Annotated in this window: 138 protein-coding genes and 5 pseudogenes (1 of these 143 cut by a window edge); 92 read left to right on the top strand and 51 right to left on the bottom strand. The window is 38.8% G+C overall.

Annotated elements, in window-relative coordinates; translation table 11 throughout:
* Positions 1–182: 182 nt before the first annotated feature.
* Both IPU53_RS03010 and IPU53_RS03005 read left to right on the top strand, forming a co-directional pair.
* The gene (locus IPU53_RS03010; protein ID WP_242698023.1) at positions 183–1,115 is read left to right on the top strand and encodes an FAD:protein FMN transferase; all 933 of its coding nucleotides are present in this window, start codon (positions 183–185) and stop codon (positions 1,113–1,115) included.
* 104 nt (positions 1,116–1,219) lie between these two features.
* Entirely contained in the window at positions 1,220–1,981 is a 762-nt protein-coding gene (locus tag IPU53_RS03005; RefSeq protein ID WP_207447463.1) for a SurA N-terminal domain-containing protein, read from the top strand.
* 73 nt (positions 1,982–2,054) lie between these two features.
* Here IPU53_RS03005 and IPU53_RS03000 read toward each other — a convergent pair whose 3' ends face one another.
* Genes IPU53_RS03000 through IPU53_RS02995 form a run of 3 tightly spaced genes read right to left on the bottom strand, consistent with a single transcriptional unit; the run spans position 2,055 to position 3,043 of the window.
* Entirely contained in the window at positions 2,055–2,381 is a 327-nt protein-coding gene (locus IPU53_RS03000; protein WP_207447461.1) for a nucleoside triphosphate pyrophosphohydrolase, read from the bottom strand.
* Positions 2,382–2,411: 30 nt separating this feature from the next.
* Complete coding sequence (locus IPU53_RS25555; RefSeq protein WP_396019883.1) at positions 2,412–2,552, bottom strand: VOC family protein; 141 nt, start codon at positions 2,550–2,552, stop codon at positions 2,412–2,414.
* Positions 2,543–3,043, bottom strand: coding sequence for a DinB family protein (locus IPU53_RS02995; protein WP_207447452.1), 501 nt, complete (start codon positions 3,041–3,043; stop codon positions 2,543–2,545). Before IPU53_RS02995 ends, IPU53_RS25555 begins: the two co-directional genes overlap by 10 nt.
* 1,408 nt (positions 3,044–4,451) lie before the next feature.
* On the opposite strand from IPU53_RS02995, the gene IPU53_RS24800 reads away from it, so the two are divergent.
* The 7 genes from IPU53_RS24800 (at position 4,452) to IPU53_RS02965 (ending at position 11,691) form a co-directional block, all read left to right on the top strand.
* A complete protein-coding gene (locus IPU53_RS24800; protein ID WP_242698022.1) occupies positions 4,452–4,907 on the top strand; it encodes a MurR/RpiR family transcriptional regulator in 456 nt (151 codons plus the stop codon).
* Between the two features lie 140 nt (positions 4,908–5,047).
* A complete protein-coding gene (locus IPU53_RS24795) occupies positions 5,048–5,230 on the top strand; it encodes a hypothetical protein (RefSeq protein ID WP_242698021.1) in 183 nt (60 codons plus the stop codon).
* Positions 5,231–5,475: 245 nt separating this feature from the next.
* Entirely contained in the window at positions 5,476–6,642 is a 1,167-nt protein-coding gene (locus IPU53_RS02985) for an ROK family transcriptional regulator (protein WP_207447449.1), read from the top strand.
* A 276-nt stretch (positions 6,643–6,918) separates the two neighbouring features.
* On the top strand, positions 6,919–7,653 hold the full coding sequence (locus tag IPU53_RS02980; RefSeq protein ID WP_207447447.1) for a glucosamine-6-phosphate deaminase: 735 nt from the start codon (positions 6,919–6,921) through the stop codon (positions 7,651–7,653).
* Positions 7,654–7,800: 147 nt separating this feature from the next.
* Positions 7,801–8,772, top strand: a complete 972-nt coding sequence (locus tag IPU53_RS02975) for an ROK family glucokinase (RefSeq protein WP_207447445.1) — start codon at positions 7,801–7,803, stop codon at positions 8,770–8,772.
* 113 nt (positions 8,773–8,885) lie between these two features.
* The gene (locus IPU53_RS02970; protein WP_207447435.1) at positions 8,886–10,253 is read left to right on the top strand and encodes an MFS transporter; all 1,368 of its coding nucleotides are present in this window, start codon (positions 8,886–8,888) and stop codon (positions 10,251–10,253) included.
* Positions 10,254–10,266: 13 nt separating this feature from the next.
* Positions 10,267–11,691 (top strand): M81 family metallopeptidase, encoded by a 1,425-nt coding sequence (locus IPU53_RS02965; RefSeq protein WP_207447433.1) that lies wholly within the window; start codon positions 10,267–10,269, stop codon positions 11,689–11,691.
* Between the two features lie 320 nt (positions 11,692–12,011).
* Here IPU53_RS02965 and IPU53_RS02960 read toward each other — a convergent pair whose 3' ends face one another.
* Positions 12,012–12,626 (bottom strand): NUDIX hydrolase, encoded by a 615-nt coding sequence (locus tag IPU53_RS02960; RefSeq protein ID WP_207447431.1) that lies wholly within the window; start codon positions 12,624–12,626, stop codon positions 12,012–12,014.
* Positions 12,627–12,900: 274 nt separating this feature from the next.
* On the opposite strand from IPU53_RS02960, the pseudogene IPU53_RS02955 reads away from it, so the two are divergent.
* A pseudogene (locus IPU53_RS02955) lies at positions 12,901–13,177 on the top strand (hypothetical protein).
* A gap of 266 nt (positions 13,178–13,443) precedes the next feature.
* Here the strand turns inward: IPU53_RS02955 and IPU53_RS02950 are convergent.
* The 4 genes and pseudogenes from IPU53_RS02950 to IPU53_RS25720 all read right to left on the bottom strand — a co-directional run.
* Positions 13,444–13,617, bottom strand: coding sequence for a DUF5348 domain-containing protein (locus IPU53_RS02950; RefSeq protein ID WP_207447519.1), 174 nt, complete (start codon positions 13,615–13,617; stop codon positions 13,444–13,446).
* 44 nt (positions 13,618–13,661) lie between these two features.
* Positions 13,662–14,030, bottom strand: coding sequence for a hypothetical protein (locus IPU53_RS24790; protein ID WP_242698020.1), 369 nt, complete (start codon positions 14,028–14,030; stop codon positions 13,662–13,664).
* A complete protein-coding gene (locus IPU53_RS24785) occupies positions 13,988–14,308 on the bottom strand; it encodes an ATP-binding protein (RefSeq protein WP_313886434.1) in 321 nt (106 codons plus the stop codon). The genes IPU53_RS24790 and IPU53_RS24785 overlap by 43 nt, the downstream gene beginning before the upstream one ends.
* Before the next feature lie 53 nt (positions 14,309–14,361).
* Positions 14,362–14,852, bottom strand: a pseudogene (locus IPU53_RS25720) (Mu transposase C-terminal domain-containing protein); the annotation flags it as partial.
* On the opposite strand from IPU53_RS25720, the pseudogene IPU53_RS02935 reads away from it, so the two are divergent.
* From IPU53_RS02935 to IPU53_RS02915, 5 genes and pseudogenes are all read left to right on the top strand, one after another.
* A pseudogene (locus tag IPU53_RS02935) lies at positions 14,839–15,438 on the top strand (IS4 family transposase); the annotation flags it as partial. The pseudogenes IPU53_RS25720 and IPU53_RS02935 overlap by 14 nt on opposite strands.
* 59 nt (positions 15,439–15,497) lie before the next feature.
* Positions 15,498–15,845 carry an Asd/ArgC dimerization domain-containing protein gene (locus IPU53_RS02930; protein WP_207447427.1) on the top strand — a complete coding sequence of 116 codons (348 nt, stop codon included), beginning with the start codon at positions 15,498–15,500 and terminating at the stop codon, positions 15,843–15,845.
* Between the two features lie 287 nt (positions 15,846–16,132).
* Positions 16,133–17,146: a LacI family DNA-binding transcriptional regulator gene (locus tag IPU53_RS02925; protein WP_313886433.1), complete on the top strand. Its 1,014-nt coding sequence runs from the start codon at positions 16,133–16,135 to the stop codon at positions 17,144–17,146.
* A gap of 56 nt (positions 17,147–17,202) precedes the next feature.
* On the top strand, positions 17,203–17,991 hold the full coding sequence (locus IPU53_RS02920) for a glycoside hydrolase family 16 protein (protein WP_207447423.1): 789 nt from the start codon (positions 17,203–17,205) through the stop codon (positions 17,989–17,991).
* A gap of 42 nt (positions 17,992–18,033) precedes the next feature.
* Complete coding sequence (locus IPU53_RS02915) at positions 18,034–19,380, top strand: ABC transporter substrate-binding protein (protein WP_207447421.1); 1,347 nt, start codon at positions 18,034–18,036, stop codon at positions 19,378–19,380.
* 210 nt (positions 19,381–19,590) lie between these two features.
* Here IPU53_RS02915 and IPU53_RS02910 read toward each other — a convergent pair whose 3' ends face one another.
* On the bottom strand, positions 19,591–20,499 hold the full coding sequence (locus IPU53_RS02910) for a LysR family transcriptional regulator (protein WP_207447412.1): 909 nt from the start codon (positions 20,497–20,499) through the stop codon (positions 19,591–19,593).
* A 312-nt stretch (positions 20,500–20,811) separates the two neighbouring features.
* Between IPU53_RS02910 and IPU53_RS02905 the strand changes: the two genes are divergently transcribed.
* Together IPU53_RS02905 and IPU53_RS02900 are read left to right on the top strand one after the other, a co-directional pair.
* Entirely contained in the window at positions 20,812–21,699 is an 888-nt protein-coding gene (locus IPU53_RS02905) for a DMT family transporter (RefSeq protein WP_207447410.1), read from the top strand.
* A gap of 87 nt (positions 21,700–21,786) precedes the next feature.
* Positions 21,787–21,924, top strand: a complete 138-nt coding sequence (locus IPU53_RS02900) for a hypothetical protein (protein WP_207447408.1) — start codon at positions 21,787–21,789, stop codon at positions 21,922–21,924.
* 82 nt (positions 21,925–22,006) lie between these two features.
* Here IPU53_RS02900 and IPU53_RS02895 read toward each other — a convergent pair whose 3' ends face one another.
* From IPU53_RS02895 to IPU53_RS02885, 3 genes are all read right to left on the bottom strand, one after another.
* Positions 22,007–25,075, bottom strand: a complete 3,069-nt coding sequence (locus tag IPU53_RS02895; RefSeq protein WP_207447406.1) for a hybrid sensor histidine kinase/response regulator — start codon at positions 25,073–25,075, stop codon at positions 22,007–22,009.
* 354 nt (positions 25,076–25,429) lie between these two features.
* Positions 25,430–25,894 carry a phage tail protein gene (locus tag IPU53_RS02890; protein ID WP_207447403.1) on the bottom strand — a complete coding sequence of 155 codons (465 nt, stop codon included), beginning with the start codon at positions 25,892–25,894 and terminating at the stop codon, positions 25,430–25,432.
* A 13-nt stretch (positions 25,895–25,907) separates the two neighbouring features.
* On the bottom strand, positions 25,908–26,387 hold the full coding sequence (locus tag IPU53_RS02885) for a GyrI-like domain-containing protein (protein ID WP_207447401.1): 480 nt from the start codon (positions 26,385–26,387) through the stop codon (positions 25,908–25,910).
* A 97-nt stretch (positions 26,388–26,484) separates the two neighbouring features.
* Here IPU53_RS02885 and IPU53_RS02880 point away from each other — a divergent pair, with 97 nt between their 5' ends.
* Both IPU53_RS02880 and IPU53_RS02875 read left to right on the top strand, forming a co-directional pair.
* Positions 26,485–27,447: a helix-turn-helix transcriptional regulator gene (locus tag IPU53_RS02880; protein ID WP_207447399.1), complete on the top strand. Its 963-nt coding sequence runs from the start codon at positions 26,485–26,487 to the stop codon at positions 27,445–27,447.
* Positions 27,448–27,644: 197 nt separating this feature from the next.
* A pseudogene (locus tag IPU53_RS02875) lies at positions 27,645–27,800 on the top strand (ArsB/NhaD family transporter); the annotation flags it as partial.
* A gap of 206 nt (positions 27,801–28,006) precedes the next feature.
* On the opposite strand, the gene IPU53_RS02870 reads toward IPU53_RS02875, so the two are convergent.
* A complete protein-coding gene (locus IPU53_RS02870; RefSeq protein ID WP_207447397.1) occupies positions 28,007–28,441 on the bottom strand; it encodes an Lrp/AsnC family transcriptional regulator in 435 nt (144 codons plus the stop codon).
* A gap of 236 nt (positions 28,442–28,677) precedes the next feature.
* Between IPU53_RS02870 and IPU53_RS02865 the strand changes: the two genes are divergently transcribed.
* Together IPU53_RS02865 and speB are read left to right on the top strand one after the other, a co-directional pair.
* Complete coding sequence (locus IPU53_RS02865; RefSeq protein WP_207447395.1) at positions 28,678–29,781, top strand: YkvI family membrane protein; 1,104 nt, start codon at positions 28,678–28,680, stop codon at positions 29,779–29,781.
* Positions 29,782–29,790: 9 nt separating this feature from the next.
* Entirely contained in the window at positions 29,791–30,765 is a 975-nt protein-coding gene (speB, locus tag IPU53_RS02860) for an agmatinase (protein ID WP_207447393.1), read from the top strand.
* Positions 30,766–31,108: 343 nt separating this feature from the next.
* Here the strand turns inward: speB and IPU53_RS02855 are convergent, their stop codons facing one another.
* The 10 genes from IPU53_RS02855 to IPU53_RS02810 form a co-directional block, all read right to left on the bottom strand.
* Positions 31,109–34,165 (bottom strand): chitobiase/beta-hexosaminidase C-terminal domain-containing protein, encoded by a 3,057-nt coding sequence (locus IPU53_RS02855; RefSeq protein ID WP_207447391.1) that lies wholly within the window; start codon positions 34,163–34,165, stop codon positions 31,109–31,111.
* Positions 34,166–34,331: 166 nt separating this feature from the next.
* Complete coding sequence (locus tag IPU53_RS02850) at positions 34,332–36,650, bottom strand: glycoside hydrolase family 2 TIM barrel-domain containing protein (protein ID WP_207447389.1); 2,319 nt, start codon at positions 36,648–36,650, stop codon at positions 34,332–34,334.
* Positions 36,651–36,977: 327 nt separating this feature from the next.
* Entirely contained in the window at positions 36,978–38,612 is a 1,635-nt protein-coding gene (locus IPU53_RS02845; protein ID WP_207447387.1) for a sugar ABC transporter substrate-binding protein, read from the bottom strand.
* Positions 38,613–38,714: 102 nt separating this feature from the next.
* The gene (locus IPU53_RS02840; RefSeq protein WP_207447385.1) at positions 38,715–39,599 is read right to left on the bottom strand and encodes a carbohydrate ABC transporter permease; all 885 of its coding nucleotides are present in this window, start codon (positions 39,597–39,599) and stop codon (positions 38,715–38,717) included.
* Between the two features lie 17 nt (positions 39,600–39,616).
* Positions 39,617–40,534, bottom strand: coding sequence for an ABC transporter permease (locus IPU53_RS02835; protein ID WP_207447383.1), 918 nt, complete (start codon positions 40,532–40,534; stop codon positions 39,617–39,619).
* Between the two features lie 91 nt (positions 40,535–40,625).
* Positions 40,626–41,648 (bottom strand): LacI family DNA-binding transcriptional regulator, encoded by a 1,023-nt coding sequence (locus IPU53_RS02830; protein WP_242698017.1) that lies wholly within the window; start codon positions 41,646–41,648, stop codon positions 40,626–40,628.
* Between the two features lie 89 nt (positions 41,649–41,737).
* On the bottom strand, positions 41,738–42,424 hold the full coding sequence (locus IPU53_RS02825; protein ID WP_207447382.1) for a YesL family protein: 687 nt from the start codon (positions 42,422–42,424) through the stop codon (positions 41,738–41,740).
* 403 nt (positions 42,425–42,827) lie between these two features.
* Entirely contained in the window at positions 42,828–43,250 is a 423-nt protein-coding gene (locus IPU53_RS02820; RefSeq protein WP_207447381.1) for an organic hydroperoxide resistance protein, read from the bottom strand.
* 90 nt (positions 43,251–43,340) lie between these two features.
* Positions 43,341–43,682, bottom strand: a complete 342-nt coding sequence (locus IPU53_RS02815) for a DUF1811 family protein (RefSeq protein WP_207447380.1) — start codon at positions 43,680–43,682, stop codon at positions 43,341–43,343.
* A gap of 116 nt (positions 43,683–43,798) precedes the next feature.
* On the bottom strand, positions 43,799–44,560 hold the full coding sequence (locus IPU53_RS02810) for a GntR family transcriptional regulator (RefSeq protein ID WP_207447379.1): 762 nt from the start codon (positions 44,558–44,560) through the stop codon (positions 43,799–43,801).
* Positions 44,561–44,715: 155 nt separating this feature from the next.
* On the opposite strand from IPU53_RS02810, the gene IPU53_RS02805 reads away from it, so the two are divergent.
* The 5 genes from IPU53_RS02805 (at position 44,716) to IPU53_RS02785 (ending at position 50,970) form a co-directional block, all read left to right on the top strand.
* On the top strand, positions 44,716–45,699 hold the full coding sequence (locus tag IPU53_RS02805) for an N-acetylglucosamine kinase (RefSeq protein ID WP_207447378.1): 984 nt from the start codon (positions 44,716–44,718) through the stop codon (positions 45,697–45,699).
* Complete coding sequence (locus IPU53_RS02800) at positions 45,696–47,009, top strand: 6-phospho-beta-glucosidase (RefSeq protein ID WP_207447377.1); 1,314 nt, start codon at positions 45,696–45,698, stop codon at positions 47,007–47,009. The genes IPU53_RS02805 and IPU53_RS02800 overlap by 4 nt, the downstream gene beginning before the upstream one ends.
* 386 nt (positions 47,010–47,395) lie before the next feature.
* Positions 47,396–48,352, top strand: a complete 957-nt coding sequence (locus IPU53_RS02795; protein WP_207447376.1) for an ABC transporter permease — start codon at positions 47,396–47,398, stop codon at positions 48,350–48,352.
* Positions 48,353–48,377: 25 nt separating this feature from the next.
* Entirely contained in the window at positions 48,378–49,274 is an 897-nt protein-coding gene (locus IPU53_RS02790; protein ID WP_207447374.1) for a carbohydrate ABC transporter permease, read from the top strand.
* Positions 49,275–49,329: 55 nt separating this feature from the next.
* Positions 49,330–50,970, top strand: coding sequence for an extracellular solute-binding protein (locus tag IPU53_RS02785; RefSeq protein WP_207447372.1), 1,641 nt, complete (start codon positions 49,330–49,332; stop codon positions 50,968–50,970).
* A gap of 315 nt (positions 50,971–51,285) precedes the next feature.
* Here the strand turns inward: IPU53_RS02785 and IPU53_RS02780 are convergent, their stop codons facing one another.
* From IPU53_RS02780 to IPU53_RS02770, 3 genes are read right to left on the bottom strand one after another with little or no spacing between them, the layout of a single operon-like run.
* Complete coding sequence (locus IPU53_RS02780; RefSeq protein ID WP_207447363.1) at positions 51,286–52,329, bottom strand: ABC transporter permease; 1,044 nt, start codon at positions 52,327–52,329, stop codon at positions 51,286–51,288.
* Positions 52,316–53,275, bottom strand: a complete 960-nt coding sequence (locus IPU53_RS02775; protein ID WP_207447515.1) for an ABC transporter ATP-binding protein — start codon at positions 53,273–53,275, stop codon at positions 52,316–52,318. The genes IPU53_RS02780 and IPU53_RS02775 overlap by 14 nt, the downstream gene beginning before the upstream one ends.
* Positions 53,275–54,435: a COG1470 family protein gene (locus tag IPU53_RS02770; RefSeq protein ID WP_207447361.1), complete on the bottom strand. Its 1,161-nt coding sequence runs from the start codon at positions 54,433–54,435 to the stop codon at positions 53,275–53,277. Before IPU53_RS02770 ends, IPU53_RS02775 begins: the two co-directional genes overlap by 1 nt.
* Before the next feature lie 320 nt (positions 54,436–54,755).
* Between IPU53_RS02770 and IPU53_RS02765 the strand changes: the two genes are divergently transcribed.
* Positions 54,756–55,340, top strand: coding sequence for an RNA polymerase sigma factor (locus IPU53_RS02765; RefSeq protein ID WP_207447359.1), 585 nt, complete (start codon positions 54,756–54,758; stop codon positions 55,338–55,340).
* Positions 55,330–56,052, top strand: coding sequence for a zf-HC2 domain-containing protein (locus tag IPU53_RS02760; protein ID WP_207447357.1), 723 nt, complete (start codon positions 55,330–55,332; stop codon positions 56,050–56,052). The genes IPU53_RS02765 and IPU53_RS02760 overlap by 11 nt, the downstream gene beginning before the upstream one ends.
* Before the next feature lie 276 nt (positions 56,053–56,328).
* Here the strand turns inward: IPU53_RS02760 and IPU53_RS02755 are convergent, their stop codons facing one another.
* Positions 56,329–57,921 (bottom strand): ABC-F family ATP-binding cassette domain-containing protein, encoded by a 1,593-nt coding sequence (locus IPU53_RS02755; RefSeq protein WP_207447355.1) that lies wholly within the window; start codon positions 57,919–57,921, stop codon positions 56,329–56,331.
* A 250-nt stretch (positions 57,922–58,171) separates the two neighbouring features.
* Between IPU53_RS02755 and IPU53_RS02750 the strand changes: the two are divergent.
* Positions 58,172–58,726: pseudogene (locus IPU53_RS02750) on the top strand (CPBP family intramembrane glutamic endopeptidase); the annotation flags it as partial.
* Between the two features lie 373 nt (positions 58,727–59,099).
* Here IPU53_RS02750 and IPU53_RS02745 read toward each other — a convergent pair.
* Together IPU53_RS02745 and IPU53_RS02740 are read right to left on the bottom strand one after the other, a co-directional pair.
* On the bottom strand, positions 59,100–59,849 hold the full coding sequence (locus IPU53_RS02745) for an SDR family NAD(P)-dependent oxidoreductase (RefSeq protein ID WP_207447346.1): 750 nt from the start codon (positions 59,847–59,849) through the stop codon (positions 59,100–59,102).
* A gap of 212 nt (positions 59,850–60,061) precedes the next feature.
* A complete protein-coding gene (locus IPU53_RS02740; RefSeq protein ID WP_207447344.1) occupies positions 60,062–62,335 on the bottom strand; it encodes a helix-turn-helix domain-containing protein in 2,274 nt (757 codons plus the stop codon).
* 412 nt (positions 62,336–62,747) lie between these two features.
* Between IPU53_RS02740 and IPU53_RS02735 the strand changes: the two genes are divergently transcribed.
* From IPU53_RS02735 to IPU53_RS02710, 6 genes are all read left to right on the top strand, one after another.
* On the top strand, positions 62,748–63,698 hold the full coding sequence (locus IPU53_RS02735) for an ROK family protein (RefSeq protein ID WP_207447342.1): 951 nt from the start codon (positions 62,748–62,750) through the stop codon (positions 63,696–63,698).
* 9 nt (positions 63,699–63,707) lie between these two features.
* Positions 63,708–64,484, top strand: coding sequence for an SIS domain-containing protein (locus IPU53_RS02730; protein ID WP_207447340.1), 777 nt, complete (start codon positions 63,708–63,710; stop codon positions 64,482–64,484).
* Positions 64,485–64,873: 389 nt separating this feature from the next.
* Positions 64,874–66,511, top strand: coding sequence for an extracellular solute-binding protein (locus tag IPU53_RS02725; protein ID WP_207447338.1), 1,638 nt, complete (start codon positions 64,874–64,876; stop codon positions 66,509–66,511).
* 129 nt (positions 66,512–66,640) lie between these two features.
* Complete coding sequence (locus IPU53_RS02720; RefSeq protein WP_207447328.1) at positions 66,641–68,020, top strand: sulfatase family protein; 1,380 nt, start codon at positions 66,641–66,643, stop codon at positions 68,018–68,020.
* An 89-nt stretch (positions 68,021–68,109) separates the two neighbouring features.
* Complete coding sequence (locus IPU53_RS02715; protein WP_207447326.1) at positions 68,110–70,242, top strand: alpha-N-acetylglucosaminidase; 2,133 nt, start codon at positions 68,110–68,112, stop codon at positions 70,240–70,242.
* 34 nt (positions 70,243–70,276) lie between these two features.
* Positions 70,277–72,484, top strand: a complete 2,208-nt coding sequence (locus tag IPU53_RS02710; protein WP_207447324.1) for an outer membrane protein assembly factor BamB family protein — start codon at positions 70,277–70,279, stop codon at positions 72,482–72,484.
* A 51-nt stretch (positions 72,485–72,535) separates the two neighbouring features.
* Here IPU53_RS02710 and IPU53_RS02705 read toward each other — a convergent pair whose 3' ends face one another.
* Together IPU53_RS02705 and brnQ are read right to left on the bottom strand one after the other, a co-directional pair.
* Positions 72,536–73,624 (bottom strand): 5-methyltetrahydropteroyltriglutamate--homocysteine S-methyltransferase, encoded by a 1,089-nt coding sequence (locus IPU53_RS02705; RefSeq protein ID WP_207447322.1) that lies wholly within the window; start codon positions 73,622–73,624, stop codon positions 72,536–72,538.
* A 192-nt stretch (positions 73,625–73,816) separates the two neighbouring features.
* Positions 73,817–75,277: a branched-chain amino acid transport system II carrier protein gene (gene brnQ / locus IPU53_RS02700; RefSeq protein WP_207447320.1), complete on the bottom strand. Its 1,461-nt coding sequence runs from the start codon at positions 75,275–75,277 to the stop codon at positions 73,817–73,819.
* Between the two features lie 220 nt (positions 75,278–75,497).
* Between brnQ and IPU53_RS02695 the strand changes: the two genes are divergently transcribed.
* From IPU53_RS02695 to IPU53_RS02670, 7 genes are all read left to right on the top strand, one after another.
* Positions 75,498–75,959, top strand: coding sequence for a PadR family transcriptional regulator (locus IPU53_RS02695; RefSeq protein WP_207447318.1), 462 nt, complete (start codon positions 75,498–75,500; stop codon positions 75,957–75,959).
* An 11-nt stretch (positions 75,960–75,970) separates the two neighbouring features.
* A complete protein-coding gene (locus IPU53_RS02690; RefSeq protein ID WP_207447316.1) occupies positions 75,971–77,710 on the top strand; it encodes an ABC transporter ATP-binding protein in 1,740 nt (579 codons plus the stop codon).
* Positions 77,707–79,539, top strand: coding sequence for an ABC transporter ATP-binding protein (locus IPU53_RS02685; RefSeq protein ID WP_207447314.1), 1,833 nt, complete (start codon positions 77,707–77,709; stop codon positions 79,537–79,539). The genes IPU53_RS02690 and IPU53_RS02685 overlap by 4 nt, the downstream gene beginning before the upstream one ends.
* A 40-nt stretch (positions 79,540–79,579) precedes the next feature.
* Positions 79,580–80,053: an NUDIX hydrolase gene (locus IPU53_RS02680; RefSeq protein WP_207447306.1), complete on the top strand. Its 474-nt coding sequence runs from the start codon at positions 79,580–79,582 to the stop codon at positions 80,051–80,053.
* Between the two features lie 59 nt (positions 80,054–80,112).
* A complete protein-coding gene (locus IPU53_RS24780; RefSeq protein ID WP_242698016.1) occupies positions 80,113–80,799 on the top strand; it encodes a hypothetical protein in 687 nt (228 codons plus the stop codon).
* Complete coding sequence (locus IPU53_RS25550) at positions 80,715–80,912, top strand: phosphotransferase family protein (RefSeq protein ID WP_396019889.1); 198 nt, start codon at positions 80,715–80,717, stop codon at positions 80,910–80,912. Before IPU53_RS24780 ends, IPU53_RS25550 begins: the two co-directional genes overlap by 85 nt.
* 243 nt (positions 80,913–81,155) lie before the next feature.
* Entirely contained in the window at positions 81,156–82,319 is a 1,164-nt protein-coding gene (locus IPU53_RS02670) for a DUF4317 domain-containing protein (RefSeq protein ID WP_207447304.1), read from the top strand.
* A 48-nt stretch (positions 82,320–82,367) separates the two neighbouring features.
* Here IPU53_RS02670 and IPU53_RS02665 read toward each other — a convergent pair whose 3' ends face one another.
* Positions 82,368–83,369, bottom strand: coding sequence for an LLM class flavin-dependent oxidoreductase (locus IPU53_RS02665; RefSeq protein ID WP_207447302.1), 1,002 nt, complete (start codon positions 83,367–83,369; stop codon positions 82,368–82,370).
* 295 nt (positions 83,370–83,664) lie between these two features.
* Here IPU53_RS02665 and IPU53_RS02660 point away from each other — a divergent pair, with 295 nt between their 5' ends.
* On the top strand, positions 83,665–85,269 hold the full coding sequence (locus tag IPU53_RS02660; protein ID WP_207447300.1) for a malate:quinone oxidoreductase: 1,605 nt from the start codon (positions 83,665–83,667) through the stop codon (positions 85,267–85,269).
* A 41-nt stretch (positions 85,270–85,310) separates the two neighbouring features.
* Here IPU53_RS02660 and IPU53_RS02655 read toward each other — a convergent pair whose 3' ends face one another.
* The 9 genes from IPU53_RS02655 to ahpC all read right to left on the bottom strand — a co-directional run bounded on the left by IPU53_RS02655 (position 85,311) and on the right by ahpC (position 95,449).
* The gene (locus IPU53_RS02655; RefSeq protein ID WP_207447298.1) at positions 85,311–85,715 is read right to left on the bottom strand and encodes an OsmC family protein; all 405 of its coding nucleotides are present in this window, start codon (positions 85,713–85,715) and stop codon (positions 85,311–85,313) included.
* Positions 85,716–85,774: 59 nt separating this feature from the next.
* Positions 85,775–86,767: an ABC transporter ATP-binding protein gene (locus tag IPU53_RS02650; protein WP_207447296.1), complete on the bottom strand. Its 993-nt coding sequence runs from the start codon at positions 86,765–86,767 to the stop codon at positions 85,775–85,777.
* Positions 86,748–87,767 (bottom strand): ABC transporter ATP-binding protein, encoded by a 1,020-nt coding sequence (locus tag IPU53_RS02645; protein ID WP_207447294.1) that lies wholly within the window; start codon positions 87,765–87,767, stop codon positions 86,748–86,750. Before IPU53_RS02645 ends, IPU53_RS02650 begins: the two co-directional genes overlap by 20 nt.
* Positions 87,768–87,869: 102 nt before the next feature.
* Entirely contained in the window at positions 87,870–88,772 is a 903-nt protein-coding gene (locus tag IPU53_RS02640; RefSeq protein ID WP_207447291.1) for an ABC transporter permease, read from the bottom strand.
* 14 nt (positions 88,773–88,786) lie between these two features.
* Positions 88,787–89,737: an ABC transporter permease gene (locus IPU53_RS02635; RefSeq protein WP_207447289.1), complete on the bottom strand. Its 951-nt coding sequence runs from the start codon at positions 89,735–89,737 to the stop codon at positions 88,787–88,789.
* A 612-nt stretch (positions 89,738–90,349) separates the two neighbouring features.
* A complete protein-coding gene (locus IPU53_RS02630; protein WP_207447280.1) occupies positions 90,350–91,927 on the bottom strand; it encodes an ABC transporter substrate-binding protein in 1,578 nt (525 codons plus the stop codon).
* Positions 91,928–92,108: 181 nt separating this feature from the next.
* The gene (locus IPU53_RS02625; RefSeq protein ID WP_207447511.1) at positions 92,109–92,993 is read right to left on the bottom strand and encodes a fructose bisphosphate aldolase; all 885 of its coding nucleotides are present in this window, start codon (positions 92,991–92,993) and stop codon (positions 92,109–92,111) included.
* A 344-nt stretch (positions 92,994–93,337) separates the two neighbouring features.
* A complete protein-coding gene (gene ahpF / locus IPU53_RS02620; protein ID WP_207447279.1) occupies positions 93,338–94,867 on the bottom strand; it encodes an alkyl hydroperoxide reductase subunit F in 1,530 nt (509 codons plus the stop codon).
* Between the two features lie 12 nt (positions 94,868–94,879).
* Entirely contained in the window at positions 94,880–95,449 is a 570-nt protein-coding gene (gene ahpC, locus IPU53_RS02615; protein ID WP_207447277.1) for an alkyl hydroperoxide reductase subunit C, read from the bottom strand.
* 374 nt (positions 95,450–95,823) lie between these two features.
* Between ahpC and IPU53_RS02610 the strand changes: the two genes are divergently transcribed.
* The 22 genes from IPU53_RS02610 to IPU53_RS02505 all read left to right on the top strand — a co-directional run bounded on the left by IPU53_RS02610 (position 95,824) and on the right by IPU53_RS02505 (position 130,351).
* On the top strand, positions 95,824–96,471 hold the full coding sequence (locus IPU53_RS02610) for a peptidylprolyl isomerase (protein ID WP_278253228.1): 648 nt from the start codon (positions 95,824–95,826) through the stop codon (positions 96,469–96,471).
* Between the two features lie 215 nt (positions 96,472–96,686).
* A complete protein-coding gene (locus IPU53_RS02605; RefSeq protein ID WP_207447275.1) occupies positions 96,687–97,544 on the top strand; it encodes a TolB family protein in 858 nt (285 codons plus the stop codon).
* Positions 97,545–97,632: 88 nt separating this feature from the next.
* Positions 97,633–99,921 carry an ABC transporter ATP-binding protein gene (locus IPU53_RS02600; RefSeq protein ID WP_207447273.1) on the top strand — a complete coding sequence of 763 codons (2,289 nt, stop codon included), beginning with the start codon at positions 97,633–97,635 and terminating at the stop codon, positions 99,919–99,921.
* Positions 99,922–100,470: a DUF1854 domain-containing protein gene (locus tag IPU53_RS02595; RefSeq protein ID WP_207447271.1), complete on the top strand. Its 549-nt coding sequence runs from the start codon at positions 99,922–99,924 to the stop codon at positions 100,468–100,470. It begins immediately after the preceding gene.
* A 548-nt stretch (positions 100,471–101,018) separates the two neighbouring features.
* Positions 101,019–103,226, top strand: a complete 2,208-nt coding sequence (locus tag IPU53_RS02590) for an ABC transporter ATP-binding protein (protein WP_207447269.1) — start codon at positions 101,019–101,021, stop codon at positions 103,224–103,226.
* Between the two features lie 99 nt (positions 103,227–103,325).
* Entirely contained in the window at positions 103,326–103,523 is a 198-nt protein-coding gene (locus tag IPU53_RS02585) for a YwbE family protein (protein ID WP_207447267.1), read from the top strand.
* Positions 103,524–103,726: 203 nt separating this feature from the next.
* On the top strand, positions 103,727–104,653 hold the full coding sequence (locus IPU53_RS02580; RefSeq protein ID WP_207447265.1) for an ArsR/SmtB family transcription factor: 927 nt from the start codon (positions 103,727–103,729) through the stop codon (positions 104,651–104,653).
* Positions 104,654–104,967: 314 nt separating this feature from the next.
* Complete coding sequence (locus IPU53_RS02575) at positions 104,968–106,737, top strand: glycoside hydrolase family 2 protein (protein ID WP_396019888.1); 1,770 nt, start codon at positions 104,968–104,970, stop codon at positions 106,735–106,737.
* A gap of 117 nt (positions 106,738–106,854) precedes the next feature.
* Positions 106,855–108,174, top strand: a complete 1,320-nt coding sequence (locus tag IPU53_RS02570) for an ABC transporter substrate-binding protein (protein WP_207447261.1) — start codon at positions 106,855–106,857, stop codon at positions 108,172–108,174.
* Positions 108,175–108,310: 136 nt separating this feature from the next.
* Positions 108,311–109,588: an ABC transporter substrate-binding protein gene (locus IPU53_RS02565; protein ID WP_207447258.1), complete on the top strand. Its 1,278-nt coding sequence runs from the start codon at positions 108,311–108,313 to the stop codon at positions 109,586–109,588.
* A 56-nt stretch (positions 109,589–109,644) separates the two neighbouring features.
* Entirely contained in the window at positions 109,645–111,198 is a 1,554-nt protein-coding gene (locus tag IPU53_RS02560; protein ID WP_207447256.1) for an arylsulfatase, read from the top strand.
* A 301-nt stretch (positions 111,199–111,499) separates the two neighbouring features.
* Entirely contained in the window at positions 111,500–112,141 is a 642-nt protein-coding gene (locus tag IPU53_RS02555; RefSeq protein WP_207447254.1) for a spore coat protein, read from the top strand.
* Positions 112,142–112,399: 258 nt separating this feature from the next.
* The gene (locus IPU53_RS02550) at positions 112,400–113,461 is read left to right on the top strand and encodes a GntR family transcriptional regulator (protein WP_242698014.1); all 1,062 of its coding nucleotides are present in this window, start codon (positions 112,400–112,402) and stop codon (positions 113,459–113,461) included.
* Between the two features lie 163 nt (positions 113,462–113,624).
* Positions 113,625–114,962 carry an ABC transporter substrate-binding protein gene (locus IPU53_RS02545; protein ID WP_207447252.1) on the top strand — a complete coding sequence of 446 codons (1,338 nt, stop codon included), beginning with the start codon at positions 113,625–113,627 and terminating at the stop codon, positions 114,960–114,962.
* A gap of 309 nt (positions 114,963–115,271) precedes the next feature.
* Entirely contained in the window at positions 115,272–116,198 is a 927-nt protein-coding gene (locus IPU53_RS02540) for a carbohydrate ABC transporter permease (RefSeq protein WP_207447505.1), read from the top strand.
* Positions 116,199–116,210: 12 nt separating this feature from the next.
* The gene (locus IPU53_RS02535) at positions 116,211–117,047 is read left to right on the top strand and encodes a carbohydrate ABC transporter permease (RefSeq protein ID WP_207447250.1); all 837 of its coding nucleotides are present in this window, start codon (positions 116,211–116,213) and stop codon (positions 117,045–117,047) included.
* 269 nt (positions 117,048–117,316) lie between these two features.
* Positions 117,317–119,731, top strand: a complete 2,415-nt coding sequence (locus IPU53_RS02530; protein WP_242698013.1) for a family 43 glycosylhydrolase — start codon at positions 117,317–117,319, stop codon at positions 119,729–119,731.
* 232 nt (positions 119,732–119,963) lie between these two features.
* On the top strand, positions 119,964–121,727 hold the full coding sequence (locus IPU53_RS02525; RefSeq protein WP_207447248.1) for a glycoside hydrolase family 2 protein: 1,764 nt from the start codon (positions 119,964–119,966) through the stop codon (positions 121,725–121,727).
* A 324-nt stretch (positions 121,728–122,051) separates the two neighbouring features.
* Positions 122,052–126,161 (top strand): carbohydrate-binding protein, encoded by a 4,110-nt coding sequence (locus tag IPU53_RS02520; protein ID WP_207447246.1) that lies wholly within the window; start codon positions 122,052–122,054, stop codon positions 126,159–126,161.
* A gap of 335 nt (positions 126,162–126,496) precedes the next feature.
* Positions 126,497–128,050: an extracellular solute-binding protein gene (locus IPU53_RS02515; protein WP_207447244.1), complete on the top strand. Its 1,554-nt coding sequence runs from the start codon at positions 126,497–126,499 to the stop codon at positions 128,048–128,050.
* A gap of 425 nt (positions 128,051–128,475) precedes the next feature.
* Positions 128,476–129,444, top strand: a complete 969-nt coding sequence (locus IPU53_RS02510; protein WP_207447237.1) for an ABC transporter permease — start codon at positions 128,476–128,478, stop codon at positions 129,442–129,444.
* A gap of 82 nt (positions 129,445–129,526) precedes the next feature.
* Positions 129,527–130,351, top strand: coding sequence for a carbohydrate ABC transporter permease (locus IPU53_RS02505; protein ID WP_242698034.1), 825 nt, complete (start codon positions 129,527–129,529; stop codon positions 130,349–130,351).
* A gap of 229 nt (positions 130,352–130,580) precedes the next feature.
* Here the strand turns inward: IPU53_RS02505 and IPU53_RS02500 are convergent, their stop codons facing one another.
* Positions 130,581–131,426, bottom strand: coding sequence for an AraC family transcriptional regulator (locus IPU53_RS02500; RefSeq protein ID WP_207447234.1), 846 nt, complete (start codon positions 131,424–131,426; stop codon positions 130,581–130,583).
* Between the two features lie 620 nt (positions 131,427–132,046).
* On the opposite strand from IPU53_RS02500, the gene IPU53_RS02495 reads away from it, so the two are divergent.
* From IPU53_RS02495 to IPU53_RS02425, 15 genes are all read left to right on the top strand, one after another.
* Complete coding sequence (locus IPU53_RS02495; RefSeq protein ID WP_207447233.1) at positions 132,047–133,564, top strand: sulfatase family protein; 1,518 nt, start codon at positions 132,047–132,049, stop codon at positions 133,562–133,564.
* A gap of 27 nt (positions 133,565–133,591) precedes the next feature.
* Complete coding sequence (locus IPU53_RS02490; protein ID WP_207447232.1) at positions 133,592–135,013, top strand: LamG-like jellyroll fold domain-containing protein; 1,422 nt, start codon at positions 133,592–133,594, stop codon at positions 135,011–135,013.
* A 94-nt stretch (positions 135,014–135,107) separates the two neighbouring features.
* Complete coding sequence (locus IPU53_RS02485; protein ID WP_207447230.1) at positions 135,108–138,413, top strand: FIMAH domain-containing protein; 3,306 nt, start codon at positions 135,108–135,110, stop codon at positions 138,411–138,413.
* A 113-nt stretch (positions 138,414–138,526) separates the two neighbouring features.
* Positions 138,527–140,302, top strand: a complete 1,776-nt coding sequence (locus tag IPU53_RS02480) for a glycoside hydrolase family 2 protein (RefSeq protein WP_207447228.1) — start codon at positions 138,527–138,529, stop codon at positions 140,300–140,302.
* 399 nt (positions 140,303–140,701) lie between these two features.
* The gene (locus IPU53_RS02475; RefSeq protein ID WP_207447226.1) at positions 140,702–142,270 is read left to right on the top strand and encodes an arylsulfatase; all 1,569 of its coding nucleotides are present in this window, start codon (positions 140,702–140,704) and stop codon (positions 142,268–142,270) included.
* A gap of 114 nt (positions 142,271–142,384) precedes the next feature.
* A complete protein-coding gene (locus tag IPU53_RS02470; protein WP_207447224.1) occupies positions 142,385–143,827 on the top strand; it encodes a sulfatase family protein in 1,443 nt (480 codons plus the stop codon).
* A gap of 108 nt (positions 143,828–143,935) precedes the next feature.
* Positions 143,936–145,486, top strand: coding sequence for a sulfatase family protein (locus IPU53_RS02465; protein ID WP_207447215.1), 1,551 nt, complete (start codon positions 143,936–143,938; stop codon positions 145,484–145,486).
* Between the two features lie 695 nt (positions 145,487–146,181).
* A complete protein-coding gene (locus IPU53_RS02460; RefSeq protein WP_207447208.1) occupies positions 146,182–147,762 on the top strand; it encodes an extracellular solute-binding protein in 1,581 nt (526 codons plus the stop codon).
* A gap of 1,513 nt (positions 147,763–149,275) precedes the next feature.
* Positions 149,276–150,835 (top strand): extracellular solute-binding protein, encoded by a 1,560-nt coding sequence (locus IPU53_RS02455; protein ID WP_207447206.1) that lies wholly within the window; start codon positions 149,276–149,278, stop codon positions 150,833–150,835.
* Positions 150,836–150,966: 131 nt separating this feature from the next.
* Positions 150,967–151,881, top strand: coding sequence for an ABC transporter permease (locus IPU53_RS02450; RefSeq protein WP_396019887.1), 915 nt, complete (start codon positions 150,967–150,969; stop codon positions 151,879–151,881).
* A 40-nt stretch (positions 151,882–151,921) separates the two neighbouring features.
* A complete protein-coding gene (locus IPU53_RS02445) occupies positions 151,922–152,818 on the top strand; it encodes a carbohydrate ABC transporter permease (protein WP_207447195.1) in 897 nt (298 codons plus the stop codon).
* A gap of 97 nt (positions 152,819–152,915) precedes the next feature.
* The gene (locus tag IPU53_RS02440) at positions 152,916–153,887 is read left to right on the top strand and encodes a glycoside hydrolase family 43 protein (RefSeq protein ID WP_207447193.1); all 972 of its coding nucleotides are present in this window, start codon (positions 152,916–152,918) and stop codon (positions 153,885–153,887) included.
* A gap of 444 nt (positions 153,888–154,331) precedes the next feature.
* Positions 154,332–155,615, top strand: a complete 1,284-nt coding sequence (locus tag IPU53_RS02435; RefSeq protein ID WP_207447191.1) for a sugar ABC transporter substrate-binding protein — start codon at positions 154,332–154,334, stop codon at positions 155,613–155,615.
* A 127-nt stretch (positions 155,616–155,742) separates the two neighbouring features.
* The gene (locus IPU53_RS02430) at positions 155,743–156,639 is read left to right on the top strand and encodes a carbohydrate ABC transporter permease (protein ID WP_242698032.1); all 897 of its coding nucleotides are present in this window, start codon (positions 155,743–155,745) and stop codon (positions 156,637–156,639) included.
* 33 nt (positions 156,640–156,672) lie between these two features.
* Entirely contained in the window at positions 156,673–157,479 is an 807-nt protein-coding gene (locus tag IPU53_RS02425) for a carbohydrate ABC transporter permease (protein WP_207447187.1), read from the top strand.
* Positions 157,480–157,585: 106 nt separating this feature from the next.
* On the opposite strand, the gene IPU53_RS02420 is transcribed toward IPU53_RS02425, so the two are convergent.
* Positions 157,586–158,944: a hypothetical protein gene (locus tag IPU53_RS02420; RefSeq protein ID WP_207447185.1), complete on the bottom strand. Its 1,359-nt coding sequence runs from the start codon at positions 158,942–158,944 to the stop codon at positions 157,586–157,588.
* A 215-nt stretch (positions 158,945–159,159) separates the two neighbouring features.
* Here IPU53_RS02420 and IPU53_RS02415 point away from each other — a divergent pair, with 215 nt between their 5' ends.
* The 5 genes from IPU53_RS02415 (at position 159,160) to IPU53_RS02395 (ending at position 165,427) form a co-directional block, all read left to right on the top strand.
* Positions 159,160–160,176, top strand: a complete 1,017-nt coding sequence (locus IPU53_RS02415) for an NAD-dependent epimerase/dehydratase family protein (protein ID WP_207447183.1) — start codon at positions 159,160–159,162, stop codon at positions 160,174–160,176.
* A complete protein-coding gene (locus IPU53_RS02410) occupies positions 160,177–161,235 on the top strand; it encodes a dihydrodipicolinate synthase family protein (protein WP_207447181.1) in 1,059 nt (352 codons plus the stop codon).
* A gap of 16 nt (positions 161,236–161,251) precedes the next feature.
* Complete coding sequence (locus IPU53_RS02405; protein WP_242698012.1) at positions 161,252–162,259, top strand: zinc-dependent alcohol dehydrogenase; 1,008 nt, start codon at positions 161,252–161,254, stop codon at positions 162,257–162,259.
* Positions 162,260–162,582: 323 nt separating this feature from the next.
* The gene (locus IPU53_RS02400) at positions 162,583–164,184 is read left to right on the top strand and encodes an FAD-dependent oxidoreductase (RefSeq protein ID WP_313886432.1); all 1,602 of its coding nucleotides are present in this window, start codon (positions 162,583–162,585) and stop codon (positions 164,182–164,184) included.
* A 673-nt stretch (positions 164,185–164,857) separates the two neighbouring features.
* Positions 164,858–165,427 (top strand): hypothetical protein, encoded by a 570-nt coding sequence (locus tag IPU53_RS02395; RefSeq protein WP_207447177.1) that lies wholly within the window; start codon positions 164,858–164,860, stop codon positions 165,425–165,427.
* A 222-nt stretch (positions 165,428–165,649) separates the two neighbouring features.
* Here the strand turns inward: IPU53_RS02395 and IPU53_RS02390 are convergent, their stop codons facing one another.
* The 4 genes from IPU53_RS02390 to IPU53_RS02375 form a co-directional block, all read right to left on the bottom strand.
* Positions 165,650–166,414, bottom strand: coding sequence for a polyphenol oxidase family protein (locus IPU53_RS02390; RefSeq protein WP_207447175.1), 765 nt, complete (start codon positions 166,412–166,414; stop codon positions 165,650–165,652).
* 179 nt (positions 166,415–166,593) lie between these two features.
* Entirely contained in the window at positions 166,594–167,643 is a 1,050-nt protein-coding gene (locus IPU53_RS02385; RefSeq protein WP_207447173.1) for an ABC transporter permease, read from the bottom strand.
* A 24-nt stretch (positions 167,644–167,667) separates the two neighbouring features.
* The gene (locus tag IPU53_RS02380; protein ID WP_207447171.1) at positions 167,668–169,149 is read right to left on the bottom strand and encodes a sugar ABC transporter ATP-binding protein; all 1,482 of its coding nucleotides are present in this window, start codon (positions 169,147–169,149) and stop codon (positions 167,668–167,670) included.
* Between the two features lie 168 nt (positions 169,150–169,317).
* Complete coding sequence (locus IPU53_RS02375) at positions 169,318–170,301, bottom strand: ABC transporter substrate-binding protein (RefSeq protein WP_207447169.1); 984 nt, start codon at positions 170,299–170,301, stop codon at positions 169,318–169,320.
* Between the two features lie 591 nt (positions 170,302–170,892).
* Between IPU53_RS02375 and IPU53_RS02370 the strand changes: the two genes are divergently transcribed.
* Positions 170,893–171,873 carry a Gfo/Idh/MocA family protein gene (locus tag IPU53_RS02370; RefSeq protein ID WP_207447167.1) on the top strand — a complete coding sequence of 327 codons (981 nt, stop codon included), beginning with the start codon at positions 170,893–170,895 and terminating at the stop codon, positions 171,871–171,873.
* A gap of 331 nt (positions 171,874–172,204) precedes the next feature.
* Here the strand turns inward: IPU53_RS02370 and IPU53_RS02365 are convergent, their stop codons facing one another.
* On the bottom strand, positions 172,205–173,566 hold the full coding sequence (locus IPU53_RS02365) for an MFS transporter (protein WP_207447165.1): 1,362 nt from the start codon (positions 173,564–173,566) through the stop codon (positions 172,205–172,207).
* A 139-nt stretch (positions 173,567–173,705) separates the two neighbouring features.
* Positions 173,706–174,806 carry a 5-methyltetrahydropteroyltriglutamate--homocysteine S-methyltransferase gene (locus IPU53_RS02360; protein ID WP_207447163.1) on the bottom strand — a complete coding sequence of 367 codons (1,101 nt, stop codon included), beginning with the start codon at positions 174,804–174,806 and terminating at the stop codon, positions 173,706–173,708.
* 194 nt (positions 174,807–175,000) lie between these two features.
* Here IPU53_RS02360 and IPU53_RS02355 point away from each other — a divergent pair, with 194 nt between their 5' ends.
* Entirely contained in the window at positions 175,001–175,909 is a 909-nt protein-coding gene (locus IPU53_RS02355) for a LysR family transcriptional regulator (protein WP_207447161.1), read from the top strand.
* 57 nt (positions 175,910–175,966) lie between these two features.
* Here IPU53_RS02355 and IPU53_RS02350 read toward each other — a convergent pair whose 3' ends face one another.
* Positions 175,967–176,461: a GNAT family N-acetyltransferase gene (locus IPU53_RS02350; RefSeq protein WP_207447159.1), complete on the bottom strand. Its 495-nt coding sequence runs from the start codon at positions 176,459–176,461 to the stop codon at positions 175,967–175,969.
* A gap of 109 nt (positions 176,462–176,570) precedes the next feature.
* On the opposite strand from IPU53_RS02350, the gene IPU53_RS02345 reads away from it, so the two are divergent.
* From IPU53_RS02345 to IPU53_RS02325, 5 genes are all read left to right on the top strand, one after another.
* Entirely contained in the window at positions 176,571–176,879 is a 309-nt protein-coding gene (locus IPU53_RS02345) for a hypothetical protein (protein ID WP_207447157.1), read from the top strand.
* Complete coding sequence (locus tag IPU53_RS02340) at positions 176,785–177,135, top strand: hypothetical protein (protein WP_207447155.1); 351 nt, start codon at positions 176,785–176,787, stop codon at positions 177,133–177,135. The genes IPU53_RS02345 and IPU53_RS02340 overlap by 95 nt, the downstream gene beginning before the upstream one ends.
* A gap of 103 nt (positions 177,136–177,238) precedes the next feature.
* The gene (locus tag IPU53_RS02335; RefSeq protein WP_207447153.1) at positions 177,239–178,564 is read left to right on the top strand and encodes an outer membrane protein assembly factor BamB family protein; all 1,326 of its coding nucleotides are present in this window, start codon (positions 177,239–177,241) and stop codon (positions 178,562–178,564) included.
* Between the two features lie 142 nt (positions 178,565–178,706).
* Complete coding sequence (locus IPU53_RS02330; protein ID WP_207447151.1) at positions 178,707–180,311, top strand: ABC1 kinase family protein; 1,605 nt, start codon at positions 178,707–178,709, stop codon at positions 180,309–180,311.
* Positions 180,312–180,378: 67 nt separating this feature from the next.
* The gene (locus IPU53_RS02325) at positions 180,379–181,005 is read left to right on the top strand and encodes a fumarylacetoacetate hydrolase family protein (RefSeq protein ID WP_207447149.1); all 627 of its coding nucleotides are present in this window, start codon (positions 180,379–180,381) and stop codon (positions 181,003–181,005) included.
* A gap of 632 nt (positions 181,006–181,637) precedes the next feature.
* Here IPU53_RS02325 and IPU53_RS02320 read toward each other — a convergent pair.
* A protein-coding gene (locus IPU53_RS02320; RefSeq protein ID WP_313886431.1) for an ATP-dependent helicase crosses the window boundary here: on the bottom strand, positions 181,638–183,455 show its 3' portion. 372 nt of this gene lie beyond the right edge of the window; the window shows 1,818 of its 2,190 coding nt (coding positions 373–2,190); its start codon lies off the right edge, out of view; it ends in the stop codon at positions 181,638–181,640.

Here is a 183,455-nt window from a genome sequence, read left to right as displayed (position 1 = left end):
GTTTGGCCCGATTAGTTCAGAATACCGCCCGATTTAACGTAGGTTCGGCCCGATTAGTCCGATAAATACTTCGCCTTCCGGACGGGAAATGCGCCCACAGTCCCACTTTAATTCGGACTTTAATCATAACTCCTTTTACAGATCTGTTTTAAAGCAACCTTCAGTGCGGAAGGGGGATCATCATGCAAAGTCGTGAAATACATATGATGGGGACGATTATCCAATTATCAGTTCAGCATAAGTATGCAGATTTTGTTTTGGATGAACTATTTATTCAATTGAAAGAATACGAGCAACGTTTTAGTGCTCATGACCCAGCCTCTGAATTAATGGAAGTGAACAAAAATGCAGGCATTAAGCCAGTGAAAGTACATCCGAATTTGTATGAATTAATTAAAATTGGAAAGAAACATAGCACGGCTGCAGGTAGTTCTCTAAATATCGCCATTGGTCCGCTTGTTCAAGCTTGGCGTATCGGTTTTGCAGATGCTCAAGTTCCCTCAGAAGCAACTATTCAATCTTTGCTTCGTAAAACAAGTGCTAGTGATATTATTCTAGATGACCAGGAGCAAACCGTTTTTCTACAACATACCGGAATGTTTATTGATCTAGGCGCTTTGGCAAAGGGGTTTATTGCTGATCTTCTTATCCATGATTTGGAGTCTATGAATGTTCAGGCAGGTTTAATCAATTTAGGTGGCAATGTCATGACCTATGGACATTCTCCAAAGCATGAGGATGGTTACTGGAGAGTAGGCATTCAACACCCTTCCCTTCCACGTGGACATTACATTGCGATTTTAAAAGCATTAAATCAATCTGTTGTGACCTCTGGAATATATGAAAGGAAATTTACTACTAATGACAAAACATACCACCATATTTTGGACCCCCATACAGGATATCCGATTCAATCAGAAATTGCCGGATTAACGATTGTATCGAAAAAATCAGTTGATGGAGAAATATGGACAGGTCGCTTATTCGGACAGTCGCCTGACCAAATCATTGAGACATTAAATCAAGTAAAAGATGTAGCAGGAATAGTCGTGACGAATAATGGTGAGCTTTATTATTCGGAATCTCTTGAACCATCTCTAATGGAATCGAAGTAAACGGTGCTAACACGATTCAGAAGTGTGCTGGAAAATCCCACCCCTTGTTATTTCTATTGTGTATATGTTAGACTGACAAAACACGATAAAAAAGGGAGGTTCCTATGAAAAGGACTTGGTTATTAATGCTATCTTTTGTACTCATGGCTGGTATCCTTGCCGCGTGTGGGGATAAAGATAATGGACAAGAACAAGGACAAAAACAAGAAGCTTCCGAAGACAATGGCAACGAACAGGCAGAAATGCCAGAACCTGATTTAGAGGGTATTCCAGATGTCGTAGCTAAAGTGAATGATGAAGAAGTATCGAAAGAAGACTTCGAGGAGATGTATCAAAGTCAATTTCAACAACTAGTCATGCAAGCGCAAATGTCTGGACAGAGTGTAGATGATCTTGATCAAGACCAATTAAAAGAGCAGGTTGCCGAAGGTATGGTGGGACAAACTCTGCTTATTCAAGAAGCAAATAATACAATAAAGAATGTTTCTGATGATGATATCAATAAAACCATAGATGAAGTAATTGCACAATTTGACATGGAGTCTAAAGACGAACTCCTTAAGGCATTTAAAGAACAAGGCATGGATGAAGATGAAGTCATGTCACAGATGGAGACACAAGTGAAGCTTGACCAACTAATCGAGAAAGTGTCCGGAGATACTGAACCATCGGAAGAGGAAATTAAAGAAGCTTATGAAGGTGTGAAAGCACAACAAGAAGAAACAGGCGGCGATCAAGAATTGCCTAGCTTTGACGAAATAAAATCACAGATAGCAGATCAACTAAAAGAATCGAAGCAACAAGAGGCAACCCAGAAGTATGTGGCGGAACTCCGTGAAGATGCAGAGGTCACGATTAACCTATAAGTTATCAAGTAAAAGGCACTTGCTTGCTCCCCGTGCTGGGCGTGAGCAAGTGTTTTTACGACAGCCTAATCGTTTATTTGTCTTCCACTTCAAGCAAATAGATTTTCTCTTTAAAACTCCCGCGGTTATCTGCTTTTTTCTTCCGTATTTCTTCTACGTCATTTATGGAAGCCCCATGCTGATGGGCAAGAGCATGAAGTAACTCCAATACATCGGCAAGTTCCTCTAGTGCATCTTGGTCTGTAGCAGCCTCTTGATATTCATGTACTTCCTCATTCAATTTCTTTCTTAATTCCCCTATATAGCGCTTATCTGTAAGTATTTCTGTTTTTAGTCTTTTTCCTGAGTTTTGAATTATTTCCGGGATACGGTCACGGACTAATTTATTATATATGGGCATGGTCGGTTCTCCTTAAGGTGTAATCATGCATCAAAAAGCAGTGGCAGAATAGGAGCTCAAAAGATCTCTTATAATGACTTTGAAACCCAAATGTTCCCCGTACCACTCTATAGAACGCTCGTAATTGCTTACCGGGATGGTCAAATAGGTTGATTTAGGTGTTATTCCCATACGAGATCTCCCTTCCTCATTTTTGCAATATAAATGATCTGCCCTGTGTGACTGGGTAAATGTCTGAATTGGTGAAGAAGCATTTCTAAAATGGTGGCTTGATTATTTAAGGCATCGTTGAACGTTGGAAAATTTAAATACGGCAGCTCCAGTAACCTTTCCGGGTTTGCCTTCATGATTTCAAGAACTTGTATAATGCAGTCGTATGATTTCTTAGAGAGTTCCAATGCATCCTCTTTTGACATTTGCAGACCGCGTTCGAATTCTCGACTCCGATCTTGGATAGATGGAGCACCCAAGTATGCGGTTTCAAACCATTGATGGACAGTACCCGAAATGTGCGCTATCAAATTAGCAATGCTGTTACTCTCGGGCGTAGGGGACCACACAATATCCTCTTCCGACAATTGCTCAATTACCACGCGAGTCCATTTCTGGTCTGCCTTGTATTTCCTTAAAAGAAGGTCAATCACTATAGTTGAACTGTTCAACCTCCACTCTCCTCCCATATTTTTCTTTAGAATACCAAATGTATGTTCGTTTGTAAAGGACAACCATATTTCTTTTTTACAAAAAACCTTCTCGTTAAAAATAGAATTTTGACATATAATGAGGAAATCAAAATTATTCATTAATTAAGTTGATTATTTTCTTTGGAGGTGGTACTTTGAAGGGCAATCTACATATAACTATGCGGTCGTCTTAGATAAAAGGGGGATTTACCTCTTGATGCTTTTAGTGAACTGGGATGCTCGTAATCTAAGAATTGAAAATCGCCCAATGCGAACGGTTTTATACCGTTTTGCGTCTTGAGCTAAGAGGAGGGAATGGCAATAACTATGAAAATCGCAAGTGTTGCATGACTTGGAAATAATGACTCAGAAAAAACTCCAATTGTAGAAGTGATAGACCTTGTGATGTTTCGATGCAAAACAGGTTTTCTACAAAGGAGTTTTTTGCCTTGTGCAATAAAAGCTAGTACCTCTCCAATACCCTTGTACTGAAGCTATTTTACCTGGGTACCCTTTAGGAAGCTAGCTGCAATTCTCCTTTTCATTTTCTCACTCCTCGATTTTAAAAAAAAGATTGACAGCGATTGTTCGCGCTTACAAATCTCTTATACTAAACACCTCTCTTCTACATTACAAGGAAAAGCTCGTGGTGTTATTGAATTGATAGTTTAATAGTATATTGAATTCCGTTTATTGTAAATGGACCAATTGGTTGCTTATCTTTAAGTCTTTTATTCCTATTTTAACAATAAAAGTGGATGAAGAAAGAAGGGAAAATGAGATTTAAAATCAAAAAAGAAGTACACATCAATAAAAAATGCATCCCTACCTTCATATTCTCGAGAATAAAGCACTATTGCTTTCTACTCACTAAATATCAAAAGAATTGATGGAAGTAAGCATCGTCCCCTCTCCTGCAATTTCACAGTGTATTGAAACAGTGATAGATGGAACACCGTGTGAAGGGAAACTTTCACGCACGGTGGGAAGAAGGGAATTATATCGATATCGAATCCATGGCCTGTGTGTTATAATAATGGAAAAGAAATTTACATATAAATTGTTATTTTTTGCTGTTGAATGCTCTCCTCTTTCCATATTTCAATATAGTGTGAAGGAAAAAAAGCTTTTTGAATAATAAAATTAATTCCTATTTTCAAGTCTTTGAAATTTAGTTAAGCTATTAAATACAACGGCTTAAAGTAGCTATGCAGATCAAACTTAATCAGGTTATTCAATACTCGAAATTACCTGGTATAGATAAAAAAACTTTAAAAATTTACGACAACTACGATATTGGATTAGTTTACCTAATTTTGGTGCGATATTGATATATTATTACAAGCTTGCAAAGCATTAGGAGCATTTAGGGAGGTCAATCCTGATAATGAACTTGGAAGCATTGATTAATAAATATTATGATCAATTAAACGATAATGACTTACATGTAATCAGTTACATTAGTCAAAATATAGAGTTATGTAAAGATAAAACTGTCACAGAAATTGCAAAGTATTCTAATGTCTCGCCATCTACGATCATTAGAATGACAAAAAAGTTAGGTTTTCGTGGCTATAGTGAATTTCGTTATTTTCTAAAAAAAGAGGCTGATCGAATAAAAGAAACGAAAGTGCCTAATAATCAATACTTCAATAGTTCAGTTATATTAAAAGATGTGAAGGAAACGATTAAACTTTTTGAAGAAGATAAAAATTCAGAAAAAATATATCAATTATTTTTAGAGTCGAAAAATATTTTTGCTTACGGAACCGGATATGGACAAAATTTGATGCTGAAAGAATTCTCAAGATGTTTAATGAATAATAATATATTATATATATAAATATCATACCGAGTAAAACTGAATTAGATTTAGTTTCTAAAGCGATCACTCCAAATGATTTATTATTGGTTGCATCATTATCTGGAAATATGAAATCCATTGATTCGATGATAAAAAATATTGCAGTAAAGCAAGTACCAATGGTTTCGGTTACTGTTTTTTCAAGAAATGATTTAGCCTATTTAGCAGATTATAATCTTTACTATCAGGTTTCTAATTTAAATAAAGTGAGCCAATTAAACAATTCATCATTTTGTACATTAAATCTAGTATTAAGTTTGTTGTATGAACGATTTGTCAATTATATGAAAGATATTGAATGAAATGTTACTGGTGCATTTTTTACAAAAAATAATTGGAGGGTTATCATAATAATTGATAGCCCTCCAAATGATTTGTATCGTCATTGAATTATGTGGGATTGGATAAATAAACATATAGTAAAGTGAAAGTTATCCATAAAGTGATCCATGGCCTCAACAAGTCCCGACTAAATTGACAATCAATGGAAAAATTATATAATATGTAAACTCAGTTTATTAAAGGTTTATGTTAAAGGAGCGAGTGTATGTCTAGTTTTAATTTGAAATATGATCAAGGCAGGGTAAGGAAATATCATTATTTTATGCTATTAAGTTTAATTCAAAAACATAAACAAATTTCAAGAACCCAATTAGCGAACTTAACAAAGATGAGTAATACAAGTATTGGAAAAATTATTAAAGAATTGATTAATGATGGGTTGGTTATAGAGGTAGGACAAATAGAAGGAGAAGTTGGAAGACGGGCGACACTTTTAGAAATAAATCCAAATGGCTCCTACATCATTGGTGTGGAGGTTGATTGGAATTCTATTAAAATTGGGATTGTCGCTTTAAACGGAAAAGTGCTAGAAAAAAAGTACTTAGAATTTGATGCTAAACAAGAAGCAGAAACTGTACTTGATAGAATTGCCGATGGAATTTCCATATTAACAGAACAGGTTGATCATCAGATCTCTGAAAAGATCATAGCCGTTGGGATCAGTATACCCGGCCTTATTTCATGGCCGGAAGGTGAGGCCCTCATCGTTCCTCAGTTTCACTGGGAAAAAGTTCAAGTAAAAGCCTATTTGGAAAAAAAGATTGATTATATTGTATACGTTGATAACCATGTTCGAACCGTATTATTAGCTGAAAGTTTATTTGGAAATATGACTGAATTTCATGACTCTGTTTGTATTTACATAGGAAGCGGGGTAGGCGGGGCTGTCATGGCGAACGGTGAAATCTTGCGAGGTCACCTCAATACTCTTGGAGAAATTGGGCATATAACAATGGAACCAAATGGAGCAATGTGTGATTGTGGAAGATTGGGGTGTTTGCAGACATATGTGTGTTCCTCCGAAATTGAAAAACAATCGAAAAGACCTATTAAGGAGATATTTGCAGCATATGAAAGAAAGGAAGGTTGGGCGTTAACCCTTATTAATCGAGCTCGTAATTATATATGTTTAGCCATTGCCAATGTTATTTGTATGTATAATCCTAAAGGAGTTTTGCTGGCAGGCCCAATGATTCAAGAATATCCAATACTAATTAAGGATATTGCAACAATAACAAACAAATATGTTTGGTCACCGCTTAATAATTCTTTTCACCTAATACATCCGAGTATTGGCAAAGATAGCGGGGTAATTGGAGCTAGCGCTCTAGTTTTAAATGAATTTTTACGTTTTACAAATGATGATATTTAGACCTTTCAATCAATTTTTTCCAAAAAGTAGAGCGTCCAATTATTTAATTTTCTGGAATTACTAATTGCAGTTGTATATTAAATAAATGGATGTTATAATGCAATTATTAAACTAAGTTTAAATATGTGGGATCAAAATTAATGTAATTCCTCCCTTAATTAACGTATTTTCAGCGTAATCACACTTAATAACTAAACTTAGTTTAATATAAACGTATGTGTAATATCTTGTTACTTTTATAGTTTTACAAAAATATCTTTTAAAAGGAGAAATATTATGAAGATTATTCAAGTAAGAGATTATAAAGAATTATCCAAAGCTGCATTTGATGTGATTGCTGAAACACTAAAGCAAAATGAGCATGCAAGCATTAATACAACAACAGGTGCAAGTTATGACGGAACATTCGAATTAATGGTTGATGCTATTAATAATGATGAACTTAATATTGCAAATGCGATTTTTACGAATCTGGATGAATATGTTTCTGAAAGAGATAAGCCTTTTTCAGTATACACATATATGCAGAAAAACTTTTATGACTTAATCAAAGTCCACCCAAAATACATTGGTCTTCTTGATGGAAGCGTCGAGGATACAGAAGCGGAACTCTACCGTTACAGCAAGGTTCTAGAAAAATATCCACGTGATTTGCAAATTGTAGGACTTGGGGTGAATGCTCATTTAGCCGCAAACGAACCTGGCACACCGTTTAACTCGCGCCTATTCTTAGCAGACAGTGACGAATCCACAATTCAAAGCACAATGGGTTACCATAACCTGAAAGCTGAAGAAGCACCAACGCAAATGCTGACGATGGGATTAGCCGATATTATGGAGGCAAAGCATATTCTAGTAGCCTCATCTGGACAGAGAAAAGCCGAAGCAGTTAAAGCGACGCTTGAAGGGCCGATAAATGAGGATTGTCCGGCATCTATTTTAAGAGCACATCCAAATGTAACATTTATTATGGATGCTGCAGCTGCTTCTTTGTTAGATAAAAAGTATTAATATACAATACGAATCTAATCAATAATTTGTATTAATAAAAAACATATAAAAGTGTCAGTGCCTAAAAGTGTATTTCGATATTTATCGTTTTAGGTACTGGTCCATAATAATTCTTGGAAAATAGGTAGATGTAAAGGGGTGCCTTCAATGGCTGAAACCATCATAGGAATAGATATCGGAGGGACAGCGGTCAAAATCGGCTTCTTGAATAAGCAGGGAGATATCATACATAAATGGGAAATAGATACAAATAAAGAAAAACAAGGCCTTTATATTATCGATGAAATTTGGAATTCAGTTGCAAGTAAAATATCGGAATTTCAAATGACCAATATTTTAGGTATAGGTGTTGGAGCACCAGGATTTGTTGATAAAACAACTGGTATCGTTTACGAGGCTGTAAACATTGGCTGGAAAGACTTTGAGCTGGGAAAAGAATTAGAAAAGCGATCTGGATTACCAGTATATGTAGAAAATGATGTGAATCTAGTTGCCTTGGCTGAGAATTGGATTGGGGCTGGAAACAACGCAAAAGAGCTTATTGCAATTACACTCGGAACAGGTGTAGGCAGTGGAGTAATCGCAAATGGTAAGATTTTAAATGGGATGAATGGTACTGCTGGAGAAATTGGGCATATTATTGCAGATCCAGAAGGGTATCCTTGTAATTGTGGCCGGATAGGGTGTTTAGATACAATTGCATCTGCCACTGGGATTGTAAACCAAGCGATGGATAAAATTGCTGAAACTCCTGAAAGCGGATTAGCCGCCCTGTATCAGGAGAATGGAAAAATAGATGCTAAGGATATTTTTAACTTTGCAAAAAAAGGTGACATGGTAAGTGAGAGTGTTATTAACCGAACTGCTGATATTTTAGGGTTATTAATTGCCAATGCAGCTACGATGATTAATCCTTCTAAAATTATTATCGGTGGGGGGGTATCCAAAGCTGGAGAGCACCTGCTTCGTCCGGTTAGGAATTCTTTCCAAAAATATTCTCTACCTAGAATTAGCGACAATTGTACAATTGACATTGCAAAACTAGGAAATGATGCCGGAATGATTGGGGCAGCTTACTTAGTTAAACAAGAAACACAAGAAGTTGTTTTACATGTATAGAAAATATTGTTTTCTCGACTTGTAGAAAGCGCTTAAAGGAAATGGAAAATTAGCAAGGTATGCAAGGAAATTTTACTAATATAGATTTATACAACAGAGGATGGTGCAAACCCATGGAGCCAGTTTTACAAAATAACGGACCTAAACTTTCTACTCCGAAGCTGAGTCTGAAAGAAAAAATCGGCTATGGTTATGGAGATATTGCTTCAAATTTTGTGTGGGGAATGGTTAATGGATATCTGTTATTCTTTTATACAGATGTTTTTGGACTTGCGGCTGGAGCTGTAGGTACCTTATTTCTTATTACTCGGATTTTCGATGCGCTAAACGACCCATTAATGGGAATTCTTGTGGATAAAACGAATAGTAAGCATGGGAAAGCACGACCATATTTACTTTATATGGCTATTCCGTTTGGTATTTTAAGTGTTATTACCTTTATTACTCCTGATTTTTCTGATACAGGTAAGCTGATCTACGCCTATATTACGTATGGAGTATTGGGTATTGTTTATACAGCGATTAATATTCCTTATGGAGCTCTTATGCCAATGATGTCGAGGGACTCAAAAGAAAAAGGTGAATTAAACAGTTATCGAGCGATTGGTCGTTCGATTGGAGCCATTTTAGTGGCCTCTCTCACACTTCCTTTAGTGAATTATCTTGGTGGCGGAAACCAGCAGTTAGGATTTCCCATTGTCATGGCAATTTATTCAGTGATCGGAATCATTTTATTCTGGCTCACTTTTAAGTATTGTAAAGAGCGTGTACTCCCGATTAAAGAAGCTAAGAAGAATACGAATGTAAAGCGTTCTATTAGTTATATGTTTAAAAATAAATATTGGGTCCTTACCTCATTAAATTCCTTTTTATGGTTTGTAAGGCTAGGGATTATGAATGGTGTTCTCATCTATTATGTAAATTACGTACTTGTTCAACCTAATATGGTGCCTTATTATCTTACTTTATTAAATGTTGCCAATTTAGCTGGTGGTTTCTTTGCTCTTTCTATTTTAAGAAAGTTCAGCAGCCGTAATTCAAGTATGCTTTTCTACGCGATTGCTGCAGTGCTACTTGCTTCACTTTATTTCGTGGATGGTCAATCTGTCGTGCTATTCTCTATTATTTTCTTTATTGCCAATATCTTAATTGGATACGGAGATCCTGCGAATTTGACGATGCTCGGTGACACGATAGATTACCAGGAATATAAGTTTGGCGAACGTCCAGAAGGGTTACTCGTATCAAGTTATAGCTTTTCGACAAAATTCGGGGTAGCCCTTGGTTCTTCTCTTCTTGCTTATGCGCTCGGATGGGCTGGATATAATCCAGAGGCCATTACAGATCAGGTGAAAAATATGATTATAATGTTAATGATAGGATTGCCCGTTCTCATCACGGTTCTTCAAGTCGTTGTATTATTCTTTTACAGATTGGATAAAGAACATGCTGACATCGTTAACGCTTTGAAACTTAAATAAGGGGGATATAGAAATGAAAGTTGTTGTAGGCTGTCTATACCACGAAACAAACACATTTAATCCGATCCTAACAGACATTCATGATTTTGTATTAGCAGAAGGTGAGGATGCTGCTAGCCGTCTTGCTGGAACAGAAGTATTTAGGGAAAATGGTATTGAAGTAATACCAAGTATTTATGCAACAGCATTATCATCAGGCATTGTAAAAAAAGAGGCATATAGATACTTTGCAGATAAATTTATTTCCACATTAAAACAAAATACAGATATCGACGGTATTTGGTTACATCTGCACGGAGCGATGGTTGTTGAGGAAATTGGTTCAGGTGAACTAGCACTCGTGAAAGAAATTCGAGAATGTGTTGGCCCAGAAGTTCCAATCTCTCTAACAATGGATATTCATGGTAATATCGCATTAGACTATTATAAGTACATCAACATTGTAAAGGCGTATCGAACAGTACCGCATGTTGACCAACGTGAAGTCGAGAAAGAGACCGCACAACTATTAGTAGATTGTGTAAAAAATAATACGAAGATCAGGCCTGTGTTTACTAGATTGCCAATGATCATTCCTGGTGAAAAAGCACTTGGCAAAAGTGAACCGCTCCGTTCTATCTTTGAAAAGTTATATGAGGTTGAAAAAATAAAAGGAATTTCGACTGCATCATTTTTCATTTGTCATGCTTGGAGTGATTCGGAAAATACAGCTTCCTCTATCTTCGTTATTCCTGAATCTGAAGAATACGAAGAAATTGTTGAAAAGGTAAAAGAAGAATTAGTTAGTTATGTGTATAGTAAACGCCATGAATTTGATTTTGATGCTGTTGTGCTTGACCCAGAAGAATCTATAGAAAGGGCACTTAATGAACAAGTAAAACCAATCTTTATTTCCGATTCCGGAGATAATACAACGGCCGGAGCAATTGGGATGAGCACCTTGCTGTTGGATTTATTTAAAAATAAGGATTTAGGCGAAAAAAAGGTGTTAATTTCCGCCGTTTACGATCCAAATGCATATGAAAGACTGAATGGTTACGAGGTAGGGGAGACTGTCACAGTTGAAGTTGGAACAAAGGTAGATGAAGATAGTCGACCAGTATTGTTAGAAGGAACACTTAAATCCAAAGGTGATCTTCTAGGATACTTAAATGCTACAAGTGACAAAGTAGGAGACGTATGCACAGTTTCTGTTGGCAATTTAGATGTTGTTGTCGCTAATCGTGGGGAATCGTTTATTACGTTAAACCACTTTACCCGTGCCGGATTAAATATTGAGGATTATGACATAATTGTAGTAAAACAAGGATACTTATTCAACGAGTTAAGTGCCATTTCTAAGTTGGACATTCTCTCCATGACACCTGGTGCGACATATCAACGTATAGAGAAAATCAATTACCGTCATGTTCCAAGACCGTTATTTCCTTTGGATTAAAAATTGCATTCCAGCGTGTAGCATATAAATTAATTGCTGCACGTTTTTTTGTTTAGTAAAAGCATTAATTAATAAGCAAAGGAAGTAAAAAGGTGAATTTTAATAATTCATTATAGAGATTCACAAAACCTTAGTGGCTGAAACCTTATATAAGTTCGGCCATTATTTTTGTTTCTTTTTAAGAGAGATTGTTTGACGCTTATATTATAAAAATCTTTCAATTTAATAGGAAAACTCAATCTCTTGTTGTTCTCCCAACTACGCATAGGAGTAACGATACATCATTCGAGGAGAATTTTTCAAGGCGATTGAGGTGTTTATTATATCATCTCAATAAAATGCTTTAAAATCCTTGCTGTAAACCCCCATATGGTATACTTCTCATAATCAAAAAACCATTCTTCCATTGAACGGGATCTCCATTGATACCCGACACCGTTCATTATTTTTTCAAAAGGAAAATCTGTTGAAGGCATTGGTTCTAGGGAAACTAAATGCATATAAGGCTCATAATCCAATAGCCAATTGACTGGTACCGTAAATACCTCAGCTACTTCTTCCTTGTTGTAAGAATGAATGATTTGATTGTAATCTATGATTCCTATAAATGGGTAGATCACAAAGGAAGGAAAAGCAATAAAGGGACTTAATTGTCCTAAAACCGTGACCTTTTGTGTATCGACACCTAATTCTTCATATGTTTCTCTTAAAGCTGCTGCCAGTGGGGATTCATCAGTAGCGTCGATTTTACCTCCAGGAAAACAAATATCACCTGGCTGTTTTCTCATAGTAGTTGCACGAACTTCAAATAGGACATGCCATTCATTTTCCACTTGAACTAACGGAATCAAAACAGCTGAACGAAAAGCAGTTTCCTCGCCTATAAATAGAGATTTATTTTGATTTAACTGTTCTTTCAGTTTATCCAGAAACATACATATCTCTCTCTCCGTGTTTGTATTCATTTTATCGTATCACTAATAATATTAATATAATACCTCATTTACTTATGATACGGTTCGCCGTGGTGTATATAAATGAGGTTTTTAATTTAAATCTTTAATGCTATAAAACCATATGAATGATACCTCTTCCATGATAAACCTGCTTTTCCACCATCGCCTTGTGTTGTCGACTACTCTAATATCAAATTGTAAGAATACCTTAATAAAGTCAACATTACTGTTGTAATTAAGGAGGTGTAATAATTTGTCGGCACACTATTATCATATTTGTAATCGAGGTATTGGGAGAGCAGTTGAAATTCGCACACATTACGGAGAAGTTCATCGAGGCATTATTGAAAGAGTATCTCCAGATAGAGATTCCTTCGACCATTAGGTGGTCCTCCCTGCGGAATTGGGGGGTATGGATATGGAGGTTATGATACCCTTGGGGCTTTGGCTTTGCAGCCGGAATCGCATTTGGCGCAATTGCCACACTAGCCTTCATTCCATTTTTTCTGGTAATGAAAAAGCTAGCATAACAAATATTTAATCCGTTATCTGTTACTGATACCTTAAAACGCCCTAAAATTGATATTGTTAGTTGTCCGCCAGTTGCCAGTCTCATTGGCCATAATAGTGAATAAAAGGAAGGAATATCGACCTGACTATTCCTTCTTGTTTTTGATAAATATTTAACCATGCATGGTATAGCTACCGCGCTATCGCTTGGTGGCCTCGTCATCAAGTAATGGAAGAAAAACTTTTCCATCACTTGACGACGAGGGTATGAAAGTTCTTATCACATTTAAATGACTACCTTGTAGATATCCTGGGGGCGTAAATTCAAGCGTGCCTCTCCAATCATGACATACCAATGGCTATCAACCTCTATTCGACAAGGGATCATTATGGAACCAATGTCCAGGTTAAAGCATTCCCCACAGTGAAGGCCGAAAGTACGGCCACTTAAATGGATGATCCAACGATCCTGAACGTCATCTTAAATCATCTCTGTATAGCTTTTCATGATAATTCACCATCAATTACCCTTTTGATCATGTGATCGTAAATGATTCGTTGTTCATTTTGAAAGCCGTAGGGTAAGGAATGCATACAAACTTTATTTATCAGTCTGGCGGTTCCGTTGGAAAATTGATAGATTTCGTCAATCGCTGCCTCTGTAAAAATATCCCTTTGTGCTCCAGAACTAATCAAATGTTGTTGTACATATTCACCTACTTGAGCCCGGTCATAATGAGGCAATTTGCATTGCAGGTCGATTCTTTGACGGATGGCGGCAAAGGATTGGAGCCGGAGGCGGTCCCACAGTTCGCTTTGACCTACAAGGATCAGTGCCATCGGTCCTTCGGCGTCCATTTTGAAATTAAGCAAAAGCGAACCTCCTCCAACATCTCCCGATCCAGTAAATGGGCTTCATTGACAATGACGACCGGCTGCAAGCCATGAATGCCTCGCATCACTTCAATCTGTTGGCGCAATTGCCGTTTGAACTTTGCTACACAGCCTAACTGCTCTAGCAAACCCTTATAAAAGTGACGAGGTGTTAACTTTGAATCTGCTAAATACAGAATCTTGAATCGACCGGGATCCAACTGATCATAAAACCTTCGGAGTGTGGTGGTTTTTCCGGTTCCGGAATCGCCCGTCACAACCGGTTGGGATGTTTCGCGTAAATGGGGTTCTTTTCAAATCATAGAATATCTCAAACATGGCCCATGTCTCCTTTCTTTACATTGCGATAGGAGACAGCGGTCATCTGTTTAGACTGACGGGATTCATACTGTATCTCAGCTGCATTCAGTAATCTTGAGTTCTCTGTTGGCTGCTTATTTATGTGCTCAGGCATAGCAGGGCGTTTACCAGCTCGTTCCCCAATAACCAGTTCACGGGCAATCCAGGAAGGGTGACCCTCGTATTCAATCGTTAACTCCGTATTATCCGCAGGATCATACACTATATCCACTTTACAACCGATAAAAGTGAGTCCGACCTCGTATTTCTTTCCCATAAAACTGATACATCCGGATTTGTCCACTTTACGAGTTTCACAGTGAAGAAAGGCATTGGCTAACGTTTCTGGATCTAGAAACGTAACGGCTTGCGGTCACTGCGATAGGCAGCCTCCGGGCTAGCCCCTTCAGGGAGTGCTGAATGCGATTTGTGTTGGTAACACTCACTCAGCCATACCTGGAATCTTTACAAAATGGTTCGCAAAAAGCGTGGACGTGCTAAAATCCTTGCAAGCATTGTAGTTGGACTTCGTCATGACGATGAAAGTGGAAAAGAAATCCAAGCACGAATCGTATTTGTCCGCGATAGGAACCGGTCTAAACAGTGGCTCGCACTTTTAACAACCAACCTCGAACATACAGAAGAAGATGCCATTCGTATTTATGGCAAGCGTTGGGAAGTCGAGTGCTTTTCCAAGGTGGTTAAATCCAATTTACGATTGGCAAAGGAATTTCAGTGTCGTAGCTATGATTTCATGACGGCTCACACTACGATTGTTTTCCTCCGTTATATGATGCTTTCACTCAGTGTCCGGGAAGAAGAGGATCCAAGAACCATTGGACAGCTATTCTATTTGTGCTGCGATGAGATGGAAGATATTCGATTCGCTGAGGTCCTGATGATGATACTGGACATAATCAGTTCGACCATGGCGGAAGAATATCTTCTGACCGACGAACAAATTAACCAATTTTTTGACCGGTTCTTCAGTAAATTACCGGGTTTTTTAAAGAATTCGTTGCTCCATACACGTATCCCTGATAGCTGAATGAAGCGCAGCCCTTGAGCCACAATGATTGAGGCTTATTTTTCATGTCCGAAACTTGAGTGATAAACGAAACACGCAAAATTCTTCACAAGCCTAATCTTGCTATCTCTGCGACTTCTGTTCGTGTCTCGATTGAAAACTGCCATAGTGTCAGCATTAACGTTGAATTTGAAAAGGGATTTGACATCAATGACATTGAAGAAATTTTAAAGAAGGCCCCAGGTGCTATTTTCTGGGATGGTGGCGAAAATAACATCTATCCAATGCCAATAATCGCAAACGGACGCAACGAGGTATTTGTCGGTCGTGTCCGCGTGGATAGCAGTCGCCCTAATACAATTAACTTGTTTACCGTTAGTGACAACACTCGTAAAGGCGCTTCAGTAAATGCGGTGCAGATTTTGTAACTTTTCTTGAGTAAAAGCAAAGGTGGTGTAGGAGTCGGTTAGATGTAGCGAAAAATATCTTCGGAAGCAATTAGAGAAAATAATAAATATGCTTCTATAATTCAAAACCGAACTAACACTCTTATCCCTATGTTAGTTCGGTTTTGTTTATTTTTGTCGATAAAAAAATAGAATCTTGACATATAATAAAAAACTCAAAATTTTTTATTAATTCTGTTGATTATTTTTTTTGAAGGTGATACTGTATATTTAACACGAAACCCATTTCGTTCTAAAAAATGAGGTGTATGAATTTGCCTACAATTTATGATGTTGCCTTAAAATCAGGATTTTCAGCAACAACTGTTTCTAAGGCCTTTAATGATTATTCCGATATTAGTACTAAAACTAAAAACGAAATTTTAAAAGTAGCAAAGGAAATGGGTTATCTCCCTAACTCACATGCGAGGACTATTTTAACAAAGAAATCATGGACAGTTGGCGTTCTCTATTTAGAATCCTCGGGAAGAGGGATTAAACACCCATTTTTTAATGCAGTCATTGAAGGTTTCAAAGAAAGCATTGAATCTAAAGGATATGACTTAATGTTCATTTCAAAGGATATTGGAAACGGGAAATTTAGTTACTTGGAGCATTGCCAGTTTAGGAGTATTGACGGCGTTATTATTGTTCATTCTGATTATCATAATGAAGATGTACAGGAATTACTTAGAAGTGATATCCCCTGTGTCTTAATTGATATGGAATCAGAACACGGCAGTACGATCTGTTCAGATAATTATCGCGGTGGTTTTGAAGCACTAGACTATTTATATTCTTTAGGGCATAGAAACATCGCCCATATTTCAGGAGGAGATGACACCTTTTCCGGGCCAAAACGGAGAGACGGGTTTAAACAAGCGCTAAAGCAGTATGGATTACCGATCAAAGCGGAATGGATCGTTGATGGCGGTTATTTTACTTATGATAGTGGGTATCAAGCGATGCAAACACTTCTGAATTTAGCAGAGAGTCCAACGGCTGTTTTTGTTGCCGGCGATTATATGGCTCTTGGCGCCGTACAAGCTATTAAAGATCGTGGTCTTCGAGTTCCTCAAGACATCTCTGTTATTGGCTTTGATGATATTGAATTAGCTCAATATACTACGCCAAAGTTAACGACGATTAGACAGAATACGAAGCGCATAGGCGGGAAAGCAGCTGATATTTTAATGGAGGCTATTGATAGTAAAGAAACGATTTCCATGAATATGATTCCTACTAAAATAATAGTAAGAGAATCATGCCAAAGCATCAAATAATATTTTTTGCCCTTTGACGAAATGGGTTTCGATTTTTTAAAGGAGGAGGTTTTAAAGTGAAGATAAACTCAGGAAAAACTATAGATACAAGTGTTTCTCAAGATGAATGGAGATTGATCTGGGCAGACGAATTCGATGGTGATGAGATCGATCGATCGAAGTGGACCCGAGTTGAAGGAGGAGGTGGTTTTGGGAATAATGAGTTGCAGTTTTATACGGCTCGTAAAGAAAACGCTTACTTAGAAAATGGAAAGTTAGTTATTCGCGCATTGAAAGAAACCTATGAAGATAATGCCTATACGTCGGCAAAATTGATAACAAAGGGAAAGGCCGAATGGACATATGGCAGATTTGAAGCTAGAGCTAAAACGCCAAAGGGTCAAGGAATTTGGCCAGCCTTTTGGATGATGCCAGTTGATATGGTGAAATATGGGGAATGGCCTAGCAGTGGTGAAATCGACATTATGGAGTTGATCGGCAGCGCTCCCAATACAGTTCATGGAACGTTACATTATGGTCATCCTCATACGTACACGGGGAAAAGCTATACTCTTAGCAACGGAGATTTCTCCACAGACTATCATATTTTCGCATTGGAATGGACACCTACTGAGATGCGGTGGTTTGTTGATGACCAACTTTATGCGAAACAAAGTACGTGGTTTTCTCATGAAAAAGGAAAAGAGCAAGAACCCTTCCCGGCGCCATTTAACAGAGCATTTTATTTACAATTAAACCTTGCTGTTGGCGGGAATTGGCCGGGAAATCCTGATTTAACGACTGCCTTTCCAAAAACGTTTGAAATTGATTATGTCCGAGTGTATGAGCCTATTTCTGATTTTTAGTCGATTTTATAAAAAATAAATAAAGATAGTGAGGAGATGCAAATGAAGGTTTTACAATGGCGGATCATTATTGTACTCGTATTATTGAGCTTTTTCGTAGCGGCCTGCTCTTCCAGTACGAATAGTTCTGAAGAAGGTACAAAAAATGTAGAAAATGAACAGAATGCTGAACCAGAACCCATTACTTTAAAGTTCCTGCATTCTCATGGACTAGATGAAGAGGGATTTAATAAGGAGTATAAAGATCCAATCGAAAAGGAGTTCCCTTATATAACGATTGAACGTATTGATTCAGGTGATCTGTCAGAAGTAATTGCAAAAGGAGATATTCCTGACATTTATTTTGTGGAAAACCCTATCCACATCATAAACAGATATGTAGAAAATGAATTAGCAATGGATATGTCCGAACTGATAGATAAGCATGATTTTGATTTAAATCGAATAGAACCTAATGTTTTAGCTGAACATCGTGCTTATTCAGACGGTAATTTATATACGATTCCGCTATCAAGGGGGATGACTGCCTTACATTATAACAAGGATATATTTGATTTATTTGGGGTTGAATATCCAACAGATGATATGACTTGGGAAGAGGTTATTTCATTAGCTGAAAAAGTAACCGGAGAAAGAGATGGTGTACAGTATCACGGGTTACAACCTGCTTTTCCAAATATGTTATTAGAACAACTTGAGCTTCCTTTTGTAGACCCAGATACGGATGAGTCAACGATTTTGAGTGATGAGTATGGGGATGAATTTGTTAGAGTCTTACAAACAATGGAGCGAATTGCCAGTATTCCTGGGAATATGCCAGAAGAGAGTCCAGTCGACACATTTCTATTTGATTGGGGAGAACGATTTATCAGTGACCGTAATGTGGCAATGCTCCCACTTTGGCAACTAATTGAGTGGTTTTCCAGTGATGATACAATGAATTTTGATGTAGTGACTTACCCTGAATGGGAAGGACGACCAGGGATTAATCGTCCATCCCTCGCCTACAGTTTAGGGGTTACGCAGACGAGTGAATATCCGGATGAAGCATTTGAGGTGATTGCCTATTTACTTTCTGATGAGAAACAAATGGAGTGGGCGAAGATGAGTCAGGCATCTTCACTTACAGATCCTGCGATAAATGAGCATTTATTCGAACAATTAATTAATGAACATCCTTCTGTTGGCGATCTCAATCTACAAGCATTAACCAAACAAACACCAGCAGCAGGAAATGAGCGTTATTCTATATACAATAATTTGGCAGCAGATCAATATCAACCAATGCTCCGAGAGCTGATAGAAGAAGGTAAGGATATTAACACAGTCTTGCGCGAAGCAGATGAAGAGATAACAATTTTACTAGAGGATGAAAAGGCGAAGAAATAAAGGGCGATTACTAGCCTCTCATGATTTGGATAATAATGACTCAAAAATTAATAATAGTGGACTAGATGAAAAAAACTCCTATTGTAGAAATAAACCTTGTGATGCTCTTATATCAAACAAGGTCTCTACAAAGGAGTTTTTGCTTTTTTTTTAAAAATTTCCTCTTCAAATGCTTAAGTCACTTGGTAACTTCATGCCAAGGCTCCAAATTCAAGAGCGTTTATCTCGATTTGCCAGTTGACCTGTGATTTGTGAGGCTGTTTCAATAAATTGTTTTACTAAAATCGATTCATCATCTGTTCGCCAGGCAAGCCCCATCTCAATACGGGGTGAATCCTGCTGGATGTTTAAGTAGGAAACGTCCCATACATGAAAGTTTGACGTTGACCTTGGAACAATACTAACACCTAGTCCTGAAGCAACTAAGCCTACGACCGTCTGAATTTCTTTGACATGTTGCCGTATAGTCGGACTAAATCCCGCCTGATGACATTTGGACAAAATGTCATCATACCAACTTGGCCAAATCTCCCTTTCCACAAGAATAAATTGTTCTTTCATTAAATCATTCATGGAGATTGTGGAACGTTGAGCAAGAGGGTGAGATTTTGGCACGACCGCTACACATGTCTCCTGTTGAATCGACAAAAGTGAGATCGTTGGGTCAAATACTGAAGGTCTGACAAAGCCAATATCAATTTCTCTATGATGAAATGCTTCAATTTGTTTGGGTGTCGGCATTTCATATAGCACTAGATCGACATGGGGAAATTGTTCTTGAAATCCTCTTATCACAAGAGGAAAAATGTCGAAAGTGGCAGATCCTACAAAACCACTCGCAAGTCGCCCCACCATTCCCTCTGCGGCTCTTAAAGCAAGAGCTCTTGCTTGTTCTAATTGGGTGAAAATCCCCCGCACTTCCTGCAAAAAAATTTTGCCAGCATTGGTTAATGCTACATGGCGTTTTGTTCTTTTAAACAATGTAACACCAAGTTCTCTTTCTAACTGTAGAATTTGTTGACTCAAAGGGGGCTGTGTCATTTGTAAGCGAATGGCAGCACGGCCAAAATGTAGTTCTTCTGCTACCGCAATAAAATATTTAATCTGCCTTAGTTCCATTTGTCTCACCTTTTTGCTTGCTTAGTCATTTGTAAAATTCTAGCCTTCGGAAAAGTCTAATTTTGTGTTTCATCGTCCAGCTCCAGCGCCCAGCAAACTTTCAGGTTCTGCTTGCGTAAGTCAACATCGGCTCATTCTTACTATGAAAGTTTGTCGTCGCTAAACGGACGCTTGCGCTTTTGTTATTAAGTCGTTTTACGAATGAAAACTTCCATAAATATATATTAGACACTTATTCATTCTTATTGTAGAGTTTTTTAAGAAGAAACGAAAGAAGTTAGATCTATTTAAAGTGAGGAGAAAACCGTCTACATGTATATTTATATGGTTATTTTATGTATAATCTGGGGTTTTAATTTTGTCATCATGAAGCTAGGAAATGGTTTTTTCCCACCTGGAGAGTTTGCGACACTTAGATTTTTAACAGGGGCAATCGTACTGATTTTTATATGTGTATTGAAAAAAACACCTTTGCCCCATAAAGCTGATTTAAAGTGGCTTATTTTATGCGGATTGCTCCAAACAGCTTATTTCAATATCGCAATTCAAATCTCACTGAATTATATTAGTGCAGGTCTAACCTCGGTATTGACCTACAGTATGCCACTTTTCTTATCTCTTATGGCTCATAAATGGATTCCTGGAGAACGCCTGACAACCAAAAAGACAATGGGCATTGTGATCGGGATCATAGGACTGTTTGTTGCGATGGATATTCATGGAGGAGGATCCGTTTGGATTATGCTATTGGGATTGAGCTCTGCCATTTCTTGGGCTATAGCTAATTTGATTTTTAAAATAAAATTAAAACACAGTGACAGCGTGCAATTTACGACATGGCAAATGACGATCGGGACAATTGGGTTATTTCTGTATACTTTATTATTTGAGCATGGAGAATCTCAATGGGGAATCATGCCTGTCGTTTATATTCTGTATTCTGGTATTGTTGCATCAGCACTTGCCTTTGTGATGTGGAATTACATTTTACGCCAAACAGAAGCGAGTAAAGCATCAATTTCTTTATTGTTTGTGCCGATCGTGGGGGTTATTTGTGGCTATTTATTTTTAAATGAAAACCTAAGTCTTGTAACCTTAGTGGGAATTTGTCTTGTACTAGTAGGCATTCGCTATGTTAATAGTCCAAGCCCACACAAAAAGCCTGCTAACATACCGAATCAAATGGATCAAGCACTCTAGTTGCTAATCTGATGGCTTGTTTTGATTTTTGTAAAAGAAAAGAGATATAATGGAATAAACGATAAAGTTCTTTATGAAGGTGAATTTATGACCAAGCCTAATAAAAATACAAAAAAGGCAATCGTGTTTGCTACAGTTGCTGCCATAGCTATTGCCGGAATAGCTGACTTAAAGTATAAAGGGCTGCTATTCCGACTGTTAACGTACAAAAGTGCCAGGCACTGAAATCTTTATCCAAGTGCTAGGTGAGGTCTCGCGGGAGAGTGAGAAAACTCACTTAGCCTTTAGTATGAGTAAAGCAGCTTTATCATCTTAATTCCTTATTGATAGAAAAGGAAATAATGGTCCCCACCTCAAGCGTGCTATCGATTTTGAGACCTTGGCCATATAGGTGTTTCAAACGTCGATCTGTATTAAAAATACCAATTCCCGTACCTTCTTTTCGTTTTCCATCCAATAGCTGTTCGACTGCTTCCTCTTTCATTCCCACTCCATTGTCGGCAACGGATATGACTATACTTTTTTGGAGATCTTTAACGGAAATGCGAACTTCCCCACCTTCCGATCTTTTCATTAGCCCATGTTGAATTGCATTTTCTACAAGCGGTTGAATCGATAAAGGAGGAATATTTATTTGAATATGCTTGTCCACATTCCAAACGACGCGTAATCGTTCTCTAAAGCGTTCCTTTTGAATAAATAGGTAAGAATGAACTAATTGAAGCTCATTTTCCAGTGATGATAAACCATCCGTATTTTGAAATTGGATACTGAGATGAATAAAGTTTGAGAGCTCATGGATGAGTTTATCCATTCTGTCCAAATCTAATCTACTTAGTGCCGCGATTGAATTAAACGTATTGAGAATAAAATGCGGCTTAATTTGTGCTTGTAACCAGGCTGCTTCCATTCGTAATCGTTCACTCATTGATTGTTTAACACTTGTAAGTGATTTTACTCTAGCTATTAGTTCAGGTGCATTTACCGGTTTTGTGACATAGTCGTTGGCCCCTACTTGAAAGCCCAACTCTATATCTTCAGTTCGATTATGCGCAGTTAGAAGTAATATTGGCATTTCTACGATGGAATAGCGTTCTCTGACATGGGCAGTTAATTCATACCCTGACATATGCGGCATCATTACATCGACAATCATAATATCCCATTCATGACCGTTGATCATTGTAAGCGCCTGTTTTCCATTTGTAGTTGTATACACATGAAATAATTCAACTTCAAAAATACTTTCCATCACTTTCAAATTGATTGGATCATCATCAACGACTAATATCCGAATAGGTTTATGATCACTAGTTTTCAATGACTCTACCGTATTTTTGCTATTCTCAAGTTCTATAGAGACTGCAAATTCTTCCGAAGCAATCTGTCTTTCTTGAACAATGAGCGGGATATTTGCGACAGTGTCCTGTTGTGTATGAGATGATAATTTAAGAGTAAAGGTAAAAATTGAACCTTCTCCCGATTTGGAACGAATCGTTATTTTTCCTCCATGCATTTCAACAAGTTGCTGACTAATGTTCAGACCTAATCCAAATCCATTTTCCATATCGTCGGTAGCTTGAAAATAAGGTTCAAACAACTCGTTTAGTAGTTCTTCTTCGATCCCTTTACCTGTATCTTGTACAGAAATACTGGCCCATTCGCCTTGGACGGATGCCTGAACAGATATTTCGCCTTCATTCGTATATTTAATGGCGTTATGAAGGAGATTAAATAATATTTGATTTACTCTATTTTCATCAGCAAAAACAGGCGGGAAATTTTTTGGGATTCGATTAACGAGCGTGACCGATTTTCCTTCTATCATAAAACGAAGTATACTTATGACAGCTTCCGTAACACCATAAATCGATATGTCGTATGGCTGTAAAGCAATTCGGTTTTCTTTAAATCTCTCTAATTCAAGTAGATCATTTAGTAAAAATGTCATTCTTTTTCCAACGGTATTTAACAAATTTAAATCCTCAATACTTTTCCTATTAAGTGTTTCCTCTTCTCTCGCTGTAACAGCCTGTGAAATATTTAAAATTCCATGAAGTGGGTTTCTCATTTCATGTGCTACGTTCTGTAGAAACGTATCTTTTCGCTTATCTTCCTTCTGAAGTTTAAACGCTAATTTTTGTGATTCATCCAATATACGAAAGTATTGCTTAAACCAGTAGATCGCAAAGCAAATGGTTGCAATCAATAAATCAAAAGGATATGGACCCATTTCATTTTGTGTGAACGTTAAGATAATCAGCCACATTAGGCTGCTAACAGCCGCAACTATTGCCAGTAACAAAAAGATGTTATTTTTATCAATTTGCTTTGTGACCTGATACATGAGATGTAAAGCGAGTAGACACGGTATCAGCATGATGATTGTATAAAAAAGAGTAAACTTTAGGTTGTATTCAGCGGGTAATAATAGAATAGCTAGGGTTAAAAATACACATAATATATTATATATAGAGACCAACTTGACACGAGTTAGCTGCTGTCTTATGCATTGCAATAAAAAGAAGCCACCAGAAATGATTATGAGATATTTGACTTTTATACCCCATTTAAAATTAAATGGAAACCATTCAAATATTAAACGTTCTCCAATCAGCGTACCAAGAGCCAAACAAACGATCATCATAGAGAAATAAAAAAACCTTTTGTCGCGATTGCCCACTAGAAACAAAATAAAGCTATACAGAGCATGAATCATATACATGATGCAAGATATAAGAATGATATTTTTGCTAAAATTGATATTTTCTCTCAAAGGCTCCTCTAGACCAAATTTCGGCGGGCGAACAATCCCTCCTTTACCAGGGTTGTCAAAGTTGGCAACCTGGATGACAAGTGTGATTTCTTCTTTATTTTCTATGGGAAAATAAACCGTATACGGCTTGTTTGACGGTTTGTATTCTTCCTTTATCTGTCCGACTTTCCCTGCTCCCGCCAATAATTCCCCATTCACATATATTTCTGATGAACTGCTTATGTAGGGAAGCCTGATTCCATATGTATCGCCTTTTGTTGGTTCGACTAATATTTGCAAGCGATACGAACCAAAACCATATGTGTTTGACGAGTCGGTTGCAAGTTCCCAACCTTTTCCAACTTGTGTAAAAGCCTGATTGTTATCGATGGAATCATTTTCTTCTCTCTCTTCCATCAAAAATTTTTCAGGGAAGAACTCCCAATCACCATCCAATGTTAGCGGGTAATCTGTTATATCGTCCCAATTACGCAAATCCAAAACTCCTTGGGAAGCCTTTGGAGAATCTGGAATAGAATAAACATAAATCCACAGTAGGCGAAAAGCGGTAAGAACAACGAAAAATACCGACACAATGAACACTATCTTCCTAATAGACACGGACGGTCCCTCCAGAAAATTCACTTGTGAAAGCTGGTAGAAAAGACACCTTCTATCTTCATTATAATGCTATGTGCTTAGGAACTCTCTGTTTATTTTAATATTTTATATTTTTTATAAGGAATCCATCTAGTGATTGTATAAATGCGTAGGAATAATGGAGTAGACTCTTTTAAGAATAGATAGGAGTCTAAGTGGGGAATGAAGAACACCTCACTGATGGCGGTCTCGCTTTATTGATGAGAAGCTATGCTTTCCGTTACCAAATAAAATTCTGACCAAGACCATGTCTCTCGATCATGGTCTTGGTCAGATGATTTAATGTTTCCCTCGGCATTTGCGCTTTAGCTTACTTCAATATTCTCCTTTAATAACAAAGAATGAACCTCGGATCGTTCCAGCTAGTTTAGACTTCTGCCTAGCAAATTTAAACTTCTCCGCCAATTCCTTTGGGATATCCATCCCGTCTGAAAGCTTAAAACCAACGGCTCGTTTCTTTGGATTGTCGACTGTATACATGACATTGATCGCAAGACCATCCTCATAAAAGACGTAGGAAAATTTGATATTTTCCACTTGAAAGCGTGATGTTTCTAAAGGTTTGGCCGCAAACTCAATATCTCGTTCTTCCTTTAAAATTCGATTCACATAATCAAGCGTCTCGTTGGACTCACTAGCGGGTACAACCGTAAATTCATGCTTATATTTGTTCATAAAGTAACGGGCTTCATTTGCTCGTAAACCAGCAAGCGCTTCTGCTACAGGTGAAGATTCTAGCCCAACTGTAGACACGTTTTTAAAATCAACGATATAGGACATCTCTATTCCTCCTTTATTTTCTAACAACAGGAATCCACATTTCACCAAATACCAAGCCATCTCGTTGTTCCATCTCAACTGTTGTATTTGGCCCGCCAACATAGGCAAAGTCCTTTGCTTCTGGTAAGGCTTGACCAAAGGCAATGCCTGTCAGATTTTGACTCAGCTCCTCACCGGTTTGTCCTTCGCCTTTCACAACAAGGTATTCCCCTTGAGGAAATTGGATAAGCCTGGTTGCTTCTGGTAGCGATGCCTCTGTCATGACGCCAGCATAATGCATCATCTTGTTATTGACCGCTTCGTTCACGGAAAATATATAATGATTTGTCGCTACCGATTTTAAATCGTCAAGTCTGCCATCTTGTTCGACAGCTTGCCAAAATTCTGCCTTTTCCTTGTTTATACCAGCAAAATCTGTGTAATCACTCTTAAGCTCTGTTCCAATACCTAATACAGTAAAGCTATCTTTTTCTACTATCGTATAATCAGCCATATTCAAAACCTTCCTTTTTTAAAAATTTGTTTTTTCACTTGATGGGTTTATAATAAACCTAAATCATGTCAAAAAGTGATACTGTTTAGGAGTTGCGATGAAAAAAGTTGAACGAATTAATATTATGATGCGGTATATCAATAACCGCGCCCACTTTACCATTTCTGAAATCATGCGAGAATTTAACATCTCTCGTTCGACAGCTATTAGAGATATCAGAGAAATTGAAGCTATGGGAATGCCACTTGTCGCTGAAGTTGGGAGGGATGGGGGGTATTCCGTTATGCATAACGCCGTCCTGCCTGTTGTGCACTTTACTGATAACGAGGTCAAGGCTCTTTTTATTGCCTTTATGGCCACAAGAAATCAACAACTTCCTTATCTAAAGAGTCGGCAGTCATTGGCTGAAAAATTACTCGGTCTTATCTCAGAAAACCAGCAAGAAACCCTCGTTCTTTTAAATCAAATTTTGCTTTTTGCAGGGACTAATCCTAATAATCCTGATTTACTTGAGCTTTCAGATCTTCCGCATCCCATGCTAGAACAATTGATTCAAAGCCTGCTTGTGGATCGCTATTTATGGGTAACCATCGAAGAAGGAAGAAGCAAAAAGTCTTATCCCATTTATCTCTTACACCTTTATCAAGAAAAAGGCCAATGGTTGATTGAAGGTTTTGATTTAAAAGAAGAGAGGAAGGGGATTTTTCCTGTTGATGATCTCACTCATGTCGAACCCTATACGTCAAAAAAAAGATTGAGTAAGAAAAAGATCTTAGAAAAATTAAGTAAACAGGAAGAAGTAACCAACCTTACCCTCGAACTTGGTCCAAAAGCAATTGCCCAGTTCAAAAAGTACCATCCTGTAAAAGTTTCCCTTTCTTATACGAATCCATACCAAACAGCAGCGATTTTAAAGACTTTTATTCATGTAAGCAACCCTGAAGAGGTGACTGAAATGACGAACTGGCTTCTTTTTTTAGGTGGAGATATAAAGGTCAGGAAGGTGCCAGAAGAAGTCTTAGCAGGTTCGCAAGAGCGATTGAGCTTATTTTGCCTATAAATAGTGTCCGTTGTGGAATTTCTAGTCAATTCATTTTGGTGAAAATAGATCATGGGGAACCGTAATTGAAGGAAGTCACAGCTGCGACCTCTTGTAGTATTAAAAGAAAGGGAATCTTTTTAGAGGAACTATCAGTCATTTCTAATTTCCCCGAATCATCTTTTGCATGGAAAGAATATAAAAAATTACATCTAGCAATCGGCTCATTAGCTACCTTAGTATGGCTCCATGTTTTGTCTCAAAAAGGGGTTAAAATCTCATGGGGAACCTATTTTAAAACAGGGATTGTATTAACGATTCCCATTCTATTTAACACATTATTCGGTCTATACTTAGCCCTATTACTTTACTAAAGGAGAAAGTGTGGAAATCTAGAATGAAGGTCCATGAGCAATTTTGATCCTATTGATTTTCCACACTTTTATCCGACTATCCAGAAATATTTAGGAGCGTAATTCATAAACAAGGTCGTTAGAAGTAGTCTGAGCATGTTTTTTATGCATCCAGCTGGTTAAATACTTATTTTAGCCCCGTTGAAAAATAAACGGGGTGGCATTCTTTAGTCAGGTAATATCACTCGTCTATCAACAGGAGAGCCCAACAAGATAGCAGTTCTAGTATTTCCAAAAGGGATTAAATTTTCGATTAATCGTGTCAGTTCATCCGTTCCCTTTAATGCTGCTTTAATATAGTAATAAACATGTCCTGTGGCCCGATGGCATTCGATCACGTCCGACTCACTCGTTATCATTTGTTCAAATTCCTCCTGAGATACGCGGAGATCACTTAATTCGATCATAACCAATAACTTCTTTCCAACGGCTTCAGGAGGAACGAGGGCAAAAAAGCCACCAATGACCCCCTTTTCTTGGAGTCTTTTCAAACGTTCCGAGACACTTGGACGACTAAGCGCTAATTTTTTCGATAAATCACTTATAGAGATACGTCCATCCATTTGTAATAGTTCAATCATATTAATATCTACTTGATCCATCTAATCACAACCACCTTCAAAGTGTAAAGTATTTTTGTTTCTTTTGTTCGAATGCAACGAATATGTGAATAAAAACCTCCTTTTTGGTATGTAATTCCTCCTCTAAATATACTATGATTGTAATCACATATAAATTGTTTGAAGAATAAAAATTCATGAACTATGTAAGCTTTGTGATTCCGTTGTGTCGAAATAGAAGGATTAAATTTTTAAATGAAAATAGAAAAGAGGTTATCATGAATCATACTTTTAAAATAATTGTCTTAGCAGGAGCCTTTGTATCATTTATCCTAGGGGCTGGAACGGCAACAGGACAAGAAATTTTGCAATTTTTCGCGTCCTTTGGCTACCTTGGTATTGGTGCTATTATTATTGCGGCCGTTTTGCATATGTGGTTCGGGGCATATGCCATGGAAGTAGGAAGCCGTTTAAAGGCTGACGACTCAAAAGATGTTTTTATTTATTTTTGTGGAAAATATCTTGGCATATTCTTTTATTGGTTCGCACAATTGTTTATACTAGTCGTTTTTGTTGTGATGATTTCGGGGGCAGGGGCAACTGTTTCTGAGTATTTCGGTACGGGAATTGTCACCGGTCGAGCAATTATGGCAATCTTAGTTTTAATTACAGCATTATTACGGTTAGAAACCATTATCAAAATCTTAGGAATTGCAGGGCCGATAATCATTATTTTTGCAGTTATTGTAGGAGCGGGAAATTTTGATTCAGCAGGATTTTCACAGGCGGAGGAAGTTATTAAGGAGCTCAACTTATCAAAGGCTACTAATTCATGGTGGCAAGCTGGCTTTGTATATTCTTCATTCGTTTTACTCGTAGCCCTTCCGTTCTTGGCGAATCTAGGTAAAGAAGAATCTAGAAGAAAAAATGTGATCATTGGTGGTATCCTAGGCGGCTTAATCATGTTGACAGGTGTCTTTGCAATCTATATAGGAACCCTATCAAACATTGAACAACTTCACACAAAAGATATCCCAACATTATTTTTAGCAAGTCAAATTAGTCCAGCTATAGCATTTATATTTTCTATTATTTTACTCATCGCTATTTATACGACAGCAGTAGGAATGCTATGGACTGTTGCTATACAATTTTCAAAAGGGAGTACATTTAAATATAGAATCATCGTAATTGCCTTAACGATACTTGGCTTTTTTGGCGGATTATTTCCATTCGCTAAAATTATCGATCTCGTTTATCCGATTGTAGGATATATCGGATTGATATTAATGGTGGGGATGCTTTATCGCCAATTTATTAATAAGGGAAAAATGGAAGTCACTTCTAATATAGTAGATGTAAGTAAAAAATTTAAAAAATGAGGGGAAAACATGAGTAAATATGCAAAAAAACCAGATTACAAAAGAGTAAAACTTGATATGCCTTTTACCGGTATTACTTCATTTAGAAAGTATCCAATCTGTACGAATTTAGATGAATTAGATGCTGATTTTGCCATTATCGGTGTTCCAAATGATATGACGACTGCATGGCGATCAGGAGCTCGTATGGGACCAAGATCCATTCGTGAGCAATCCTCTTTATATGCATTCGGTTCAGGGTATGATCACGAAAAAGATATTGTTTACAATCATGATGGATGGAAAATTGTTGACTGTGGCGATGTTTCCATTATTAATGGGGACGTAGAGCAAAGTCACGAAAATACCGAGGAAGCGATTAGAAAAATTATTTCCAAAGGGTCCATTCCTATTGTTTTAGGCGGGGATCATTCCATTACAAACCCTGTTGCTTTTGCTTTAGAAAGTGAAGAAAAAGTGAATGTTGTCCAAATTGATGCCCATTTAGACTGGTTAAAAGATGCTTCTGGTCAACGCTTTACGTTAAGTAACCCGATGCGCAGAATGTCTGAAATGAAGCATATAAATAGAATGGCACAACTTGGAATAAGAGGGGTTGGAAGCAGCCAAAAAGAAGACTTTGATGATGCGCGTGCATATGGAAGTACGATTTTATCACCAAAACAAATCAGAAAAATAGGAATTGAAGAGGCGTTAAAAGATATGCCGGATGGTGAAAAATATTATGTTACAATCGATATTGATGGCTTGGATGCTTCTGTCGCACCTGGCGCCGGTTCACCTTCACCTGGCGGATTTTATTACGACGAAGTTAGTGAAATTTTAGAGATTGTGGCAAAAAAAGGGCAAATTATTGGTTTTGATTTAGTAGAGGTAAATCCTTTATATGATCCAGCCGGCGTAACCTCCCAGATTGCAGCAAGACTCATTATTGATTTTATTAATTTCATCATAAGAGAAAAGCAGCTTCATTCATCGAAATAATTTTTATTTGAAGAGGCTGGGACATAGGTATTTTCACCGAAGAAAAAACCGAACGAATAGGGTGCATATACCCCCGCTCCGGAAATATACTTTGCTTTCCGCAGGCGAGTGGCAAGCCTCCTTAGGCCTACAGGATGTAGGTCACGAAGGCGTTGCGCCAGGACGGCGCGTACTTAGCCTTTGATCCTCATTCGCCTTCCGGGCTCTTGCCGGACTCTCACTTCTAGCAGGAGTCTACGTATATTTCCTTCGCTAAGGTAATACATTGTTCGTCTTTGGAGCTTAACATTTTAGTTATGTCCCAGCCTCTTTATTAGCCTTGTAACTTATAATAGATAGAAACCTATGAGAGCTTTCTAAATTTAAAGTAAAATAGGCCGCCTAATACCATGCACGCAATGCCAATGAGTAGATAGTTATAGATATTCGTGGCTGTATTGGGTAATCCCTTTTTGCTGTCCTTTTTAGGATCAATGTTTGTGTCATGCTTGCCATTATTTACATCTTGCTTGTCTTTATCCTTTGGTTTATCGTCATTTCGACCAGGAAGATCCTTATCAGGGGCCGGATCATCGGGCTTTTGACCATCAGGATCTTTTCCTCCATCATCTGGATCCTTGCCTATCGGATCTTCTCCTTCATTATTTGGATTTCCCTCTGTTGGATCATCTTCATCTGGTTCTGGGACTACCGTAGAAGCTTCTGGTAACTCATTAGCAAATGATTGCCCAATGAAGATATTATCTATATTATAGACGCCAGTTTTCTCCATAGCGATTCTAATTTCAACAATTGCTTCTTTATCGATATCGCCTTCTACAGATGTTAAAAGCAAAGGTATTTTTGACCAAGCTGTTGCGAGAGCGGGGGTATCAAGATGTGTCCATGCACTTGCTTCATTTCCTTTTTGATCAATCAATGTAATATGGGCTGTTTGCGGATCATTTGTCCCATTATATATATCAAAAACAAGATATTTAGGAAAGGCGCCTTCCTTGTCGGCTATATTCCATACCTGATTTTTCGCCGCCTTAATCCCTACATATTGTTCTTTCAAATCTGAATCATTCTCGACAATCAATTGAACGGATGCATCTCCACTTGATTTGTTTTCAAAGTCTAATGAAGCCTTTGCATATTTTCCAGTGGCAAAGCGTATATCTCGATCAAGGTCTTCAAAGTCAGTAATAAGCGTTCTTTCATCTGAAACTCTTGCTGAAGGATTGGAGTAATTCCGTAATGTATCAGCTATATAATCATTTCGAACATAGGATGTATCTGTTCCTACCTTGCTCCATTTTCCCCTTATTTCATTTTCACTATCCTGATTGATATCGACTTTCTGCGGCTCACCAGTATAGAGCCCCCAACTACTGCCGAGACCAGTTGCTTTATAGGCCCATGTTGTATAGTTCCATTGCTGTTCCTCATAGATATTTAATGCGTAATCCCAGCTTTGAATATTGTTAAATAAGGTGAACTCGCCAACTAATAAAGGTACATTATAATTTGTCATTTCATTGACCAATCGGACTTTCGAATTTGTAAAATCCTTTTGATATAAAAAGCCGTCCGTATCATCCCATCCATAAAAATGGTAGGAATAGGCCACATTTTCCCATTGATAGACTTCTGGATTTGGAAGGTCATGCGGATCCCAGATCGCTTCAAAATAGAGGACATGATTTTGGTCAACGGCGCGAATCGCTTGATAAAGTTGATCATAGAATTCAAACTGCTCATTACCGTGTGCACCCTCAGGTTCATTAAGTACATCATAGCCGGCAACCCATTCACGATCTTTATATCTTTCCGCTACTTTTTCCCACAAAAAGATCGTTTTCTGCACATTTTCTTCATGACCATATAAGTTTCCTCCATCAGGATGACTCGTATCACCTGAATGGTCTTTCCCATTTTGTGAGCCAGGGGCACCATGCAGGTCTAATATCACATATAGTTCCCTTTTTTCGGCTTCTGCAATGAACCAATCTAATCGATCAAATGCAGTGCTTTTTAAGCTTCCATCATCATTCAGCATATCAAAATAAGTAAATGGCAGGCGTAATACATTCATCCCTTCCTTTTTTACTTGATCAAAGTCGGATTCCTGCCAATAATGATCTTGATAAAGATTAATAAGCTCCCAGGCTTTATCTGAACCAAATCGATTGGTTAATGTTTCTATGGTTGTTTTTTGATCAGGTGAATGGATTGGAGTCATCCATTCTTCCATCACTAACCAACCACCTACATTTGTCCCGCGAAGTGTTACTTGCTCTCCAGCACCAAAGTTGTTACGCAATATTTTCCCATCTGCTTTTAGAAAAGGCGACGAAGCATTGGTAATCTTATATTCACTCGTCATCTCTTCACTTTGATAGTCATCTTTTACAGCAATCGCTTTGATAATCGTGTCCTCTGTTAAATCTATAGGTTCAGTATACTTATTTGCTTCTTTTGTTGGTGTGCTTCCATCAAGAGTATAATAAATGGTTGCACCTTCCGTTGGGGTCGCAAGCGAAATACTTTGATTGTTAAAATAAGTCCCACTTGCCGGGGAAAAACTAGGTTCCATGATTTCCTTTTTATCAAGAATCGTATATTCAAATATACTGTAGTCACTATACAAATCATGATCTGGATCATATGTAACAGCGGTGATGGTAGAATCATTTGTGATCATCAATGGCCGGGTATATTGTTGTGAGGTTTTATCTGGTTGTGTTCCATCTACTGTATAATAGATCGGTAGCTTTCCAGCCTTAGACTTTAACTCTATTCTGACAGATCCATGATATTCTCCACTAGGATGATTGGTTTCTGGACTTGCTGGAGGTGTAGGCGGGAGGGAATCTGTAAAGTAAACATCATCAATGTAATAAACGCCTTCATTCCATTGACCAATGCGAATGTCTGTAATATTTGATTGATCAATTCCTCTAATGCTATCCAGTGGAACATGATATTGAATCCACTTATCTTTTTCTGTACTTACTGACTGCCATTCAAAATTAGAAGCTTTTCCACTACTATCCGTCAGGGATACTTTTAAAGTATTGGATCCTTGGGTATCTTTTATATGAAAAATAAGATAGTCACTTTCCGACGCATCGACTGCTTTCTCACTAGCTGTAAAACTAATACTTCCATTTTCTCTGGTTGGATCACCACTTGCCTCAACTTCGTATTTTAAGGATTGCTTCCCTGCAAATGCCTCTTCATCTGTTAGTGATCCCTTTACATTGTTTGTTACGGAAAAGTTCACTTCTTGCTCTTCAAAGTCTTGAAAGGATATTTTTGTAGGTTCTTTTGCTTGTATATTTGCAGTTTTTCCTAAACCAATGGCTACAAAGATAATAGCAATGGAAACAATGGACATAAATATAAGTTTTGACATAATGTTCTCCTCTGAAATATATTTTGGATTATAGAGACTTCAGAAAAAACAAAGAAGTTTAAAAGTTCGGAATCTAGTAGGCGCAAGAAGTCCGTTATTTCAATATACGATAAATTGCCATGAATAGGAATACGGATAATCATTCCTATTCATGGATTTGTAAATATTACTTTCCACCCATTGCGCTTATGAACTCAATTACTTCTATTTGTCGCTGCGCTTCATATGAAATGCGAATAGAACGGACATCAGAAGTAATGGATGCTGGTAATGTCCAAAGCGGGATGAACACATTAAATTCTTGGTTGATTTCAATGTTAAAGGTTTGATAGGAAGCCGTTTGTCCGTCATGATTGGCGAATTCAACCATAAACCCATCCGCTGATAGCGGATCGAATACTTTTATCATAAGATAATGAAACGGCTGAAGATCTTGTCCATCGGCAAATTGGATGTCTGTCTGACCTGGATGCGCATGTTTTGTTTGTACAGGTAACGTTTTTTCAAACAGATCTGCTTGAGCTTTCCCAATGCCATTTGTTTGTTTGATTAATCGCTGATGATCTCTAATAAACTCGTCATATAGCGGTTTTTTTGTTTGCCTGTCCATATGGTAGATCCCCATCGTTTGGTAGAACTCATTATGATTGACATACCAATCAAAAGCCGTCCAATAATCAATACCAGCAACATAGCCATTTTGATTGATGATTCCCTCTGGGGTTACTGTTGCCTTTTCTAATAAGGCTTGCTGGACATGTTGATAAATCTCGACTTGTTTTTGTAAGAGACTATTATCAGCGTTGCTCCATATTCCATATTCTGTGTTGATAATTGGTTTATTTGGCCACTTTTGATGAGCCTTTTCTATAAAATTCCTTGTCCCTTCATAGGGCGTACTACCATGGAAAATCCCAAAATACATCGTCCAGCCTGCTACATCCAATGGTTCCATTGAGTCATCGTGTGCTCCTGGCTGATCCGCTGCAGCGCTCTGGGTGATAAGCCTTTTATCATCATACGTATTTCTAACTTCATGGACTAAATTCTCATTGTATTTTTTTCGTAATGAAACATCCTTTGATTCATTCTGCGTGCTCCACATAATAATGGAAGGGCGGTTAAAGTTAGAAAAGATCATTTCTCGCCACATTTGGTAAGAGATGCCGCGTTCTTCCTGAATTTGATAATGATGTGTTTCAAATTGCCAAAGCGGAATTTCACCCATAGCTGTTAGCCCAAGGCGATCGAGTAGAATAAAGGTATAAATATGATTAGGATAATGTGCTGTTCTTACCATATTAACGGATAACTTCTCAATTTTTAAAAAGTCACTTTTTATCCGATCCCAGCAAGCTGTTCGGCCGTAACCAGGCCACTCTTCATGTCTTGCGACGCCTGCTAAGAAAATCGGTTCATCATTTAAATGAATATGGGCCTTTTCAGTCGCAATTCTTCTAACACCAAATTGCGTATAAAAGGAGTCTATTTCCTGTTCATTTTCGTAAAGCTCGGTCGCGAATACATATAAATGGGGCGCTCGAATACTCCAAACTTTAGGGTTAGGAATGGATATTTCAAACGAAATAACCTTCACCTCATGAGGGGACAATTGAATCGTTTGTCCGGGTAATCCCTCAACCTTTGCCTTTTGTCCACAAATGCTCTTTGCACTTGGATCTGTAAGCCAATTTGTATGAGTAAAGTCTGTTTCGTAGATTGAAAAGGAAGAGGAAAGCGTTCTCGTCTCATTCCCTTTATTTTCTACTATGACTGTTATATCTACATTTCCCATTTTATCTTTTGGGACAATATCTGTTCTCACGACTTGAACACTGTTGGTCGCTTCCAGAAATATATCTTGGATGATCCCTGTATAATTAAAGAAATCATTATTCACAGCAGGAACAATATCGTCACGTGATGTCCAAGGTGGATTATCAATCCTAATCGCAATCAGATTTTCGCCTGTTTGCAGGAAGGATGTCACCTCAAAGGAAAAGGGAGTATATCCACCTTCGTGATAGCCAACATATTGACCATTTATCCAAAAATCACCCACATAGGATAAGCCTAAACATTTTAATGTTATCTCTTTTTCCTTCCATTCATCATTAAGCGAAAAAACCTTGCGATACCATACACCATTTTCATATGTTTCGGCGCCATTGATTTCTGCTTTGCCTGTTAATTTATTTTCAGGTAAGGGAATGGTATGTGTTTCCCAGTTTGAATCATCAAGACCTCGTGTGGGAATTCCTTGACTATCTTTTTCCGTTTTAGCGATCCAATCGTCATCACGAAGGGTCATGGTCCAGTTATGGTCAGCTGCAAAACGTTGCTTTTGCCATTTTCCTGAAAGTGAGAAGATTTGTCGTTGTTGTGGTTCAAATGATGGATAAGGTATTCCGTTCTGGAAAGGAATCATTTTTCCATCAATCTTTTGAAAAGTAAATGTCGATTGTAAAGTACCTATGTTGTCCATTTTTTTCTCCTTTATCCCGCATTAACGGGCAGTAATATCCCCAGATCAAGGCTTGAGAGAATACAGAGAAGCGTAGGGGGGATAGCTGTCCTAATCTAGCTTCAGCGCCTAGCAAATTTACGATTTCTTCCTGCGATCTTAGCCCTAGATCCTCTGAAATCAGTGGGGATGAGGAAGCAGACTAATTTCGCGGCAACAACCGCCACATCTGCACTAGCACAATCCTGTGCGTCACTGATTGAAGATTCACTTTGTCTAAAAAACTCAGCTCTAGTATATGAATAAAGAATCAAGGAGGGGGTGACCATCCTTGATTCGGTTTAAAACTTACTCCCAGCCTAACTTTTCTTTGTTTTCTTGCATTTTTTCATTGCGGATTTCCGCAATTGCATCAAAGTTATTTTCATCTAAAAACTTTTTATAGCTATCAAGGGTTTTATTAAACTCGTTTTCGTCTTTGGCAGTCAATAGATTCGCAAGGGTTGATGCCCATCTAGATTTAATATTTACGAGACTGCGGGCTTCAGCTGTTCCTTGATCAGGATCAATATTAGCCAGCACAAAATATTCTGGGGATAAATATTCTTCTGCCCATTTTCTAATTTGAACAATAGATTCAGGTGGGTCATTTTCTCCATTTTCTAATTCAAAACTATCATGTCCAAAAAACCAAAACTCGCCCATGCGATATTTCTTTTTAAATTCTTCTGGGTTCTCATCCTTCATTTTTTTAACCTCTGGAAGTAAAACTGCTTTTCCATCATCATTAAATTCAAAGGTTTCCCCTTCTACACCAAAGGTTGTCAAATATTGCCCTTTTTCACTCAATAGATAGGTGTACAGTTGGATCGCTTTCGCAGGATCTTTCACATCTTTCGAAATATAGGTAACAGACCAACCCGATGGCCCTGCTTGTTCGAGCATTGGCTCGTTTCCGATGCTTGGCCCATCGATGGCAATGTACTTACTATCTGGATTTGTTTCATAATTACGCTGTAAAAAGCCGGATAATTGTGCAATTCCCCCAGTCAAAACACTAGCGTATTTTCCACTTGCGATATTTTCTTCAAAAACGGTATTATCATCAGAGAAGTTATCTTCACTTATATAACCTTTTTTAAATGCTTCATTGAAGGTTTTAATCCAGTCTAAATAATCTTCATCTAGGTTACGGTCATACCACTGTCCATCTTCTGTTTGAATAGGAATTCCTAAGAAATTTTGCAATGTTCCACTCAGTGAGCCAGCGTCACCTTCAGAGGCAAACCCTTTAAAGGCGAAAGGAGTGACTTCTGGGAATTTTTCTTTGATTTCTCCCAATGCAGCTAGTAAACCATCTGGTGTTGACATATCTGGTTTTCCAATTGCTTCATAAATATCTTCTTTAATGAGAAATCCGTCATTTCCATGAACTTGGCCTTTCTCAAAATGTTCAGCTGTATTGGAGAAACTAGGATAACCATATGATTTTCCTTCACTTAATTGGTACCAGTCCAAAGTCTGTTCTTGGGCGACTTTGTAAAAATAAGGATCATATTTGTCAGCTAATTCTTGCAAAGGTAGAGCCCATGATTCAGCCTTTGTCGCAACATCTGAATTACCATCAAAGATTGTAATAAGATCGGGCATTTTTTTCCCAGCAAAGAGGGTGTTTAGTTTTTCGTCATCCCCTTTTATAAACTTCACATCTAATTTCAAGTCTTCTTTTAAGGTTTTCGTTATCGGATCTTCCCCGTACTCTGTATTAAACCAATCCCCATTAACATACCAGGTCAACTCGGTGTTTTCCTGTGTATCTAATTCCCAAGCAGGAGTTTCTTCATCTATTTCATATCTAGCATCCTCTAATTTTGCCGTTTTTTGTGTCTTCTCACCCCCATTTGAGCAAGCGGCAAGCCCGATTACGAAAGCAACTAAGATAAATGCCCATTTTCCATTCATTCGACTAAGTCTATTTCTCATTTTATTTCCTCCCTATTATGTTTTTTCACCTATATGCTCAAAGTATCTAACAGCTGAGTATGTTTTATGGATTTTTCACCTCCTCTATACGAAAACGGATACTTATTCTTTCACAGCACCAATCATAATGCCTGACATAAAATATTTTTGTAAAAATGGATACACCATCACAATCGGAATTGTAGCGATTACAATCGTTGCCAATTGTACTGATTGTGAAGTCGTTGGGATTACAACTGAGGCTGTAACATTTTGCATATTAGCCGCTTCTTGTTGGACAATAATCTCATAAAGCTTCATTTGAATTGGATAGAGTGCTTCACTGCTAATATAGAGTTTGGCAGTCATATAATCATTCCACTGAAAGACCCCATTAAATAAAGCGATTGTTGCTAAGACTGGCATCGAAAGCGGGAGGATAATTCGTAAAAAAATCTTCCATACTCCGGCCCCGTCCATTTTGGCAGCTTCTTCCATCGAATCAGGTATCTCCCTAAAGAAGTTCATCATAATGATCATGTCATAATAACTAAATAGGGAAGGGATGATATAAACCCAAAAGCTATCTAACAATCCTAGTGATCTAATCAATAAATAAGTCGGGATCATCCCACCACTAAAGAACAGAGTTCCTATCCCTAAGGCAGTGTAGATATTTCTCCCCAAAATATTACTTTTACTCATTCCATACGCTACCATTGCTGTGAAAAATACGTGGGTGAGAACACCGAGAACAGTTTTTAAGACCGAGATAATAAAAGAGCGCCAAATCGTTTCATCATTAAAGACCAATTTATAGCTTTCGAACGAAAACTCCTTTGGCCAAATTCTTAATCCAGAATCTGATAGCGCATCCAAACTACTAAAAGATTGAACAACGATATTCCATATTGGATAAAAGATAATTACAGTAAATACACTTAGTAATGTAATATTGACAATATTGAAAATTCTATCTTCGACAACTTCATTTCTTTTTTTAGCCAAACCAATCACTCCCTTTCTTAAAATACGGATTTATTATCATTTAGCCTTTTAGTAACCGCATGTGTAATTAAAACCAGAAGTAAGGAGATGACGGAAATGGCTAGTCCAACAGCAGTTGCATACGAAAAGTCTCCTTGTGCCAGCCCAATTTTAAAGACATATGAATTAATGACTTCAGCTTTTGAGGCATTTAATGGATTTATCAAGACTAAAGTTTGGTCTAAATTGGAATTCAGAATCCCTCCGACTGCTAAGATAAACATCAAAATAATGATGAACTTCATATTTGGCAATGTCACATGCCAAATTCGTTGTAACTTTGTAGCGCCATCCATTTTAGCGGCCTCATAATAAGATGGGTCAATGCCTGCCATAGTAGCTAAGTATAGGATCGTCCCCCAACCAACACTTTTCCACACTTCGGAAAGCGACGCGATGGCCCAATAATTATTGGCATTAACTAAAAAGTTTCGGGGCTGATCCATAAGGCCAATATTTACTAATAATGTGCTTAATAGACCTGTTGTCGACAGCCAGCTGATTAACATCCCACCGAGAACGACCCATGAGAGGAAGTGGGGGAGATAAGAAATCGTTTGGACCATTTTTTTAAACTTGCCATCCTTTAATTCGAAAATCATAATTGCTAGAATAATAGGTGAGATAAAGCCAATCAATAGCTTGATAAAGCTAATCGCTAATGTATTGACAACAGCCTCCCAAAAGAATTTATCGGTGAAGGCAATTTTGAAGTTTTCCCATCCTACCCATGGAGCGGAGCTAATGGTGTCTGTCACAGAGAAACTCTTAAAAGCGATAATTAATCCGTAGATCGGTAGATATCCGAAGATAATCATAAAAATAACACCTGGTAAAACCATTAACTGTAGTGGGAGCTCATTTTTTAGTCTTCCCAAAAAGGTTTTATTCCCCATGAAAAAGCCTCCTTTGTTAATAAAAACGTTTTTATAACAACTAAAATATAAAAACGTTTTTATTTGCGTTTAAACTGACGTCATAGTAGCTTTAATTAATTATGTCCGAGGTTATTTGTTTATTAGGTGAGCATGAATTTCTAATAATCAATTCGCCATCCAATTTATCTAACTTTCCTACTTCCTTGTTTGCGATTATATTTAATAATCTCTCTACTGCTTTGACACCTTGCTTTACAATTGGGTTTCTGACTGTTGTGAGACCATTATTAAAATAGGCACTAAGCTCAATATCATCAAAGCCGATAACTGTTATATCCTTAGGTACTGCATACCCTTCAGATTGTAAGGCTTTAATACACCCAATTGCACTAAGATCGTTGGCAGCGAAGAAAGCATCGGGTAGTTCCTTTCCGCTTTGGATGAATTGCTTCACAGCATCAAATGTTGTATCCTCTTCAAAGGATCCATACAGACAATCCTTTTCTTCAAGTGAAATCCCGGCTTTTGCTAGAACATCTTGAAACCCTTTAAATCTTTCCTTATCATCATATTGATCTTCTACTCCATGTATATAGCCTATCTTCTTGTGCCCAAGCTGCAACAAATGATGGGCAACCATTTCTCCCCCTTTATAGGATGAGAACACAACACTAGAAATATATCTGCCTACTTTTTCTCGATCAAGAAAGACTAGAGGGATCGACGATTTTTCCAATAAATCGAGGTTGTCTTCCGTAAGCCATTCGTTCAGCACGATAGCCCCATCCACTTGTCTCCCCATGATATTATTAATTGTGGCGCCTTCATTTTTGGTGATAAATACGCTCAAATTGTATCCGAACTTATCGCATTCATTTGCGATGGAATCAATCAGGGTTCCATAATAAGGACCTTTTATACTTCTTAAAAAGAGTCCAAGTGTTTTCGTATTTCTTGACTTCAAATTTCTCCCGTGTACATTAGGGATGTAATTTAAACTTTTTGCCACCCTTAAAATATGTTCCTTTGTATCAGGGTGAAGTACATTTATATCATTTAATGCATTGGATACAGTAGAGATTGACACATTCGCCTCTCTTGCCACATCCTTAATGGTTACTTTTTTTATCATACTCACCTTCCTTGAAATAAAAACGTTTTTATTTATGACTAATTTACCACTTCCCATTTCTTGTGTCAACGCATACATAAAAGAAACGATCAAGATTTTTGTTCTAGCATTTTACTTTGACTCTTGTAATATAAATAAAAGCTGCAATATGCGATGCAAGAGCCTAGCCCTAAAAAGATGAAAACACTCACTATTTTCATACTAAGATAGATAATGATGAAACTGCTAGCAGCAATCCCAATCGTATAAACTGGACTACCTACAGAAAGTAGAAAGGAATTTCTTAATGTTGTAGAAAATTTCAGATCAACATGCACAGTATTAGAGAAAAAATGCATAACAAAGACGAAGATAAATACTCCGACAAAGAGAAAAATATAAAATAGTGGAGAATTTGCCCCGGCGAAATAAAAGTAATCGATCATCAAAATGGCAGTAAGTGGAGCGATAATCAAACCACCTAATAGACTTCTTCGGTAATTTTCGCGGTAATATTTCCAAAAAGAAGATAGGATCTTGATCTCTGTATTACCCATAATCCATTGCCGGACAATGCCAAACATGGCAGTAATAGAGGGAAATAATATAAATGGGATCAATAGAACAATCGTCATCATATTAATGAGCAAATGATCAGCTTTTTTTGCAGCCAATACATTCAAAACAAGAAACACAATCGGAATGTTCATGATCAACCATAGCGCATTAAGTGAAACAAATTTTACCGCCCATACGGAAAAGCTATACAAGCCTCTCATGAAACCACTTGTCCCCATACCCCTTCACCCCCCTGCTGTAGGACTTTTTATGGAGCTAACTTTATCATGTTGAATGGGGAAATTCAACTGGAATTTCTAGCGCTAGCTTAAATCCATCCGTAAAGGGAAAATAAAATTCAAAAAGAAACTGAGAGAATTGAAAGGTTGACTGGAAGTTTTTCAATGCAATTAAAAAGGTATTGACTGGACTTTCTGATGTGGGGAGGTAAGAATTGTTTCCACGATAAAAAGACTGTAGACCTATCCAGTGTCTACAGTCTCTAGTTCATTACATTTATTCCCGATCGGTTTAGGGGAGGACGTTTTAGTTCAGGCAAGACGATATGACGTCGCGAATTACAACTGCTGATTGAAAAAATTCACAATGTCGCTTCTTTCAAGCCTTCTGTTGAACATCCTTTTATAGTACTTCTAACTTTACTTCAATATTGCCTCTAGTAGCTTTTGAATAAGGGCAGAATTGGTGGGCTTTTTCGACTAGGTCCTCTAGCTTGTCCTTTTCAATGTCTGTTCCTTTCACTTGCAGTGTAACAGCTAGTTTGAAGCCTTGATCTGTCTCATCCTTCAATAGGCTTACATTGGCTGTGACCTCTGATGAGAACTTGACATGTTCTTTACTGGAAACTAATTGTAAGGCACCATCAAAGCAGGCGGCATATCCTGCTGCAAATAATTGTTCAGGGTTTGTCGATTGCTCTAATTCTTTGGCTCTAGCACTCCCTGGTTGAGCTGTATCAAATTGAATGACGTTATCTGATGAATGAACATGACCTTCGCGGCCACCTGTAGCGGTTGCCGTTGACGTAAATAGTGTATCTGACATGAACGATCAACTCCTAAATAAAAAAATTTGTTCTATTTTTCTATTTACCCTGTATTTGTTTCTTTATGCATAAAAGCGAAGAAAATGCGTTCAGGGGTGTTCGCTTGTCTTGCCTAATTGGGCTAGCAACTTGCCGCGTTGTTCTTCATCCTTCTTCTTTGTTTCTTTATCGATTTTGTATCCCCAAGCTGTTACCCCACTGACTTCAATAATTTCAAATAGATAACCTGGTTCATCGATGATCTCGAATATGTCCCCAACTTGAAAATAATTTGAGTCTAACATGAAGGAACGGACAACTTCTATTTTTCGTGTATAGACTAGAATATGATTCGTTCTGTCTTCCAACTGAGCTTGTTCTAATTTCCCCTTTAGAATGTCAACTTCTTCTTGTAATTGATCAAGGGAATAGGTCTTATATCGATGTGCCACTGTTTTACCCCTCTCATAAGTTGCTCAGGTCACTGTTGCAGATAAACTTATCATGCCATAGCACGGGGGGGAACGCAATGTAGTGGTATGTCCACTAATAGAACCTAGTAAGATACTTAGTTTTTCTCTCGCTTTATATCTTTGTAGTTTCGTTCAACAGTGAAGTTCGAACGGTCACCTCTGAAAACAGCATAAGAATATTCGACGGGTATATCATTATCAGTATATGCCGTTGTTTCAATGGATAAGCAGGGAGCACCTAATTGAACCTGTAGAGTAGACGAAATATAATCGTCTGCAAGAATGGGGTCGATTGTTTCAACCGTTCTTAGAATATTGACATCATATTTTGATTGTAATAAATGATAAAGAGAGCCTTGGCAATCGTCATCAACTAATCCTGGTGCGATCCCCCAAGGGATATAAGCAACTTCGTATTGAATAGGTTCATCATTTGCATAGCGGATTCGTACAAGTTTATTAATAGCATCATTAACTTTAAGGTATAGGTTTGTAGCTAATATTTCAGTTGCGGGCACAACTTGTGAGCTAACCACTTTTATTTTTGGACGAACCCCTTGAGCTAACATTTGCTGTGTAAAGCCTTTATCAGTGCTGGAAAGAGATTGTTTAACCTTGGATTCTGAGACAAAGGTACCTTTTCCTTGTGCACGGTAAATTCTACCTTCTAGTTCAAGTTGTTGTAGTGCTATTCTTGTTGTCGTTCTGCTTACATCAAACATTTTACAAAATTCATTCTCTGTTGGTAATTGATCACCAGCAACATACTTTTTCGACTTTATTAATTCAATAATCTCATCTTTAACCAAGGAATACAGCGCTACACCAGATTTATTGTTATTTTTATCTCTATTCATTATTTAGATTACCTCTCTCTGTTTTTAAAAGAATCGATTGACTAGTTGTTATAACAATGATACCATATTGTTATTGTTGTAACAACTTAATAGAATATGTAACAAAAGGTTTAATTTTACTAGTATTATAATTGAATAAAAAAGGTGGTGCATTTATGTATCGTTATATTATGGGGGTGGATGCGGGCGGTACAAAAACTTATGCGGTTATTACTGACCATAACGGGAGGAAAATTGGAAGCGGTTTATCGGGAGAGGCAAATCATCAAACGATTGGTATGGAGCGAGCATACTTGAACATTAAGGAAGCTATTGATCTTGCCTTAAAGGATGGCGGCTTAGACTATCATGAAATTGATTTTACTCAGTATGGACTTGCAGGAGCGGATCGCCCTATAGACTTTCAAATTATTGAGCCTGCTTTAAAACGAATACCCCTAAAAAGTTGGGATTTAGTCTGTGATACAATGATTGGTTTAAGGACAGGCAGTCGGGATAATGAAGGGGTTGCCTTAGTCTGTGGAACTGGGACAAATGCAGCTGGAAGAACGAGTGATGGTACAAGTGTACAGACAGGTGGATTTGGTTATATGTTTGGAGATGAGGCAGGTGGCTCGCATCTTGCATTGGAAACGTTCCGAGCAAGTATTCGATCATGGGAACAAAGGGAAATACCTTCAAGCCTTGTCAAAAAAGTCCCTAAGTTTTTGGGATTTGCTTCGATGGAAGAGCTCATAGATTATTATTTAGATAACCAAATAGATACAGTCTCTAATGGATTAACGATTGTTTTGCATGAGGCTGCAAAGGAAGGTGATAAATTATCCATACATATTCTTGAAAAGATGGGAACCGAGCTAGGAAGGGCTGCTAAGTCTGTAATCAAAAGATTAGCAGAGTTTACAAGGAGGCCCATTCCAATTGTTTTAATTGGAAGCGTTTTACAAAAAGGCAGAAGTGCATCATTGTTAAATGCGCTAAGAAAAACCATTGTAGAAGAGTTTCACGAGGTCGAGTTCATCACTCCTAAAATGGAACCTGTGTATGGAGCAAATTTATTAGGAATGGACCGTTTAGGTATTCCGACAACTTTAGAGGTGGAAGAAAAATTCATACAATATGGGGGATATCAAGATTGAAAAAAGAACATCTAAAAATAGCTGTTATTGGCGGAGGCTCTTCATATACACCAGAGTTAATAGAGGGATTTATTGAACGCTTTGATGAGCTGCCAGTCAATGATTTATACTTAGTAGATATTGAAGAGGGAAGAGAGAAACTCGAAGTTATTGGCGCGCTTGCCAAAAGGATGTTAAAAAAGGCGGGTGTTCCGGTTAATGTGTACCTAACGTTTGATAGAAAGAGTGCCATTAAAGACGCGGATTTTATAATAACACAAATAAGAGTGGGACAATTGGATGCACGAGCTAAAGATGAAAGAATTCCCATGAAGCACAATTTGATTGGTCAAGAAACGACTGGTGCAGGTGGATTTGCAAAAGCTTTACGCACAATTCCAGTGATCTTAGAAATATGTAAAGAAATTGAGGAATTGGCCCCAGATGCATTCTTGCTAAATTTTACAAACCCTGCAGGTATTGTGACTGAGGTTGCGCTCAAATATTCAAACGTAAAAACAATTGGTTTATGCAACCTGCCAATTGGGACAAAGATGCAAATAGCCGATATTTATAATGTGGATCCTTCACAGATAGACATTGAAGTGGTAGGAATAAACCATTTAATTTGGACAACCAAAATTCTTGTTAACAGCATTGATGTTACAAAGGATATTTTAAATAAGGCTGCCTCTTCTAAAGGGTTGACGATGAAAAACATACCAAGCTTTGATTGGAGTAAAGAGTTTCTGCTTTCTTTGAATGCGCTGCCATGTGCGTATCATCGATATTATTATTTAAAAGAAGAGATGTACAATGATCAAGTTCAATCTGTAAATACAGAGGGTACTAGGGCTGAAGTTGTAAAACGAGTAGAAAAAGAGCTGTTTGAGCTTTATAAAAACCCAAATTTATGTGATAAACCAGAACAATTGGAAAAGAGAGGTGGCGCTTATTATTCTGAAGCCGCTGTAAGATTAATCACATCCATCTATAACAGCAAGAAAGACGTACAAACTGTAAATGTGCAAAACAAGGGCGTGATTCCTTGCTTGCCCAATAATGTTTCTGTTGAGGTCAATTGTGTAATTGATTCGGAAGGCGCGACGCCTGTGCAGATCACTACTCCCATCACACCCCAGATAAGAGGGTTGTTACAAGTAGTGAAGGCTTATGAGGAGCTCACCATAGAAGCTGCCGTTCATGGGGATTATGAAAAGGCCTTACAAGCACTAGTTATTCACCCGTTAGTTGGATCATTAAAATCTGCTAAACCGTTATTAGATGAAATATTAGCAGCTAATAAAGATTATTTACCAAACTTTAATTAATAAGAATTCGCTTATAAAAATTTGTTATAACATCATGATGAATAAAAACGTTACAACTCTTAAAAATCATGTATTTAAAATTCCCAAGTACTTACAAGTACCATGATAAATAAAAAGGATCAAGCCGGATAAAGTTGCAAACATCAAGCGCAATAGTGGAACTAGAGTAATCCTATACACTGAAAGCTCGAGGGGGGAGCTTTTAGGTAGCGGATTGCAGATGAAATGTTGGCTACATGGGCAATGGAGAAACAAGGAAACGGAGAAATTCGTAGTGTCACTTTTACCGAGTTATTTTGACACCTTTTCAAGTTCAATTACTTTATCCGTTTAAATAGTTTCAAATGAGAGAAAGCAAAAAAATAGAAGGAACCGGAGGATATTATATGGCAAAGGTGGGTGTGAATAAAGATGTCATGATTGTGCCAAAAAGAAAATCAGTCTTTTTTAATCTTATGAATCAATGGGAACTTCAGTTAATGGTTATTCCTGCAATCATTTTCATCTTTATCTTTAGTTATATTCCGATGTACGGAATTGTAATGGCCTTCAAGGATTACAACATTTTTAAGGGAATTGCTGACAGTCCTTGGGTTGGATGGAAACATTTCAATATGTTTTTTACCGCACCCGAGTTTTCACAAGTAATGAGAAATACACTTGTGATTAGTTTCCTTAAATTCTTCATTGGATTTCCGGCGCCAATCATTCTCGCTTTAATGCTGAATGAAATCAGGAATATGGTATTTAAACGCGTTGTTCAGACAGTGAGTTATCTACCTCACTTCCTCTCCTGGGTCATTGTATCAGGATTTGTCATGTCACTATTGTCTACGGATAATGGGAGTCTAAATATTGTTATGGAAAAAATTGGTTTGATCGATGAACCAATCGGTTTTCTAAGCATACCGAAGTATTTTTGGACAATTCTAGTCACAACGAATGTGTGGAAAGATATCGGTTTTGGATCAATTGTTTATTTGGCTGCCATTGCTGGTGTTGACCAGCAACTTTATGAAGCAGCTGCTCTTGATGGTGCCAACAGATTTAAGCAAATGTATTTGATTACCATTCCCTCGATTTTGCCAGTCATCTTGATTTTTATGATTTTAGCAATAGGGGATTTATTAAATGCCGGATTTGAAGATATTCTTCTTTTAGGCTCCAACCCTGTCGTGAGGGATGTATCCGATGTATTGGATACATATGTCTATCGTAGAGGTATTCAACACTCACTATTTTCTTATGCCACAGCAGTTGGATTATTTAAAGCGATTATTAGTGTAGGCTTACTCACGATGGCAAACTTCATGTCAAGAAAGGCGGGAAGTAGTTTATGGTGAGAAAAAGGGGAGAGGGGTATTCTACATGTTAAAAATGACAACAGGTGATCGAATTATGTCGATTATCATCTATATCATACTTACAATCTTAGCCTTTATCACTTTTTATCCGTTCTGGAATGCGTTGGTTATCTCCTTTAACAGTGGCGTTGATACGATGAAAGGTGGAGTCACCTTTTGGCCAAGGGTATTTTCCTTGGACAATTATGCTATCGTATTCCAGGACTCTCGTATCCTTCATGGTTTTTTTATCTCTATCTTTCGGACTGTAATTGGAACAGTCACAGCCGTTTTATTTACCGCGATCTTCGCATATGGAATGTCGAGGAAAGAATTGATCGGCAAGAACTACTACATGATTTTTTGTGTCATCACAATGTTTTTCAGCGGTGGCTTGATCCCTACCTTTCTATTGATTAGGGGATTGGGACTATTCAATACATTTTGGGTAATGATCATTCCAGGACTTGTTAGCGTTTGGAATATGATCATCTTTCGAACCTTCTTCCAAGCCTTGCCTGCAGGACTGGAGGAATCGGCTAAAATTGACGGATGTGGATATTGGGGTACATTTTTCAGAATTGTCCTTCCGCTATCTGGCCCGGTTATCGCAACATTATCCTTGTTTACGGCTGTTTATCATTGGAATGATTGGTTCTCTCCAAGCATCTATATCTCAGATCAAAAATTATTACCAATTCAAACGATGTTACAGCAAATTCTTAGCTCCAATATCATGACGGAGCAAATGGCACAGGCTGATTCAACAGCTGCAGCGCATATGCAGAAACTAAAATCAGTCTCAACAAAGTCCCTTTCAATGGCAACTATGATGGTTGCAACAATACCAATTATCTGTGTATATCCATTTGTACAAAAGTATTTCGTTAAAGGAGTATTGGTTGGATCTTTGAAAGGGTAATCAAATTGGTTTAAGACGCAAGTTTTAAATAAAAAAATTACAAGGGGGAAAAGAAATGAGAAACAAGTCGAAATTTTTATCTTTGTCTTTAGTTGCTCTACTTATGGTTTTTAGTATATTATCAGGCTGCTCAAAGGACAGTGCTGGTGGAGGATCAAAAGACTCCGGTAGTGAGGGGGAAGGCTTTGTTCTGGGTGAAGGAGAACTAGAATACACCATGTATGGTCATTATGATTGGTACACAATGCCACCATGGGGCGAAGACGCTGCCACAGAGTGGATTAAGGAAAACAAAAAAGTCAATGTAAAGCCTATTAGTTCTGGTGGAAATGCTGCCCAAAAATTCAATACGATGATTGTTGGTAATGACCTCCCGGATGTTATAATGTTAGATCGTAACGCGGACTTAGATAGACTTCGTGAAGCAGATATGTTAGTTCCACTTGATGAGTATATTGAGAAATATCCAAACATTAAGGAATGGGTTGGAGAGTCTACACTTAACATGCTGCGAGCAGAGGATGGACATGTTTATGGTATTCCTAACTGGTATACAACAGAGCCAAATGGTAATACAGGTTATGTTGTAAATGATAAAATTTATAAAGAGCTTGGTTCACCTAATTTGGAAACAACGGATGAACTATATGCCTATTTGCAGCAAGTCAAAGAAGAATATCCTGATGTAGTTCCGTTTGAAGCAGGACAAGGTGGAGGACTTGATGTTCTTTATTCCGCATTTGGAGAAGAGCATCCAAACCTATTCATGAGCAATCACATTGTACCAAATGGTGATAAACTAGAATCTATATTTACAGATCCTGTATTTAGGGAAGCAATGGTTTATATGAATAAGCTTTTTAGTGAACGATTAATCTCACAAGATACTTTGTCTCAAACCGCCGAACAAGTAAAAGAAAAGATAGTTTCCGGGAATTTTGCGGTATTCGCAGATAGCAGTCCTACTGAATCTGCAAGCTTGGCTCATACGCAATTAGTAGCTCAGGACCCAGAGGCAGGTCTTAAAATGATTTGGCCAATCCATAAAGAAGGATTGAATAAAGATAACATCACTCCAGGAACTTGGAATCAACTTGGCTGGAACGTAAATGTCATTACAAAAGCAGCTGAAGATCCTGAAGCAATCTTTGCTTTTTATGATTGGATGGTAGGTCCAGAAGGGCAACGTACTATTTTCTGGGGACCTGAAGGCCTATACTGGGAAGGGACACAGGCTGTTGAAGGTATTGATGAAGCACCAGTATTTACTGATAAATATTTAACAGATGTTGAAAATCTTTCCAAACTAATGAATACTACGGACGCTTTCCAATGGGTTGGTAACACTGTTTATATCGATAAATCGAAAACAGCCTTTGAAATGACGTTACCAGAAGATCAACAAAACTGGGAAACAAAATACCAAATGAATATTACCTGGGAAACACAAGGAAATGGTACTGAATTCTCTAACCTATCTCCACTTCCAGAAACAGAAGAAGGGATGGCGGAACAACGTATAAATGAAATTTATGACGAAGCTAGAGCAAAGGCACTTTATGCGAAAAGTGAACAAGAAGTCATAAATATACTTGACCAAGCTGAAAAAGATGCCCAAGCTGTAGGATATGATAAATTATTAGAATTTAAAACACAAAAATGGCAAGAAAATAAAGATAAATTGGCAGGTAACTAACTTATAAGAATCCTATTTTCTTTAATATCGGGGTAGTCTTTGTGGATTATTACCTTTATACAAAGAGGCTGGGACAAAACTAAAATGTTAAACTCCAAAGACGAACTATTCATTACCTTAGCGGAGGAAATATGCGTAGACTCCTGCGGGAAGTGAGAGTTCGGCAAGACCCCGGAAGGAAGCCTGAGGAGGCTTGCCACTCGCCCGCGGAAAGCGAAGTATATTTCCAGAGCGGGTTATACGCACGATAATCTTTCGTTTTCTCTTTGGTGAAAACACTTTTGTCCCGGCCACTTCTATTATCCAGTCTGCTCCCTAATTTGCTCTAATTTCCTGTCTTGTAAAGACGATATACCCGATCGCGAAACAAATGAGTGTTGCTGCGATGAGTCCGGTGATTTGAGGCCAAACTAGCAATAGGCTGGCCTGAAGCTTCAAGGGACTGGCGAGGGAACCAGAGACTTGTTCCATCGTCATCAGACTCATACTCCTGGTTGTGGGAGATAGTAATACACTCGTCATTTCTTGGAATAAATAATTGGGCGAAAAGCGATAGACATTTAGAATGGCATTATAGCGTGATACGTATTCTCCTTGTGTTGTGGCATTTCCTAAATATGAATTCGTGAACAGTTTCACCACGATTGAGAAGAACACATTGTAGAATAGCCAAATTGCAATACTCGATAATGCAGATGTTGCCTGTTGCTTAAAAATAACTGAAAAGAGAATCGATAGGTTTAGCCAAAAGGCAATATAAACAATAATCAAAACAATAAAGCTCATGACCCTTAAAAATTCATCCCAACTGGGTGTAATGCCCAGCATTAGAATTCCGAAGGCCATTACAAGCAAGCCTAAGGCGAAAAAGAGAATGATATTGATTAGCAAGGCAGCCGTGAATTTTGCGTTGATCACATAGTCTCTTGGGATCGGTTGAGCCATTAATCTACTTAATGTTCCTCTGCTTCTTTCCCCATTAATTGCATCAAATCCAAGGGCAATCCCTAATAGAGGACCGAGAAAACTGACAAAGGATACAAAGGATGGTAACGTTCCATCCGAAACCGTAAAGATTTGCAAGAATAAATAAGCGTTTCGACCAATTTGACTAGCATCCTCATAAGATTCTAAGGCTTCTGAAATTGTAGACACCGCCGTATATAGAGAACCGATACATGTTAACAAGATAATCCCTAAGAGAATAATAATTCTCCAGCTTGAAAGATAATCTGTAAATTCCTTTCCAACAAATCCCCAGAATATATTATTACTTACAGTATCTCTTTCTCCTTTAGGCTTCGATTTATTTTTTTCGGTAAATTTTCCAATCGTTTTTTGGATATTAGTTAGGCTCATTTACTTCACGTCCTTCAAAATAACGATGGTAGATTTCATCCAATCCAAAATTTTTTCGATTTAATTGATAAAGATCTGAGCCTGATTCAATGATCATTCTACTTAGTAAGGGAGATATGTCCTCCTGGCAATGAATATCGAACCGATTGTCTTGGACCTTTTCTAACTTGGTGACGCCCCTTACTTCCTGAAGGTTTGCGACAAGGTTGTCATCGAATGGTGAAGCAGTCACTTCAATCACAATCGAATCTTCAATAAAGAGCTGACGATTTAATGCTGCTAAATCCCCTTGGGCAAGCAATTTCCCGTCTACAAAAATACCGACACGATCACATACTTGTTGAACCTGGTGGAGATGATGAGAAGATAAGAGCACCGTCATGTTTTCCTTTTTATTTAACTCCTGAATTAATTGTAGAAAATCGCGTACCCCCTCAGGATCAATCCCTAAAGTCGGTTCATCTAGTATAATGATCTCCGGATTTTTAATCAGTACATCCGCAAGACCAAGTCTTTGCTTCATCCCTCTTGAATATTCCCCAGCTTTTTTAGCTGCTGCATCCGAGAGACCCACTTTCTTTAGCAGTTGTGTGGCTCTTTCCCTTGCCTCTGCTTTCGGAATGCCATTTAATCTTGCTGTAAATAACAAATTATCCATCCCCGTCATATGAGTGTAAAAACCAACATTATCTGGTAAATAACCGACTTTCTTTTTCACCTCAATTGGATGTTTTGTTGAATTTATACCGGCTACTTCAACACGACCAGAGGTCGGTTCCGTTAAACCAAGCAACATTAAAATACTCGTCGTTTTTCCAGCTCCATTAGGCCCTAGTAAGCCGAAAACTTCCCCTTTATAAATAGAAAGAGATAAATGATCAACGGCATCATGATTATGATAGCTTTTGGTAATCTGATCTAGCTCAATGATCGCTTCTGTCACTATTATCTCCTCCCATATTTTCTAATGATTAAATAAAGGCCACCAATTACTGCTGCGATAATAAGGATAGCGACAATTCCCCATAAGGTAGAAGTTTCAACCGACATTCTAAAGGTAGCATCAGCACTTGCTTGATCAGTGGTTGCCGTAAAGGTCGTGACATAATCTCCAGCAATAGCATCTTTTGGTGCTGATACCTTTACTTTGATGGTCTTCGATTTACCTGGCTCCAGTTCAGCAATAGTGGATTCTTCGAAATTTGTCTCCCAGTTGGATGGTGTCTCAGCTGTGAGTTCGATGTCTGTTAATGGAGAAGTCCCTGTATTTTTGACCACGAGTTCAACGGTTTTGTCACTACCGGCGTTTATCGTATCACTTAACACTTCTGATTTCGTGCTAATTTCAATATCATACGAACCTGTTACAACCGCTTCTAACTTTAATTCTGAGGTTGAATCATTGGTCGTTGCCGTAATAGGAATATCATAAGTGCCTGCTTCTACATTTTGAGGAGGGGTGGCTTCAACCGTTATGTCTGCTGAAGTGTTAGGTTCTAATGAAATAGATGTGACAGAATTTGAGTCTGATACAAAACGAACTTGCCAACTATCATCAGCGGTACTGCTTAAAGCATAATTCTGCGTTTCTGTTGTCTTATTGTTTAACGAGACTGTGTAAGAGAAGGTTGAGTCTGCATGTCCTTCCATATTTGCTTGATCTGTTGTTAATTCTGTTTTAAGAGAACCTTGTTCCTTAACAGAGATAGACAATGGCACAGAGGATTTACTGTTTTCATCTGTTGCGACTAGTTGAAATTCATGATCGCCTTTATCGGCATCAAGTGGAACGGAGATTTCCACTGTTATCGGTGTTTCACTGTCAGCCTTTACCGATAGCTCTTGTATATTTGTTCCATTCGAACTAATGGAATAATCCCATCCTTTTGGCAATCCTTCCATCGAAAAAGACATTGTTTGAATGGATGAGCCATTATTGATGACATCTACATCATAATTCATCTTTTCACCTGGTGAGGCCGTTACCCCTGTATAAGCTGAAAATAAAGAGATGTTGTCCATGGCAAAGGCCCGATCCATTTGGAAAAGTGACCCAACTACAATAATGGCAATGACGAACAATGAAAAGAACCTTCTTTTGAGCATGATAAATTCCCCCTGCTTTTTTAGTATTCATATTGGATACGCAGCCCATTTCATTTTGGATTTGTCTAAAACGAAAAAAAATGTAAAATATTATTAAGATCGATGTTCAAAAAGGACCAAGGCGGATAAAAGCACTGATGTCAATCGCAAACGTCCGGACATTAGTACAATCAAGGAGTAGACTTGGAGCGTGTTGTACTGACTTTCATGTTGTCCATAGGCGTGTGGGTACTTAGTCGAAGTTCCTTTATTTCGAAGTATCCTTTTTATTGAATTCTTTGAATAGCCTTTATTAAGAGCGTTATTAAGGGGGGTATACCATGGATGAAAATCGAGAAAGTATCCATTTACTTCAAAGTATCTCTCAAGGTTCTCGTCATTCCTTTGACATTTTTTATGAAAAATATATTCATTTTGTTTACAACATTGCCTTCCAGTATACGAAGGATCATGGAGAAACCGAGGATCTATGTCATGACATCTTTCTGGAAGTATTGCAGAAGGCGGATCAATATGATCCGGTAAAAGGCAGTGTCAGAGCGTGGCTGGCGGTGAAAACAAAAAGCCGATCATTAGATCGCTTGCGCAAAAAGAAAGCACTATTAACCAATAGACTAGAAGAATTATTGAGTGGAGAGGAAAAAAGTGCAGATGTTACCTTTCTTGCACATTTAGAGCAGTCGATTATTATCGAGGCGCTAAGGGCTATTCCAAACGAGCAACGAGAAGCTATTATTCGCTCTTATTTTCAGGGGGAAACGCACAGGGAAATAGCGAGCACCATGAATAAACCATTAGGATCCATCAAGTCACTTATTCGCTACGGTTTACATAATCTGCGAAAACAGAAATCCTTACTCAACTGGGTCCAATCAGGTGGGGGTGAAAAGAACAATGGTATGTAAGCATTCAATATCTGAGCAGAAAATCATTGATTATGTATTGGGTGATTTACCTTCTAATGAGGAATTGGAAGTAAGCGCGCATTTAGAAGAATGTAAAAACTGTCAACAAGCGTTCAATCATTGGCAAAATCTCCTTCTTACAGAGAAAGAACAACCTTATTTTCCTTCTCCTAAATTGAAGGAACAGATATGGGAAAGCTTTGAAGCGAAACAAAAACGAAAAGAGAAGTCAATATCAGGCAAAAGGGTTTTCTCTATAGCCTCCTTAGCTGTAATGGTTTGCCTATTTGTAGGTTTAATTTATTATAATCAAGATAATACGGAGCAAAATTCCTTTCAAATTGCCCGTTATCATGAAGGGAATATCCAAGATTTCCGGGAAAAACCTGATACCCAACAATTAAGTATTATTCCGGTGTCAAACGAGGAAGAGGTAATGGGAAACGTATGGATTAATCAAATGACAGACCAAATGTTTTTAGAAGTACATGGGTTACAATCACTCAATAACTATGACTACCAGCTGTGGGTTCTTTATAATAATGATGATATTCAACATGAAATCATTCCGATTGAGGAGGGATCAACCCGAGTTCTAATTCAAGGGAAGGACTTCAGCCACTTGAAGCGAATTAAAGCAAGTATCGAGCCTAAGGGTGGCAGTCATGTCCAGACGGGTCCTGATACATTTATCGTTGAAGTGAAATACTGAATAATAATCTTTAAGTAAGACCACAGTTGTTACACTATAGTTGGGAATTACGAATGAAAAGGCTTGTTGTTGATCTTCAATTATTAGAAATGAACAACAAGTGGTAGTCCGAAGCTTGACAAAAAAAGAGGCTGGGACAAAAGTAATGCAACAAATTTCACCATAATGCAATAACTTATGGGGGGAGCTCCAATTTTTCGCTAAAACAAATGCCAGGAACTAACACAATTTAGTTTCTGGCAAGTTTGATTAAGCGTACATTTCAGCAACTTGTTTTTATAATTTCTCACCTTCAAGATATTCATTGTACGCCATTTGTTTATCGATCAAACCATTCGGTGTAATTTCGATAATGCGGTTTGCAATCGACTGTATAAATTGGTAGTCGTGGGAAGCAAAAATAATCGAGCCTTTAAATTTAATTAACCCATTATTTAACGCTGTGATCGACTCTAAATCAAGGTGGTTCGTTGGCTCATCAAGTAGAAGGACATTGGCCTCTGTAAGCATCATTTTCGAAAGCATGCAACGAACCTTTTCTCCTCCTGAAAGAACATTGGCCTTTTTTAGTGCTTCTTCGCCTGAGAAGAGCATTCTTCCAAGAAATCCTCTTAAAAAGCTTTCCGTCTGATCGTTTGGTGAATATTGACGCAGCCAATCGACAAGAGGAAGTTGACTACCTTCAAAATATTCCGCATTATCCTTTGGAAAGTAGGATTGTGAGGTTGTCACACCCCATTTGAATTCCCCTTCATCAGGTTCCATTTCACCCATCAAGATTTTAAATAAGGTTGTTTTTGCGATTTCGTTTTTACCTACAAGCGCAATTTTATCATCCTTATTCATAGTAAAGCTCACACGATCAAGCACTTTAACACCATCAATAGTTTTAGATAAGTCCTTCACGGTTAACAGATCATTCCCGATTTCACGTCCTTGTGTAAAAGCAATATAAGGATAGCGGCGGGACGAAGGTTTAATATCTTCAGGTGTAATTTTTTCCAATAATTTCTTACGGGATGTTGCTTGTTTTGATTTCGCCGCATTCGCGCTAAATCGGGCAATAAATTTCTTCAATTCTTCGACTTGAGCTTCCTTTTTTGCATTGCGGTCTTGAGCCAATTTTGTTGCGAGTTGACTAGATTCATACCAGAAGTCATAATTACCAACGTAAATTTCAATTTTACCAAAATCAAGATCAGCAATGTGGGTACAAACTCTATTTAGAAAATGACGATCATGAGAAACAACGATAACCGTATTTTCAAAATTCATGAGAAATTCCTCTAGCCACTGAATCGCTTTTAGATCAAGGTGGTTCGTCGGCTCGTCAAGAAGCAGGATATCAGGATTTCCAAATAGAGCTTGTGCGAGCAGCACCTTCACCTTTTGACTGCCGGTAAGCTCAACCATTTTCTTGGAATGGAGTTCTTCATCGATTCCAAGACCTTTTAAAAGAATCGCAGCACTAGATTCCGCTTCCCATCCATTTAATTCTGCAAATTCACCTTCAAGTTCGGCAGCTTTAATACCGTCTTCATCTGTGAAATCCGGTTTCATATAAATGGCGTCTTTTTCTTTCATGATTTGATAGAGTCGTTCATGCCCCATGATCACAAGCTGAAGCACTTCAAATTCTTCATATTCGAAATGGTTTTGTTTTAAAACGGTAAGGCGTTCGTTTGGACCGAGACTGACATTCCCAGTTTGCGGCTCAATGTCACCAGAGAGAATCTTAAGAAACGTCGATTTGCCAGCTCCGTTCGCACCAATTAACCCATAGCAATTACCTGGGGTGAATTTAATATTGACATCCTCAAATAATTTTCGATCCCCATATTGTAAACTTACATTATGAACAGTCAGCATATATGCATAATTCCTCCAAAGAAATGATTATCACAGCAAGCTTATTCGATTTAACTAAGTAAGTCAATGATCTTGATGTTGATTCACTGTAATTAGGTTGGGCGAGATTTTAAAATATTCGGGAATATTGGGAAAGTCCTTAAAGTGTCTTAGGGAACTTCTTTGAATAAGAACATGTCTTTAATGAAGTGAATTAGGAATAGAACATTCGGATTTTCCTTTTGTTTTTTAAAAGCCAGTATGTGTCTCCATATTTTTACTGATTTTGTTTCTCGTATCTCGAAATAGTGAAGTAGACTCAATTTTTACTATTTCTTCGTGGGGAATGCTAATTTATTTCTTTTTTAAAAACCTTCTGGCAGGGCCACTAGGAGAAGAAATAGGCTGGCGAGGTTTCGCCCAAATTGAGCTTCAGAAGAAGTATTCCCCATTAAAAGCTTCGATTATTATTGGATTTTGGTGGGGACTTTGTCATCTACCCATATGGTTTACTACAGGATTTGTGGGCATTGATTTAATTAAATATATACTCTTCTTTATGATCGCTCTTATATCTACTAAAATCGTTATGACAGCATTTTATAACCTAAATCAGAATTTAATCATCCCAATCATCATCCACCAATTTTTTAATTTTTTTATTGGCTTAATAAATGGAAACTTAATCGATTTAATCATGTATAGTGCCATCTCCTATTTGGTCGCAGCGGTTTTTATGACCGTGATCAATCCAAAAAAAGTATTGTATGGAAAGAAATCAACTAACATTCAAGATGCATATACCAAAAAGGATCTAACGAAATAACGTTAGATCCTTTTTAACAGTATAGGAAAGTATAAATTTTGGTTAGTGCTTGATCCAGTTCCAGGCGCCATCGGCTCGAGGTCAAATAACCTGAGACAATGAAAGGCAAAGAACGCCTTTCTTTGTCTCAGAACATTTGCTTGTCGCCGATAGGCGGGCGCCTTGCGCTTTTCTTACAAGATAAGAAAGTATAAAATTTTGGCTAGTGCTTGATCCAGCTCCAGCGCCCAGCGACTAGCAAACTTTCGGTGCCTTCCTACGATAAGTCAACATCAGCTCGCCTTATCAGGCTCACTGTGTTTCCTTTATCTCGTCAGGCCCCTAAAAAGTTTGTACGTCGCTAAACGGGCGCTTGCGCTTTTCTTACACCCTTTTATACTGCTGTATAGCCACCGTCTACCAATAAACTTGCTCCTGTAATGAAGGAAGCATCATCACTTGCGAGGAAGAGAACGGCTTTTGCGACTTCTTCCGCTTTCCCTAACCGGCCAATTGGATGAAGATTGATAAGTTCCTGTTTTGCTTCTTCTGGTAGATTGGCAAGTAATGGTGTATCAATATAACCTGGGTTCACATTGTTAATCCGGATCCCCTTAGATGAATATTCGGCACTTTCCGTTTGAGTCAATAATTTGACTCCGCCTTTAGCAGCACTGTATGCACCGACACCTAGTTTTCCAACAACTCCATGAATGGAATCGTTGTTGACAATGGCTCCACCATTTTCTTGTTTTAGCATTTGTGCAATGGCATATTTATTACACAGGAATACTCCGTGTAGGTTGACATCAATAATTTTTTTCCACTCTGCAAAATCAGTTTCGTGTACAAGTGTCATGCCACCAATTCCTGCATTGGCGAACATCACGTCGAGGCTACCGTATTTTTTCACGGTATCATCAACAAGACCTTTTACTTCATCTTCAGCTGTAACATCGACTTTCGTGAAGGAGGTTTCATATCCATCTTGGTTTAATTTGTCAGACAACTCTTGTCCGTGACCGGACATATCTGAAATCACAACCTTTGCCCCTTCTTTAGCAAATTCAATAACGGCAGCTTCGCCAATTCCGCTTGCCCCACCAGTAACAATGACGGTTTTTCCACTAAAACGATTTGTCATAAAAAATCCCTCCAGTTATCTAGTTATGTGTATCAAATGTCCCTGGTTCTATTGTACCAATTTTATCCTGTAGTACTCAAGTTTCAGATATGATAAATAAAATAGGTGTACAATTTCAAAGGGCACTAGGCACCGAAATTATTCGGAATCTAGTACCCTTATCATCACATTACCACAAAATGAAAAATGACAAACGCGTAATGAGCATGAATTTAGTCAGGAGAATGAGATTTTCTATACTGGCCTGGTGTTAATCCCTCTTCTTTTTTGAATTTCCTTGTGAAGTTAGCAGTGTCTATATATCCAATATCAATCACAATGTCTTTGATTGGAAGGTCTGTTTCTAACAATTGCCTTTTACACTCGTTAACCCTTAAATTCCAGAGATATTGAGTAAAGGTTTCACCTGTTTGCTCTCTGATAAATCTACTTAGATAGGAAGTGGTTAGCTGGAATTTTTCAGCCATACTCTCAAGGCTTATATCATAGGATTTATAATGTTTTTCAATATATAGCAAAATACGATCACGCAAAATAATATTACTACTTTCTTTTCTATTTTGGATTTCCCTACAGGTTTTTACGATTAAGCTATGGATGACCTTTTCGAGGTCCTCTACTGATTGAAATTCAACTAGAGATTTAACATCATCTACCGACGGAGTAGGACCAGTTTCCGCCATACACTTTAAGACAGAATTAATAATATCGAAACATATACATTTAAAAATATGAATTGAAATATCGCTCTTTTTTAAGTCGCTTAAAATGATATTGACTGTCTCTTTCGCAACGATTTGATCGCCTTGTTTTAAACTGTGAATGAATTTTGCTTGATTCTGGTTGTTTACAGGGTACCAAATCTCTTTATCTTGATGATGGGTTACAATGTCCTCAAAGTAAAATGCTTCGCCATTGTAGTTTAGACGATTAAATTCTAATGCCGTTGTGGATTCGATATATGAACGGTTTACTTTATCGATTCCAGTATAAATTTTTCCGACACCTATTCCAGAAATAAGCTGGTTGAAGTCCTGCAATTGAAGAATTAATGTATTTACGAATGTGCGTCTACTTTCAAATGGAGAATCTAGTTTATCCTTCATATTAATAATGAATCCAACTGCTTGATCGTGAGTTAATTCTACACCATACCCAATACTATCTTTGGTGGATAAAACACTCAATGAATGCAGGATTTCTTCCTTGGTTTTAAGAGAAGCTTGTTCAAATTCGTTCTCTTTGAAAGAAACAACTATAACAAAAAAGCTGCTTCCTTTAAACGTAATCTTCGACTCATTCAACAAATCCTGATCCTTCATATCCTCGAGAATCGTTGCTCCGCCTCTTAATAGCTTTAATAAGAAGTGATCTCTAATAAAAGGTTGATGGACTTCAATCTTTTTTTGTAATTGTTCACTATCATCGTAAAATGTTTCGATGGTCTCACGTATATTATCTATAATATTTTTGTTTTTATTAGGATAGAATTCAAATTGTTTATTTTTTATAAAATGAGTAAGTCTATGAATAGGTTGATATTGTCTAAGCGACATCCATATGCTTGTTGCTAAGCCAAATAATGCAATGATAGACAAGATTAGAAGCAGGGATGATTTTAGATTAGACATTTTATCGTAAAATTGATCAGTAGGCATCGCTGTCACAAAAGTCCAATGACTTACCTCTGATTGGACTGTGACTAAAGAAAAGCTTTCATTATTCAATCTACCATCTGTTACCCCCGCCTTGTCCAAGGCTAAATCTTTTACCTGATTGATATCGAGCTCAATGCCATTACTACTTGAGGCAAGAAGCTTATCCTTGTCATTAAAAATATAAATATTTCCATTGAAGTCACCTAGTACATTCTCAATTAATTTTGTGAGTGTATCTTCAGTTACTAGGAAGATGACCGTTCCGTAAGAATACGGGTTATACGGCGAGACAGGATAAATATATGAGATAAAATGTTCGGATTGGTTGTATGAGCGAAATTCCATTGGTGCAATGAAAGGCTTCATATCTAGATCTATATCTTCTAGCATACTCGTAGTGGAGAAATCTGATCCATCTAGATGAATAATATTATTTGTGAAATTATCAACAGAGCTTGTGCCCTGTGATGAATATATGGTTTTTTCACCATCGTAATACAAATATAACTGATCAATAATGGAGCTATTCACTTTATAGGATACTAATTGCTCAATTGCCTGTATTTGATTAGATGGATTTTTCAGCAGATATGGAGTCAAATGACTATCTACAGAAATCCTTTGTGCTATATTCTCCAATTCATTTATTCTCGAATCCGTAAGTTCTCTCACTTGTTCTAAAGTTATCGTATTCGTCCTAATAATTTCATCACGGAGATCTGAAACAGACATGTTATATAAAATGATGCTAATCGTGATATAAGGGATCAGGAATATAATCAGATAAGACAAGAAATATTTGTAAAAAAGTTTTGTATTTCTAAACATATGATCCCTCATTTCTTATCTAGTTTCCTAGATTCATTATTATTATGATTACAGTATGAATTCTCTATTTGCCGATTAGTATGTATTGCAAACATTTGCGAAATCCTATAGTAAGCGTTTGCAAAGATAGTTTCATATTTAGAAGATCGTCCATAAATCTAATAGTTAATTCTAAATAAATAGTAACCCACTATTTGTAAAAATACAATGTAGCCAATGTCTTAACAGTAGCTACAATAGTGGCTAGATCATATTTTACATAGTGAATGAAAAGCGACATATATACAAAATAATGGAGCACATGCTAAATTCTAAACTATAAGGATGTTCAAAAAGGTGCTGGCATCCGACGATAGTATACCCCTTATGTAAGCGCTATAAAAATATTGGATGAATGACAAAGGTGTGAGTAATGATGAAAAATGCTCAAATCGCAGTGGGTGTCGACATTGGAGGGACAAATATAAAAATAGCACTTGTGACTGAATATGGTGAATGGATTGATAGTCAGTCTTTATTGGTGAAAAGAGATGCTGCTCACCGTGCTGAGCTAGACTTCATTTGTCAAGCGATTAAAAGCTTCATGGACAAACATAATGTATACCCCCAACTGTCAGGTATTGGAGTTGCTAGTCCTGGAATATTAGACACTGATAATGGTGTGATTGAATATGCAGTAAATTTAGGCTGGAATCATGTACGGTTAGTTGAGATCATGCAGAACAAATTGCATCTCAATGTCCATTTATTAAGTGATTCAGTGGCAGGGGCGATAGGAGAACAATTTTACACAGCAACAGCCCTAGATCATTATATGTTTATTTGTATTGGTACTGGCTTAGGAGCTAGTTTAATCCAGAATGGTGAGGCTTTTAACGGGGCAGGAGGAGCGATAAATTTAGGACATATGAGCATTATTCACAATGGAAAGCAGTGCAATTGTGGAAATACGGGCTGTTTAGAAAAATATGTATCCGCTTCTGCTCTTATTGAAAGAGTAAAAGTGGATTTAAATAACAATTATAATACGTTTAACCAATCCACCGAAAGCAAAGAGTTGACTCCCCATCATTTATTTGAAGCGGCAGAGAATGGGGATACCTATGCAATATCGTTGTTTCAAGAAGCTGGCCAATTACTAGGCATGGCTATTGTCAATTGTATACACCTATTTGATGCACACAACTATATTATTGGAGGAGGTGTTAGTCAGGCTGGGCGATACATGCTAGACTCCGCACAGAGAGAGGTTAAAAGTAGGTACAAAGAAAACAAGATTAGGATTATTCAATCGACTGTGCCGACAACAGCGGGGGTGATTGGTGCTGCAATGTATGTGTTTGAAAGAGAAAAGAAAAATTAGAGGAAGGAAATGAAGATGAATTTAGTAGATCGCTATATAGGAGAATTAGAAAAACAATTAAACGCGATACGGACAAGCCAAAAAGATAACATTCAAAAAGCTGCAGATCGGATTGCAGACTCTATTGCAAAGGGTGGGATCCTTCACATCTTTGGAAGTGGACATTCCCATATGATTGCAGAAGATGTATTCCATCGCGCAGGGGGACTAATTTGTATTAATGCTATGCTTGAGGAATCCCTTATGGAAATCAATGTCGGAAGAACAACGCAGTTAGAACGATTAAATGGTTACGCAAGTATTTTATTGAATGGTTATGATTTAAAAGCGGGAGAAGTCATTATTATTGTGTCTAATTCTGGAATGAACGCCGTTCCGATTGAGATGGCGATGGAATGTAAAGCTCGAGGTCTTTACATTATTGTCTTAACCAATATGGACCACACCTCAACAGCAGACTCAAGACATGAAAGCGGGAAAAAGCTTTATGAACTAGCTGATTTAGTATTGGATAATTGTGGTGTTTACGGAGATGCAGTGCTTTCCTACGATCAGTCAGGGAAGAAGGTGGGACCAACATCGACGATCGGCGGACTTATTATTATTCAGACTCTTATGATCGCAATCGTAGAGGAATTAATAAAGAGAAATGCTTCACCTCCTGTACTATTAAGTGCCAATACAGAAGGGGGAGATAAACATAATAAGCAGTTGATTGCTCGTTATTATGACCGAATAAAATACTTAGCAAAACCTAATCAAAACTCGAATGAGAGTGAAACTTAAAATACGAGCGTTTATCATTCTTGTTTCCTTCGAAGTCTTGAAGAGAGGCCTATACCAGTTCGTTTTGGATCAAGAATATTATGAGTGTTTGTTCAAAAAGAACAGGGGTGATCACATTTTACATACCCAAATAAAAGTGACATATAACAAAAGACCAGATAACGTGATAAATTTGATTTAAATATAAGGCCAAATGGATAAGTGTTAAAACTCCATTTAAAACCGCTTACATTTACAAGAAATTTCCATGAAGGAGGTGGGACGATCGTTAAAATAATAAGCTCAAAAAGAACAGCCAGTGTGAGGAATTAGGTGAATGAGAGCTTCTGAAAAGAAATGAACTAACAGATCTTACGAGGGGACAATACTCAGTAATGGGGAGGATGAATATGAAAACGAAAAAAATACTTTTTTTGTTCTTAATTTTAACGATGATGCTGCTTGTTGCGTGTAGTGAAAATTCCTCATCGAATAATGAGGGGAAAGCCAATGATACTCCGGAGAAAGAAGACACTGAAAACTTCAACAAAACGGGTATGCCAATCGTTGATGAGCCCATAACGCTCAAATTTATGGCCGGGAAATCGCCTAGCAATACGAATAATTACAATGATGTATTGATTTGGAAGGAATATAAAAAATTAACAAATATTGAAATTGATTGGGAGCTTGTACCAACTGAAGGATTAACAGAAAAGCGAAATCTTGCTCTTGCAGGTGGGAATCTTCCTGATGTATTCTACACCGCGCATGTATCGAATTCTGATTTGTTGAAGTATGGAGAACAAGGGACGTTTGTTGCGCTTAATGATTTAATCGAAGAATATATGCCTAATTTAACGAAGTTATTAGAAGAAGATCCTAAATTGAGGGCTGGAATGACTTTTCCAGATGGGAATATCTATTCTCTTCCTACTATTCATGATGCTGAATATTTAGAAGTTCGATTAGGTATGATGTTTTGGATTAGGCAAGATTGGCTTGATAAGTTAGATATGAAGCTACCAGAGACAACTGATGAATTTTATGATTATTTAAAGGCTGTTAAAGAAACCGATTTATTTGGGGATGGTTCCGGAAACGAAATTCCATATGGTGCGTTTAACATAGGCGGGTTAAAGGATGTATTAAAAGGTTCATTTGGCATCGGCAACAAAGGCCATGCTAACCAATACGTTGATTTGGACCCGGAAACAAACGAACCGCGCTTTTTTCCAATATCAGAAGGATATAAGGAAATGCTTGAATACATGCATAAATTGTATAGCGAAGGATTAATTCAGGAAAATATATTTACAATTGATACGAATCAGAGCTTTGCGGACGGAGCAGATGGATTGTATGGAAGCACCGTGATTGCTAGTCCGAATGGAATTTACGGGGAAGAAGGCAAGAATTTTGTAGGAATGAATGCATTAGAAGGACCACATGGGGATCGCCAAGTTACGAGAATAGGCTCCACATTGAACTCTATTGGCGGATTTGTTGTGACAAGTAGCAATGAGCATATTCCCGAAACCTTAAGATGGATGGATTATTTTTATAGTGATGAAGGGGCAAGATTGTACTTTATGGGTGTTGAAGGAGAAACATATGAAGTCGATGAAGATGGTGAAATTGACTACACAGACGAATTTTATAATAACCCGGATGGGCTTACCTTTGACCAAACAGTGGGTAAATATTTTACTTGGCTAGGTGGTGGTTATCCTGGGATTATCAAAAGAGAATTCTTTAAAGGAAATAGCGCAGATCCAGCATCAGTTGAAGCTGCGGATAGGGTTCGGCCTTATGTAGAAGATATTTGGCCACATTTTCTATTGACAGCGGAGGAAAATAAAAAGATGTCATCATTGGCTGCAGATATTGAAAAATATACAGATGAAATGTTTAATAAATTTGTTGCCGGTGATGAATCACTATCAAATTGGGATAAATATGTGGAATCAGTCGAAAAGATGGGATTAGATGAATATATGCAAATTTATAATGATGCCTATGGAAGATTTCTAGAAGAAGAAAACTAGAATGTAAGAATAGGTAAAAGGGGAGGTCTTTGATGATATCCCCTTTTAAAGTGTCAAGGGTTTTAGTGCTAGTAACGGCATGCACGAAAGATGTGTCTCTAAAAACAGTAAAAAAGGATGTCCGGTACAATGAGAATTCTTTATTTAGATTTAGATTCTTTACGCCCTGATCACTTGGGCTGCTATGGTTACCACCGAAATACATCACCTAATATCGATAGGATCGCAAAAGAAGGTGTACGGTTCACTAATTATTATTGTTCAGATGCTCCATGTGCACCATCGAGAACGGCATTAATGACTGGACAATTTGGCATTCATAATGGAGTTGTCGGGCATGGTGGAACAGCTGGGGATATCAGGATAGAGGGAGCGAGTCGAGGAACAAGGGGAAGACTGGCGGAAGAGAGTCTGCCGGGGTCACTTAGACAACTTGGCTATCAAACAGCATCAATCAGCACATTTCCCGAAAGACATGGGACTTGGGCCTTCAATGCAGGGTTTAATGAAGTGTTTAATATAGGGGAAAAGGGAAATGAATCTGCTGAACAGGTGCTTCCTATTGCACTTAAATGGATAGAGGAGCATGCAGGCAAGGACAACTGGTTCTTACATTTAAATTTTTGGGATCCTCATACCCCTTATCGCGCACCAGAGGAGTTTGGCAATCCTTTTGAAGGCGAGCCCATACCAGAATGGTTAACAGAAGAGGTCTTTGCACTTCATAAAAACAAGGAAGGGCAGCACAGTATAGCAGATATGAATATTCATGCCAAAACATATTATGCAAAATGGCCTAGACATCAGCAACAGGTTGAAGAATATGCTGATTTACGATCGTTTGTAGATCATTATGATAGTGCTATTCGTTATATGGATGATCATATTGGTAGGGTGTTTCAATTATTAGAACAAATAGGGATTATGGAAGATACGGCCATTTTAATTAGTGCCGATCACGGTGAGAACATGGGCGAATTAGGTATATATTCTGATCATGGAACTGCGGATGAAGCAACTTGCCATATTCCCATGATTTTTAAATGGCCAACAGGCAAAAAGGGAATCGTTGACAATGGATTACACTACCATCTTGATTTAGCACCTACACTGATAGACCTATTAGGTGGTGACAAAGCAGCGTTATGGGATGGACAAAGCTATGCCGATACTATTATGAACGGGAAATCAACAGCAAGATCCTATTTAGTCTTGTCTCAGTGTGTTCACGTCTGTCAGCGAAGTGTTAGGTTTAATGATTGGTTGTATATTCGTAGTTATCATGATGGGCACCATGGATTTGAAAAAGAGATGTTGTTTCATTTGAAAAGTGATCCACATGAGCAAACCAATCTTGCCAGAGAGCGAAGAGATATATGTGAAACGGCTGCTTATCTGCTGCTTGAGTGGCATGATGAAATGATGTCGACAATGGATTATGTTGTGGATCCATTGTGGACAGTGATGCAGGAGGGCGGTCCAGTAATTGCGAAAGGGTATGAAAAGTGATTCATAGATTGATCATTTTACATACAGCTGCTACGAAGGAAATATTCGGTATGACAGCGACAGCATGATTCGAAAGGGGTTGTCAAGACATGATTAAAAGTGTGGATTATTCATTTTCTGTGGAAGCTGTCCATGGAGTTGTAGAGAGATTATTAGGTGTAAGCATGGCAGAAAAATTCGTTTTTAAAAGAATACCAATGGAGAACGGAAAGCATGTGTTCGAATTAGATAATCAAGCTGATAAAATAATGGTCTCAGGCTCCTCACCTGTAGCCATGTCATTTGGATTGAACTGGTATTTAAAGTATAACTGTCAGGCGAGTTTTTCCTGGTCGGGAAATCAGTTACACATCCCAGAGCCGATACCTAAGGTAGAGGGAAAAGTACGTAAAGTAAGACCTTATGATTATTTCTATCACTTAAATTATGTTACTTTTTCATATTCTACGGTTTTTTGGGATTGGGAGCGCTGGGAAAAAGAACTAGATTGGATGGCCTTGAACGGGATTGATCTTGTTTTGGAATTAACGGGGCATGAGGAAGTTTGGAGGAGAACACTTTCCAGGGTTGGGTATACGGATGAGGAAATTAAGAAATATCTCACAGGTCCTGCTTATTTGCCTTTTCAATGGTTAGGCTGCATGTACGGTTGGGGTGGGGATCTATCCGATAATTGGTTCAGGGACCGCTTGCAGCTAGCTGAGAAAATCCATAAGCGCATGCGTGAATTGGGGATGACACGTGTTCTGCAAGCTTATACAGGAATTGTCCCGCCAGACTTTAAAGAAAAAGTGCCAGAGTCGAATCCCTTGGATCAAGGAGATTGGGTAGGCTTAGAGCGTCCATTTATTTTATTACCAGATGATCCTATCTTTAGTAAAATGGCAGAGATATTTTATGAAGAACAGAAGAATTTGTTTGGTCATGATCATTTTTATGCAGGTGATCCTTTTCATGAAGGTGGAAATCTGGATGGTATCGATCTAAAAAAAGCAGCTGAATTGATTCAAAATGAACTAGTCAAAGCGGATGATCAAGCCGTTTGGGTCTTACAGGCTTGGTGGGAAAATCCAACAACTGCGTTTATGAAAGGCTTAGATAAAAATCATACAATGATTCTTGATTTATGGGGAGAAAATTCACCAAGATGGAAACGAGAAGGGGAAGATGTATTCTTTGGCTTACCATGGGTCTGGTCCTTTCTACAGAACTTTGGTGGGAGAAGTGGATTGTACGGGGATATGAGCGGATCGGCCCATTATTTATTGGAGGCGCTTCATCATTCTCATTCAGGTGATTTAGTCGGTGTAGGATTTACAGGAGAGGGAATTGAACAAAATCCAGTTATGTATGATTTAATGACGGAAATGAGCTGGCGCAGCGAAATAGATATGAAGGAATGGTTACGTCAATATGTAATACGGCGATATGGTAGGGAGAACGAAGACGTTCAAAGAGCGTGGGAGCTTTTGAAAGAGAGTGCGTACGGATATTCCAAACAGCCTGGTCCTACACATAGTGTGATCAATAAACGACCATCTAAGGCAGATGTTATTAAAAATTTCGATCATAATGAACAAAAGAAATGGGATTCTCTCGAGATTTATTATGATCCATCTTTGGTTGAAGAAGCTTGTCAGCTTTTATATCGTGCCTATGCAGAGTTGACGGAAAATGATGGTTACTTATATGATTTAGTCGATGTGACTCGGCAGGCATTGGCCAATAAAGCAAGGCGGCTTCATCGTGCATTCATGGATGCCTATAAAAATCAGGATATTAGTGCTTTTTCTAAAAGCAGTTCTGCCTTTTTGAAGATTATAAGAACACAAGATAGGTTACTAAATACTCGAAAGGAATTTTTGCTTGGTCCATGGCTGGAACAGGCGAAAAGTCTAGGGAAAACTAAAGAGGAAAAAGCGCTATATGAATATAATGCCAGAGCATTAATTACAATTTGGGCATCACCAGCCCAAGAAATTCTTCATGATTACGGGCACAAGGAATGGGCCGGCTTAACGATGGACTTTTATTTCCCAAGATGGCAAAAACATATTGATGCATTACGTACTTCATTAGAGACAGGAGAGCCACTGGAGAATATAGATTGGTTTGAATGGGAGTATGCATGGACACAAAAAAATAATGAATTCCCAATTGAACCAGAGGGTGATATTCACGAAATTGTTGGTGGCATTATTCAAGAAGTTTTTTCGGAATGAACTGCCTGTTTCGCTTTATAGGAGGTAAAACCACATGTCGGACCAGTTTTTACAAACAAACATGGAAAGTAATGATGATTCGAAAATTTCCAGTGAGTCATTAACAACACACGAGATAGGGGGTCAAGACTTTTCATTTGCGATTTTGGCAGATTCGCATATTGACCCGAATGTTCCTGAACGGTCCCAGTATTTAAAAGACATATATGAATATCTAACTCTGCAACGCCAACCGCATTTTATCTTACATCTCGGTGATATGACGGAATGCGGGTTACCTCATGAATACAAGGAGTTTGAAGCATTAATTCCATCAACTTTTCGAGAACATTTACATGTGATACCTGGTAATCATGAGGTGCGCTGGGACGAATGGGCTGGCGAGAAGTATAAGCAGTTATTTGGTACTACTCCGTACTCTTTTGATATCAGAGGCGTACATTTTATTGCTTTGGACCCAACAGAGCCTTTGCGGGAGCCGGGGTATTTTACGCAAGAAGATTTAACCTGGCTGAGTAAAAATTTAAGTGCTTTAAAGCCAGAGACCCCTGTTATTATTTATTTGCATTATCCAATAGGTGAGCATCATTATTTTATTTGTAATGAGGATAAGTTTCTTGAGGTTATAGAGGGATATAATGTAAGAGCCGTTTTTTCAGGACATGTCCATGAAGAGAATAAATGGGAACAGAATGGTGCAACTTTCTTTAGTTTACCTGCGATAAAAAATGGTCCATTTTTCTTTTGGGGAGAAAAGAAGAATGATGGTAAGGGAGTGCCCATACTATCCATTTTTTCTGGGGAAATAAAAGAAAAGCTACAGGAACCAAATCTACGACTTTTTGCTGAGATCCCGCTCCAAGGGGATAGGCCGGCAGCATTAGAGCGCCCCCATTCTATTGTCGTTCAACCTAAGAAGACAGATGCTTCTTTAACTGTAGGATTAGACCAAGGAAGCAAGGCAATCAGCGTACTTTATCAGTTTTGGCCGGAGTATACTTGGGCTGGTAAAGCGGACGGTAACTGGAAAAAGTTATATTCTTCAAAAGATGAGGAATACCCACTAGAGTGGAAAACCGATATTGCTATGAATGAAATGCCAGCAGGAGTATATCGTTTGCAAGTTCGTGTTGTGAATACTCGAAGGCAATATTGGGATGAATTTCTGAAGATTATCGTCCCAGAGCATGGGACGGCTAATCGGTTAGAAAAACTATTGGATTTGGAAGAACCTATACAGGCTGGACTGGAGATAGTGAACGAAAGTCCGGGTGCTCCTCCTCTAGTGGTGGCTGCAACTACGAATGGTCAGGTGCTTGCCTCAACCCTTGAGGGGAAAGTATTATGGACATTTCATGCAGGGGCTTTAATCTTGGGCACCCCTCAGTATGCCCATTCAGATAATCTTATTATTTTCGGGACAAAGAACCACAGGGTTTATGCTTTAAACCCTTCGAATGGGCAGGAAATATGGTCCTATAAGGCAAATGGAGCTGTGCTTGCTACTCTTGTGATTGATTATTCTCAGATCATTGTTTGTGCAGGGAGGCATGTCTTATCTTTAAAAATAGAAAGTGGATTGCAAAATTGGGCGACTGAAATAGGCGGGTTCTCTGCGGGAATGCCGGCAGTTGATGGGCGGGCGCTATACTTAGGCGCTGGGGATGGCCACATCTATTCACTAGATAAAACAACAGGGAGTATCCTCTGGAAAAAAGCATTGGACCTAAGGGACAGGCCTTTTAGTACGCTCATTTATAGTCCGTGGGGGACAAAGGCAGTCATTGTTCCAAATAATCACGATAATCCTCCGATTGTATTGGTCTCAACTGTAGCGGCTGCGTACGGCTTGAATCGTCATAGCGGGGAAATCATCTGGACATGTAAGGTCTCCAATCCTTATTCTGCTCCTCTTATCCATGCATTAGAAGAAACAAGAGCAATTCTTATGAATGAATGGGGAAATATCGCCTCAATTGATCCATATTCTGGAGAGATTTTTTGGGAAACCACGGTACCTCAGAGAATTTTCAATACCTCACCAATCGCTAGTGGTGATCTCGTCTACATCACTGGTGTAAATGGCCTACTTATGGGGTTGGATCTGTCGACTGGTCACATTGTCGACCAACACCATTTCTCAACAGACTGCGTATATTCAACACCCGTACTATATGGAAATCGATTATTTTTAGCGGGACAAGATGGTAGCATTCAAAGCATTACATTAAAAAGGGCCTGACCCCCATTGCGTTAATACTTTATCACAATGGGGGACAGGCCCCGCTTTTTGTCATCCCCAAATTTCTTTAGCGGTATCAACAACGAGTTTTAGTTTTTTCCATTGTTCGTCTTCTGTTAAGATATTGCCGTGATAGGTGGAGGCAAAGCCGCATTGTGGGCTAAGGCATAGTTGTTCTAAGGGTACATATTTTGTTGCCTCTTGAACTCTTGCTTTAATCACTTCTTTGTCTTCTAATTTACCAGTTTTTGATGTTACTAGACCTAGAACAACTTTTGGGCCGCCTTTTGGAATGTATTGAAGGGGTTCAAATGAACCTGATCGTTCGTCATCATACTCCAAGAAGAAACCATCGACTTTTTCATTCGCAAAGACAATTGGTGCGACAGTGTCATAGCCGCCTGAGAAGGAATAGTCAGAGCGATAGTTTCCTCTACATACATGGGTTGTCACCGTTAAGTCTTCAGGTTTTCCTTCCAGAATGCTGTTAACAACTTTTACTGCCAATTCAGCTTGAATTTTCTTTTCTTCTGGAGGAAGGTCGGCTGTTGCGATAACCGCTAAGTACACATCATCTAGTTGAAGGTAACGAATACCGATTCGATAGAACTCATCTATCGTCTTCCTGTAAGCCTCAATAATATCTGTTGCAAATTCCTCAAAATGTTTATAGTGACCATTGATAATGGCGGGATGGAAGAATTGGTTCGGACTTGGAATCGTAAATTTTGTCACAGCCCTATCATCAACAATTTCTAATAATTCCTTTGCTTGTTGAAAAAATGGATGATTCGGGTTATATGCTACTTTGCCAACAAGTCTTACATCGTAAGGATCCGTTTCTTGCTTGGAAAAGTGATAGCCTTGCTCTGGAACATAGCCTTCAACTCCTAATAAATGTTCCATAAAGGTCGAATGCCACCAGTCACGTCCAAACTCCCCCTCAGTTACGACTTGCAAGCCGGCTTCAATTTGTTTCTCAACCGCATGTTTAATTTCTTGACGTTCAATCTCATGGAGCTGTTCAATTGTGATCTTGTCATCTTTAAAATCGCGTTTAGCCTTTTTTAAATTTTCCGGACGTAATAAACTTCCTACTTGGTCCGCTCGAAATGGCGCCTTAACAAGTGTTTTTGTCATCAAATTTCCTCCCAAAAATTTACATTGGGAATAGTTTACCATTGAAACAGCGTTATAAGTAAGATATAAAATTTATCTCTAGTTATAATAATAGGCTATACCCTCCCGTATTGATAATTGACAGAGAACCCTACCAAATGATTGTAGCGATATAAAAAGCAGGGCTCTTTGCTCCTGCTTTTTATATTAGTTCTAATAATGATTCACACCATCTTCAATTTTGCTCTGTCTTTCGGCTCTCAATCGAACCCCAATAGTCGCGATGATAATAATAATCAAGGCGGGGAGTAACCAGCCAAGTCCTTCATCATACATCGGTAATGTTTTTTGGTAGAACGTAGTGAATGGTGTCATCCAAGCAAAATGGTCAATTTCTAATGATTTACATAACGCTTTTAAACCATCAAAGATACTGATCAAAAACGTAAAAACAGTCGTTAACACGTAAACGACACGCTTATGATGAAATAATGGAGATAGAAAAGCTAAAATCATTAATACAATCGCAAGTGGATAAAGGAACATCAGAACAGGAACTGAGAAAGTAATGATATTCGTTAAGCCAAAGTTAGCAAAAACAAAGGTAATGGCCGCGAAAAATACTACTAATGATTTATAGCTGAATCTTGGAAATAGCGTTTGAAAATACTCAGCACATGCTGTTGTTAAGCCAATGGCTGTTGTTAAACATGCTAGTGTGATCAGAACTGCCAACATTATCATGCCAAAAGCGCCAAAATAATAGGAAGTAGCATTGCTTAGCACGGGCCCGCCATTCTCAAAAAATCCAAAGGCTTCAGTACCTGTTGCTCCCATAAAGGCAATGCCAATGTAAATAGCACCGAGTAATGTGACGGCAATTAGACCTGATTTTACAGTGGCATTAAGAATCCCACTTTTTGAAGTAATACCTAATGAACGAACGGAATTGATCACGATAATCCCGAATACAAGCGAAGCGAGTGCATCCATTGTATTATATCCATCTAGAAATCCAGTTAAAAATGCGTTATTCGCATATTCTCCTACTGGGACCTGAACGGCACCCATTGGTTTTATAATGACGAAGAGTAAGAGAATCGTAAGGAGAATCACGATCCCTGGTGCCAAGATCTTTCCAACATTATCAATAAGCTTTGCAGGATTTAGTGAAAACCAAAGGGTAGCAGAGAAAAATAAAAATGAAAAGATCAGCAATCCCCCTTGTTGAAAACCATCGCTTACGAAAGGAGCAATGCCTACTTCATAGGCAACCGTTCCCGTACGTGGGGAAGCAAAAAATGGTCCGATCGTTAAATATAGTAAGCAAGTAAAAAGGATGCCGTACGTTGGATTAACTCTGCTAGCAAGCTCTTGTAAATTACGGCTTCCGGCAAAGCCAATCGCTAAAACTCCCATTAGTGGCAAACCAACACCGGTAATCAGAAATCCTAAAGCTGCTGGCCAAAGATGTGACCCTGCATTTTGTCCCAATTCCGCTGGGAAAATTAAATTTCCGGCACCGAAAAATAGCGCAAATAGCATAATGCCGATCGCAATATATTTTGAAAAAGGTAATTGTTCTTGTGTCAAAGCTGTTCCCTCCAAAGATGCCCAAATATAGCCTGTTTTTAATGTATGCAATAAATGAATAGAGTCTATGATACTATTCATTTGTATAAAATTCAATAAATTGCGGCAAATAATAAGGAAATGAAGACCTGTAAAATTTGGTATTTCGGGTGCAATTGTGAATTAAACGGAGCAGTAAGATCAAATGATATGGGGGGGAATTAAGGGTTTTGTCTTAAATCAGGCAAATCCTTTTTGTTATGACGATTGTTATTTAACGATATATCGTTTATAATTATCGATATGATAAAGGAGGGCTAAAATGAGGAGACGTAGAGGCTTTATCCCACTAGCGATTTTGCACTTATTGGCCGAGGAATCGATGCATGGTTATCAAATTATGAAGGAGCTTGAAGAACGATCTGATGGTGCATATGTGGTAAGTGCTGGCACCATCTATCCTGCTCTTCAGGAATTACTGGATCAGCAACTCATTGAATTGGATTCAGGATTGGATAAAAAGGTTTATTCCATTAACCAGAGCGGTTTGAAGCGGTTAGAGGAAATGGTGCAGCATGAGGAGGGTGATTTCTGGACGGAATGGAAAGAAAGAATGATTTGGCGAAATTCCAAAGAATCGTTACAACTAAGGGAGTCGGTCAAAGCTTGGGAACGAGAACTCCGAAAAGCAATGAAACAAACACGAGGAAATCCTGAAGATGCATCGGAATTAATCGCTTTGATTAATAAAATGACTGAGCGTTTAGTAAAGAAAAATAAGTAAGGGGATCCTTTATGAAAGAAATCAAAAAGTTACTAAAATTTATAAAACCATATACCGTTTTTGCTATTTTAGGACCGCTACTTATGTGTATGGAAGTGGCGATGGATCTTTTACAGCCGACATTTATGCAGAAGATGATTGATGTCGGGATTGCCAATCAAGATAATGGCTATGTTATTAAGCTGGGACTTATTACGTTAGTAAGTGCCTTTATTGGTTTAATCGGGGGAGCTGGGAGTTCCGTTTATGCCGCGAAAGCAGCTGTTCATTTTTCAACTGACATCCGCCGAGCGGTGTTTAAAAAGACTGAGCGGTTTTCAAATCAAAATACGGATGCGTTTGGGACAGGGAAATTAATGACGATTTTAACGAATGATATCTCTACCATGCAACAAGCGGTAATTATGACATTGCGTATTTTTGTCAGAGGTCCTTTGCTTTTTATCGGTTCCATTGTCATTGTTTGGTTCACAGCACGTGAACTTTTTCCAATTTTACTTGTCTCCATTCCGATTCTGGTTGCCCTTATTTATTTTTTCTCCGTGAAATCTGGAAAACTTTTTACTAAGGTGCAAAAAGCGATGGACCAAGTGAACACAAAGCTTCAGGAGATGTTAGCCGGTATTCGAGTGATTAAAGCCTTTGATCGACATGAGTATGAGAAGGGCCGTTTTAAGACGGTGAATGATTTGCTGACAAAGCGCAATATGACAGCAGAGCAGCTTATCCTCACATTAATGCCGATGATGATGTTGGTTGTGAATATGGGCATCATTGCCGGACTTTGGCTCGGTGTGATCAAAATGAATGAAGGGATTCTTCAAGTGGGAGTCATTTTGGCCTTTATTAATTACTTAAACATTATGATGAACGGATTAATGAGCAGCAGTCATGTGTTAATGCAAATTGCTCGTTCTTTTCCTTCTGCAGAGCGAATTGTTCAGGTGTTGGATACAGAAATTGATATTACTGAAAGTGCTCATTCAGTTGCCGGGCATATGATCGAGGGAGATATAGAATTCCGAGACGTCTTCTTTAGCTATAGTAAAAATGGCGAGTATGTGCTGAAAAATATTTCGTTTACTGCAAAGGCTGGAGAAACCATTGGGATTATTGGAGCAACCGGGAGTGGAAAGTCGACCCTTGTTAAGCTCATTCCTCGTCTATATGATCCTGATTCAGGGGAGATTCTAATCGATGGGATCAATGTGAAGGATCTGCCGCTAGAAACACTTCGTTCAGCCATTGGGTTTGTTCCACAAAAGGCGATGCTATTTTCTGGTACGATTAAGGAAAATTTCCAGTTTGGAAAAGAGGATGTAACAGAGGAAGACATGGATGTTGCAGCACAATCGGCGGCCGCCAGTGAATTTATTGATCGATTGGATGGAAAATATGAACACTTGTTGATGCAAGGTGCAACCAATTTATCAGGCGGGCAAAAACAACGGTTATCGATGGCTCGTGCGTTTATTCGGGACCCGAAGATGGTGGTTCTTGATGATTCGACATCTGCCATTGATGCGTTATCAGAATTTGCCGTACAAGAGGCACTAGGGAGGAATTTTTCTGCTACAACGGTATTGATCATCGCATCTAAAATTTCCTCCATTATTGATGCAGATCAAATTCTTGTCATGGAAGATGGCACCATTGAAGCAAATGGGACACATGACGAGTTATTATTAAAAAGTGATGTGTATCGTAATATTTATTACTCTCAAAGTGGGAAGGAGGTCAAGTCTGGATGAGCAAACCAGCTCCTAATATGATGGGACGTGCGCGTGGACCACGGGGATTTAGTGGACCAGTTGTTAAGGCAAAGGATCCAGTTGGAACGATTAAACGAATTTGGCGTTATATGGAGAGGCAAAAAGTGGCATTAATCGCATCGATCATTTTCGTGATTGTCACTACCTTACTAGGACTACTTGCCCCGTATATGATTGGTGTGATCGTTGATGACTATATCATACCAAAAGATATCAGTGGCACATTACGATTATTAGCCATACTTGCGCTCGTTTATTTTGCGACAACCGTGTTTACGTGGTTGCAAAATTTTATGATGGTACGTGTTTCGTTGGAAACGATTCGAAAAATGCGCCAAGATTTGTTTAATAAGTTTCAAACATTGTCGCTAGGTTTTTTTGATAAGCGGCAGCATGGTGATTTGATGAGTAGGGTCACGAATGATATCGATCAATTGAATAATGCGTTAAGTCAAAGTGTGATCCAAATTTTTTCCTCTGTTTTAATGGTAATAGGCGTAGGGATCGCGATGTTTTCCTTGAACAGGGTACTTGCGATTGTCACGCTTCTCGTCATTCCGTTAATGATCTTTACTACGAAGAAATTGATCTCGTACAGTAGTAGTTATTTTATCAAAAGACAAACAGATTTAGGTGAATTAAATGGTTTTATCGAAGAATCGATTTCTGGCAATCAAGTGATTACGCTTTTTGGCAAGGAAGAAAAAATCGATCAACAATTTTCAGAAGTCAATGAACGTCTGCGTCATTCCGCCATGGCGGCTGATACGGTTTCTGGCTTTCTCGGTCCTGTCAATAATTTTATTAACAATTTAGGACTTGGATTTGTGATCGCGATTGGTGCGGTCATGACAGTGAATGAGTTGGCTACGGTCGGAATCATTGCGGCTTTTGTGACATACTCTCGCCAATTCTTTCGACCAATTAACCAGTTGTCGAATCTATTGAACACCTTCCAGTCGGCGATTGCAGGCGCAGAGCGGGTGTTTGAGGTGATGGATGAGACACCAGATTTAGTAGATAAGCAAGAAGCGATTGTCGTAGATTCATTTAGAGGAGATGTGGAGTTTTCCCATGTTCACTTTGGGTATGATGAAGGGCAGCCGATTTTAAAAGACATTGATTTTCAAGTGAAGGCAGGAGAGAAAATTGCTCTTGTTGGTCCGACAGGTTCTGGAAAGACGACAATTATCAATCTATTAATGCGATTTTATGATGTGACAGGTGGACAGTTGCGAATAGATGGTCGAGACATTCGCGATTATCAATTAAGTGGATTGCGAAGGAGAATCGGAATTGTGCTGCAAGACACTTTCCTTTTTTCGGGAACGATTATGGAAAACATTCGGTATGGACGTTTGGAAGCCACGGATGAAGATGTCATTTCGGCAGCCAAAATGGCCTCAGCCCATCACTATATTAAACATTTGCCTGAAAGCTATCATACACAGATTACCTCTGGTGGTTCTAATTTAAGTCAGGGGCAACGTCAGTTACTTGCAATTGCAAGAGCGATCTTAGCCGACTCTGATATCCTAATATTAGACGAAGCCACATCCAGCATCGACACCAATACAGAAATTGAAATTCAAAAAGGCATCAACCGCCTAACCGAAGGACGAACAAGCTTTGTCATCGCCCATCGCCTAAAAACAATTGAAAACGCCGACCGTATCTTCGTCATCCACCAAGGCGCAATCATCGAATCCGGCTCACACCAAGAACTCCTAAAAAACAACGGATTCTACCATCGAATGTATGAAAGCCAATTTAATCGGGGCCAGTCCCCCCGCGTGCTAAAGCATTAACGTGGTGGGGGACAGTCCCTATAGTGTAAGGAGAATAATAATGCTAAAATATACGCTTTGTTTTATAAGAAAGGGAGATAATCTGTTAATGCTGAACAGAAGGAAAAGTCCAAATATGGGTTTGTGGAATGGAGTTGGTGGAAAAATAGAGAAAAATGAGAACCCTACTGAAGGAATATTGAGGGAAGCTTGGGAAGAAACGGGTATTTCCCTTTCAAAAGTCATACATGCGGGAAATGTGACATGGGAAAGTGATAAGGGAAACTCGGGAATGTACCTGTTTCTGGCCGACTTCCCTGCAACAGAAGAGATCCAAACACCGCTTAGCACTGATGAGGGCATTCTTGAATGGAAAGAGATTGATTGGATCTTACATCCCAACAACCGGGGTGTGGTAGACAATATTCCAATCTATCTACCTAAAATTCTAGATGGACAAATGGAGCGGGAGTATAGATTTATTTATAAAGATGGAGTTATGGTAAGCTTTGGGGCCAGTCCCCTCATGTGTTAAAGTATTAACGTGGTGGGGGTCAGGCCCTTTCACTTGAATCTACTTTAGGAGAATTAGCAATGAAGGTCAAATATCCTTTACAAGATACCATACTGATAGATCTTTTAAAGACGGAATATCATTTGTCGGCTGTGAATATTCACTTTATTCCTATGGGTGATTCTGCTTATTCGTACAAAGTGACTTGTCGCAATGATCATCACTATTATCTCAAGCTTTTCGACCATGAGAATGATCGACAGGTGGATAGTTTAAGTAATTTATACCGTGTTTTGCCACTGTTATGGCGAATTTATTCTCAAGGTGCGCTAACAAATATTTCATTGCCAATAGAGAATATTCATCATGATTATAAAACGGCATTTGCGGATTTTTCTGTTATACTCTTTCATTATATTGAGGGAAAGATATTAGCAGATGCATATCCTCTCTCAAATACAATTTTATATAATGTTGGTAAAATAATGGCTACAATCCATCAAACAAACATTGAACACTCTCCGCTTTTAAAAGATAACTTTGATTTATCGTTTGAAATGAACCTTAGGGCATGTATCGATGTGCTAGAAGAGAACTTACCCTATAACGACCTTGAAATCGTCGTAAGAAAGAAGGAGTATATATTTTCTCTTCTGACAAAACTCCATCAGCTGCGACCAAAATATTTACAGAGCATCAATTCGTTTTTTGCCATGGAGACTTATGGGGAGGAAATCTTATTCAAAAAGGAACAGATATCCATGTGATCGATTGGGAATCAGCCATATTGGCCCCCCGGGAGTACGATTTATTTAATTATATGGTGAGAGATTTGAGATTCTATTCTCTTCCTATCAAAAAAATATCCCCACACCAGTAGAGCTAGATCCTGATTTACTAAGGATGTATACATACAGACACCATCTTCGTAACCTAACAAATTGGTTAATGAATATTATATATAGAAACAAAAACGAAAAGCAGAATTTGAATGATATAGAAATGATTTTACACCATTGTTTAAATCGGTTAGACGATGGGGACACGATGGGGACAGGCCCCCAATGTGTTAAAGCATTAACGTGACGGGGGACAGTCCCCAAAAATAAAGGAGGAACATTAGGTGAATAAGAATGATATTGGCAATATACGGAAGCAATTTAAGTTGGATAATGATTTGTTAAAAGTGCAGGATATTTTTAATGTTTACATAAGGAAAGAGAGTAGTGAGATTTATCATCAGGAGAGTCAGCCGTTTCCGATGTTGGAGCGGGAGCAGCAGGAGTTGTTTATGGCGAATTTTAAGAAGGTGCTGACGGGGAAGATGGATCAAAAGTTGTTTGAGGTGAGGTTCCAAGAGCAAGCAGAAGATCATACTCAGGTAATTCTTTACGAGGCACTTGATATAGATGGCGAGGAATGGGAAGAACAAATGCTTAAGATCGTGTCCAAGATGTTTAAGGATGTTGAGTATGAAAAGGACATGGTCGTAACCTTTATTCGCGGGGAGTATTATAAACCAACGAAGAAAAGTAATGACGAGGCGGAAATCAGCGATCGTGATGAGGTTTATTTACATCCTTTTATTCTTTGCAGTATGAATCAAACGGATCAACCAAAAAAATCTCTTGTTTTTGATTATATTGAAAAAGAGTTTAAGGCTAGTGTTGCTGTGGACTCCATCATTAACTTGAAATCCCCAGTCGCTGGGTTTTTATTTCCGAGCTTTACTGAAAACTCGGCAGATGTTAACCACATCCTGTATTCAGCTGGGAAGAAACTTGATTATCATTTTATTGAAAATGTCCTAAATGGGGAAGAGATCATGACAGCAGAGGATGACAAGGCAGTTTTTGAGGAAATTGTGAAGGAAGTCGTCGGTGAAGAAGTCGATACGAGTACACTCTCCAATGTATATGAGGAAATTAATCGGATCATTAATGAAGACGAAGAGGATGAAGCACCTAAGTTGGATTATAAAGATGTGGAACGTGTTTTGAAGGTGAGCGGAGTAGAAGACGTCGATACAGATAAGGTGGAAATGGCTTTTCAAAAAGTGATCGATGACGAGAAATACGAGGTGAAAGCAAGTAGCATTGTTCCGAACTACACGTCTAAATCTATTAAAATCCAAACAAAAGTAGCCAATATTGCCATCAGCCCTCAGGATATAAAATATGTAAAACAAGTGAATCATAATGGCAAACGTTGCTTATTAATTGAAGTGGATGAAGATACGATGGTCGACGGCTTTAAAATTATACCAGAAGCATCCTTGAGTTATTGAGGGCCTGTCCCCCAGCGCGTTAAAGCGTTGGGGGACAGGCCCCAGTCTTTATCCTTCATCCACAACTTCTTTCAAAATTTCATAGGAGCGTTTTTGTTTTTCTGGATCAAAAATATAGGATATGGCCATTATTTCATCAACATGGTATTGATCTTGAAATTGTTTTATTTGTGCTCGAATTCTTGTTTTGCTTCCCATGAAAGTGAAGCTACTCATGTTCGATGCAATTGCTTTTTCTTGCTCATTCCACAGTGCATCCATGTTCTCGACGGGAGGGGTTAGTTTTATAGAGGTGCCCCTCACAACATTTAGGAAAAATTGTTGCATGGTGGTGGATTCTCGTTCTGCTTCTTCGTCTGTTTCCGCAGCGATCACATTGAGACATACCGTCATATAGGGCTGATCAAGATACTCGGAAGGCTGAAATTCACTCCGGTAAATGTCGATTGCATCTGCCATCCACCTTGGTGCAAAGTGAGAGGCAAATACATAAGGCAATCCTAATCTTGCTGCTAAATGAGCAGAATCTGGGGAAGAGCCAAGAATGTATATTGGAATATTCGTCCCGACGCCAGGATAGGCTTTTACCGACCCTTGCTCTTCCTCTGGCCCAAAATAAGTGAGTAATGATTTGACATCCTCAGGGAACGTGTAGACGGTATCGCTTTTTGAGCGTCTTAATGCATTTGCTGTAACCATGTCTGTTCCCGGCGCACGTCCAAGCCCTAAATCCAAACGTCCGGGATAGATGGTGCCCATTGTCCCAAATTGTTCCGCCACAACTAGTGGCGCATGATTTGGCAGCATAACACCGCCAGACCCAACACGAATTTTCTCCGTATGTTCTAATGTATGTTTGATTAAAATCGATGTTGCAGAACTCACTAGTGTCGCAGTATTATGATGCTCTGCAATCCAATAACGTGTATACCCCATTTTCTCCGTAGCTTGTGCTAAATCCACCATGGAATCAATTGCTTCCTTCGACTCTTGGCCTTGTCTGATTGGCACAAGGTTTAAAACAGAAATTGGAATTTGTATATTTGACATTGTCCATTTTCCTTTCCTGTTAAAGTTGGGCTTGGCCCTTATCCCAACTATCATAACAGGAATACATGGAAAAACACATTGAAATGCTTTGTGCCCCGAAGAAAACTTCGGCAATGTAGCCTCTACCAAACCAACTTGTAGTAAAAAGTTCCAAGGGCTTTTGCATGAGGATGTACTCATAAAGGATCCAACTATGTTATAATCTTCTATATGAATATTTTAATCTATAAAAGATTTAGACATACTATAATCAAATGAATATTGATACAGGAAAGGTAAGTCCCTAGATTGTGTCATGGTTTGCTGGGACGCGCTTACATCTTTTCTGCAAATCTCAAGGTATAAGGATATGGTAAAAATGAGTAACAGACAAACGAAAACGGACGTTATCCTAATCGGTGCCGGAGTTATGAGTGCAACTTTAGGAACTCTTTTGAAGGAATTAGCACCAGACTGGGAGATTAAGGTTTTTGAGAAGCTTACGAAGCCAGGGGAAGAAAGTTCTAACGAATGGAATAATGCAGGTACAGGACATTCTGCACTGTGTGAACTTAATTATACCGTTGAAAAACCGGATGGTTCACTCGATATTAGTAAAGCGATTAAAGTGAACGAACAATTCCAACTATCGAGACAGTTTTGGTCTTATTTGGTTAATCGTAATCTAATTCGCCATCCGCAAGACTTTATCATGCCATTGCCCCATATGAGTTATGTATATGGAGAAGAAAATGTAAAGTTTCTGAAAAAACGTTTTGAAGCCCTTTCCAACAATCCTTTATTCGAAGGAATGGAGTTTTCCGATGATCCGGAAAAACTAGCCGAATGGGCACCCCTTATGTTGAAGGATCGCACTTTGGATGAGCCTATAGCAGCGACAAAGATTGATTCTGGAACAGATGTTAATTTTGGCTCTCTAACACGTATGTTGTTTGATCATTTACAAAACCAAGAGGTCGAGATCCATTACAAACATAGTGTAGATAACATCAAACGTATGGATGATGGATGCTGGGAATTGAAAGTGAAAAATCTTGACAGTGGCACGGTTGAACGTCATATAGCAAAATTCGTCTTTATTGGCGGTGGAGGCGGCAGTCTACATTTACTGCAAAAATCTGGTATTCCTGAAGGAAAGCATATTGGTGGCTTCCCAGTAAGTGGGTTGTTCATGGTGTGTAATAAACCTGAGATTGCTGAGCAACATCATGCAAAGGTATATGGAAAAGCCTCGGTTGGAGCTCCACCTATGTCAGTTCCACATCTGGACACAAGGTATATTGATAATAAAAAATCGTTATTATTTGGACCGTTCGCTGGCTTTTCACCAAAGTTTCTTAAAACAGGATCGGTATTTGATTTAATTACCTCGGTGAAGCCGCACAATGTTTTAACGATGTTGGCGGCAGGAGCTAAAGAGCTATCCTTGACAAAATATTTGATTCAACAACTGATGTTATCGAAGGAACAACGTATGGAAGAATTACGAGCGTTTATTCCAAACGCCAAGAGTGAGGATTGGGATCTAGTTGTCGCTGGTCAGCGTGTGCAAGTGATTAAAGACACGGTTACTGGAGGAAAAGGGACATTACAATTTGGCACTGAAGTAGTAAGTGCTGCAGATGGCTCAATTGCAGCATTGCTTGGTGCATCTCCAGGGGCTTCGACAGCTGTTCACGTTATGCTTGATATCATAAACAGATGTTTTCCGGACCAACTAAAAGAGTGGGAACCGAAAATAAAGCAAATGATTCCATCGTATGGTATATCATTGGTAGAAAACCCAGAGCTTTTCCAAAAAATTCACGCTTCCACAGCACAGGTCCTAGGCCTAAGTGAAGGCTCAACAAATCCAGATCATCCTGAAACTGGAGAAACGAGAGTATTAGAGAAGGCTTAAAAAAATACACCAGGGGGACTGTCCCCTGGTGTATTAACGCGTTAACTCGGTAGGGGACAGTCCCCAGATTGGGTAATCTTTAATCCTTGTTTCAATGTATTCCCAATTGTACATGCTTTTTCAGCGGATTTGATTAGTTTATTTTTATAGGCCTCAGGGAGGTGGTCTGGAAGTGATACTTGAACGATACATTCTTCGAAGCGTGATGGGCGATCAGCCGCTTTTATGGTTTTGACTTCAACGGAGAATGGATCATTTTCGTCTAGTTCTATTCCATCCCGTTCTAGCATTCTTTGAATGACAATTGTTGTACATAGTCCTAGAGAGGATTCTAGTAATTCCTTCGGGTTTAAGCCAGTTGAACCTGCTGTAAAGCTGGCTTCTACTTGATAACCTGCTTCATTATAAATACCAAAAGTGCCATTTTTTCTTTGTACGATGGCCATATATTATTCCTCCTTATAAGATACGGATAGTCCGAAAGGTATAAAAAACTTATCCACCTTTAATACAAATGGCATGAAACGTAATGTCCACTTACTATTTCTTTGCGTTCAGGCACAACATTCTTACATACTTCTGTTGCGAAAGGACATCTTGTATGGAACATACAGCCTGATGGTGGATTTAGAGGTGATGGGATATCTCCCTTCAAAACAATGCGTTCTCGTTTATCTTCATCCATATTTGGTCGAGGGACGGCCGAAAATAGAGCTTTTGTATATGGATGAAGCGGTTCTGCAAATAACTGGTCTGTAGAGGCTTCTTCGACGATTTTCCCCAAATACATTACACCAATTCGATCAGAGATATGTCGTACGACACTAATATCATGAGTAATGAATAAATAAGTCAAATCAAATTCATCTTGAAGCTCTTCTAAGAGATTAAGGACTTGAGACTGAATGGACACATCCAAGGCTGATACCGGTTCATCACAAATGATCACTTTTGGATTCAAGATGAGCGCTCTTGCCAAACCAAGCCGTTGTCTTTGTCCACCAGAAAATTCATGGGGATATCGATAATAGTAATCAGCCCCTAAGCCGACCTTGTTTAACATCTCTAATGCCCGCTCTCTTCGTTCCTTTTTGTCTCCGATGGCATGAATGTTAAGGGGCTCTTCTAAGATTTGCCCAACGTTTTTTCTTGGATTTAATGATGAATAAGGGTCTTGAAAGACCATTTGTAAATCTTTTCGAGCCCTTCGCAGATCCTGCCTAGACATTTGCACAAGATCTTGATTTTGGTAGAGTACTTTGCCGGCAGTTGGTTCCATTAAACGGAGAATCGTACGACCAGTTGTACTTTTTCCACAGCCTGATTCCCCGACAAGTCCCAATGTTTCGCCATTGTATATATCAAAGGAGACGTCGTTCACTGCTTTTACTTGCCCTTTAATACCACCTAATCGACCGAATTGTCCAGTAACAGGAAAATATTTTTTTAGATGTTGGACTTGGAGGATTGGCTCTTGTTTATTTGCTTGTAGAGACATAATCATCCTCCTCTCTTTCCGCAATTTCTTTGTAATGCCAGCATCTGACCTTTTGAGTTTCACTATGATCTTCTAGTTCAGGTGCCTTTTCCCGGCAAAGATCTGTGGCAAACGGACAGCGTGAAGCAAAGCGGCAGCCTTTTGGAACATTCTCTAAGGAAGGAACAGATCCTTTAATGACATGCAGCTTTTGGGTCCGATCACCATCTATCTTTGGAATAGACTTCATTAGGCTTTTCGTATAGGGATGTAATGGTTTGGTGAATAGATTTTTTGTATCTGTTTCTTCCACAACCTGACCAAGATACATGACAATCACGCGGGTGCATATCTCAGCTACAACCCCAAGATCATGGGTAATGAACATAACACCCATCTGTAATGTTTTATTTAACTCAATAATTAAATCTAAAATTTGTGCCTGAATGGTAACATCAAGGGCTGTCGTTGGCTCATCAGCAATTAATAGCTTTGGTTGACAAGCAAGAGCCATCGCAATCATGGCGCGTTGTTGCATTCCTCCAGATAATTGATGAGGATAATCATTTACTCGTTTTTCAGGTGCTGGAATCCCTGTCAGACGTAGCATGTCAATGGCCTTCTTTGTTGCTTCCTTTTTTGAAACCTTTTGATGTAATAAAATTGCTTCTCTTATTTGATCACCGATTGTATAGACAGGATTAAGAGAGCTAAGGGGGTCTTGAAAAATCATCGAGATCTCATTTCCACGAATCGCCCCCATCTTAGCATTTGACAATTCTAATAGATTTTTTCCATGAAGCCGAACTTCCCCTTCATGTTCAGTTGTATTCTTTTCATCAAAAAGTCGCATAATCGACTGGGACATCACACTTTTCCCACAACCTGATTCACCGACAACACCTAGAATCTCTCCTTCATTGACTTGGAAGCTGATTCCATCGACAGCTGTTACACGTCCACGTGAAGTGTTAAAGTGAGTTTTTAAATCTTTTACTTCAAGAAGTGGTTGATTGTTCATTTGTGTCCCTCCTTTATCGTTCAGTCAACTATTGATAGTTGTAAAATTCTAGATCTGCAGGCAACTTCTTTGGGATGTACCACGGATTGCCACAGCTTCTATTTAACGCTTATTTTTTCCTGCTGTATGTGGGTCTATAAAGTCTCGTAAGCCATCACCTAAAAGGTTAAGGCCCAATACGGATACAACAATGATAAGTCCAGGATAAACAACCATCCACCATGCTTTAAAAATCACTAATTTCCCTGCATATAGGATATTTCCCCAACTAGGATCTGGAGCGGGAATCCCAGCACCAAGGAAACTAAGAGCTGCCTCTGAAATGATGGCTTCGGCAAACACAAAGGTAGCCTGGACAATTAATGGTGATATAGTATTAGGTGCTATATGCCCCCAAATGATGCGCAAGTTGCTAGCTCCTTGTGCCTTCATGGCCTCGATATACGTTTGCTCACGGACGACTAACGCGGAAGAACGAACGATACGGGCAATACTTGGGGTGAAAACGATACTCAAAGCGATAATGACGTTGGTGGCTGATGGCCCTAATGCTGCCATTAAAGCAATCGCAAGTAAAATACCCGGAATGGACATGAGTGCATCGCAAATCCGCATTAAGATATGATCTAATGCATTATAAAAACTAGCATACAGTCCAATCACCATACCAAGGAATGCTGAAATTAGTGTTACGGCTAAACCAATTCCCATAGAAACCCGTGCTCCATACACAATCCTTGTTAGCAGATCCCTTCCAAATTCATCTGTCCCTAATAAATGCGCGGAACTAGGTGCTTTTAATCGCTCTGTTACAACCATGGCATATGGGTCATAGGACATGAGAAAGGGGCCAATGAAGGCAAATACAATAAGAAAAATAAAAATGATAGCGCCAAGAACCATTAATTTATTGGAAAAAAATCTTTTCACGGTCAATGATCGTTGTTGTTTTTTTAGACTAGACTTGATTTGTTGGAATTCATTTTCCTTTTGAATTGCAGCCATATGCTATCTCCTTTCTATTTTCGTTCCAACCTAACGCGAGGATCAATAATCCCATACAATAAGTCTACAATTAAGTTGATCATGACATATATAAAGGTAACAAATAGAACAACGCCCTGTATGACAGCGAAATCTCTTCGTTCAATTGAGTTAATAATTAACTGTCCCAGACCGGGAATATTAAAAATTGTTTCAACTACTACTGCACCAGTTACAAGTGTACCAAAGGATTGTCCAATCACTGTCAGGATGGGAAGGAATGCGTTACGAAGTGCATGTTTTACAATCACTTTTCGTTCCTTTGCACCTTTCGAACGGGCTGTTTTAATATAGTTCATATTTAAAACTTCCAGCATAGAAGAGCGTGTCATTCTTGCGACAAGTGCTGCTTGAATCGCCCCTAAAGAAATCGCCGGTAAAATTAAGTATCTAAAATGCTCACAAATTCCTAAGCTTAACGGTTGATAACCAGCGATTGGTAACCAATTTAATTTTACACCGACAAACAACATTAATAATAAACTAAGTAGGAAACTAGGAACGGCCATTCCTAATAAAGAGACCACCATAAGTGAATGATCTGCCAATGATCCACGACGATAAGCTGCATAAATACCGATCGGAATCGCTAAAATCAATGCAACAATTTCAGCTAATATGGCAAGAGACAATGTTGGAGCCAAATGACTGAAAATGGCTTGTGTGACGGGCTCATCCATGAAATAAGACCTTCCCAAGTCACCCTGAAAGATCCCTTTTATCCAAGTAAAATACTGATTATAAATTGGGAGGTTAAACCCCATTTGTTCATTCAATTCTTCAATCTGTTCCTCCGTTGCTTCCATTCCTAGGATAACGGAGGCCGGATCCCCTGGTGTCAGATGGACAATTAAAAAGATTGCAATTGAGACAATAAATAATACAGGTATTAAGGATAAAATCCGTTTTACAATATAGCCTACCAAGGAGACCCCTCCTTTTTGGATTCATAATAATTCATATCGTATCATGCTTGGCTTTTAAAAAGAACTGACATTTTTTGAACTGTCCAGCTCCAGGCGCCATCGGCTCGAGGCTCGCAGGAGCGAGTCCGTCGGCGTTGCGACGTACAGGAGGTACTAGTGCAGACGAAGCGACAGGACGTCGCGTTTGAGTCTGCCGCCAGGACGGCGCGAACTTAGCCGATGTTCTGCATAAATAGCCTGAACCAATGAAAGGCAAAAAGCGCCTTTCTTTGGTTCAGAACATTTGCTTGTCGCCGATAGGCGGGCGCCTTGCGCTTTTCTTATAAGGTAAGAAAGTATAAATTTTGGCTAATGCTTGATCCAGCTCCAGCGCCCAGCGACTAGCAAACTTTCGGTGCCTTCCTACGATAAGTCAACATCAGCTCGCCTTATCAGGCTCACTGTGTTTCCTTTATCTCGTCAGGCCCCTAAAAAGTTTGTATGTCGCTAAACGGGCGCTTGCGCTTTTCTTAAAAAAACAGGGAAACCTCCATCGTTATCATAACAATGGAGGATTTGATCTTATCAAATCAGTGGGGAATGGAAAAACTCCTACTGATTGAAGTTTCACTTTTATTCCGCAATTTTCGTATTCCAAATGATTGGATAATCTAAGATTGTAAATCCTTCAAGTTTATCTGTTGTTGCTAACAAGCTATTGTAGTGACCAATTACTGTGGACGGAAGATATTCATATAAGTAGCCTTGTAGTTCATCCCAATGCTGGCTTGCTTCTTCGTCTGTTTTGGCTTCGCGAATCTTCGAGACTAAATCTGTTATCTTCGAATCATCTACTCCTGCCCAATCTTTTGTTAATGCTAGTAATTGTGGTGGAGTGAGAGGATAACCATTACTTGTAATAAAAATATCCCATTGTGAAGGATCATTTTTCTTTTCTAAGAATGTTGGAAAGTCGAAGTTCTCTACTTTTACTTTCATTCCTAATTGTCGTAACTGTTCTTGAACGACAAGTGTTGCTGAGTACATTTCATTATAATCGCTGGTTGTTAGTAAGGTAATTTCTTCACCATCATAACCAGCTTCTTTCAATAAGTCTTTTGCCTTCTCGACATCGCCTTGATTATAGTTATCTTGCCCAGCTTCTGTTTCCCACTGTGTTTGATCAGGGTTCATATAAGCTGGATTTAAAGAATACAAGTCTTCGTTCGCAAATGCACCTAACATTATTTCATCCATTTCTAATCCAGTTTGAATCGCTTGGCGCATTTTTACATCGGCTAAGCTTCCTTCATTCGTGTTATAGAAAAGTGTTAATGTTCCACCTTTAAAATCTTGAACTTCAATATTATTTGCTGATTGTAATTGCTCATAGTTTTCAATAGGAATGCTATTAGCGAGATCATATTCGCCTGTTTGAATTCCAGCAATTCTCGTTGAATGGTCAGTTACAAAGTGATAGTATACATCTTTGATAAAAGCTTCTTTCTTTCCTGCAACTCCACTAGCTTCCTCATCAACAGCCTGATAATCGTCATATTTGGTTACATGGATATATTGATCTTGCTTCCATTCTTCAAACTTATATGGACCAGTTCCAATATATTCCTTCACACCTTCTGCATCAGCAGAATCAATTATTTCTTTTGGCATAATGGCTGGAAATTGAGCTTGTGAAGCCATCATGATCAGTACATCAGAGTAATTTTTTGGTAAAGTTAATACAGCGGTGTACGTATCTTCTGCTTCGAATTTTGCATCCTTTAAAAGTTCTTTTGCCTTCGGTGATTTTTCCAACCAACGATTCATGGATGCTACCACATCTTCAGATGTCATTTCATCATCGTTGTGGAATTTAATTCCCTCTCTTAAATGAAAGGTGTATGTTTTACCGTCATCACTTGTATCAATCGATTCAGCTAGCATTGGAACAGGCTCATAATTTTCATCTAACGTCACCAATGTTTCAAAGATATTTCGTGAAATATCTAATGACGCTTGTGAGACCGTTATCGCTGCATCGAGAGTTGGTGGTTGAGCTGTAATGGCAATATCTATTTTATCCGCATAGTTTTTCTGACCTTCTGCAGATTCTCCACCCTTATTAGAGTCGTCTGCATTACTACTACACCCAACAGCCAGTAAAGCTGTAAGCATAATGTAGCATAGAAAGTGTAGGTGTTTAAATTTCATCCAGTAAATCCTCCCTCGTAAACATAACATAAAAAAAAGCATGTTAATTCATACTTTTTTGATTGGTTTTATTAACATAGTAATATTACCCTATCTTTCTATTAAAGTCAACAAGGGGGACAGTCCCCCATTGCGTTAATACTTTAACACATTGGGGGACTGTCCCCGCTTTATTGCCGCTTTAGATAGATGCTTCGTAAATAGATTGAACGGCTTTTTCAAGGGTAGTGTTAAATTCTTCATCTGTTTGGTCGTTGTTTAGGTCTTGACTGAGGGCACGAGAGAAGCTGGCGATGAGGCCAACGTTTTCTTTTAGCTTTGCATTTGCTTCGTCTGCGGAGTAACCTCCGGAGAGGGCTACAACTCGAACGACCTTTGGATGATCGATTAATTCTTTATATAAGTTTGGTTTTGTAGGAATGGTGATTTTTAACATTACATACTCATTTTCCTCTAATTGGTTGAGATGGTCTAGTAGTTCTGCTTTTAATAGGTCTTCACATTTTTCCTTTTCAGGGCTGTTAATATCAACTTCTGGTTCGATAATCGGAACGAGTCCTGCTGCGATAATTTGCTTGCCGATTTCGAATTGCTGGCGAACGACAGCTTTAATGCCTTCTCTATTCGCTTCTTTAATAACCGAGCGCATTTTTGTACCGAAAATATGGCGTTCATTTGCGCGATTTAGTAGTTCCCCAAGACCTGGATTCGGCTTCATCAGTTGTACACCATTCTTCTCTTGATCAAGTCCTTTGTCTATTTTAAGAAAAGGAACAATGCCCTTTCTTTCAGCTAAATAATCGGCTGTGTACATGTCTTCGATTTTGCTATCCATTGTTTGTTCAAAAAGAATAGCCCCTAAAATATACTTCGCGTTGAAAGCAGGAGACGTGATAATACGCGTCCGCATTTTGTGGACTAACTCGAACATTTCATCTTCTGTTGAATAGGCATCTTCTGAGATTCCATAAGCGGCTAGCGCCTTAGGTGTACTGCCGCCACTTTGGTCTAGTGCTGCGATAAAACCTTTTCCGTTTTTGACTTTCTCAAACTGACTTTGGTTCATCATGACCACTCCTTTTTTCTAATAGTGTCGTCTTTTATCTCAGATGTTACTCTTCTCAATAACATTCTAGCACTATGAGGAAAATGGTTATACTCATATGCATGGAGGAAGTATGTCCCACTGATAGGAGTTTTTAGTTTTTAATATATAAGAGAGAACAAAGGGGCGCTGGAGCTGGATGACAAACATGGCATAAGATAGTTTTCCACAAGCTAAGATTTTATTTTTACTTAAAGGATAAAAAAGCCTGCTGTAAAAGGGATATTCCCTTTACAGCAGGCTTGTCTACTTTAGTTATCTACATTAACAGGCAGTAAAACCCCCGCTACTTGAAGTTTCATCTATTAATTTCGAACAAGGTAATCGAAGGCACTTAGCGATGCCGTTGCACCAGATCCCATCGAAATAATAATTTGCTTAAATGGAGCAGTGGAACAGTCGCCAGCGGCAAATACGCCAGGGACATTAGTTTCTCCACGATGGTTCACAACGATCTCCCCAAATCTATTACGCTCAACGGTGTCACCGAGCCAATCCGTATTTGGTACGAGACCAATCTGAACAAATACTCCAGATAGTTCAATATGATGTTCTGTCTCTGTATCACGTTCAATATAGGTAATGCCGTTGACACTGTCTGTTCCGGTAATTTCCTTTGTTTGAACATTCTTCAAAACTGTGACATTTGGAAGGCTGTTAAGACGATCTTGAAGGACAGAGTCAGCTTTCAATTCAGGCAAAAATTCAAGCACTGTGACATGTTTCACAATCCCGGCAAGATCAATAGCAGCCTCAATCCCGGAATTTCCACCGCCAATAACAGCTACATCTTTTCCTTCAAACAATGGACCATCACAGTGAGGGCAATATGCGACACCCTTGTTTTTGAATTCAGCCTCACCTGGTACGCCAATATTACGCCAGCGGGCACCTGTTGAAAGGATAACGGTCTTACTTTTTAGAACAGCGCCGTTTTCTAATTCAATTTCAATTTGATTTTTCTTTTCTAAACGTTTTGCACGCTGCAAATTCATGATATCAATGTTGTATTCTTTTACATGCTCTTCAAGATTCGCTGCAAGTTTTGGACCTTCTGTATGCTTCACGCTAATAAAGTTTTCGATACTAGCAGTGTCCAAGATCTGACCGCCAAAGCGTTCAGCAACAATTCCTGTACGGATTCCTTTACGTGCTGCATAGACAGCTGCACTTGCACCCGCAGGTCCGCCTCCTACTACAAGCACATCAAACGGATCTTTATCTGCAAATTCCGATGCGTCAGGAGCACTTCCTAACTTAGCAAGAATCTCTTCAAGCGTCATACGTCCGTTACCAAATGGTTCACCATTCAGGTATACGGTAGGGACAGCCATGATGTTTTTGCTTTCCACTTCTTCTTTGTAAGCTGCGCCATCAATCATAGTATGGGAAATACTAGGATTAAGAACGCTCATTGTATTTAATGCCTGTACAACGTCAGGACAATTTTGACAGCTTAAGCTAACGTAAGTCTCAAAATGATAGGTTTCTTGAATCAGTTGCACTTGATCGATGACTTTTTGATCGACCTTTGGGGCTCTCCCACTTACTTGAAGGAGGGCGAGTACGAGTGAAGTGAACTCATGGCCAAGCGGGACACCAGCAAAGGTGATCCCAGTCTCTTCTCCAATACGGTTGAGACTAAAGCTCGGTGTTCTCTCAAGCTCAGCGTGCTCGACCTTAATATGACTAGACATAGTCGCTAACTCATCAACTAGTTCTAGCATCTCGCGGGAAACCTGATCCGTTCCCGCGCTCACTTTTAGTAACACATCGCCTTCAAGCATTTGAAGATATTGTTCTAATTGTGCTTTTAACTCCGCATCTAATATCATTCAATCTACTCCTTAAATTTTACCTACTAGATCTAAGCTTGGTTTAAGCGTTGTAGAACCTTCTTCCCATTTAGCTGGGCAAACCTCTCCTGGATTATTACGCACGTATTGAGCTGCTTTAATCTTACTAATAAGCGTGCTTGCATCACGACCAATCCCGTCTGCATTGATTTCAGCTGCTTGTACAACACCGTCTGGATCAATAATGAATGTACCACGTTGAGCAAGCCCTGCTTCTTCATCCAAAACATCGAAGTTACGAGAAATCGTTTGTGATGGGTCACCAATCATCGTATATTCGATTTTACTGATTGCATCTGAGTGGTCATGCCATGCTTTATGGACGAAATGCGTATCTGTTGAAACGGAATAGACTTCAGCTCCAAGCTCTTTTAGCTCTGCATATTGATTTTGCAGGTCCTCAAGTTCAGTTGGGCATACGAATGAAAAGTCTGCTGGGTAGAAACAAACAACATTCCATTGCCCTTTTAAGTTTTCATCACTAACTTCGATAAACTCACCGTTGCTGCTATTGTAGGCTGATGCTGTGAATGGTTCTACTTTTTTTCCAATTAAAGACATATACTCTTCCTCCTAATATATTTTAATATTTTATGTCGCTAACTATAATAATTCTAATACAACATTAATTATCATATGAAAACTATCTTTTGTCAAATCTTATACATTGATTAAAAAGTTTCATTATTAATTATCATTATGGATCAAAAAAAGTTTGTTTACGCTAATTTATACTAGCTATGAAAGCTGACGAATTTGGAGTTAGTATCTATATTCTCAATTAACAAAAGCGATTCTCGATCGTTTAAACTTCCTTAGTATGTAGGTTTTCCATGAATAGGTAAAATAAAACACATGCATTAAAAAAAGATCGTAGTCTCTCTATTAAATTAAAGTTATGATAGAAAGGAGAGTATGGAAGGGGGAGTTCAAGATTGAACAAATACATAAGAACAAAACTGATATTGTTTTTCATTCTACTTTTCGCGCTATTGTTAAGTGGTTGTGGAAACGGGGCAAAGCCTGAAGAAGTAAAGTCACAAAGTGAGAAAATGCAGGTTGAAGAAAATCCCATTGTGACGATTGAAATGGAAGATGGAGGAATAATTAAAATTGAGTTGGAGCCTAATATAGCGCCCAATACGGTCGCAAATTTTGTTGCTCTTGCAGAAGATCATTTTTATGATGGACTTATTTTTCATCGTGTTATTCCTGGTTTTATGATTCAAGGGGGCGACCCTGATGGAAACGGCTCGGGTGGTCCTGGCTATAGTATTGTTGGAGAATTTCCTTCAAATGGTGTTGAAAATAATCTAAAACATGAGCGTGGCGTGATCTCAATGGCTCGGACCAAAGAACCTGATTCTGCTGGTTCGCAATTTTTCATCATAGCAGAGGATGCTTCCCACCTTGATAACGATTATGCTGCATTTGGAAAGGTAACAGAGGGAATGGATATTGTTGACAAAATTGTCAATGTAGAACGGGATGCTGTAGATAAGCCATTGACAGACCAAGTGATGAAAAAAGTAACGATTGACACAATGGGTGCTACCTATCCAGAGGTGGAAAAGGTGCAATAAACATCCTCATATTGTCATATATATAGCCCAGAAAAGTTAAAAACGCCCTTTTCTAGGTCTTTAACTGAAAATAAATTCCTTTGAAAACCTAGAGAAGGGCCCTTTTTCCTGGTCACAGAAAATATATATTTAAACTTTCCGAAGGAATTAAAGGACTTTTATAGAATAAATGTAGAGTATCTTTAAAAATAGTAAGAAGGGGGGAGGTAAATATAATGGAAGAACTTAAATGGAGAAATGTAAAAAGTTTTCTGGAAACGATCCATACCGAAACAGGCGAGCGGACGACTTTGGCAACATTTGATCAAGTAATTGAGGCGCCTAATTGGACCAAGGATGGAAAGCTCATTTATAACAGGGGCGGAAAGCTGTACTCTTTTGACATGCAAACAGATGAAAACACTTTCATTAAATCGAGTTTTGCTACTTCTTGCAATAACGATCATGTCTTGTCACCGGATGAAATGTATTTGGGGATCAGTCACCAAACTAATGAAGATCGGCAGTCTCGTATTTATACTTTAGCTAGAGAGGGCGGGCATCCGACACTGATTACACCCATGGGGCCTTCCTATTTACACGGTTGGTCCCCTGATGGAAAGGAATTAGCTTACTGTGCTGAGCGGAACGGGAAATATAATATATATACCATTCCAGCAATCGGGGGAGTGGAGAAGCAATTGACACATACTCCAGGACTAGATGATGGACCAGAATATTCACCAGATGGTCAATACATTTGGTTTAACTCAACACGTACCGGCCTTATGCAAGTATGGCGAATGAATGTAGATGGAAGTTCACAGACACAAATGACGTTTGAGGAAAGTCATAACTGGTTTCCTCATGTGTCTCCTGATGGGAAGCATGTTGTGTATATCGCATATCAGAAAGGGGATGTAGCACCTGACGATCATCCTCCTAATAAGAATGTTGAACTGCGCCTAATGCCAAGCTCTGGTGGTGAATCACGTATGCTTGTAGAGCTGTTTGGAGGTCAAGGGACGATTAATGTGAACTCTTGGTCACCGGACAGCAAACAGTTGGCATTTGTCCGTTATGAGCTCAGTTAAAGTCTTCCGTAAAGATTCACTTGAAAAATTGATGAAGAGAATGAGCCGTTAAAAGCCCATTCCGTGTGAGGTGTATGATTGACAAGTAATGAATATATTATCTGATGAATTGAAAACCCTTTTATCGCAAAACGGTATAGGAGAAGAGGAGATCCTAGATTGGGTGTTTTGTGATCGGGGCATAGATGGCGGTTTTGTCGATACCTATCTGCTTCTGACAAAACACTCACTTTATCGATTATCCAACGCCAATGAAAAGCAAAAGGAAAAGGTTTTTAAAGGATTTCGAGTACTCGATAAAAAACAGAAAAACGAGGTCCCTAATGAAACGCAAAAATTTGATTCAGATCGATTTAAAATAGAAGAAATTGAAAAGATCCACATCGTAAACTTGATCGCCTCTGGCCTTATTGTTATTAAGGATTCTGAAGAACGGGCGATTGCAGCTGTCACAAATGGACATATGGCTGCTGCGACAAAGTTTGTCTCAACTTTTATGAAATTAAAGAATGATGAACCGATCGATTGGCATGAAGAGGAGGATAAAAGCGTAAAATCCTGTCCTACATGTGGCATGATATATCCCGAAGAGGGACGACAAATCTGCCCTAAATGCCTGAAGAAAGGGGCAATTTTTACAAGACTATTGGGATTTACGGTCCCACATAAACGGTCTATTTTCTTCATTATATTATTTATGCTCCTTAACTCAGCAACAGGTCTTGTGATTCCTTATTTTCAAGGTACTGTCTTATTTGACCAAGCATTGGGAGGAACCGGCACATTTGCAGGGAAAATTACACTCGTAATTTTGCTTATTATCCTCTTTCGAACGTTGTCTTTAGTTTTTGGAATCTTATTTGGTGTGATCAATGCTCGCATGGCCGCGGATATTGTCTTTGATCTAAAGGCAAACATATTTACTTCCATGCAGCGATTGTCTTTGTCATTTTTTCAGAAAAAACAAACAGGCCAATTAATGACAAGGGTAAATGATGATGCGAATGAGCTGCAATTTTTCTTTGTTGATGGTATTCCTTATTTTGTTGTCAATGCAATGAATATTATTGGGGTCACCACCATATTACTGGTGATGGACTGGAAATTGACACTTGTTTGTTTGGTTCCATTGCCATTTGTCGTTTTATTAATCCGCTCTGTTTTTCCGAAATTATGGAGAATGTCCTGGAAAAGGCATAGGAAGGCGAGCGCGATGAATTCCATTATTAGTGATACGGTGCGCGGAGCAAGAATTGTAAAGGCTTTCGGGAAGGAAAAGGTGGAGATTGACCGTTTCCAGGGGGCAAATGTTTCCTTTTCCAATGCTGAACAATCATTTAATAAAATGAATAGTACGGTTTTTCCTATCATCAATATGCTCACTCAGATTGGCGGTGTTTTGATTTGGGCCTTCGGTGGGTGGCGAGTGATCGGAGGAGAGTTGACATTTGGAGAAATCATGACCTTTATTACGTATATTTACATGTTATTTGGTCCAGTCCAGTTCATGAATGATATTGCGGGTTGGTGGTCTTACTGTATGTCAGCGGCACAGCGGGTTTTTGAAATTCAAGATGCTGTCCCGGAAATAACCGAAAAGGAAGATGCTCTCCATTTGGAAGAATTCAAAGGGGATATCGACATTTCTAAGATTCATTTTCATTATGAAGCCAATAAACCCATTTTGCGAGATGTATCGTTACAGGCAAAATCGGGACAAATGATTGGCATTGTGGGCCCGTCAGGAGCAGGTAAATCTACGTTGGTGAACTTAATTTCGCGGATCTATGAAGTGAATGAAGGAGAAATTAAAATAGATGGGATCAATGTAAAGGATCTAGCAGCTGATACGTTGCGAAAAAATATTGGAATTGTTTCACAGGAAGTATATGTTTTTATCGGAACGATCGCAGAAAACATTGCTTATGCGAATCCAGATTGTTCCCTTGAGGATATAATTCATGCAGCGAAAGTAGCGAATGCTCATGATTTTATTGAAAGTTTACCAGACGGTTATGATACAGTTGTCGGCACAGGCGGCTATAATCTGTCTGGTGGTGAAAAGCAACGGATCTCGATTGCCAGAGCAATTTTACATGATCCACAAATTCTAATATTGGATGAAGCGACTGCATCATTAGATACAGAGACAGAACTACAAATTCAAGAAGCCCTAGAGTCATTGGCGAAGGGGAGAACCACTATTGCCATTGCCCATCGTTTATCAACATTGCGAAATGCGGATTATTTATACGTGATGGAAGAAGGGGAGGTTGTTGAAGAGGGTACACATGAAGATTTAATGAAGATCGATGCAATCTATGCGGGCATGGTGAAAAAGTATGAAGAAGCCTTAAAGATGAAAGAGGTGATTTAAATGGAGAAGCTTGATATTGAAACAGATGGTCATGAAAATAAATCAGAGCTAGCAGAAGCAGCCAAAATGAACTATCTAACGAAGGATAATGCACTGTTTGTGGAAAATGACGGCCATATGTTAACAGTCCATATAGATGAAAAAGTATATCCCGCTGCCTATTTATATTGCTCCTTTCCTCATCGAAATAATCGAATTTTTATTTCTGTTAGAACGGATGAGAATGAAGAAATTGGCATTATTAGATCCTTAGATGAATTTCCGAGCGAGACGATAAGCTTGCTAGAAGATCATATCAACTTACGTTATTTTGCACCAGAGATTACAAAAGTAGATAAAATAACCGAAGAATTCGGCTATTCCTATTGGGAAACCCAAACCACTTCTGGCAACTGCTACTTCACTGTCCGAATGGGGAAAGGAAATGTCATCGCTGTCACCACAACTAAAGTATTAGTTACCGATGTCGACGGCAACCGCTTTATCATAAAAGATATCACCACGCTTACAGACAAAGAATACCGTATGGTCGAAATGTGCATGACGTAAAGAAAAGCGGAAGGCGGTTGACTAGGGGCGACAAGCAAATGTTCTTGAACCAAGGAAGGGTGAAGTTTCCCTTCAGTGGTTCAAGGTTATTTGACCTCGAGCCCCTACCGCCTGCAGCTAGACAAAGAAAAGCGGAAGCGCCCGTTCAGCGACGTACAAATTTAAAGGCTTCTGACGAGATAAAGGAAACACGGCGAAGCATGAGCCGATGTTGACTTATCGTAGGAAGAAGACGTAAATTTGCTAGTAGCTGGGCGTTGGAGCTAGACAAAGAAAAGCGGAAGCGCCTGTTCAGCGACGTACAAATTTAAAGGCTTCTGACGAGATAAAGGAAACACGGTGAGGACAAAGGACGAACCGATGTTGACTTATCGTGGGAAGAAGGCGTAAATTTGCTAGTCGCTAGGCGCAGCAGCTAGACAAAGAAAAGCGGCTGATTAAAGGAGAATGGGCTGCTGTACGTAAATAGAAACTAAGAGTTTGCAGTAATTGAATCTCAAATAAGAAAAATGGAAATATACTGTCTTAATTTATAAGGGAAGGCGATTATGAACTTAATTTATGAACTTTCAAATGAAGATCGATTAGCTGTTCAAAAGGTGATTGGAGAAACGATCCGCTATTGTATACCAGCTGATCTATCTCTAAGTGGGTGGAGAACCAAGGGGTATTTTGTGATTGGTCAGCAAAAATGGGCCTATGTAGAAGCGGGAAAAGTACAAGAAAGTAGCTCTATCTCCGAAGCGTATGATTACAAAGTTGTCCCATTAGTTGGGAATGCTATTCTTGAAGCGACTGACGAGCTAGGCAAAAGGATTATTGTCAGAGTATCGATGGAGCATATCGCTCGACTTTCCTATATTGCACAAATCTTAAACTATATAGCGACGAATAGTGAAATTCGGATTTATAATGAGGAAGAAGAACGGATTTGTTCGAATTGTGGAAGTAGGCTGCTGCATGGCACAAGAACATGTGCTAAATGTATGAATAAATCGGCAGTGTTAAAAAGATTATTGGGTGTGTCTAAAGCTCATTGGCGTATGATGGTGTTAGGCCTATTTATTTTACTTATCACTTCTGCTGTAGCATTAACAGGTCCATACTTTCAAAAGCTGCTTGTCAATTCTGCACTTCAGCCACCAGCAGGACAAAGTCCAAACTTGACCATGTTTTTTGTAGCAATTGGTGGTATTTTGTTTGCCTTAGTTGCAGGAGAACTTCTAAATGTATCAAAGGGGCGGGTGATGGCCACAGTCAGTTCTACGATTGCCGCTGATTTAAGAAAAATGGTCTATGAAAAAATTCAAAACCTGTCCCTTGGGTTTTTGACCTCCCAGCGAGCGGGCGATTTGATGAATCGGGTGACAGCTGATACGAATCGAATTAGACGGCTTATTCAAGAGGTTTTCACAACGGCGATCTATCAAATCATTGTGCTTATCTCGGTGACAGTCTTATTATTTATGACTGACTGGCGCTTAGCGTTAATCGTGTTATTGCCGGCACCGTTTGTCGCTTATTTACAATTTATGACTTGGCGGGTGATAGTTCGAAGACTATTTCGTAAGCAATGGAAGATTTTTGATAAGGCGAATTCCTATCTTCATGATGTGCTGAGCGGCATTCGGGTGGTCAAGACCTTTGGAAAGGAAGAACGCGAAATCAAACGGTTTAGGCAGTATAATACAGAGTATGCAACAGCAGCCTATAAATCGGAGAAAGTATACAGTATACTCACTCCGATCTCCACGTATCTCCTGCAAATTAGTACGTATTTTGTATTATTAGTTGGGTGTAATATGATTCTCAAGGGTAACTTGAATCTTGGTGAACTTGTCCAGTTTACCGGATATGCGAGTATGATTTTTGGACCGCTTGCCTGGCTCATGAATATGCCGAGATGGATTGCGGATGCTGTGATCGCCATTGATCGTATTTTTTCGGTGATTGATGAGGAACCTGAGGTCTTTGACAAGGATAGCTCCATTCGTCATGCTGTTCGTGGAACGATCCAATTTCACGATGTTACCTTTGGGTATAAATCATATGAACCCGTTTTAAAAAATATTAATTTTATGATTAAGCCAGGAGAGATGATCGGACTAGTTGGCCATTCTGGTTCTGGAAAGTCAACGCTTATTAATCTTGTATCTCGCTTTTACGACGTAAATGAAGGGGAAATTTTAATAGATGGTCATAATATAAAGACGATTACACAGGAGGATCTCCGTTCCCAAATTGGGATGGTTTTACAGGAGACGATGTTGTTTAGAGGTTCAATTATGGAAAATATTCGTTATTCTAAGCCTGATGCCACGATGGAAGAGGTAATTCAAGCGGCAAGAATTGCCAATGCTCATGAATTTATCGTTACCTTACCAGATGGATATGATACATGGTTAGAAGAGAATGGCAATAATTTATCTGGGGGCGAACGGCAGCGGATTACCATTGCTCGAGCTGTTCTCCATAATCCGCGCATTCTAATTTTGGATGAAGCAACAGCCTCTCTGGATATTGACACAGAAACGGCCATTCAAGAAGCTTTACAGCGAATCACAAAAAACCGAACAACAATTGCCATTGCTCACAGGCTTTCTACACTAAAGAATGCGGACCGACTTTTCGTTTTGAATAAGGGCGAAATCGCAGAAATTGGCACCCACCAAGAACTAATGCAAAAGCAAGGAATCTACTATGGTTTAATCATGGCTCAACGGAATATGTCAAAAGTGAAAGCCAAAACGGGATAAAGCCTTTCTCGTTGAAAACACTTTAAGAACAACAAAATGTAAGCAACTAATTCAACCACAACTCGAAGGAAAAATACTTGCATAAGAAGGATGGATTATATGGACGGAAAAAATAGAACAAATATCTCAACAGGGCAATTGGTAGAAATTGTATTAAAAAAAGACCAAGCAACAGGGAAAAGAACGCGTGGAATCGTGAAAGATATTCTCACTAACTCCTCTTCACATCCCCATGGTATTAAAGTCCGCCTTCAGAATGGACAGGTAGGAAGAGTACAGGAAATAGTAAAAGACTAGCGGGGACTGTCCCCCGCCGCGTTAATACGTTAAACAACAGCTCCATCTTCTCTGACCTAGAATTCTTACACAGAGAAGGGGGGCTCTTTTTTTGAATTAATACATTATTTATATATGTTTACATATTTCCTGTATATATTATAATAAAGATATGTATAACCTGGAACAATAGAATAAAGAACTTGTGATTCGGAGGAGTTATCTTGCTAGAACTATCAATGGAAGATCCTAAAAGTCTACAAATAATAGCCCATGCTCTATCCTCAGAGGTACGTCTTCAAATAATGAATCTACTAAATATAGAAAATATGAATGTCAATCAATTAGCTGAAAGCCTTGATATTCCCGTTTCAACTACAGCTGCCCATGTCAAGATATTGGAAAAGGCAGAGTTAATCACAACTGAGCTTCGCCCGGCTAGCAGAGGAGCTATGAAAGTTTGTAAACGGAATTTTGATGATATTCACATCCAATTAAATAATGTAAAGAATTTTATGAAAAGAGATCAAAAGACATTTGAGCTAGAAATGCCAATTGGACAGTATATTGACTATGAGGTTGCACCTACTTGTGGGATGGCTGATCACAATGGAATGATCATCCCGGAGGATGATCCCGTTCATTTTTATAGCCCTGAACGTTCAAAGGCCCAAATTATCTGGACGAGAAAAGGTTACTTTGAATATCGATTTCCACTAGTCATCCCAAAAGAAGCGACGGTAAATACGATCCAACTTTCCTTAGAGCTATGTTCAGAGGCCCCTAATCACGATCATAATTGGCCGTCGGATATTACAGTATGGATAAATGAAGTTGAGATTGGCACATGGACCAGTCCCGGTGATTTCGGTGATCGCCATGGAAAGCTAAATCCAAAATATTGGAATGAAACAACGAATACACAATATGGTTCATTAAAAACTTGGAAAATCACAAAGGAAAATTCGACTATTGATGAATTCACTCTTTCTAATGTGACAATTAATGATCTTGATTTATCGGATCGTAAATATCTGTCTTTTAAAATTGGTGTGAAAGATGATGCAGTTCATAAAGGGGGATTTAACTTATTTGGTCATCAATTTGGTGACCATCCCCAAGATATAAGGTTGTTAATAGAGTATTCATAGAAAAACAATAGCCCCCTAAGTCCTTCTATTCTATATGTTTAGAAGGGATTTTTTGTTTCTCAGGATTAAAAACATTGTTTTGGTGCTGATAGGTGGGTACCTAGGACCTTTCTAATTAAAACGGGAATAATGAAATAATCCAAAAATAACGGAAAAATTACCTTGACACTAGAATAATGAAAGCGTATTCTATGTGTTATATACAATAAAACAGTATTAAAACAGTTAAAGTGTATTTTATTTTAGACGATGAGAATTTAGAGATTGATAGTATCAGAGTAAAGAATAATTGAAGGGGAGGAATGGAGATGACGATGGTGAAAACGTATCAACGAACAGAATATCCGAGACCACAATTTCAGCGGCAATCATGGATGAATTTAAATGGCACGTGGAAGTTTGCTTTTGATGATCATAATATTGGTGAAAAAGGCTCATGGCATGACAAGCCTTCTTTTTCGACAGAGATACAAGTCCCGTTTACGTATGAAGCAAAGGCGAGTGGAATCGGGGAGCAGAAGTTTCATCCATATATTTGGTATCAAAGAACTTTTGAGATCCCGAAAAGTGAGGTAGGTAAGAGTATTATTCTCCGATTTCAAGCCTCTGATTATGTCACCAAAGTATGGGTGAATGGGGTTTATGTCGGTAAGCATGTAGGAGGATATGCTGCGTTTGCTTTTGATATTAGTCATGCGATCGATCCTACCAAAGAAAACGAACTAGTCGTGAAAGTAGAAGATAGTCAAAGCTGTTATCAGCCTAGAGGAAAGCAACGCTGGACAGATCAAAACTTTGGGTGCTGGTATGTACAAAATACTGGGATTTGGCAAACCGTGTGGCTCGAATTTTTGAGTGAAGAGAACATTGAAAGAGTGAAGATGACACCAAATATTGATACAAAGTCTGTTACGTTTGACTATAAACTGCATGGAGAACTGCTGGAAGATTTAAGACTTGAGACGACCATTACATTCTCGGGAAAAAAGGTGAAGCAATTTTCGGTAACGCCTGATCGTTCCAATTTTCGCTTTGAAGTGGACATCGCCTCTGAAATACATGAATGGAAAATATTTCACTGGACACCGCAGCATCCAAATTTGTATGATGTAAATTTTCGTCTGTATCTAGGTGGAGAACTTGTAGATGAAGTAGATTCCTATTTTGGGATGAGGAAAATCTCGATCAAAAATGGGCAAGTGCTGTTAAACAATTTTCCAATCTATCAAAAGCTTCTATTAGACCAAGGCTATTGGACAGACACAATGCTCACTCCTCCGTCTGATGAAGCGATGATTGAGGATATTGAAAAAACTTTGCAGATGGGTTTTAACGGCGTGCGAAAGCATCAAAAGATTGAGGATGAACGATTTTTATATTGGTGTGATAAAAAGGGATTATTGGTTTGGTCTGAGATGGCTGCGACCTATGAGTTTTCCGATGAGGCGATTGAGAACTTCACAAAGGAATGGCTAGAGATTATACAACAGTATTATAATCATCCTTCGATCATTACGTGGGTGCCGTTTAATGAATCTTGGGGAGTATCCGATATTCTCACAGAGGAAAAGCAACAAAAGTTTACAGAGGCTATTTACTATGTAACAAAATCAATCGATTCTGAACGTCCGGTTATCACTAATGACGGTTGGGAGCATACGATTTCCGATATTATCGCCTTGCATGATTATGAAGAACTAGGAGAAGTATTCTACGAGCATTATAAGGACAAGGATCGAATTCTTAGCAATGAAACGACTGCTAACCATCATAAATATGCATTCGCGGAAGGCTATCAATATAAAGGACAACCTGTCATGCTGACGGAATACGGTGGGATTGCTTTTAAAGATGAAAGTGGCTGGGGCTACGGGAACCAAGTGGATACAGAGGAAGCATTTTTAAAGCGCTACCGAGAAATGACCGATGCGATTAAGGCAATTCCTTATATCAGTGGATATTGCTATACCCAAACAACAGATGTTCAACAAGAGATTAATGGATTACTAATGGAAGATCGAACACCGAAGATTGCTCTAGAAAAGATTAAAGAGATTAATGATGCACGCAGGACAAATCGGTAGTCATTACCAATTAGAATAGCTATTAAATCTATTTACACTATCATCCAATGGTCGTGGTTTTAGAGAGTTGTCTTGCATCGAGTATGTTCAAATTAATATAACCGGAGGATGATATGGATGAAAAAGGTTGGCTCGCTTGGCGTCCTGTTCATATTGCTAGTCACTGTCTCAATGGCTGGATGCCAGAACAAGGAGGTTGACAACGAAACAAAGGAGATAGGCAATGATGTTTTGGAAGAACCTGTGACGATCACAATCATGGGGTCTGCGATGATGGTGGATGATGACATGATCGATGAATTCTTCAAACCGATCATAGATAAATACCCAAACGTATCTCTTAAGGCAACAAGTGATTCGATAGAGGATATGGTCGCAGCTGGGAAAGTGCCTGACATGATTATTACTAGTAATCCCAGTTTGTACGATAATATCGAGAAAGAATTGGCTTGTGACATGTCGGAATTCTTTGATAGCCAAAATATTGATTTAAGCCGTTTTAATCCAGCTATTGTGGAGGACTTAGAGCAGCATGCGGAGGCCTTTGACACACCAGGCGCTATATATGCAATGCCCCTGTCGCTGAATTACGGTGTTTTGATGTATAACAAAGATATCTTCGACACGTTCGGTGTGGATTATCCCGAGGCGGGCATTACTTGGGATGACGTTATCGATTTGGCTAGGAAAACGACAGGCATGCGGGATGGAATTGAGTATATTGGACTGGATCCAGGATGGATACACGAGCTTTTCCGTGCCCATTCCTTATCGTATGTCGATAACAACGGCCAAGTTGATTTGATGACTGACGGATTCAAGGAAGTCATGGATGTATTTGATCAAGCATATAGTATCCCTGGAATGATTGGTCAAAATGAAGAGAATTATGGATATGGAGGAATGGGTATCTTTATCGAAGAACGTCGGTTAGCCATGTTCCCAGCCTGGGTAACGATGGTAACGGAGAATATTCCATTAATGGAGGAATCCGGATTAAATTGGGACATTACCTCTTTTCCTACATTTACTGGCACACCTGAATTCGGTCGAAATATTGATTATCATGCTATTATCATCCCAGAAACTGCGGAAAATAGAGAAGCCGCCTTAGATGTCGCGGCCGAAATGGTGACGGAAGAGGCACAGCTGTATTTAAGCAAGGAAGTGAATCGGGTGACTGTACTGGACAACCCGGAAATCCGCGAGTCATACGCCACTGGCTCAGATGCGTATGAAGGGAAACATTTACAGGACATTTTCACTGTTGACCCGTCACTCGACCGCAAACCCTCTCCGTATAACCAAGAACTTGACGAGCTCATGATGGACCTTAGAAGGAAATTGGCTGTGGAAAATAAGGATGTAAACACAATTTTGCGTGAGGCCCAGGAAGAAGCGGAGACCCTTGCCAAAGAGTTTGAAAAGAATCAATAGCTGGGCATAAATCTTACTCATCCCGCTTGTTTTTCAATGACTTGGAAGATGCGTTCTAAACCCTATGAATCAAAGGATTAATCGCTTATAACTATAGAAAGTTGGACAATGTGCTTTTGAAAACGGAGGTTAGAAGATGAATCGGTTCTTCTTAAATATTTGTTTATCGTTAATAATATTACTTATTCTTGGTGCATGTTCCAAACAAGAAAATGCTAATTCTAGTAAGAGTGAAGATAATGGAGATATTACTCTAATTTGGTCAACTGATAATCCGGATCGCTATAACGATGCAAAAGAAGCCATTGAAGAAAAATTTCCCCATATTACAATTGAGTTTCATAGCATAGCTCAGAGTAGGGAAGGTATAGAGGAAATGCTTGCGGCACAAGTTCATCCTGATATTATCGAGGTGTTTAATGCTTCTAAGGTATCACTCTATATGGAATCGCAGTTAGTATATGATATGGATGAATTAGTGGAGGAACATGGATTTGATCTAGAACGAATTGAACCCGGCTTGTTATCGCGTATTCGTTCGTATGCCCCTAACCAAGAATTATATTTACTTCCTTATGAGCCTGATCTTTTAGCTCTATTTTACAACAAAGGAATATTTGATCTATTTGGTGTTGAATATCCTACCGATGGTATGACATGGGACCAAGTACTTGATCTGGGTAGACAGCTAACCAGGGAATATGATGGTACCCAATATTATGGTTTGGAAATATGGAATCCATTCTTTGTGGGAGAAGCATATGATATTACTTATGTTGATCCGGAAACGGATGAGCCAATATTTGCTGATTCACCAGGTTTAAAAGCTGGCTTTGAAGTATATAGAGATATGCGACAAATACCTGGAAATGAATCACCTCCATGGGTGTTGGAAGGACAGACGGCGATGTCTGCTCGTTTTAAAGATGTTGGACCATTACTTCGAGTGGAAGAAGAAACAGGATTGGACTGGGATTTGGTGTCGTGGCCGACCTTTGAGGATCGACCAGAAATAGCCCCTGTTCAAGGTGGATCGGCCCTTGGTGTTGCTGCAACGAGTGAATACAAAGATGAGGCTTTTGAAGCAATTGCTTATCTTTTATCAGATGAATATCAAACAGAGCAAGTAAAAATGGGCTTAAGTACGCCTTTAGCCAATGAAGAGATTCAAAATCAAATTTACGCAGATGAACCTCGTATGGCTGATAAAAATACAGGGGCATTTTTTTACAACTCGTATAATGGTGGACCAGAACAAAGATCCATCTATGATTATGCACTTGATGGTTCATTTAGAGGTGATTTAATTGAAGAGTTGGCTAATGGGAATCGCAGTGTTTCAGAAATTTTAAGAGAATATGAAGAGCGAGTTAGGGAAGTTATTGAGGAGCAAAAGGGCTGGTTGGAGAACTGATTCCGCTCTTAGAAAAAAAGGCTAATTCTTAAGAAAACAAGTTTGGAGGGGTGGAAATGGCTGCAGAAAAACCAAATATTATAATGATACTAGCTGATGATTTAGGATTCTCCGATTTAGGGAGCTTCGGAAGTGAGATTCAAACGCCTAACTTAGACGGACTTGCTGAAGATGGATTAAGATTAACACAATTTTATAATTCAGCACGTTGTTGTCCAAGTCGGGCATCGTTGTTAACTGGATTATATCCACATCAAGCTGGTGTTGGAGAAATGACAGAAGACTATGAAACTCCTGGTTATCGTGGATTTCTAAAGGATCAATGTGTGACGATTGCCGAGGTGTTAAAGGAAGGTGGATATCATACGTATCTATCTGGAAAATGGCATGTCGGGGAAAAGGGACCAATAGAGCGGGGCTTTGACGATTTTTATGGAATGTTAGGCGGATTTACAAGTTTTTGGGATCAAAAAGACTATTCTCGCTTACCTGAAAATCGACCAAAACGACAATATAAAGATGGTGAATTTTACGCAACAGATGCAATTACAGATTATGCACTAGATTTTCTTGAAGATTCGCGTTCGGACGACCAGCCATATTTTCTCTATCTATCTTATAATGCACCTCATTTTCCACTCCAAGCACCAAAAGAGGAGATTGCCAAATATGAGAGGGTTTACGAAAAAGGCTGGGATCGAATTCGAGCAGATCGATTAGAACGAATGAAGAAGTTAAAGATTGTCGGAGAAAATACATCATTAACTCCTCGGTCAGAATACTGGGATCGAGATCGGGACATCCAAGGTACGAACCCTGCGTGGGACTCGATTAATCCTGATCGACAAAAGGACTTAGTGAAACGAATGGCCATTTATGCGGCGATGATCGACCGGATGGATCAAAATATTGGACGAGTTATCGATGATTTACGTAAAAATGACGAACTGGAGAATACTCTAATTTTATTTTGTTCTGATAATGGGGCATGTGCGGAGTGGGATCCATGGGGATTTGATAATTGGATCACAACCTCTAATTTTTTACATCGAAAAGCTGATTTAGAAAAAATGGGAGGACCTGATTCTTATCATAGCTATGGTTCAGGCTGGGCAAACGCATGTAGCACGCCCCTTCGGTTGTATAAGCATTATGGTCACGAAGGTGGGATTAGTACACCATTGTTAGTTCATTGGCCTGAGGTTATTAAACGTCAAGGAGAGATTGATCACCAACCTGGTCATTTTATCGATATTATGGCCACATTGGTTGATATTACAAATGCTCCCTATCCTGACCAATATAGAGGACATCAAATTTTGCCAATGGAAGGGGAAAGTTTAGTTCCTATCTTTTTGGGAGAAGGAAGAGAAGAGCGGACGTTTTGTTTTGAACATGAGCAACACTGCGGTGTGCGAAAGGGTCCGTGGAAATTGTCAAAAATAAAAGAAGGAGATTGGGAGCTTTATAATATCGATAATGATCGTACCGAACTCCATAATTTACGAGATCGGCATCCAGAACTTGTGAGAGAATTAAAAGGAATCTGGGAGGAATGGGCCGAGCGGACCGATGTCTATCCGCGGAGAGTAATGAGTAGGGAATCCTAACTGTATTGTACTGAATCTAGGATATAAATGAACATGTGCATACATGATGATGGGCATGTTCATTTAACTATACTAACTATTGTAGATCCTTTAGTAGCTTTTAGTGTCATGTAAGAAAAAAAGGAAATTATAAACCAATCGGGTCAGCCTCTCTTATGGAGAAGTTGGCCTGTTTATTTATTTAGGAAAATCTCCAATAGAAAATAATGATTATTCTCCGGATTTAAATGTAAATTGAACGGATAGTTTGTAACAAATGGCTCATACTATTTCAAGTAAACCAAATTTAGGAGGTATTAGAATGGAATTCCAACAGTCACAAAATAATCAAAACGTTGAAACAGGAGCCGTTTCACCACAAATGAACCATGGTGGTCACGAGATGTTCGATGTACACGAGGTGTTGTCTGGTGTAATTAACACAATGAACACGTATACGATGCTAAGTGAACATGTACAAGATCAAGAGCTTCGCGATATTTTAGAGCGCCAAAAGCAATTTATGGCAGATGAGTATAACATCACTTTAGAATGTTTTCAAACAGGGCAAGATCCCGCTAAACCTACGCAAAGTTACAAGATGAATCAGGGAAATAATTTTACTTATGGAATGCAGCCAACAAGTCAACCACAAAAACCAATGCAATCTGCCACAGAACTTAATGATGAAATGATAGCACTTAGCATGTTAAACGCTGTTAAATCAGGTGCTCCTGTTAAAACAGCTGCCGCAATGGAAACGACAAACCCAGTCGTTCGTCGTGTACTTGCTGATTCTATACCGAACTGTATTGAAATGGCCTATGAAATATCTCTTTATCAAAATAAGCACGGTTACTATCAGGTACCGCAGCTGTCGCAACAAGATATGCAAAAAATCCAGAATGGATATGCTCCAGCACAAGTCCAACCGCAAATGCCTGGAAATAATCCAACTCACTAATTTTAAAGACTATAGAATGAAGTGCCAATAGAAAAAGGCCGCTTTTCCTTACAGGAAGTGGCCTTTTTCTATTGGGCCTACGGAAGCAGAGATGATTGTTCATCTCGAATTAACTGGCAGTAACCCCCCCTACTAAATGAAGCTCCTCTTCTAAAAAATTAACTTAATTCACTAAAGAATAGACAAAAATAGAGTTAGTATATACTATATAGTTAGTATAACAATAGGTTTGGGTGATGACTTATAAAAAATATACCTTTGTATCAACAGATAAAAGAATATATTAAAGAACAGATTCAATCTGGGGAATTGCGATTAGGGGATTTGGTTTTTTCTGAAAAGGAGTTAATGGAAAAGTTCCATGTGAGTCAAATTACAACAAAAAATGCACTTAATGGGCTTGCAGAGGAAGGAATTGTAGAGAGAATTCGGGGGAAGGGTACATTTGTAGCAGAAAGCGACTTTCTAAAAGAGTCAAACCCATCTGTAATGAGTCCGGAGGATTACTCCAATGGGATAGTGGGGCTTATATTGCCTAGCATGAAAACAAAGATCGAACAAGAATTAGTTAACTATATTGAGTTGTATGCATCGAAGTATAAGTATAATTTAATGGTTAAAATTACAAGAGAATCACAGTTTGAGGAAAGTAATGCAATTAAGACGTTTAAAGAATTGGGAGTTAAAGGACTCATCATTTTTCCAACTGAAAAAGAAGTATATAATGAGTCGATCCTTAGGCTTTCATTGGATAAATTTCCTTTCGTGTTAATTGATCGGTATTTAGAAAATATTAGGACCTACAGTGTTTCTTCCGAAAATGAAAAAGGGACAGTTGAAGTGATTTCTTATTTAATTCGCAAAGGCCATCAAAATATTGGCTTGATTTCACCACTAATTACAAATACCGTTACAATTGAGCGATCAATTGGTTTCGAACAAGCCTTCTTAAAAAATGATTTGGTTGTAAATAAAAATTTATGGTTATTATTGAATTTTAATAAAATTTCCATCGAAGAAACCCCATTATTAATTAAGAGGTTTTTGATGAGCAATCCAGATATTACTGCGCTTTTTATTATGAATGCCGAATTGGCACGCTATACAAATATAGCCGTGGAAAGGATAAAGAAGGAATTTTCCAGGGAGATTGAGATCATATCCTTTGACTATTCAGGAATAGAGGGTGTTTCTTATATTCAACAGGATATTGAAGAATGCAGCAAACAAACAATAGAACTATTACAAGAGCAACTTACGGGGGATTATCGGCCAAGAAGAGTCTTTGTCCCGGTTAAGTTTATCAATGAGCTATTTTGATCATTTCATCGCTTTTTACCTAATAAGTTAAACCTCTATTAGGTATTTTTTTATACTCAAAATAATATAGTTAATCTATTTTATACTAAATGTAGTATATATTTTGTCCTGGCAACCTAATAATATAGTAAATGTAAGTGATTACATTTCTAGGGGGTCAAATATGAAAAGGGTTAGAAATGGGTTATTTGTACTTGTTCTGAGTGCGTTTCTCTTTGTCGCGGGATGCAATAGTAACTCGAGTAATTCAGAAGGAGAATCAGAGAAAAAGGGAGAAACAATTGAATTATCATTTATGGGACACGGAAATCCGGATGAGAAGAAAATTTTCCAATCTGTGATTAAATCTTTCGAAGAGAAATATCCAAATGTGAAGGTAAAGTATACGAGTGTTCCACCTGCAGAATATTCGCAAAAACTCTCTACATTAATTGCATCTGGTAAACAACCTGATGTGTATTATGCTGCTGGACCTGAGTTCGCCCGATTCGCTGGCGCTGATCAACTATTAAATTTACAAACATATCTTGATCAAACGGACATTTTTAATCCGGACAATGTTTGGGATCAGGCATTAGACAGGTATCGATATAATGGTTCAACAGTAGGCGAGGGAGATTTATATGGCTTGCCAAAAGATATGGGACCATGGGCAATGGTATACAACAAAGACTTGTTTGATGAAGCTGGGGTAGAGTATCCATCTAAAGAGGTTGGAGAATGGACATGGAATGACATGTTAGATGCTGCGTTAAAATTAACAAAAGATACAAAAGGTGATGGGAAAACGGATCAATTTGGGATCGCGGGTTTTCCTTTAGAAAATGCTGTTTGGGGTAATGGAGCGGATTTTATAGACTATGATACGGGTGAGGCAAAAATTGATACACCTGAATTTATCGAAGCGATGCAATTTGTTGCAGATTTAAGCCAAAAGCATAAAGTATCACCATCCCAAGAGGCGGAAGAAGCGCAAAATTCTTACACGAGGTTTGTATCTGGAGGAGTGGCAATGTTTGCAATGGGCCCCTGGGACCAACCAAGTTTTTGGGAATTGCCATTTGGCTGGGATTTAGCACCTTGGCCAGCTAGTCCTAATACGGGGGAAACGGCAACTTGGCTTGGCTCTATGGGATTTGTTATTTCCAAAAAAACAGAACATCCTGATGAGGCGTTTGCTCTTGCTTCCTACTTATCATTGGATGAAGACGGACAAAGACAATTTATGGAGTTAGGACAACAAGTACCAAACCTAAAGAGTCTAGCGGAAGACGAATTTTTAAATATGGAACAGGCTCCGGAAAACCGTCAAGAGTTTATTAATATTATTGAGGATTACGGTAAACCAAACAACGGTTGGAGATCACCAGATGTTCAGTGGCTCGATTATTTTAATCAGGAAGCAGCAAAGGTCTGGAACGGAGAAATGTCTGTCGAGGATTGGGTTAAACAAGCTAAACCTAAAATGGAGGAACTGTACAAAAAGGGAAACTTGAAGTGATCCAATAAAGTGGCTGGGTATAAAGAATGCGTTTGCAAATGGGCGGTTTGCTATTTAAGCAAATTAAATTTCCGGATCGAGTTATTCGTACCAACGAGCTGATGGTTCGGATTATACCTTTTTCCCAGCCCTTTCATCCTTTTTGTAAAAGCTCAAAAGTTGGTTTTTACACATAATTAATGAAGTTTAGCGGTTTTTACAAAGTTAGCAGCTCTTTTCTCAGTTGGATGGTCTCGTTATTAAAATGATTACATTAACGTTGAGAAAAGAGCCTAAACAAAAGGAGGGAGAATTTTGAGTGAGTTGCTTATGGAGACCAAGAAAAAGGTCCCTTCCAAACAAAACCGTTCTAAAATTCCCGGATATAAAAAGAAAGAGATCATGTGGGCTTACTTATTTGTTGCAGCCCCGGTAATTGGTTTTCTATTATTTGGACTGATTCCTACCATTTGGTCAATTGGTTTAAGCTTTACTGAATGGGATCTAATTAATAAACCTACGTTTGCAGGAGTAGGTAATTATAAAGAGCTTCTCGGAGACGAAAAGGTCTTTAAATCTATTTATAATACCATCTTCCTTATGATTGGAATCCCAATTGGGATGATCCTCTCATTAATATTGGCCGTTATGATGAACAGAAAGATCAGAGGGATTAGCGTTTTTAGAGCGATCTATTATATTCCGGTCATCACTCCGATTATTGCTGTTTCACTTGTTTGGCAGTGGATTCTTAATTATGATTTTGGACTTTTAAATAATATGCTTTGGGAATGGTTCGGAATACAAGGTCCTAACTGGCTAGGAAGTGCATCTTGGGTAAAACCAGCGCTCATCATTATTGGCGTTTGGACAGGATTGGGAAGTAATATGATTCTTTATCTAGCAGGACTTCAATCTATTCCAAGTTCTTATTATGAAGCAGCGGAAGTGGATGGGGCGAATATTTACCAAAAGTTTGTAAAGATTACTTTTCCTTTGTTATCACCTATTCATTTCTTTGTTCTTGTTATGGGTGTAATCGGGGCGTTTCAGTCTTTCAGTCAAATTTATGTTCTCGCTAATGACGGAGGCCCTGAATATAGTGCGGCAACGATTGTATTCTATATTTTTGAACATGGTTTTAAATATTACAATATGGGATATGCAAGTTCGATTGCATGGATACTAGGTGTGATTGTTTTTATTGTAACGTTAATCCAATTCAAATTATCTAAACACTGGGTTTATGAAGGATAGGAGGGTGAAGGTATGAGAAGTGAAAAAATTATTAATATTTGGGCCTTTGCTATACTGTTAGTTGGATCAGTGGCAATGCTCGTACCTTTTGCTTGGTCAATCTCTACCTCATTAAAAGATCAAAAAAATATATTTCAAATGCCACCGCAATGGATTCCCGATCCAGCAACGTTTCAACATTATATCGATGTCTGGAAGGAAGTCCCGCTGTTCAGTGGATTTACCAATACACTGATCGTTGTCGTTTTTGTATTGGTGATTGGCATTTTTACCTCGACGATGGCTGCTTATGCTTTTGCTAAAATTGCTTTTCCTTTTAAAGAAACGATTTTTTTAGCGCTATTAGGTACGATGATGATTCCCTTTGCAGTCGTGATGATTCCACAATTTATTATGTTTTCTAAATTGGATTGGGTAGATACTTTGTTACCTTTAATTTTACCAGGTCTATTTGGCAATATTGTGATCGTGTTCTTTTTAAGACAATTCTTACAGAGTGCTTTGCCTGATGAATTAATTGATGCATCCAAAATAGATGGTAGCGGTTTTATCCGTACCTTTTTTACCATTGTTTTACCTGTCGCCAAACCGGCTATTGCGGCCCAAGCAGCGTTAGGTTTTATGGGGATTTGGAATGACTTTCTCGGTCCGTTAATTTATTTACATTCTCCAGAGAAACAAACCTTACAGGTCGTAATCGCATCGATGCAGGCACAGTATATGGGCTCTTCAAATTACCCATTGATATTGGCCGCGTCCATCATATCCATGATTCCATGTGTGATCATCTTTTTGGCAGCACAAAAGCATTTTGTCCAATCATTGGCGATCAGTGGTATAAAAGGATAGTTAAAGAGGATGTTCAAAAAGTAAGGATCAAGTGGATGAACAGCTAAGTTCGCACCGTCCTGGAGCAACGCTGTTCTGACCAACGCCCTGTTGACAACAATCGCTACGTGTTTTGTGACATGCGCCCTGCAGCCTCCGCGCACTTTTGACGTTCAGGATGCTAATATCGGAGACAGGACTCAGCACTTTTATCCAACTTGGTCATTTTATCCTTCTTTTTGAACACGCACTTAAAGTAAGTTGAACGTTTCTGGAGGTTACAAATTCGCATGAACCGAAAACAATATTTTACGCTCCTTTATTTAAGTCTGATGCTATGGGGGTTAACAGCTTGTACGCAAATAGAGGAAGTAGAGGTGGATGTAAATATGGATAAGATGCAGACTTACGCTAATCCTTTTGAGTTGGCTGACGAATGGCCGGATTATGGTAATGGTGATCCTTATGTTTTCCGTTATAACGGGATCTATTATTTATATGTGAGTACAAAGGATGCCAGAGTAGGAATTAAAGCATGGAGTTCCACAGATTTAATTAATTGGGCATACGAAGGGTTAGTGACAGAGGATGAGCGGACAACTTCTGCTTATGCACCTGAAGTTGTTTATTGGAATGGAACCTTTTATATGTATACGTCGCCAGCCGGAAATGGACATTATGTGTTAAGTAGTAAGGCTCCGACTGGTCCTTTTAAGATTGAAACGGAGAACCTTGGAATGTCTATCGATGGATCTGTTTTTATTGATGATGATGGCTCGTGGTATTTTACTCATGCAGGAAATACAGGAATAGTTGGCCATAGAATGATAGATCCGTATACATTTGAGGAGGGTGTGGAAACAAATGTCTTTCTCGATCATTGGACAGAGGGGTCAATGATTATTAAGAATAATGATCTCTATTATATGACGTATACAGGAAATCACGTTTTCAGTAAAGGGTACAGAATTAATTATGCGGTTTCTGAACAAGGTCCATTAGAAGGATATGAAGTCCCAGAACACAATCCGATCTTAATCAGTACTGAAGATGAGTTTAATGGACTTGGTCATAATTCCATTGTGCTTGGTCCGAATTTAGATTCTTATTATGCTATATACCATAATCTCATTGGCCGTTCGGCTGAGGGCCCTCCTGTACGCAAAATGAATATCGATCGGATGGTCTTTAATGGGAAAAAGTTGGATGTGCTTGGTCCAACCCACTACCCGACTCCTGTACCGGAATCAGCTGATTTTGAACAGAGATGGGAAGAAAGTGAACTTGTTAAGAACAATTGGTTAAGTGAGGCTAAGACAAAGGATCATTTTACTGCGGAGTTTAATTTTGCAGCAGCGATTATCGAAAAGGATGCGCAGCTGGCAATCCAATTTTCTTATCAGGATGATCGAAATTATGGTGCGGTATCGATTGATTTGGAAGGAAAAAAAATAGAGCTTTTACAAGTAGTGGATGGGAAGAGCAAAGTTTTAGATGAGGCCACATTTCCTCAAGAATTTGACTTTAGCTATCTGCATGTTATTAGAGTAGAAAATAGAAAAGATAAAACAATCGTATTTTTGGATGGAATGAAAAAAATAGAAGTGGAAGCGTCTGATTTTGGTGCAGGGGAAATAGGTTATCAAATGGAACATGCGAGCATGTCTTTAGGATATACCGCATTCTCTGACCAAGTTGATCATTCAAGTGATGTGGAATTGTATAAGCCATTACCTGGTACGATTGAAGCCGTTCATTACTTGGAGGGGGAAAATAGAGGATATTCGATTAAGGAACCATCAAAAGAAAATCATTACCGAGAGAATGTGCCTGTTCAAACACGTGAGGATGTTGGTTCGTATTCTGTGGCTTTAAAAAATAAAGGTGACTGGCTTAAGTATAAAGTAAATGCAAGTGAAACGGGATTGTATGAGGTAAGTGCAGTTATAAATCCAAACTCCATCCAAAAAAATCTTTCATTCGGAGTATCGATAGATGACGAAAAGCAACAGACATTTAAGGTGAAAAGGGAAGATATGGATGTTAATACTAGTTTGCTTAAAGTGCGACTCGGCAGAATGAATATAGATGAGGGTTTTCATGTATTAAAACTTTTGCTAAAAAGTGGAGAAGTGGAAATTGACCATTTAGAATTTAATCTTGTCTCTGATGAAAAATTTGATATTGAAGATGGATTGGAGCAAGTGGAAACAGAGGATATCCATGGACGCTGGGAACTACCTGAGATAGGAGCTGTTTCTAATTCTAATGAAGATATGAAGATGTACTTAGGTGATGAGAAGTGGACAGATATTGAAGCAGATTTGACATTTGAAATCAATGATGAATTGATGGATGAAGCAGGATTGTTATTAAGAGTCACCAATGAATCCGAGTTTAAACATCAAGTAGATGATTCGTTGATGGGTTATTATATTGCTTTCAATGCAAGAGAAGTAACTTTACAAAAGTTAAACTATAACTCTACCTTACTAGAATCGTCAACTGTTTCACTGGATGGAGGAAAAGAATATCATTTACGTGTTTCGGTCAAGGGTAATGAAATGAACATTTATTTAGATGATGAAAAAGAGCCAATTATTTCCTATAAAGATCCAATGGCTTTTATGAACGGAAAAGTAGGAATAAGATCAGGATACTCAGACGTTTATTTTAAAGAATTGACAATTAAATCTATACAATAAATGAGTGTTCAAAAAGAAGGATAAAAAGGACCGTCGGCGACTACGCTGACGTCAATAGCAAGCTTTCGACACTATTACATCCTGTACGACGAAAGTTCGAGGCGGACTTGTGCGTGTTTACGGACTTCCGTGTTGCCCACAGGACATGTCAGTACTTAGTCGAAGTTCCTTTATCCCGAAGTGTCATTTTTACCGGACTTTTTAAATAACCTCGATAAGGAGAATGTACTAAATGGATCAAAATATTATCCCAAGAAAAGAATATCCAAGACCTCATTTTGCAAGAGAGGATTGGCTAAATTTAAATGGAGAATGGAACTTTGCCTTTGATAAGAACAATATAGGGGAAAAGGAAAAGTGGTACGAGTCTGGGGATCTCAAACAAAAAATCATTGTCCCTTTTACATATGAAACGAAGGCAAGTGGTATTGGCGAAGAAGTATTTTGCGCTAATATATGGTATCAAAAACAAATAACTGTTCCTGAAGAATATAAAGATAAGAAGTTCCTTTTACATTTTCAGGCTGCCGATTATATTACAAAGCTATGGGTAAATGGCAAGTTTGTGGGAAGACATCAGGGGGGGCAAATTGCTTTTTCTTTTGATATTAGCGAATTTATCGATGAGAATCGTGAAGTGAATATCGTGGTAAAAAGTGAAGATAGTGATAGCTGCCATCAACCTAGAGGAAAACAACGCTGGCTTGATAAGAATTTTGGCTGCTGGTACGTACAAACAACGGGAATTTGGCAAACGGTATGGCTGGAATTTTTGAATGAAGTACATGTTGATTCAGTAAAAATTACGCCAGATATTGATACGGAATCAGTAGAGTTTTCGTACCATCTTCCAGAAGAGGTCGATTTTAGTGACGATCTAAAGTTGAAGACGGAGATCACTTTTAATCAAATACCGATTAAATCCTTTAGTATCGATATCCATCGGCCGAAGCACACATCGAAAGTAAACATTGCCAGTGATCATTTTGATTGGAAAGTGATGCTGTGGGGTCCAGAGCATCCCAATCTTTATGATGTTGTTTTTACCCTTTATAAAAATGGGGAAATACTGGATCAAGTTGAATCCTACTTTGGCATGAGAAAAATATCGATTGAAAATGGAAATGTCCTATTGAATAACATCCCAATCTACCAGCGATTGCTTTTGGATCAAGGTTATTGGCTGGATAGTCATTTAACACCGCCTTCAGAGGAAGCCATTTTGGAGGACATCGATAAAACAATGGAAATGGGCTATAACGGCGTTCGTAAACATATGAAAGTGGAAGATCAACGCTTTCTCTACTGGGCTGATAAGAAAGGGTTGCTCGTTTGGTCGGAAATGGCCGCCACTTTTGAATTTTCAGAAGAAGCGATGCAAAATTTTACAGAGGAATGGCTAGAAGTTGTCGAGCAGCAGTATAATCATCCTTCCATTATTACATGGACACCTTTTAATGAGTCATGGGGAGTTAAAAATATTTATACAGATGTGAAGCAACAGCAGTTTACGGAAGGAATCTATCACCTGACCAAAGCATGTGATAGTATGAGACCAGTTATTGTCAATGATGGCTGGGAGCATACGGTTTCAGATATTTTAACATTACATGATTATGTAGAAATGGGAGAAGAGTTTTCAGAACGGTATAAGGATCTAGAAACTATCGTTGAAAATAAAATTGCTTTCAATAAACATAAGCATGCAATGGCTAAGGGTTACGAATATAAGGGCCAACCGATCATTATCAGTGAATATGGAGGCATTGCCTTTAGCTCGGAAAAAGGCTGGGGCTATGGGAATCAAGTGAAAAATGAAGAAGAGTTTTTGAAAAGATTTGAGTCGATTACTCAAGCCATTAAGGATATAGATTATATTTGTGGCTTCTGCTATACCCAAATAACAGATGTTCAACAAGAGGTTAATGGACTCCTGACTGAAGACAGACAACCAAAAATAGAGTTGAAAAAAATTCGAGACATTAACCTTAAGTAAGGAGCTTTAATGAGTAGAACGTACACCGCTTGATACCTTGCTTTAGGATGATTCAGGCGGTGTTTTGTGTTTAAACGAGATTGCCTGAGGCGGCTTTCAAACCGAGCAGGGAGTAAGTTAAGTATCCCTTCCAAGAAATGAAGAACATCGGTGCGCTCTGCTAAAACAGAAGGAATGGAAGTTATAATGCACCCAACTGTAAACGATAGCGAATGGGGGAGGGGGCAACTAGTAGTAGAGCCATCTATTCCCTTCATAATATTGGAAAAGATTTTTTCATGGCAGAAAGATTCGGAATAATCATACAAGGAGGTCATATTCACTATGTGGATTTTACGTATACTCTTCATAATCGGAGGGTTATTCCTATTCCCGAGTATTTCATTTGCTTACAGCAATCCCTTTGATTTGTCGGATTCGTGGGAATGGGAAAATGGGGACTTCTACGGAGAAGGAGATCCTCACATTTTAAAATATAACGGAACCTATTACCTTTATGTAAGTACTGTTGATGATAAAAGTGGTGTCAAGGCTTGGTCGTCGGAAGATCTATTAAACTGGGAGTACGCTGGACTAGTCACTGAGGAACCCAGCACAAAAGCAGCTTATGCGCCTGAGGTGACGTATTGGAATGGGGATTTCTATATGTATACATCACCAGGTGGCAATGGGCATTATGTTTATAAAAGCTCAAGCCCATTAGGTCCTTTTGTAAAACAAACAGAAAATCTGGGCATGGGAATTGATGGGCACGTTTTTATTGATGATGATGGGCAATGGTATTTCTACGGTACTGGATCCAATCGCATCAGCGCATACAAAATGGAGGATCCTTATACTTTTGGTCCAGCCATAAATACGGGAGCAGAGATGGACGGATGGACTGAGGCTCCAACGGTATTTAAAAGGCATGGACAATATTATATGACTTATGTGGGTAATCATGTTTGGAGCAAAGCATATCGTATTGATTACGCTACTAGCGATTCGCCGACGAAAAATTTTACAGAGAAGCCATTGCAGAATCCAATTCTTCTTAATACAGAAGGTGAAAATGTTGGACTAGGACATAACTCTATAATAAGAGGTCCTGACTTAGATTCAGAGTTTATTGTCTATCATAGTCATGCGAATCCTGGCCGCTTTATCAATATGGATCGGATTGCCTGGAATGGGGATAAAATGACGGTGCTGGGCCCGACTACATTTGAACAACAAAATCCAAGCTTACCGGACTTTAGTGATCGTTTTAAACGGAATGATATAGGTGCGGAGTGGTCAGAGATTAATAGTGGTACTTGGTCGATTCATGACAATGGGCTAGAACAAAAGTCAATAAATGATACTACATGGCATCGTCTTATCACCACTCACGAGACAGAGGCAAATTATACAGCCGAATTTAACATGACTTTCATGGATAATGGTGAAAGTGCGTCTCCTCGTTATGGCGCGGTATTTTCCTACCAAGATGAAGGAAATTACGGAATCGCTGTGTTGAATTCAAAAGCTAATAAAATAGAAACTAATTTCTTTGTTGATGGTGTTGAACAAGGCTGGGAGGAATCAACACTTCCTACCGATTTCGATTTTAAACAGTTGCACCAAATCAGAGTTGAAAAGGAAGATTCCAAGTTTACTATTTTTGTAGATGGAATGAATAAACAAACAAGGGATATTGATTCTTTACATGGTGGGAAAATAGGCTATACAACAAGCGATGTACATGCCTCCTTTGGTTATATTGCAACAAGTAATAAGGTAAATGGCAGTAATGTATTTGATTTCCATAAACCTTTGCCAGGTAAAGTAGAAGCTGTTCATTATAATTCAGGAGGGGATGGCACTGGCTATCACATTTCCACCGGTGAATTAAATCATACGTATCGGCAGGATGAAGTGGATACTCAAGCAAATTCTGAAGGTGGGTATAGTGTCAAACTAGCGAAAAAAGATTGGCTGCAATATAACGTCAATGTAGAAGAAAAAGGTCAATATAGTATTAGCTTAAGGGTGGCTACAGGCAGCAATGAAGCAAAAGTACGATTATCGCTTGATAACAAGGATTTGACTGATACTGTCAGTATTCCAAATACTGATGGGCAATGGCAAAACTTTATAATTGACCATGTTTCTGTGCCAAAGGGAAAACAGAAGCTGAAAATCGAAGTCACTCAAGGTTCTTTATCCTTTGCTAGTTTTGAGATTAGTAAGTACAAGGATGCACCAATTGTTTTGGAGGATTTTAATGATGGGTTTGATTTCGGATGGGATCGTTATGAAGGGTCTTGGAGAGTGGATACCAATCAAGATTCCGAAAGTGTATTTGATGGGTTTAAACCGATTCCCGGAGATATTCAAGCAGCCTATTACATTACTGGGGGAGAAGGCGTAGCCTATCATGATACCACTCCAGAAAATATAGGCGGTGTGCTAAGAGACGATGCTGTTGATATTCGCGATAAGCCAGGGGGCGGAACAGCGGTTGGCTGGAATCAAACAGGTGAATGGTTAAAATATAATGTGGCTATTGAAGATGAAGGAATCTACAATCTGGAAATGGAATATGCCACGACATTTCAGGATGCAAAAGTACGATTTTGGTTAGATGATGATATTGATTTAACAGGTGTAGTTGATGTTCCCGCGGCAGAAGGTTGGAACGATTGGCAGATACTTAGGATGGAAGATATACAATTGCCGAAAGGAGAACATACGTTAAAGATTGAAATTGTCGAAGGTGAATATGATATCGCTAAATTTCACTTTAGATCCTTTGATATCCATAAACCAATCCCAGGCACAATTGAAGCAGAAGATTATAATCTTGGTGGCGAGGGTGTTGCTTATCATGTCCATTCAGATTCAAATACCGATGGGAAATTTAGAAACGATGCGGTAGATAGTCAGCCTGATCCAGACGGCGGATATGCCATCCACGATTTTAAAAAAGGAGAATGGATCAACTATAACGTAAACATAATCGAATCGGATAAATATGGACTTGATTTCATTGCCAATAATTCCGATGAAGATACGAAAATACGTATTTCGTTAGATGATGGAATAGATGTAGTGGAGGGCGTTACTATTCCCGTTACGGATGGAGAAAAGGATTGGGAGAATATTTCTATTTCCGATTTAGATTTACCGCAAGGAAAACATACGCTCAAAATTGAAGTGATTGATGGCGAATTATCTTTTACAAAAATGATTTTCCATACATTCGATCGTCCTCACTCCTTGCCAGGGAAAGTGATGGCAGTCGATTATATGACTGGTGGTGAAGGTGTCGCCCATCATGATAAAACCCCGAGAAATATCGGTGGCAAATATCGTTATGATCGCGTGGATATTCGCAATCATCCGGATGGCACGTTTAATATTGGCTGGAATCAAACCGATGAATGGTATAAATATAATGTTGATATTGCCAAAAGTGGTGACTATGTATTGGATATAAATGTCACAACTAAACAACAGGATGGTCAAGTAAGATTATGGTTAGATGATGAAATAGATCTCACAGGAGTGATCAATATTCCGCGCACAGGGGAATGGGATGATTGGGCGAGTGTGATAAAGGAAAATATTTCATTGCCTGCCGGAAAACATACCATTAAGGTAGAAACGGTCAATGGTGAGTTTGATTTCCATCATTTTAGTTTTATTGAACAAGATCAGTATCAAGGAGTTGAACAAGAGGGTGTGTATCGCTCAGGGGCAGGGACATTTGGCAAGTCCGTGATGGGTGATAGTGCTTGGCATAATTATATCGTTGAAGCTGATGTCCAGGTTGTGGATGGTAAAGGCGACGGTGGTATCCTATTTAGGGTAAATAACCCCGCCCACGGAAAAGAACTTAACCACAATAATGCCGATATGTTACAAGGATATGTTGCATATATTAATAAAGATGGCGTTCATCTCGGTAAATTTAACTACAATTGGACTTACCTGAAAGGGGCCAAGCTAGATGATCCAATAGATGAATGGCAACATATTAAAGTAGTAGCAAGCGGAACAAATATCAAGATTTATGTTGGGGACATGGACAAACCAAAAATAGATTACGATGATCATAGTGCTACCGCGTTTATCCACGGTAAGGTTGGTGTTCGTAGTTTTCAGAGTGATACAAAATACGATAATATCTTTGTGCGACCACTAGAGCCTAGTACTGATGATTTGCTATCAATCCTTAAGGATCGTCAGCAGGATCTATCAGAAAAGGATTATCAATCTCTCAAGATCCATTTAACAGCCGTAAGTCAATTTGAGAAAAAAGGTGCAGCAGAGAAGATAAGCAAACATATGGAAGGTTTCAAGCAATTACTTGATTATCAGCGAGAAAATGAACTGATTTCTAAAGAATTGCACGAGGTTCTGATGATGGCGACCAACTCGCTTATCGAGAAATGGAAAGGTGCATAAAAGCACTAGGAAAACTTATCCTTTCCGAGGGCACCCTAGAGGTGTTCCTCGGATCATTGAGGAGGTGGTTATGGCCCAAGAGAATGGGAGGAAACCTTACTGATACTAAAGGATGTTTTTCCTCCATCTGTTATGAAAGCACTGTCATTCGTGTAAAGGCGGTGTGATCAGATAATTTTTCAACAGTTGGGAAAGGCAACAAAAAGAAAGAATTCCGGGAAGGGGGCTTATCTTAAAAGGTGATTTCTGTGCAGGATAAAGGGATATGAATTTTTATGAAAGCCGTTTCATAAATGAGTTCTATTGTAATGAATTAAATAAAGGGGGAATCGGTTTTGAAGAAAAGTGTTTTAGTCCTATTATTGATTGCGTCAGCATGCCTAGTCTTTTCAGGTTGTAGTTCAAAAGGAAGTTCAAACCAGGCTGACCCTGCTAAGGAAGAACCGTCAGATGATTTTAATGCGGAAGGTTTCCCAATTGTTGATGAGCCTATTACATTAACGATGTTTGCATCTAGGTCTGCCGCAAATGGGCCATATAAAGACATGTTTATGTTTCAGGAGTATGAAAAAAAGACCAATATTAAGTTTGATTATAATGATGTACCTGCTGAGGGATTTGATGAAAAGAAAAATCTAGTATTCGGTAAAAAGGAACTGCCAGACATCTTCTATAAAGCGTATATTTCTAATGACAATTTAATGAAATATGGCAGCAGTGGCGCATTAGTTCCATTGGAAGGATTAATTGAGAAGTATGCACCAAACATTCAATCCATTTTTGATAAGTATCCTGAGGTGAAAAAAGGAGTAACCTCACCAGATGGTCATATTTATGGAATGTCAAGTGTTATTGAACCATTGGTACAAAGAACAAATAAGCTGTGGATCAATAAGCAAATGCTTGAAGATGTCAATATGGATGAACCAGAAACAACGGATGATCTATATAACTTATTGAAGGCGTTTAAGGAGAAGTATCCCGACCGTACGCCCTTTCTAACAAGCGGCGTACAAGACCTTGTTAATGGGCTTAGTGGTTCATGGGGATTATATCGACAAATGGGCTATAGTCTTAATATTGACAATGACAAGGTTCATATTTGGTTAACAGATGATAAATATAAAGAATTGTTAATGTATTTGAACAAACTTTATGGAGAAGGTTTGATTGGTCATAAAGTAATGGACCAAGAATATGCTGAATACATTGCTCAGATGCAATCTGGTGAACTTGGCTTATTTACCAATCAAGCTGCTGACGCTTTTCCACAGGTTGCTGATCAATATAAAGGGATAGCACCTGTTAAAGGCCCAGATGGAGATCAAGGCTATGTTTCGAGCCCAATTGCTCGTGATACAGGTGCATTTGCCATTTCTGCTTCAAATGAATACCCGGAAGCGTCTATTCGCTGGTTAGATTATCTTTATGACGGGGATGAAGGTTCCATGTTTTTCGCATATGGCGAGGAAGGAAAGACCTTTGAGTATGATGAAGAAGGTTTGCCACAATATACAGATGAAGTTCGTAATTTGTCCAAAGGTACTGGCTCTGCATTTCCAGGACCAGGAGGGGGTACACCACAATATTCAACACTTAAAACTGCAGGAGCGGTAAATACGCCAATAGATGCTGAAGCCGCATCAAAGATGGAGCCTTATGTTTTGGAGGAAGTGTATCCTGCCCCAATATTTGAGGAAGATGCGTCGAAAAAGGTATTTGACATACTAGATGATCTTGACACGTATGCCAATGAAAGCAGAGCAAAATTCATCACAGGGGACCTTAGCTTCGATGCTTGGGATCAATATGTTTCACAGTTGCAAGACATAGGTATAGATCAACTTGAAGAATATTATCAGGATGCCTATGATAAACAATTTAAATAAACATTAGGAAACGAGGCTGGGACGAGGTGTCTTCACCAAAGAAAATAAACGAACTATTGTGCATATACCTCCGCTTTGGAAATATACTTCGCTTTCCGCGGGCGAGTGTCAAGCCTCCTCAGGCTTCGCCTTCCGGGTCTTGCCGAACTCGTACTTCCACCAGGAGTCTACGTATATTTCCTTCGCTAAGGTAATGCGTTGTTCATTTTGAAGCTTAGCATTTTAGTAATGTCCCAGCCTCATCCCCTTTTATCCCGCATTAACGGGCAGTAATACCCCCACCTCAAGGCTTTAGAAAATACGGAGAAGCATAGGTGGGGGATACACTGCCCGTAAAAGCCCGATTGGTTCAACTAACAATCAGTGGGGATGAAGGAAAACCCCCACTGATTGAAGTTTCACTTTATTTATATGGAGGCGAATGAATGAACCTTAAACCTGAAATTGCTCATCGAAAATCAAAAGAGACGGTTCCAGTTCCTAATCCAAAAAAGAAGCTCTGGAAGCAAATTTTGAAGCGACATCAATTATATTTAATGCTCTTATTACCGATGGCTTGGTATGTTATCTTCACGTACGGCCCTATGTATGGACTACAGATTGCGTTTAAAGAATATCTACCCATGAATGGATTTTGGGGGAGCGAATGGATTGGGTTTGAGCACTTTAAGCGTTTTTTCTCTTCCTACTATTTTTGGAGACTGATCAAAAATACAGTTACCATTCAACTATTCTCTTTGATTATTGGTTTTCCAATTCCGATTCTATTAGCTTTGTTAGTTAATGAAATCAGAATGAACAAGTTTAAAAAAACACTGCAAAATATCACCTATATTCCTCATTTTATATCAGTAGTGGTGGTTGTAGGGATGTTAAGCCTATTTTTGGATCCTGAAAATGGGATTGTGAATATTGCGTTAAGTCATTTCGGCATTGATTCAATTCCGTTCATGCAAAAACCGGAATGGTTTAAATTTCTTTTTATTAGTTCAAACATATGGACCGACATGGGATGGCAGTCGATTATTTATATTGCGGCGCTGAGTGGTGTGGATCCACAATTGTATGAAGCAGCCAGAGTTGACGGTGCCAGCCGTTTGCAAAGGGTTATCCATGTTTCCATCCCAGCTATTTTACCTACAATTATCATTCTGCTAATTTTGGATATCGGCCATTTTATGGACATTGGCTTTCAAAAAATTTTATTAATGCAAAATGACCTAAATATGTCTTCAAGCGATGTTATTGCAACCTTTACCTATCGAAAGGGTATTTTAGACGGTGACTACAGTTACACAACTGCAATCGGTTTATTTAATGCTGTGATTAATTTTATATTACTGATATTAATTAATCAGCTAGGAAAGAAAAAGGCAGAGACAAGCTTATGGTAAGAAGTACATGGGGGTGAGTGTGATTACAAAGAAATTCTCCGAAGATAAGATTTTTAACATCATTATTTACACGATTGCGGTCATGATTATGATCATTGTTTTGTATCCACTGATTTTTGTGGTAAGTGCATCATTTAGTGAGCCCACTAAAATTCTCAGTGGAGAGGTATGGTTATATCCGAAGGGATTTACGTTCGATGCCTACGCACAGGTATTTCAAGATGGGCGAATTTGGAATAGCTATAAAAATACAGTTGTATACACCGTTTTAGGAACATTTATTAATCTAGTATTAACCACTCTACTTGCATATCCACTGTCAAGAAAGGATTTGCCAGGAAGAAACATCTTTATGTTAATTATTGTTTTTACAATGTTTTTCCAGGGAGGAATTATTCCAACCTACTTAATTGTACAAAACTTGGAAATGATCGATACTATTTGGGCTATGGTCATTCCAAATGCGATCGCAACCTATAATGTGATTGTTATGCGTACATTTTTCCAGAGTAGTATTCCTTGGGAATTGCAAGAAGCAGCTTTAATAGATGGCTGCGGTGATTTTAAACTGTTTTTAAAGATTATTATCCCTTTATCAAAGCCAATTATTGCCGTGATGGTTCTTTTTTACGCTGTAGGCCACTGGAATTCCTATTTTGACGCCTTAATTTACTTAGATCGTGATCGTTTATATCCCCTGCAAATTATTCTAAGGGAAATACTCATTCAAAATCAATCTGCTATGGAAAATGCCGTTATGGACTTTGAGATGGTGAACCAGGTAATGCTGGCTGAAAGTATGAAGTATGCGGTAATTGTCATTGCTAGTTTACCAGTCATTGTAATGTATCCATTTGTACAAAAGCACTTTGTTAAAGGGGTTATGATCGGTTCTATTAAAGGGTGATTGTAGCATCTATAAAAAAACATACCAGAAAGAATGATAGAAATGAAATATAGGGGAATTGCCCACCGGGGTTATCCAGTTAAATATCCAGAAAACACATTAACTTCTCGTTAAGGCGGAATAAAAAAAGAAGGCAAATAAGAGGCTCCCATGCAGGTACTTTCAGCATGGGAGCTCTTAGGTTACCTTTCGTTTCAATAGGATTATGCTCTTTCTTATTGGTGGACACTCATTCTTTTGCAAGGTATTGATTTGGCGAGACACCATAATAGTTTTTAAAAGCCCTTGAAAAGGAATAAAGGTCTGAATAGCCAAGGGTCAAAGCGATTTCAGTAATCATGTGCGTTCTCTCTGAAATTAATTCTACTGCTCTATTCATTTTTAAAGATAGAAGATAGTTACTTGGTGTTACCCCGACCTCATTTACAAATGAATCGGCAAAGTAGGAACGGTGAACACCAACATATTTTGCTACATCTGCTACCGAGATATTCTCCGCAAAATGCATATTCATATATTCCTGGCTTTTTTGCAGCCAATTTCTAGGTGTAGCAGGGGTAAGCCTTTTCTGTTTTGATTGAACAGAGAGGCTGTGAAATAGTTTATATATGATACTCAAGCCAAATAAGTCGTCATCTTCATTATCCTTTTTAAAAAATGTAGCAAGCTCGCTTAAAATATCAGTAATCTCCTGATTAAGAATGCCTTTCACATGAGTGGAGTAGTTCGTTATCCCAATCCGTTTGAGAAGTGGATTTGCTTGCCTTCCATCAAAGGCCAACCAGAACATTCGAAGTGGGTGGTCAGGATTAGATGAATATTGATGTGTTTGGTTAGGGAGTAAACAAAATATATCTCCTTGCTGAATCTTTTTATTTGTTTCATTCTGACTAAATGACCCTTCGCCATCTAATATAAAGTGTATGCTGTAATAGGAGATCATACGCGGTCCCATTCTGTAGTTGGGCTTGGCCTTGTTCTGCCCCGCTCTAATAGGCCAAAGTCCCCCCGCCTTTTCCATAGGAGTTGGGTTATGAAACCAATGTTCCGCATGTTCATGGGAAAATTCCTTCAAATGTAACTCCTCCTTTCAGGAAATGTAAAATGTAATGTCTAGCTCCAGGCGCCATCGGCTCGAGGTCAAATAACCTGAGCCAATGAAAGGCAAAAAACGCCTTTCTTTGTCTCAGAACATTTGCTTGTCGCCGATAGGTGGGCGCCTTGCGCTTTTGTTTCTTCCAGCTCCAGCGCCCAGCGACTAGCAAACTTTCAGTCTCTTCCTACGATAAGTCAACATCGGCTCATGCTTCGCCGTGCTGTCTAGCTACAGACGGCAGGAGCTCGAGGTCAAATAACCCTGAAACGCTGAAGGGAAAATTCGCCCTTCTGCGTTTCAGGAACATTTGCTTGTCGCTCCTAATCAGCCGTCTTTCGCATTTCATGTATCCTTTATCTCCGGCCTACAGGATGTAGGTCAGAACAGCGTTGCGCCAGGACGACGCGAATTTAGCTGTTCATCCTTATTATGAAAGTTTGTACGTCGCTAAACGAGCGCCTGCGCTTTTGTTAGAATCTAACAAATTGTTATCCAATCATCTAACAATGTAACATTCATGATTTCATGGATCTTGGCTATGGTAGAAACCAAGGTCTATTTTTATACTTATTATATTGTGACAACTGGAGGTCTAGCAAGTGGGAAAAAGAAAACAGCCTAACATTCTGTTAATTTCAACAGATCAACAACATTGGAACACAATTCATGCATTAGGAAACGAGACAATGCATACTCCGAACTTGAATCGAATGGTGGAGGAAGGGGTTGCTTTCGAACGGGCATATGTAGCAAGTCCGGTTTGTTCTCCGAGTCGTTCCTCTATTATCACAGGGGAATACCCATCAAGACATAAATGCTGGAATATAGGTGTGGGATTAGATGAAAATAGAACAACTATGGGTCAGGTAATGATGGAACATGGGTATAAGACAGGATTGTTTGGAAAGGCCCATTTTAAGCCTGTATTAAAAGAAGGTAGTTTTGAAGCTCCACCACATATACATGATCGTGACTTTTGGAAGGAATGGCAAGGTCCATACTATGGATTTGAAAAAGTCGCAATGGTTCACGGACATTCCGACGAAGATTCCTCCCATGGTATGCATTATGGGGCATGGCTTGTGGAACAAGGTATTGATCCGTCGAAGTATTTTGGACCCGGAGGTGGCCATCGTGAAGGTTCTTGGGATATACCAGAGGAATATCATTACACTCGTTGGACGGCAGATCAGACAATGGACTTTATTGAGAATCAAGAGGATGATAAACCGTTTTTAGCTTGGTGTAGCTTTCAAGATCCTCATAATGCCTTTTTATGCCCTGAACCATGGAACAGTATGTATGATCCCGATCAAATGCCGCCATTTGTTGAAAAAGAGGGCGAGATGGCTGATAAGCCACTTATTCATCAATATCTCCTAGAAGATCGGATGAATGAACTTGATATTGATGTTACATCAGATCCGGGCCATAATACCGGAGGAGTGCAGTGTCTAGGCCATACAAATAAAAAGATCGGTTATGATCGAGCCAGAAAATGGCTTACCTCTTATTATGGCATGATAAGCCTAATAGACCACCATATTGGACGTATTTTAGATAAATTGGATGAGCTAGGTTTAGCCGAAGACACATTGATTGTGTTTACATCCGATCATGGTGATTATGCCGGTAATCATGGTTTTTGGCTAAAAGGACCGATACACTATGATGATATTTTACGTGTACCGTTTCTTGTACGCTGGAAAGGCGAGCTTCCGGAAGGCAGAAGGACAAATTCACTAATGAGTTTAGTCGATTTAGCACCAACATTCCTAGAGGCTGCTGGAATCGACAAAAATCCTACCATGCAGGGAACTAGTCAATTAAAAACGCTGTATCAACCTGATCAAGCAACACGAGATTGGTGTTTAGTTGAAAATCGTGCAGAACCGAGCTTTTATGTAAAAACACTAGTGACAGATCGATATAAGCTAAATTATTTTCTTGATCGAGATGAGGGTGAACTTTACGACCTTAAAGAAGATCCAAATGAATTTGTTAATTTGTATAACAAAGAGGACTACGCAGAGATTAAGCTGAAAATGTTTCAAAAGTTAGTAGACATCTACGGTGAACTAGAAAAGCCAATACCGCCGAGAGAAAGCTTTGCATAAATACCATTAAAAAAGGAGAGTTGTATGATGGCCAAGGAATCACCCGCATACTTAATTGCCTATTTTAGATCTGGCCCTATGCAAACGAATAAAAATGAGAAACTTCATTACGCATATAGCCGCGATGGATTACATTGGTATGAACTTAATCAAAATAATCCCGTTTGGTCACCATCTATCGGAGAAGGAATATTACGTGATCCTTTTATTAAGAAAGGAAAAGATGGATTCTGGCATCTGGTCTTTACCATTCGTCCAAAAGGGAAATTGCTGGGATATGCTAAATCAAAAGACTTAATCACATGGGAAGATGAAAAGGCGATCGAGGTAATGGCTGACTATGACCAGGTTCAAAATTCATGGGCACCGGAATTTAATTACGACCCAGAAAAAGAGGATTATATTCTCTATTGGGCGTCCAGTGTTGGAGATGATATGAGTCATAATAAACATTATTACTGTCGTACATCGGACTGGGATACTTTTTCTGAAACAAAATTATTTTTTGATCCTGGTTTCCAAACGATTGATGCCAGTATCGAACAATGGAACGGAACAAATTATATGTTTGTAAAAGACGAAAGCGCCGTCTATGATCCGAAAAAGCGCCCTCAGCCAATTGCTAATAAGCTTGCTGTATCGTCCAATTTAAGCGGACCATATGAGGTGATCAGTGATTTTATTACTCCGGAATATACGGAAGGACCCGAAATATTAAAGATTCCGGATAAGCAAAAGTGGTATCTGATTTATGATTATTGGAAATATGGAAGATTTGGGATCAAGGAATCTACCAATCTTGTAGATTGGTCTGACGAACTTGCTAGTGAACAGTGTCGTTTTCCCCATCAGATTCGCCATGCAACAGTATTTTCTTTAGAGGAAGATGAGCTATTTCAGTTAATGAACCATTTTTCTTTGGAGGCTTACTACCCAACCACATTCCATAGTTATGTAGCTTTGGCTGCCCATTCAAGTAGTGGCTTTATGCATAATGAGTTTTATATGCGTTCGATATCAATGTGGTTTAAAGCTAATAGTACAGATGGAATCCAAGTTTTATATGATGAGGGAGGAAATGATAGCGGTCTATGTATCCGGATCAAAAATGAAGAATTAGCAGTAGCGCTCCGAAACGAGGAGAAGCAAGTTACTGTTTCTGCAGGATCGATAGAAACGAATAAATGGCATCATGTAGCCGCCGTATTCAATGAGGGGATTTTAAAAGTATACTTGGATGGAAAATTGACAGAGACAAAGTCCTCATACTCTCCGTTTATTAAACATCATTCCAATCCAGGTGGACTTGGTGCTCGCTTTGGTGTAGATGCCTTTGGTGAATCAGATGGTAAAGCAGTATTTAAAGGGATATTCAGGGACTGTAGGATTTATACAGCCCCCTTACAAGCCGAGGATGTGGATTATTTATTTCGAACTGAGCAAAGGTAGATTGATATCTGTGTGAATTCGAACTCTAAATAAGAAAATGAAAGGTGGTGATAGCAAACTACTGACTTTCAAAATCCAAAAAAGGGGTAGGTGAATGGGAACTTTGATGAAAAATAGGATTTTTTATCAGTTCTTTATCGGATCAATTGGCTTGATAGCGATCCTAAGCATCATGATTATCCCGCAAACAGTGTATGGTAAAGAGCAATCTAAAAAACTTAACAATAAGTTTGTAGTTGATTCAGGTCCCAATAAGGGAGAAAAGGTAAAAGTTTATGACGGAACAATTGAAAAATATAATGGTTATTATTATGTAATGGGAACAGGGTCGCTGGGAAATGTATATCGTTCCAAAGATATGATTCATTGGGAAAGTCCCTACGAGTTCATTTCAAGCGACCCAAATACACTCCCTCCATATGCCGAAAATGATTACACCGAATTTGGGGCTTCGGATTTGTTGTTTCATAATGGCGTAATGTTTTACGGATTTAATAGTAGCAACCTATTGCACGGAGATCCTAGCTCCATGCATACGATCCCGGATTTCAGACATAGCTTTTGGGAAGAGAAATACGATATGGGGATCGACGTCCAATTTTTTGTTGCTCCGGATGGGGAGTTGCTTTATTTACGGAAAGTAAATCCATTTGAGGCAGATCCAAATACAGGGGAAGAAAGGTCCTTTGATGCAAGTGCCTGGATGTGGAAGGTTGAATCTTTCTTTAATGAAAGAGGGAATCCTGGGAGAAGTACTGGAAAAGAATTAATTCATACACAGAAAGGGCACTGGGCAAGCTTTGATAAGTTCAATTTTGAAGGACCAGAAATGTATTATCAAAATGGGCAGTATTATTTACTCTATATGGGTAACAATATGGCACCGAGAACTGGACTCTATGAGACCGGAGTAGCACAAGCTGATCATTATAATAATTTTGATAACAGTACCAAGTACCCCGGAAAGTTGATAGCACGAAACTTAGAACGAATGCTTCTGGATTATAATGTGATTTTACCAACAGCGGAACACGGTTGGCAAAATTATCAATATACATTCACCGAACCCGAAGGGGATTGGAAAAAGGTGGATTATATTGCCTCTGATTGGAATACCGGAAAGGGTGGGTTCGGTTATCCGCTTACTGAGCGAGAGGTTTTAATCCCAAGCATTTATAATGATGAGAAAACCAAACAAAGCGAGATATGGGGGTCCCAAGAAGGACCGCAGAATTTATGGGCACGGCGAACTTTCCATCTCGGTAACATCCCGGAAACAGTGGCTTTAAGACTGCGGTTGGAGGGATATGGAAAGGTCTATATCAACGGCAAGGAGATTCATCATCAACAAGGTCAACAACGTAGCTACGAAATGGTAGAAGTGCCGGATGATGTGCTTCAAAAAGGTGAAAATGTTATTACAGCTAAAGTGAGCACAAATGGTTCAAAGCTCAATTTTTATCATCTCGATTTTGGATTATATGACACGAATGGACAAGCTGTTGAAGCGGATATTGTTGGTCCGACCCAACCAAATGTGATTAAAGGGCCTAATGGTTTTGAGACATGGGTGACTTACAAAGGATTATGGGATGGTGACAATGGCCAAGGGAAAGACCGTGTTTACCTTTGGGATGATGAAATGGTTGTCGATGGTCCGACTTCAGAAAATTCACCTGATCAGCATTTTGATGCGTGGCAACCAACGTTTAATGATCGATTTGATACAACTGATAGCCTAGACAATTATAGCGATAGTCAAGGTGTCTCAATTAAAAATGATTCACTATATTTCAACACTCCTAACAAATTAAAAGAGATTCTGTTAAAGGATTATAAGCTTGAGAATTTCTTTTTAGAAATCAATATTCGATTTGATGATAAAAATAGCGGTGATCAGGGGCGTGCAGGTGTTACCGTTTGGCACAAGGATAAAGATAATTTTGTTCGCCTTTACATTGACCGAGATAATCTTACCTATATTGTCTCTTCCACCATAAATGGGGAAACTACCATAGAAGAGCATCCATTACCTGAAACCTTTGAATTTCTCCATGAGGATGATCGTGCAAAGGACTTTGGTGAACAATACCATCCACTGAAGGTTTATAAAAATGGGTCTAAATTATTTGCTGAACTGGATCATTACAAGCTAAATAACGATAAACCCGTACTTGAATTAGAGGCAATGTCTACTGCTGGGAAGGTCGGTTTAGTATGTAACGAGGCTAAGTGCAGCATGGATAATTTGAGTCTTACTGTAGGGTGGAGTGAATATGGAAATTATTTTAGCGATTGGGATAAGAATTGGAAAGTTTCGAACAAAGGAATAACGTCCCCATCTAAGACTGAATCCCTAACGGTGAAGGGTGACCCAATGCAGGAGCACGAATTTTCGGTGAATATCGATACGGGATCACTACTAGAATCCGGAAAGACTGGGGTTATTCTAGAGTATGTCGATGACCAAAATTATGTTGTAGCATATACGAATTATGCTACGAATCAGTTTGAAATTCATCAAGTAGTGAATGGAAAAGCCAAACTACTAGAGACAGCATCAACTGCACGCGATACGATCTATGGGCATTCTAATTTCGACGAGGGATTAGAGCAAAAAGAATATGTATATGATTTGCGAGCCTCCGCTGAAGTTTCGCAAGCTAAAATTTTGTGGTTGTATGGAAAGTTTGAGTTGATTAATTGGATAGACGAATTTTATACATTACCGGATGTCGATTCACAAGATCTCGGAATGGACAACTGGAATGCAATTGAAGATAAATGGAGTCCAATAGAATATGTCTATGATGGGAAGGGACGAGGAGATTATCATATTGCGAGTTTCGATAACACACTCTTAACAGATAGGATCCGTTTAAAAGTACCATCTACAAATAACCGCCCATTTTCCTTAGCTCTACGTGAGGAAATTAGCGCACAGAACTTTTATAAGACTGTTCGTACAGATGGTCGAATCTATCTGTGGGTCAATAATAAATTGATTTTTGATATAGAGGATCCATTCAAAAATCGACTTGCGCAAGTTGGATTCTATACCGATAATGCGGAAGCGACATATAACTCTTTTACTGGGTTTGATATTTCGGATCATCCGCATGATTGGAAGGAAGATATTAATACATCTGACATGCTTACAACACTTGAAAGTTATCAGGAAGAACTATCTGAACAAGTCTATCGGGCTTTGTCCACCCATTTAATCTCAGTTGGCCAATACGAAGAGCAACAGAACGCTAAGAAAATTGTCAAACATATGAAAGGCTTTAAACAATTAATTAAACATCAAAAGGATAATCAATTCATTTCAAAAGAGCTCCATGGAATATTGGAGGCGGATGCAGACTCCATGATATTAAAGTGGCAAGGCGAAAAGTAATATGAATAGGGCCACCCCAAAGCGCGAGGCTTTCTAGCATTAGTATTAATACAAAGTATTTATGGATGCTGGAAGATCGTTCGACATTCTAAAAATAAAGGAGAGCAATGTACATGACAACAACTGTAAAAACATATCAAAGAACAGAATATCCGAGACCGCAATTTCAACGTCAATCTTGGGTGAATTTAAATGGGACATGGAAGTTTTCCTTTGACGACCAGAATATTGGTGAAAAGGGATCTTGGTATGAAAAGTCTTCTTTCTCAACGGAGATACAAGTCCCTTTTACGTATGAAACAAAGGCAAGTGGTATAGGTGAGGAAAAGTTTCATCCATATATTTGGTATCAAAGAACATTTGAAATCCCGAAAGAGGAAATTGGAAAGAGAGCGATCCTGCGTTTTCAAGCTTCTGATTATCTAACAAAAGTATGGGTGAATGGTATTTTTATCGGTCAGCACAAAGGGGGATATGCCGCATTCTCTTTTGATATTAGCAATGTCATAGACAATACAAAGGAAAATGAATTAGTTGTTAAGGTAGAAGATAGCCAAAGCTGTTATCAGCCTAGAGGAAAACAGCGGTGGATGGATCAAAACTTTGGTTGCTGGTATGTGCAAAATACGGGTATTTGGCAAACCGTTTGGTTGGAATTTTTAAATGAAGAAAGTATTGAAAGCGTAAAGATGACACCAAATATTGATACTAACTCCGTAGTCTTTGATTATAAACTACATGGGGAATTGCCAGAGGATACAAGACTTGAGACAACTGTTACATTTTCAGGAAAAAGAGTTAAGCAATTTTCCATAAATCCTGATCGTCCGGATATCCATTTTGAAGTAGATCTTACTTCAGAAATACACCACTGGAAGGTTTACCATTGGACACCGCAAAATCCGAATTTATACGATGTTCAATTTCGTTTGTATGTGGAAGGTAAACTTGTTGATGAAGTAGATTCTTATTTTGGAATGAGGAAAATTTCGATTAAAAACGGGCAAGTCCTGCTGAATAATGCGCCAATCTATCAAAAGCTGTTATTAGATCAAGGTTATTGGACAGATACAATGCTTACCCCTCCATCCGATGAGGCGATGCTAGAGGATATTGAAAAGACGGTGCAGATGGGCTTTAACGGTGTCCGAAAACATCAAAAGCTTGAGGACGAACGATTTTTATATTGGTGTGATAAAAAGGGATTATTGGTATGGTCCGAGATGGCTTCTACATTCGACTTTTCAGATGAAGCAGTTGAGAACTTTACAACAGAATGGCTAGAGATTGTACAACAGCATTATAATCATCCTTCAATTATTACATGGGTTCCATTTAATGAATCTTGGGGCATCCGAAATGTCCTTACAGATAAAAAGCAACAAAAATTTACCGAATCTATCTATCATCTAACAAAATCAATTGATTCTGAACGTCCAGTTATCGTGAATGATGGATGGGAGCATACAATTTCCGATATTATCGGCTTGCATGATTATGAAGAATCTGGAAAAGTCTTCTACGAGCGCTATAAAGATAAAGATCGCATTCTTAACAATGAAATTACTGCTAACCATCATAAGTATGCCATGGCTGAAGGATATGAATATAAAGGCCAGCCTGTCATGATCACCGAATATGGCGGAATTGCTTTCAATGACGAACGTGGTTGGGGATACGGGAATCAAGTAGATTCTGAGGAAGCTTTCCTAAAGCGTTACGAAGAAATGACTGAGGCGATTAAAGCGATTCCTTATATAACGGGATATTGCTATACACAAACAACAGATGTTCAACAGGAAATCAATGGATTATTAAAAGAAGATCGAACACCTAAGATTGCATTAGATAAGATCAAAAAAATTAATGATTCATTCAGACCAAGATAATCATCTAGAAGATAAGTGAAAGAGGGGATTGGCAGTAACAATCCCCACTCTTTTATTTCAAGCCTCTTGTTGTTAAACATTGTCTACCAAGATAGTGCGTGGTTGATTTCCGCTACAGTTGCTTGCTTTCCGCGGGGCGGGCGGTGAGCCTCCTCGGCGTAAAATGGTAGCGGCGAGGAAGCTCACCGCATGCCCCCCGGAAAGCGTCCGCCAGGAACGGAAATCAACTGTGACTTGCAGACTCGCCATTTGTAGATTGTTATGAAATGGAAGTACTGCAAAAAAGTGAAATATCCCCTATAAAATGTAGGAGGAGAAATAAAAATAGTACAAAAAAACCTTGTACCGTCTAGCTCGGTGAATACCGAGATACTATAGAAACATTTGGAGGGATGAATCATGTCTGAGAAAAAGCCAAATATCGTATTAATTTTAGCCGATGATTTAGGGTTTTCTGATCTAGGAAGTTTCGGAAGTGAGATTAAAACCCCGAACTTAGACCAGCTCGCTAAGGATGGATTGCGGTTAACGCAATTTTATAATTCTGCACGCTGTTGCCCAAGTCGAGCATCGTTATTAACTGGGGTATATCCACATCAAGCTGGTGTAGGGCATATGACAGAAGACCATGAGATTCCGGGGTATCGTGGATTCTTAAAGGATCAATGTGTGACACTTGCCGAAGTGTTAAAGGAAGGTGGGTATCATACGTATTTATCAGGAAAGTGGCATGTGGGGGAAAAGGGACCAGTAGAACGCGGTTTTGATGATTTTTATGGTATTTTAGGTGGATTTACAAGTTTCTGGGATCAAAAGGATTATTCTCGCCTACCTAAAGACCGTCCAACAAGATATTATGGAGAGGGAGAATTTTACGCAACAGATGCGATTACAGACTATGCTTTAGATTTTCTGAAGGATTCGCGCTCTGATGAGCAACCTTATTTTCTCTATCTATCCTACAATGCTCCTCATTTTCCGCTACAGGCACCTGAGGAGGAGATCGCCAAATATGAGCAAGTATACAAAAAGGGTTGGGATCGAATTCGGGAAGAGCGATTAGCAAGAATGAAAGAGCTTAAGATTGTGGAGGAAAATACACCCCTAACTCCTCGAGCAGAATATTGGAATCGATATCGGGATATTCAAGGTACAAACCCTGCATGGGACTCGCTTGACCCGGATCGGCAAAAGGACTTAGCAAAGCGAATGGCTATTTATGCAGCGATGGTCGATCGAATGGACCAAAATATTGGACGAGTCCTAGAAGATTTACGTGAAAGTGGTGAACTAGAGAATACCCTGATCTTATTTTGTTCTGATAATGGAGCATGTGCTGAGTGGGATCCTTGGGGATTTGATGACTGGAGAACAACTTCCAATTTCCTGCATCGAGAAGCAGATTTAGAAAAAATGGGGGGACCTGACTCGTACCATAGCTATGGTTCAGGATGGGCCAACGCATGCAGCACACCACTTCGGCTATATAAGCATTATGGACACGAAGGTGGGATTAGTACACCATTGTTAGCTCATTGGCCGGAAACGATTAAACGTCAAGGGGAGATTGAGCATCAACCAGGTCATTTTATTGATGTAATGGCCACTTTGGTTGATATCAGCAATAGCCCATACCCTAATCATTATAAAGGACATAAAATTCTTCCAATGGAGGGAGAAAGTTTAGTTCCTCTTTTTACAGGAGAAGGAAGAGAGGAGCGAACATTTTGTTTTGAACATGAGCAGCACTGCGGTGTACGAAGGGGTCCATGGAAGCTATCGAAAATCAAAGAATTGGACTGGGAGCTTTATAATATCGACCATGACCGAACAGAAATGCACAATGTAAAAGAGCAATACCCAGCACTTGCAGCGGAATTAAAAGGAATTTGGGAAGAATGGGCTGAAAGGACAGATGTTTATCCACTTAGAATAGGTAAGCAAAGGAAGAACTCCGTATTGAAATAATTTCTGATAAATGAACATGTTCAATCAATGTTAATGTGCATGTTCATTTAACGACTATTAATGATTGAAAGTTTCATATCTATATCCAACAACTTATAGGGGAGGAAAAGGAAAATGGAACAACCAAACATTCTATGGATATGCACGGATCAACAACGTTTTGATACACTCGGTTGTTATGGAAATGAATTTGTAAATACGCCAAATATTGATAGATTAGCAAAAAGCGGTGTGTTATTTGAACAATGCTATAGCAATAGTACAGTGTGTACCCCAAGTCGAGCGAGTTTTCTAACAGGCAGGTATCCGAGGACAAACCGTACCAGACAAAATGGACAATCAATTCCCGCTGATGAAGTTCTGGTTACAAAGATGTTGGCGGATGCAGGGTACATATGTGGTTTAGCGGGTAAGTTACATATCTCTGCCTGTAACCCATCTGTTTCTACTGTTAGGGAACCTCGGATAAATGACGGTTATACGGAATTTAATTGGTCCCATCATCCCAATCGAAATTGGTCCTCTGATGACTATCAACACTGGCTCACGGAAAAAGGTGTGAAGGTTAAAAAAAGAAAGGTTGAAGGAATGCCATATATCGAATATGGTGCTGATGAGGAGAATCATCAAACCACATGGTGTGCGCAGAAAGCAATCAATTTTATTAAAAACAATGCCGATTTTGAGAATCCATGGTTATTTTCGGTGAATATGTTTGACCCACATCACCCATTTGACCCACCGGAAGAATACATGAAGCGATATTTAGATATCCTTGGTGAGATCCCTATGCCTAACTATACAGAGAACGAATTAAGTGAAAAGTCAATTTTTCAACAAATTGATCATGAGGGAGCATATGGAGTAAAGGGATTATTTCCTGGCTCTAAAATGAGTGAAAAAGATCATAAATCTTTAAAAGCGGCATATTGGGCTATGGTAGATTTAATCGATAAGCAGGTTGGGAGAATAATGGATGCCCTAGAGGAAACGGGGCAGTTAGAAAATACAATCATTATTTTTATGTCAGACCATGGAGAAATGCTAGGAGATCATGGCATTTATTTAAAAGGCCCACACTTTTATGATCCGGCAGTGAAGGTGCCATTTATTATCTCATGCCCAAGTAAAATACGAGGAAATAGACGAATGGATACAATGGTTGAACTAGTGGATATTGCGCCCACATTGTTAGAAGCGATTGGACAACCTTATCGTAAAGGGATGCAAGGAAAATCTTTATGGAATTTATTAATAGATTCAAATGAAGAAGATTCTCATAGGGATGATGTCTATTGTGAATTTTACGATGATGGAAGAGGGGAGGATGAGTTAAGAGTATCATCGAATATGCTTCGAACAGAAAGGTTTAAACTTGTTGTTTATTCGGGAATGGAACACGGAGAATTATATGATATGAAAGAGGATCCCAATGAATCTTCAAACCTCTGGAATGATATAAATTATCAGGCCATAAAAATGAAATTGTTTAAGCGGCTATACGATCGGATGATGGAGACAATGGATCCTTTACCAGAGAAAGAAGCAGCTTGGTGATCGCTGACTAAGAAATTATTTAACAAGGTTCATTGTTTAAAATAGGGTCCATAAATGCTGATGAGGTAGGAATGAGTAATCTGAAGTTACTTTTGAAGGAGGCAAACGATGAAAGGAAAACCAAATATTGTATTGATTCAAACAGACCAACAATCTGCCGAGACATTGGAAATGTACGGAAATCCAATTGTGAAAACCCCTAACCTTAAAGGTTTAGCTGAGGAAGGTGTGTTGTTTGAAAATACCTTTTGTAACTATCCAGCATGCGTGCCATCTCGTTCTTCGATGATGTCTGGTAGGTATGCATCGACGATTCGTTCCCATGCTAATCATATGTTGTTAAATCCACTTGAGGCTTCGTTACCGAAACTCTTAAAAGACAATGGTTATCAAACAGCTTTAATTGGTAAAAATCACGTATTTATGGATGGGAATCAAGTAAACTTTTATTCGAACGGCGAAGAAAAGCCTAATGTACTTCATGATGTGTTTGATTATGTACGAGAGGGCAGACATGGACATTCAGTCGATGGTTATAGCGAGGATCCCAAAGTACAACAGGCCCATCAATGGGCACAAGATCATTGCTGGAACAGTCCTTTAGGCCATGGGACAAATCCAGCTTCTTATAAGGATTGTGGAACACAGCTGCTCGGTAATGCAGCTATTGAATATTTGGATAACAATCAGCGATCAGATCAACCATTTTTTATGTGGTTATCATTTCCAGATCCGCATACTCCTTATCAGGTACCTGAACCCTATGCAAGTATGTATAAGGTAGAAGATATCCCCTTGCCTCCTAAGGATGACTTGCAAAACAAACCTGAAAGGCAAAAAGTGGCACAAATGATGGATGCGATGGATAAAACAGACGATGACCTTATTAGGAGCGTCAGGGCGATTCATTACGGTATGATCAATTTTATTGATGATAATATCGGTAGAGTATTGAAAAAGTTGGAAGAACTAGGCTTAAGAGAAAACACTGTAATTATATTTACCTCAGACCATGGCGACTCGATGGGTGCGCATGGACTTATCCAAAAGCACAATGCATTCTATGATTCATTTATAAAAGTACCTTTAATCGTTTCTTGGCCAGAAGAGATTCAATCAAAGACATGCAACCACTTAACCGAATTGGTTGATATTTTACCTACCATTTTAGAATTATCGGGAATGGAAGTTCCTCAAGGAGTACAAGGAAAAAGCTTTACTCCCTATCTATTTGATCAACCATACACTCCAAGAGAGTTTGCGGTCATCGAAAGTGGAGAAAGTGGCGAACCTATGACATTATCTGAAATTGCAGTACGTCCAGAGACGCCATTTGATGAACGTTACTTTGTTTGGTGTGCTTACCGTGAAGCATTTATCGGAAAGGGGAAGTGTATACGGACTCATAATTGGAAGCTAAATGTTTATACGAATGGGGATGGAGAATTATACGATCTTCACAACGACCCATATGAATTAAACAACTTATATGGTGATTCAAAGTATAATCCGATCGCGGTAGAGCTTGAGCGTACATTACTTAGATGGTGTATGGAAAATGAAGATACACTGCCCATTAATCAAACGGTAAATCTAAATTATCGGAGTAAGTATGGAAAAAAGGAGACAAGCAAAGGAAGTAACAAGGAGAATTTTTAGCGAGCTAGGTAAGGAAACGGTTTGAGTCCATAAAAAGCCATTTATAGGCATGTGAACAATGAATATTAATATCAAACTTTAAAAGATTATAGTTGCATCCTAACAAAATGCTAATTGATAATCTAACAAATTAACATTCACTATATATGATATTTCAGTTACTTTAAACTAAGAAGGTTATAAAAGCGAGGGGGATTTTTGTAAACGGAACCAATGGGCAAAGTGCCCATTAACTGGCTATTTAATGCTGCTTTGAAGTGACTAATTTATCCCGCATTAACGGGCAGTAATACCCCCGCCTAAATGCTTTAGAGAATACGGAGAAGCAGAGGTGGGGGATACACTGCCCTAAAATAATTGAAGAATTTATTTGAGTTGTCATTTTTGGAGAACCAATTGTTTGAAGGGAATAATGCTGCTTAAAAGCACAAAATGGAATAATTAAAAAATACACTAGGAACAAAGACATTCAGTAGATTTTTACCCAAAATTTCTCCAGACTTAGGGGGCAAAATTTTAAGTTATTATTCTTGAATACACAATGCTTCCATTATCTTAATTGAGAAAGTAATACAAATGCAATGGGAGGATTTTGAGTATAAAATTTTTTAAAGAAAAGGAGGAGTAGAAAGTATTGTATGCGGTTCCAAATGAGTTTGGAAATACAATTCGTAAGAAGTGAAGGGAGAAGTGAAATGAAAAAAATTTTAATGCTAGTGTTATGTTTAGCTTTGATTTTAATATTTGCAGGCTGTTCAAAGTCAAATAAGACAAATGAGGAAAGTGTTAGCGAAGGACCTTCGGATAACTTTAATAAAGAAGGGCTACCGATCGTTGATGAGGAGATAAATTTAAAGTTTTTTGCAAGGCGTTCTCCTGTGAATGGACCCTATAAAGATATGTCCATCTTCAAAGAATTTGAAAAAATGTCGAATATAAAAGTAGAATGGAATGATGTTCCACAGGATGGTTTTGATGAAAGAAAAAACTTAGAATATGCGGCTAAGAAGCTACCTGATGCCTTTTTTAAGGCCGCGATTTCGGAGGCAGAGGCCGTGAAATATGGTTCGTCTGGACTCTTTATTCCACTTGAAGATTTACTTGAGGAGTATGCACCCAATTTAACAGCTCTCTTTGAACAATATCCGGAAATAAAATCATCTATTACAGCTCCAGACGGTCATATCTATGCATTGCCGGCTATTGTTGAACTAGATGCTGCAAGAACAGAAAAATTTTGGGTGAATAAAGATTGGTTAGATGAATTAGAGTTGGAAGAACCAACAACACCAGATGAATTGGTTGATGTTCTTGCTGCTTTTAAAAATGATGACCCGAATGGGAATGGTGAACAAGATGAAATACCAATTACTGAACGCGACCTCCCTACTTTAATAAATAATATGGCAGGTTCCTGGGGATTATTGCAACAATTAGGAAATACAATTAATATTGAGAACGATAAAGTCCATATTTGGAAGACAGATGATAAATATAAGGATCTATTACAATTCCTGAATAAGCTTTACAAAGAGGGATTACTAGATCGGGATGTTTTATCACATTCACCTTCAGAGTTTACAGCTAAATTGTCTACCGGGAAGGTAGGGATGTCCCATATACAGGCAGATGATATGAATACTCAATATAAAGACTATGAGTATATTGGTATTGCACCAATAGAAGGACCTTTTGGTGATCGATTAGTCAAGGCATCTCCTATCGCTAGGGATTTTGGTACATTTGCTATTACATCAGCCAATGAGTATCCTGCAGAAACGATTCGGTGGATGGATTACTTCTTTAGTAAGGAAGGCTCCATTATGTTCAGATATGGGGTTGAGGGAGAAACCTTTAATTACGATGAGGATGGTTTGCCTGAGTATGTAGATGAAATTTTAAATGATGAGCGTGGTACTGGGGCGGCAATAGGTGAATTTAGTCCATATCCAGGTGGGGGAGCACCACAATATATAACGGAGTATAATTCATCAGCTATTAATCCGCCGTCAGTACAAGACGCACAGGAAAAATTTGACCCTTATTTACCAGAAGTAATTTATGGTGCCCCATTATTTGATGAAAAGGTAAACAAAGAAGTCAATCAAATCCGTCAAGATATGGATGCATATTATAATGAGTCTACTTCTCAATTCATCAATGGCGATAAGAGTTTTGATGAGTGGGATGAATACGTCTCCACTATAGAGAATTTAGGTTTAGAAAGATTAGAAGAAATTTACCAGGAAGCTTATGATTCGACTTTCAAAGAGTAACAGAGATGAGGCTGAGACAAAAATAAAAAGTTAAGCTCTAAAACCGAACGATTAATTGCGTTAATGGAGGGAATATACGCAGACTCCAGCGGGAGGTCGGCTAGGGACGGTCACGTCCTGTGACCAACGTCGACACTAGCACATCGTGTTCGTCGAAAAGGCATCGGTGAGATCCCGGAGTGCGATAGCACGAGGAAGCTCACCAGCCGCCCGCGGAAAGCGAAGTATATTTCCGGAGCGGGAGATATGCAACATACTAGTTCGGTTTTTTTATCGTTTAGGAAATTATAAAATTGTAGCTTGTGGATAAGTTGTAATTTTGAGTTTTGTTGTCTAGCTCCAGCGCCCAGCGACTAGCAAACTTTCAGCTTCTTCCTACGATAAGTCAACATCGGCTCATTCTTCGCCGTGTATCCTTTATCTCAGGGCTACAGGATGTAGGTCAGAACAGCGTTGCGACGTACAGGATGTACTAGTGCAGACGAAGCGACAGGACGTCGCGTTTGAGTCTGCCGCCAGGACGGTGCGTTTTTAGCTGTTCATCCTTACTATGAAAGTTTGTACGTCGCTAAACGGGCGCTTGCGCTTTTGTTCGTGAAAACACTTTTGTCCCAGCCTCACTACATGTAAGGACGAAGTCTCAAAAAAACAAATCAAACATTTAACCTGTAAAGATGCTTTAGTTTTTGTGGCAAGTATTCCTGTTCTAGCTAGCATCCTTTTGTTTAAAAGCGTTTTGCCGAGGGTTTAATGGTTGGGTCTATTAAAGGGTAAGCCTTAAAAGGAATATGAAAAGTTTGCTAAAATACATCTAGGTGAGGAAAACCCCCATGAAAATAATTAATTTACAGGAGGGGTTGAAAAGAATTATGATATTACTATCCTCTAATAGGATTTTACAGAGCGGTAAATAGAGGTTAGAAAAGCTTAATTTTTTTAACTCTCATTTTCTTGCAAGGTATTGATTTGGTGAAAGAGTATAATAATTTTTGAAGCTCTAGAAAAGAAATAAAGGTACAAGTAATTAAGTGAAAATTCTATTTTAGAAATCATATGCGTTTCCTCCGAAGTCAAGTCTGCACTTCCTTGAATCTCTAGCTCCTTTTTATCCCCCTTTTTTTTTACACGCACCATAAGAATGCGAACAATGACTATTATACTTTAAAAGATTATATTTCCATCCTAACAAAATGCTAATTGATAACCTAACAAATTAACATTCGTTATACACGATATTTCAGTTACTCTAAACTAAGAAGGTTATAAAAATATATATTGAGGGAGGCCTTTTGTAAACGAAATCAACGATCAAAGTGCTTATTAATTGAGTGTAGACTTTGAATTGTAAAAAGTTTATGTTTGTAAGGGTTTAAATGGATTGCATCATGACAACAAACTATTGTGAATGAAAGTATTGGAAATAGGTATCTTCATAAGAATCTATGTATCCGATTGCTAAAGAATAGAAGTGTGTCCTGATAGATGATTGGAAAGTAAAGGGGGAAAAAGAAACATGAAAAAGTTTTTAACGTTAGTTGTATCTTTAGTTTTGGTCACTTTAATATTTGCAGGCTGTTCAAAGTCCAATAAGACAAATGAGGAGAATGCTATAAAAGGTCCTTCAGATAATTTCAATAAAGAAGGAATGCCGATTGTTGATGAGGAGATTAATTTAAAGTTCTTTGCTAGACGTTCTCCGGTGAATGGACCTTATGAGAATATGTCCGTCTTCAAAGAGTTTGAAAAGATGTCGAATATAAAAATAGAATGGAATGATGTTCCACAGGATGGTTTTGATGAAAGGAAGAACTTAGAGTACGCAGCTAAAAATCCGCCTGATGTCTTTTATAAGGCTGAGATTTCGCATGCAGACGCTGTAAAATATGGTTCGTCCGGACTCTTTATCCCACTTGAAGATTTACTTGAGGAGTATGCACCAAATTTAACAGCATTATTTGAGCAATATCCAGAAATAAAATCAGCCATTACAGCACCAGATGGTCATATCTATACTTTACCAGCTATTGTTGAATTAGATGCAGCAAGAACAGAAAAATTTTGGTTGAATAAAGATTGGTTAGATGAATTAGGGTTGGAAGAACCAACAACACCAGACGAATTGGTTGAAGTTCTTACGGCTTTTAAAAATGATGATCCAAATGGGAATGGCAAACAAGATGAAATTCCATTGACTGAACGTAATTTCCCTACCTTAATAAATAACTTTGCAAGTTCTTGGGGATTATTGCAGCAACTGGGAAATACGCTAAATGTTGAGAACGATAAAGTCCATATTTGGAAAACAGATGATAGATATAAAGATCTATTACAATTCCTAAACAAGCTTTACAGCGAGGGATTACTAGATAGGGATGTTTTATCACATACACCTTCAGAGTACACGGCTAAATTGTCTACAGGGAAGATAGGGATGACCCATACACAGGGAGATGACATGAGTACTCAATATGAGGACTATGAGTACATGGGTATTTCACCGATAGAGGGGCCTTTTGGAGATCGGTTAGTCAAGGCGTCTCCTATAGCGAGAGATTTTGGTACATTTGCTATTACATCAGTCAATGAGTATCCCGTGGAAACGATTCGCTGGATTGATTATTTCTTTAGTGAGGAAGGTTCCATTATGTTCAGATATGGGATTGAGGGAGAAACCTTTAATTATGATGATGATGGTTTACCTCAGTATATAGATGAAGACGCAAGTCTCGAGGCGGTTACTCCATTTCCAGGAGGAGGAGCACCACAATATATAACGGAGTATAATTCGTCAGCTATTAATTCAGAGGCAGTACAAGAGGCACAGAAAAAATTCGATCCTTATTTACCAGAAGTAATTTATGGTCCACCATTATTTGATGAGCAGTTAACCAAAGAAGTCAACCAAATTCGTCAAGATATGGATGCATATTATAATGAAACAAGTTCTCAATTTATTAATGGTGATTTGAGTTTTGATAAATGGGATGAATACGTTTCTACGATAGAAAATATGGGACTAGAAAGATTGGAAGAAATTTATCAAGAAGCTTATGATTCGACTTTTAAAGAATAATATGAATGACTAGGAACAAAGAATTCTTTGTTCCTAGTCATGACTATAATAATTCAAGAGGGAGGTACTATGGAGTGAGTAATGTAAGGGCAAAATCTCAAGTGAATAAATCGAGTGTTGAACCCCAACCTATTTTAAAAAAGCGTCAGTTATGGAAACAAATTGTCAAAAGTTATGACCTGTACCTTATGCTCTTGTTACCCATAGCCTGGTATATTATTTTTCAATATGGTCCGATGTACGGTCTACAAATTGCCTTCAAAGACTTCAATCCTTCGTTTGGTTTTCTAGGAAGTGAGTGGGTTGGTTTTGAAAACTTTACCAGATTTTTCGAATCTTATTATTTCGGCAGATTGCTATGGAATACGTTTTCCATAAGTATCTATTCATTGCTTATAGCATTTCCGATCCCAATACTTTTGGCCCTACTTATCAATGAAATTAGAAGTAATGCGCTCAAAAAGTGGGTCCAAAATGTTACATATATTCCCCACTTTATTTCCGTGGTCGTTATTGTCGGAATGCTAAGCCTATTTTTAAATCCCGCTAGCGGAATAGTCAATACCATGTTAAATGCTTTGGGAATAGACTCTGTCGCTTTTATGGAAAAACCAGGATGGTTTAAGACAATATTCATTGGGTCTAATATATGGCAGAGCATGGGTTGGCAGTCGATTATCTATATCGCAGCCTTAGCAGGAATCGATCCACAATTGTACGAAGCGGCTAAGATGGACGGAGCAAGTCGGTTTCAGAGAATTATCCATGTATCGATCCCAGGCATTCTTCCCGTAATCATTATTTTACTTATTTTGGATGTAGGGAACTTTTTGAACGTAGGATTCGAAAAAATTCTATTAATGCAAAATAATTTAAATATGAAATCGAGTGATGTCATCCAGACATTTGTTTACAGAAACGGTATTCTCAACGGGGACTTTAGTTATAGTGCCGCGATTGGTTTATTTAATTCGGTTATCAATTTTATTCTATTAATATTTATCAATCAATTTGCAAAGAAAAAGGCAGAGACAAGCCTATGGTAGATAAAAATTTAAAAAATGTCAGTGAAGGAGGGAGCCTACGGTGAAACAACAATCTAAAAAGATCTCGGATGGGAAAGTATTTGATATCGGAGTGCTCATTATTTCTACTGTCATTTCGGTAATCATATTATATCCGTTAATTTTTATTGTTAGTGCTTCTTTTAGTAGTCCTGAGAGAGTTATGAATGGAGAAATGTGGCTTTTTCCTGTTGATTTTACATTAGATGCTTATAGTGAAGTTTTTAAAGATGGAGCTATATGGAATGGCTATAGAAATACTATTTTTTATACCATTGGTGGTACTTTCGTCAATATTATATTAACTACTCTAGCTGCTTATCCATTATCAAGACGAGATGTACCAGGCAGAAACATCATTATGTTTATTATAACCTTTACGATGTTCTTCAACGGGGGAATGATCCCAACCTATTTGGTCGTACAAGAACTAGGTATGATCGATACCTTTTGGGCGATGATTATACCGAATGCGATTGCAACCTATAATCTGATCGTTATGCGTACTTATTTTCAGACAAGTATTCCTTGGGAACTTCAAGAAGCCGCAATGATTGATGGTTGTTCTAATTGGAAGATGCTATGGAAAGTGATTCTCCCATTATCAAAACCGATCATGGCCGTTATGTTACTTTTTTATGCAGTGGGACATTGGAATGCCTTTTTTAACGCTTTGATTTACCTACGGGATGATAAACTATATCCTTTACAACTCATTCTGAGGGAAATTCTCCTTGTGAGTCAGGCGAGTATGACAGAGGAAATGGGTAGTGAATTTGGATTAGACGAAAAGATGATGCTAGGTGAAAGTATTAAGTATGCTTTAATTATCGTAGCTAGCTTACCTGTCCTGGTTATGTATCCTTTCGTTCAAAAGCATTTTGTCAAAGGTGTAATGATTGGGTCTATTAAAGGATAAATATTTTTAAGCCCCAAAATAAATCAATAGAAAATCTAACAAATTGATATTTTTTGGAAATCATATCTAACAATTTAAAAAGAGAGAAGGGGTTATTATGACCAAAAATACTTTCCAAAATCCATTAATGGATCCAGGAGCGGATCCGTGGGTTTATAAAGATGGCGATATGTATTATTTCATGGCTACTAGAAGGACGCACCTTGACTTATGGAAATCATCTACATTGAGCGGAATCGCCAATGGAGAGTGTAAGACGATCTGGTCTCCGCCAGAAGAAGGAATCAATAGCCACTTCCTTTGGGCTCCGGAGATTCATAAAGTAAATGGAAAGTGGTATGTGTATTTTACTGCAAATGATGGAAAAGTCGGAAAAGACGGTGACATGACGCGGAAAATCTTTGTTTTGGAAAACACCTCACAAGACCCTTTTGAAGGGGAGTGGATAGAACGAGGCTATGTCAATACTGAACACCCTGGATTGGATGGAACAGTCTTTGAGCATAATGGAAAATGGTACTTTGTTTATGCAGGTTATGGAACCTTTCCGGCCTATGGTTCCGCCCTTTATATTGCAGAAATGTCTAATCCTTGGACATTGACTGGACCGAATGTACTGATATCAAAGCCGGAATACGATTGGGAAGTACAAGGAGGACTTGCTGTAAATGAAGGACCTGTTATGCTGAAAAGAAACAACAAGCTCTTCTTAGTTTACTCAGCAAGTGCCACCTGGTCTGATGATTATTCACTTGGTATGTTAACAGCCTCTGCAGAAGCTGATGTATTGGATGCACAGGCTTGGGCTAAATCAACTAATCCTGTTTTTAAAAAATCAGTAGAAAATAGTGTATTTGCTCCGGGACACAATGGTTTTTCTCAATCACCAGACGGCTCAGAGGATTGGATTGTCTATCATGCAATCCCTGAATCAGAAGGTGGTAGCCAAAAACGCAGTACTCGTATTCAAAAATTTGGATGGAATACGGATGGTACACCTAATTTTGGGATCCCTTTATCGACTTCAGACTCCATTCAAGTACCTTCAGGAGAAGGCACACGCGATTAAAAGGGGAGAAACATATTTTAATAGTATCAATTTTTAGACTAATAGGGTCAGACTCTCATAGGAGAGCTGGCTCTTTTCTATTATAGGGCTATCTGCAAACTGCAATTCCCATTGATTCTTTTTGTCTTATTACCATTTTCTTTATCCATTTTACATCGGATTTTATAAACTTAGAAATAGACTCTATTTAAAGACACTTTAGAGACTTGTCTCTTATATAGAAAGGTTATACACTCAGAATACAAGATTTAAGGGTATAAAGTTTGGCGCTATTCCAACATATGAATGGTCTCCTCGATTGAAGTTTTGAATTTATATGTACGAAATGATAACGCTTCCAATACCCATTTCGAAAATTTAGTTTTATTGAGGTGGAATGCCTTCAATGTTGGTGGAGACGCTCATAGTTGTACAAAGACAATGTAAAGAGAGGGATTTTATTTCATGAAAAATTTTCGCTTGTTATCAGTAGTTTTTTTGATCGGAACTCTCCTTGTTGGTTGTAGTTCCGGAAACAATAGCCAATCTAATTCAGGAGGCACAGAATCAAAAGCCGGCGATAAGTCAGATGGGAAGCTGTCAGGTGAAATTACTGTTTGGGCTCATCCCTTTACAGGAGATCAAGACGTAGAAGGAAAGATGTGGGATGAGATTATTTCTTCCTTTGAAGAAGAGACAGAGGTGAAAGTGAATTTTGAACAAATCCCGTGGGCGAACCGTGATCAAAAGATTTTAACGGCATTGGTTGCTAATAATGGCCCCGATGTGTTCTATGCAATTCCTGACCAAATGCCGCAATATGCAGAGGAGGGCATGCTGCTAGAGCTTGATCCATATTTAGAAGATCTAGACATGGATGATTTTGTAGATACAGCCATAGTATCCACGACATGGAAAGATAAGTTATACGGTTTGCCGATTTTGCAAGAGGCTTATACATTTTTGTATAACGTTGATATTGTGAAGGATATTGGGGAAGACCCAGAGAATCTGCCAAAAACATGGGATGAATTTGATCAATGGGCCAAGAAGGCAAAAGAAAAAGGTTACTATGCTATGAGTTTTGCAGGAGGCGGTTCTATGAATGGAACCCTCTATCCATATGTTTGGCAAGCTGGTGGGGATGTCGTCAATGTAGATAATCAAGTATTAATTAATAATGAAAAGAGTTTAAAAGCTTGGGAACGACTGGATCACATGTATAAAGAAGGGTGGATCCCTGAAGATTCGGTTACGGCAATGGAACATGATGCTTTATGGGATAGTGGGAAACTTTTAGCTGTTCAAGGTTCAGGTGCTTCCATCACAAATATGTTAAGTAAAGATTTGTTTGAATTTGTGATTGCCCCACCATTAAAAGGTGAAAGGCAAGTGACATATGGAACGACAGGGATGTTTGTTGTGCCTGTGAATACCGATAACCCAGCAGCTGCAGCTAAATTTATTAAAGTGATGACAGATACAGAAAATCAAAAGCGCTTTAATAAAGTGACTCAATATATTCCGACGCGCGAATCAGCAAAGGAAATTTTTAATGATGAACCATATTTAAGTCAACTTGCAACCTATACTGAATATGCCTTGCCAGGAGTCATTCATCCTGCAGGACGTACGATCATGCCTTTCATTCAATCTGAACTTCAAACAATGATGGAAGGAAAGAAAACGCCGAAGGAAGCAGCCGATGCAGCTGCAGAAGCGGTACAACTAGAATTAGATAAGAAATAGTGTTTCATAGACAGAGGGTTTGATAACGTTCATCAAACTCTCTGTTACTGACTTTTTAAGAAATAGGGTGATGACAGTGGACAATACTGAAGCGAATTCGACCGTATATATTTTAAATAAGAAAAAAATGCCTTTGGGACAGCGCGTCAAAAGGGAACTAAAACGAAATGCAATTGTCTATATTTTCCTTACCCCAGTTATGATTCATTTTTTAATTTTTCAAGTGTATCCGTTTCTATTAAGTTTCTATTTAACTTTTATGGACTGGAAAATAATTGGGGATCCAGAATTTGTAGGACTCAAACATTGGAAAAATTTATTGAGTGATAAATTAGCATGGAAAGCAATTTGGAATACTGTTTTATTTTCGATTTATTATATATTACCCACAATGGCACTTGGCTTAATTTTAGCGCTTATTATTAATTCTGGTGTAAGATTTGCTCGCTTTTTTAAAGGGATTTTCTTTTTACCTGTTGTGACATCATTCGTTATTATTGCTGGTATTTGGGGCTGGTTATTTAGAGGAACTCCAGATGGATTAGTCAACTATTTAATTAGCTTCATTGGGATTAAGCCACAGCTATTTTTCTCAGCTTCTGATCAAGCTTTAATAGTATTAGCAGGTTTAAGTATTTTCAAAGTAAGTGGGAGTACAATGATCTATTACTTTGCTGGATTACAATCCGTTCCAAAGCAATTGTATGAAGCTGCACGCATTGATGGCGCTTCTGCCTTTCGGATTTTTCGTAGTATCACTTTTCCATTATTAAAACCTATTCATTTTTATGTATTAATTACGACGACCATTGGCTCTTTCCAAATCTTTGATTCAGCCTATTTGTTAACAGGTGGGGGGCCGAATTATTCGACAACCACACTCGTTTACTACTTATATGAACAAGGTTTTACCAGCTTGAACTTAAGCTATGCATCGGTATTATCATATGTTTTGTTTATTATCATTTTGGTTATTTCCCTTATACAGAGGAAATACCTGGGGAAAGAAACAAATATTTATTGATGGGGTTAGGCTTTAGGAAAGGAGAATTCGAGCATGGCTAAGAAAATCATTCCGTATACAGCATTGCTTTTATTAGGAGCTTGTTTTCTATTACCATTTATCATTATGATTTTGGGATCTTTTAAAGATGCTCAGTATGCACAACTAGATCCTTTGTTTTGGATTCCAGATCAACCTACTTTGAAAAACTATATTTACATTTTTAGAGATGGCACCTTTTTACGTTGGATTATGAACTCCGTCATTGTGACGGTCATTCCAGTCCTTAGTCAAATGATTTTTTGTGCGGTATTAGGCTATATATTTGCGAAAAAGCAATTTCCTGGAAGGGAAATGCTCTTTTGGATTTTTATGGCAGTGATTATGATTCCTCAGCAATTGCTTATTATTCCAAAGTATATTATGTTCTCTGATTTTGGTTGGATCAATACATTTAACGCCCTGATTATTCCTGAGCTCTGGGGCATTATGGGTGTATTTCTTGTCAGGCAATTTTTGCAAGGAATCCCGGATGATTTTGAGGAAGCTGCCTATATCGATGGAGCGAATGATTTTCAAATCTTTTTTAGGGTTATATTGCCACTATCCATACCAGTAGTAGCGACGGTCGGGACATTTTCTTTTATTTCAAACTGGAACGATTTATTCCAGCCTTTGATTTATTTGACACAGGAGAAGATGTTCCCGATTACACTCGGATTAGCCTCTATGCTGGGGAAAGAAGGGAACTTTGGGATTGAGATGGCCGGATCGGCGATTTCATTCGTCCCAACCTTTTTGATTTTCCTCTTTTTCCAACGCTATTTTACAGAAGGAATTCAAATGTCTGGGTTGAAATAAGGGTTCACACTAGGAAGAGTTGAGACAGCTAAGATGTCTAGCAGTCGAGAGTCTGTCGCCAAGTTGATATAAGGAAAGGCTGGAGGATAAACCTCCAATCCCGTCCTTAAAAAAGTTCTTCATCATCAATAAAACTAAGTCGGTAGATACGGCGGGGGCGTCCTTTATGTGTGACTTTTTCTTCTCCAACAATCTCAACTAATTCAGCATCCATCCATTTTAATAGAATGCGATGCGCACTTCTTACCGTAATCTTTAAAGTTGAAGCCAATTCTTGAGCAGTGTAATCAAACTTTCGATAGCGGGCAACACGTGCCATCAACTTTGTCATATAGGCGGCAGACATTCCTGCCTTCTCGGCTTTATCTAAAAGCCCTGCATCTGTAATAGCTAGGTCATATCTCTCATACTGGGTATGGGTTGTGATATCAACGGGACCTAAAACGCTCCGGTCTTCTCGCACAATATAACAAATATTTCCTCCTAATTCCTTGGATTGACGGAGGGCTAATCGTGCATGGTTCCCTGCTTCGGCTGCCGTCCTACCGAATCCAATGCCCATGCTGAGAGTAATATCAAGTTCGCTTTTAGTATCTTGGAGAAGGGGGATGAACTTATAGCCTCTTGTTTCCCGTTCAAAGATCCCTCTTGTAGTAATGAATGAATATTCTTCTCCTCCTAAGTTGATAAGATGGCCATCTAGCTGTTTCATATAATCAAGTAGCATCTGTTGAATGTTTAATTTCAATATTTGTACATCGTGTTCAGACGTGAATTTTTCCACAACGCCTTTGAAGTTGTCGATATTAATTAATCCAAATACAATTTGCGCTTCTTTATTTCTTCGAGTATTAGTGGCCAAGAGTGCGCGCTCAAGGGAGACAATCAGGTCTTGCTGTGTAGGTGTCACCCATTCAAAAGGAATTTCTCGTTCCATCAGACCATCAGCGACCTCCTGAATCCCAGTGAGGGCAACAGTACCGTATGTATAATAATTATGAAGGTGAAATTCAATGATTTTTTGGATTTTTGACCCTTGGCTTTGCTTCTTATAAATAAGTATTTCTTTTGGCTGTTCACCAAGCTCGAGCAAAATCTGTTCTACATATTTCAGCTCTACTGTATCAACAGATAATCCCTTTAATCCATGATTACTTTTCAAAAGGAATAAAGAACGATAAAGACCCGTTCCCATTAAAGGGACATGATGGACTGGGAGGCTGAACTCAACTTGTTGTTTGGCCAACTCATAAACATGGTATTCGGTAAAAAGAATGACATCAACATCACTCATTAAGTCTTTGAGTGCGTTAGGATCAAAGTTAAAGGAGTTAAAGTGACGAAATTGAGCTTGGAAATTTGGGAAAGATTTTAGCGTTTCACTCGCTAGTTCGATCAAAGGTGGGGGACCAATAATACCGATCTGGATTTCTGAATGGCAAGAAGCTCTAGATTGAATTGTCATCGATTCTTCTCCTTTATAGGACATACTTGTCTCTTTAGTTAACATATTACTTTTTTCATTAGCGACTGTCAAAGTCTGATTTTATTAGATTTGTAGTATTTTCTTATATGTTTTAATTAAAGACATTTATAAGACTTGTCTTTTAATAGGTCTCTTCATACAATACGAATAAGTGGTATTTATGTTTGTAACATAAGAAATATAGGGGTGTTTAAATGAGAACAATCGCAGAATTAGAAGCCTTTATGACAAAGCCTTCAAAACAACTATTAGAGGACATTAAACATATGAATGGCGATATTTTAATTTTAGGCGTAGGAGGAAAGATGGGGCCAACTTTGGCTAAATTAGCGAAACGGGCTATTGATGTAGCAGCAGTGAAAAAAAGAGTCATTGGCGTCTCGCGTTTTTCATCGGGAAATTTGCAAAAAGAATTGGAGGATTTTGGAATTGACACCATTGCCATCGATTTATTAGATGATCAAGCTTTACAGGCCTTACCGAATGTTGAAAACATTATTTATATGGCAGGTAATAAGTTTGGTACAGTTGGGAATGAACATCTTACTTGGGCGATGAATACATACTTGCCTGGCCGATTGGCTGAGAAATTTTCCTCCTCAAAAATTGTCGCTTTTTCAACCGGTAATGTGTATCCTTTGACGAACGTGTTAAACAATGATTGTACAGAAGAGAAGTCAGTAGAACCGATTGGTGAATATGCGCAATCTTGTTTAGGACGGGAGCGAATCTTAACTTATTTTTCTCGGAAAAACGAGACACCGATGCTTTTCTTTCGATTAAATTACGCCATCGATATGCGCTACGGGGTAGTTTTAGAGATTGGGAAACAAGTATTAGCGAAAAAGAAGATTGATTTAGCGATGGGGAATGTGAATGTCATTTGGCAGGGAGATGCCAATGAATATGCAATTCGTTCTCTATTACATTGTGAAACACCACCGAAGATTTTAAATATAACAGGACCAGAAACCATCTCAATTCGTTGGTTGGCCGAGGAATTTGGAAAGCGCTTTGGCGAGCGCCCTCAATTTGAGAATGAGGAGCAACAAACAGCTTTATTAAACAATGCGGCTAAAGCCCATCAATTATTTGGCTACCCAAAGGTATCGATCCAGCAAATGATTGACATGGTCTCGATTTGGTTGATGAACAATGGGGAGACTCATGATAAACCGACACATTTCCAAGAACGAAAAGGGGCTTTCTAAATGTTAAATCAACAAGTAAAAGAAAAGCTACATGAAGGAGCTGTGATTCCAGCTCATCCCTTGGCTTTAACGAATGAACGAGAACTTGATGAGAAAAGACAACGTGCACTGACGCGTTATTATATCGATTCAGGTGCGGGGGGAGTGGCAGTTGGTGTTCATACAACTCAATTCGAAATACGTGACCCTCAGTTCAACCTCTATGAAAAAGTGATGGCTTTGGCTATAGAGGAAATTGAAAAGGCTGGGATGACTGAAGCTTTTATAAAAGTAGGGGGGATTAGTGGTCCGGTTGAACAGGCGATTAAAGAGGCGAAGTTTATTAAAGGGATCGGGTACGATCTTGGTTTGCTGAGCATGGGTGGATTAAAGTCATATTCGGAAGGAGAACTTCTAGAACGAACAGAAAGGATTGCGGAAATCATCCCGGTATTTGGCTTTTATTTACAGCCATCTGTTGGGGGAAGAGTGTTATCCTATGAATTTTGGAAGGCGCTTGCAGAAATACCGAACGTTCATGCTATTAAGATCGCTCCTTTTAATCGTTATCAATCGCTTGATGTTGTGCGCGCTGTTTGCCGTTCATCAAGGAATGAAGAAATCGCGATCTATACGGGAAATGATGATAATATTGTGAATGATTTATTGACAACGTATCGTTTTGACGTAGCTGGAAAAAAGATAGAAAAGCAGATTGTTGGAGGGTTGCTTGGTCATTGGGCTGTTTGGACGAAAAGAGTAGTTGAGTTGTTCAAACAAATTCAATCCGTAAGGGATCAGGAGGAAATACCAAGCGAGTTTTTGACTTTAGGACAGGAAATTACAGATGCAAACGCCGCCTTTTTTGATGCAAAGAATCAATTTAAAGGCTGTATAGCAGGGATCAATGAAGTTCTAGCAAGACAAGGACTATTGCAAGGAAATGAATGTTTATTGGATAAAGAGAGATTAAGCTCCAATCAGGACAAGGAAATCGATCGTGTCTATGCGGCATACCCGCATTTACATGATGATGAGTTTGTGCAAGCCCATCTTAAAAAGTGGTTGAGTGAGGTATAAGAATAGGAGAGTGTGAATGATGACTTTGCGCAAAATAGTGGCAAAAAACCAACAGATTGAAATAGCCCATGAGGATATTCCTTTACTCAAACCGAATTATATTTTGATCAAGACAATGTATTCTGTCATCTCTCCAGGGACGGAATTAGGGATGATGGAGAGTAGCACGAATTGTGAAGTTCCACTTGGTTATAGTGCCATGGGGGAAGTTGTGGAATGGGGGGAGGGGATCACCGATGTGGAGAAGGGTAACCTTGTTGCCTGTTACGGGGCGCCATTTGTTCATCATGGTGAATATTTGCTGGTGCCCCGCACATTGTATACAAGAGTACCAGAAAGCGTGGAGACAAAAGAGGCTGCACTTGCAGGAATTGGGGCGATCGCGATTCATGCACTCAGAATTGCTAAGCTACAATTTGGCGAAACGGTCGTAATCGTAGGGTTGGGAATGCTTGGGCAAATGATTGCTAAAATTGCCAATGCTGCTGCCTATCATGTAATTGCTTGTGATTTATACGAAGAGCGTGTGGCTATGTTAGCTTCTGATAATGGTATTCATGCTTTCGCTAACGTAGAGCAGATGGAGGCAAAGATCCTTGAAAGTACAAATGGGCACGGGGCAGATGCCGTTTTGCTTTGTACAGGTGGGAAGAGATCTCCTTTGACCCATGAGAGCCTAAAATGGATTCGAAATAAGGGCAAGGTTGTAATTGTAGGAGATGTGGAACCTGACTTTCCAAGAGATCTTATGTTTGGAAAAGAGGCGGAACTTTTGATATCGCGAGCGGGTGGGCCTGGACGCTATGATGAGGTCTATGAGAAGCAAGCGATTGATTATCCCTATGGGTTTGTGCGTTGGACGGAAGGGAGAAACATTGCTGAATATATTCGTTTAGTAAGTGAAAGACGAATTGACGTCCAGCCGTTAATAACGGCAGAGGTGGCTTTTGACGATGTTCTAGGTGAATTTGAACAGTTACGCAATAAGAAGACAAGTACATTAACAAAACTAATTCGTTATTAATGGGCACTTTTTATCCCGAATTAACTGGCAGTAAGCCCCCCACTTCAAGAATTCGAGGTGAAAACGAGGGGACAACTACCAGTAAATACCCTGTTGGTTCAGACCTGCAGGACGCAGGTTATAAAGGCGTTGCGACGTACAGGACGTACTAGTGCGGGCGAAACGACAGGATGTTGCGAATTTAGCCTTTGATCCTTACCATTCAGTGGGGGATGAAAAAAACCACTGAATGAAGTTTCACTTTATGGTCGTTGATATTCATTGTGCCAGGGCGTAGTGCTCAAAAAGCGGGCGCTTTCCCTGGAAAACAAGAAAGGGAGGTGGTGGAGACTTTGGGAATAGAGAAGCTACATTATTATGTACCAACCACAAAAAACTCAGAGAAAAGGTTCATTAAAAAAGATGTCATTATATATGGAGGAACACCAGCAGGCATTACAGCTGCTGTGCAGATTGCCCGCTTAGGGTATTCAGTAGCAATTGTGGAATTTAGTCAGCAGGTCGGTGGGATGACAGCTAGTGGTTTAGGAGCCACTGATCTCGGGGCAGAAGAAGCGGTTGGTGGTCTTGCTAAAGAATTCTATCAAGAGATCGCCCGTTATTATCAAAAGGAAAAACAATGGATTTTTGAGCCGAAAGCAGCCCAATATGTTTTTCAAAAATGGATAAAGGAGCATGATATTGCCGTATATTATCGTCAACATCTAGAGAAGGTGTTGACGATAAAGGGGAAAATAACCGAAATTGTCATGGAGGATGGTTCTTGTTATCAAGCTGACATTTTTATGGATTGCAGTTACGAAGGTGATGTATTAGCTAAGGCCGGTATATGCTATTTTGTTGGAAGGGAATCCAATGCGACATATAAAGAAATTTATAATGGGATTCAATTTGGCGGCCCCCACCATAAATTTGAAAAATGGATCGATCCTTATAAAAAAGAAGGAGATGCCAAAAGCGGGCTCTTACCAGGAATAACGGAGGATGACCCAAGCATACTAGGCTATCAAGGGCAAGGGGATCACCGTATTCAAGCTTATAATTTCCGGATTTGCCTTACGAACGATCCCGAAAAGCGGGTTCCTTTTCCGAAACCAGCCAACTACTGTGCCGAGCAATATCAATTACTATTACGATACATCCATTCTGGTGTGTGGGATGTGTTTAAACTCCATACTATGCTACCAAACAGAAAGTCTGATTTAAATAATTATGGTGCTTTCTCGACAGATTATATTGGCATGAACTATGACTGGCCAGAAGGAAGCTATGAACATCGCGAGGAAATCTTTCAACAACACGTAGATTATGATCTCGGTCTCCTTTATTTTCTTGCAAATGATAAACGAGTACCAATTAGTATTCGCGCAGAAGTAGCTGAGTGGGGGCTTCCTAGAGATGAATTTGTGGAAACAGGGCATTGGCCCCCACAGCTTTATATTCGTGAGGCAAGACGGATGATTTCTGATTATGTGATGACAGATCATAATTGTTTAGGACAAGCCTCTATTCATGATTCTGTTGGCCTTGCTTCCTATCATATGGATTCCCATCATTGTCGTCGTGTTGTGATAGATGGACGATGTGTCAATGAAGGAGATGTTCAAGTACCGACTTCTCCGTTTTCTATCTCATATCGTTCGATTTGCCCACAATTAAGCGAATGTAGGAACCTACTTGTCCCTGTTTGTTTATCGAGCTCGCATATTGCTTATGGTGCCATACGCATGGAACCTGTTTTTATGATAGTAGGGCAATCCGCTGGGGTAGCAGCTGTACTTGCCTTGATAAACAAGGTAAGTGTACAAGAAGTACAATATAATGATTTAAGAACTGAACTTCTGCGTTGCGGACAAGTATTAGAGTGGTCGGAAGAGATAGAGGATGATCCGATTAAACGCATGGAAGCAACATTTGGAAAATAAAGCCAATCCGCCTCATAGCGGATTATTTTTATGGAGAAAGTCGGGGCTAGTTCGATAGGAATACAAGCTTAAGGGATAACAGGGATTTTAGTAGCTAGGAAAGTAGAAGTTTGTCCTATATAATACTGAGCAGGACAGTATGGGGTTCGCTTTTGATTGTGCCCCCCATAGGAGAACAGCATTTAAGGAATTAAACCGTGAAAGTGATATTGCATCATAAAGGTCATTTCGCCTGTTTGTCCTCCGATCAACTTTCCGAATTTATCCCGAATTAACTGGCAGTAAGCCCCCCACTTCAAGAATTCGAGGTGAAAACGAGAATTGTAAGTGGGGGACAACTGCTAGTAAATACCCGATTGGTTCAGGCCTGCAGGACGCAGGTCACAAAGGCGTTGCAACAGGATGTTGCGAATTTAGCCTTTGATCCTTAACATTCAGTGGGGGAAAAAAACCCCCACTGAATGAAGTTTCAATTTATCGGGTGTATTCGGTGTTGACTTATTAGACTTTTCTTTTTGCTGTTCATTTGTATGTTGCGACATGTGATCACTCCTACATTTCACTTGATCGCTCTTTTTATTCGTTTCCGGAACAGCTGAAAATATGTTCGTTGCTAAAATAATAAAAGGAAATTTAGTGTGGTATTCATAACGGTCAAGGGGATAAAGAGCTTATGGATAGAAGACAAAAACAATCTGATTACGGGATGATCGAGGCCATTGGCGTCGTGCTCGTGTCAGCGTTCATTATATTTATTTCAAGATGGTTGTCCAGCCAGGAAGATAAGGGACAATTTATAAAATTCATTGTTTATGATGTTTTGGTCGTGAATATGAATGGTATTCTCCTTATCTTGCTAGGTTTGGCTCTTATAGTCTTTTGCATATACTTTATTGTAAAAAAGAAAGCGGCTGATCCGAAGCGTTTAGCATGGATTGGTCCTTTAATAGCATTATTTTTGATTGGTTTAGGGGGGCTTCTTTCTCATAACTTAAAAGATAACCTCATTGATATAGCTAGCTATATCACGGGCAATACGGTAACAGAGGAGGTAGTTATTGAAAAATTTGCTATTCGTTCTGCAGGAGAACATACCTATTATGAATACATATTTGCTGATGGACGGGAATTTTCAGAAAGATATTCAGGAAAGGGATTTAGGCGGATTGAAGAAGGAAGAGCGTATGTAATTCAGTATCTGCCTAAATCAAAAAAGCTTTTAAGTATAAAGCTTGTTGAATAGAAAATTCCAAAAAAGACGACAATCTTGTGGAAACTGAAGACATCTGTAGCGTATGGTGTCAGGGATAAGTGCCGCAAGCTAGATACGCGCATTCTAGCGGTAGACTCAAAACGCGTCAACGTGTTTAGTACATCTTGTACGGCACAACCCCTGCATGATCTATGCCCTGTCGGTCTGTCACAAGAAAGTTTTTTGGAGATTTTCGACTTTTAGAAGAGCTCTTCATTTTTCCTTTTTCATAATAAAGCAAAGATGCCTCCCGCTTTGCTTATCTTGGCGATGAGAAAAACCATCAGAACTTTGAAACGTGCAGGTATAATCTATTTGGATTTGATTTTCCGGAATGCCAGCTAATAGGCATTGCTGTTTCACGGTTTCCTGATTATCAATATGATATTTGCTTGTTTGTTCGTTATATTCAATCCACTTATCCGCATAGCCTAAGTCTTTATATTGTACGTAGACATCTTCATCCACTTCAAATTTTTCTTGACTGAGCGCTGGACAAATTTGGACATGAAAACCATTTGGATCACATTGGTTGTCATGAATCAGATGCTTAAATAATTTTAATGAGATCTCTTTGACAGTACCTTGCCAGCCTGAGTGAATAACGCCCGCAACACCATTTGGTTCATGATAAAAGAATACTGGCACACAGTCTGCATTGAAGCTACATAGTAAAATGTTGGGTTCGTATGTGTAAAGCGCATCAGTCACTGGAACAGCAGTCTCTAATTTGTCAGCCCCGCGGCCTTTATCAGCGTGGACAACTTGATGGAAATTGGCACTATGTGTTTGTTCCGCACAAACGAAGTCACCTAATTCGCAATTTAAAAAGCGGGCTAATTGCCGGCGATTCTGCAATATCGCTTCCCTATCCTGACAAGCATGAAGAGCCATATTAAAGTTTTCCAGCTGATCTTCATCTTTCATCGTCATTCCTGCGAGCCATTTTTCGTTATTGATATACATTTTTATATTCATAAGTATCACCTGTCTATCTTATGTTTTTTAACGGCTTTGTGGCAATATGTGAGTGATTTTATTTACTTGTAAGCGGAAAATAAAGAAATGATGGTAGGGATTAATGTGGAGTTGAAAAAGGGACAATTTTCTGCCCCCATTTCTGCCTATGTTTGCGTCTTACTAGCTAAGGAATTCAGTTAGGCGGCTTGTTCCTTCCGTTGCAGAAGCACTGCTGCGATCACGATGAATCCTTTGAAAGCCTCTCGAAGAAACGGCGGAACACCAAATAGATTCAATAAATTGTTCATGACGGCGATAATCAGCATCCCATAGACTGTCCCCAAAATAAACCCTCTGCCTCCAAGCATGCTTGTGCCGCCCACGACGGCAGCTGCGATCGCATCCATTTCCATTCCTCGCCCAGCATTTGAAAAGTCCATAGAGCCAATCCGCGAGACTTGGATGACAGCTGCAATCGAAACAAGGACGCCCATCAATGCGTATACATTTAGTTTGACTTTATTTACATTGATACCAGAGAGCTTAGCCGCTCTTTCGTTTGATCCTACTGCAATAATTTGCCGACCAAAAACGGTTTTTTTCGATATATAATATAAAATAAAGGCGATGATCGCCCAATAAACAATTGGCATAATCATATAGTTGCCAATTTTAAAGCTTGCTAACTGGGTAAACTCAATCGGAACCTTTGGATTGTAGCCTTGCATAAAGTGTTGTGTGACACTTCTAAAGATCATCATTGCTCCTAAGGTCGCAATAAAGGGCGGAATATTTCCTTTTGTTACACTTGTTCCAATTAAGAGTCCAAGTAAATAGCCCATAAGGATGACAAGTACAATTGTGATGAGGATCGCGGGAAAACCAGTTAGGCCAAGGCCGGCTAAAATTCCTTTTGTACTAGTATCCAATAGAACCATCGTAAAGGCTCCTGTTGCCACTAGAGTAGAGCCGACGGCAAGGTCAATCCCTCCGGTCATAATGACAAAGGTCATACCGAGTGCGATAATTCCGACTCCGGCATTATTTCTTAAGATATTTACCCAGTTATTTAACCACGATTGAAACCAGCTTCCAAATGAATCATAATTAAAGCCCAATACTAAAGTTTGGATAATGATCATCACAATAAGTGCGATGGCTGTACTAAATACAGGCTCATGGTGCCATTTATATTTAAACCATGTAAAAAAGTTTCGATTATTTTTAACACGGATATTATCGGTCATTGGGTTTTCCCTCCTTTAGCCTGATCAATTTCCGCCTGTAGCGAGATTCATAATCGTATGCTCATTCATTTCTTTTCCCGTTACCTCGCCTTGAATGACCCCATGGTACATTACAAGAGCACGATCACAGACACGAATAATTTCTGCGGCTTCACTAGAAAGGACGACAACCGCAATATTTTTGTCTGCGAGATCTAAGATAATATCATAAATATCTTCTTTAGCTCCAACATCAACACCCTGTGTGGGGTTATCCAAAATAAGTAACTGTGGATCGGCTGCCAACCATTTGGCCAGGACAACTTTTTGCTGATTCCCTCCAGAGAGACTTGTGATATTGTCTGTTTGCTTGCCCATTTTTAAACGTAATCGCTCTCTTTGTTTTTCAAACTCGAGCTGATGTTTCTTCGTTTCAATTTTCCCACGTTTGGAAAATTTAGGCCAAGTGGCAATCGAAGCATTCTCAAAAATATCCATATCCTTAATAATGGCATTTTCTTTCCGATTTCTTGGAAGATAGGCAATGCCTTTTTTGATCGCTTGTGTTGGACTATGAATGACGACTTCTTTTCCATTCAGAAAGATCTTGCCTGCTGAAGGATGTTTCGCTCCAAAAGTAGCTTGAAAAAGCTCGCTTCGCCCATCCCCAAGTAATCCCGTAAACCCGACAATTTCGCCAGCCCTAATGGAAAAATGAATATCTTTAAAAGCGGCTGGGTCAGTGAGACCTTCCACTCGCAAAATTTCTTTCCCAATTTTTTTCTCCCTTAATAAGGGTTCTGTTCTTACATCAAATCCAACCATATATCTAGCCAAATCATTGGTTGTGACATCGCTCACCGCTCCTTCTGCAACAAGATTACCATCGCGAAGGACGAGATAGCGGCTACAAAATTGCATAACTTCATTTAATTTATGGGAAATGAAAATAATGCCGACGTTATGCTTTGTTAATGTTTTCATCATTGTGAACACACGCTCTATTTCTTGGTCTGTTAGAGACGTGGTAGGCTCATCCATTATTATAATGGATGCGTCTGTCATTATCGCCCGGCAAATTTCTACTATTTGTTTATAGGAGGAATCCAAGTCTCGAACCATTTTTTCGGGATCTAAATCAATATTCATCTTTTTAAATATTTCATTGGTTTCATGATACATGCGTTTTAAGTCTAAGCTACCTGTTTTAGTTTTTAATTCTCTACCAAGAAACATGTTTTCATAGATGGGCAAGTCATTGATTAAATTTAATTCCTGGTGTATAAAAGCAATACCCGCTGCCTGTGATTGGGCCGGTGTAGCAAATTTTACAGGCTTTCCATCGATTAGAATTGAACCTGCATCCATTTGGTGAACGCCTCCAAGAATGTTCATCAGGGTTGACTTTCCCGCACCATTTTCACCAAGCAAAGCGCATATATCTCCGCCTTGAACACTAAGCGAAACATCCTTGAGCACATTGTTTTTTCCAAAGGATTTTCTTATATTATTCATTTCAATTTTCATACGATCACTTCCATAACCTGGGACAATGAAAGGCAGAGAAAGCTTTTCTTTGTCCCAGAACATTTACTTGTCGAAGGCCAACAGAATGTTGGTCAGAAAGGTGTTGCGACGTACAGGATGTACTAGTGTAGACGAAGCGACAGGACGTCGCGAACTTAGCCCTTTTTCTTAGTAGGAAGAGTCTTCGTCAATGAATTCTTCGTAATTATCCCGGTCCACAACGGTTGTAGGGATGATCGTTACTTCGTCCGCATCTTCTCCATTTAATAATTTAAGCGAGACATCGACAGCGTCCTTCACCATAGCTGGGCTATAAAGTGTTGATTGAATCCAAATATCTTCGTTTTCTGGCATCATGTTGAAGTATTCTTGCATACCGCCTCCGCCAGTCACTACTTTAATATCATCTCTGCCAGCTTCACTAATTGCTTGTAGAACACCAACGGATGTTTCGTCATCCATAGAAAAGACAGCATCAATATGTTTATTACTTGTTAAAATATCAGCAAAATCCTTCAAACCATCTTCTCGTGTAAACTGAGTCGCATATGTGCTAATTTCCATGTCAGGAGCCATTTCCTCCATCGTGTCCATAAAACCTTGTTTTCTTAACTTGGAAACAGAACCAGAGGATGGCACCTCTAGGACAACGACATTACCTTCTGTACCAATTTTATCAATAATATATTTTGCACTTTCAATTCCCATACCTTCATTATCGCCAGATACGCGGTAAACCCCATCTGCGTCAATTTCGATATCAAAGTTTACTACTTTAATACCAGCATCAAGAGCGGTCTGGATGGGGATTTCCATACCTTCCCATTGAGGGAACGCTACAATGGCTTCCGCACCCCATGTCATTAAATCATCTAATTGAGAAGTCATTTCTTCTGCATTAGAACTTGTTTGGATTTGGTAATCAATCTCATCAGACAATTCCTTCGCACGTGTCTCTGCCTGATGGGCTACATCTGATACCCAACCATGCGTGACAGCAGGTGCAAGAATTCCAACTTTATGTTTCTCTGTACTTGATTTTTCGCCTGAATCGTTACCTGAATCATCATCCTGTGTTCCTGAATTACACGCACTTAATAGCGGTACCAACATTAATAAAAGTACAACTAGTACACTTAAACTTTTCTTCATGAGAATGAACGCCCCTTTTTTCATATTTTTAAATGGAGGATCTAAAATACTTCTAACAAACGAAAGGAAAAAGCTATTAGGCTTGTATTGGAAAAACGGCTATACGCTCGATTTAAAAGCTTTAAGCTGTTGGCACCTACCTAATCTAAACGTTTCACCAAAAATTTGGATAATGCAAGAACGGAAAAGACTTGTTCAAACATTCACATCGTGATATAGCCATTTACCCAAAACTTTCTTATGCACCTTCATTATAAGACATCTAAGGAGGAGAGTAAATTAGATTCTCAATTTTATTTTTAATTCGTTTTATACGATAAAAAGTCGTCAAAAAGGAGCTTGCAAGTTTCCTAATTTTTGGTGGAATTTAAGCAGGGAAATGCTGCAAAAGCGAGAATAGTTATATAGAAGTGAATGGAGGGGATGATGTCTAAGGGTAAGGTATTGATGGAACGGGATGATGGCCTTGAAAGAGGAAAGTGACTGAAATATGTATAGGTCTTTTAAGGCTTCTCTGGAATCTATAGAGGAAATTTATTAGATAGTAAGGTACAATTTAGAATAGGAACATAAATTGAAAGGGGAATGAACATGACAGAGCGTAAAATAAAGTGGGGAATTATGGGTGCGGGGAATATCTCGCGAAAGTTTGCCTCAGATTTAGTGCAATCGGAAAATGCTGAACTATTGGCTGTAGCGTCAAGAACAGAGGGAAAGGCGGCTGCCTTTGCAAGCGAATTCAATATTGCCCGTCCTTATGATAACTATGATCAATTTTTGCAAGATCAAGAGATTGAGATTGTTTATATTGGGACATTACATACTCAGCATAAAGAATGTGCATTGCAATGTTTAAAGTCTGGTAAAGCAGTATTATGTGAGAAACCGTTTACGATGGATGCAGAAGAGGCTGAGGAATTAATTCAAGTGGCAAAAGAAAATAATACTTTTTTAATGGAAGCGATGTGGACACGTTATTTACCGGCTATTGTGAAAGCGAAGAAATGGTTAGAGGAAGGGAAAATTGGCGAAGTGCGAATGCTGACAGCTAATTTTGGCTTTAATGTGGGATGGAGCCCCAAGAGTCGCTTGTTAGATAAGCGACTAGGGGGTGGCGCGATGTTGGATGCCGGTATTTATCCAATTTCTTTCGCCTCATTCATTTTCGGTCAGCAACCATCGCAAATTAAAAGCAGTGCTCACATAGGAGAAACGGGTGTAGATGAACACTTTTCTGCTCTCTTCGAGTATCCGGATGGAAAAACAGCAATGCTAAACTCAGGAGTGCGGCTTAACTTAGCCAATGATGCGTATATTTATGGAACAGAAGGCTTTATCCGCCTTCCTAACTTCTTATTTGGAGATGGGGCCTATTTACACCAATCAGGTTCAGACGTAGTCGAATTTCAAGATGATCGAAAACTTCAAGGCTATCTTTTTGAAGCTGAAGAGGCGATGGCTTGTTTAAGAGCAGGGAAGCTTGAAAGCTCCACCATGCCTTTAGAAGAAACCCACGATATTATGAAAACAATGGATGCTCTTCGTAAGCAATGGGGCTTAGTATATTCATAATCAGCTAGATTTTTAAGAGGATGTTCAAAAAGGCCGATAAAAGAGACATTTCGTCCTGTGTCGAACGTCAAAGTCACCACAAACGGGCAGTCCGCCTCGAACTTTCGATTTACGGGGCGCCAGTGCTTTTATCCGGTTTGGTTCTTTTTGATTGGAGGCGGCAATGAAATTAGCGCCTCTTCGTACAAAGAAAATGTTATAAAAAAGGTTGCGTTACAAAGTATCCTCAGTTCAATAATGAAAAAATAGACCCGCCCTCCAAGTAAGGAGAGGCGAGGTCTATTTCTGTCTACACGAGGTACTAAGCAAATTTTAAAAGAGAGGCTTCAAATCATCCCGCCTTATTCTCCAGTCCTTTAGAGGATGTGGATTTCAAGACTTTATCAAAGCTCCCATATTTTTCTTGGACGAATAAGAAGGCCACTCCTCCTAGAATACTAGGAATGGCAAATGCCATAAAGGCGCTTTGAGGGGCCACATTTGTCGCAAGTAAGAGACCAATGATAACAGGCGCTAATATTGCTCCGATCCGCCCAATGCCAACTGTTACACTAAGTCCTGTTGCGCGGATTTCACGTGGGTAAAATTCGGATATATAAGGATTCACCAAATTTTGTGTACCGCCTGTGCAAGCTCCGCCAAGAGCAATCAATCCATATAAAACGAGTGTATGTGATGTCATGCTAAGGGAAATAAAGCAAACCGCTCCGATTAAGAACATGAATAACAGTACTTTTCGATGGCCAAGTCGCTCGACAAGGATTCCACCAAGTAAGGATCCACCAATTTGCCCAACGGCCAATACTAGGTTAAATGATAGACTCGATGTAATGCCAAAGCCCGATTCTTGCATGATTTTAGGTAGCCAAGTATTTAAACCGTAAATCATAAGCAGGCAGCTAAAGACAGCCACCCAGAAGGCCAATGTACTAACAAGACGACGATCGGAAAATAGCTTTTTCACTGGTAATCCTTTTGCTTGTTCTTGAACAGTCGCATATTCAAAATCATCTGTTGCCTGATAGTCGCCTTTTGGATTCACTTTGTTAAGAATGGTGGCAATTTTGCCTCCTTGTTTCCGAAGAATCGAATAGGATAAGGATTCGGGAAATTGTTTGAGGAAAAATGGCAAAGTAAGCAAAGGAATAATTCCCAACCAATAGAGAAATCTCCATCCAAGACTCTCCATGGCATACATACCAATCAGAGAGGCCAAAATTCCACCGATTGAATAGCCACAGTACATTAATGCAACCGTTAAAGCCCGATTCTTCTTCGGGGAATATTCAGTCATGATTGCAATAACAGCGGGCATCAAACCACCCATCCCAAGAGCAGAAATAAAGCGCATAATAGTAAAAGTGGTTGCATTAGGCGCAAAACCGGCTAATAAGGAGAACAAGCTGAATAATCCCATACAAATTGCTAATATTTTTTTACGGCCGATTAGGTCAGAAAGGGACCCGAGAACAAAGGAGCCGATCATCATGCCTATTAATGAATAACTACCAATTGCTCCTGCTTCCACGGTCGTTAAGCCGAAGTCATCCATCATAAAAGGCAATCCAATTCCGTAGAGAGCGATGTCAAACCCATCAAATGCAATGGCATAAAAGCACCATAAAAATACTAATAAATGAAATTTATTGAATTTACTTTCGGCGATAACTTGTGTAGTCTGAACAACGCGCATGTCAATCTCCTTGTGTATATGTTTTTTCAATATTTAGAAAACAAAACAGAAAAATGTTGATTTCGTAAAACAGAGTAAGAGGGAAGAACAGCATAGTTAGCACGTTCTTCCTCGTCTCCATTATCTTTCAAGCTCGTAATTATTTCCAAACATCTTCAGCAAGCTCGACTACATAACGAAGCTTTTCCCATTGTTCCTCTTCGGTCAACAGGTTGCCCTCTTCGGTTGAAGCAAATCCACATTGAGGACTTAGAGCGAGTTGGCTAAAATCAACAAATTGGGAAGCTTCTTCAATTCTTCTTATAATATCTTCTTTTGGTTCCAGTTTCCCATGCTTTGACGTAATCAAGCCGAGGACAATATTTAAATCCGATCGATTGACAAAGCGCAACGGTTCAAACCCACCTGAACGATCATTATCATACTCTAGAAAGAACCCATCGATATTTAAATGGCCAAAGAGTTTTTCTGCCACAGGTTCATATCCTCCCGAAGAAATCCAGGTAGAACGGAAATTCCCACGGCAAATATGCATGGTCACATTTAAGTCGTCAGGACGGTCAGCTACCGCTTTGTTTAATGTATCAAGATACATGTTAATTAAGTATTCGGGGTCTTTTCCTTTGGTACGCAATTGCTCTTTTTGTTCCTCTGAACATAAGTATGCCCAAGCTGTATCGTCTAGCTGAAGATAACGGCAACCAGCATCATAAAAAGTTTGTATCCCTTTTTTATAAGCTTTTGCTAAATCATCAAAGAATTCTTCTTCATCTGGATAAACAGCAGGATCGATTTCTCCTCGAAAATGAAGCATACTTGGACTGGGAATAGCAAATTTTGCAACATGATCTCCAGCTGCCGTATGAAGAAATTTATAATCATCTAGCATAGGATGTTGAGAAAAATCTAATTTACTTGTGACTTTAATCGCACGTGATCTTGTTTGTTGTTGTTGAAATTGAATTCCGCTTCCTGACCAATAGCCTTCAACCCCAACTAAATCCTCTAAGAAATCGAAATGCCACCAAGCTCTGCGGAATTCACCATCTGTTACGGCTTGAAGCCCAACCTCTTTTTGCTTCGCGACAATTCTCTTGATTTCAGTATCCTCAATTGCACGCAGTTGCTCTGGTGTAATTTCTCCAGAAGTTTTCTGTAACCGTGCGTTTTTAATTATTTCCGTTCTTAATAAGCTACCAACCTGGTCGGCTCGGAAAAATGTTGTCGTCTTCGTTTGCATGAAAGTCCCTCTTTTCCATAAAAAAGTCTATTTGAACATCCTTTTAAATCGAATATATTGAATCTTATCATGGGAACGTATTATAGTGTAACTGAAAAAAGATATAGTTGGTTATAACTTAAGGCTATAATAGATAGAGTAGTTCTTATGAGATTCAAGGAATAAAATACAGTGTTGAATATGAGGGACGAAAGATGAATTTACAACAATTAAAATATGTGATTGAAATTGTTAGAAGCGGCTCTATGAACGAAGCAGCGCGGAAACTTTATATTTCACAGCCGAGCCTGTCAAAAGCAATCAAGAATCTTGAAGGGGAAATTGGGAAAACGATTTTTACTCGGACATCAACCGGTATTACCCTTTCGCCGGATGGGGCAGAGTTTCTTGGTTATGCAAGGCAAGTAGTGGAGCAAGTAGAGCTTTTAGAAAGTCGCTATTTTAATGCTGACCCATCACCACAACTTTTTTCGGTCTCGACACAGCATTATGCCTTTGCTGTAAATGCACTGGTCGAAATGATTAAGAGGCATGGTTCCGATAAATATCAATTTACCATGCGTGAGACGAGAACCTATGAAATTATAGAAGATGTTAAAACATTACGTAGTGAAATTGGGATTTTATATGTCAGTTTGTTTAATGAAAAAGTGATGATGCAGCTGCTTAAGGAAGAAGGGCTTGAGTTTCATTTGCTCTTTAAAGCCACTCCTCATATTTTTGTAAGCTCACAAAATCCGCTGGCTAGCAGGTCATCGGTTACTTTGCAGGACCTAGAAGACTACCCGCGTCTTACTTTTGAGCAAGGGGAATATAACTCGTTTTATTACTCAGAGGAAATCTTTAGTACGATCCCCAGCAAAAAGAGCATTCAAGTAAGCGACCGCGCCACCTTATTTAATTTATTAATTGGACTGAATGGATATACGATTTCAACAGGCATCTTAAGCGCCGACCTTAATGGTTCCGATATCGTCTCCGTACCACTAGAAGAAGGAGAAGTCATCTCCGTCGGCTGGATCGTCCACAAAAAAGCCCAACTAAGCCGCATGGCCAAGCTATATTTAGAAGAACTTGAACGAATTATTGGGTTTTATGTTTAGGGGGCCTGTCCCCCGCTGTTGTAACGCATTAACGGATTGGGGGACAGTCCCCGTTTGCTATTTTTTTAATTCATAATAAATAAATTCCTTATCTGGTGATCTCCCTGCTTCTTTAAAACCGAATTTTAAGAAGAGGTTTGTACTAATGACATTTTTTTCATCAATACCTGCGTAAATAATTTCTACTTTTTGACCTATGATTGTTTCAGTATTGGTTATCAGGTTAGATAGAATGAGTGTTCCATAACCTTGGTTGATATGTTGAGGATGAATTGCCATTGGATTAATGCCTAAAACTAATCTTTTATGATCATCCTTGAAATAATTAAAAATAAAAAATGCAAGGATTTCATTCTCCATTTCCACGACTTTAAAGTAATCAGCAATATTTGACCCTTCAGACGGGTGCTCTTTATACCAAATATATTGTTGGGAGATAGGCTCATGAAAAAAAGCATATTTATTTATTAAATTGGCGTTATCGCTGAATGATGGCAATATCCAAGCGTCAATCTTTTTGTCAATTTTTATATCGTAATCTCTCCATTTCAAAATATCTACCTCCATGAATTCGATTCTTTCATTATATAATAGTTTCGATGCTTTCAAATTACTTCATTTATACTGATTAATATAGGATGCTTAGAATAGGAGGAGCTTTGTGAACCGATTATTGCTAATCTTACTTTTGTTATTTGTCGTTCTGGTAGCTGGCTGTCAATCATCTTCTCAAATTGACCCGAAGGAATTGGAGCACTATAAGGTAGAACAAACGGAAGATCAGGTAAAGCAGGGGGATTTTATATTTCGGCTAGTGAGTGAAAAAGATGAGTACAGTAAAGATGAAGAAGTCAAGTTATATGGGGAGATAGAATATGTTGGAGAAAAAAAGGGAAGTTGCGATCGTTCATTCTGCCTCCGCCATTTTATTCCCAATCGAAGAAAAGGTGCGTGGTTATCAGATTCATAGCAGCGTACGAGAAATTGGTGTGACAACTAAGTTGAAGCAGGGAGAGCCTTATCGTGAAACGTATGCAAAGAAAGCGGTGATGTTTTCTGAAGAAGATTCATCCTATCATAAATTTATAGATCTCTTTTTGGAAGGCAAAGGATTCCCGACCGGCTATTATCAGGTAAATGGATACACCGATTTTTTTGCGAAGTTGGGAGAAGAGGGAGAGTATGTTAAGATTGAGGCGAATGTTGATTTTAAGGTACTAGAATGAAGGTTTAATGGTTATTATTCCCTTTCTCGTTTAGTAGACTGACAGAAAGGGTATAGTTTGAGATTAAAAAGTCTAAAATACATAAAATTAGAAGGATGTTTTCATGAAGAAAATCGTTTTATTGTTAAGTATGGCATTGTTTTTAGTCATGGCAGGTTGTGCAAGTAATGCTAGTCCGAAGGATGATGAAAAGAAAAAGAATGAAAATACAACAACTGAGGAGAAGAATGGGACAGGGGAAGATTCTGAGGGGAATGAAGAGGAAACTTCTAGTACACCGTTAGCTTCTATTGATGATTTCGAGAGTATATCGATTGATGAGTATGATCAAGACAATTGGATTCGTATCGAGACAGACAAGAATATGGAAAACCGTGCCTTTTTAGACGGAGATCAATTTTTTATTAATACAGAAAACAATGAGACTGTTGCTTATACTAAGGATATGGAGGAAATTTGGCATAGTGAAGTCCCTTACCCGTTTAGAAGGCCGAATGTGAAGACAGATGACTACATTTTGGTCAATAACGAAACCGAAGAGGGGACAGAAGCATTCATCGAGGCTCTAGATAAAGAAACAGGAGACTCTGTCTATAAAATCAATCTGGATGAGTATAATGATCTGAGTGATATTTATGTGATCGATGATGCCCTTTATTTTGCAGCTGGACTACGGTCAAAGCCCGATGATATGTTATTCTCGGATGAATTTACGCTATATAAATATAATGTAAAGGATGGCTCTCTTATTTGGGAACAAGAAATAGGTGCACTAAAGGAGAATTCTAAAGGTTCTTTGTTTCAGCTCGCCTTTCATGGTGATCTTGTCTATTATGTGAGCAATGAATTGCAACTAACCGCATTGCAAAAGGAGACAGGTGAAGAGGAGTGGACACAGGATTCACCTGATAATTTGCGTTATTTCATTCCCATTGTCGCGGGAGATATTTTATATATTTTAGATGGAGATAGTGTGTTCTACAGCTATGATGCAACGACAGGGGAACCAGTGGATGAATATGAATTTCCAGGAAGCATTATAGGACCAGTTGCCCCGTATCCCGTTTTTAAAGATTCACTTGTGATCTACCAAAATATGGATTTTGATAGTGGAGACACGACCTTGATTGCAGCTGATATGGAGGCAGGGGAAGAAGCCTGGTCCATTGACTTTGGCCAACACTTTATATTTGGTGCCTATCTTATGGATGACACCTTATATCTTCTAACTCAAGAAGGTGGAGAAGACTCCTCTGCCCCAACGAAGGTACTAAAACTAGAACCCGAAACAGGTGAACTAATAGAAAACATCGAACTAAACGATAAAATGGCCAAAGCCGCTAACAATCAGTATCTTTATATGGAAAACTATATCAACGATGAATACTTAGCCCTCTTCTTCGAAAAAACAGCTTATTTTATTAAGTAAAGTGGGGCCTGTCCCCCGCTGTTGTAACGCATTAACGGATTGGGGGCCTGTCCCCGGATAATTAAAGAAGGAGATTTGCGTTCTGTTGGTGAACTAGTAAGTGAATGTATTAAAGTCGCCAATGAAGAGAAGAGGGGCCTTGATGAAGACTAGAGGTAAGTTTATTCGAATGTTCAAGGTGTTGTCTTTGTTTTTTATTATATTTATGCAAATTTACTGGTATAAAGTAGGTAGGAAGTCTGAGGCGGATTGGGAAGATTTATGGGGGAGTATTGGGAGAAGGTTTCGACGGTTGCTTTTTGAATTAGAGGGTTTGCTAATTAAGGTTGGACAGATTATTAGTACCCGCGCAGATCTATTGCCACCAGCATTTATTAAGGAAATAGAAGATCTTACCGACCATGTCCCTCCTTCTGCCTGGAAGGAAATTCGGGAGTCGCTCAAAGCTGAGTGGGGAAGTGATTATAGCGAATTATTGCGTTCGATCGAAAAGGAGGCAATTGCTTCTGCGTCCATTGGAGAAGTGTATAGAGGTGTTCTAAAAGATGGCTCCACAGTGGCGATTAAAGTACAACGCCCTCATATACAATCCATTGTTCAGACTGACTTTCGTACGCTGAGCATCGTTATGTGGTTTGCTAGACATGTTGTCCCCCTCCCTAAAGGATTTATTAATTTGAAGGTCTTGTTTACAGAGTTAAAGCAAGTGATTGAGCGAGAACTCGACTTTTCCAAGGAGAAAGAAACGCTTCTTTATTTTAGGGATCGTTTTAAAGATCTTGATATTGTCCAAGTTCCGTCTGTTTATCCCGCCCTTTGTACATCTAAAGTGTTGGTGATGGAATGGGTTGATGGGGTGAAAATAACTAATTCCGAGGCTGTTGAGAGATTACCAATTACTCGTAAGGAATTGGCTCAGCGTCTTATAAAAGTATTTCTTCCACAATGGCTTGAGGCAGGGAAATTCCATGCTGACCCGCACCAAGGAAACGTTCTTGTATCCAAGGAGGGGCGGGTCATTTTACTGGACTTTGGCATGGTGGGGGAAATATCTAAAAATGACGCAGCTGCCTTTCAAAGCTTAATTGAAAGCTTCCTAGCCAAAAATTATACAAAAGCTGTTGATTGCCTAACCCGTTTAGGATTCTTACTTCCAGAAGCAGATACTAGGTTAATGGAAAAGGTTTTAGCCGAATGGATGACCTTCCAACCTACTCAGTTAACAGAAGTGGATTTGTTGGCACTGAAACTGGAATTGAACGATATGATTCAAGCGCTTCCCATTCAGGTTCCAACACACTTTGTTTTTCTAGGGCGTTCTTTTGTGACAATTGAAGGGATCATTGTTCATTTAACGCCAGACGAAGAGCTTCTTGAATTGGCTAAGCCTGTTTTCATGGAATGGGTAATGCATGAAGGAAGTAAATGGTCTTTTATTTGGCAATGGTTTCAGTCACAGCCAATATTCAAGATCTTTCATTCTATTACGGAATTTTTAAAAGCACCACAAACATTCGAACGTTTGAAGGAAAATGAACAAAGAAGACAATTTCGATTTACGATCTATGAAAATCGCAAAAAACAGCTATTTCAGCTAACATTACTTGGACTATTAGGTATTCTTGTTGGAGCATACTTATCAAATCCGTTTATTTTAAAGTTTACAATTGCTCTATCAGTCATTTCGATTGCCGGATATATAATTAATAGTTATAAGCTAAAAAAATGGATGAAATACATGCAATAGGGGGCCTGTCCCCCGCTCTGGCAACGCGTTAACAAGGTGGGGGACAGGCCCCGAAAGGTGTGAGAAAATGGAAATTCGTAATATATTTTGTATTGGACGTAATTATGTTAATCACGCGGTGGAACTAGGGAATGCTGTGCCGGATCAACCGATGGTGTTTTCCAAGCCTGTGAATTCTTTAGTGTATGCGGATGGGCAGGTGATCGATTATCCAGGAGATCGTGGGGAGATTCATCATGAGCTTGAGATTGTTTTATACATAGGGGAAGACATAGTGGATGAGGATGTTCAGGTCGATAAAGTCGTGACGAAGATGGCACTTGGGGTTGATTTGACCTTAAGAGATGTGCAATCTGAATTGAAAAAGAAGGGGCATCCATGGCTTCTCGCAAAAGGATTTAAAAATGCGGCGATTGTAACGGATTTTTGGGACTTTCATGGTGAGGAAGCCTGTAGGAAAAAGAACTTCAGCTTGTTACGTGATGGGGAGACCGTGCAAGAGGGAAATATGACGTCGATGATCTTTTCTTTTGAGACCATTTTAGCATATATTCAAGCAAACTTTGGTTTGAAAAAAGGAGATATCATATTTACAGGAACTCCTGAAGGGGTCGGTCCCATTGCAGATGACGAAAAATACGAATTGCGATGGAGCGAGGAACGAAAGGGAAGTTTTACTGTTCATATGAATTAAAAATCTCGCTTGTTTCAAACTAGGCTTTCTGATAAGCAAACCTAAGATTCGCAGATGGAACAAACCGTTAGAAAAATTCAAGTTCACTAAGGAAATGACAAAAGTAAAAGCCCACTTTTCATTGTAATAATGAGATAGCGGGCTTTTTGTAGCCTAGGAAATTATAAGGTTGGAGCTTGTGGATAAGTTGTAATTTTGAGTTTTGTCGTCCAGCTCCAGCGCCCAGCGACTAGCAAACTTTCAGCTTCTACTTTCGTAAGTCAACATCGACTCATGCTTCGCCGTGCTATCTAGCTACAGACGGCAGGAGCTTGAGATCAAATAACCCTGAATCGCAGAAGGGAAAATTCGCCCTTCTTCGTTTCAGGAACATTTGCTTGTCGCTCCTATCAGCCGTCTTTCGCATTTCGTGTATCCTTATCTCAGGGCTACAGGATGTAGGTCAGAACAGCGTTCGACGTACAGGAGGTACTAGTGCAGACGAAGCGACAGGACGTCGCGTTTTTAGCTGTTCATCCTTACTATGGAAGTTTGTACGTCGCTAAACGGACGCTCGCGCTTTTGTTCTTACTTGAAGAAACTGGTATTAAAAAAGTAATATTCGGTAAAACCCAAGGCGTGCCAGGAATCGTCTATTCCACCACTTCAAGTAATCCGTGTTCTAGGCAGGTGTCGGTTGATAAGGTTTTTGAATCCTTTTTGAAACGAATGATTAGGGTGTCATTTGAGCTTTGCTCAATTTTGCCTGGCCCAAATACGCGATGTTTGATTTTTAGTCCGGAAAGGAGTTTCGCGGGATCTCTGATCACATTAGGGTTATTGGGAATTCTCCTTTTTTGATTCTTATTTTGGGATATGGTTATTCTGCTAGATTGCTGTTGCTTTTCTTCTTTAGGATGAAGGATTCTTTTGACATCTAGTACAAATTTAGAAGGGCCAACCTTTTTTCCGAATCTCTTCTTATAAGTGAGCAGTTCCAAATCCCTTTTTGCTCTTGTCATGCCAACATAGAAAAGACGCACAGCTTCTTCCATTTCTTCTCTTTTGCCTTTTTTGAGCAGCTCATCTTCGGCTTTGGTAGGGATGACTCCCTTGATTAAGTCGATCATATAGACCTTCTCAAATTCCAAGCCCTTGGAACTATGGAAGGTGGAAAGTGTGATGGCATTTTGCTGTTTATTATATTTGGATTTCTTCAATAAGGAATCTAGGTGATCTAACCGCTTTGCAAATTCAACCATTGTATTCGTTGATTTGGCGATCTCTTCCAGTGTATTCAGCACTTCTAATAAATAATCGATGTTAAAGCCTAGCTGTTCTGACATTTTTCTGAGCACTTGTTCATAACCAAATTCTTCGCGAATAATCAGCATTACTTGAAAAGGTGTTTTCCCATGCATTTGTTGATAGTGTTTTTGGTAAGCTTTCACTTTTTCCTTTTGCCAATCTTTTAAATCGCCTAATTTGATTAAAAGATCAAAGACTGATTGATTGTTGGAGCGTTGAGTCAGTTGTTGGATTTGTGCCTTTTTTAGATAAAGATGAAACTTAGAATAAATTCGCGCAAAAATATCCACTCGAGTCACGTCATACGACAAGCGCATAAAGTTTAGTACATCTTCCACAACCCAATGACTGAAAAAGCGATTATTGGAATCCTTCATATAAAAAGGAATATGCGCTTGATCCAATGCATCCAGAAGTAAAATTGATGAAGCATTATTACGGTATAAAATTGCGATTTCGCGCAGATTCTCTTCTTTGCCAATCTGATCGACTAAATAGCTGGATTGGTATTGATAATCGTCTAATGTTTTCAATTTGATTGGCGTATAGGCTGCATTTTCTGTAAACATATTTTTGTTGTAACGATTTTTATTTTGTTTAATAAATATATTTGCAACACTAACGATGTCTTGGGAGGAACGATAATTTTGCACCATCATTAAAGTCTGGGCGTCCGGATAGACCTTTTTAAAATCAAGTAAATATTGTGGCTCCGCGGCTCGCCAGCGATAAATCGATTGGTCATCATCTGCCACGACGCATAGATTTTTGTGGTTATCGACCAATTTTTCTATAAGCGCATGCTGGACGAGTGAGGTATCCTGACTTTCATCGGTCAACACATAATCGTACTTTCGTTGATATTTAGCTAGTAAGGTATGCTCCTTTTCAAATGCCTGATTGGCGATTGTCAGCATATCATCATAGTCGACAAGTAGTTGATCGGTTCCAGCTCTTTTAAAGCGTTCGTACTTTTTAAAAATCTCTAAGGCATTTGGAACATCACATGAAATATCGGCCCATTTTTCCTTGGGAATTAGTTTGTTTTTAATCAGACTAATATATGTAAGCAATTCGTCCAACTGATCATCTGTTATAGCCTTGTGGTTGAACGACTTAAATAAATCCCGTAAAAGCATTTTTTTATTGAATGGGCTAGGATC

This window comes from Bacillus sp. SD088 (assembly GCF_017355205.1).
Classification (GTDB): domain Bacteria; phylum Bacillota; class Bacilli; order Bacillales; family Bacillaceae_C; genus Lederbergia.
This window is presented reverse-complemented; position numbering and strand designations above follow the sequence as displayed.

What these genes read in the sequence shown, in the direction of transcription:
- IPU53_RS03010 (WP_242698023.1), top strand. Translation starts at nt 183, where the DNA reads ATGCAAAGTCGTGAAATACATATGATGGGGACGATTATCCAATTATCA.
- IPU53_RS03005 (WP_207447463.1), top strand. Translation starts at nt 1,220, where the DNA reads ATGAAAAGGACTTGGTTATTAATGCTATCTTTTGTACTCATGGCTGGT.
- IPU53_RS03000 (WP_207447461.1), bottom strand. Translation starts at nt 2,381, where the DNA reads ATGCCCATATATAATAAATTAGTCCGTGACCGTATCCCGGAAATAATT.
- IPU53_RS25555 (WP_396019883.1), bottom strand. Translation starts at nt 2,552, where the DNA reads ATGGGAATAACACCTAAATCAACCTATTTGACCATCCCGGTAAGCAAT.
- IPU53_RS24800 (WP_242698022.1), top strand. Translation starts at nt 4,452, where the DNA reads ATGAACTTGGAAGCATTGATTAATAAATATTATGATCAATTAAACGAT.
- IPU53_RS24795 (WP_242698021.1), top strand. Translation starts at nt 5,048, where the DNA reads ATGGTTTCGGTTACTGTTTTTTCAAGAAATGATTTAGCCTATTTAGCA.
- IPU53_RS02985 (WP_207447449.1), top strand. Translation starts at nt 5,476, where the DNA reads ATGTCTAGTTTTAATTTGAAATATGATCAAGGCAGGGTAAGGAAATAT.
- IPU53_RS02980 (WP_207447447.1), top strand. Translation starts at nt 6,919, where the DNA reads ATGAAGATTATTCAAGTAAGAGATTATAAAGAATTATCCAAAGCTGCA.
- IPU53_RS02975 (WP_207447445.1), top strand. Translation starts at nt 7,801, where the DNA reads ATGGCTGAAACCATCATAGGAATAGATATCGGAGGGACAGCGGTCAAA.
- IPU53_RS02970 (WP_207447435.1), top strand. Translation starts at nt 8,886, where the DNA reads ATGGAGCCAGTTTTACAAAATAACGGACCTAAACTTTCTACTCCGAAG.
- IPU53_RS02965 (WP_207447433.1), top strand. Translation starts at nt 10,267, where the DNA reads ATGAAAGTTGTTGTAGGCTGTCTATACCACGAAACAAACACATTTAAT.
- IPU53_RS02960 (WP_207447431.1), bottom strand. Translation starts at nt 12,626, where the DNA reads ATGTTTCTGGATAAACTGAAAGAACAGTTAAATCAAAATAAATCTCTA.
- IPU53_RS02925 (WP_313886433.1), top strand. Translation starts at nt 16,133, where the DNA reads ATGAATTTGCCTACAATTTATGATGTTGCCTTAAAATCAGGATTTTCA.
- IPU53_RS02915 (WP_207447421.1), top strand. Translation starts at nt 18,034, where the DNA reads ATGAAGGTTTTACAATGGCGGATCATTATTGTACTCGTATTATTGAGC.
- IPU53_RS02910 (WP_207447412.1), bottom strand. Translation starts at nt 20,499, where the DNA reads ATGGAACTAAGGCAGATTAAATATTTTATTGCGGTAGCAGAAGAACTA.
- IPU53_RS02905 (WP_207447410.1), top strand. Translation starts at nt 20,812, where the DNA reads ATGTATATTTATATGGTTATTTTATGTATAATCTGGGGTTTTAATTTT.
- IPU53_RS02900 (WP_207447408.1), top strand. Translation starts at nt 21,787, where the DNA reads ATGACCAAGCCTAATAAAAATACAAAAAAGGCAATCGTGTTTGCTACA.
- IPU53_RS02890 (WP_207447403.1), bottom strand. Translation starts at nt 25,894, where the DNA reads ATGTCCTATATCGTTGATTTTAAAAACGTGTCTACAGTTGGGCTAGAA.
- IPU53_RS02885 (WP_207447401.1), bottom strand. Translation starts at nt 26,387, where the DNA reads ATGGCTGATTATACGATAGTAGAAAAAGATAGCTTTACTGTATTAGGT.
- IPU53_RS02880 (WP_207447399.1), top strand. Translation starts at nt 26,485, where the DNA reads ATGAAAAAAGTTGAACGAATTAATATTATGATGCGGTATATCAATAAC.
- IPU53_RS02870 (WP_207447397.1), bottom strand. Translation starts at nt 28,441, where the DNA reads ATGGATCAAGTAGATATTAATATGATTGAACTATTACAAATGGATGGA.
- IPU53_RS02865 (WP_207447395.1), top strand. Translation starts at nt 28,678, where the DNA reads ATGAATCATACTTTTAAAATAATTGTCTTAGCAGGAGCCTTTGTATCA.
- speB (WP_207447393.1), top strand. Translation starts at nt 29,791, where the DNA reads ATGAGTAAATATGCAAAAAAACCAGATTACAAAAGAGTAAAACTTGAT.
- IPU53_RS02855 (WP_207447391.1), bottom strand. Translation starts at nt 34,165, where the DNA reads ATGTCAAAACTTATATTTATGTCCATTGTTTCCATTGCTATTATCTTT.
- IPU53_RS02850 (WP_207447389.1), bottom strand. Translation starts at nt 36,650, where the DNA reads ATGGACAACATAGGTACTTTACAATCGACATTTACTTTTCAAAAGATT.
- IPU53_RS02845 (WP_207447387.1), bottom strand. Translation starts at nt 38,612, where the DNA reads ATGAGAAATAGACTTAGTCGAATGAATGGAAAATGGGCATTTATCTTA.
- IPU53_RS02835 (WP_207447383.1), bottom strand. Translation starts at nt 40,534, where the DNA reads ATGGGGAATAAAACCTTTTTGGGAAGACTAAAAAATGAGCTCCCACTA.
- IPU53_RS02830 (WP_242698017.1), bottom strand. Translation starts at nt 41,648, where the DNA reads ATGATAAAAAAAGTAACCATTAAGGATGTGGCAAGAGAGGCGAATGTG.
- IPU53_RS02825 (WP_207447382.1), bottom strand. Translation starts at nt 42,424, where the DNA reads ATGGGGACAAGTGGTTTCATGAGAGGCTTGTATAGCTTTTCCGTATGG.
- IPU53_RS02820 (WP_207447381.1), bottom strand. Translation starts at nt 43,250, where the DNA reads ATGTCAGATACACTATTTACGTCAACGGCAACCGCTACAGGTGGCCGC.
- IPU53_RS02810 (WP_207447379.1), bottom strand. Translation starts at nt 44,560, where the DNA reads ATGAATAGAGATAAAAATAACAATAAATCTGGTGTAGCGCTGTATTCC.
- IPU53_RS02805 (WP_207447378.1), top strand. Translation starts at nt 44,716, where the DNA reads ATGTATCGTTATATTATGGGGGTGGATGCGGGCGGTACAAAAACTTAT.
- IPU53_RS02795 (WP_207447376.1), top strand. Translation starts at nt 47,396, where the DNA reads ATGGCAAAGGTGGGTGTGAATAAAGATGTCATGATTGTGCCAAAAAGA.
- IPU53_RS02790 (WP_207447374.1), top strand. Translation starts at nt 48,378, where the DNA reads ATGTTAAAAATGACAACAGGTGATCGAATTATGTCGATTATCATCTAT.
- IPU53_RS02785 (WP_207447372.1), top strand. Translation starts at nt 49,330, where the DNA reads ATGAGAAACAAGTCGAAATTTTTATCTTTGTCTTTAGTTGCTCTACTT.
- IPU53_RS02780 (WP_207447363.1), bottom strand. Translation starts at nt 52,329, where the DNA reads ATGAGCCTAACTAATATCCAAAAAACGATTGGAAAATTTACCGAAAAA.
- IPU53_RS02770 (WP_207447361.1), bottom strand. Translation starts at nt 54,435, where the DNA reads ATGCTCAAAAGAAGGTTCTTTTCATTGTTCGTCATTGCCATTATTGTA.
- IPU53_RS02765 (WP_207447359.1), top strand. Translation starts at nt 54,756, where the DNA reads ATGGATGAAAATCGAGAAAGTATCCATTTACTTCAAAGTATCTCTCAA.
- IPU53_RS02760 (WP_207447357.1), top strand. Translation starts at nt 55,330, where the DNA reads ATGGTATGTAAGCATTCAATATCTGAGCAGAAAATCATTGATTATGTA.
- IPU53_RS02755 (WP_207447355.1), bottom strand. Translation starts at nt 57,921, where the DNA reads ATGCTGACTGTTCATAATGTAAGTTTACAATATGGGGATCGAAAATTA.
- IPU53_RS02745 (WP_207447346.1), bottom strand. Translation starts at nt 59,849, where the DNA reads ATGACAAATCGTTTTAGTGGAAAAACCGTCATTGTTACTGGTGGGGCA.
- IPU53_RS02740 (WP_207447344.1), bottom strand. Translation starts at nt 62,335, where the DNA reads ATGTTTAGAAATACAAAACTTTTTTACAAATATTTCTTGTCTTATCTG.
- IPU53_RS02735 (WP_207447342.1), top strand. Translation starts at nt 62,748, where the DNA reads ATGATGAAAAATGCTCAAATCGCAGTGGGTGTCGACATTGGAGGGACA.
- IPU53_RS02730 (WP_207447340.1), top strand. Translation starts at nt 63,708, where the DNA reads ATGAAGATGAATTTAGTAGATCGCTATATAGGAGAATTAGAAAAACAA.
- IPU53_RS02725 (WP_207447338.1), top strand. Translation starts at nt 64,874, where the DNA reads ATGAAAACGAAAAAAATACTTTTTTTGTTCTTAATTTTAACGATGATG.
- IPU53_RS02720 (WP_207447328.1), top strand. Translation starts at nt 66,641, where the DNA reads ATGAGAATTCTTTATTTAGATTTAGATTCTTTACGCCCTGATCACTTG.
- IPU53_RS02715 (WP_207447326.1), top strand. Translation starts at nt 68,110, where the DNA reads ATGATTAAAAGTGTGGATTATTCATTTTCTGTGGAAGCTGTCCATGGA.
- IPU53_RS02710 (WP_207447324.1), top strand. Translation starts at nt 70,277, where the DNA reads ATGTCGGACCAGTTTTTACAAACAAACATGGAAAGTAATGATGATTCG.
- IPU53_RS02705 (WP_207447322.1), bottom strand. Translation starts at nt 73,624, where the DNA reads ATGACAAAAACACTTGTTAAGGCGCCATTTCGAGCGGACCAAGTAGGA.
- brnQ (WP_207447320.1), bottom strand. Translation starts at nt 75,277, where the DNA reads ATGAATAGTATCATAGACTCTATTCATTTATTGCATACATTAAAAACA.
- IPU53_RS02695 (WP_207447318.1), top strand. Translation starts at nt 75,498, where the DNA reads ATGAGGAGACGTAGAGGCTTTATCCCACTAGCGATTTTGCACTTATTG.
- IPU53_RS02690 (WP_207447316.1), top strand. Translation starts at nt 75,971, where the DNA reads ATGAAAGAAATCAAAAAGTTACTAAAATTTATAAAACCATATACCGTT.
- IPU53_RS02685 (WP_207447314.1), top strand. Translation starts at nt 77,707, where the DNA reads ATGAGCAAACCAGCTCCTAATATGATGGGACGTGCGCGTGGACCACGG.
- IPU53_RS02680 (WP_207447306.1), top strand. Translation starts at nt 79,580, where the DNA reads ATGCTAAAATATACGCTTTGTTTTATAAGAAAGGGAGATAATCTGTTA.
- IPU53_RS24780 (WP_242698016.1), top strand. Translation starts at nt 80,113, where the DNA reads ATGAAGGTCAAATATCCTTTACAAGATACCATACTGATAGATCTTTTA.
- IPU53_RS02665 (WP_207447302.1), bottom strand. Translation starts at nt 83,369, where the DNA reads ATGTCAAATATACAAATTCCAATTTCTGTTTTAAACCTTGTGCCAATC.
- IPU53_RS02660 (WP_207447300.1), top strand. Translation starts at nt 83,665, where the DNA reads ATGGTTTGCTGGGACGCGCTTACATCTTTTCTGCAAATCTCAAGGTAT.
- IPU53_RS02655 (WP_207447298.1), bottom strand. Translation starts at nt 85,715, where the DNA reads ATGGCCATCGTACAAAGAAAAAATGGCACTTTTGGTATTTATAATGAA.
- IPU53_RS02650 (WP_207447296.1), bottom strand. Translation starts at nt 86,767, where the DNA reads ATGTCTCTACAAGCAAATAAACAAGAGCCAATCCTCCAAGTCCAACAT.
- IPU53_RS02645 (WP_207447294.1), bottom strand. Translation starts at nt 87,767, where the DNA reads ATGAACAATCAACCACTTCTTGAAGTAAAAGATTTAAAAACTCACTTT.
- IPU53_RS02640 (WP_207447291.1), bottom strand. Translation starts at nt 88,772, where the DNA reads ATGGCTGCAATTCAAAAGGAAAATGAATTCCAACAAATCAAGTCTAGT.
- IPU53_RS02630 (WP_207447280.1), bottom strand. Translation starts at nt 91,927, where the DNA reads ATGAAATTTAAACACCTACACTTTCTATGCTACATTATGCTTACAGCT.
- IPU53_RS02625 (WP_207447511.1), bottom strand. Translation starts at nt 92,993, where the DNA reads ATGAACCAAAGTCAGTTTGAGAAAGTCAAAAACGGAAAAGGTTTTATC.
- ahpF (WP_207447279.1), bottom strand. Translation starts at nt 94,867, where the DNA reads ATGATATTAGATGCGGAGTTAAAAGCACAATTAGAACAATATCTTCAA.
- ahpC (WP_207447277.1), bottom strand. Translation starts at nt 95,449, where the DNA reads ATGTCTTTAATTGGAAAAAAAGTAGAACCATTCACAGCATCAGCCTAC.
- IPU53_RS02605 (WP_207447275.1), top strand. Translation starts at nt 96,687, where the DNA reads ATGGAAGAACTTAAATGGAGAAATGTAAAAAGTTTTCTGGAAACGATC.
- IPU53_RS02600 (WP_207447273.1), top strand. Translation starts at nt 97,633, where the DNA reads ATGAATATATTATCTGATGAATTGAAAACCCTTTTATCGCAAAACGGT.
- IPU53_RS02595 (WP_207447271.1), top strand. Translation starts at nt 99,922, where the DNA reads ATGGAGAAGCTTGATATTGAAACAGATGGTCATGAAAATAAATCAGAG.
- IPU53_RS02590 (WP_207447269.1), top strand. Translation starts at nt 101,019, where the DNA reads ATGAACTTAATTTATGAACTTTCAAATGAAGATCGATTAGCTGTTCAA.
- IPU53_RS02585 (WP_207447267.1), top strand. Translation starts at nt 103,326, where the DNA reads ATGGACGGAAAAAATAGAACAAATATCTCAACAGGGCAATTGGTAGAA.
- IPU53_RS02575 (WP_396019888.1), top strand. Translation starts at nt 104,968, where the DNA reads ATGGTGAAAACGTATCAACGAACAGAATATCCGAGACCACAATTTCAG.
- IPU53_RS02570 (WP_207447261.1), top strand. Translation starts at nt 106,855, where the DNA reads ATGAAAAAGGTTGGCTCGCTTGGCGTCCTGTTCATATTGCTAGTCACT.
- IPU53_RS02565 (WP_207447258.1), top strand. Translation starts at nt 108,311, where the DNA reads ATGAATCGGTTCTTCTTAAATATTTGTTTATCGTTAATAATATTACTT.
- IPU53_RS02560 (WP_207447256.1), top strand. Translation starts at nt 109,645, where the DNA reads ATGGCTGCAGAAAAACCAAATATTATAATGATACTAGCTGATGATTTA.
- IPU53_RS02555 (WP_207447254.1), top strand. Translation starts at nt 111,500, where the DNA reads ATGGAATTCCAACAGTCACAAAATAATCAAAACGTTGAAACAGGAGCC.
- IPU53_RS02545 (WP_207447252.1), top strand. Translation starts at nt 113,625, where the DNA reads ATGAAAAGGGTTAGAAATGGGTTATTTGTACTTGTTCTGAGTGCGTTT.
- IPU53_RS02540 (WP_207447505.1), top strand. Translation starts at nt 115,272, where the DNA reads ATGGAGACCAAGAAAAAGGTCCCTTCCAAACAAAACCGTTCTAAAATT.
- IPU53_RS02535 (WP_207447250.1), top strand. Translation starts at nt 116,211, where the DNA reads ATGAGAAGTGAAAAAATTATTAATATTTGGGCCTTTGCTATACTGTTA.
- IPU53_RS02530 (WP_242698013.1), top strand. Translation starts at nt 117,317, where the DNA reads ATGAACCGAAAACAATATTTTACGCTCCTTTATTTAAGTCTGATGCTA.
- IPU53_RS02525 (WP_207447248.1), top strand. Translation starts at nt 119,964, where the DNA reads ATGGATCAAAATATTATCCCAAGAAAAGAATATCCAAGACCTCATTTT.
- IPU53_RS02520 (WP_207447246.1), top strand. Translation starts at nt 122,052, where the DNA reads ATGTGGATTTTACGTATACTCTTCATAATCGGAGGGTTATTCCTATTC.
- IPU53_RS02510 (WP_207447237.1), top strand. Translation starts at nt 128,476, where the DNA reads ATGAACCTTAAACCTGAAATTGCTCATCGAAAATCAAAAGAGACGGTT.
- IPU53_RS02505 (WP_242698034.1), top strand. Translation starts at nt 129,527, where the DNA reads ATGATTATGATCATTGTTTTGTATCCACTGATTTTTGTGGTAAGTGCA.
- IPU53_RS02490 (WP_207447232.1), top strand. Translation starts at nt 133,592, where the DNA reads ATGGCCAAGGAATCACCCGCATACTTAATTGCCTATTTTAGATCTGGC.
- IPU53_RS02485 (WP_207447230.1), top strand. Translation starts at nt 135,108, where the DNA reads ATGGGAACTTTGATGAAAAATAGGATTTTTTATCAGTTCTTTATCGGA.
- IPU53_RS02480 (WP_207447228.1), top strand. Translation starts at nt 138,527, where the DNA reads ATGACAACAACTGTAAAAACATATCAAAGAACAGAATATCCGAGACCG.
- IPU53_RS02475 (WP_207447226.1), top strand. Translation starts at nt 140,702, where the DNA reads ATGTCTGAGAAAAAGCCAAATATCGTATTAATTTTAGCCGATGATTTA.
- IPU53_RS02470 (WP_207447224.1), top strand. Translation starts at nt 142,385, where the DNA reads ATGGAACAACCAAACATTCTATGGATATGCACGGATCAACAACGTTTT.
- IPU53_RS02465 (WP_207447215.1), top strand. Translation starts at nt 143,936, where the DNA reads ATGAAAGGAAAACCAAATATTGTATTGATTCAAACAGACCAACAATCT.
- IPU53_RS02460 (WP_207447208.1), top strand. Translation starts at nt 146,182, where the DNA reads ATGAAAAAAATTTTAATGCTAGTGTTATGTTTAGCTTTGATTTTAATA.
- IPU53_RS02455 (WP_207447206.1), top strand. Translation starts at nt 149,276, where the DNA reads ATGAAAAAGTTTTTAACGTTAGTTGTATCTTTAGTTTTGGTCACTTTA.
- IPU53_RS02440 (WP_207447193.1), top strand. Translation starts at nt 152,916, where the DNA reads ATGACCAAAAATACTTTCCAAAATCCATTAATGGATCCAGGAGCGGAT.
- IPU53_RS02435 (WP_207447191.1), top strand. Translation starts at nt 154,332, where the DNA reads ATGAAAAATTTTCGCTTGTTATCAGTAGTTTTTTTGATCGGAACTCTC.
- IPU53_RS02430 (WP_242698032.1), top strand. Translation starts at nt 155,743, where the DNA reads ATGCCTTTGGGACAGCGCGTCAAAAGGGAACTAAAACGAAATGCAATT.
- IPU53_RS02425 (WP_207447187.1), top strand. Translation starts at nt 156,673, where the DNA reads ATGGCTAAGAAAATCATTCCGTATACAGCATTGCTTTTATTAGGAGCT.
- IPU53_RS02420 (WP_207447185.1), bottom strand. Translation starts at nt 158,944, where the DNA reads ATGACAATTCAATCTAGAGCTTCTTGCCATTCAGAAATCCAGATCGGT.
- IPU53_RS02415 (WP_207447183.1), top strand. Translation starts at nt 159,160, where the DNA reads ATGAGAACAATCGCAGAATTAGAAGCCTTTATGACAAAGCCTTCAAAA.
- IPU53_RS02410 (WP_207447181.1), top strand. Translation starts at nt 160,177, where the DNA reads ATGTTAAATCAACAAGTAAAAGAAAAGCTACATGAAGGAGCTGTGATT.
- IPU53_RS02405 (WP_242698012.1), top strand. Translation starts at nt 161,252, where the DNA reads ATGATGACTTTGCGCAAAATAGTGGCAAAAAACCAACAGATTGAAATA.
- IPU53_RS02395 (WP_207447177.1), top strand. Translation starts at nt 164,858, where the DNA reads ATGGATAGAAGACAAAAACAATCTGATTACGGGATGATCGAGGCCATT.
- IPU53_RS02390 (WP_207447175.1), bottom strand. Translation starts at nt 166,414, where the DNA reads ATGAATATAAAAATGTATATCAATAACGAAAAATGGCTCGCAGGAATG.
- IPU53_RS02385 (WP_207447173.1), bottom strand. Translation starts at nt 167,643, where the DNA reads ATGACCGATAATATCCGTGTTAAAAATAATCGAAACTTTTTTACATGG.
- IPU53_RS02380 (WP_207447171.1), bottom strand. Translation starts at nt 169,149, where the DNA reads ATGAAAATTGAAATGAATAATATAAGAAAATCCTTTGGAAAAAACAAT.
- IPU53_RS02375 (WP_207447169.1), bottom strand. Translation starts at nt 170,301, where the DNA reads ATGAAGAAAAGTTTAAGTGTACTAGTTGTACTTTTATTAATGTTGGTA.
- IPU53_RS02370 (WP_207447167.1), top strand. Translation starts at nt 170,893, where the DNA reads ATGACAGAGCGTAAAATAAAGTGGGGAATTATGGGTGCGGGGAATATC.
- IPU53_RS02365 (WP_207447165.1), bottom strand. Translation starts at nt 173,566, where the DNA reads ATGCGCGTTGTTCAGACTACACAAGTTATCGCCGAAAGTAAATTCAAT.
- IPU53_RS02360 (WP_207447163.1), bottom strand. Translation starts at nt 174,806, where the DNA reads ATGCAAACGAAGACGACAACATTTTTCCGAGCCGACCAGGTTGGTAGC.
- IPU53_RS02355 (WP_207447161.1), top strand. Translation starts at nt 175,001, where the DNA reads ATGAATTTACAACAATTAAAATATGTGATTGAAATTGTTAGAAGCGGC.
- IPU53_RS02340 (WP_207447155.1), top strand. Translation starts at nt 176,785, where the DNA reads ATGTTGGAGAAAAAAAGGGAAGTTGCGATCGTTCATTCTGCCTCCGCC.
- IPU53_RS02335 (WP_207447153.1), top strand. Translation starts at nt 177,239, where the DNA reads ATGAAGAAAATCGTTTTATTGTTAAGTATGGCATTGTTTTTAGTCATG.
- IPU53_RS02330 (WP_207447151.1), top strand. Translation starts at nt 178,707, where the DNA reads ATGAAGACTAGAGGTAAGTTTATTCGAATGTTCAAGGTGTTGTCTTTG.
- IPU53_RS02325 (WP_207447149.1), top strand. Translation starts at nt 180,379, where the DNA reads ATGGAAATTCGTAATATATTTTGTATTGGACGTAATTATGTTAATCAC.